We start from the raw sequence: 230,686 nt of genomic DNA, 5'->3' as shown, positions 1-230,686 counted from the left end.
GCACGCCGCCTCATGGACATTCATGCCGACGGCTGCGTCTATGTCAGCGCTGACCTCCGAGAGGGAGAGCGTCTGCGCATCGCGTCGGGCGATCCCATCGCCATCATCAGCGAAGCGCAGAGGACGCATGCGGAGCTTTGCGAATTCTCGCCCGAAGCCGTCTTCATCGTCAACTGCATGGGGCATTACATCATGCTGCAGCAGAACAATGTTTACGAATATGCTGCCATCTCGCGCGCCGTGCCCACGCACGGATTCTATTCCTACGCGGAGTTTTTCCGCAGCAAGGGCAAGTTCATGAAGACGAACCTCATGATGGTCAGCATCGGCTTCCGCGAGGGCGAGCCGAAGGAAGCGCCGATCTACAAGCCCGTGTCGCCGCAGTTCGGCGAGCAGACTTCGATCATCGCCCATCTCGTGCACTTCGTCGATGCCATGACGAAAGAGTGGGAGTCGGCGCACAGCAAGCTCGTCGTCCTCGCCGAGCGCGATGCGCTCACGGGTCTGATGAACCGCCGCGCCATGGAACGCTCTTTCAAGGACATCCTGCACGACGCGCTCGCCTCGGATATTCCGTTTGCCGTCATGATGCTCGACATGGACGACTTCAAGGGCATCAACGATACCTTTGGTCATGCCATGGGCGACGAGGCGCTCGTGGCGCTCGCCGACATCCTGCGCTCGTCTGTGCGCAGCGTGGACATCGTGTCGCGCTGGGGCGGAGACGAGTTCTTCGTCATCCTGACGCATGCCGACCGTGCAGCAGCCGAGCGCGTGGTCGAGCGAATCCATCGCGGCGCGTCTTCCCTCTCCCTACTGATGCCCGACAAAAGATCGGTCGGCTTGAGCATCGGCGTGACCCTCTCAAGTGCGCATGATACGCCGGAAACCGTCTTTCAGCGCGCCGATGCGGCTCTATACGAATCGAAGCGAACGGCGGGTAAGAACAAGGTCATTTTTCGCTGAAATTCATCGCAATCGACATCATATCGGATATGCAGCTCCCCGGTTTGAGTGCTTGGGGAGTTTTTTGTTGTCCGGTTTTCGTGACAGCGGACGTTTTTCGCTGTATAATATCTTCCATACGACTTCTGGGCGCTGCAGATAAATTTTTCAGCGCTCAAATTCTTTGTAAGGGAAGAAAAATATCATGGATCTCTTTCGCAGGAAAAGCATCGATGAGCTGCAGGCTGCGGCTGCAGCCTCGGGCATGCTCAAGAACCTCGCCGCCGTCGACCTTCTGATGCTTGGCATCGGCGCTGTCATCGGCACGGGCATCTTCGTGCTCACGGGCGTCGCTGCCGCCAAGTACGCAGGGCCTGCCGTGCCGCTTTCGTTCATCCTTTCGGGACTCACGTGTGCGCTCGCGGGTCTCGCCTACGCGGAGTTTGCCTCCATCGTGCCCGCCTCGGGCAGCGCCTACACCTATGCGTATGCGTCCTTGGGTGAGTTCATCGCCTTCATCGTCGGCTGGAATCTCATCCTCGAATACACGGTGACGTCGAGCGCCGTCGCTGTCGGCTGGTCGGGCTACGTCGTCGGACTCTTCGCCTCGGCGGGGCTCGTGCTGCCGCATGAACTCGTCGTCGCGCCCGCAGAAGGCGGCATCTTCAACCTGCCCGCCGTCCTCATCACGCTCTTTTTGTCGTTCCTCCTCGTGCGCGGCACGAAGGAGAGCGTCAAGCTCAATCGCATCCTTGTCTTCGTCAAGCTCGCGGCGATCTTCCTCTTCCTCGTGCTCGCTGCACCGCACGTCGACGCGACGAATTGGGAGCCGTTCCTGCCGTTCGGCTACAGCGGCGTCGTCTCGGGTGCGGCCATCGTCTTCTTCGCCTACATCGGCTTCGATGCCGTCGCGACGACGGCGGAAGAGTGCCGCAATGCCGCAAGGGATCTGCCCGTCGGTATCATCGGCTCGCTCTTTATCTGTACGCTGCTCTACGCTGTCGTCGCCGCCGTCCTCACGGGCGTCGTGCCGTATTCGATGCTCGACACGGCGGAGCCTGTCGCCTTCGCGCTTCGCCACATCGGCTACAACGTCGGCTCTGCCATCGTCGCCGTCGGCGCGATCTGTGGCATCACGACGGTGCTGCTCGTGCTCCTTTACGGCCAGGCGCGCATCTTCTTCGCGATGAGCCGCGATGGCATGGTGCCTGCGAACGTCTGCAAGATCCACCGCCGCTTTCACACGCCGTACCGCGTGACGATCCTCGGCGCGATCTTCGTCTCCGCCATCGCGGGCGTCTTCCCCATCGGCATGATCGCTGAGATGGCGAACATCGGCACGCTCTCCGCCTTCCTCATCGCCTCGATCGGCGTCATGGTGCTCCGAAAGACCGAGCCTGACCTCAAGCGCAATTTCAAATGCCCTGCCGTCTGGCTCATCGCGCCGCTCGCTGTCCTCTCATGCGGTTACCTCATGGCAAATCTGCCGCTCGCCACATGGCATCGCTTCGGCTTCTGGATTCTCTTCGGCCTTTGCGTCTACTTCGGCTACAGCCGCGCCCACAGCGTCATCGGCCGCCGCGCGGCGGAGGAAGCGGCAAAGGAAGAAAAGCGGTAAATCGCCTTGCAAAACGGGCAGACTTGCTCTTGCAGGAATGAGGAGAAGATTGCTAAATATATAAATCCTATTGATTTTCTATAATAAAGGTATTATGATGGAAACATCATTGGAAAATTAGGAGGAGGATTTCTTATGGCAAATGAAAAAAATCGGCCGCCGTTCCGTTACGATATCGTGGGCAGTTTTCTGCGCCCTGAAGCACTGAAGGAAAAGCGTGAGGCGTTCGCAGCCGGAAAAGCTGCGGCAGCGGAGCTGAAAGAAGCTGAGGATGCGGCGATCCGCGATCTCGTAGCGAAGGAGAAGGAAGTCGGACTCAAGGCGGTGACGGACGGTGAATTCCGCCGTCGCTACTGGCATCTCGACTTTCTCGCCGCCTTGGAGGGCATCGAAGAAGTCGGAGCAGAGCATTGGTCCGTGGCGTTCAAGGGAGCACAGCCGAAGGCGGCGACGGTGAAGATCGTGGACAAGGTGGATTTCGGCAATCATCCGTTCCTTGAACATTTCCGCTATCTGCAGTCTCTTGCGGGCGATACGCTCGCGAAGATGACGATCCCTTCGCCGAGCATGCTGCATCTCATCTGCTGCGTGCGTGCGACGGACTATGCGCCGATCGAGCGCTACGAGGACGAAGCGCGTCTCTTCGAGGACATCGCTCTCGCTTATCAGAAGGCCGTTCGCGCCTTCTACGAGGCAGGCTGCCGCTATCTCCAGCTCGACGACACGTCGTGGGGCGAGTTCTGCGATCCCGAGAAGCGCAAGGCATACGAGGCGCGCGGTTTTGATCTCGACAAGATTGAGCGCGCCTATGTGACGATGGTCAATCGCGTGCTGGAAGCGAAGCCTGCGGACATGACGATCACGATGCACATCTGCCGCGGCAACTTCCGCTCGACCTGGTTCTCCTCGGGCGGCTACGAGCCTGTTGCCGAAATCCTCTTCGGCGGCTGCCATGTCGACGGCTTCTTCCTCGAATACGATTCCGACCGTGCCGGCGGCTTCGATCCCCTGAAGCACATCAAGGATCAGCGTGTCGTGCTCGGCCTCGTGACGTCCAAGACGGCGGATCTTGAGAACAAGGACGACATAAAGAAGCGCATCGAAGAGGCGGCAAAGTTCGTGCCGCTCGATCAGCTCTGCCTCAGCCCGCAGTGCGGCTTCTCTTCGACGGAAGAAGGCAATATCCTGACGGAGGACGATCAGTGGAAGAAACTGCGCCTGATCCGCGAGATCGCTGAAGAGGTATGGCACTGAGAGGTCTCAGCTCGATGCATTTCGCTTGATGTTGTTCCTATGAAGATAATATGAAGATAATATGAAGATAAGAAGCGACGTCTCGCCTGCAGTTGACTTTCGTCAGCCGGCCGGGCATTGAAAGGGCGTCGCTTTTTTGTTTATCTATTGCAGATAGTCGTTGTAGGTGTATATGCTGCTCATCGGACTGTTTCTTTCTGCTCCCGCCATTTGTGTCAGCGGCTGAAGCCGCGGCTTTCCCCATCCTCGCGAGCCTGACGCTCCTGCGCTTTCTTTAATGCCGGAAGCAGCATCTGATTCCGGCGCATGGCGAGGGATTTCTTCATATAGGTTTTGGAAATATCGGTCATTCCTTCTGTCGCGTCAATCAGCGCATCGATGCGAGGCGCGGCGAACTTGATTCTTGGAACGATCTCCAAAATCGATCGATGCAGGTCATCCGGAGGCGTTTTCAAGATTTCGTGGTAAAAAACTCGCTTTCCATGATGGCGATAGACAGAGCATATATTGTACTCGACATTTTTGAAGCTTGTAGGATCTTCCAAAAGTCTCTTTTTTTGCTGATCGGATTCCAGTGGCGAAAGTGCTGAACCGCAATCATATACAGGCGCAGGAGATATTTTCCCATCGGGCGACGCTGTCACGCCCCAATTATCCAAATGGCGATCCGTATTGCCAATAAAAGCATCCACCACAAACATTTCCCAGAAAAATTTCCTCATACTCAGCTTGTTCTTGATCGTCACATCGGTATCGATGATATACATGACATCATCGATCGTAGTCTTGTTCCGCTTTTGGCTGTCCGTCTCATGCAAAAAGAACTTGCTGAACTCGATGAGAATACCTTCGCTGCTCGGGGAAAAGACCTCGCACGCCACGACAAGCTTTTCTTTTTCGCTGTTCGGCGGAGTGGCACGCCCCAAGAACGTGTTTTGTGCCGGAATCCCCAGCATTTGAAAGATATGGCAGCCGACATATTCCGAGAAATGATTGTTGATGTAGGGCAGCGATGTTTGTTTCGGCGCTCGATTGGGATCGGGAAACTTTACCATATAGAGCTTGTCGTCGTACAGCATCGTCCACTTGCTCTCCGAACCTCCGAAGCGATTCGGCAGCCATTTCACATGCGTCAAATCAACCATCAATCAGCCCTCCGAAATACGTCAGCATTTCCTCCCGTGTACCTGCTGAAATATCGCCTTCCTTCATGGCGTATTTTGTTTCAGAATAAAGATGGTGCATCGCAACAATCATTCCTATATCATTCTTTTCCTCATGCGCTCGATAAAACTCTTCCATATAGTCGCGAAGAAGTTCTTCGTAATCTTGCGGATTGTACTTATAGACTGCTCTCATCTTGCCGCTCCTTCCTTCGCGTAGTTCTTTTCCCTTATTATACCGCAGACAACGAGTGACAAAACAGCAGGATCACTTTCCCTCGTCATAATATTCAATTGCCCAATCCTTATAATGCTCAAAGGCAAGCAAAAGATCGTCATCAATGCGAAGAGAGTCAAAGGATTCTCCATTCGTATAATAAACCGTGGCCAAACTTTCTTGTATGACCTGATTGTCGCCGTCGGCACGCAGAAGGTCGTTGATGGTTTGATTGACCGTCGTGCAAAGAAGCCCGAGGCGATTCTCATGTTCCACAGCTTCAAAGGAAGGAATCAGATATTCCGTCGTTCCTTCGATGTGCAGAGGCTTGCAGACATAAATCTTCGCCGTAAGCGGATTCATACTGCCGCTCCATAGCCCCAGATAATCCGCAGCCGTATCGTAGGCGAGGATGCAGGGAGCATCCTTCAAGAGATCGCGCAAATAATCGTTGTAGATGTATATGCTGCTCATCGGACTGTTCCTTTCCGATCCCGCCATTTGTGTCAACGGCTGAAGCCGCGGCTTTCCCCATCCTCGCTAGCCTGCCGCTCCTGCGCTTTCTTCAATGCCGGAAGCAGCATCTGATTCAGGCGCATGGCGAGGGATTTCTTCATGTAGGTTTTGGAAATGTCGGTCATTCCCTCCGTCGCATCAATCAGCGCGTCAATGCGCGGTGCCGCGAGCTTGATTCTTGGGACGATCTCCAAAATCGACCGATGCAGGTCAGCCGGAGGCGCTTTCAAGATTTCATGGTAGAATACTCTCTTCCCATTCTGGCGATAAATTGAGCAAAGGTTATACTCGTTAGATTTGAGCAAGCTATCATTCGTAAGCAAATGAGCTTTTTCCTCGTCTGATGTCAACGGCGCTAAAGAGGATCCGCAGTCATATACCGGTGCAGGCTCTATTCTGCCCGTTGAATCTTCCAGTAATCCCCAGTTATCCAAATGGCGATCAACATTCCCGATTAAGGCATCAACAACAAACATGTCCCAAAAACGTTTTTTTATGGCGAGCTTGTTCACGGGAAAATCGAAACGCTCAATGATTTCGTAAACATCCTCAAATGTTGTAGTATATGTCTTGTCGCTTCCCGTATCGTGATGCCCAATCTTACTGAACTCCAAAAGGCGACTGCCGTCCTGACAAAAATCTTCACAAGCAACGACGATTTTTTCTTTGTTGGTGATGGGTTCGCAATATTTTGCTAAGAATGTATTTTGTGCGGGAATCTGCAAAATTTGAAAGATTTGGCAACCGATATGTTCGGAAAACTGATTGCCAGTGTAGCTGACAAACACCTTCTTGGAACGAGGCGATTCGGGAAATTTTACCATATAGATTTTCCCATCAAAAAGAAGTGTCCTCTTTTTCTCTGAACCACCATAACGATTCGGACGCCATGTGGCATGAGTAAGATCAAACATCTGGTGTCAACTCCTCATAATAGTCGAGGATTTCCTCCCGCTCTTGCGAGGACAGAAAATGCTCCTTTACTGCTTGCTTTGTGTCAGCGTACATACGCCGCCAAGTACTTCGCATGAGAAAAGCATCTCCCGCCTGCATCGCTTCGGCGAAAAGCGTCATGCTTTCTTCCAGATAGTCGACGTAATCCTTCGGATTGTATTTGATTCGCTGCTCCATTTTGCCGCTCCTTTCTTCGCGTACTTCTCTTTTTCTTATTATACCACAGACAACGAGCAACAAAACAGCAGCATCATTTGAACGGCACGAATCGGGTTGTAAAATAAATTGACGCAAAGTTTCCCCTTGAAAAAAATCCTCATATCGTTGATAATGAGGAAGACACTTTTTAGGAAGCGCTGAATCTGTCCGCGCTTCTTTTACGTGAAGGGAGAATCATGATGTCTGGACAAGAACCGATCAAGCATACCTGCAGCTTTTGCAAGCGAAAGGTCACGGTGCACGATCAGTACGATATGCCGATCTTTGACCCGAACACGGGATTTGCTATATGCAAGGACTGCGTCAAGGATATATACAATTTCATCGAGGAGCACGAGGCGGCGAACGTCGAGAAGGAGAAGATCGACTTTGCCGGTCAGCTCGATGAGATCTTGAAGAAGAACAAGCCGCATATCATCAAGGCGTATCTCGACGAGTACATCATCAATCAGGACCGCGCGAAGAAGATCCTCTCCGTCGCCGTCTACAACCACTATAAACGCATGAAGTACGGCTACATGAACGAGGACGGCACGGACATTGAGAAGTCGAACGTCATTATGCTCGGCCCTTCGGGCTGCGGCAAGACGGCGCTCTTATCGCACCTGTCGCGCCTCCTTGACATCCCGTTTGCCGTGACGGACGCGTCGAGCCTCACGGAAGCGGGCTTCGTCGGCGCGGACGTCGAGGTCGCCGTTCGCAACCTCTACTATGCGGCGGAAAAGGACATCGAGAAGGCGGAGAACGGCATCATCTATCTCGACGAGTTCGACAAGATTGCGAGAAAGTCGGGCGCGAACAACTCGATCACCGCCGATCCCGGGCACGAGGGCGTGCAGCAGGCGCTCCTCAAGATGCTCGAAGGCTCTGTCGTCGAGTTCACGGCACGCGGACAGAGGAAGCACCCCGAAGCGCCGACGATCAAGGTCGATACGAAGAATATCCTTTTCATCGTCGGCGGCGCCTTCGTCGGTATCGAGGACGTCATAGCTAAGCGCATTAAGAAGGATGCGGCGGGTATCGGCTTCGGTGCGGAAGTAGAGGGCAAGGAGAAGGATGCGGCGAAACGCTTCGACGAACTGATTCACAAGGTGCGTCCCGAAGACCTCATGCAGTACGGCATCATTCCCGAGATCATCGGACGTCTGCCCGTCATCTGCACGCTTGAAACGCTCTCCGAGGACGACCTCCTGCGCATTCTGACCGAGCCGAAGGACGCACCCGTCAAGCAGTACGAAAAGCTGCTTGCGATGGACAATGTCGAGCTGATCTTCGAAGAGGATGCCCTCCGCGCTGTCGCCAAGAAAGCAATCGAGCGAAAGACGGGCGCGAGAAGCCTCAAGGGCATCATCGAGGACACGATGCTCGATGTGATGTTCGAGATTCCGAGGTCCGACGAAAAGCGCCGCGTGACGATCACGAAGGGATGTCTGGAAGAAGGAAGAGAGCCGAAGATCGAAGTGATTGGATAAAACGATGAGGTTGTTTGTTTTTCCTCGTTGAACTTATCGAGGTTGAGAAATTTAGCCATCTCGAATCGCTTGCACACATATAATGAATATGCTATACTGAGTGCGGCAGGAATGAAAGAACAACTTTCACAGCATGTACACGAAAATCCCCCCAAGTCACCACCTTGGGGGGATTTTCTATCCCTTTTTTGCGAGCTGGGATTACGGCTCAGGCTTGTTGCCTTTTTCTCTTTCGTCAAGCCGTTTGCTGACATAGTTGGCGATTATGCCAGCCAAGACGGAGAGAAGGAATGAAAGAACAATGTCTTCCATAGCATATACACCTCCTTTCCTTGCCAGTCTGGAGGAGGCAACGGACAAAGTATAGCATATCTCTACACAAAAGAGAAGATACTGAAAGAGGCGTGAGAAAAAAATAAAAATTACATAGAAAATATGAGAATCAAGCAGGAAAATCCGTCGGGGGGGAATTATATACTCATAGAATATACATTACTCAACAAAGGAGATGTTGTATCATGGGTACGGTTGCAAAAGGTTGTTTAGGAGCAGTTTTAGGTCTGATCGCGATCGTCATCATCGGTGTGATGATTGCCTCGTGTGCCGGAGGTTCGAAAGATCAAGGTGGAAAATCGGCACCTTCTTCATCATCGAGTGCGAAGCAGGAGCAGACGAGAACCTATGCGGATGCTGACATCAATGTGCTCATTCGGGAAGCGAAGACAAATGCAGCGGCAGCTAACAAGAACTATAAGGGGAAAGATGTAAAGATTGTTGGTGGTATTCTGGAAAATATCGACTCTGATTTGAGCTATATAACGATAAATGGAACGGATCGGAATTATTCTTCCCTCCATGTACGTTGCTCCATCAAGTCAAAGAATAAAGAATTGCAGGATGCCGTCCTCAAGCTGCAAAAAGGACAGGCTGTAACGGTATACGGTCGTATCACTGATGTAGGCGATGTGCTGGGATATTATTTGGATCTTGATAAGGTAGAGACAGCTAAATAAGACATAGCAAAGAAGAATCCCCCTTGTCGTTTTGGACTGCACCCCAAAATACGGACAGTGAATAAAAATCCCTCCTGTTGTAGAATAAGAACTACAACAGGAGGGATTCGTTATGCCAAGACAATATACAAAAATTGAGCAGTTATCCGATGAAATCTTCCGTCTCAAGACAGAAGGAAAAACACATCGGCAAATTGGTGAAATCTATGGATTGACCAAAGAACAAATCAAGGGATTCATAAAACGCCAACGGCGTAAAGATCGCTTAAGGAAAGCCGGATATATTCCTCGTCCGAAAGGGCGCCCACGCAAACAAGCAATCGATGAGCGCACCTCTTTACAAAACGAAGTAATCGAGCTCCGTATGAAGGTCGATGTCCTGCGAAATTTTCTTTGCGAGGCTGGAAGGAGGTGAGCGTCAAATATCGTGTTATTGAGCGGTTGCGTAACGTCTATCCGGTTGTCGCTTTGTGCCGGATTCTGGAAGTATCGCGCAGCGGTTACTACGACTGGCGATATCGAATGCAGGAATCACATGCAGATGCCTGGCTGGAGCAACAAATCTTGACCTGTCAGGAACAAACACATTTCACATACGGCTATCGTCGCGTCTGCAAATGGCTTCGAAAACATACGGGGATTCACGTAAATCGAAAGCGTGTTTTGCGTGTCATGCGCAAAATCGATGCTCTCGCACAAATTCGCCGTCGTCGTCCATATACGCATTACAAAGACGCGGCACATCGCTATGAAAACTTGTTGAAGCGGCAATTCAATCCGGAGCGCCCAAATCAATTTTGGGCAACAGATATCACGTATATACCGACGGCACATGGCATGTGCTATCTGTGCGCCGTCATTGATCAATGCGGCAAAATGGTGCTGGGATGGCGCATCGGCACAGATATGACAGCTTCACTCGTTACGGACACCGTGCGTGACGCCTTACAAAAGGAAATGGTCGCTAATGGACTAATCCTCCACAGCGACCAAGGCTCGCAGTACTCTTCCCAAGCGTATTACGACCTAAGTCAAGAATACCACTTCACGCCGTCAATGTCAAAGCGTGGCTGCCCGTATGACAATGCTTCGATGGAAAATTTCTTTGGAACGCTGAAGTCGGAATGCTTACATCGGATGAAGTTTGGATCAAGGAAGGAGTTAGAGGAAACTGTAGCACAATATGTACACTTTTACAACTATGAGCGCATACAACTGAAAAGCGGTCTTACTTCATACGAAATATGGAGCAAAACCGCATAAATCAGCGTAATTCTACGACAGTGGTTTATTTTCTTGTCCGCTTAGCAGGGAGCAGTCCACTGCCTGCAGCGGGGGATTTCCTCTGTCCGTGAATTGTGTCAGTCGAAGTCGGTTTCTCTCTTCAAGATCGTGCCGTCGGCGGCGCGCAGGTCGTATTCGTACTCTTTCATGCCGCTCTTCAGCTCGACGGAGTAGACAAGCTCGCCCCGCTTCGTGTGCAGCTCCAGCTCGAAGCGGTTAAGGTCGTCCATGGAGAGATCCGCGTCCTCCAGCGCGATCCCCATCGCCTCTACATCTTCGATCACATCGTAGTCGCTGATGACGAGTTTCGTGCGCGTGTGCTTCCACGATTTTTCCCGCACGTCGATGATCTCGCCCGTCTTGGCGTCGAAATCAATGTCCATGCCGCCCGCGTTCGTCTCAAGCTCCACGCGGTAGGTCGGCATGTAGCCGCGCCCGTCGAATTTGATCTCGTAGTTCGTGAGATCGCCCTCGCGGAGTCCCGATTCGGCAATCGCCTGAACCTTGATCGTGTCGTAGCTCACGAAGTCGGCCGTCGCCGCCTCAGCGACGGAAAGGAACAGCGAATCGCTTCCCTTCGCGGCGGGAGCTGTGACTGCAGCAGTCCGCAGTGCAGGTGCGTGAAGCGTCGTCTGTCCTTGGAAGATTCCCACGCCGAGCGCGGCGAGCGCGCCGAAGCTCAGAGCGCCCGCCACGGGAGCTGCCATCCACCATTTCTTCATTTTATCTTCTCCTCTCATTGCATTTGCTTGCTTTCCTGCTTCAACACGTTCAGTATACCATGCTGCGCTAAAAGGACGATAACAGACAGATAAACAAAAGATAAACTATTTTCGGACGAGCCGCTTCATAAGCATCGTGTATTTTCCCAGCAGAAAAATATCCGGCTGCAGGCTCAATGGTTCGCCGCCGTGTAGATCTTCAAGGCGAGCGCACGGTCGACGGGATGGAATGTGCCGACACTTTTCTTGCCGTCCGCCGTCACGTTGTCGGCGAGAGCTTCCAAGGCGCGGTGCTCCAAGATGCCCGTCGGAAGCTCGCCGAGCGAGATCGGCAGCTTCAGCGAGCGGAAGAACTCCTCCGTCTTGCGGATGCCCGCACGCGCCCGCTCTTCGGCAGATCCCGCATCGACGCCCCAGACCTTCTCGGCAAAGCGCGCGAAGCGCTCGGGGCGATCTTCGTATACGGCACGCGCCCACGCACCCCAGAGCGCCGTCAGGGACTCGCCGTGGTTCGTGTCGTAGCGTGCCGACAGCGCATGACCGAGCTTGTGCACGGAGAAATCCTTGTCGCGGCCGAGTCCCGTGAGTCCGCAGTGCGAGATCGTGCCGCACCACATGATCTCGCTCATCGCCTCGTAGTTTTTGTGATGTGCGAGGACGATGGGCGCATACTTCGCGACATTCTGCAGGAGCGCTTCGGCGAGGAGATCGGTGAATTCGTTGCCTTCCGTATGCGTCATGTAGCGCTCAAGCGTGTGCATGACGATGTCGGCGATGCCTGCCGCAAGCTGCGGCGAGGACAGGGAAAAGGCCAATTCGGGGTTCAAAATGGCGAAGGCGGGGCGGTTGAACGGCGACGGCAGTCCCGATTTCTCGCCCGTTTCCTCATTCGTCAGCACGGAGGAATCGCTCGTCTCGCTGCCCGCCGCAGGAAGCGTCAAGATGACGCCGACAGGCAGGCTCTTTTTGAGCTCTTTCTTGCCCGACCAGAAATCCCATAGATCGGTTTCGGGATTCGCCGTGCCATGCGCGATGGCCTTCGCCGTGTCGATGACGCTGCCGCCGCCGACGGCGAGAAGGAAGTCCGCCTCGAAGTCCATCGCCTCGCGCACAGCCTCACGCGCAAACGAAAGGCGCGGATTCGGTCGCACGCCGCCCCGGACGGAAAAGGCAAGACCCGCCGCCGTGATGACGCGCTCGACGCGCGCGAGCAGCCCGCTCTTGATGACACTGCCGCCGCCGTAAACGATAAAGACGCGATGTGCGCCGTACTTTCGAAGAAGCTCCGCCGTGCGCTCCTCGACGCCGCGGCCAAATACGATCTCTGTCGGACAATGAAAAGAAAACTCCTGCATGTTCGTACCTCCCCATCTTCAATGCTGCAAAATTCCTGCACGGTGCAGGCGGTCAGAAACAAAAGCTGCACGCCTCTGACCTCGAATCAGATCCAGCTCGGCTCTCGGCGCGAGGGAGAGATGGGCGGCGTGAGGAATTCCGGGCGGTCGCTGTCCGCATCGCCCCAATCATCCCAGCCATCCCAATCGCTCCAATCATCCCAGTCGCCCCAGTCGTCCCAAGGCGTTCGGTCATCGTGCGAGCCGAGAGCGCCTGAATCACCCGGATTGCTCCTGCCCATGCCGATGCCGTCCGCGGCCTTCTTTTTCGCCCGCCAGGTCTTGTCCTGCCAGCCGCCCTTCAAGCGGAGCAGAAAAGGCTCTGCCTCGCTCGTGCTGTTTGAGATGATATAATCCGAGATGCCGTTCGCGTCATAGATGTCCCGCTTGCTGCGCAGATACAGCACGCAGACGAGCTGCGCCTTCTTGAGATCCGTCTCGCCCGGCGGCAGATAGCAGAAGGCGATGTCGCGTCCGACGTCATGCTCGGCGAAACGTGCCACATCGTAGATCTGCGCAATTTCGAGGAACAGCTCCGCCGCATCCGCGAGCTGCTTTTCATCCGTCAGAAAAACGGTATCGACACCGCCCTGATAGCCGAGATGCGCCTCCTTCTCCTCGGGCGTGATGAAGCGCAGGCCGCGCTTTTTCGCGCACTCCTGCACCTCGTCGTTGAGCCGATCGAGACAACGCGCGGGATAGTCGGTATAGTAGGAGCGTCCGCCCGGCAGGATGATGAAGGGGATCGACGCATTGATGGGCGCGACCTTCGCATGCGCGGTGAACGTGAAGTCGCGCTCCTTGTCGCGGAAGGCGTAGTCGACTCTTTTCCACGGCTTTTCCCGCGTGACCGTCTCGCCCAAGTATTCAAGCTCGACGGGAAAATCGTACTCCGCCTCGATTTTTTCGCGCACCTCGTAGGCAGAATAAGGCTCGCTGTTCTCATCGCAGCCGCCCGTGAAGAAATAATATATGCCGTAAGCGCCCAAGCCCACGAAGAGGAAAAACGCCGCAAAGCCGATCGCGATCGCCAGCTGTGCATCCTTTGGCACCTTCATTGGATTCCTCCTCTCCATCGTTTGCTGAATTGTTTTCTCCATTATACGTTTTCCTAGGGCATAGCGTCAATACAGCTTCTTGCGTGCGGGATATACGATGCGCCGTCGCCGACATGCAAAAAGCCCCCAAGCTGCAAGCTTAGGGACTTTTCATTTTGCCGTATCAGAATGTCATATGCACGCCACCGCGCCAGACTCTACCGTCGTAGCCGAGGGCATCGCTTTCCTTGTCGAAGATGTTGTCGATGCCGAGATAAGCGCTGAAGCGGTCGTTGATCTTCTTGCTGACGACGAGGTTCATGATGCTCAGAGAAGCATCCTTGGGGATGTTTCTCTTAACCCTGCCGATGACAATCGTTTCTACATAGGGATAACCCGATACCCAATCGTTCCACAGCGTCGCGTTCCAGCCATTCTTCGCATCATCGTAGCTGAGTTGCAGGCTTGTCTTATGATAGGGACGATAATCCAGACGCTTGCCATCGCCATCGCGTGCATCAAGGTAGGTATAGAGACCGCGCACGGAGAAGCCATTGCCGAGCGCTTGCCTTGCTTCCAGTTCGATTCCTTGTAAAATCGCCTCTTTTACATTTTGATATTTTATGTGCATAAATCCAATCGGAGGCGGTCCCGGATGGATGAGCGTATAGTGATCGAAGGTTCCGTTAATCAAATCGCTGACTTTGTTGTGAAAATATGTCACCTTGCCAAAGGTCTTGTCCTTTTCCAGCTCAACTCCCAAATCAAAATTCAACGCTGTTTCCGGTTTAAGGTTGGGATTGCCATGCAACCAAGGTTTATTAGTTCTGCCGCCCGGCATACCTGGCCAATCCAAGTAAAGTTCGCTCGCTGTCGGTGCGCGGTACGCCGTACCGATGTTCGCCTTGAAGCGCAGATCTTTATTGATCTTATACGTAGTACCGAGTTTTCCCGTCACTTTGCTGCCGAAGGAACTGCTGTAATCCCAGCGTATGGACGGAATGAGCAGCCAGTCAGGGCTTGCGAGCCACTCGTCCTGTACATAAAGCGCGGCGTATCGCACGGAGTTTTTGCCAAACGGGCTTGTGATACCTTTACGTGATATGGAACCGCTGCCCGTCAAGCGCGTACTATCGTAGTCCTCTTTGCGATATTCACCGCCAAAGGTCAGCAAGTGATCGTTCGTCAGCTGCAAGGAGCGTCTGCCATCGAAAATCAAGGATTTGAAGGTCATATCATCGAAGCCAAGAAGGTTGCTGTTCGCTCTGTCCCGCCGTTCTTGATCCTTATGAAAGCGGGTGTAGTAAACTTGCGCCTCATAGTCGCCGCGCTTGTCGCGCCCCGCGTACTTGACGCCTGTCGCTACGCGCACCTGGTCATAGTCTGCACCTTGGTTATCCAGCTCTCTGGCGTAGAGGTCTTCTTTCATGTAGTCGAAGAAGACATCCAGCCACTTGTCCTTTGCCACGTCCAGGCGGCCTTCGATGTTGAAAAAGTACCTCTTGCCAAACTGATTGCTTGTGGCATTGGTGCCACGTTCGCGATAATCCGAGAGCTTGAAGCTCGTCGAGAGATTCCATTTGCCTTGCTTTCCCGTGTCGTAGCGGATGCCGCCATCTGCGCGGCGCGTTGTCCAATCTGCCGTGACAGATGTCTGCTGCTTCTCCGGTCGCTTCTTGATGATATTGATGACGCCGCCGATGGCTTCCGAGCCGTAAAGTGAGCTCGCCGCGCCACGTACGATCTCGATGCGTTCAACATCGTCCATATTGATACGATCAAACTCATAGGCGTTCATCGTGGACGATGTATCTTCTGAGCGCACGCGCCGCCCATCGATGAGGATTAATGTTTGATTTGTCTGTGCGCCGCGAATGGAAACTTGATTTCCCACCATACCCGTCTCCGTTGTGTCCAGACCGATGGCGAGCTGCAGCGCCTGTCGCACGGATTCCGCGCCCATCTTGTCGATGTCCTCGCGCGTGATGACTTCAACGGAGCTAGGCGTTTCCTTGACTTCCTGCTCTGTTCTCGATGCCGTGACGACGACGGCGCCCGTTTTGATCGCTTTTCCGTCCTCGGGCTTTTTCTCCGCCGCATAGGCGGGGACAGTCATGGCAGCGACGATGGCTGCCGTCAGCAAGAGGCCCTTCTTCTTCATGATTCTTTTCAGCATGGCTCAAACTCCTTATCCTTGTGTTTCTTAGAATGTCATATGCACGCCGCCGCGCCAGATTCTGCCGTCGTGGAGGAATATGTCATCGTCCACATCGAAGATGTTGTCGATGCCGAAGTAGGCGCTGAAATGATCGTTGATTTTCTTATGGACGACAAGGTTCATGAGGGTGCTGGAATAATTTTTCTTTTTCCAATAATAACCCGCCAGCCAATCGTTCCACAGCGTCGCATCCCAGCCGTTCTTCGGATCTTCGTAGCTCAGCTGCAAGCTCGTCTTGTGATACGGACGATTGGGCAAGCGCACGTCATCGCCGTCACGCGCATCGAGGTAGGTGTAGAGTCCGCGCACGGAGAAGCCGCTTCCGAGCGCCTGTCTTGCTTCGACCTCGATTCCTTGCAGTGTCGCTTCACTCGTGTTCATGTAGCGATAGTGATACTTTGGAGTTATGCTCAACAGATCCGTGTCAATCAAGTTGTCCACCTTGTTATGGAAATAGGTGATTTTCCCGAAGGTCTTGCCCTGATCCAACTCGAACCCGAGATCGAAGTTCAGCGCCGTTTCGGGTTTCAGGTTCGGATTTCCTTCTATATAGATCCACGAACCCGGCCAATCCATATAAAGTTCAAGGGATGTCGGCGCACGATACGCCGTGCCGATGTTCGCCTTGAAGCGCAGCCCTTGATTGATTTTATATGTCGTGCCAAGGTTGCCGGTCACCTTACTGCCGAAGGATGTGCTGTGATCGAAACGCACGGATGGGATGAGCAGCCAGTCCGGATGCACGAGCCACTCGTCCTGCACGTAGAATGCCGCATAGTTCACCGAGCTTTCGCCGAAGTTTTTGCCGACACCCTCGCGCTTGACGAGGCTGCCGCCCTTTATGCGGCTGCCTTCATAATCTTCTTTGCGCCACTCGCCGCCGAAGGTCAGCAGGTGATCTTTCGTCAACTGCATGGAGCGTCTGCCGTCAAAGATCAATGATCGGAAGGTTATGTCATCGAAGTCCTTAAGTTTTCTGCTCGGTATAAGCCTCTGGTTTTGATCCGTATGCAAGCGCGTGTAGTAAACTTGCGTTTCATAATCGCCGCGCTTGTCGCGTCCGGCATATTTGACGCCTGTCGATAGGCGCACATTGTCATAATGTACGTCTTGCCAGCTATATTCCTTTCGGTCAAGATTTTCGCTAAGATAGTCTGCAAAAACATCCAGCCACTTATCCTTTGCGACATCCATGCGACCTTCGATATTGAAGAAATATTTCTTGCCGTGCAGATTGCTGCTCGCCGCGGTTTCGCGCGCTCGATAATCCGAGATCTTGAAACTCGTCGAGAAATTCCACTTCCCCTGCTTTCCCGAATCGAAACGAATGCCGCCATCTTTGCGAAGCGTCGTCCAATCCAACGTGACGGATGTCTTTTGCGTGTCCGATCTTTTGCGGATGATGTTGATGACGCCGCCCAAGGCTTCCGAGCCGTAGAGCGAGCTTGCTGCGCCGCGCACGATCTCGATGCGCTCTACATCGTCGATATTGAAGCGCTCCAGCTCGTAGACATTCATTGTTTTATCCGTATCCCCTGTGCGCACGCGCCGCCCGTCGATCAGAAGCAGCGTATGGTTCGTTTGCATACCGCGTATGGAAACGTGATTGCCGACCATGCCGTTTTTCAGCGTATCCAAACCCATAGCAAGCTGCAGCGCCTGCAACACGGACTCTGCGCCCATCTTGTCGATGTCCTCGCGCGTGATGACTTCGACGGAACTTGGCGTTTCTTTGACTTCCTGCTCCGTCCTCGAGGCCGTGACGACGACGGCATCCGTCTTGATGTGCTTTTCAGCGTCGGGCTTCTTCTCCGCCGCATAGGCGGGAACGCTCATGGCAGTGACGATAGCTGCCGTCAGCAAGAGACTCTTCTTCTTCGTGATTCTCTTCAGCATTGCTTCAACTCCTTATCCTTGTATTCCTATGAGATATATAGATACAATAGGCGCAAGGGAGCGGCAAAATGCCTTGCTCCCTTGTAGCCCGGATAAATCTTGTTCGTTCATCCCCGGCACAAGCTTTCTATGACGTGGTTCTTCACAGAAAGCTTGCTTATTTCTCCGGATACATGATGTCAGCAAGTACCTCAAGTGCATCCGCTGCACGCACGCCGGGGTTGATGGCGAAGAGTTCGTAGGGCAGGACATAAACGCGCCCGTTCTTCACGGCATCGACGTCCGCCCACGCTTCGCTCTCCTGCAAGTCGCGGCGCATCTTCGGCTCAAGCGTTTCCGTCGGGCCGTGCACGATGGCGAAGATGATCGAGGGGTTTTCGCGTGCGACGAACTCCATGGAAAGCGGCAGATAGCCGCCGTCGCCCTCGGCGCGGTCAGCGATGTTGCCGCCGCCGAGCAGCTCGATGAGTCCGCCCGTGAAGCATTTCTTCGTGCCCATGTTGAAGCTCTCGGGCGAGCCGAAGACGAGCAGGCTCTTGGGCGGCGTGCGCCCTGCGGCGCGTTTTTCAACCGTCGCGAGCTTATCCTTGATCGTCTGCACCTCTTTTGCGACCGCCTTCTCATCGCCCGTGAGCTTGCCGTAGAAGATCAGCGCATCGAAGAGCGAGGGCACATCGTCGAGTGCTTGGATATAGATGGGAACGCCTGCATTGCCGAGTGTCTCTTCGAGATCGGTGTGAAAGGGCACGTTCGTGCCGATGACGAGATCGGGCTGCAGGGAGAGGATCTTCTCTATGTCCGGCTGGTGGATGATGCCGACTTCCTCGGCCTGCGCCGTCTTCTCCTTGACCGTCTGCGACAATGCCTGCGAAGTCGGCTTGCCGACGACGAAGTCTGCGCCGCCCGCCGCGACGAAGAGATCGAGGTTCGAAGCGTTCAATATGACGACGCGCTTCGGGTGCGCGGGCATGGTGACTTCGCGCCCCATGCTGTCCTTCGCCGTCAGCTCCTTCGCCTGCGGCGCTTCCTGCGCACGCGGCAGGAAGATGAAGACGACAGCCGCCGCGAGGCACAGGAGCGCGATGATGATACCAAACTTTCGCATTGAAAACCTCCTTAATGTAGAATCGTAAAAATCAACTGGAGGAAGCGCGAATAAAGCCAAAGATACAGCGCATCTGCGCAAATCTGGGCGACTTCATTTTATCAGCGTTTCCTAAAACTCCTGATACCGTTTCATGCGCCGGACGCCCCAGCCGAAGGCGAGCGCTGTCAAGAGCGCGAGCACGACGAAGGACGAGAGCGCACCGCCGTCCCAGCCGTCTGCCTGCAAGAGTGCGTTCGTATGGGCGAGCGGCAGCAGGGAGACGAGACGCTGTACGATCTCGGGCAAATTGGCGATGGGAAAGAAGGAGCCGCAGAAGAACGTCATCGGCGTGATGAAGAAATTGATGATGACGGAAAACTGCTCCTGCCCGCGAATAGAAAGGCCTACGGCGACGCCGAACGCCGCGAAGCAGAACGCCGTGAGCACGAGTCCCACGAATCCCGGCACGGCGAGCAGCCGAATGTCGAAGAAGAGCCAGGCGGCAAGGAAGACCGCCGCTCCTGCGAGTATCGCTCGCACGGCGCCCGCAAGCGCGATGCCGAAGACGATCGAAGCGTCGCTCACGGGACTCATGCGCAGCACGGAGAACGTGCGGAAGTAGAAGCGTGCGGCGCTGACCGAGATCGCCGTCTGCTGGAAGCCGTTCATCATGACGGTGATGGCGAGCATCCCTTTGGCGAGGTAGGCGATGTAGCCGCCCGTGACTTCGACGGCGCTGCCGAGTCCCCAGCCGAAGGCGAGCAGATAGATCATCGGAAAGAGCAGCCCCGAGAACAGGTAGCCCAAGCCGCCGATGCGATGGACGAGCATCGCCATCTCGCGCCGAAAGACCGGCCAGAAGCCAAGCGCAGTCACGAACACTCCTCCTCATGCGAAAGGCGCAGGAACGCCTGCTCAAGATCTTTTGCATCGCCTGCCGCCGCGCGTATGCCATCCGCCGTATCGAGGGCGCGCAGTCTGCCCGCGCGCAGGAAGGCGATGCGCCCGCAGAGCCTTTCCGCCTCTTCCATGTAGTGTGTCGTGAGGAGCAGCGTCTTTCCTGCATCGCGCAGCTTGCGGATCAGCGCCCAGACCTCCTGCCGGAGATCGGGATCGAGTCCCGCGCTCGGCTCATCGAGGAGCAGTACGGCGGGATCGGTCATCGCCGCACGCGCGATGACGGCGCGCCGCTTCATGCCGCCCGAGATTTCTTCGGGACGCTTATCAAGAAAGTCCGAGAGGTGATACCGTTCCGCTGTCTGATGAACCATTTCTTTGGCATCCTTGATACCATAGAGCCGTGCGTAGGCGAGCAAGCTCTCTCCGACAGTCAGCTCGCTCTCCAGCGTATTCTCCTGCGGCACGAGGCCGATGAGACGGCGAAAGTGCACGCTGCGCTTCGCCGCATCCTCGCCGCATACATGGATCGTGCCCGCATCGGGCCTTGCCAGTCCCGCGACGAGGCGGATGAGCGTCGTCTTTCCCGCGCCGTTCGGACCCAGAAGCCCCATGACCGTGCCGCTTTCCACGTCGAGCGTCACGTCTTCGAGGATTTTCTTGCCCTTGCGGCTGCATGAGACGCCGGCGATGGCGATTACCGTCTCCTTTGTGCTCATACGGCTTTCGCTCCATCGGCGACGCGCTCGGGCAGACAGAGCTTCGTGCGCCTTCCCGCAATCGTCACGTCGCGGACGACGCTCTCGACGCCGTAGAGTTCGCGCACGAGGGCTTCGGTGAAGACCGCCTCGGGCGCACCGTCGGCGAGCACCTGCCCGTCGTGGATGGCGATGATGTGGTGGCTGTAGCGCACGGCTTGATTGAGATCGTGCAGCACCATGACGACGGTCAGCCCCAGGGACGCATGGAGTTTTTCCACAAGCTCCATGAGCGCCAGTTGGTGACGGATGTCGAGATACGTCGTCGGCTCGTCGAGGAGCAGCACTTCGGGCTGCTGTGCGAGCGCCATGGCGAGCCGCGCACGTTGGCGCTCGCCGCCTGAGAGCGCGAGGATCGGCCGCTGGGCGAACTTCTCCATTCCCGTTCGCGCCAGGGCTTCACGACATGCCTCGCCGTCCTCCTTGGAAAAGGAATCCCAGAACTTCCGATGCGGCAGGCGTCCCATGCGCACAAGCTCCATGACGGTGATGTCGCCGGGTGGCTCGGCGCTCTGCGGCAGAAATGCGACCTTCTGTGCGACCTCGCGCTCCGTCTTTTGCCACAAATCCTCGCCCATGAACTCGACGCGCCCCGCACGCGGCTCCAAGAGGCGCGCGAGCGCCTTCAGAAGCGTCGACTTGCCCGAGCCGTTCGGCCCGATGATCGCGGCGATTTCCGCGCGATTTATGGAAGCCGTGACTTCATGGACGATCTCCGCCTTGCCGTAGCCGAGCGAAAGGCCGCATGCCTTCAAGATTTCTGCCATATCGTCACTCCCTTCGAAGACCCTTCTTGAGCAGATAGAGGAAGAACGGCGCACCCAAGAACGACATGAACACGCCGACGGGAATCTCGACAGGGGCGAATGCCATGCGTGCCGCCGCATCGGCGCCCGCCACAAGAACAGCGCCCCAGATGGCGGCGGCGGGCAGCAGGTAGTCGAAATCCGATCCCGTCAGAAGGCGCACCATGTGCGGCACGACGAGCCCGACGAAGCCGAGCATGCCCGCAGCACTCACGGCAGATGCGGCGAGCAGGGCGGCGAGCACGAGCAGCACGAGCCGCGCACGCGCCACATGGACGCCAAGGCTTCGCGCCGTCTCCTCGCCGAGCTGCAAGGCGTTGAGCCAGCGGCTGCCGAGGAGCGTGCCCGCGATGCCGACGAGCGTGTAGGGCAGAACCATTTCCACATGGCTCCAGCTGCGCCCCGCGAAGCCGCCCGCCATCCAGTTCACCGTGCCCTGCACGCGGTCGGAGTAGAAGACCATCAGAGCCGTCATCGCCCCGCCGAAGAACGCCGCGATGGCGACGCCCGCGAGCACCATACGCATCGGATGCACGCCGTTGTCCCACGACAGCGCGAAGACGAGCGCGACGGCGATCATCGCGCCGACAAATGCGCCGAGCGGCACGAACTTGACTTCTGCGGGGAAGAGAATCATGATGCACATGGCGGTCAGTCCCGCGCCCGCCGAGACGCCGATGATGCCGGGATCGGCGAGCGGATTCTTCAATATGCCCTGCAGGATGCAGCCGGCGAGCGCGAGGTTCACACCCGTCAAAGCGCCCGTGATGATGCGCGGCAGGCGGATGTGGTAGAGGATGCGATAGTCCTCGGGCGTGCCGTTTCCCATGAGCGTCGGCACGATGGCTTCAGGTGCGATGTGCACGGCACCCGCCGAAGCGCTGACGATGAGCGCAAGGGCGAGCGCGACAAGACCGAGGACGAGGGCGATACGCCTCTTTCGCGCACGCGGATGCACTTCTGCCGGAAGAATTTTTTCCGATGCTTCCATTGCGTCACTCCATTCATAGATATTATTATTCTCACTTCTAGGAGAAAAGAAAAGGAAGTCGTAAAGCGAACTTCCTATAGTTATTTTCATATTTAATAATCTTTTTCATTTATCTTTGATATATTATCATGAAAATTCCAAGAGGTCAAGCGAATTTACAGTCCGCTCAGAAACTAGCTGCGCCCCTTGGGCTTGTCTCTTGGACGACTCAGCACCATCTGCAATAGATGAAAAAAAGCGCCTGCGTCAGATTCGACGCAGGCGCAGCCTTCTTTGCATCAGAAAATATCGTTCGCGCAGATGATCGTCTGATCGCGGTTCGGGCCGACGGAGACGATGCCGATGGCGACGCCTGTGACGGCGGAGAGGCGTTCGAGGTATTTCCTCGCCTTTTCGGGCAGCTTCGCGTAGTCGCGGCAGCCCGAGATGTCTTCCTTCCAGCCTTCGAATGTCTCGTAGACAGGCTCGACCCGCGCGAGGACGTTGAGGCTCGCGGGGATCTCGTTCAGCGGCTTGCCGTCGAGCTTGTAGCCCGTGCACATCTTGATCTCGTCAAAGCCGTCGAGGATGTCGAGGCGCGTGATCGCCATGTAGTCGAGACCCGAGAGCTGCCCCGCATAGCGCACGACGCAGGCGTCGAGCCAGCCCGTGCGGCGCGGCCTGCCCGTGACGGTGCCGAACTCGTGGCCGGCTTCACGGATCTTGTCGCCGATGTCGTTGAGCTGCTCGGTCGGGAATGGACCTTCGCCGACGCGCGTGCAGTACGCCTTGACGACGCCGACGACCTTGTCGATGCGCTTGGGCGCGACGCCCGCTCCGACGCCGACGCCGCCCGATACGGGATGCGAGGCCGTAACATAGGGGTAGGTGCCGTAGTCGATGTCGAGCATTGTCGCCTGTGCGCCCTCGAAGAGCACCTTCTTGCCAGCGTCAAGTTCCTCGTTCAAGAGGGCGATGGTGTCGCAGACATGGGGCTTTAGGAGAGCGGCATAAGCTTCGTATTCTTCCAGGATATGCTCGTAGGAGAGCGGCGCATGACCGTAGATCTTTTCCAGTTCCTTGTTCTTGATCGCGAGATTTTCCTTCAGGCGCTTTCGGAACTCCTCCGGCTCGACGAGGTCGCAGACGCGGATGCCTATGCGGTTCATCTTGTCCATGGTGCAGGGGCCGATGCCGCGCTTCGTCGTGCCGATCTTCCCCTCGCCGCGCGCTTCCTCGGCGAGTCCGTCCATGATGCGGTGATAGGGCAGGACGACGTGCGCGCGGTTCGAGATGCGGATGCCCGAAGTGTCGATGCCGCGCTTCTGCATGGCGTTCATCTCTTCGAGCGCGACTTCGGGATCGAAGATGACGCCGTTGCCGACGACGTTCGTCTTGCCGTGGTAAAGGATGCCCGAGGGCAGGAGGCGAAGCTTGAACTCCTCGCCTTTGACGCTGACGGTGTGTCCGGCATTGCTGCCGCCCTGATAGCGCACGACCGTATCGGCCTTCTCGGCGAGGTAGTCGACGATCTTTCCCTTGCCCTCATCGCCCCATTGCGTGCCTGTGACTACTACTGCTGACATAGCGATTCTCCTTCTCTATACATGATTCCGGCATTTTCTGTAAGATATGCCGGAAATCGTGGAAGCTCTTGCGAATCAGAGTCCGAAGCGTTCGAAGATCTTGTCGATGTGGCGCAGGAAGTATTGATAATCGAAGCAGTTGTCAATCTCTTCCTTCGTCAGATGCTTCAAGATGTCCTCGTCCTTTTCGACATTCGTGCGGAAGTCTTCGCCTTCCATCCAGCGCTTCATGGCATTCCGCTGTACCCACTTGTAGGCGTCTTCACGGAGAACGCCCTTGTCGACGATGGCGAGCATGAGGCGCTGGCTGTAGATGAGACCGCCCGTCTTTTCCATATCGGCGAGCATGGCCTCGGGATAGACGAGCAGCTTGTCGATGATGTTCGTAAACTTCTTCGTGCAGTAGTCGACGTTGATCGTGCTGTCGGGCAGGATGACGCGCTCGACAGACGAATGCGAGATGTCGCGCTCATGCCAGAGAGTGATGTCTTCGAGTGCCGCGACTGCATTGCCGCGCACGAGGCGCGCCATGCCCGAGATGCGCTCGCAGGTGATGGGGTTGCGCTTGTGCGGCATGGCGGACGAGCCTTTCTGGCCGGGCGCGAAGTATTCCTCCGCCTCGCGGATGTCCGTGCGCTGCAGGTTGCGGACTTCCGTCGCGAATTTTTCGAGCGAGCTTGCGACGATGGCGAGCGTCGTCATGTACTCGGCATGACGGTCGCGCTGAATGACCTGCGTCGCGAGGCGCACGGGCGTGATGCCGAGCTTTTTGCACGTGATCTCCTCAATGCGCGGATCGATGTTCGAATAGGTGCCGACGGCGCCCGAGAGCTTGCCGACGGCGACGATCTTCTTCGCGTGCTCGACACGCTCGATGTCGCGCTCGACCTCGGCGCTCCACAGGAGCAGCTTCAAGCCGAAGGTCATCGGCTCTGCGTGGATGCCGTGCGTCCTGCCGATGCACGGCGTGTGCTTGAACTCGACGGCGCGGCGGCGCAGTACTTCGAGGAGCTTCTTGAGGTCGTCGATGATGATGTCGGCGGACTTCTTCATCATGATGCCGAGTGCCGTGTCCTTGACGTCGCTCGACGTCAGTCCCTTGTGGATATATTTCGAGTCCTCGCCGACATACTCGGCGACGTTCGTGAGGAAGGCGATGATGTCGTGATTCGTGACCTTCTCGATCTCCTTGACGCGCGGCAGGTCGAACTTCGCCTTGGCGCGGATGTTCGCCGCAGCCTCCTGCGGGATCTCTCCGAGTTCCGCCATGGCCTCGCAGGCCGCGATCTCGACTTCGAGCATGGTCTCAAACTCATGCTGCAGCGTCCAGATATTGCCCATTTCAGGATTCGTATAGCGTTCTATCATGGATGCGATTCCTCCTGTCATAGAAAGCGTGCCAGACCTTCGCAGCACGCTATTTAACCTCATCTATCATAGCATTTCATGCGCTTCGCTGTCAATTCAGCATCTTGCAAAAGCAAAATGCTGTGAGACTGCATTTTAACAGCATAGCGCTATTTGTTCAGTTATGCTATACTGTATGCGTTGCCGCCCCTACATATGGCAATAGAAGGGGGTGTGCTTGATGAGTATTCTGACGTTTATTCTCTCCGTCTTGGCTGGTGTGGTTGCCAACCACATCTGCAAATGGCTCGATGAGAGAGACGACGGCAACGAGCCTAGGCGCTAAAAGTGGTCAACGTCAACCGCGCATCTGCACCCTTCGGGTTTGATTTGCGGGACGTTTTCACATACGAGTCGTTTCCCAATCGCCTGCGCCCCTTGGGCTTGTCTCTTGGACGACTCAGCACCTGCCTGCGACATGGGAATAGAAGCACCCCCCAAGGAGCTAGCTTGGGGGGTGCTTCGTGTGCTTTGAGTATTCTCACGTTTGCCACTCACAGTATAGCATGATTCCCTGCCATTGCGCAAGTCGAATCTCTTCATTTCCGCCATCGCGCTGCGAGGATTGACACATCCTCAATTCCGCCAGCGCGAGAAAGGCAGGCGCATGAGGCTTGCGTTTAGGTAGCGGCTGTCGTCGGATACCTCCGCGCCGAGCCATGTCGGATGCTCGAACATCTCGTCCGCCGCAGAAAGCTCGATCTCGGCTACGACGAGGCCCTCATTCTCGCCCCTAAAGCAGTCGATTTCCCATGTATGCGCACCGCATCGCTCCAGATAGCGGCGCTTTTCAATCCATGGACGCTCGCAGAGGGCGAGCATGGCGCGTGCGTCCGCCGCGGGGATCTCGTACTCGAATTCCAGTCGTTCGACACCCTTCGTCGGCCCCTTGACGGTCAGCCATGCGCGATCTCCTGCCAGGCGCACGCGCACGGCACGCTTCTTATCCGCTGCGAGATAGCCCTGCGCGATCTCGATTCCTTCGTCCTTCGGCTGCCAAAGCTCCCTATGGACGAGGAACTTGCGCTCGATTTCTTTTGCCATATTTCCTCCTAAACAAAAGCGAGAAAGCCGCTGCATGAAGTCTCGTGGACCCATGCAGCGGCCTTTTGCATTACACAATATTGCACAAGGATTCATGACCGTCCTTCGGGTTTTGCCGCAGACGGAGAATACCTGTCTCAGCGCGCACCGACGATGAACTCGACGAGGTAGAGCACGATCGGGATCGTCACGCAGAAGATGCCGATGAAGTCGATGTAGACGCCCGTCTTGATCATCTTCGTGATGGGCACGTAGCCCGACGCGTAGACGATGGCGTTCGGCGGCGTCGACACCGGCAGCATGAAGCCGAGCGACGAGGAGAGCGCGATGCCGACCGCAACGGGAATCGGGCTGAAGCCCGCCGCCATGGCGGCCGTGACGCCCAAGGGGCCGATCATGTTTGTAGCAGCCGTGTGCGACGAAAGCTCCGACAGGAGAAGCGCCATGACGGAGAAGATCGCGACCATCATGAAGAGCGACGGCTCGCCGCCCATCCAGCCGACGATGCAGTCGCCGACCCACGTCGAAAGACCCGTCTTGTACATCATGCCGCCCATCGCAAGACCGCCGCCGAAGAGGATCAGCGTGCCCCACTCGATGCCCGCGGCGGCGTCCTTCCAGTTCAGCGTGAACTCGCGCTCCTTCCAGTTGACGGGCAGGAAGAAGAGCAGGAGAGCACCCGCCATCGCGGCGATCGCTTCGGGGAAGAGCTTGCTGTACATCTTGAGAATCGGCGAATCGGGGCCGAGGGCAATGTTCAGGATGCCCGGCGTGACCCAGAGGATGACGGCGACGCAGAAGCCGACGAGCGTATTTTTCTGCGCACGCGTCCAGCCGCCGAGAGCGCGGCGCTTCTCGGCGATGAATGCCTCTGCCCCGTCGATGCGCTTGACGTCGGCGGGGAACATGTTGACGAGAATCAGGTATGCGATGATGAAGTAGATGACCATGGCGACGAAGCCCCAGATCATCCATTCAAAGAAGGAGATGTGGATGCCGGCCATCTGGTCGAGGAAACCGAGCATGATGATGTTCGGGGGCGTACCGATCGGGGTCAGGACGCCGCCGATGGAGCACGCATAAGCCGTCATGAGCATGAGACCCGTGGCGTACTTGTATTCGTGCAGCTCGATCGTCTTGCCGTTCGCAGCGAACATCTCCTTGATTGCTTCCAGAAGGCCGAGCGCGATCGGGAACATCATGGCCGCCGTCGCCGTGTTGCTGACCCAGCCCGAGCACAGTGCGCAGGCGAGACCGACGGCGAGGAAGATGCGCCTGGGGTTCGATCCGACCCAGGACATCGACAGGAGCGCGAAGGCGAATTTTCGGTCGAGTCCGTGCATCATCATGCCCTTGGCAATGATGAAGCCGCCCATGAAGAGGAAGATCATGGGATTCGCGAATGCCGCATAGGCGTCCTTCGCTCCCACGACGCCGCAGATGACGGCAAGCGTCGGCCCGAGGAGCGACGTCACCGGGATGGGGATCGGCTCCGTGATCCACCACAGAGCGATCAACGTCATGATCGCCAGGAGTTTGTGCGCCGGAAGCGGCAGATCGGGAATCGGCGTGATCATGACGAGGATGGCACAGATCGGCCCGCAGATCATGCCGAAGGTACGCCTTTTCCGGTCAAACGCCAGTTCGGCCTCGTGAATCTTGTCGCTTTGGCTTTTTGTTTCCGTACTCATTTACTAACACCTCCATTGCTGTTTGGGAAGCGCTGATACGTCGTACTCAATTTATCGGTGCTTCCTTTCGAAGAACGGCATGGAGCACCCGTTCCATAACCAGAGGCTATCCCCGTATAGCACCCTGGAATCGTTACTCTTTTATGATAATATAAAGCGCGTGATTTTACAATAGGAAAGAGATGATTCGGAAGGAAATAATAACCAGGTGAATTGCGGCAGCAAATCGGACGATCTCCCCCAAATTTTCAAGCAGCAGAAGCAATGTGGTTGAATCGTCCTTGAAACAGCTCTTCGGAGTGCGGTATCCTAATATTTCCTTTGCTGCGAGCTGAGTTCATCCGCTCTGTTTTGAAAAACGGTTAGAAAATCCGATGTTTGAAGTTTCGCGTTGTTGTGAGCAGAATGTTTCTCGGACATGCAGGATGCTTCTTTCGGCGTAGGTTTCTCTCCGAATACTCTGCCACAGGTGCTTCTGCCTGTCTTTTTTTCGTGTCCGATTTCATTTTACAATAAACCCATCGGAATTATTGTCAAAAGTCGCAATTTTCCATTGACAAATACGAAAAATATGCGATACTTAGGATTATAGGAGGTTTATCTCCTTATAGTTTTTATCTATGATCAACACCATCATGAAAGAGGTGCACACTAAATGGAAAAGCAGCAGCTGGTAGAAGAAATGACGAAGATCGTCGGCGCGGAGAATGTTCAGTCGAAGGAAGAGGAACTTTACTCCTATTCCTATGATGCTACGCCCGGTCACATCTACATGCCGGATGTCGTCGTCAGCCCCGGCACGACGGAGGAAGTCTCGAAGGTTCTGAAGTTTGCGAACGAGCACAAGATCCCCGTCTACACGCGCGGCTCGGGCACGAACCTCTCGGCGGGCACGGCGCCTTTGAAGGGCGGCATCGTCCTCTCTATGCTCCGCTTCAAGAAGATCATCGACGTCGATCTCGAAAACCTCATCGCCGAGGTCGAGGCGGGCGTCATCGTACAGGACATCAACGACCATATCGCGCAGTTCGGCCTCATCTACCCGCCCGATCCGGGCACGGTCAAGACGGCGAGCCTCGGCGGCACGATCGCGGAGAACTCGGGCGGCCTGCGTGGACTCAAGTACGGCATCACGAAGAACTATGTGCAGGGCCTTGAAGTCGTCCTCGCGAACGGCGATGTGCTGCATACGGGCGGCAAGAACGTCAAGGATGTCTCGGGCTACGACATGACGAAGCTCTTCACAGGTTCGGAAGGCACGCTCGGCGTCGTCACGAAGGCTCTCTTGAAGCTCGTTCCCGCGCCGGAAAAGACGAAGAGCATGGTCGCGATCTTCGATACGATCGAGGATGCGGGCCGCGCTGTCTCAGGCATCATCGCCGCGAAGATCATTCCTGCGACGCTCGAAATCCTTGACAACGCGACGATCCGCACGGTCGAAGACTTCATGCACGTCGGCCTGCCGACGGACGCCGACGCAATCCTCCTCATCGAGGTCGACGGTCATCCGACAGTCGTCGAGGACGAGGCGGACAAGGTCATGAAGGTTCTGGAAGAAAACAACGCACGCGAGGTCACGCTCGCCCGTGATGCGAAGCACAAGGAACAGCTCTGGACAGCTCGCCGCATGGCGCTTCCGTGCCTTGCAAAGCTGCGCCCGACGACGTTCGTCGAAGATGCGACCGTTCCGAGGAGCAAGATTCCGGCATTCCTCGCCATCGTCAAGAAGGCGGCGAAGGATCACAACGTCACGATCGGCACGTTCGGTCATGCGGGTGACGGCAACATGCACCCGACGATCGTCTGCGACCTGCGCGACGAAGAAGAAACGAAGCGCGTCCACGAGGCGATGGATGACATCTTCCGCGGTGCGGTCGAGCTCGGCGGCACGCTCTCGGGCGAGCACGGCATCGGCCTCGGCAAGCTGCCTTGGATGGAGCTGCAGCACGGCAAGGAAGGCATGGAGGCCATGCGCCAGATCAAGCGCGCACTCGACCCGAATCTCATTCTGAACCCGGGCAAATTGATTGGAGAGTGCTGACCTATGGCTGAAGATACGAAAAAATTTACGGCGGCAGACCTGAACAAGCAAGACACATCGCTCCTCGCTGACATCGAGAACGCGATGGCAAACTGCATGAAGTGCGGCAACTGCCAAGCCGTCTGTCCGATTTACCGCGAGACCGGCAAGGAGCAGATGGTCGCACGCGGCAAGATCTCTCTGATGCAGGGCTATCTCTCGGGCAAGATTCCCATCTCGGCGGAATTTGACCACATCATGGCGATGTGCCTGAACTGCAAGAGCTGCGCAGCGAACTGCCCGTGCGGCGTCGCAGCCGACGAGCTGATCCTGCGCGGCAGGAACGCCGCTGTCAAGGCACGCGGCCTGCACCCGATCAAGAAGAACGTCTTCCGTCTCCTGCAGAACCGCCCGCTCTTCGACACCGCGCTGAAGCTCGGCGGCATGTTCGGCTGGATGACCTTCAAGGAAGTGCCGGGCAAGAACGCCGTGCAGTCGCGCCTTCCCATGCCGGGCATGGACGCGACGCGTGCGACGCCGCCGATTGCTGCGCGTCCTTTGCGCAGTCAATATCCCGAGGTCATCAAGGTGGCGAATCCCAAGTTCCGCGTCGCCTTCTTCACGGGCTGCACGATCAACTACATGTACACGGACATGGGCGACGCCGTCATCGACGTGCTCAAGGCGAACGACATCGAGGTCGTTCTGCCGTCGAAACAGCACTGCTGCGGCACGCCGATCCATGTGTCGGGCGCCTTCGACCTTGCGAACCAGCTCGCACGCAACACGATCCGCGTCTTTGAAGATCTCGATGTCGACTACATCATCGGCGCCTGCGGCTCGTGCGTAGAGGCCTTAAAACACTATCCTGAGTGGCTCAAGGACGATCCCGAATGGCGTCCTCGCGCTGAGAAGATGGCGGCGAAGGTCAGAGAGATCAGCGAACTTCTCATCGAGAAAGGCTTCCGTACGGACACCTTGAATCCTGTCCACAAGAAGGTCACGATGCACGATCCGTGCCACATGATCCGCGGTCTCGGCATCACAGAGCAGCCGCGCGAGGTCTTGAAGGCCATTCCGGGCGTAGAATTCGTCGAGATGAAAGAACACGACCGCTGCTGCGGCTGCGGCGGCTCCTTCTGCATGGCGCACTACGAACTGAGCCGTGAGATCAACGACAGGAAGTGCAACAACATCAACGCGACGGGCGCAGACCTCGTGGCGACGAGCTGCCCGAGCTGCCGCATGCACATCACGGACGGTATCGTGCACAACAACATGCCGCAGGTCGTCTACCACCCGATCCAGATTCTCGCTGAATCGTATCGCGGCGCAAAAAAACGCACGGAAATTGCATAAGCTACACTACTTAATGAAAGTGGTAAAGAATCCCCCTTGCCGAAATGGACTGCTCCCTGCTAAGCGGACAAGAAAATAAACCACTGTCGTAGAATTACGCTGATTTATGCGGTTTTGCTCCATATTTCGTATGGAGTAAGACCGCTTTTCAGTTGTATGCGCTCATAGTTGTAAAAGTGTATATATTGTGCTACAGTTTCCTCTAACTCCTTCCTTGATCCAAACTTCATCCGATGTAAGCATTCCGACTTCAGCGTTCCAAAGAAATTTTCCATCGAAGCATTGTCATACGGGCAGCCACGCTTTGACATTGACGGCGTGAAGTGGTATTCTTGACTTAGGTCGTAATACGCTTGGGAAGAGTACTGCGAGCCTTGGTCGCTGTGGAGGATTAGTCCATTAGCGACCATTTCCTTTTGTAAGGCGTCACGCACGGTGTCCGTAACGAGTGAAGCTGTCATATCTGTGCCGATGCGCCATCCCAGCACCATTTTGCCGCATTGATCAATGACGGCGCACAGATAGCACATGCCATGTGCCGTCGGTATATACGTGATATCTGTTGCCCAAAATTGATTTGGGCGCTCCGGATTGAATTGCCGCTTTAACAAGTTTTCATAGCGATGTGCCGCGTCTTTGTAATGCGTATATGGACGACGACGGCGAATTTGTGCGAGAGCATCGATTTTGCGCATGACACGCAAAACACGCTTTCGATTTACGTGAATCCCCGTATGTTTTCGAAGCCATTTGCAGACGCGACGATAGCCGTATGTGAAATGTGTTTATTCCTGACAGGTCAAGATTTGTTGCTCCAGCCAGGCATCTGCATGTGATTCCTGCATTCGATATCGCCAGTCGTAGTAACCGCTGCGCGATACTTCCAGAATCCGGCACAAAGCGACAACCGGATAGACGTTACGCAACCGCTCAATAACACGATATTTGACGCTCACCTCCTTCCAACCTCGCAAAGAAAATTTCGCAGGACATCGACCTTCATACGGAGTTCGATTACTTCGTTTTGTAAAGAGGTGCGCTCATCGATTGCTTGTTTGCGTGGGCGCCCTTTCGGACGAGGAATATATCCGGCTTTCCTTAAGCGATCTTTACGCCGTTGGCGTTTTATGAATCCCTTGATTTGCTCTTTGGTCAATCCATAGATTTCACCAATTTGCCGATGTGTTTTTCCTTCTGTCTTGAGACGGAAGATTTCATCGGATAACTGCTCAATTTTTGTATATTGTCTTGGCATAACGAATCCCTCCTGTTGTAGTTCTTATTCTACAACAGGAGGGATTTTTATTCACTGTCCGTATTTTGGGGTGCAGTCCAGCAGAATGTCTGCGGCGGGGGATTTTCTCACCAGTCTGTTATATAAGGCAGTACCGCTTCAAAGGAAAATGCGCTATAATGAAAACAGTGAAGACTGTAGGAAAAGAGGAGGTCTTGAACATGTGGAAAAAATGGACGCTTTCCTTTCTCGCGCTTGCACTTTGTGCATTCTTGGGAGCTGCCGTACCCGCCGAAGCGGCGGACAAGGAGAAGCCCGCGCGCGTGGAACTCGTGATGGTGCTCGACAAGAGCGGCTCGATGTCGGGGCTGGAGTCGGATACGATCGGCGGCTTCAATTCGATGATCGAGAAGGAGAAGAAGCTCGATGCGAAGGTCAATGTCACGACAGTTCTCTTCAACGACAAGGTCGATACGATCTATAACCGCGAAGACATCCGTCGCATCAAGCCGCTGACGGATATGGAGTACGAGGTCGGCGGCACGACGGCGCTTTTGGACGCCGTAGGCTCGACGATCCTCAAGGTCGCGCGCACGGAGGGCATCGAGAACAAGGATACGAAGGTCGTCTTCGTCATCATCACGGATGGCCTGGAGAACGCCAGCGAGGAGTTCACGCGCGAGAAGATCAAAGAGATGATTTCCGACAAGCAGGAGAAGGCAGGCTGGGATTTCATCTACCTCGGCGCAAACATTGATGCGGAGAAGGAAGCGGCAAATATCGGCGTCAACAAGAAGAACGCCGTGACCTACCGCAACACGAAATCGGGCGTGCGCAGGAACTTCGACGCCGTCAGCGCCTATGTAGCGGAAGCCGTAGCCGATCCGAGCGCCGAGAGCGGCAGCTGGAAAGAGCATGTGGAAAAGGACGAGACGCAGGACTGATGCGCTCGCAGAAAAGCCCCGAAGCCATCGCGCGATGGCTTCGGGGCTTTTATCTTGCTGTATGCCCTATCTCGTCCGCTTCTCACGCAGCCAGATCGAGCGGATGCCGGGGCTGTGCTCCTTGCAGATGTAGAAGGCGAGCGTGGCGTCTGCGCTGTCGTAGAAATAACCGCAGACGGGCGGCGCATTGTGACTGCATTCGGGCTTGGGGATATAGCCGTAGACGGCGTTGAGGTCCTCAAGCGTGCTGTCCAGATGGATGCCGCTCGGCGTTTCGATCATCTGCGCCTCGGCGGACGGCCTTTCGTTGTACTTGTTCACGTTGTTCACGCCGAGGTGCACGCCAATGACGCGGCAGGCGTCGCCTTCATCGCGGTACTGCACGGAGAGGGAATCGCCGTAGTCACAAGCGAAGATGTGGACGGTCGTGCCGCCCCACTTCGTCACGCCGTCCGCGACGTGATCGCCTTCGCCGTAGACGTCCTCGACCTCCTCTCTCGTATCGCCGAGACGGATGCCGCCGAGCTCCATCTCCTCGTCTGCGAGCCCTGCTGCACCGCCTGCGGCGGGAAGAAGGAGGAGCGCGAAGAGCAGCGCGAGGAAGAATGCTCTGATTTTCATAGGGAAGCTCCTTTCTTATTGCCGCAGATCGGCTCGATGGCGCTGCCTACTTCGCCGCGTCCTTGACGTATGCGGGCGAGATCGAATCCTCTGCGGTAAATCCAGAAGCCGTTGTCAGCTGCCATGCGGAGAAGGCGAAGACGGCGAGCGCGAGGACGGCGAAGACGGTGGCGAGGATCAGCTTCTTGCCGCGCTCTCCCGCATCACTCTTCTGCCTGAGGATGAAGAAGAGGACGGCGAGCGCGAGGGAGACGATGGCGACTGCAGCGGTCAGAATGATGTGCGGCTTGTTCCACAGACGGAATTCCGCTTGGATGTGCTTGTCGCCGCCTGCAGTGAGCGTCGGAGCGAGATCCCAGCGCAGCGTCTTTCCGCCGTCTTCCGTGCGGTCCGCATTGTGCTTTTCGGGTGCTCCAGGAAGCGTCAGGCAGAACTCGTAATGGATCTGATCGAGGAAGCCCTTCATCATGGCGGCAGCCGCAGGATCGTCGCCATCGGCATCATTTCCTGTTTCACTAGGGCCTGCGTAGAGATCGAGTGCGTAGGCGTCGTAGAACCACGTCTTCTTTTGCTGGATGCCCGCCGCCTTGCCGTCACGGCGCGTGAAGAGGTCGCCGCCCTTTTCGGCGAGCGTCTTCATGTCGGGGTATTCCGAAGTGCTCTCGAAACCCGTCTTGTCGCCTTCGCTGATTTCTTTGACGACAGCGGCAGAGTCTTTCTTCTTCATCTCATTCGTCGCTTCGATGATCGCCTCCTTGAGGAAATCCGTGCCGAGAAGCCGCGTCTTCAAGGCGGCGGAGCCGTCGGCGCGGATCGTGAGGTTCGCCTCGCCCTTGAAGCATCCTGTCATGAAGACTGTAATGAGCAGGAGGCAGAGGACGGACACGAGCGTCCGCGCTCTTTCCCAAGCGAATTTTTTTGCTGACACGGAAGCGCCCCCTTCGTTATCAGAGGTCGATGCGGTAGATGTTCGCGTCCGTCTCGTGATCAATGAAGTAGATGTGGTTCTCATCATCGACTGCGGCACCAGCGGGCTCAATGTTTTTGCCGTCGATCTTCAGCTCGACGTCGCCGACATACTTGCCGTCCTTCTTGTTGAATACGCGCAGGAAGCCTCTATCGTAGAACACGACGTAGTCCTTCGTCGCGATGGATTGACGCTCGGAAATCTTGCGCTTTTCCGCCGAGTCGGGGATCCCTTCGTTGCACTCGAAGGTGCGGATCTTCTTGCCGTCCGGTCCGTACATGTGCAGAGGCTTGGTCCACTTTCCGCTGTCCCCGCCATGCGTGGCGAGCGTCGTGATGTAGAAGCCGTCTTTATCTGCGCAGGCGAGGAACGAATTTTTCTCTGCACTTGCATCCTTGGCATCTTGGAGTTTGGCAAACTCATCTTTCGGGAGCACGGACTTCATGTCTTTCGTGCCGTCCTTGGAGATCGTGCCGGCCATGATGCCGCTGTTTGATACAAAAGTGCCGCTCGTATAGGCGGTCTTCTCGCCGAAAATGGCGCGTATGACGGCCGCGTCCTTATTGCTAAAGTTCGATACGGCGTTGCCGTCATAGACGCCGATGTTGTCGTCCTTCTTGGTTATGAAATAGATGTTTGTGCCATCTGAAGTGATCGGCTCATTTTCTACATTGCCGAGATCTTCCACCGAGGTGATGGCGCCATTCTCGAGGTTCATTTTCTGCAGATGGAATTCCTTGCTTGCGGCGACGAAACTGATGCCGTATATGGCGTTCTTCGTCACGGCGAGGTTGGAATGGAAGCCTTGAAGCTTCTCGGGGAGCGCCGCACCCTTGTACTCGTAGAGCGGCACGTCCTTGTCGCCAAGCTTGAGCTGGGCGACGACTTCCTTCGGCGCGTCAGGGCCGAGGCTCTTGCTGCCGAGCATGCCGCCGCCCGAGCCGTCGGAGCCGCCTGAGCCCCCTGAACCACCGCAGCCCGTGAGGAGCGCGCCGCAAAGGAGCGCCGTGCTTACGACCGTGAGGAGTTTCTTCCAAGATGTCTTCATGCTCTTCTTCCCCTTTCTTTGTTAAACCTTGACGAATCCTAGTTTTTTTATATCTTTTCTACAAAGATAGCATAAAATCCTTTCGTACAATCTGCAGAAAATTTAAAAAACAGGTAAAATATAGATAAGAATACGAAAAGAGAACTATATAAACTACACGCACAAACGTCCACTTTGTGGACAAAAGTGCGCCGCCCTTACATGGAAGAGCCAATCAGTCTGCGCCTACGGCTTGACTTCTTGGACTTTCATGGTAAATTATTAAAAATGCCAAAACGGGGGATTCGCTGCAAGCAAAACTCCCTGACGCAGCAGCGAAAAGCTGCGGCGGCAGGGAGCGCCTACTTCTTTCGCCAGCCCTGATAGTCGGCGACGCCGAGGATTTCTTCGGCGCGTCGGATGTCATCGGTACGCGGCTCGCGCGTCTCGGGCAGCGGATAGGGGATATGGAGTTTTTCATACTTCGCTCGCGCCATGGCATGATAGGGCAGAACCTCGAAGCGCTCGATGTTGCCGAGGCTTCGGGCGAAGCGTGCGAGGCGGTTGAGCGAAAGCGCGTCGTCCGTAAGGCCGGGCACGAGGACGTGGCGCAGCCATACGGGCTTCTTTTCTTTGGCCAGATAGCGTGCGAAGTCTAGGATATTCTCGTTTCGCCTGCCCGTGAGCGCTTCGTGCTTCTCGGGATCGATGTGCTTGATGTCGAGAAGCACGAGGTCGCTTGCGGCGATGGCGCGAAGGACGGCGTCGTCCGTGCGTGAGAAGGGTTCGCCCGCCGTGTCAAGGCAGGTGGAGACGCCCGCCTCTTTTGCGAGGCGGAAAAGCCCCGCGACGAAGTCCGCCTGCACGAGCGGTTCGCCGCCCGAGACGGTGATGCCGCCGCCGCCCTTCCAATAAGGGCGAAAGCGCAGCGCGGCGGCGAGCACGGCTTCGGCGCTCTTCTCCTCCGCCCCCGCAGCGCCCCATGTCTCGGGGTTGTGGCAGTAGAGGCAGCGCAGGCGGCAGCCCGCGAGAAAGACGATGTAGCGAAGGCCGGGGCCGTCGACCGAGCCAAAGCTCTCGACGGAGCGGATGCGGCCGAGCGGCACGCCGTCACATGGCCTCATGGAAGGTGCGTGCGATGACGTCCAGCTGCTGCTCGCGCGTGAGGCTGATGAACTTCACGGCGTAGCCCGAGACGCGGATCGTGAAGTTCTGATATTCTTCCTTCTCGGGGTGGTCGACGGCGTCGAGCAATTTCGCGCGGTCGAAGACGTTGACGTTGAGGTGGTGCGCTCCCTGCGTGAAGTAGCCGTCGAGCACGCGCACGAGCTGATCGATGCGCTCCTCTTCCGTGTGTCCGAGCGATTCGGGCGTCATGCTCTGCGTGTTGGAGATGCCGTCGAGCGCCCACTCGTAGGGCAGCTTCGTGACGGAGTTCAAGGAGGCGAGCAGCCCCGACTTTTCCGCACCGTAGCTCGGATTTGCGCCGGGCGCGAGCGGTGTCCATGCCTTCCTTCCGTCGGGCATGGCGCCCGTATACTTGCCGTAGACGACGTTCGAGGTGATCGTGAGGATCGAGGTCGTCGGCTCGGAGTTGCGGTAGGTGTGGCGGGCACGAACCTTCTCGATGAAGGTTTTGAGGAGCCAGCGCGCGATGTCGTCGGCGCGGTCGTCGTCGTTGCCGTAGCGCGGGAAGTCGCCCTCGACCTCGTAGTCGACGACGTAGCCGCGTTCGCTGTAGACGGGACGCACGCGCGCATACTTGATGGCGGCGAGCGAATCGACGACGTGCGAGAAGCCCGCGATGCCCGTCGCGAAGGTGCGGCGCACGTCGGTGTCGATGAGCGCCATTTCCGCCGCTTCGTAATAATATTTGTCGTGCATGTACTGGATGAGGTTCAGCGCGTTCACATAGACGGAGGCGAGCCATTCCATCATGCGGCTGAACTTCGCCAGCACATCGTCATAGTCAAGCACGTCCGCGCGCACGGGCGCGAAAGCCGGCGCTATCTGCTCGCCCGTCTTCTCGTCGATGCCGCCGTTGATGGCGTAGAGCAGGCACTTCGCGAGGTTGGCGCGCGCGCCGAAGAACTGCATTTCCTTGCCCGTCTGCGTGGCGGAGACGCAGCAGCAGATCGAATAGTCGTCACCCCACGCAGGCTTCATCACATCGTCGTTCTCGTACTGGATGGAACTCGTGTCGATGGAGATCTTCGCCGCATAGCGCTTGAACGATTCAGGCAGAGCCTCGGAGTAGAGCACCGTGAGGTTCGGCTCGGGCGCAGGACCCATGTTTTCAAGCGTGTGCAGGAAGCGGAAATCGTTCTTCGTGACCATGGAGCGCCCGTCCATGCCGATGCCCGCGACTTCGAGGGTCGCCCAAACGGGATCGCCCGAGAACAGCTCGTTGTAGCTCGTGATGCGCGCGAACTTCACCATGCGGAACTTCATGACGAGGTGATCGATCAGCTCCTGCGCTTCAGCTTCCGTGAGCCTGCCTTCCTTCATGTCGCGCTCGATGTAGATGTCGAGGAAGGTCGAGATGCGCCCGACGCTCATCGCCGCGCCGTTCTGCGTCTTGATGGCGGCGAGGTAGCCGAAGTAGAGCCACTGCACGGCCTCCTGCGCCGTCCGAGCTGGACGCGAGATGTCGAAGCCGTAGATCGCCGCCATCTCCTTCATGCCGCCGAGCGCACGGATCTGCTCGGCCACTTCCTCGCGCAGGCGGATGACGTCGTCGGACATGACGCCGTCCGAACCGATTTCCGCATGGTCGGCCTTCTTCGCCTCGATGAGGCGGTCGATGCCGTAGAGCGCGACGCGGCGGTAGTCGCCGACGATGCGCCCGCGGCCATAGGTGTCGGGCAGCCCCGTGATGATGTGGCTGTGGCGCGCGCGGCGAATCTCCGGCGTGTAGGCGTCGAAGACCGCCTGGTTGTGCGTCTTGTGGTACTTCGTGAAGATTTCGTGCAGACGCTCGCTCGGTTCGTAGCCGTAGTTCCTGCACGACTCTTCCGCCATCTTGATGCCGCCGTAGGGCATGAAGGCACGCTTCAACGGCTTGTCCGTCTGCAGGCCGACGATTCGTTCCAGATCTTTGAGCGATTCGTCGATATATCCCGCGCCGTGCGAGGTCAGTCCCGAGACGATGTCCGTGTCCATGTCGAGCACGCCGCCCTTCCGGCGCTCGGCACGCTGCAGCTCCTGCAGCTTCTGCCAGAGGCGGTTTGTCGCCTCCGTCGGCGCGGCGAGGAAATCTTCTGCGCCGTCATAGGGCGTGTAGTTCCTCTGCACGAAGTCGCGAACATTGATCTCCTCCTGCCAAAGTCCGCCGTTGAATCCCTGCCACTCTGCCTTGGTCATTGGAAAACCTCCCGTCTGCGCTGCCCGCTTTCCTGCGGCAGCCGCATGTCCGTGTTACATCCTACATTCTAAGCATACTATAACGGGAATTTTCGCGCAAATACATTTTATACACAATTCCATAAATATCATTTATTCATTAGATTGTGAGAGAACCTTGCGGGATTATCAAGGAGGATAGAAAATACAGGGATTTTCATGGCTTCGCCATTCTTCTAAATGTAAAGCGACAGATATTCCCTTCGATAAGACTCTATGATAGAATAAATATAAGTAATTCATCTGACAGAAGGGAGAAGATCGAATGAACATCAAGCACATCGACCACATCGTTATCACGACGCAGGATCTCGAACAATGCCTTGCCTTCTACGAAGGCGTGCTCGGCATGGAGCATCGCGAAAGGGACGGCCGCCATGCGCTACATTTCGGCAATGCGAAGTTCAACATCCATGTGCAAAAGGGCGAGTTCCAGCCTGCCGCAAAGCATCCGACCTGTGGCAGTCTTGACCTCTGTCTGATTGCTGACGGCTCGATTGACGACATCCGGCGCGAGCTTGAGGCGAAGGGCGCACCCATCGAACTCGGCATCGTCGAGCGCACAGGCGCAAAAGGGCACATCGACAGTATCTATCTGCGCGATCCCGACGGTAATCTCGTGGAAATCAGCGTGTATTCGCAGGGATAAGCGACGGTAAAACTTTTTCTTTTTGACCTATTGACTTTTTGACTTTTATGCGTATAATAAGAATCGGAAGGTGAGCAAAGAATACCTTCGGTAATGAAAACAATGAACGACGGCACAGAGAGCCGTGCCGCCGCATGAATTTCAAGGAGTTGATTGCTATGTTTGGACTGGTACCTTTTGCCGGACGTCATGATCTCGCGGAGCGCAGCAGCGCGAATCCGTTCGCACTCTTCGACGCGATGCGCGACTCTTTCTTCCGCGACGGCTTTCCCGCCGCGAACTGGGGCGCTGCCGCCTTCAAGGTGGACGTCAAGGAGATGGACGATCATTACGAGCTGACCGCCGATCTGCCGGGCATGAAGAAGGAGGATGTCGCTCTGCACTATGAGAACGGCTATCTGACCGTTGCCGCCTCGCGCGACGAGTCGAAGGACGAGAAGGATGAGGCGGGCAACTACATCCGCCGCGAGCGCCACACGGGCGAGGTCAGCCGCTCGTTCTACATCGACGGCATCGACGAAGCGAACATCCACGCGGAATTCAAGGACGGCGTGCTGCAGGTGAAGCTGCCGAAAGCAGCGGGCGAGCCTCAGCGCAAGCAGATTGAGATCCACTGACGCGGGATCTGCACCCGAACGATAAAAAAGGAGCTGCATCGAAGAGATTTTTCGGTGCGGCTTCTTTTTATGGATGAATCAGGAGCTTTTCCATGCGCCTGCGTCCAAAGGTAGCCTGTGCAACAAAATAAGGCAAACGAGAATCATTCATATTAAACAAATAGGGATTGACGGTATTTGCCGTCAGTGTTATGATACAGGAAAATCCATATCTACGAACTATTCTATGAGGAGGAATTGCCATGGAATTGAAGGGTTCACAGACCGAAAAGAATCTTTGGGCGGCATTTGCCGGTGAGTCGCAGGCCTATACGAAGTATGGCTACTATGCATCGCGTGCGAAGAAGGACGGCTTCGAGCAAATCTCGGCGCTTTTCACGGAGACTTCGGGCAACGAGAAGGAGCATGCGAAGATCTGGTTCAAGCTCGTCGCGGGCATCGGCACGACAGCGGAGAACCTTGAGGCGGCCGCTGACGGCGAGCACGAGGAATGGACGTCGATGTATCCCGAGTTTGCCAAGGTCGCAAGGGAAGAGGGCTTCACGAAGATCGCGAATCTCTTCGAGGCCGTCGCAAAGATCGAGAAGGAGCACGAGGAGCGCTATCGACTGCTGCTCGCAAACGTCAAGGATGAGAAGGTCTTCAAGAAGGATGAGAAGATCATCTGGCAGTGCCGCAACTGCGGCTACGTCTGCGAATCGCCGCAGGCGCCGCAGGTCTGTCCCGTCTGCGCCCATCCGCAGGCGTATTTTGAACAGCTCAAGAAGAATTATTGATTCAGCGCGTCCTGCAAATAGAAAAGCGGGGCTGCTGCACGAAATGGACGTGCAGCAGCCCCGCTTTTTAGCTGTATGATCGCGCGCCGACTATACCCGCGTGCTGAAGTTTGCCACATAGCCGAGCTGGGCGGCGTGGTCGTGGAAGAAGTCGAACATCGTCGTGAACATGTCGCGGTTCTCCTTCTTCATGGCGTTCGTCATGATCTTCAGCGCGCCCTTCGCGCCCTCATCGTGCAGGATGCCCGGCGGGTCGAGGAGCGTCATATCGCCGTGCTTCTGCTCCGTACGGAAGGCATGCTTCTCGATCGTTTCCTTCCATCCCGCAAGCGTCAGCGGCTCGACGTGGACGTTGATCGCTTTGGAAAGCCCGGCCATAAGCTCGTGCTGCACCTTCGGGTCTTCCTCGCGGAAGACGACGTCGTGCGTCAGAAGGACGCCGCCGGGCTTCAGGACGCGCGAATACTCCTTGAGTGCGCGCCCCTTGTCCGCACCGATGAGCATCGTGAGCATCGCCTCGTTGATGACGACATCGAAGCTCGCATCCTCGAAGGGAAGCGCGAAAGCGCTGCCGCTGACGACGGAGAGCTTGTCTTCGAGCTTCTTTTTCTTGATATTTTCACGCGCTTTTTCGAGCGCCGCCTCATCGAGGTCTATGCCGACGACTTCGCAGCCGTACCGCTCGGCGACGAGGATCATCGTCGTCCCCATGTTGCACGCAACTTCAAGAACTTTGGACGACGGCTGAATCTTCGCCTTCTCCAAGAGCCAGTTCGTCGCGTCGATGCCGCCCGGGCGCAGCTTCGTCTTCCCCATTCTCGCCAAAAAGGTATGTCCTGCTTCACGCATGATCGTCATCTCCTTTATCTGATAGGCAGTTACTTTTATTGATTCTCATTATAGTAAATAAAAGACAAAAAGTCAACACTTTTCCCATTGAATTTATCGGGATTTATACAAAGAGAGAAATCGTTGACAATATTCTCATTTATCGCCCTGCGCCTTTACAAGATTCCTTCTGCTGCGGTATAATCGAAACGTAATATTTCTTCGGTCGGGGAGGTATGGATGAATCCAGCAATTCCCCAGAAAGGAGGTTTTCGTTGTCATGAAAGACGAAATTTTCGGCGTACTCCAGCGTGTCGGGCGCAGCTTCATGCTGCCCGTCGCCATCCTGCCGATCGCCGGCATACTCTTAGGTCTCGGCGCGTCGTTCACGAACGCCACGACCATCGAGACGTACGGCCTTACCGCCCTTCTCGGTGCAGGAACGCCGCTTCACGCGCTTCTCTCCATCATGGCGAGCGCGGGCAGCACGATCTTCGGCAACCTGCCGATCATCTTCGCCGTCGGCGTCGCCATCGGCATGGCGAAGGCGGAGAAGGAAGTCGCGGCGCTTTCTGCCATGATTGCCTTCTTCGTCATGCACACGGCGTGCAACGCCATGCTGAAGATCGGCGGGCAGATCCTCGCGGACGGCACGATCGCGCCCACGGTGCTCGAAGGCACGATTGCGCCGAGCTGCGGCATCCTGTCGTTTCAGATGGGTGTCTTCGGCGGCATCATCGTCGGCATTGGCGTCGCTTGGCTGCACAACAAGTACCACAAGATCGTGCTGCCGAACGCGCTGTCGTTCTTCGGTGGCTCACGCTTCGTGCCCATCATCTCGACGATCGTCTTCCTCTTCGTCGGCATCGCCATGTACTTTGTCTGGCCGCTCGCACAGCAGGGCATCTTCGCGCTCGGCGGCCTCGTGACGGGCACGGGCTACATCGGCACGCTGATCTTCGGCATCATCAAGCGCGCTCTGATCCCCTTCGGCCTGCACCACGTCTTCTATCTGCCGTTCTGGCAGACGGGCGTCGGCGGCTCGATGATGATCGACGGCCAGCTCGTCCAAGGCGGTCAGAACATCTTCTTCGCCCAGCTCGCTTCGCCCGATGTCACGCATTTCAGCTCGGATGCGACGCGCTACTTCTCGGGCGAGTTCATCTTCATGATCTTCGGCCTGCCGGGCGCGGCGCTTGCCATGTACCGCTGTGCGCGTCCCGAAAAGCAGAAGGTCGCGGGCGGCCTTCTGCTCTCGGCGGCTCTGACCTCGATGCTCACGGGCATCACCGAGCCGATTGAGTTCTCCTTCCTCTTCGTCGCACCCGCGCTCTTCGCCGTGCAGGTCGCGCTCGCAGGCGCCGCCTACATGATCGCGCACATCCTCAACATCGCCGTCGGTCTGACGTTCTCGGGCGGCCTCCTCGATCTCTTCATCTTCGGCATCCTGCAGGGCGAGGCGAAGACGGGCTGGATGTATATCATCCCGGTCGGCGTCGTCTACTTTTTCCTCTACTACTTCATCTTCTCGTGGATGATCCGCCACTTCGACTTCAAGACGCCGGGCCGCGAGGACGACGACGAGGAGACGAAGCTCTACTCGAAGGCTGACTACCAGGCACAGCAAGGCGCGGCGGGGGCAGCGTCCGGCGCAGGAGCAGCCGATGCCAAGAGCGCGGCGATCGCGCGCGGACTCGGCAGCAAGAGGAACATCACTTCCGTCGACTGCTGCGCGACGCGCCTTCGCTGCTCGGTCGCAGATTCCTCGCTCGTCAACGAGAAGCTCCTGAAGGCGACGGGCGCCGTCGGCGTCATCGTCAAGGGCACGGGCGTGCAGGTCATCTACGGCCCGCAGGTCGCCGTCATCAAGTCGAATCTTGAAACGTACCTCGAAACAGCGCCCGACGTCGAGCCGGAAGCGACGGACGCTGCAGAGCCGACGGAAAAGGACACAGAAAAATCCTCTGCGACAAACGTGTCTGAGGAAAACGCCTCGGCGCAGGAGTCGGGCGCGCAGGAAGCGTCTGCCGGTGAAACTAGCGCGCATACGCTCTTCACTCCTGTCGCAGGCGAGGTGCATCCGATCGAGGAAGCGCCCGACGAGGCATTCGCGGGCAAGATGATGGGCGACGGCTACTTCGTCTACCCGACGGAAGAAACGGTCTACGCGCCCGAGGACGGCGAAGTCGTCTTCGTCTTCGACACGAAGCACGCGATCGGCATGAAGACCGCCGACGGCACGGAGTATCTGCTGCACATCGGCGTCGACACCGTCGCGCTCGGCGGGCAGGGCTTCGAGGTCTTCGTCGAAGGCGGCCAGAAGGTCAAGAAGGGAGACCGCCTCATGACCTTCGACGACGCCTACATCAAGGAGCATGCGAAGTCCGACGCCTGCCTCGTCATCTTCACAGGACTCGGCGAAGGAAGAGCCGTAAGCCTCACGAAGACGGGCGCGGTCAAGGCGCTCGACGAGGTTGGCAGCTGCTGAACCAAATCGGAAAGATTCGCTGAAAGAAAATGGATGCCGAGCGCGCCTTTCGCTGGCGCGCTTGACATCCATGCACGAAAAATCTATAATGACAAAAGAAAGAGTGACTGGCGTTTTGGGTGCGTCGGTCTCTCCTGTTAAGATTTTTGTCTTGAAAGAAGAACCGCCGCAACCGCGCAGCGGTTCTTTTTTCTACTTACAGAGCAAGCAGATGAAAAGTGATGTCCACTGCCAGCGCAAGCGCTGCAATGAGGATCGACAGCTTTTCATAAAGCGTCACGCACATCACCTCCTCACACGGAGGAGAACCGACGGTTCGCCAGTCACTGAAACAATTATAAGGAAGCGCTGATAAAATGAGGTCGCCCAGATTTGCACAGATGCGCTGTATCTATAGCGGTCAACGTCAGCCAATCATGCGACGCGCTTCGCGCTTGCATTCTTGGGACGTTTTCGCATACGAGCCGTTGCCCAATCGCCTGCGTCCTTCGGACTTGGCTCTTGGACGGCTCAGCAAGGAGACAAACCGCAGGCGTAGCGGTGCTACGTCGAGGATTTGGCGACGACGAGAGGACAGTGCAGATGTGCGAAGATGGGTGGCTGAATTTATCAGTGATTCCATCATACAAGCCTCTCCACAACGCCAAAGGGAACTTCCCGGATATGTGCGAGATGATTCCTCGCTTCCTTGAGCAGGAGGAGCTCTTCTACATCCGCGGACGGGAGCTTGATTTCCCCGACTGCCGCCTTGTGCGAGAGTACGCCGATTTCGACCTCTTCGGGCACGAGGTTCATGGTGCGAAGCGCGTCGCGGCATTTTTCGATGTAGGCTTGACGCCGATCTTCGATGGCGGGGAACACGGTCTTGACCTGCGCCTTCCAGATCCGACGCGTCAGATCTTCATAGAGCGCGTCGAGCGCGAAGGGACTGCCGTCGCTTCGCACTTCTTCCTCGGCGATCCGTTCGAGCGTCTCGCGCGGGTGGCGCAGGAAATCCATGCCGCGCCGGCTGCAGGCGGCGCACAGTTCCATATCCTCGGCGCAGACGGTGGCGGCGAGCGTAGCGAGGTAGGGCTTGAGGCGCCGCTGCCCGACGCTGCCTGCCGCCGCCAGCGTAGCGAAGGCGAAGCGGTCGAATTCGTTGACCTCATCGGAAAAGGCGTGATATACGATGCCCTTGCAGCCGCGTCCTACGCCGAAGTCCTCGGAGAAGGCGAGGAGGAACGAGGGCGTCGCCGCCCCCTTTTTCGCAAAGCCGTAATAGGCGTGGATGAATTCTGTCCACGCACGCGCCTTGGCCGCATCCTGAATATCGATCCACACGATCGCCTTGTGCAGCACGAGCCCTTCCGCCTCGGCGAGGAACTGCGCATGGGATTTGCCTGCGCGGTAGGCGAGGCGCTTTTCTTCCATGCAGTAATGCTCAAGAAGGTAGGCGCCCGGCTCTTCGGCGGGGCAGGCGAGACGCTTCAGCGAGCGGTCGGGCAGGAAGGCGATGCGCTCTTCGACGAGCACGGGAAGAAATTCGCGCCACGGGACATCTTTCCCCAGCACGAGAACCATGCTCTTTTCCTCGCGAACCGCGTCGACGATCTCCTGCACGTAGCGGGTGGCATTGGGGACGCTGCCCCACCAGATCCTTTCCATGTCAATCCTCCATATAGGTGAGAAGTTCGTTCTCCAAATGCTCCTTGCTGCCCATGAGCTGGAAGAAGTTGTAGCGTGCGAAGAGGTAGCGTCCGCCCGCCGTCAGACGGAAGATGTTCAGTTCGCGCAGCTCTTCCATCAGGGCGTGCACGTTCTCAAGCGAAAGCACTTCCATCTTCTTGATGCCGTAGTCCTTCCCGCGTTTAAGAAGATCCTTGGGCAGGCAGCCCTCGGAATTCTCCCCGTCGTGGTAGAGATCCGCCATGAGGATGGCGAGGATGTGATAATAGCAGTCCTCGTCGACGCGCAGGGTGATGTCGAACTTGTTGTAGATGTCCTGCATGAAATCGGCTTCCGCCAAAACCTTCTTGATGTGTTTCTCGTTGATCTCGTAGGGCGGCGTGTTCGCCTCCTCATATCCCGCATAGTCCTTCTTCATGGCTTCGAGCAGCTTGTAGCAGTAAAGCTGGATGAGTCCCGGGAAGTAATTTGTCGTCGCGAGGATCGTCGAGACGAGCGCCTGCTTCTCTTCGGAGAAGCGCAGGCCGAGGCACGCGAGCGGGACTTCGAGAAGCTCTCTCGCCTCCGTGGCGCTGAACGGGCGCACGGTGTACGACTTCAGATGCGCGAGGACGCTGTTCTTGCTCAGCGCCTCCTTGTCGAAGCGCACGACATTCCGCAGGCCGGCGATGACGAACTTGAAGCGCTCCTGTCCGATGGTCTGAATGTTCTTGAGCTCTTCGAAGGGGCGGTAATCGACCGCCTTGCAGCTCTCGATGAAGGCGTCGGCCTCGTCGATGAGCAGCAGCAGGTAGGGAATCCGCTCGCTCGTTTCATTGAGGCGCAGGCGGATGGCGCGCGCCAGTTCCGTCCAATCGCGCGTCTCAAAATCCGCCGCGAGGATCTTGCTGTCGGCGAACTCGCGCGATATGCGCAGCGCCGCCTCCTCGACATTGCAGCTCTTGACGTCGACCATCAGGGCGCGGCTGCCGTCACCCATGCGGTTGACCGTGTACTCCGCCATGCGCAGGAGCGCTGACTTTCCGAGCTGCCGGCCGCCGTAGACGATGTTCTCGCCCTGCGGGTTGACGATCTTGTCGAGCGCTTCCTTGCGCCCCATGAACATCTCGGGCGGCATCGCATTCGCCGCATTCGGGATATAGGGCTGGTAGAAGGCGTACGGCATCGTGATGGAGAGCGTCATGCGGTTGATCTTCGTCTCCGCATAGTGTTCCGCGAGATAGCCGATCACCACGCGGTCGATGACGGCGAAGCAGCATTCGGGGATCTCAAGCTTCGTCTTGCGCGCCAGACGGTTGCGCTGATCCTTCTGCAGCGCATAGTCGAGGAAGACGAGCGTGGGCTTTGCCGTGCCGATCTCCTTGAAGCGGTCGATCAATGCGTCGGCGTCGAACTTGCCGTAGAGGCAGATGACGCGGAACGGCGTCTGTGTCGCCCTCGATCCGAAGGCAGCGAAGGGATGCGCGTAGTTGCGCCGCCCCCCTGCGGCTTCTTCGAGGAGCACCTCGTAGTTTTCCGTCTTGCCGATGGGCGAAAGCGCCTTTACGGAGGCAACGGAGAAGCCGAGGCCGCGCAGAAGCTCCTTGATCATGGCGCTCTGATTCGCGCCTCTGCCCGATTTCGGCCATGCGTTGAGAAGCGCTTCGCCGCCGCGCGTCTCCTTGTTGCGTCCGCGCAGGTGCACGACAGAGGACAGCGTACGGCTCGACCCGTACACCTTGTTGTAGCTGCTGTCATAGAAACGCAGGAAGTCCCGCAGTTCGTCGGTCTGCAGGGATTCGAGCGGCGAGTCGTCCGCATCCTCGCCGAAGCGGTGCAGCATATCTTCAGTTACGGTGTAGTTCTTGATGTCGATCATGCGGCGGATCTTCTCGATCTTCGCCTCACGGCGCTCGCTCTCCTCCTCGTCAGCTGCGGGCGGCAGAGCCGTCTGCAGCTTGTCCAACTCGGTTCGAAGAGCCTTGCCGCGATGCTCTGCATCGTCGTCGATCTTCTTCTTGAACGCCTCGACGATGGCGGCAAAAAAGCCGTAGTCGAGGTTTTCCTGACAACGCACGAACCAGACTTCCACCGTCTCAAGGATCTTTTCCTTCTTGTCCTCGATGGCCGATTCGATCTGCCCGTAGCTCTGTGCAAGCTCCAAGCTCTCGATGAATTCCTTCTTCACGCGCCGAGCATGGGCGATGATGCTGTCCGGCTCCATGCGTTCGATCATGGCACGCACCTCGGGCGCGGGCGGCTCTCCTGTCGCATCGAGATACGAGACGATGAGCCGAGCCGAGCCGAGGTCGTCGCTCCCATCGAGAATCTCCTGCAGGCGCACGGCGAAGGCGGGCTTTTCCGCTGCAAAATGCTGCTCGATGCGCCGCAGGGGGAAGAAATTTTCGAGGTCGCCGACAGGCTGCGTGACACGCGGCAAAAAGTCCTCGTCGAGCAGCACGTACGGCGTCCGCAGGAAGTCGGCGTAGAAGAAGCGCTGCTCCTTCTCCTCGTAGTCGCCGCGCAGACGACGCACGATCTCGCCGATCGTATGGGAAAGAACCTGCCGCTCCCACGCGGGAAGAGCTGTCTCTTGGATGGACTCCTGCGCCTTTTCCAGCTGTTCGAGGAGCCTCCCGTGCATCTTGCGGTAGGCGGGCAGGCTACTGTTCATCTCGTCAATGCCGAGCGCATCCGAGCACTTCACCCACTGCGTCAGCAGGACGGCAATCTTTTCGAGGCGCTTCTGCAAGGAACTGCGATAGTTGCCGATGAGCCTGTCCGAGCGCCTTTGGAGGAGGACGAGACTGCCCGCCCTGTGCCAGCAGTCGTCGATCAGACGATTGATCTTGTCCATGCTGACGTTCTGCATTTCAAAAGGAGGAGCACCCTCCTCGGGATCTTGCAGAAATGCTTCTGCGACATAGTCGCGGACGAGATCGAACATCTCCCTTTCCCCTTCAGCAACAGAATGCAAGGCGTTGGCAAGATTGCCGTCGGGAGCGAAGATCAGTTTCTGCGTCTCGATGAAGCGGCGGTTGCTGCCAGTTTCCGTGATATGACCGTGAACGAACCTACCCTCATATTCCCGCGCCTTCGTCTGCAGATCCTTCAAATGTCCTTCCATGCGGCTCTTGTCCTTAAGCCGGTAGTCGGCATACTTGTCCGCGCCGCTCTGCGCTTCCGTCTTGAATTGCATGAGGGTGTAGAGCGCGTCACTGAGTCCTGCGGCTTCCTTGAGCAAGTCGAAGCTCTTCGCCGTGCCGAGGAGGCTCTGCATCCCATAGTCATAAGACGTATGATCGAGATAGAAGTTCCAGAGCATGGCAGAGACGGCCAATCCTTCATGCGGTTCGCCCATGCTCTGCGTGAAATAGACGTCCGTGAGAACATCGGAGGAGTAACGGACTTTTTGCAGCGGTGCAAAGAGCGCGTAGGCAAGCTCCTGATTCAGCTGCTTCCACAAATCCGGCGCGAAGTGCGCCGCAGCATGAAGGTACGCCGAGGCACTGGCGAAATCGCCGCATTCCAGCATCGCATGGAGATTCTGCTCGACGGATATGCCTTTCATGATCGCGCTCGCGCCGGGGAGTGCAGCGGCTTTGGCAGGGGCAGAAGCTGCTTCTTCGGCAGACGGCTCTCCGACTGGCGGAATCGCGACAGTCGGCATCTCCTGTGCAGCCGATGCCGCATCTTCCGCCATCGGCCGTGCCGTCGTCGACTCCGTCGCCGTCGGCTGCATCGGCTCGGCGGCGATCGTCGCTGCGTCAGCCGTCGGCGTCTCCGTCACGAGTTGCACCCGCGCCGATGCGGCTTCCATCGTCGGCATTTCTCCTGAAGCCGCGCCTTCGCCTAAAGCCTCTTCGTCGCCCGCTCCTCTCGCATCCGCCGAGGCGCTTTTCGGCTCCTGCAGACTGTCCGCCGTCGTTTCCTCTTTCGGCGCATTCTTTTCTATCGAGGCGTTTCCCGCACCTTCCGCGCGAACCTTCGCTTCATCGGCGCTCGTCTCTTGCCACACATCTTCTTCCCAGACATACGTTCCTGCGATCTTCAGCGCACTCTCGCAGTGCTCTTCAAGGAAGGCGCGAATTTCCTCAATATGCTGTGCATCCGCACCCAGAAGGTACAGGGCGCTCTCGGGAGCTTTCCTGCGTGCCGCCCGCACCTTTTCCAACCACTTGACGGTCGGCGGTGCAGCCACGAAAATGTAGTGATCTTCCCTGAGAGCCGTGCGTGATGTCAGGAGGAAGTAACCCTCAGCGCCGCACCAGTTCGTCCCTCCTTTGTGCAGCGCTCCTTTCCGCCGATCCGAGTGGAGGCAGCCCTGCTCATGAAGCAGGTCGGACAGAGCCTCCAGCGCCAACGGATCGATCGTCTTCTCAAGCGGCTGCGGCGGCTTTTTCTTCCAATGCAGGAGGCGCAGGACTTCCTTGGCGCTCAGTTCGGGATAAAGGCTTGCAGGGACATCGTACATGTCGGGGAGATCGCGAAAATGCAGCAGACGCAGGAAGCCGCGCTCTACCATGTCGGCGAGTACGGAGTGCGCGAGCGCGTCGTTCTTTTTCGCCTCCGCTTCAATCCATGAGGCGGTGAACATCGTTTCAATGCCCGCGAGCATCGAAAGGATGCGCAGGTAGCCGATGGCAGCAGTGCCCTGCTTCAGATAGTTTTTGATGGTCTTTGCCGTAGGCTTCTTCTCCGCAGAATGGTCTTCAATTTCGAGCAAGGGGTGCTCGGTCGCATATTTTTCTCGGATGCGCTCGAAAAGCGTAGTGGCAATGCGTTCGTCCTGCGCTTCTTTTGCCGATACGTCTGCGGCAAAAGAGGCGGCACGGACAGGCGCTCCATCTTCCTCAGCGGCGTGGGGGGTATCCTCTTTTCGGGCTGCTTTGCCATGCGCTTTTGGCACATCTGCTTCTTCCGCAGTCAACGTCGCAGGCGCCGATTCTTCCTGCTCATGCAGCAGCAGCGGCGGATCGCCCGTCGCTGCTGCGATGACCAGCTTCTCGGGAAAACGCGCGAGCTTCCTCCCGTACTGTAGGAGTTTGCTCTCTGGCTTCATCGGCTTCTCTTGCTGAAAGGCTTCCATGAGGAGCTTGATGTCCCGAAGCAGGTCGGGCTTCTTCCTGCCAAGGGCGTCTGCTTCGAGCGACGGGCAGCTTGCTCTCAGCGTCTCGATGGCAGACTGGCACTCTTCATCTTCCGAATACAGCCTTTGCAGCAGCGCCAGCGCCTCGCGTCCCGCCTCGTTCGCGCACTTCTCCTCGTAGGCGGAGAGCGCCCGCCGCCAATCGGCGATGGCAAACGAAGCGGGAGCCGCGTCAAGAGCCGCTCCCTTCGCTGCGAGTTCGGTGCGCATAGCGGATATTTCTTTCAGGCTGTCCCTGAGCGCCCCCATGGCATCTTCTTCGGGCAGTGCCTTTTGCTCGACGTCTTCGAGTAAAAGACGCATTTCCTGTGCAGCGTCTTCGAGACGCCTTTCCGCATCATTCAACAGTTCATACAGGGATTTCACATCGACACAGTTTTCCATTCTCCCACCTCGCCAACAAGGAAAATCTTCGGAATCTTTTCTATATTGGAAGTCTACCATGAAACCCCAAGAAGTCAAGCCGTAGGCGCAGACTGATTGGCCGGTTTCATGTAAGGGCGGCGCACAATGTCCACAAAGTGGACGTTTGTGCGTGTAGCTTACCATATATGCATCCGTTTGTATATGAATTCTCATTTTTTGCCATGTGTCAAGATGCACTCCGTGGAGAAATAAATGGAGGAATTAATCAATGACCGTATATTTCGACAGAAGATTGCCGCTCCTTGCAGGATAATGAACTAGGCACAGAGAATTCTAATGCTATGAAATAGGGCAGATATCGAAGGAAGATGCTGCGGAGGAAAAGCCTCTCTTTGGGGGCGGGAAGGGAATCGGAGGAGATGACGATGAGATATTGCACGAATTGCGGCGCAGAGCTGCCTGAGGGAACGCAGCTTTGCCGAAACTGCGGTCACGGTGTAAACTTGGCAAAACCGTCGGGCGGTGCGCAGACGGTTTCGCCGCCCATCGGACTGCAGGGAAATCGGACGGGTGCTCAGCAGGGAAATGCAGCGCAAGGAGGTCCGGCATGGAGGCAAGGCTCAGGGATGCCGCCCGGAACGCCGCAGCAAGCACAGTCCGGCGGGACGTCAGGCAAGACGGGCCTCCTGATTGGCTGCGGCGTCCTCCTCGTCATCGGCTTCTTCCTGCTCGTCGTCGGCGGTGTCGGCTACTATCTCTACAGCACGGACCGTGATGAGGCGAAGTCTGCTGTACCGCCGCAGCAGCAGACGCAGCCCGCAGCGCAAGGGAAGGGCGCGAGGCAAAGCAGCGCCGAATGGAACGATCTCGTGCGCGAGAAGGATGAAATCGACATCGCCATCGGCGAAATCGCGAACCGCGCGAACCAGCACTTGAAAAACTATCCGGACTTTCGCAATGCGCCCGGACTGATCAATGATGCGAGGGCCGTCCTGGAGCGGGCGCGCAAGGCGGAGAGTCGCGCGGCTTCGCTCCGCGGCGCTGATCCGGCGGGGTGCAATGCGCTGCGCTCCCTCTTTGCGGTGGAGGTACATCGTGCGCAGGGACTCTACAAGGGGATGGTCGACAGCTCGAACGGCGGTGACTACAGCTACGGCTTCAGCGAGGGTACGACCGCTTCCTATGCGTTTGATCAGGCAAACGCGGACTTCGACAGACTCTACCGATGAATGCGAGAGACAGGAAGGCAGTCCTCGCCCTCGTCCTCCTTGCGCTCGGTTTTATGTTCTTCCTGCTGCTCCTTGCCGGCGGATTGTGGCTGCTCCTGCGCGAGTCGGACAACGAGATGCCGTCGCCTGTGCCAGGCACGGAAGAACGACGCTTGCCCGAGGCAGAGACGCCGCAGCGAACCGAGGAGGGGCGTCGCGCTCTCGTCGACGAGGTGCGTCGGCTTGCCGCGCGCGGCGGCGCGAAGTTCACCGTCTATCTAGCCGATCCGGATGATGGAAATGCGCCGCTGATTAGAGACGCGGATGAGATGCGCGCAGCGAGCATGATCAAGGTATTCATTCTCGCCTGTGCCATGGAGAAGGTCAAGGCGGGAGAACTGCATCTCGACGACGTGCTGCGGCTTGAAGAGGTCGACAAGGTAGGCGGTGCTGGCGTGATCACAGGCTATCGTGCGGGCACGGTGTTTTCCGTGGAGGAACTTTTGCGTCAGATGATTGCCGAGAGCGACAACACAGCGACGAACATGATGATCGACCGCCTCGGTATGACGGAGATCAATGGCTATATGAGGGCGCACGGCTACGATGCATCTCGACTGCAGCGCAAGATGATGGATGATGCGGCCGTGAAAGAAGGGCGCGAGAACATTACATCGGCGAAGGATCTTGGCACGTTCTTCTTGAGGCTCTATCGCTCGGAATGTGTGGGCGAGCCATACGACGGTAAGATGCGCGACATGCTCTTCGCCCAGACCGACCGCGAGTGCTTCCCGCAAGCCTTGCCCGGCGCACGCATCGCGCATAAGACGGGCGAGCTCGACCGTCTCTACGCAGACGGCGGCATCCTCTACGGCGAGGATGGACGCGCGGTGATCCTCGTCATTTTGGCAGACGATATAGAGAGGCGCGGCAGGGCGATCGAAATGATGCGCGAGATTGCGAGGCGCGTGATGCAGAAGTGAATTTCCAGTAGGTGTAAGATTCCAATAGAGTTCAAATTGGGGAGGTATCTTTATGAAACGCATTCTGACCATGATACTTTTTGTCGTCTGCTGCTTTCTTTGCAGTACGGCATGGGCGAGCGGCTATCCTGACTATTTGAATGGAGATCGCAATTTCCTGCTTTGCGGCGGACACATGGGAGTGGGCTGGTATGTCGACAAAAGTTCCCTCGTCGTGCAGCAGTACAACCCGCCTGTCTATCAGATTGCCGTCAACGTGCTGACAGTCGAGGATGCAGATCGCGGCAATACTGCGCCGTACCGGGTGGATACGGAGGAATTCCTCTATAACTGGGATGAGCGTGCGATGTACCGCTGGGGAGAAAAAAGCTCTGCATGGCACTATGTCCCGCCTGTCGGCTCCATGGCGGAAACAGGGCATCACTTCGCGGGCGAGATGGCATTTTACATCGCTTACCACATGAAGTTCTACGGCGGCAGGAAATGGTACGATTCGCATATGGGAAGGTATGCGTCGCCGAATTTCTCTGATGGACTTTATGCAGTTGTCGACGGCTCGGAATGAAGGGACAGCGGGAGTCTGAATTGCTTCCTATGGGCAGGGCAGACTCCCGTTTGGGTTTTTATTGCAGGGAAAATCAAAGAGAGACAGAAAGATGTTGTTTTTAGTGGAGGAGGATTTTTATGCAAAGCATAAAGAAATGGTCTGCCATTCTGGCACTGTCGGGAATGTTTTTTGTATTAGGCATGCCTTTTGCGGTACAGGAGAAAGATTTCGGCTGCAAAATGGCGGAAGCGTATCGAGGTATGACGAAGGAAGAAACAACCGATTATATCATGAACGCAATGTCCGGGACGTGGTACAACGATGTGGATGGTTCGGAAATCAAGGTCAGCGGGCGCTACTTCAACGGCTGCTATGTGAAGAATATGGAAATCACCGGAGGGCGTATTACCTATGCGACGGGATACATTGACGTTGTGGAAACGGCCGGATTGCGCAGAATCTATATGTCATGGCTTTGCAAGGATCTTTACGAAGGAGGGGCGGTTCCTGTTGAAAAAGCGTTTCTCGACATCAAAGGGGTGGGGCGGTACCATCGATGACCATCGCCAAATTGTTGGAGATGAGCCAGCTGCCATTTGAACAGGAAAGGTGGGAGAGCGCCTGCACGAACGAGGAGAAGTTCGGCGCGATGTCGGGCTTCTTGTACCCTGTCATGCAGAGCGAGTGGTGCGAGGAGCGGCGCTGAAGGCAGTTTCTCGCGGTTTGCCGGATGTGGTATAATAAGGGCGAGAATTGAGATTGCAAAGGAGCGATACTATGAAAAAGATTATTATCTTGACGGCATTGATGGCGCTGACGCTTTTTGCGGGCGGCTGCGGCGGGCAGGCGGCGGGTGCGCCGCGCCAGGTGTCGGCAGCTGAGGCGCAGAAGATGATGGCGTCGGAGAAGGACTATATCATCGTCGATGTGCGGACGAAGGGCGAATACGCTACGGGACATATTCCGAAGGCGATCAACATCCCGAATGAGAGCATCGACAAGACTCCGCCTGCAGAGCTTAAGGACAAGAATCAGCTGATCCTCGTCTACTGCCGCAGCGGCAAGCGCAGCCATGATGCGGCGCAGAAACTTGCTGCCATGGGCTATGGAAACATCGTCGATTTCGGCGGCATCATGGACTGGACGGGCGAAGTGGTGACGGATTGAGCGGGTTCTCCGACACGGAGTGAAGAGTAAGAGCCGCTGGACAGGAGGCATTCGGCGTGGTTTTGTACCATGGGAGCAATGCGACGGTAGAGCATCCGAGACTCATCAAGCAGAATCGCTATCTGGACTTCGGCTTCGGGTTCTATACGACGACAAACCGGGCGCAGGCTGTAAACTTTGCCGGCAAGGTTGCGGCCAGGCGCAGAACTGGAGAAGCGACCTTGAATATATATTCGGTAGATGAAGCCGAGGCTTTTCAGCAATGCAGTCTGCTTCGCTTCGCCGATGCGGATGAGGCGTGGCTCGACTTCGTCATGGCGAATCGTCAAGGGGTGTATCAGGGCAGACAGTATGATCTGATTTACGGTGCAGTGGCAAATGACGATGTGTACCGCGTCCTTGCGCTCTATATGACGGGCGTGATGGATCGGGAGCAGACCTTGGCGGCTCTGAAGATCCGAAGATTGTTCAACCAGTTGGTATTTGCGACAGAAAAGGCCTTGCAATATCTGCATTTTGAAGGGAGGGAGCTTGTATGAACGAGGAGCAGTTCAGTGCGATGCTGGCCATCCTTGTGCCGCCTGTCATCGAGCGGATCATAGAGAACAGCAATATTGACGAAGATAAGGCGGTTTCCTGTTTCTATCAGTCCGAACTTTACAAGGAACTTTCGGATGAGAAATCGAAACTATGGCATTATAGCCCCTTGACACTGTATACGATGTATCAGGATGAACTTCTGACAGGCTCTTACGATTACCCGGAGGGGACGTAAAGATGGGAAGGAAGACGGCGTTTCTGATTTATTGTATGGAAAGGTATCGCTATTTCAAGCGTCTTTCAGGTGCGGAAACCGCCAAGATCTTTGAGAAATATGACGTTTACGGTTATATCATGAAGTATTTTGAATCCCTGCATACGATGGGGGATTCCTGCATCGTGCAGGATATTGATGATTATATCCGCGGCATGGACGGACTGGGCGAAACAGTGACGGATTGAGCGGTTTGCTGCTCAAAAGGCGAGATGGCCGCGCGATCATGTGATTTGAGGAGAACTAAGATACGATGACGATATTGGAATCTGCACGCCGCAAGGCGGAGCAGGGGGAGAGGCTGAACCTTGCGGACGCCTTGGCGCTCTACGAGGAGAACGACCTTCTTTTTCTCGCGGATGTGGCGCGGCGTGCGAAGGAACGCGCGAGCGGCAGGAGTGTCTTTTTTAATGTGAACCGCCATATCAATCTGACGAATATCTGCACGTCAGGCTGCCCCTTGTGTGCCTTTCAAGTGGCGGAAGGCGAGAGCCATGGCTATGTGATGGAGGCGGCGGACGTCGCACGCGTCCTTGCCGAGGCGAAAGAGGTCAAGCGGCTCGGCGAGATCCATATCGTCTCGGCGCTTCATCCGACGAAGCCTTTCGACTACTATATCAATGTCGTGCGCCAGGTCAAGGCGGCTCTGCCCGATGCCGACATCAAGGCGTTCACGCCCGTTGAGATCGTGCATTTTGCCGAGATGACGGGAAAGAGCGTCAAGGAGGTGCTCGCCCTTTTGCAGGAGGCGGGGCTTTCTTCGCTTCCGGGCGGCGGCGCGGAGATTCTCGCGGACCGCGTGCGCGCGATCATCTGTCCGAAGAAGGCGACGGCCGCCCAGTGGATCGAGACGATGAAGGCCGCGCATTCTCTCGGCATACGCACGAACGCGACGATGCTCTACGGTCATGTGGAGACGATCGAGGAGCGCCTGCAGCACCTCGTCACTTTGCGCGACATACAGGACGAGACGGGCGGCTTCCAGGCGTTCGTCTCCTTCCCCTTTCATCCCGCGAATACGCAGCTTGCGAAGGACTATGCGCTGGAGCGCGTCGGCTCGTGGGAGGACATGAAGATGATGGCGCTCTCGCGCCTTATCCTCGACAACATCCGCCACATCAAGGCGTTTTGGATCATGTTGACGATGCCCGTGGCGCAACTCGCCCTGGGCTTCGGCGCGGACGACCTCGACGGCACGATCGGCGAGGAGAAGATCATCCACGCGGCGGGCGCCAAGACGGGCACGGGCATCACGCGCGAAAGGCTCTGCCGCATCATCCGCGAGGCGGGCTACGAGCCTGTGGAGCGCGACACATTTTATCACGCGTTGGCGAGCGGAGAGGGGGAAGCGTAATGCGCCTGACGGAAAAGGAGGGCGAGGCTCTTCTCCTCGCACAAGATCCGATCGCGCTCGGACGCGAGGCCGATGTCGTGCGGCGCGCGCGCTACGGCAACCGCACGACGTTCATCGTTGACCGCAACATCAACTACACGAACATCTGCCGCAACGAGTGCAGCTTCTGCGCCTTCTACCGCCGCTTGGACGCGGCGGACGCCTACCTGCTCTCCTACGAGGAAATCCTCGAAAAGGCGCGTGAGACGGTCGAGGCGGGCGGCACGCAGCTGATGATTCAGGGCGGTCTGCATCCGGAGCTGGGTCTTGCCTATTACGAGGAAATGCTGCGCCGTTTGAAGCGCGAGTTTCCCATGCTGACGATCCACTCTTTCACGGCGACAGAGATCCTCTATTTCGCAGAGAAGGCGGGGCTTTCCGTCGAGGAGACATTGAAGCGGCTGCAGGCGGCGGGACTTGACAGCCTGCCGGGCGGCGGCGCGGAGATCCTTGTCGACCGCATCCGCAAGAGGATTGCGCCGAAGAAGATCATGACGGACGACTGGCTGCGCATCATGAAGACGGCGCACACGATCGGCATGGAGAGCACGGCGACGATGGTCATCGGCTTCGGCGAGACGATGGCCGACCGCATCGAGCACATGGAGAAGGTGCGCCGCCTGCAGGATGAGACGGGGGGCTTCCGCGCCTTCATCACATGGACATTTCAGCCCGGCCACACGGAGCTTGGCGGCGAGAAGACAAGCTCGTGGGACTACCTGACGACGCTGGCTCTGACGCGCCTCTACCTCGACAACATCGCGCACATCCAAGGCTCGTGGGTCACGCAGGGCGAGCGCATCGGGCAGCTGACGCTGGGCTTCGGCGCGGACGACCTCGGCAGCGTCATGCTCGAAGAGAACGTCGTCAAGGCGGCGGGCACGCGCTACGAGATGTCGATTCAGAAGATGGTGCGCCTGATTCAAGGCGCGGGCAGAGAAGCCGCGCAGCGCGATACGGAGTACCGTGTTTTGAAAACCTTCAGCGAAAGGAGAGAATAAATGGCACAGCAAGAAATTCCCGCCGCATCGTTTGGCGTCGTCGGCGGCTCGGGCACGCTTTCGAGTGATTTTCCCGCGCGTCTTCCCGATAAGGATATAAAAATTCTCGCCGACAATCTCATCTTTGACACGCCCTACGGAAAGAGTCCCGCTTTTCGCCTGTTCTCGGTCGGCGAGGTGCGTGCGCTCTCGTGCCGTATGCACGGCTGGCGCTCGGGCGTGACGCGTGCCGACGCTTCGCGCCAAGTCTTCTGGGTCTTCCGCGAGGCCGGCGTCGTGCGCGTCCTCTCCGAGGGCGGCGTCGGCACGGCGAATCATTTGCTCGATCCGCGCGATTTCCTGATTCCCGACGATTATCTCGACCTCTCGAACCGCAAGGACGTCATGCTCGACGGCAGGTATCTGCTCATCATGCGCGATGCCCTCTGCCCCGAGCTTCGCGCTTCGCTTCTGGCGGCGACGAAGAAGCGCTTTTCGGGTCGCATCTTCGACCGCGGCATTTACGCGTGCACCGATGGGCGCCACTTCGAGAGTCCTGCTGAAGTCGCCATGCTCAAGGGCTGCGCCGACATCATCGGGCAGAGCATCTGCCCCGAGGTCTACCTCGCGCGTGAGATCGGCGCGTGCTACGCGGGGCTTTACTACGTCGTGAACTACGGCGAGGGCATCCGACCCAAGTGGTCGTACGGCACGATGAAGGACATCTTCTACGACGACGCGCCGATGATCGGCGAGGTGCTCGCAGAAACGATTCGGGAAACAGCGGCGAAGGAGCGCCATTGCGAGTGCCTCGCGCTTCGCAAGGAAACCCTCTTGAAGGACGTCTACAACGAGGCGTCCGACAAGGGGTAGAAAGGGAGGGCTTCTCCTTTGGACATCAAGGTCGTGGCGTACTTTTTGGGGCGCATCGCGCAGGCCGAAGGGCTGATTTTCCTCGTGCCGCTCGCCGTTTCCCTGTGGTACGTCGAATCCTCTCGCTTGCCGCTCTTCGCTACAGCCCTCTTGAGTGCAGCGGCGGGCACGGCGCTTCGCCGCGCAGGAAAAGAGCCGGGCGAACGTCTGACGCTTCGCGAGGGCATCGCCATCACGGGCGGCGGCTGGCTTCTGGCGACCTTCCTCGGCATGCTGCCGTACCTTCTGGGCGGCTATCTCGGCTACCTCGACGGCGTCTTTGAGAGCATATCGGGCTTCACGGGCACGGGCGCGACCGTCGTCGAAGACATCGAGGCCCTGCCTCAGGGCGTGCTCCTCTGGCGAAGCCTCACGCATTGGCTCGGCGGCCTCGGCATCATCGTCATCTTCATCGCTCTTTTGCCCGCGACGGGGCAGGGCGCCATCACGATGTACAACGCCGAATCGAGCGCACAGGGATCGGAGCGCGTCCTGCCGCGCCTCAAGGACCTCACGAGCGTGCTCTTTCGCATCTACGTCGTCCTGACGGGCGCGGCGTTCCTCGCCTTCTTCGCCTGCGGCATGAGTGCGCTCGACGCCGTCAACCATGCGATGTCGACGATCGGCACGGGCGGCTTCTCGACGTACAACGCGAGCGCCGCGCATTTCGGAAGTCCTGCCATCGAGCTATGGATGTCGCTCTTCATGTTCATCTCAGGCGGCAGCTTTGGGCTCTACTACCGGGTTTACAAGAAAGGGCCACAGGTGCTCTGGCGCAACTCCGAGTTCAAGGCGTACTTAGGCATCGTCGGCGGCGCCGTGCTGCTCATCGCGGCGAATCTTTTCTACCGAGGGCTTTACAACGTGCCCGACGCTTTGCGCTTCGCGCTCTTTCAGGCGACGTCGCTCTCGACGACGGGCTTCGTCTCCGCCGACTACGAACTTTGGCCGGGCTTTTCCAAAGGCATCCTGCTTCTCCTCATGCTCACGGGCGGCTGCGTCGGCTCGACGGCGGCGGGACTCAAGATCGCGCGCATCCTCGTGCTCTTTCGCATGGTGCGCACGATCGTGCTGGAAAAGCTTCACCCGCGCGTCACGACGCCCGTGCGCATCAACGGCGCGAGCGTCGACGAGGCGACACTCCACCGCACGGCGGTCTTCTTCTTCCTCTACGTCCTCTCCATCGCCTTTTTCGCCGTGCTCATGACGGCGGACAACATCAAGACCTTTGATGCCATCGGCATCAGCGTGACGACCGTCGGCTGCATCGGCCCTGCGTTTGGCATCGCGGGCGCGACGGAGAACTACGCGGGACTTTCCGACTTCACGAAGGGCATCCTCTGCTTCGCCATGCTGCTCGGCCGGCTCGAATTCTTCACGCTGCTCGTCATGCTCTATCCGTCGTTCTGGCGGTCGAAGAAGAATTGGTGATGACGGAAAATATATTGAAGAAACCTTGATCTTGTATCTCACGAGGACAGGATCGCACAGCGATTTGTTTTAGCAAAAGGAGCGCGACGATTCATGGAAAGCAAAATCGCAAAACTGATCCATCTGAAAAACCAACCCGTAGCAGTGCTTCATGCGGATGCGGCGCCTGAGAACGCCGTGCAGTTCAAGGAAGGCGTTTGGGGATGCTCGGTCGCCTTGCTTCTGACCGCAAGCAAGGGAAAGACGGCCGTTTTTGCTGAAAAGACGACCGCCTGTCTCGGTGCGAAGACGGGATTGGGCTTTCAGGATTACCCGCACGGTTGGATCGAATATTTCCTCTCAACGGGAAGCGAGCATATCGGCAGAGAAGGCGAGTTCTACAAGAAAACGCCGGAATTGGCGCGGGACTTCATCGAGAACATCAAGCGTCATGACGGCAAGCCCTATGTCGTCTGTAAGCCCTTGCGAGATGTCCTGCCCGAGGAGCGCCCGCTCGCGGTGATCTTCCTCGTCAATGCCGATCAGATCTCGGCTCTTGCTACGCTCGCGAACTACGACAAGAGGACGCAGGACAACGTCAAGCTGCTCTTCGGTGCGGGATGCGCCCAGGCGGTGCTCTATCCGGTGACCGAGGAGCAGGACGGCGGCAAGAGCTGCTTCATCGGGCTGACCGATCCTTCGGCGAGGAAGTGCATCCCGAAGGATATGCTTTCTTTTGGGATACCGTACAGCCGCTTCCTGGAGATGGAGCGTGAGGCGGAGGGAAGCTTCCTCACGAAGGAGACGTGGCGGAAGATTTCGATGCGTCTATAGGAGGCAGGATGACTTCTGCCTGAACAATCCTTTCCAGCGCTTTCGGCTCGACATCCTGCAGATATATCCATTGCCCTCTCCTTTTCGCTTCGGCGACGGACGCATCGACCTTTTGATAGTAGTCTTTCACTTCTTCGTAATAGTCGAGCCACGCATCTTCCATATCCTCTTCGTTGAAGATGTGCCACTTGCACCAGCTGGAAAGCTCCGGATACTTTTCGGCGATCAGCGCGAAGCATGCTTGATTGTCACGGATGACCTGCGCCTGTCGGCGTTCGTCCGTGCTCGTCGATATGCCGCTGCCGTACTCGTACCAGATGAGGTTGTGATTCCAGAAGCCGATGTCGATGCCGTCGGCGATCATGAGGGTGTAGGCGCGGTCTTCGAGATGAACGGCCTTGCCCAGCAGTGGCTTCGTGTACTGCATGAGGAGCTTGCGGCGCGTCATGAAGGCGGCGCCGATCGGGTAATCCTGACATAGAAGATGCGCCCTTCTTGCTGCGGCGAAGTCGTTCCTTTCATACGGCTCCAAATTCCGCGGGTGCATTTCATCCAATATATGATAATACCCGCCCTCTTCACGATAGTAGCAGGCGCGTCCGAAGGCGGCCGGATACCCGCTCTCTTCCATGAAACGGAACATGTCGGCCAATACATGGTCGCTGTACAGGTAGTCGCCGGGAGAGATGTTCTTGATGTACTTCCCTCGCGCATGGGAAAAGGCGCGGTACACATTGTGTACGACACCTTGATTTTTGGGTGCTTGAAGAATCTTGTAGGCTGTGAATCCCTTGGAAGCGAGAGCATCTTCGATGGCCTTCCTCGGGAAATCTTCCGAGCCGTCATCGGCGATGACGATCTCGAACGAGCAGCCCTTCTGCTCAACGACGGAAGCGAGCGTCCTTTCGAGCTTCAGAAAATCCGACCGATAGGTGAGAATGCAGACGGACACATCGAAATGCGTATCGTCCCCGCGCGCTTCGTCGCGGGAAAAGATTGCCGCATCGCCGCCGTAAAGGATTCGCGGCTGCGTTTCGAGGTGGTTCAAGAGGCGCAGCGAACGCTCTTCTCTCGTGAGGATCAAGACGTCCGCCAGACGAAGCGCGGCAGAAGACAGCGCCGCCTCACTTTCGAAGGTCAGTACCGCCGGCGCGTCGTCGCCGAGCGCGTCAAGCGCTTGACTGAACTGCGCCAGCGGCTCTTGAACTCCTTCTGCGGCGGACAAGTCAAGCAGCAGCGCCACGTTGTCTGCCGCGCAAAAGATTTTGACGTATCGATCGAATACCGTGCGCCATACGGCTTCCGGCGCTTGGAAGTCCGGCAGGAAATAGTAGAGCCGTATGCCTTCTTTTTTCAGGTTTTGAAGAGTTTCTATCATTTCGATTCCTTTCCCTGCAGGTTTGCCGCTCATGCAAGACGTTCTGACTTCCATCGTAATCCATACGGCGGCAGAAAGCAAGGGCGAAGTCAAAGGAGGATCTATGCAAAGCGTCATCTTGAAGAGCCGACTGCTGCGGCTTTACGATCATTTTGCAGCCGAGGGTGATGCGGCGAGCGCACGCAAGGTGCGCCAGCTTGCCGAAAAGCTCGTGCGCGGCGAATTCGGCGTCGCTTTCTGCGGTCATTTTTCGGCGGGCAAGTCGCGCATGATCAACCGCCTCCTCGGCGCGATGCTCCTGCCGTCGAGTCCCATACCGACGAGCGCGAACCTCGTCTACGTCAGGCACGGCGAAGAGTACGCCGAGGCACGCTTTAGAGAAGGCAGGCCGCGCCGCTACCTCGCGCCCTACGACTACGACCTCGTGAAATCGTTCTGCCGCGACGGCACGGCGATCGAGAGCATCGAGATCTCGACGGCGGCCGCATCTCTTCCTGCGGGCGTCGTGCTCATGGACACGCCGGGCATTGACTCGACCGATGCCGCGCACCGCCTGGCGACGGAAGAGGCAATCCACCTCGCCGACCTCATCTTCTACGTCATGGACTACAACCATGTGCAGTCGGAGGAGAGCTTCCTCTTCACGAAGTCGCTGACGGAAGCGGGAAAGCGCGTCGCGCTCGTCATCAACCAGATCGACAAGCACCGCGAGGAGGAGCTTTCCTTCGCCGCGTTTGCTGCCGGCGTCAAGGACGCTTTCGCCGCATGGGGCGTCGCGCCCGAGGCGGTTTTCTTCACATCGATGAAGGACGAGGCGCACGCGCATAGCGACTTCAAGGCGATGCAGGCCTTCCTGCGCGATGCGCTCGAAAATCGTGCGGCGGCGCTCGAAGAATCGATCGCCCGCTCTCTCGAAAAGATCTGCGCCGACGCCGTAAGCCGTGAGGAAAAGGCAGAGGAGAAGGGGCTTGCCGACGCCCGCCGCGTGCTCGAACCTCTGTCGGTCGCGGAGCGCGACGCGCTCTGGGCGGGCAGCCGCGCCTTGGAACAGGAGGCACAGAGCCTTCGTGAGGACGGACGCGCCGCCTTCAACGAGGGGATTGAAAAGATCCTCGCCAACGCCTACATGATGCCGTACGAGGTGCGCGAACTGGCGCGTCTTTACCTCGAAGCCTCCTCGCCCGGCTTCAAGGTCGGCTTCTTTGGGCGCGGCAAGAAAACGGCGGCGGAGCGTGCTGCCCGCCGCGAGCGCCTGTGGCAGGCTCTCGCGGAGAAGGTGCGGCTGCAGGTCGATTGGCACATCGCGACGTATCTGAAGGATTTTGCGCGCGACCGACACATCGAGGGCGGGGCGGCCGCCGCCTTCGCCGAGAATTTCACGGCTCTGCCTGAAGAAGATGTGCTGGAAAAGAATCAAAAAGAAGGCGCGAGCACGAGCTACGACGGCAGCTATGTGCTGAACTACACGGCCGCGCTCGAAAAGGCGGTCAAAGAGTGCGCGCGCTCGCGTCTCGCCGCCGTCGGAGACGATCTCCTCTCACGTATGGAGGAGCGGAACGGCGTGCGCCTCGCCGCCATCGAGGCAGAGCTTTCGGGCATGGCCGAAGAAGTCGCGGCGCTCTTCGCCGTGCGGCAGGCGAAGAAGCGCGTCCAGGCGAAGCGGGAAGCCTTGGCGAAGCTTCTCGCGAGCGAGGAACGCGCGGACACGGCAAACGCTTCGCTCTTCACGCTCGTGCCGCAGGCGGTCGAGATCGTAGAGGGCGACGGCACGCCGAGCGCGGCGGACAACGCGGCAGGGCGCGCGGTGCAAAAGGACGCGCCGGCCGAGGCTGCGTCTCTGGCGGCGGAAGCGGAGGAAATGCAGGCGGGCGCCGCCGCTTTGCCTGCCGATGACGCCGCGCGGGCAGACCTTGCGGCATGGGCGCCGCGCCTTCGCCGCGCGGGCGAACTCGTCGCGGACGTGCCGGGGCTTTCGCGGCTCGCCGAAGAGCTCTCCCTGCGTGCCGAGCGGCTCGAAGGGCACGGCTACCTCGTGACGCTCTTCGGCGCGTTCAGCGCGGGCAAGTCGTCCTTTGCGAATGCGCTCCTCGGCGAGAACCTTCTGCCCGTCTCGCCGAACCCGACGACCGCCGTCATACAGAAGATCCTGCCCGTGACGAAGGAAAAGCCGCACGGCACGGTGCGCGTCCACCTGAAGGACGAAGCGATGCTGCTCGCCGATCTGAACCGCGCCCTCGCGCCCTTCGAGCGCGAGGCGAAGACTCTCGCGGAAGCGCCCGCTCTCGTCGAGGACGTGCTGACGAGAGCGAGCGACCTGCGCCAGCAGCAGGCCTTCCTGCGCGCCTACGAGAAGGGGCGCGCGATGTTCGAGGGCAAGGCGGGCGCGTGGCTCGACTGCACGCTCGAAGACTTCGCCGCCTACGCGGTCGACGAGGACAAGGCATGCTTCGTCGAGGAGATCGAGATCTATAGCGACTGCGACCTCACGCGTCGGGGCGTCACGCTCGTTGACACGCCGGGCGCCGACTCCATCAACGCGCGTCACACCGACCTCTCCTTCCGCTTCATCCGCCAGTCCGACGCCATCCTCTTCGTCACGTATTACAACCACGCCTTTTCCCATGCCGACAGCGAATTTCTCGTGCAGCTCGGGCGCGTCAAGGACGCCTTCGAGATGGACAAGATGTTCTTCATCGTCAACGCCATTGACCTCGCCGAGAGCGAGGAGGACGCGAGCGACGTGCTCGCCTATGTGCGCGCGAACCTCTCGCGCTTCGGCATCAAGAGGCCGCGCCTTCATGCCGTATCGAGCCTTGCGATCCTCAAGGAAAAGCTCGCGGGCGAGCATCGCGGCACGCAGTTCGAGAACGCTTTCCACCACTTCATTTTCCACGACCTCGCAGGCCTTGCCGTACGCGCCGCCGAAGGCGACTATGCGCGTGCCCAAACGCTCTTGAGCCGCCTCATCGAAGAGAGCGAGGAAAGTGCCGAGAAGAAGGCCGAGCGGCGCGAATCGCTCGAAAAGAACGCGGCGCGGGCGAAGGACATTCTCGAAAAAGAGAGCAGCGAAGGCATCGAAAAACGCGCCGCGCAGGAGCAGGCGGAGCTTCTCTATTACGTCGCGGAGCGCGTCTTCCTGCGCTATGAGGACATGTTCCGCCTGAGCTTCAACGCCGCGACGCTCGGCCGCGAGCACGGCAAAGCGAGTCTCCAAAAGGCGATGAAGGAGCTTCTCGCGAGCCTCGGCTTCGACCTCGCGCAGGAGATGCGTGCGACCGCCGTGCGCTTGGAGCGCTTCCTCGCCAAGCGCGGCAAAGAACTGCAGGAGACGCTGGCAAAGACGCTCTCCGAGGGCGAGCGCGACTTCTCCTTCGGCATGGAAGCGACGGAGTTTGACTTTGACCTCTCGTTTCCGACGGCGTTCGCCGACGTCGAGCCGCAGGTCTTCGCCAAGGAAATTGCGCTCTTCAAGAGCCCCGCACAGTTCTTCGAAAAGGGTGGCAGCAAGATCATGGCGGAGGCGCTCAAGGAAAGGCTTCGCCCCATGGTCAGCGCCTATCTCGAAAGAGAGGGCGCACGCCTCGAAGAGCGCGTGCTTTCGGGCAGCCGCGCCGTATTCGAGGCGGCGCTCGCCCATGTGCAAAGGGAAGCGCAAGGCTACTACGAAGGTCACCGCGCCGCTCTGGCGGGCGGGCTTTCGGCGGCGAAACTGCGCGAGATCCGCGCGAAGCTCTGAGAAGGTGCGCGGCTCGTTTCGTGCAAAGCCCGCAAAAGATGCGAACATTCGCAAGGAGGTGACAGTATGGCCAAGAAGGGAGTCCTGCTGATCCTCGTCGCCCTCGCGCTCCTTTTTGCAGGCTGCGGCGACGAGAAAGGCTTCATCGACTTTACGCGTCATGCGGCCGCGCCTGCCGCACCTGCTGCAGAGCGCCCGCTCGTCATCGCCTTCGCGCCTGTCATGAGTCCCGAGGAGACGCGCCGCCCCTATGAGCGCATGACCGCCTACCTCGCCGAGAAGCTCGGCCGCCCCGTCACCATGGTGCAGAAGCGCGGCGCGGCAGAGCTTGACAGGCTCGTCGCGGCGGGCGAAGCCGACGTCGCCTTCCTCTCGACGGGCGCTTATACGGCGTACCGCGGCCACGAGCCGATCGAGCTTCTCGCCATGGTCGAGACGAAGGGCACGATCCTCTACCGCACCTTCGTCATCGTCGCCGCCGACAGCGAAATCGAGGACTTCGCCTCGCTCAAAGGACGCGTCTTCGCCTTCGTCGATCCGCTCAGTCATTCGGGCAGGCTCGCCGTCGATTACCGTCTGCTCGAAGAAGGGCTGACGCCCGAGCAGTATTTCGGGCGCATCTTCTACACGCACCACCACGACAAGTCGATCTGGGCGGTCGCCAACCACCTCGCCGATGGAGCGAGCATCGACAACCAGATCTATGAGCATATCGAGCAGACGAATCCGCAGCTCGCCGCGAAGGTGCGCATCATCGACGAGCTTGCCGTCGCTCCGACCGGCCCCGTCGTCGTGCGGCAGAACCTCGCGCCCGAGGAAAAGGAGCAGCTTCGCCGCATCTTCTATGAGATGGCGGACGACGAAGCCATGCGTCCCGTGCTGCAGTCGGCGGTCATCGACCGCTTCGTGCCGCCCGACGGCGGGCTTTACGAGCCTCTGCGGCAGAAGTTTCTCGCGCACGAGCGCCTTTCGGGAGAGTGACATGGAAAAGCAAAGCCTGACCGTCCGCTTCAACATCCTCCTCGTCGGCAGCGTGCTGCTCTGCGGACTCCTGCTCGGCGCGTTCTTCCTCGTGACCCTGCGGGCGACGCTGATCGAAGGGCTGAACCGCTCGGGGCGCGAGATCGCCTCGGCGCTCGGCGCGGTCATCGCGAGCGACATCCTCCTCGACGACCGCTTCACGATTTCCGACCAGTTGGAGCGCACGCTGGAAAAGAATCCCGAGGTGCGCTACATCCTCGTGACGTACCCCGACGGGCGCATCCTCGCGAGCACCTTCACCGACGGCCTGCCCGAAGGACTGCTGCCGCTTCGTGAAAAGGACGATTTGGAGCCGCATATTTACAGCAGCACCGATGGGCCGATCCGCGAGATCCTCTATCCGATCGACGACGGCATCACGGGCTATCTGCGCATCGGCCTCACCGAGCGCGAGGCGCGCGCCCTCGTCGAGCGGCGCGGCTTCGAGCTTTTCCTCGTGCTTCTCGCGCTCGCGCTCCTCGCGACGTTCCTCGCGACGCGCTACGCGAAGCTCTTCGGCGCATTGCAGCAGAAGGAACGGCTTCGCCTCTGGCTCATCGGCCAGCTCTTCTCGGCGCGTGAGGACGAGAGGCGGCGCATCTCGCGTGAGCTGCACGACGAAACGAGCCAGTCGATGGCTTCGATCCTCGCCTACTTGCGCATCCTGCACGGCAAGCTCACGACGCCCGAGCAGCGGGAACTGCTGCAGGAGGCGCGGGAACTGACGAGCGAGGCGCTGCAGGGCCTGAAGCAGCTCGCCGTCGATCTTCATCCGCCGCTCCTCGAAGACCTCGGCCTCCTCGTTGCCATTGAGAAGTACATCGACACCCTGCGCCGCACGCACGGAGATCTGACCGTGCGATGGGAGACGCAAGGTGACTTCACAGGACTTGACCGCACGCTTGCACTCGTCATCTATCGCTCCGTACAGGAGGGGCTGACGAACATCGTGCGCCACGCACACGCACGCGAGGCGAGCGTGAAGCTTCGCGCGACGGCAAAGGAAGTATGCGTGGAAATCGCCGACGACGGCGTGGGCTTCGAGAAGGACACGGCGGAGAGGGCGCGTCTCGACCGCCACCTCGGCCTCGTGAGCATGAAAGAGCGCGCCGAGCTTCTCGAAGGCAGCTTCGCCGTCGAGAGTGCGCCGGGCGCGGGCACGCGCCTTTTCCTGTGCCTGCCGCGCAAGAAGGGAGGAGAAACGTGATGGAAAACAAGAAAGAACCGCTGCGCATCCTGCTCGCCGACGATCATCGCGTGCTGCGCAAAGGCCTGTCGCTGCTTCTCTCGTCCGAGGAAGATTTCAGCGTCGTCGCCGAAGCGTCCGACGGCGAGGAAGCGCTCGAAAAGGCGGCCAAGACTCCCGTCGACATCGCGCTCCTCGACCTCTCGATGCCGCACATGGGCGGCCTTGAGTGCCTGCGCCGCCTCAAGGCGATGCAGCCCGCCGTGCGCGTCCTCATCCTCACGATGCACAGCGAGCGCCAGTACGTCTGCGAGTGCCTGCGTGCGGGCGCGAACGGCTATTTGTGCAAGGACACGCTCGACGCCGAGCTTTTCCGCGCCCTGCGCACCGTCGCCGCAGGAGGGCGCTACCTCGGCGAGCGCGAGGCGGAGCTTCTGATCGACGGTGCGCTCGAAGAGCCTGAAGAGCCCGCCGCGCTTTCCACCAGGGAGCGCGAAGTCCTTGAACTCATCGTGCACGGCTACTCGCTCTCGACCATTGCCGACAAGCTCTACCTCTCGATCAAGACCGTCTCCACCTACAAGACGCGCCTCCTGCAGAAGCTCGACTGCACGCAGAACTCGGAACTCGTCGACTACGCGCTCAGGCACAATATATTGGGGAAGAAATGAAAGGGAGGGATTCTCATGGCGATTGCAGGGCCTCAAGCGCCGCAGGCGCCGACGCCGCCCGCTGTGCCGGGGCTGGCCGGCGCGTCGCAGGCGGTCGGCGGACTGCCGGACTTCGGCGCTTCCGGACAGGCGGCGATCGAGGGCGCACAGCAAAGAGCTGCCGACGCCGCACAGGCCGGCCAGGATGCGGCGGCCAATGCGCGTGCGGCGGGCGAGCGGCTCATGGGAACGCCCGAGCGAAAGACGCAGGAAAAGACGACGGGAGAAGAGGGCGGCAAGGAGGGCAAGCTCGCGCAGAAGCCGGCCACCGCCGCGCCCGAAGCGGGCGGCACAAAGAGCCAGACGACCTCCTCCGAGGCGGCAAATCTGCCGCCGGCGGCACAGGCGGTGCAGGAGAAGCCGGGCACGGAGACGCGTGTGCCGAAGCCGTCCGCCGACGAGCCGCCGCAGGGCTTCACCATGATGCACCTCGCCGTCGTCGCCGTCCTTTGCGCTTTTATCGCAGGCGTCTTCGCCTACAAGTTCCTGCATAGGAAAAAGGGCGAGACGACGCCCGCCATGCGTGCCGCGCGAGAGGCGGAGCTTCTGGCCGATCTTGAAACGATGCGCGCCGCACGCGAAAGGCGCGAATCCGACCGCGCTGCGAAGGTCGCCGCCGCCGGGCTTTCCGCCATCGCGGGCGCGGCGCAGCGCACCGCGCCGAAGGCGGCAGATGCGGCAGGTGCAGCAGATGCGCCGCCCGCTGCTGCGAGTGCGGCGGCCGCGGGCGGCGCACGCATGCAGGCTTTTGCCGCCATGCCCCCTTCGACCGACGCAGGGGCAGATTCCGCAAGGAAGCCGCCCGTTTCGGCAGGCGCTCCCGCCGCGCCCGACGCCTCGATGCTCGCCTCCCTTTCCGAGGCGCTTTCCGCCTTTCGCGAGGCGAGCCGCATGATGGACGGCGAAGCAGGCAGCAAGGCGACAGAAGAAGCGAAGAAAGCCGCACGCGCCGCAGCCATCCGCCAAGACCGCGAAGAGAAGCAGGACGGCGAGCACGGCGGCTTCGAGATCCGCATATAAGCTCATAGGAACTTTGCCGTAAGCGCCCCGCCTGTGCTATAATACGAAGATAAACGATTTGCGGCAGATATTTTCTGCCGATGGGAGGATTCGACATGCTGGACATCAAATTTGTCAGGGATCATATCGACGAGGTGCAGGCGATGCTCGAAAAGCGCTGCAACCCGCTGAAACTGAGCGGCTTCAAGGAGCTTGAGGAGAAGCGCCGCACGCTCCTGCAGGAGGCGGAAGAACTCAAGGCGCGGCGCAACAGCGTGTCGAAGGAGATCGGCGCGAAGAAGAAGCAGGGCGAGGACGTCGCGGCGATCTCCGCCGAAATGCGCGAGGTCGGCAAGAAAATCGCCGATCTCGACGCTCGGACGCGCGAGGTGGAAGACGAGCTGCACACCATCCTCCTGAACATCCCGAACATGCCGAAGGACGACGTGCCCATCGGCAAGGACGACACGGAGAATCCCGAAGTGCGCCGCTGGGGCGAGCCGCGAACGTTCACCTTCGAGCCGAAGGCGCACTGGGATCTCGGCGCCGATCTCGAAATCCTCGATGCCGAGCGTGCGGCAAAGGTCACGGGCGCACGATTCACCTTCTACAAGGGACTCGGCGCTAGGCTCGAACGCGCCTGCATCAACTTCATGATGGATCTGCACGCGACGAAGCACGGCTACACGGAAATGCTCGCGCCCTACATCGCGAACGAGGCGAGCATGATTGGCACGGGGCAGCTGCCGAAGTTCGCCGAAGACATGTTCAAGCTCGAAGGCCTCGACTACTACCTCGTGCCAACGGCGGAAGTGCCGACGACGAACTATCACCGCGACGAAATCCTCGACGGCAGGAAACTGCCCGAGCGCTACACGAGCTACACGGCATGCTTCCGCGCAGAAGCCGGCAGCGCGGGGCGCGACACGCGCGGTCTCATCCGCCAACACCAGTTCAACAAGGTCGAGCTGATCAAGTTCACGAAGCCCGAAGAATCGTGGGACGAGCTCGAAGGCATGGTCGATGCGGCGGAAGATGTACTGCGTATTTTGGAGATTCCCTATCACGTCGTGCTCCTTTGCACGGGCGACATGAGCTTCACGTCGGCAAAGACATACGACATCGAAGTCTGGATGCCCGCGCAGAACACCTACCGCGAGATCTCCTCGTGCTCGAACTGCCTCGACTACCAGGCGCGTCGCGCGAACATCAAGTTCCGCCGCGAGCCGAAGGCGAAGCCCGAGTTCTGCCACACGCTCAACGGCTCGGGGCTTGCCGTCGGGCGCACGGTCGCAGCGATCCTCGAAAACTATCAGCAGGAAGACGGCTCTGTGCGCGTACCGAAGGCGCTCGTCCCCTACATGGGCGGCGTGGAAGTCATCGAAAAGCCGTGATGGAACGGCACGACCATCAAAGCGAAGGGGGCTTTCCCATGAGCAAGCGTGCCGTCTGGGCTGAAATCAACCTCGGCGCGATCCGGCACAATTACCGCGTGATCGGCGAGGCGCTCTGTGGCGGCGCAAAACTCTGCGCCGTCGTCAAGGCGAACGCTTACGGGCACGGCGCTCTCGCCGTCGCGAAAGAGGCTGTCGCGGCGGGCGCGGCGTACCTCGCCGTCGCCACGCTCTCAGAAGCCGCCGAGCTTCGCCGCGCGGGGATTGGGACGCCGCTCCTCGTCCTCGGACTCATCGACCCTCTTGAAGCCGCCGAAGCCGTCTCCCTTGATGTGACGCAGACCGTTGCGAATCTCGCGCTCGCCAAAGCCATTTCCGCCGAAGCCCTCGCGCAGGAAAAGACGGCGAAGCTGCACCTCGCCATCGACACGGGTATGGGGCGCATCGGCTGCACGAGCGAAGAAGCGTCTGCGCTCGCGCGTGACATCGCCGTCCTGCCGAACATTGAGCTGGAGGGCGCGTTCTCTCACTTCGCCATGGCGGATGTCCGAGACAAGGCGCACGCAAGAGGACAGCTTGCGCTCTTCCTACGTGCCACGGAAGCCATAGAAGAGGCGGGTGTTCATCTGAAGCTGCGCCATATCGCTGAGAGCGCGGCGATCCTCCAAATGCCCGAAGCGCATCTCGACATGGTGCGTGCGGGTATCATCCAGTACGGCATGTATCCGAGCGAAGAAGTCGCTCGCGACGTACGCGAGACGTCGCCGCTTCGCCCCGCGATGGCGCTCAAGGCACGCGTGCTCTTCGTCAAGGACGTGCCCGAGGGCTTTGCCATCGGCTACGGCTGTACTTGGCACGCCAAGCGAAGGAGCCGCATCGCGACGCTCCCCCTCGGCTATGCCGACGGCTATATTCGCGCCCTCTCGGGCAAGGCGCACGTCGAAATCCTCGGCAAGACCGCTCCTGTCGTCGGCCGCATCTGCATGGATCAGTGCATGATCGACGTCACCGACATCGAAAGAGTCGCCGAAGGCACGGAAGTCACGCTCTTCGGCTCGGCGACGCTGAGTGCCGACAATGTTGCCGCTTGGCTCGGCACAATCAACTACGAGATCCCATGTCTCATCGCATCGCGCGTGCGGCGCGTCTATATCTGAGCTTTCAGGACATATATTCAGCGGCGTCCCCTTTCGCTTGAAATGGGACGCCGTTTTTGTTTGACAAAAAGGAGAAACCATGCTACAGTATGAACTATAGGAAAACCTCTTGGAGGCGAAAAAACGGGGCAGGTTTTCCGATTTTCCTCGAATCGCCGCAAGCCTTGCTATATAAGACTTGGCGGGGTTATTACATACTCGCTGGGTATGTAATAACAGCCGAAAAAGTGCGATCACATGTTCGGCTTCGAGGAGGTTTTCCAAAACCATGATTTGAGCCTTCTGTTTCTGCGGCCTCCCAGACACAGAGTCGCATGTGACCTCATACCGCTTGCGGTATTGAAACTGCTACGCCCTCATCGATGAGAATCTGAACTTCGTCGTCGCATGTGACCTCATACCGCTTGCGGTATTGAAACTCTACCTTCTCAACAGCAACCTCGTCAATGTTCTCACGTCGCATGTGACCTCATACCGCTTGCGGTATTGAAACCCTTCGAAAATTTCGATAGAAACACCGCCCTCGTGTGGAAGTCACATGTGACCTCATACTGCTTGCGGTATGGAAACTCCTCAGCCTGGTTGGCGTTGTTCCAGCGATCTGTTGTCGCATGAACCTTATACCGCTTGCGGTTTTGCAAAGAAAAAGAGAGCCATCCGGCTCTCTTTTTCTTTGCCTATCATCGCGCCCTGCAAGCGCTGCATTATCTTGTGGCGCAAATCTTCTTCCTATGCTATAATATTAAACCATAGTATATCAATATGAATAGTATATTGGAGGAAGAATCATGAAAGACCATTCGCTTGAAGTGCACGGCTGCCATACCTACGATGCGACGGGGGCGATCAGTCCGGCGATCTGCCTGTCGGCGACGTTCCGTCATCCGCGTTTCGGCGAGAGCACGGGCTACGACTACGGACGCGTGGCGAATCCGACGCGCGAATCTCTCGAAAAGACGGTGGCGCTCTTAGAGCGCGGCGGGCGCTCTTGGGCGCTTTCCTCGGGCATGGCGGCGGTGCAGCTCGTTTTCTCTCTTCTTTCGGCGGGCGATCACGTCCTGATGAGCGAAGACCTCTACGGCGGCACGGTGCGTCTCGCCGAAGAAGTCTTTGCGGGCTACGGCGTCACCTTCGAATACGTCGACGTGCGCGATCTCGCACTCGTCGGCAAGCGTATGCGCTCTGAGACGAAGCTCGTCTTCATTGAGACCCCGTCGAATCCGATGATGCAGATCGCGGACATCGCGGCGCTCTCTGCGCTCGCGCACGAAAACGGCGCCCTGCTCGCCGTCGACAATACCTTCCTCTCGCCGCATTTCCAGAAGCCCTTGACGCTCGGCGCGGACATCGTGCTGCACAGCGGCACGAAATACCTGTGCGGACACAACGACGTCATCGCAGGCTTCCTCGTGCTCAAAGATGCGACGAGCGCAGAGGCAAAGCGCATCGAACTGCTTGCCAAATCGGCAGGGCCGAACCTCTCGGCGCTCGACTCGTGGCTCATGCTGCGCAGCATCAAGACGCTTGGCGTGCGCGTCGAGCGGCAGGCGGAGAACGCGCTCGCCATCGCCCGGTGGCTCGGCACGCTGCCCGAAGTCACCGAAGTGCTCTACCCGGGACTCGCCGACCATCCGGGCTACGCGCTGCAGCGGAAGCAGGCGAGCGGCGCGGGCGGCATGATCTCCTTCAAGGTGCGCTCCGCCGAGATCGCGAAGGCGGCTCTCGGCAGACTGCACCTCATCGCCTTCGCCGAAAGCCTCGGCGGCGTCGAGACGCTGCTGACGTATCCGATCGCTCAGACGCACGCCGAAATGCCCGCCGCGCTCCTAAAACGCACGGGGCTAGACGACAAACTCCTGCGCCTCTCCGTCGGCATCGAGGACGTCGAAGACCTCAAGGCCGATCTGCAGCAGGCCTTGCAGGGATAAGAGGGAAGCAGGGCAAAGACGAAAGAATTAGAGCCCCAACTTTCATCTTTTTCTGCAAAGATTAAAAGTATACTTTCAATCTTTGTCGCCAAAGATGAAAGTTTGTGCTATAATCACCTTGAAAGAAGGTGATCTTGATGCCTTTGATCAGCCAGGAGGCAATATGCAAAGTCCTCACAGCGTACAATCCATGGTGGAAAACGGGAATGATTGCGCGCGGCATGTCGAAAAGTTACAGACGCTTTGCCTTTTATGACGCGATGCGGCGTCTGTCGGAGACGACCCTGCGGCGCACTGTCGTCTTGACGGGAGCGCGGCGAGTCGGCAAGACGACGATACAATATCAAATGATCGAGGCGCTTCTCGCTCAGGGCGTCGCACCGCAGAAAATCGTCTTCATCTCGCTCGATCATCCCATGCTGAAACTCAGCGCGTTTCAGGCGATTTTGGACTGCTACCATGAGATGATCTATGCGGGACACGATGTCTACTATTTCTTTGATGAGATCCAGTACGCTTCGGATTGGGACAGGTGGCTCAAGACGCTCTATGACATGCAGCCGGATTCGCACATCGTCGCCACGGGATCGGCAAGTCCCGCCATCGTGCGCGGCAGCGAGGAAAGCGGCACGGGGCGCTGGTCCATCATCTCCGTTCCGACGCTCTCCTTCTATGAATATTGCGCTCTTTTGCAGGTTTCTCTGCCGGATCTTGCTCCCGATTTGAAGCTGTCGACCTTGTTTTCCTTGGAGCAGCAGGAGCGACAGATGTTTCTCTTGTTGCTCGCGGATGTGCACAAGCACTTCATCCGTTATCTGCGAGTCGGAGGCTTTCCTGAGCTTGCGCTTGCAGATAACGATATGCTGGCGCAGCAGATTCTGCGCGAAGATGTCGTCGACAAGGTCTTGAAGCGCGATCTGCCTGCACTCTACAATATACGCAACGCCACCGAATTGGAACGGATCTTTCTCTATCTATGCAACGTATCCTCCGAGATTGTTTCCGTAGAGGCGATTGCCAAGGAATTGAACGGAGTTTCGCGCCCTACGGTCGAAAACTACATTCGCTATCTTGAAAGCGGCAACCTCATCTATCAGAGTTGGCCTGTCGAGATGGCAGGGAAAAAAGTCTTAAAGGCGCAGCCCAAGATCTATATTGCTGACGCCGCCATACGGAATGCCGTTCTCATGGACGACGCCATTCTGACCGATCCCGTACAGATGGGAAAGATCGTAGAAACCACCGTCTACAAGCATACGGCGGCCTTCTATTACCAAAAGGCGACATCGGTCGGCTATTTCCGCGGCGGCCGAAAAAATAAGGAAATCGACATCGTCATTGAGCGTCCGCGCCTCGCCAATATCCTTATCGAGGTCAAGTACCGTGAAAATGCCGCCATTTCGGACGATGACGCCATCAGCGAATTGGCGGCAGAGGCCGCGGCCTCCTTCATCCTCACGAAAAACCTTACGGACTGCGGCATACAGAAGGCGAACTCCGGTGCTTCCTTGCTGCGCATCCCTGCCTTCGCCTTCCTCTACCTCCTCGGTCACGAGGAACGCATGGCTGCAGCCACATACCCAAAGCATACGAAAGGAGACTTCTTCCATGAACCATTTCGACTTTGATGAGATCATCGAGCGCCGTCATACGAACAGCCTCAAATACGACTTCGCCAGAGAGCGCGGCTATCCCGAGGACGTTTTGCCATTCTGGGTCGCCGACATGGACTTTCGTGCGCCGCAGGCGGTGCGTGATGCCATTCGCCGACGCACCGAGCACGGCATCTTCGGCTATTCGCGTCCGAAGGAGGACTACTATAGGGCGCTCGAACAATGGCTCAGCACGCGCCACGGCTGGAATCCTGGCAAGGAATCCCTCGTCATGACGCCGGGCGTCGTCTTCGCGCTCTCCATGGCGGTGCGTGCATTTACCGCGCCCAATGATACCATTCTCATAACCGAACCCGTCTACTATCCGTTTTTCAGCGTTGTCGAGGGCAATGAGCGCAAGCTCGTCACGAGCACGCTTCTCTTCGAGGACGGCGCATACCGCATGGACTTCGCTGACATCGAGCAGAAGATTCGCGAGCACAAGGTGAAGCTTCTGATTCTCTGCAGCCCGCACAACCCCGTCGGGCGCGTCTGGCGGCGCGAAGAGTTGGAGCGTCTTGCCGCGATCTGCCTCGCGCACGACGTTCTCGTCGTCGCCGACGAGATTCACGCCGACTTCGTGCGTCCCGGCCACAAGCACACGCCTTTTGCCTCGCTCTCGCCCGAGACTGCGGCGCGGACGATCACCTGCACCGCGCCGAGCAAGACGTTCAACCTCGCAGGGCTGCAGCTTTCGAACATCTTCATCACGGAAAAAAGCCTGCGCCATACCTTCCGCAAGGAAGTCTACAGCACAGGCTATGACGAACCGAACATCTTCGGCCTTCTCGCCGCGCAGGCGGCATACAGCGAGGGCGGCGCGTGGCTCGATGCGCTTCTCGCCTACCTTGAGCAGAATATCGCGCACACGAAGCGCTTCCTCGCCGAACGTCTGCCCAAGGTGCAGCTCGTCGAGCCGGAGGGCACCTACCTCCTATGGCTCGATTTTCGCGCCTACGGCCTCGAAGCGAAAGCGCTCGACCGAAAGATCATCGACGAGGCACGCCTCTGGCTCGACGACGGCGCGATCTTCGGCAAGAGCGGCGCAGGCTTCCAGCGCATCAACATCGCCTGCCCACAGGCGACGCTCACGAAGGGTCTTGAGGCTCTGGCACGCGCGTTCGAGTGAATTCACCACTGCCGCCTGTGCAGCCGATCGATTCCTGCACGCAGCAGGATCAAGAAGGAGAAGATCTCAAGCCGCCCGAGGATCATCAAGAAGCCCGCGAAGACCTTGACCCAGCCGGGCAGGAGCAGGAAGTCCTTGCCGCCGTAGAGGAGCGTCACGACGGTGCCCGTGCCCGACAGGCAGCCGACGGCGAAGCCCATGGCGGGCAGGGTGTCGATGTGCGCGAGCGCGAGGCCGAGCGTCGCGAGAATCAGCACGACGACATAGAGGAAGAAGAAGCTCAAGATCCTGCCGTAGAGTTTGTGCGGCACGGACTTGCCGTCGATCTTGATGTTGACGATCATGCGCGGGTGAATCGTGCGCAGGATCTCCCTCTTTGCCATCTTGACGAGCACGAGCAGGCGCATCACCTTGAAGCCGCCGCCGACCGCGCCGACCGAAGAGCCGAGCGTGGCGAGAAGAAGCAGTACGGCATGAGGAAAGGTTGGCCATGAGGCGAGAGGCGCGGCGGCAAAGCCCGTCGTCGTCGCGAACGAGATGGCGTGGAAGAAGCCCATGCGAAGGCTGTGCTCGACATCGTGGACGCCGACGACGGCGAGGTAGCAGGCGAGCGCCGCGCCGCCCAAAAAGACGACGAGGAGGAAGATGCGCAGTTCCGCATCGGCAAAGAGCGCGCGTACATCGCGCCGCGCCGCCGCCCGCTGCCACAGGAGGAAGTTCACGCCCGCGAGCAGCATCGCGGCCTCCGCCGCGAGTTCCGTCGTGAAGCCGCTCCCTTTCAGCACGAGGCCGCGCGGATCGAGTCCCGTCGTCGATATGGAAGTCAAGGCGAGCACGGCGCTCGACAGGAAGCTTTCGCCCGCGAGCAGGAAGAGCCCGAGCGCGACGAGTGTCAGGCAGGCGTAGAGGAGCGCCATCTTTTGCGCCGCCGCATTCATGCGCCGCAGGAGAGGGCTGAAGTTCGTACCCTGCTGCACCGAGAGCGTCAGACCGAAGCAGCCGCCGACCTGCGGCATGATCGTGACGAGGAGGCACAGAAAGTACATGCCGCCGATCCAGCCCTGGAAGATCTGCCAGAAGCCGAGGGAGCTTTCGAGTCCCGTCGGCGTGAAGAGGAGCGCCGTCGTCGTAAATGCCGCGACGCTCGCGAAGAAGGAGTCGGCGGCAGAAAGCTCGCCCGTGAGGAAAAAGGGCAGCGCACCTAAAAGCGAGTTCAAAAGCCATGCGGCGAAGAGGAAGACGGCTCCGTCCGTGACGCCGATCGTGTGACGATGCCCCTTGGATAGGTGCGAGAAGACGCGCCAGAGGACGAAGGAGAGCGCCGCGGGCACGCCGAAGGCGAGCGGGTGTTCGTCCGCCCAGAAGATCGCGAGGCCGAAGGCGAGAAAGAGAGCCGCGCCCTCTAAAAACGCCATGCGCCCGAGCAGGAAAGAAACGATGCGCGCGTCCATATCAATCCTTGCCCTTGAAATAGTTCATGACCTTCTGCGCGAATCCCGTCCGGATGAAGAGAATGGTTCGGTCGCCGGGCAGAAGAACCGAAGCGCCGTTTGGTATCACGGCCTCATCGCCGCGCACATAGGCGCAGACGAGGCATTCGCGCGGCAGATGCGCCTTCATCAGAGGAATCCCTGCGACAGGTGCGCCTTCCTGCACGATGACCTCGACCGCTTCCGCCTTCGCGCCCTCAAGGAGTGATACCGAAACGACGCCGCCGCGCCGCGCGAAGGCGAGGACCTCGGAGGCGGACAAGAGGCGCGTCGGCAGGACGATGTCGACGCCGACCTTTTCCATGAGGTCGACGTATTCGCTTCGCGCGACGCGCACGACCGTCTTTTTTGCCCCCAGATGCTTGGCTAAAAGCGCGAGCATGAGGTTTAGCTTGTCGTCCTCCGTCAGGCAGACGACGGCGTCGGCGTCGGCGACGCCCTCTTCCATCAAAAGGTCGATGTCCGTGCCGTCGCCGCAGATGGCAAGGCCGTTTTCGAGTGCCTCCGCCGCCAGCCGGCTGCGTTCACGATTGGTATCAATGATCTTCACGGCGACGTCCGCCTCGTCGAGCATCTTGGCAAGGAAGCGCCCCGTGCGCCCCGCGCCGATGATCATGACGTGCTCCAGCTTCCTCGCGTCGCGGTGTACGAAGGTCTCGCTGAACTTCTCGATTTCGGCGGGATCGCCGATGAAATACGCGTTGTCGTGCGGCAGCAGGCAGTCGTCGCCGTGCGGGATGATCATGCGGTGGTCGCGGAAGATCATGCCCGCGAGGATCGCCTTGGGCATTTCGAGATCCTTCAGCGGGATGTTTGCCAAGGGCGAGTGGCGCGTCACCTTCGTCTCGAAGAGGCGCACCTTGCCGCTTGCGAAGTCCTCAACGTCGAGCGCAGCGGGCGTCATGAGGATGCGATAGACCTCGCGCGCCGTGATCAGTTCGGGATTCAGCATGAGGTCGATGTCGAAGTTCTCCTTCAGGTATTCCTTCGCTTCCGAAAGGAACTGCATGTCGCGGATGCGTGCGACCGTGTGCGTGATGCCGTGCTTCTTCGCGAGGATGCACGCGACCATGTTGACCTCGTCGCCCGCCGTCACGGCGATGAGGATGTCCGCCGAGCGGATGTCGGGGTCGTTCATCGTGATGGGACTGGCGCCGTTCGCCGTGACCGTCAGCACGTCGAGCGTGTTCTTCGCCGCTTCGAGCCGCGTCTCGTCCTGATCGACGAGCACGACGTCGAACTCCTCGTTCGCGAGCAGCTCGGCGATGCTGTAGCCGAGCTTTCCCGCACCGACTATGACAATGCGCAAGGAAACTCCTCCTCTTGAGATGTATGCACAAAAAAGCCAAGGGAGCCGCCGCCGTGCGAATTTGCACGGGCTTCCCTTGGCTTTTTGCACCCTTTGCCTTATTTTAACGCATTCGGCGCGGCGGTGCAAATCATTTCAGTGTGATGAGCTCGTAGTCGCGCGTACCGAGTCCGATCTTCTCGCCGTGCACGAGCGTTTCTTCCCAACAGACGTTGGGATTCGAGTCGAGGAAGTGGTCGTGATGGTGCTGCCAATCGGGCTTGGCGAGGTGGTCGCCGAGCTTGCTGTTGCGGATCGGCTGCGCTTTCAGCGCCATGTCGACGCACGCTTGGTCGAGCGCGATGGGATCGAACGAGGCGAACATGCCGATGTCGGGCAGGATCGGCGCGTCATTTTCGCCGTGACAGTCGCAATTCGGCGAGATGTCACGCGCGATGCTGATGTGGAAGCACGGACGATCCTGACAGACGGCCTGCGCGTACTCCGCCATGCGGCGGTCGAGGATGTCGGCGGCGTCCCAGACCTCGTTGTAGAGCGCGTTGAACGTGCACGAGCCGATGCAGCGGCCGCAGCCCTTGCAAAGCTCCTTGTCGACGACCGCCTTGTTCTCAACGTAGGAAATCGCGTCCGAGCCGCATTCCTTCGCGCAGCGACGACAGCCGCGGCAAAGCTCCTCGTGCACGCCGACCTTGCCCGACGAATGCTGCTCCATCTTGCCCGCGCGGCTGCCGCAGCCCATGCCGATGTTCTTGATCGCGCCGCCGAAGCCCGTCTGCTCGTGCCCCTTGAAGTGCGTGAGGCTGATGAAGACGTCGGCGTCCATGACGGCGCGGCCGATCTTCGCCGTCTTCAACACGCGGGCGTTCTTGATCGGCACTTCCAGCTCGTCCGTGCCGCGCAGACCGTCGCCGATGATGATCTGACAGCCCGTCGTCGTCGGGTTGAAGCCGTTGATGTTCGCGCAGTCGAGATGCTCGGGCGCATGGCGGCGGCTGCCCGGATAGAGCGTGTTGCAGTCCGTCAGGAAAGGAATTCCCTTTTCCTCCTTCACGAGGTCGGCGACGGCTTTCGCGTACTGCGGGCGAAGGAACGCGAGGTTGCCGAGTTCGCCGAAGTGCATCTTGATGGCGACGAAGCGGCCCTCAAGCTCGATCGTCTTGAGGCCCGCCGCAAGACACAGACGCTGCAGCTTCTTCGTCAGGCTCGTGCCGACGTCCGTGCGGAAATCGGTGAAATAAACTTTTGCTTTCTCTGCCATGGTATTGCTCCTTTTTCTCTTGCAGACACGTTCTTTCTTACGGGACGAATTCCCCTGAATCTATTGTAGCATACGAGTACATGAAAAGTATATGAAATCTCCTATTCTCATCTTCTTCGCCTTGACCTTGAGAACGTTCCTCCGTAGAATAGTACTATGAACGTTATGGAGAGAAATGGAAACATCGGCGCGACGTAGGTCGCTGAGAAGAGTCCTGTTTCGGGACTGTGAGCCTATGGAATCACAAAGGAGGAATTCACTTTGAAAACAAGACGAACGATGCAAGGTCTGATCGGCGCGCTTCTCGCGCTCTTTCTTATGACGGGCTGCGGCCTGCAGGCGGAGGAATCGGGCAAGTCAGCGGAAGCCAAGGCGGAGCAGGCGATGGATGCAGAGGGCGTGGACGGGACGGCGCCGCCTTTCAAGGCAACCGCCTTCGACGGCTCGGAGGTCGCAATCAACGCCGCCATGGACAAGAAGCTCTACGTCATCAATTTCTGGGCGACATGGTGCCCGCCGTGCCGCGCCGAGATGCCCGAACTGAACGAGTTCGCCAAGAAGCATGAAGGCGAGGTCACATTCTACGCCGTCAACCTGCAGGAGCCGAAGGACACGGTCGACAAGTTCCTCAAGGACAACGGCTACACGATGCCCGTGCTCCTCGACCTCAAGGGAGAGGCGGCGGACACCTATAAGGTTCGCGCCATTCCGACGACCTACGTCATCGACCGGGACGGCAAGATCCTGCTGAAGAAGATCGGCGGAACGACGGCGGTGGAACTGGAAGCGGCGCTCATGCGTGCGGCGAAGTAGGAGGTTTTCTCTTGGAAGCAATCTCCTTCGGCGCGGCGTTTCTCGCCGGCGTCGTCTCCTTCGTCTCGCCGTGCGTGCTGCCGATGCTGCCGACCTTCGTGCTGATTCTCGCAGGCTCAAGCGGCGCGGCGGCTTCAAGCGGTGCAGCAGCTCCAAGCGGCGCGGCAGGCGCTTCGCCGCCGCCCGCTGCGGCAGGACGTGCGCTCTTTCGCAACGTCGCGGCCTTCCTCGCAGGATTTGCCGTCGTCTTCCTCGCGCTCGGCGCGACGGCGACGGTGCTCGGGCAGTTTCTCACAGGTCATCTCGCGCTTTTGGAAAAGGCGGGAGCCGTCGTGCTCGCGCTCTTGGGGCTGTTCCTCTCGGGACTCATCAGCCCGCGCTTCCTCTACCGTGAGTGGCGGCCGTTCCTGCATCGCCCGTCGGAGGGCGTCGTCGGCTCGTTCCTCCTGGGCATGTCGTTCACCGTCGGCTGGACGCCTTGCACGGGGCCGATCCTTGCGGCGATTTTCATCTATGCGGGAAGCCGCGCGACCGTCGTCGAGGGGCTTTGGCTGCTCGGCTTCTACGTGCTCGGCTTCGCCCTGCCGTTCTTCGTGCTCGCGCTCCTCTGGCAGCGACTCGAAAAGCGCGTGCGCACGCTCTACCGCTTCCTGCCTGCCGTGCAGAAGGTCGCGGGTGTCTCGCTCGTCGCGCTCGGCATCATGATGTGGTTCGGCTGGACGATGCGCTTCATGGGCTGGCTCTCCGGCCTCGTGCCGTTCTCTTTCTAGTTTCCGGGAGGAATCTCCATGCGCATGTATGATCTCATCACGAAGAAGAAGCGCGGCGAGCCGCTTGCTGCAAGCGAGATCTGCGCCATGGTCGAGGGATTCACGAAAGGCGAGATTCCCGACTATCAGATGGCGGCGATGCTCATGGCGATCTGCTTTCGCTCCATGACGGAGGAGGAGATGCGCGCGCTTACGCTCGCCATGGCGGCCTCGGGCGACGAGGTCGACCTCTCGGCCTTTGGCGGCTCCACGGTCGACAAGCACTCGACGGGAGGCGTCGGCGACAAGACGACGCTCATCGCCTGCCCCATCGTCGCGGCGGCGGGCGGGCGCATCGCCAAGATGAGCGGGCGCGGTCTCGGCCACACGGGCGGCACCGTCGACAAGCTCGAATCCATTCCGGGCTTTCAGACGACGCTCTCGCGCGAAGACTTTTTCGCTGTCATAGAAAAGACGGGGCTTTCTCTCATCGGGCAGTCGGGCGAGCTTGCACCCGCCGACAAGAAGCTCTATGCGCTGCGCGACGTCACGGCGACGGTCGACTCCATTCCGCTCATCGCCGCCTCCATTATGAGCAAGAAGCTCGCGGCGGGCAGCGCGGCGATCGTGCTCGATGTCAAGACGGGCAGCGGCGCCTTCATGAAGACGCTCGACGACGCGCTCGCGCTCGCGCGTGCCATGGTCGCCATCGGCGAGGGTGCGGGGAGAAAGACCTCTGCCGTCATCACCGACATGGACGTGCCCTTGGGCTCTGCCGTCGGCAACGCGCTCGAAGTCGCCGAAGCGATGGAAGTTCTGCAGGGCAGAGGGCCCGCCGACCTCAGGGAAGTCAGCCTCGCGCTCGCCGCCGACATGCTGCGCCTCATCGGGCGCGGCGACTTCGCCGAGTGCCAAAGGCTTGCAGAGAAGGCGATCGAGGACGGCAGCGCCTTTTGCACCTTCGCCGCCATGGTCGAGGCGCAGGGCGGCGACGCCTCCTGCCTCGACGATCCCGGAAAACTGCCGCAGGCGGCGTTTCACTTGGAAATCCTCGCCGATAGGGCGGGCTATATCACGCACATGGACGCCGAAACGATCGGCCGGGCCGCCTGTATGCTCGGCGCGGGGCGCGAGACGAAAGAAAGCGTCATCGATCATGCGGCAGGCATCCGCATCTTGAAAAAGACGGGCGAAGCCATCGAAGCCAAAGAGGTGCTCGCCGTGCTTTGCACGAACGATGAAAGCCGGCTCGCGCCCGCAGCCGCTTGCTATACCCGCGCCCTTGAGATCGCGGCCGAGCCGCCCGAAAAGCGCCCGCGCATCTTCGCGCGCGTCACGAAGGAAAGCTTCGGCCACGCCGAAAGGGCGCACGAGGAAGCAGCAAAAGACGTCATGAGCGACGCGCTCCTCGCTGAGATCCGCGCCGCCATGGCAAGGCGTGAAGAGAAGGAGGGCGGCGCAGATGGACGATGAATCTCTCATCGAGCTTGCCAAGAAAGCGCGCGCCCATGCCTATGTGCCGTATTCGGGCTTTGCCGTCGGCGCGGCAGCGCTCGCGCCCGACGGGCGCGTCTTCTTGGGCTGCAATATCGAAAACGCCTCCTACGGCCTGACGAACTGTGCCGAGCGCACCGCCATCTTCAGCGCCGTCGCTGCGGGCGTCCAACGCTTTGCGGCACTCGCCGTCGTCGCAGACGGCGAGCTGCCGTGCTCGCCGTGCGGCGCGTGCCGCCAGGTCATCGCCGAATTCGCTGTCGAGCGCATCATTCTCGCCAACCTCGCGGGAAAGCGCCGCGTCGTGACCAAAGAAGAGCTGCTGCCATTCGCCTTTACTCTCAAGGTTCACCCTTGAAGAAAAATCCCTGCCGCCCGATTGACGGCAGGGATTTCTGCATGATGCAGCAGTTTTGCCGCACGATCCGTGCAAAGATGATCGGCGCGGAGCGCAGGAGGGCGGAAGGACGCCGGCGCATCAATCCGCGCTTTTCTGCGCCGTGATTTCAGCGAAATGTGCGAGCAGCCAGACGATGAGATCATCTTCCGCCCGACAACCCGTGAAGTCGGCGGCCTGCTTGATGGCCTCATGCGCGTTGCCCGAGGCGATGCCGATGTCGGCAAGCTCGATCATCTCCCGGTCGTTCAAATAGTCGCCGAGGGCGATGATGTCCCTTCCTCGGCAGATGGGAAGCCCTCGAATCTCTTCGATCATGGCTCCCTTCGATACGCCTTGGGCAACGAACTCATAATAATTGGCCTCGGAGTAGAAATGGTGGCTGAGACTCGCTGTGCCAAAGTTCTTCGCAAGACGCTCCGCACGGTGCAGCGCGGGCGGCACATCACAGACGAGGAGCTTGAGCCACGGCGTCCGCTGCATGTCGGAAACGTCGGCAAGAGGTACATGGCGGCAGCGATAGAACTCCCGAACGAGCCGCGGATCGTCGTTCGCTTCGGGGCTGACGATGCAGCAGGCGTCTTCCGTATAGACCTCGACGCATGCCTGCGGAAACATCTTCAGGCACTCGGCGGCGAAGCGCGGCCAGATATTGGGCGAGTCTTCTGCGCCCTGTAGAGGCCTTCGCGCGAGAACCTTCCGCTCCTGCCACTCGTAGAGCATGGAGCCGTTGAAGAAGATGCTCGGCGCCGTGATCGGCAGTCCGCGGACATAGCCGCCCGCCGCCTCGGGCGTGCGCCCTGTCGCAATGCCAAAAAGGCCGCCGCCCGCGACAAAAGCGCGAATCGCCTCCGCATTCGCCGCAGAAATTGCCCTCCCATGCGGCACGATCGTACCGTCAAGGTCGCTGATCAACATGTAATTTTCGTATGGCTTCATTGTGGGGTACTCCTCCCTGTATCGCACGCCATTCTCTTGCCTTTGAAATCATACGCTAAGATGCACGAAAAGCCCCGAGGAATCTCATGCCATTCCTCGGGGCTTCCTTAATAGCGCCTAGGCTTCCTGCGCTGCGGCGTTCTCTACGGCCTGCTTCAGCAATCTGTCGAACTGGCGGCATTCCTCCGGGGAGAAGTCCTGTACTAAGATCTTGTACCAATCGTCCATCGTCTTCTTCAACGCCTTTTTCACGGTCTGCGCCTTCTCCGTCGTGCGCAGCACATAGGCGCGGCGATCCTTGTCACTGACCGTGCGGCTCACGTAGCCGGCATGGACGAGTCTCGCCACGGCACGCGCCGCTGTCGTCTTGTCGATCTTCACCATGTGCGCCAAGGTTTCCTGATTGATCCCCTCATGGTCGAGAAGGTGCAGCAAGAACACATACTGTCCGTTGCCCAGACCATACTTCTTCAACTTTTCGTTAAAGTAACTCTGGCTGTACCGATAGATCAAAGCAATGATCGTTCCCATATCGCTTGGCTGCAAAGCAGACCCTCCTCTGAAGTAGGATATAATACCTATCTCTAAAAATTTACTTTTTCACATCAGCGAAAAAGCACGATTCCTAAGTAGTATTATACTACGACTTTCCAAGAAAATCCACCTTGTCCCGCAAAGTTTCACGATCCTCTAAAATTAGCGTGAAAGTCCAAGAAATCAAACCAAAGACACAGACGGAGGGGGCAACTTTGCCTTTACTCCCTATGATTTCAGGTGTTTTCAGCATCCACTTTCATCGTACAAGCATGATCTCCCGGGGTATCCGCGCGTTCCAACGGGTCGGGTACGACAGGAGACTCATAGAGAACGAACGGATCTATATCAATGCACTGCGCCGCATCGCGCGTCCCCGTGACATCCCATGCCGCCGTGCCGTTCATGACCGTCAGGGCGGCGGTGAAGAATGCGCGCTCTTTGAGGCGCGCGAAGACGCCGCCCTTCTGCACGAGCTTCGCCGCATCGTAGCGGCGCACGGTGCCGTCGTTGAAATACGCATAGATGACATATCCGTCGCCCGGCACGGCCTGCAGCACCTCGGGCATGAATCGGCTGTCCATGATTATCCCCTCCTCATCGGCGGTATGCGCTCCGGCGTTCTGCCGCTCTTTGCCAGTTCCCAATTCTGCATCAGTTCATCCTGATACATGACGCACCATGCGAGGACAAGTTTCAACTGCCTTCCGGGCAGGTAGCCGCGCAGGATATGGGCATTTTGAATGTCGATGGTCGCTTCATTTCCCGCATATTCTGCATGGATATGCGGTGGATTGTGATCTTCGTAATACATCGTGATGCGTATGCCAAAAAACAAGCTGATCTCGGGCATGATGCCCTACACCTCCTCATTCACTCGTCCCCATTATATCACATGCCGTTCAAAAGCGGCGAATCCGATAGCCTGCGGCCTTCTTGAGGCGGTTCATGATGGCGAGTCCCAAGCCGCTTTCGTCAAGAGCTTCGCCGAGGATGAAGTCAACCTTTTTTTCATCGAAGGCGCGAAGGGCTTCGTAAAGATGCGCGGCGATGGAACGCACGTCTTTTCTCGCGCCGAGACGCACGACGAAGTCTTCTTCCGCCTCGCCTGCAAGCGCCGCCGCCGTCTCGTCCGTCACGATGAGACCGACCGACTTGCCCGCCGCTTCGGCAAGTGCCGCGCGAAAGGCGGCGGGCAAGGCGGCGGGCGGGGCGGCGAGCAAGGTCAGCGGCGCTCGCGGCGCATAGTGCGTGTACTTCATGCCGGGCGCTCGCGGTGCGGCGGCGACCGTATGCATGCCGGCCGTTTCGCTCGCTTCCGCGCTGTTCGCCGCCGCAGGGCACATCGCGCCGACGCTCATCTGCGCCGCACGCTCCTGGGCGGCGAGTCCCGGGTCGAGCCGTACGTCGGCGACGACCTCTTCGAGCATCTCGCGCGTGATGGCGCCGGGGCGCAGGATGACGGCAGCCTCGCCCGTCACATCGACGATCGTCGATTCGACGCCGAAGCGGCAAGGGCCGCCGTCGAGAATTAGCGGGATGCGCCCTGCGAGGTCTTCGAGCACCGTCTCCGCTGTCGTCGGACTCGGCCTGCCCGACGTGTTGGCGCTCGGCGCGGCTAGAGGAAAGCCCGCCGCGCGAATCAGGGCGAGTGCGGCGTCGTTTTCCGGCATGCGCACGCCGACCGTCGCGAGGCCGCCCGTGATCCGATCGGGCACAGCGGCGCAGCGGCGTAGCACCAAGGTCAGAGGACCGGGCGCAAATGCCGCCAGAAGATGCTCTGCCATCTCGGGCACGTCGAGCGCCACTTCGTCGAGCATGGCGCGGTGTGCGATGTGCAGGATCAGCGGATTGTCCGAAGGCCGCCCCTTCGCCTCGTAGATCTTCGCGCAGGCGGCGGCGTCGAAGCCGTTCGCGCCGAGTCCGTAGACCGTCTCCGTCGGAAAGGCGACGACCTCGCCCGCACGAAGAAGATGCACCGCCTCCTCGATGGCGGCTGCTGTCGGCGGCAGAACCTTTGTTGAAAACACAGACATTTCCTCCCCTGTCCAGCGAACCGCGCACGCCCTGGCACCTTCCGGAAGCGGTGCGAAAAGGCGTGCGTCTTCACATACAAAAAGCGCCGCTTGCGCGACGCAGCCTCATTTTCTCCACAGCACGACGACGCGCTCGATGCCTGCGAGATCCGGCAAGATCTCGACATCGCCCCAAGGCTCTTTCGCCAAGGCGCGAATCTTCTGCGCCTGACCGATGCCCGCCTCCACGGCGAGGAAGCCGCCCGCCCGCAAATACTGCGGCGCCGCCTCGGCAAGACGCGCGTAGAAGTCCATGCCGTCCGCACCGCCCTTGAGCGCGGTCATCGGCTCATAGCTGCGCACTTCGGGCGCAAGGCGCTCGAAGTCGGCGTCGGGAATGTAAGGCGGGTTCGAGAGGATCGCATCGTATGCCGCATGGGAAAGCGGCGCGAGAAGGTCGCCCTCATGAAAATGCACGCACGCAGAGAGTCCCAGCCGCTCGGCGTTCTCTCGCGCAATGGCGAGCGCCGCGCCCGAGATGTCGACGGCATCCGCCGCGACGTCTTCCGAAGCGTACTTGAGCACCGAGAGCGCGATTGCGCCCGTCCCCGTGCCGATGTCAGCGAAGCGCAGGGGCTTTCTCCCATTCTCCGCCAGCCGTCCCAATCTCTCGATGGCCGCTTCCACAAGGATCTCCGTATCGGGACGCGGAATCAGCGTCGCCCTCGACACGGCGAAATCAAGCCCCATGAACTCGCGCCTGCCCGTGATATAGGCCGTTGGCACGCGCCGCGCACGCTCAGCGACCGCCTTGCGGAACGCCGCAAGCTCTTCCTTTTCCAGCGGCTCGTCGAAATGGACGTAGAGGTAGATGCGCTCCTTTCCGAGCACATGCGAGAGAAGCACCTCGGCATCGAGGCGCGGCGTCTCGATGCCCTTTTCTGTGAAGTAGCCCTGTGTCCACGAGAGGATCGAGCCGATCGTCCAGACTTCGTGCGCCATCATTCGGCCTGCCTGAGCTTTTCCGCTTGATCCGCCGTGATCAGCGCGGCCAGAAGCTCATCCAAGTCCCCGTCGAGCACGGCCGCGAGCTTGTGCAGCGTCAGACCGATGCGGTGATCGGTCACGCGCCCCTGCGGGAAGTTGTAGGTACGTATGCGCTCGCTGCGGTCGCCCGAGCCGACCTGGCTCTTGCGGTCGGCGGCAACCGTCGCCGCCTGCTCCTCGCGCGCTGCCTCCAAGATGCGCGCACGCAGGACGCGCATGGCCTTTTCCTTGTTCTTGAGCTGCGACTTTTCATCCTGGCACTGCACGACGATGCCCGTCGGCAGATGGGTGATGCGGATCGCCGTCTCCGTGCGGTTGACGTACTGGCCGCCCGCACCCGAAGCGCAGTACGTGTCGATGCGAAGGTCGGCGGGCGCGATCTCGACCTCGACTTCCTCGGCCTCAGGCAAAACCGCGACCGTCACGGCGGACGTGTGGATGCGCCCGCTCGACTCCGTGACGGGCACGCGCTGCACGCGGTGCGTGCCGCTCTCGTACTTCAAAAAGCTGTACGCGCCCGCGCCGTCGACGGAAAAGGCAATCTCCTTGAAGCCGCCGATCTCCGTCGCGTTCTTGTCAATGACGTCGACGCGCCAGCCGCGCCGCTCGGCGTAGCGTGCGTACATGCGGAAGAGGTCGCCCGCGAAGAGCGCCGCTTCCTCGCCGCCGACGCCGCCCCGGATCTCGACGATGACGTTCTTCGCATCGTTCGGATCTTTGGGCAGGAGCAGGATCGGCAGCTCGCGCTCCAACGCCTCCAGGCGTGGGCGCAGTTCGGCAATCTCCTCCTCGGCGAGGCGGCGCATGTCTGCGTCGGGATTGTCGTCGAAGATCGCCTTCGCCTCAAGAAGCCCCTCGCGCACCTTCTTGTACTCGCGGTACTTCTCCACGACGGGAGCGAGCTGTGCGTGCTCGCGGCTCAGCTTTTGCCACTTCGGCATGTCGGCGAGCACCGCCGGATCGCTGATCAGCGACTCAAGCTCGCGATATTTTTCCTCTACGGCATGGAGCTTGTCCAGCACGTCGCATCTTCCTCACTTTCCCTCGCCCGCAGCAAAAGCAGCCGCAGGCGTTTCGTACACAGCCGTTTCCGAATCCGAGGTCTTTCGATAATCGGCGCTTCCCGCAGGAATCTTGTCCTCGGGCAGCGCCGCCTTCAGCGACTCGATCGCGACTTCGAGCATCGAAGCGTCCGGCTCGCGCGTCGTCAGCCTCTGCAGCCAGAGTCCGGGCAAAGAGAGCGCGTGAACGAACGCGTTCCGGCTTCTGCCCGCCAGGCGGATCGCCTCGTAGGAGATCCCTGCGACGACGGGCAGCAGCACGATGCGGCTCACGATGCGCAGCCAGAGATCGGGCCAGCCGAGGAAGGCGAAGACGAAGATGGAGACGAGCATGACGATCAGGAGGAACGACGTGCCGCAGCGCGGATGGAAGCGCTCGAACTTCTGCGCGTTCTCCGCCGTCAGCGGAAGCCCCGCCTCGAAGCAGAAGATCGTCTTGTGCTCCGCGCCGTGGTACTGGAAGACGCGCTGGATGTCCTTCATGCGCGAAATGCCCCAGATGTAGGCGAGAAAGATGAAGAGGCGCAGGAAGCCCTCGGCGAGGTTCAAAAAGACGGGATCGTCCGACCACGCATGAAAGAGTTTCGCCGCTCCCGTCGGCAATGCGATGAAGAGCACGGCGGCGAGCACGAAGGCGACGGCGATCGTACCCGCCAGCTCCTTGTCGGAAAGCTGCTCTTCCTCCTCGCCCGCCATCTTCGCCGACCACGAAAGCGAGCGGATGCCGATGACGAGGGACTCGACGAGCGCGACCGTGCCGCGCAGGAAGGGCTTCTTAAAGACGGGGAAGCGGTCGGAGAAGGAGCGCACCTCCTTCGACTCGACGGAGATCCTGCCGTCGGGCGTGCGCACTGCCGTCGCCGAACGAGCGGGTCCGCGCATCATCACGCCCTCGATGACCGCCTGCCCGCCGACCATGAGTTTTTCGTCCAAAGAATTTCCTCCTCATATCTTGTTTCACCGGCGAAACAGCAGCGGATCGCCTGCGAAAAGCTCTTTTGTATCACATAAAGAAGGGGCAGGGCATTTCTGCCCTGCCCCAGCACCTTACTGCTTGCCGTAGCGCTTGTTGAACTTCTCGATGCGTCCGCCGGCAGCGACATCGCGCTGACGACCCGTGAAGAACGGGTGGCACTTCGAGCAGACATCCACGCGCAGTTCCTTCTTCGTCGACCCGGTCTTGAACGTGTTGCCGCAGCCGCACGTCACCGTCGCCTCGAAGAATTCCGGATGAAGCCCTTCCTTCATTCCTATACACCTCACTTTTTCCCAGACGGGTAATGCATTCAAGCAAACTATGCGCTCGCTTGGTCCGACCTTCCCCCATCGCTGGGTCAAAGCCTTTTGCGGGCATACGCCCGCCGTTCCATCATTATAGCACAGCCTATCGTACGCCGCAAGGGCAAATCGCGAGAAACTTTCTCATGCACAGGAGCGAAAGGCCGCTGTGGAACGCGGTTAAATCGTGTAGACGCGGATCGCGTTCGTATTGCCCTCTTCGGACTTGATGCCCGACGTGATGATCGTCAGATCGCCGCGCTCGACACATCCCTGCTCGACCGCCGCCGCCGTAGCGTTCGCAATCATCTCGCCCTCGTCAGGCCAGATGCCCGCCGCCTTGATGGGATAGACGCCCCAGCGCAGGTTCAGCTGGCGCATCGCCTTTGCATCGGGCGTGTAGGCGACGATGAGGGATTTCGGGCGGTAGTGCGAGATGATGCGCGCCGTATAGCCGCTGACCGTCGGCGTGATGATCGCGTCGGCATTCAGCTCCATCGCCATCTGCACCGTCGCATGGGCGACCGCACGCGTGCGCGACTTGAGGTCTTCAAGGCCCGTTCCCTGATACATCTTCTTGTAATGCAGCGAGGACTCCGTGCGAAGCGCGATCGTCGCCATCGTCTGAACCGCTTCCGCCGGATAGTCGCCGCTCGCCGTCTCGCCCGACAGCATGATGGCGTCCGTGCCGTCGAGGATCGCGTTCGCGACGTCCGAAGCCTCGGCGCGTGTCGGACGCGGATTCGTCGTCATCGATTCGAGCATCTGCGTCGCGACGATGACGGGCTTGCCCGCCTTGTTGCACTTCGCGATGATCTCCTTTTGAATCAGAGGCACATCCTCGGCCGGGATCTCGACGCCGAGATCGCCGCGCGCGACCATGATGCCGTCCGAAACCTCAAGGATCGAGTCGAAGTTCTTCACGCCCTCAAGGTTTTCGATTTTCGGATAAATCTCCATCCTGCCGTTGTGCTCTTCGAGCAGCTTGCGGATCTCCTTCACGTCGTCAGCGCGCTGGATGAACGAAGCCGCGATGAAGTCCATGTCCTGCTCGATGCCGAAGAGGATGTCATTCTTGTCCTGCTCCGAGATCGGCGGCAGCCCGAGGGGAACACCCGGCGCCGCGACGCGCTTCCTCGTGCTCATCTTGCCCGAGTTCAGAATCGTCGTCACGATGTCCTTGCCCTGGATCTTCTCGACCTTCAGCTCGACGAGTCCGTCGGAAAGGAGCAGCTTGTCGCCGGGCTTGACCTCCGTGTAGAGCTTCTTGTGGTTGACCGAGCACTTCGTCTCATCGCCCGGCGCATCGTCGTACGTCAGAAGGAACGGCTTTCCCGCTTCGAGCATGACCGAGCCGTCCTTGAATTCGCCGAGGCGCATCTCCGGCCCCTTCGTGTCGAGCAGCAGCGAAACGACGCGCCCCGTCTTCTTCGATGCCTCACGCACGCGGTTGATGCGCTTCAAATGTTCGTCATGCGTACCATGCGAAAAGTTGAAGCGCGCGACATTCATGCCGTTCTCAATGAGCTTCTCCACCATGCCCGGCGCATCCGTAGACGGCCCCTGCGTGCAAACGATCTTCGTCTTCTTGTTAAGCATACTTCATCCTCCATCCATGCATACAAGATATTCTCGTGCTTTTATTGTACTACGAAATCTTAAGCCCGACAAGCCCAAAGGGCGCAGGCGGGCTTTAGATTTCGTTGTCCAGCAACGCTGGGCTACGAATCCTTTTCCCTCTGCCCGACAAGCCCAAAGGGCGCAGGTGGGCTTTAGATTTCGTTGTCCAGCTCCGCTGGGCTACGAATCCTTCCTTATAAAAAGAATGTATAATTTGAAATTGAAATAGGGCTGTCGCATAAGTTAAATTCGACTTATGCAACAGCCCATCGCTTTTTTTCTTCAGAGCTTTTCGACGATCGCCTTCGTGTATTCGTGCGTCGTCGCCGTGCCGCCGAGGTCGGGGGTCAGGCTCTTCGCTTCCTTGAGCGTTGCGTCGACGGCGCGGCGGATGCGGGCGGCTGTCTCGTTGTCGCCGAGGTGTTCGAGCATCATGCAGGCGGACCACAGAAACGCCGTGGGGTTCGCGATGCCTTTGCCCGCGATGTCGGGCGCACTGCCGTGCACGGCTTCGAACATCGCCAAACGATCGCCGATGTTGCTCGACGGCAGGAGGCCTAGGCCGCCGATGAGTCCGCTCGTGAGATCGGACACGATGTCGCCGTAGAGGTTCGGCATGACCAGAATGTCGAAGTTTTCGGGGTGCATGACGAGCATCATGCAGACGGCGTCGACCATCTTGTCGTCGGCTTCGATGGCGGGAAATTCCTTGGCGACTTCGTAGAAGACGGAGCGGAAGAGTCCGTCCGAGAGCTTCATGATGTTTGCCTTGTGGACGCACGTGACCTTCTTTCGCCCATGTGCTTCGGCGTAGCGGAAGGCGGCGCGGCAGATTCGCTCGCTCTTCTCGCGCGTGATGATCTTCGTCGCGTGCATGGTGTTTTCGTCGATTTCTTCCTCGACGCCGACGTAGAGGTCTTCCGTGTTCTCGCGGAAGGTGATGAGATCGACCTTGGGGAAGGGCGTCCTGACGGCTTCGTTCGACTTCGCGGGGCGGATGTTCGCGTAGAGGTCGTACTTCGTGCGAAGCGTGACGTTGAGCGAACGGAAGCCCTTGCCGACGGGCGTCGTGATGGGGGATTTCAAAAGGACGTGCGTCTTTTCAAAGGAGGCGAGTCCGGCTGCCGGAATCAGTGCGCCGTTTCGCTCGTACTCGGCTTCGCCGACGTTAAAGATTTCGTATGTGAGGTTTGCGCCCGCCTTTTCGAGGATTTCGAGGACGGCGTCCGTGATTTCGGGGCCGATGCCGTCGCCTTTGAATACGGTGATGGTGTTCTTCGTCATTCAGCGTTCCTCCCTCGGCACATAGTCTACCATCGTGCCGACGTACTTGGCGGCGGGGCGCACGATGCGGTTGTCGTAGAGCTTGTGCTCGACGTTGTGCGCGATCCAGCCCGCCGTGCGCGAGAGCACGAAGAGCGGCGTGAAGAGGTCGCGCGGGATGCCGAGGATCTCGTAGGCGAGGCCGCTGTAGAAGTCGATGTTGCTCGACATGCTCACGCCTTTCTTCTCGCTCAGATAGCGTTTGGCGACGCGCTCAAAGCGCACGAAGAAGTCGAATTTTCTTTCGACGCCCTTCTTCGCCGCGAGCCTGCCGATATGATCGCGGATGACTTCGGCACGCGGGTCGGACAGCGTGTAGACGGCATGGCCGATGCCGTAGACGAGTCCCGAGGGGTTGTCGAGCTCCTTGTTCAGCAGACGCTCGATGACGCGCTCGATGGCGGCGTCGTCGGCATCGAGTCCGACAGCTTCGATGACCTTGTCCATCATGTTGGCGACGCGCACGTTGGCGCCGCCGTGGCGCGGGCCTTTCAGCGAGCCGATGGAGCTGGCGATTGCCGAGTAGAGGTCGGTGTCGGTCGAGGAGACGACGACGTTCGTAAAGGTCGAGTTCGTGCCGCCGCCGTGGTCGGCGTGCAAAAGGAGCAGGATATCCAAGAGACGCGCTTCGTCCGGCGTGAACTTGCCGTCGAGGCGCAGCATGGAAAGGATGTTTTCGGCGGTCGAAAAGCCCTGCTGCGGATAGTGCAGCACGAGGCTCTCGCGGCCGAAGTAGTGCGTCTTGGCGTTGTAGGTGTAGCACGCGATGGACGGCAGCTTCGCCATGAGGTTGACGCCCTTGATGAGCGTCCGATAGACGTCGGTCGCGTCCGGGTCGGGGTCGTAGTTGTAGAGCGCGAGGATCGACTGCTGGAGCTGGTTCATGAGGTTCTTGCCCGGATGGTGCAGCAGGTGCGTTTCGAGGAAGCCTTCGGGCAGTTCGTAGCCTTCCTTGAGGCTCTGACAGTAGCGCCGAAGGTCGTCTTCCGACGGCAGGTAGCCGAAGAGCAGCAGGAAGCACGCTTCTTCGTAGAGATAGGAAGAGCGGTCGGCGGAATTGACGAGATCCATGACGTTGATGCCGCGATAGAACAGCTCGCCGTCGGCGTCGACCTTGTGGCCGACGTCGTCGACCTTGTAGCCGACGACGTCGGCGACGCGCGTCAGGCCGATTAAGACGCCCGTCTTGTCCTCGTTTCTGAGGCCGCGCTTGACGTTGTATTTTTTGAAGAGATCTTTGGCGATTGTCGTGTAGTTCTGCGACTTGCCGTAAAATTGCGCGAGATGGATTGCCTTGTCCATGGCAATGTCCCCTTTCAGATGAACAGCTTGGAATGACCATGCTCACGGAAATGGTCTTTCCGAAAAGCACAAATGCATTATAGCACGCAGTTTAAATATATAAAATGGGTTATTGCTCCTATAATAAAATTTGCATAGAAGTGTTGACGCTTGCGCCGCTTTGTGATAACTTAACGAAAGGAAAGGGCGGGCGCATTCGTCGTTTCCAATGAAAGGAAAAGCAAAGGCGGCTTTGCCGAGGTCTGCGCAATGGCTGCGCATCCTGCGGCGGGGCGGCGGCAAAGGGAGTGTCTTTATGACGGCAAAAGCGTTGACATTGACGGAAAAGATCCTGCACGAGCATCTCGTGACGGGCGAGATGAAAAAGGGAGCGCCGATCGGCATACGCATCGACCAGACGCTGACGCAGGATGCGACGGGCACGATGGCGTACCTGCAGCTTGAGGCGATGGGCGTCGATCAGGTCAAGACGGAGCTTTCCGTCAGCTATGTCGACCACAACACCTTGCAGAGCGGCTTCGAGAACGCCGACGATCACAAGTATCTGCAGACGGTCGCGAAGAAGCACGGCGTATTCTTCTCGCGCCCCGGCAACGGCATCTGTCATCAGGTGCACCTTGAGCGCTTCGGAAGGCCGGGCGCGACGCTCCTCGGCAGCGATTCGCACACGCCGACGGGCGGCGGCATCGGCATGCTTGCGATCGGCGCGGGCGGCCTCGATGTCGCATGTGCGATGGCGGGCGAGCCGTTCATGCTGAATATGCCGCGCGTCGTCGAGGTGCGTCTGACGGGAGCTCTTCAAAAGGGCGTGAGCGCCAAGGACGTCATCTTGAAGGTGCTTTCCATGCTCACGGTCAAGGGCGGCGTCGGCAAGGTCATTGAGTATACGGGCGACGGCGTCAAGACGCTTTCCGTGCCCGAGCGCGCGACGATCACGAACATGGGCGCGGAGCTTGGTGCGACGACGTCGGTCTTTCCGAGCGACGAGGTGACGCGCGACTTTTTGCGCCGCGAAGGGCGCGAAGATGTGTTCCGCGCACTCGCTGCCGATGCGGGCGCGGTCTACGATGAGCGCTATGACATCGACCTTGCGGCGCTCGAACCATTGATCGCTCTGCCGCACATGCCCGACGTCGTCAAGACGGTGCGCGAGGTCGCGGGGCAGCCGATCGACCAGGTCGCCATCGGCAGCTGCACGAATTCATCGTACCGCGACATCATGACGGTGGCGTCCATCTTGGACGGCAAGCGCGTCGCGCCGAACGTCTCGCTCGTCTTGTCGCCCGGCTCGCGTCAGGTGCTCTCCATGGTTGCGGAAGCGGGCGGTCTCGCCAAGATCCTCGCGGCGGGCGCACGCCTCCTAGAATGCACATGCGGCCCCTGCATCGGCATGGGGCAGTCGCCCGTGACGAATGCGTGGTCGCTGCGCACGTTCAACCGCAATTTCAAGGGCAGGAGCGGCACTCTTTCGGCGAACGTCTGTCTTGTCTCGCCTGAGACGGCAGCGGCAAGTGCCATCCGTGGCGTCATCACCGATCCGCGCGAGGCCGACTTCGATCTGCCCGCTGAACCGCAAGCGTTCCTCGTCGATGACTCGATGATCTATGCGCCCGAGCGCGAGCATCCCGAGAGCGTCGAGGTCGTGCAGGGGCCGAACATCCGCCCGCTGCCCGAGAACACGCCGCTCGCAGCTGCGATCGAGAAGGAAGTCGTCATCAAGGTCGGCGACAATATCACGACTGACCACATCATGCCGGCGGGCGCGAAGGTTCTGCCGTACCGCTCGAACATCGAGAAGATCTCCGAGTTCGTCTTTCGCGACGTGCAGGAGGGATTCAAGGCGCATTGCCAGAAGGCGGGCGGCGGCATCATCGTCGCGGGCGAGAACTACGGACAGGGTTCGAGCCGTGAGCACGCGGCGCTCGCGCCGATGTATCTGGGAATCAAGGCGGTTCTGGCCAAGAGTTTTGCGCGCATCCACGCGGCGAACCTCGTGAACTTCGGCATCGTGCCGCTACTCTTCGACGAGGCGGCGGACTACGAGTCAATCGCCGAGGGCGACGTGCTCTTCTTCGACTTCTCCGCGCTCGCGCCGGATGCGCCCGTCCGCGTGGAGAACCGCACGAAGAAGCGGAGCTTCAGCACGCACCACGCGCTCTCGGCGCTCGACATCGAGATGCTGAAGGCGGGCGGCAAGCTCAACTATATCAAGAACAAGCAGCAGTCCTAGTCAGTCCCGGCATTTTGTGATATACTGGAAATACGATAGAGAGTCGTGTTGCTGGGAGGAGACTGAGACATGAAATACGACGTCACGATCACGAATATCGGCAGCCTTGCGCCGAATTTCTTGGAGAACAGTTCGAGCATCATCCTGCTTGACGAGGGCGTGCGCCCGAACCTCACGGAGATGGTCGTCGAGCATACAGCGGGAGAGCTGTCGGACGACATCAAGGTCGGCGATACGCTGACGATGGGAGCGAAGAGGAAGTACAAGGTCGTCTCCGTCGGCGAGGCGGTCAACGAGAACCTTCGCAAGGACGGTCACTGCACGGTTGTCATCAATGCCGAAGGCTCGATGCCCGGACAGCTCATCGTCAAGGGCAGCTTGCCGCCGCGCCTCAACTTGGGCGACAAGATCACGATCGAGTGAGAAATGAAAGGAAATTCCTTTGTCAAGTCTTGCGCCGAGAAAAAGGTTATGCTATGATATGTTCAAAGCAGAAGTTGCCTGAGGTGCACGTGAGCTTTTCATTATGTCTAACCTACAGTTTTCTAAGGGAATCTGGCTAGGCTTGCGGATGCTGGATCGCCTTCGAGCGAATAGCAGAAACAAGACTCAAGATGCCCACCTGCGAGTCGCAGGTTTTAGACATATAAAGCAAACGACATTTTGGACATCTGCTTTGAAAAGGGGTCGCTAGAAGATTTAATGGCTGGTGGTCTCTTTTCGCCTTGTGTGGAGTCTGTAAAGCAGCCTTTCCAGTCGGATGCTTTACAGGCTCTACTCTTTTTCGCGCAGGTTGGCGTGAAACCTCAAGAGGTCGAGCCGAGGGCATAGGATGATTTGCTAGTTTTTGCTAAGGGCGATGCACAATGGCCGCGAAGTGGACGTTTGTGCGGGCATCTACTCTTTCTGCGGATTTTTGTCGATGAGCGGCGCTTTGGTGATGATGCTTTCACCGAAGCGCTTTTTCAGTGCGTCGATTGCGCCGTAGAGGCGCTCTTTTTTTTCGTCGCGAAAGAGCGATGGCAGGGCGCTCGGCTCGAAGTTTTCGCCCGTGACGCCGAGGAGGCGAATGCCGCTCTTGATGCCAAGCTCGCGGAAGAGATCGCGCGCCGTCCGGAAGATCGGCTCGTCGTGCGCAGTTGCCTCAAAGAGCGTGCGGCTGCGCGTGAAGGTCGTGAAGTCGGCGCGGCGCACCTTGAGCTGAATCGTGCGTGCGGCGACGCCTGCGAGGCGCAGCCGCCAGCCGACCTTTTCGGCGAGCGAGAGAAGCTCGCGCTCGGCTTCTTCAGCGCTTTCGAGGTCGCGCTCGAAGGTCACTTCCTTGCCGATGGATTTCGCCTCGCGGTCAGGTTCGACGCGCCGCTCATCGCGCCCGAAGGAAAGTTCCTTCAAGGCGTGCGCCGCGCGTCTGCCAAGGCTGCGTGCGAGCTTCTTCTCGTCGGCCTGCTGCATCGCACCGATGGTTTTGATGCCCAAAGCGGCGAGTTTTTCTTCCGTGCGCCTGCCGACGCCCCAGAGGCGGCGCACGGGAAGCGGTGCGATGCGTCGGACGGCGTCTTCTGCGCGAATCTCGACGAGTCCGTCGGGCTTTTCGAGGTCGCTCGCGAGCTTGGCGAGGAACTTGTTCGGCGCGATGCCGACGGAGGCGACGAGCGCGGTTTTTTCACGGATTTCCGCCTTGAGCCTTTGGGCGAGGTCGCGCGGGCTGGGCGCGAGAAGCCCCATGCCCGTGACGTCGAGGAAGGCTTCGTCGATGGAAAGCGGCTCGACGAGCGGCGAGTAGCGCGAGAAGATGGCGAAGATTTCGGCGGAGACGGCGCGATAGAGCGCGTAGTTTCCCTGTACGAAGATCCCGTCGGGACAGCAGCGGCGCGCCGTCGCCATGGACATAGCCGAGTGTACGCCGCTTCGGCGCGCTTCGTAGGAGGCGGTCGCGACGACGCCGCGCGAAGAAAGCCCGCCGACGATGACGGGCTTTCCTCTGTATTCGGGGTGCTCACGCTGCTCGACGGCGGCGAAGAAGGCGTCCATATCGACGTGAAGAATCGTGCGCTGCATTTTATTCGCCTCCCTGTGCGTTGTGCGGGAAAAGGGAAATCGGAGAGGCTTTTCGGCTTCCCCGATTCATTTTATTGGAAAAGGGCGGTGATTTCCTCCTCCGACAGCTTTGAGAGGAAGTTCTCGCCGGGCTGGATCATCTGGTCGATCAGCGCTTTTTTCTTTTCCTGCAGTTCATAGATCTTTTCTTCGATCGTGTCCTTCGTGATGAATTTCAGCACCTGCACGTTGTTTTTCTGACCGATGCGGTAGGCGCGGTCGGTCGCCTGATCTTCGACGGCGGGATTCCACCACGGGTCGTAGTGTATGACCATGTCGGCGCCCGTGAGGTTCAGCCCCGTGCCGCCCGCTTTGAGCGAGATGAGGAAGAGCGGCTCTGCGCCCGCGTTGAAGTCGCGCACGCGGCGCATGCGCTCAAGGGCGGGCGTCGAGCCGTCGAGGTAGGCATAGCTGAGATTCATGACGTCGAGGCGCGCGGCGATGTGGCTGAGCATCGTCGTGAACTGCGAGAAGATGAGGATGCGGTGTCCGGCGGCGACGGCGTCGGCGACGACTTCTTCGAGCATGTCGAGCTTGCCCGAGCCGCCCGTGTAATCTTCGAGAAAGAGCGCAGGATCGCAGGCGATCTGGCGAAGGCGCGTGAGAATCGCCAGGATCTTGATGCGCGATTCTCCGAAGCCGTGCGCCTTGAGTTCGGCGGCGAACTCCTTCTTCGCCTGCACGAACCATGCGTGATAGACCTTCCGCTGCTCGTCCGTCATCTCGTTCGTCATCTTGCGCTCGACCTTGTCGGGCAGTTCTTCGAGCACGTCCTTCTTGAGGCGGCGCAGGATGAAAGGCGAGATGTAGCGCAGGAGGTCGGCGCTCGCGTGCGGATCTTTGGCGCGTACGATGGGCGTCTCGAACTGCGATTGGAAATGCTTGCGGCTCTTGAGATAACCGGGCATGAGGAAGTCGAAGATCGACCAGAGTTCGGTCAGGCTGTTCTCGATCGGCGTGCCCGTCAGAGCGAAGGCGGCATCTGCCTGGAGCTTTTTTACCGCCTTTGCCGCCTGGGTCGCGGGGTTCTTGATCTGCTGCGCCTCGTCGAGGAAGATATGGCTGAAATGCTCCTTCTCGTAGAGGTCGATGTCACGGCGCAGCATGTGGTACGTCGTGATGATGACGTCGGCGTCCTTCAGAGCGGGCGAAAGAGCCGCCTCGCGTTCCGCCTTTGTGCCGGCGACGATGGAAGCCTTGAGCTCGGGCGCGAACTTTTCGATTTCTTCGAGCCAGTTGTACATCAAAGACGTCGGCGCGACGACGAGAGCGGGCGGCCTCCCTTCCTCGCGGTGCGCGAGCAAAAAGGTGATGACCTGCAGGGTCTTGCCGAGTCCCATGTCGTCGGCGAGGATGCCGCCCAAGCGATAGGCGGCGAGCGTCGAGAGCCACGAAAAGCCCGTCTGCTGGTAGTCGCGCAGCACGCCCTTGAGCGTTTCGGGCGGTTCGATGTCGGCGTCGACAGGATTCTTGATGTCGCGCACGATGCTCTTGAAGCGCTTGCTTCGCGCGAGGCGGATGCTCTTGTCCTCCTTGGCGAGCGCGTCGAGGTAGAGCGCCTGGCGAAGCGGCAGGCGGATGTTCTGCGCATCGGTTGCCTTCTTGATGCCGGTGCTCTCGATGAAGTCGGCGAGGCCTGCGAGCTGCTGGTCGCCGAGCGTCACGAAGGTGCCGTCCTTGAGCCTGTGGTAGACCCTCTTCTCGCGGTACGAGCGCAGCACGCCGATGAGCTCGGCAAAGTCGATATGCGCCGCGTCAAAGGTCACGTCGAGGAGGTTTTCGTCGTTGACCGAGACGCCGATCGTCACGGGAGGCATGCGGCGCACGGGCTTTTCGTGGAAGGCGTCGGCGTAGTAGACGTCGGTGATCTTGGAAAGCTCGGGCAAGGCTTCGTCGAGGAAGAGGAAGCTCTGCGCCTCGTCACTCTGCACGAAACGGCCGTCCTCGGGCAGGAAGCCGTAGGTGTCGAAGAAGGCGAAGATCGCCGCCTCGCCCGCCGCGTCGCGGATGAGGCGGCGGCCGCTCGGCGCTTCCTGCGGCACTTTGCCCGCGAGCGGGTTGAACTTCATTTCATCGTAGTGAAATTCGAGACGCGCGGCGATGCCGTCCCCGTGGTAGTCGAGGTAGACGGCGGCGGAAAGCGGCATGATCTCGTAGCGTTCGGCGAAGGCGGGCGCTATCTCGACCTCGGCGACCTTCTCGATCTCGGGCAGAATCGTGCTGAAGAAGGCGGGGATGTCCTGCGCGGCGATGGTGAGCGAGCGCGAAGAGCCGAAGGCTTCGAGCAGCGGGTGCAGGGCGGCGGAGAAAGCGGGCGGCACATGGTAGATCGTATCTTCGACGAGCAGAAAGTGCGCGTCGTCATCAAGATAGCAGACTTCGTCCGTCAGCATCATGAGGCGGCCGCTGCCCGCTCTCTCGACAAGCCCCAATTCGAGGGCGGGCGTTCCCTCGACGATCTCGACGGTGCGCTCCTCGTGTACGCCCGTCCTCGCTTGAAAGGGAGCATCGGCTTCCTGCATGAGCGAGAGAAAGCGCACGAGTGCGCTCGGCGTGAGCTTGACCGCCTTGCCTTCGAAGATGGTTCCGCTCAGGCGAGCGCCGTATGCGCCGCCGTAGTAGAGGCTGCTCACTTCATCCTTCCAGAGGTCGAGCAGGAAGTGCCAGAGCATCGTCGAGATGCCGGGCGCGAAGACCGCTGTCTGCGGGTCGACGGTCAGTTTCTTGCCGAATTCGATGGGCGTGCCGGCGAGGAAGGAGCGCATGAATTCCTGCATGCTGCGCATGACGTAGAGCCGCTCGCGCCCGATGCGGAACTCCAGCCAGCAGTTGGAGCGGCCGTAGTGGCGCTCGAAGAAGAAGTGCGGCTCAAGGAAGATGGGCGTCTCGCGAAGAGCGGCGGGCAGAAGTTTCTTCGGTGCGTTCAGGTGCGCGTGCTTCTTGGCGCGTGCGAAGCAGTCGAAGATGCGTCCTGTGGGTTTTTGGTACGGCACGGGCGCGGCAGTGCCCTCGCCTTCTTCTTCGAACTGGCCTGCCTGTATGACCTTCAAGAGTGCGACGACGTGCTTGCAGGCGCCGTTGTAGAGGGCGGCGGCGGGGCATGTGCAGTCGTAGGCCTCGATCTTCTCGCCCGCCTTGTCGAGGCGCACGCGCACCTCGTAGTCCTCCGATCCTTCGACGGTCGCGACGTAGATGGAGGTGCCGGGACGACGCAGGAGCTTCGCCACGCGCCCGTCCTTGAAGTAGCGGCAGCCCTTGCGGTATGACATATCGTTGGACAGCTCATGTATGGCAGAGTCTTTGAGCAAGACGATCTCTCCTTTGCGCACGGCGCACGTCTACGGTAAGCTACACGCACAAACGTCCACTTCGTGGACAAAAGTGCGCCGCCCTTACAGAAACCTGGCCAATCGGTCTGCGCCCTTTGGGCTTGACCTCTTGGGGTTTCATGGTAATATAGAAAACGAGAATGGTTTATTGAAGAATGTAAGGAAGCCGCCGTATATGCACTGGGGCGGCTTATCATATCTTTTTATTATAGCAGACGCAATCGCCGCCGTAAACTTTGCCGCAGACTTCTTTGAACGTAGGTTCAGCGAGGCAGGAGGAACATCATGGATCTATCCCGCGCACGCATCCTCATCATACGCTTGAGCGCCATCGGCGACGTGCTTCATGCGACGCCCGTCGCGCGTGCGCTTCGCCGTGCGCTGCCGGCAGCGCATATCGCGTGGCTCGCTAGCCCCCCCGCCGACGAACTTCTCACCGCATGCCCCGAAATCGACGAGCTGCTCGTATGGGACAGGCGGAGCTTCGACCGCGCCGTGGCGCATGGACGCTTTCTGGAGGCCTTTCGCCTGCTCGGCAAGGCGCGTGCGCTTCTCGTGCCGCGCCGCTTTGACATCGCGCTCGACGTGCAGGATCTCCTCTTGACGGGCATTCTCGCGCGTCTTTCGGGTGCGCCGCGCCGCATCGGCGTGCGAGAGCGCCACGAGGGCGCGGGCTTCTTCATGACGGAGAAGGCACCGAAGATGGCGGAGCCGCACAAGGTGCGCCGCTACCTCGCTTCCCTTGCGCCGCTCGGCATCGCACATGAGGACACGCGCATCGCGCTGCAGCTTCCCGTTGCGCTCACGGGCTTTGCCGCGCCCTTTTTCGCCGCACGCTCCATCGCGCCCGATCGCCCGATCGTGCTCGTGAGCCTTTGCACGACGTGGCAGAGCAAGGAATGGCCGCCCGAGCGCTTCTGCGCCGCGCTCGCTGCTCTTCCGGAAGATGTGCAGATCGTCTTTTTGGGAAGCGGCGCCGATCGTCCCGTCATTGATGAAGCGATGAAGACGCTCGAAGTATCATGGCGCGGCAAAGCCGTCTCCGTCGCAGGCGAGACGAGCCTCCTTGAGACGGCGGCGCTGATGAAGGAAGCGACGCTCCTCCTGTGCCCCGACACCGGCCCCCTGCACATCGCCGCCGCCGTCGGCCTGCCGACGCTGAGCCTCTGGGGACCGACGCGTCCGACGATCTACGGCCCTCTGCACGGACGCAACTTCTTCATCGAGTCGCCGTACCCGTGCGCCCCCTGCTGCAAGACGCGTTGTCCCTCGGGCACGAACGCCTGCATGAAGGCGATCGAGGTGCAGGATGTGGCGAAAAGGCTCGACGAGGTGTTGGAGATGATGCAGCGGGATGATGTGTGAATTCGCAAACGTGTGGGATTCTTCCATGCGCCGGAAAACGAAAAGGCTTCCGAGCACAGCGCTCGGAAGCCTTAATTTGCAATGGCGGAGAGGGGGGATTCAAACTCACGGTACATTGCTGCACACTTGCTCGAAGCAACTTCACTTCTCCATGCACGCGCGGCAGACCTTGCTCGCGCCGATCGGCCGAAACGGAGCGCCGCAGGATTCGCAGCGCGGCAGCGGGATGCGCCAGCGCTTGGCAGTGGGAGAGGCGGCGAGGCGCAGGGCGCTCTTCGGGCAGCGTGCGGTGCAGAGTCCACAGGCGGTGCAGAGCTGCGGCGTGAAGGCGAGCACAAAGTCCTCGCCCTCGATTTCCGCCGCGAGCGCCCCGTGCGGACACAGGCGCACGCAGAAGCCGCAGGCATTGCAGCCGCTGTAGAGCGCGAGGTCGGCATGCACGGCGGCGGGTTGAGCGCCATGAGCGAATGCCCAGGCGGGAGCGGAGAACGCAGTGAGTGCAGGGTGCATGGAGTCTTGCCCCATTCCCGCTGCGTCCGGCGGCAACTCCCTATCCGCCTCTGCCGATGCCGCGCCCGCACGCTCCCCAGCGACAGCACCGCACGCCATACGATCGGCAGGCCCAACGTCGTGCGCCCCTGCCGCCGCACTCTCCCCCGCACCGCCTGCCGCATCTCCCTGCCCGAACTTCTCCTTCGCCACATCGCGAAAGCGGCGAAAGAAATCGCGGCGGCTGTACTCGCGTGCGGCAGGCTCAGCATCGAGCAAGCGAAGCGGCGCTCGCCCCGCCGCCGCGAGAACCACATCGACGGCGGCAGCCTCGCGTGCGAGGTGCGCGTGGACGGCAGGCAGACAGGCGCGGCAAGAACCGATGTCGAGCTGCACTTCCTTCTGCGAGGCGATTGCCCAGAGGATGCCGCGCGTGAGAAAGCCAAGGCACGGAAGCATGGAATCCGGCGCGCTTTTCGCGCATGCGAGGCGCACGCTTGACGCATCAGCAGCCACGACAGCCGTCAGCTTCGCCGCATAGTCAAGCCGCGTTTCGACGGCGGCAGCCGGACAGACGGCCGTGCAGAGGCCGCATTCGATACAGAGATCGGGATGCGGCACGCCCCAGCGAAACGCGCCCGCAGGACAGACATCCTCGCACGCGCGGCACGGCGGCTGCAGGCGCCCCTTGATGCACCTTGCCGCCGCCAAGCGGATCTTTTCCAATCGGACGCCACCTTTCCAGAAATTTTCTTTTCTATTATAACAGGATGCAGAGGATTTTTCGAGGTATCCTGCACGCATCGCAAAGATTGACGGCATGATATAGACGCAATATAATATAGAAAAGGGGGAGGGAGCGATCATGAAAAAAAGAAGAGCGCACAGCCCGATACGCATGAACCTTTCAGATGCTGAGTATCAGATGATCGATCGACTGGCAAAAAAATATGATTGTTCTCATGCCGAACTTGTTCGCCGCTTCATCTTTCAGAGACTGGAAGATGAATTCAGCATAAAAGTAGAAGGGCCACGGACGAAAGGGATGGGGTATCATGGGTAAAGTTTTGAACCTGCATTTTACCGACGGAGAACTAAAAGCTCTCGAAGCCATCTCCCCGCTCTATGCGGCAGGGCTGTCATCGGCAACATTGAAAAATCTCATATATGATAGGCTAGAAGATGAGTATGACATGGAAATCATACGCGAGTATGAAAAGGATCTCAAAAACGGCACGCTTGAGACGACGCCTTTCAGCGAAGTCTTAGAGGGGCTGAAAAGTGTATAGACTGATAACGACCAAGAAGTTTGACAAGACGCTTCAAAAACTGGACAGCGGCACGCGCAATCGCATAATCCAGTGGATGAAAAGCAATCTGGTCGATTGCGAAAATCCTCGCATCTACGGGAAGGCTCTCACTGGAAACCTCGGAAAGTATTGGAGGTATCGCGTCGCGGACTTCCGATTGATTGCAGAAATCCGTGACAACGAGCTGATCGTCATCGCAGTCGAAATCGGTCATAGAAGCAAGATATACAAGTGATACGAAGGCACTGGAAGCACAGTGCCTTTTTTGTCGCCATTCAGAAGGCGGGAGCAGGTGCAAAATCCGTTCCGTGGATATTACGACAAGAAGAAAAAGCATCCAAGGGAAACTTGTGCTATAATTTTAGGAAGCAATTTTCAAAAGACAAGAGGTATTGCCATGAAAGAAGAAAACATCGGCGCGGCTATTGCGCGCACTTTGGGCATCCGGGCGAAGCAGGCGGAGGCGACGATCGCGCTCCTCGACGAGGGAAACACCGTGCCTTTCATCTCGCGCTACCGCAAGGAGGCGACGGGAGAGCTCGACGAAGAGCAGGTGCGCTCCGTCGAGAGCGAGCTTTCGCGCCTCAGAAATCTCGTGAAGCGCCAGCAGGAGATCGAAAAGAGCATCGAGGAGCAGGGAAAGCTCACGCCCGAGATCAAGGAAGCGCTCGACCGGGCGCTGAAGATGCAAGAGCTGGAGGACATCTACCTGCCCTTCAAGCAGAAGCGGCGCACGCGCGCGGGCGTCGCGCGGGAAAAGGGACTGGAGCCGCTGGCGCTCGCGATTCTCGCACAAGAAGAGAAAAGCGGCACGGCGGAAGAATACGCCGCGCAGTTCATCGATGCGGAAAAGGGCGTAGAGACGGCGGAGGACGCGCTCTCCGGCGCGATGGACATCGTCGCCGAGACCGTTTCCGAGGGCGCTGCGCTGCGCCGGAAGATGCGCAAGGAGCTTTGGCAGCGGGCAGAACTCGTGACTGCGCTCGACGAAGAGGCTGAGGACGCGCAGACCTTCCTCATGTATCAGGACTACAAGGAGCCGCTTCGCACGCTGCCCTCGCACCGCATTCTCGCCATCAACCGCGGCGAGAAGAAGGGCTGCCTCAAGGTCACGCTCCAATGCGACCACGAGAAGCTTGCGGCGGAAATCTTCGATGGGCTGGCGAAAGGCGATTCCATCTTTCGCGAATTGCTGAAGGAAGCAATCGAGGACGGCTATAAGCGTCTGCTCTTCCCCGCCATGGAGCGCGAGCTTCGCGCTCTTCTGACAGAAAACGCCGAAAAACAGGCGATCCATGTCTTCGGCGCAAACCTCAAGCAGCTCCTCTTGGAAGCGCCGCTCGCTGGCCACACGGTCATGGGACTCGATCCCGGCTACCGCACGGGCTGCAAGATGGCCGTCGTCAGTCCCACGGGGCAAGTCGTCGACCACGGTGTTCTCTACCTCACGATGAGCGAAGAGCGCCGTGCCGAAGCGGCAAAAAAGGTGCTCGCGCTCATCAAGAAGCACGGCGTGACACTCATCTCCATCGGCAACGGCACGGCTTCCTACGAAACGGAAGAATTCACGGCGAGCCTCATTCGCGAGAACAAATTGCCCGTTCACTACCTGATCACGAACGAAGCGGGCGCGTCCGTCTACTCAGCCTCGAAGCTCGCGAAGGAAGAGCTTCCCGAATACGACGTGACGATTCGCGGCGCCGTCTCCATCGCGCGGCGCGTGCAGGATCCCCTCGCCGAGCTCGTGAAGATCGACCCGCAGGCCATCGGCGTCGGCCAGTACCAGCACGATGTGAACCAAAAGGAGCTTGCCGCCGCACTCGACGCCGTCGTGGAATCTGCCGTCAACCATGTCGGCGTGAACCTCAACACGGCTTCGGCGGCTCTTCTCTCGCACATCGCGGGCGTCACGAAGGCGATTGCGAAGAATATCGTCGACTGGCGCAACGAAAACGGCATCTTCGCCAGCCGCCGCCAGCTCCTCAAGGTGCCGCGCCTTGGCCCTGCCGCCTTCACGCAGTGCGCGGGCTTTTTGCGCATCGCAGGCGGCAAAAGCCCCCTCGACAACACGCCCGTCCATCCTGAATCCTACGCGCTCGCCGAAAAGCTGCTCGCACGGCTCGGCTTCTCGCTTTCCGACCTCAGCGACAAGAAAGCTCTCGACACGCTCGGCGCAAAGCTCCGTCTCGCCGATGCCGAAAAGCTTGCCGAGGAGCTTGCCGCAGGCACTCCGACCATGCGCGACATCATCGACGCGCTCAAGAAGCCGGGGCGCGACCCGCGCGAGGACTTGCCCGCACCCCTGACACGCCAGGCCATCGTCAAGCTCTCCGACATCAAGGCAGGCGCCGTCATGCGCGGCACGGTGCGCAACATCACGGACTTCGGCGTATTCGTCGACATCGGCATCAAGACGGCGGGACTCATCCACATCTCAGAACTCAGCAAGAAGCGCGTCAAGCATCCGCTCGACGTCGTATCCGTCGGCGACATCGTAAACGTCATGGTCATCAAGGTCGACGAAGAGCGCGGGCGCATCGGCCTCTCCTTGAAGCAGGTGCCGAAGGAGGCAGCGATATGAACCAAACTGCCGCCCCCCTAAGAGGCGATCTGTGCCGGACGGACGACGCCATCCTCGTGTATGATACCATTCGCGCCATCGAGCCGCCCGACGATAGAGCAGACGAGCATCTGCAGTGCGCCCTGCAGGAAAAGCTGCCGCAAGGCGTCGGTCTCGGCGCACTCGCCGCCCTCCTCGACCGTTATATGTGCGCGACGAAGAGTACATGGGAGCATCTCGAAAAGCCGAAGAAATGCACGCTGATCTGCTGCGCCGATCACGGCGTCGCCGAAATGCAGGTCAGCGCCTATCCGCCCGAGACGACGGCGCAGATGACGGCGAACTACCTGCTCGCCAAGGGCGCGGTCGCCAATGCGCTCGCAAACTTCGCCCGAAGCAACCTTCATGTCGCCGACCTTGGCATCAAGGCGCCTTTGCCGCCCTTACCTTCGCTCATCGACCGCAAGATCGCGCACGGCACGAAGAACTCCGCCAAAGGAGCCGCCATGACGCGCGAGGAAGCGCTCCGCTCGCTCGCCGTCGGCATCCGCCTCGCCGAAGACTTCACCGCCGAAGGCTGCCGCTGCTTCCTGCCGGGCGAAATGGGCATATCGAACACGACGGCGAGCGCAGCGATCGCCGCCTGCCTGTGCCGTCTTACGCCCGAGCAAGCGACGGGGCGCGGCACGAACATCTCCGACGAACGCCTGAAAAAGAAGATCGAGGTCGTGCGCCAAAGCCTCGCCGTCAACCGCCCCGACGCGAGCGACGGCATCGACGTGCTGCAGAAGGTCGGCGGCTTCGAGCTTGGCTGCATCGCAGGACTGATCCTCGGTGCGGCTAGAAGAAGAGCCGTCGTCATCCTCGACGGCTTCAACACGGGCGCGGCAGCCTTGATTGCCGAGGCGCTCGCACCCGCAGTCACGGGCTACCTTCTGCCCTCGCACCTCGCGGCAGAACCTGCGCACGCCGCCATTCTCAAGAAGCTCGGCCTCACACCTTATATGGACATGCGCTTTCGCCTCGGCGAAGCGACGGGATCGTCCATCGTCGCTGACTTCCTCGATGCCGCGATCGAAGCTGCAAAAAGCCTCTTCGCAGAGGATGCGGCGGCAAGCGACGGCAAGGGAGCGCACGCATGGAAGCAAAAAACTGCAGCGGATGCGGCGCAAGCGGAAGATGCGCAGGACGAGATGAAGGCGATGTCGTATCGCTTCCTGTCGAAAAGTATGTCCGATGACGCGGATGATGCGCCCGACGACCTCGCTCTTCCTTCGTTCCCCGCGCTCGACACTCTCGCCATGGCCGCCTGCCAAAAGCGCATCGACAGTCTCGCCAAGCCCATCTACAGTCTCGGACGGCTCGAAGAGCTGGCCGTGCGCCTCGCAGGCGTCACGGGCGAGGCGCGGCCGCCGCTCGGCGCGCGGCGAGCGCTGCTCATCTTCGCGGCAAAAGAACCTTCCGCGCGGCAGAAGCGGCTCATATCTGCCTTCGCCGCGCACGCCGAAGCGCCCGTGACGCTCGCGCTGCTCAACCAAGACAGCAAGCCTGCCGAAGCCTTCGCCTTCGGGCAGAAGATCGCGCGGGAGCTTGCCGCAGACGGTTCGCTCCTCGGGCTCGCGCTTGCCGCAGAGACGGATGAGATGGCACGCGAGAAGGCTGCACGCTATGACGAAACATTCCGCTCGGCAAAGGAGGACGCCACGCTCCTCGGCCTGCTGCAGAATCTTCCGCCCGCACTCCAAAGAGAAGCCGCCGCCCTCCTCGGCGCTCTCTGCGCCGCTGCCGAAAGCTGCTGCCTCGTCCTCCTCGACGATCCCGCGACGGAAAGCGTCGCGCACCTCGCCGAAACCCTCGCGCCCACGCTCAAGCCCTACCTCCTGCACGTTCAGTCCGACTATCTCGCGCTCGCCCTTCCTGCAAGCTGCGGCGTCGCGGCCTCGCTCGGTATGCGCCTCGTCGACGCCGCGCTCCACATGGAGAACGATATGAAGACCTTCGCCGAAACCGCCGTCGCCGTAGCTGCCGACGGTCCCGGAAAGGGACGGCAAAGCTGACTTTCACAAGTGCTCTTGCACACAGACAACCGAATATGCTATACTATAGATGGCAAGCTACACGCACAAACGTCCACTTTGTGGACATTGTGCGCCGCCCTTAATGAAAGTTACCCAATCAGCCTGCGCCTTCGGCTTGGCTTCTTGGACTTTCATAGTAAACGTTATTATGGTCAAAACCAGTACACGAAAAACCCCCAAGTTGCACTCTTGGGGGCTTTTCTATTGCCTTATTAAAATATAGCATACCTCAGCAGATTGTTCCATAACGCCCACAAAATCGCAGGCGCTTGATTTTGTAGGCAAGCCGGCATGTGATTCATCAGCAAGCCTTATACAGCAAATCCTTATGGATGAATCGACCCTTCTGCCTAAAACAGATGAAGATGGCGCAGAAGAACCGTGATGAAGCAGAGGACCGCGAGGAAGAACATGAAGTACTCGATGCACTTCACGGGATATGCGTAATGCAGCGGAATCTCCACGACCTTCGGGACGTTCTCCGCAAGAAGCGAGATGGCGACGGAAGTGTAGAGGATCGTGTTCGCCATGCGCGTTGTCTTGTACGTCGACAGCGCCATGAGGATGAGGCAGACGGCAAAGGCGATGAGAAAGTACGCAATCTTGTCGCTATGATGACGCATGACACCACCTCCTCTTCATTTCAATCCAGCTTGTTTGATGATAGCTTCAAGCGTGCCCGTCTTTATTTCCTGTCCATCAGACGCGTGGGGGGAACGCTTCAACTCCGAATTTTTCATACTGCTTCCTTGGTCAAGTCAACAATAAATATATACCATGCACATCCATTTGTAAATGCAGAAAGCGGCATCCGAATATTTTCCTTGGCAAGTTGCTGCTCCAATCCTCGGTTTTCTGCACAGGATAGTTGGATACGGTATCCGTGGCCTTGCCTTTAAGGATGAAGCGTCTCCATAAAGAGTTCTGATTCTCATTGGCTCCCCGTTCCCTGCAGGAATACGGATGGGCGAAGTAGATGCAGCCTTCTTTGAGCGGATCTGCAAGACCACTGAACGCACTGCCGTTATCGCCGGCAATACTCCTGAAGATCTTGGGAAGCTAGCGCCATACGCCTGCCGCAAACCGCATCGGGAGCGAGTTTATCCTTCAACCGTTGTGAAATCCTCCTAATCCCGCCCGGAATGGAAAAATATCATTTGCGTAAAGAAACAAGACCTTTTATAATAGGGGAAGCACCTTACGGGCGAGGAGTCGCCCCATGCGTGCCGTGTTCCTTTCGCTTGGGCATGTACGGACGTCCGCTTTGCGAAAACCGTACGCCGCCTTGCCGGAACTTGCTATGAAGAATGCTGAAAAGAAGGTATGATCTTGCAGAAAAATTCTCCGCCCCCTGCCGTGCCGAAAAAGAAACGGCGCATTTGGCCCTATGTCGCCGTCGTATTCCTCTTTTTTGCCGCCGCTGCGGCGGGTGCTCTCTTTGCTTCGACGAGCCTCTTGGACAAGGAGGATCCGAAGGCGGAGGAGGAGCATCTCCTGACCGCGAAGGACAAGTCGACCATCATGATCATGGGCGTCGACCAGAGAGAAGACGATGTCGGCCGCTCCGACACCTTGATGGTCACGATGATCGATCCGAAGAAGAACAAGGCAGCGCTCCTTTCCGTGCCGCGCGACACGCGCGTGAAGATCAAGGGGCACGGCTACGACAAGATCAATGCCGCTTACGCCTACGGCGGACATAAGCTCAGCGAGAGCACGGTCGAAGACCTCTTGGGCGTGCGCATCGACCACTACATCATCATCAACACGCACTCCTTCCAACGCATCATCGACGCCTTGGGCGGCATCGACATCAACGTGGAGAAGCGCATGTACTACGAAGATCCGTGGGACGACGACGGTGGCCTCCTCATCGACCTCAAGCCCGGAATGCAGCACATGGACGGCAAGACGGCTGTGACCTATGTGCGCTACCGCGACGAGGAGGGCGACATCGGGCGCATTGAGCGCCAGCAGAAGTTTATGAAGGCGGTCATGGAGAAGGTCACGTCGCCCGCCATCATCACGCGCCTGCCTACCGTCATCAAGGAGGTCATGGACTCCATCGAAACCGACCTCTCCTTCCGCCAGATGCTTGAGTTCGCAGGTACGCTGAAGGAAGCGCAGAAGAACGGTCTCAAGACCGACATGGTGCCCGGGCGTCCGCTCTACATCTCGGAAATCAGCTATTGGATTCCCGACATCATGAAGCTTCGCCAAACGGTCGCCAACACGCTCGACATCGACGTCAACGCCTCGATGCGCGCCGCCATGGAGCGCGAGAGCCACGAGTACGAAAGCTCGATCCCCGCGGGCGCGACCGAGGTGCCGGCCGGCGATACGTCCATCGGCCGTCCCAAGCGCGAAAGTTCGGGCAGAAGCGAAAGCTCCTCGAAGAGTTCGACAAGCCGCGAGGACGCGGACGAGAAGGAGTCGAAGAAGGGCAGCAGGGATCGCGCGTCGTCCGCTTCGTCGACAGAGAAGAAGGGCGCGGCGCAGGACGCAGACGATTCGCGCACGCGTACGGAGACGAAGCCTTCGGGCGCATCGCCCGCCGCGACGCCCTCTGCTGCACCTACCCCCGGCGCAGAGACGCAAAAGACGCAATGACGCTCCCCATACGAAAGGGGCTGTCGCACAAATCATGTGCGACAGCCCCTTTTTCGTGTGCAACAGCGCCTTTAGCGAACGGTGCGCTCCCCTTCACCGTACAATATGCTTGCCGCCGTAATAATGCGTATTCCAGTAGTCGCCCGAAAGCTCATCGATGCGCACGCCTTTGCTCGTCGATGCGTGTATGAATTTGCCGCCGCCGAGGTAGATGCCGCAGTGCGACGCGCCTTTTTCGTACGTTTCGAAGAAGACGAGGTCGCCCTCTTCAAGCTCCGCCGTCTTCGCGCTCTTTCCGAGCTTGAATTGCTCGTCCGCCGTGCGCGGCAGCGTCATGCCGTTCTCTTGGAAGACGTACTGCAGGTAGCCTGAGCAGTCGAACGCCTTCGGCGTTGTGCCGCCGAATTTGTACGGCGTGCCGATGTACTTCTTCGCCGTCGCTATGACGGCCGCCACCTTGGCTCGTTGCAGGAACGGGGCGCTCTCGGGCGCTTTTTTTACGCGCGGTTCGAGCGCGGGGACGTTCTCTTTGCCCGGCGCTTCCGTCCCTGTATTGTCGGCAGGCTTCACAGCGGGAAAGGCGATAGAGCCGCCCTGCGCGGGCCTTGCGGCGGGGGGCGCAGGGGCGGGGGAGGCGTCTCGTGCGGGCTGCTCCTGCAGGCGGCTCCATGTCTCGCGATCGACGACGCCCGTTTCCTTGAGGCTCTGGGCGCGTTGGAATGCAAGAACCGCGCTCTTCGTGCGGCTGCCGAAGATGCCGTCCGGCTCGTCGCTGAGGTAGCCCGTGCGCTTCAGTTCCTTTTGCAGCTTGAAGACGTCGTGTCCGTGGGAGTTTTCCGAGAGGATCGGCGCGGCCAAGGCCGTGCCCGCCGACAAGAATACGGCAAGTCCGAAAGCAAGAAAGACTTTGCGCAAACGACGTAGACGCATACCATCCCATCCTTTCCACGCAGCGGCAATCGCCTTAAATATATCTGTGCTTTCAAGTATACTGTAAAACTCCGAGAAGTCAAGCCTGAAGGGTATCAGCTCTATGTGAGCCCTTTGTCCTTAAAGGAAAAAATTCTATAAGATTTACAGAACATGTGGATAAAAACTTGCCATAAAATAATGAGTCATATATACTAGTAAAGCAAGTAACACTAGGTGGATAAATACAGAATTTGCCATATTTACCGTCTTGTTAATAGATAGAAAGTCCTTTGTTAAACGATACACTGCCTGCTGCGTCGGATGGTGAGCAAAGGTCAAGCGAATGGAGCCTGAGACAAGAATATGAGTACATGGACGAAAAAAGTGATGTTTGCGGGGCTGCCGCGCTTCTTGGAGCAGCTGCTTGCCGCGTGCTTTCGCAAGGAGGCGTGGGAAGTCTCGAGCCTTTCTGCGAATGAGGAGGAGCGATCGCAGAAAGGCATGAAGACGTATGACTGCGCCTTGGAGAGCGCTGAGGCGGGCATGGTCTTCGCCGTGGAGAATCTCGATCTCCTCATCTATCGTTTGGAGCGCGATCCCGTGCTGGGGGTGCGCCGCCTCGACGCCATGCTGCGCTTTGCCTGCGCATCGAAGGTGCGGCGCGTGTTTCTGCTCTCGGGTGACGAGGTGTTTGCGCCCGGGACAGAGCCGCTGGAAGACGCGGCGCTCCAGCCGCAGGGCGAAACGGGGGCGCTTCTCGCGCGTTTGGAAGCCCAGGGGCTCTCCTGGCGTGCGCAGGGACTTTCCGTGTCCATCGTGCGCCTTCCTGAGCTTTACGCGCCGGGACAGACGTCGGACGACGGCTTCATCGGGCGTCTCTTCGGTGCGGCTTTGATGAATCGTCCGCTGCCGCGCTACACTGATCCGGCCGCCGTTTCCTGCGGCTTTCTCGATGCGCGTGACGCGGTCTATGCGATCTATCAGGCGGCGGCGCGCGGCTTCGACGGCGCGCATCTGCACATCGGCGCACCTGCGGCAACGACGATGGAGGAGCTTTATGCGATCTGCCGCGAGTTCTTCCCGCGCATGGAGGAGGCGGCGGTTCCGCGCGAAACGCAGGGACGCGCCATCTTGAAGAGCGCGATCGCAGAAAAGGAACTCGGCTGGCGTCCCGTGCGTCCCTTCGCGCAGGGTCTCAAGGAGACGTGGGAGGCGATGTGCGCGATGCACGATACGCGCGTCGCGGACGTTCGCGCGATGTCGAGGCGCGCGCGTCTCGCACGCCTCCAGCAGCGCTTCATCCCCTACGCCGAGAACCTCGCAGGCGCGGCTTTGACGGCGGGCGTGGGCGCTTTGCAGGGCGGCACGACGGTGAACGCCATGACGGCGTTCGACTTTGCGTTTCTCTACATCGGCTGCATGGGACTTCTCTACGGCAAGCAGCAGGCGCTGATCGCGGCGGTGCTCTCGCTCGTTCTGCTCATTCACAGCCTTTTGGGCGCAGGTGGCGACCTCGTGGCGATGCTCTACAATCCGCGCGAGTTCCTGCACTTCGTTTCGTACTTCTTCGTCGCGGTGCTGACGGGCTACTTCGCCGACCGCGCGAGCTATCAGCAGCTCGCCGACACGCGCATCAAGCGCCGTCTGCAGAACCGCTATTCCTTTTTGGAAAACCTCTTCAAGGAAAACCTCGCCGTGAAGGATCGCCTCTATCGCCAGATCGTGAACTCGGACGACAGCATCGGCCGCCTTTACCGCATCGTTTCGCGCCTTGATTCCGTCGAGACGGAGAACCTCTTCACGCAGGCGACGTCGGTCACGGCGGACATCCTCGACGTCGAGGATGTCGTCGTCTACGTCGTCGGCGAGGGCGGCTACTACCTGCGACAGAAGGTGCGCCTCGGCAGTCGGACGGGTGAGATGCCGCGCTCTTTGCGCGTCGACGACTATCCGTATCTGCAGGAAATGCTCCGGGAGAAGAAGATCTTCGTCAACCGCGATCTCATCAAGGGACTGCCCGATCTCGCCGCGCCGATTTCCTACGAAGGGCGCGTGATCGCCGTCCTGCAGATCTATCATCTGGATTTCGAGCAGTGGAGTCTCTATGAGCAGAATCTCCTCTCCATCACCGCGCGCCTCGTGTCCAGCTCGCTCGGACGCGCCTACGCGTGGGAGCAGGAGACGGCAGGGCGCAAATATATCGACGAGACGCGCATCCTGCGCATCGAGGAGTTTCAAAAGGTCATCGAGGAGTTCTGCGAGCGCCGCCGCATGCAGGCGGACTATCCCGTCGCGCTGCTGCCCGTCAGCATCAAGGACGAGAGCTACCGAGAGATCGACCACAAGATTGCGAACAGCATTCGCGCCGAGGACTTCATCGGTGCGACGGCAGACGGCGTCGCCCTCCTTCTGCCCGATGTCGCGGGCAAGACGCTCGACATGGTGCGTGAGCGCTTGGAAAAGGCGGGAATTGAAACGGGGGAGAGCCTTTCGCTATGATCAGCGATTTGTTTGCAGGAACAGGACTCCTGCTTCTCGTATACTTCATATTGGTCGCCGTCTATATGGCGGTCGAAGGAAAGCGCCGAGGTCGGATCTCAGCGGCGGCCAAGGGCGTCTTTGCCGCCGCTCTGCCCGGTCTCGGGCTTCTTCTGCTGCTCCTTTACGAGCTTTTCGGTCATGCGCTTGGACTCATGAAGCGCACGGGGCCGGAGGAAGAGGAGGAGGATTTCAGCATGTCCTTCGGCGATCGTGCGTACAATGCAGACATCGTGCCGCTGCGCGACGTGTTCTTGATGGACGATCCGAAACTCAAGCGCAAGTTCTTCACCGATGCCATCAAGCAGAACGTCGTGGAGCGGCAGGGAATCCTCAACGAGGCCGTGCATGACAGCGACCGCGAGATCGCCTACTACGCCGTGTCGATGATGACGGCGCACATGGAGCAGCTCGGCGAGGACATCTATGCGCTCGAAGAGGCGATCAAGCGCGGCGCGGACGACGATGCGCTGCTCGACAAGTATGTGGAGAAGGTGCGCGAGTTTCTGCTGCGCCGCTACGGTGATTCCGTGACGCGCGAGCAGCAGCGCATGCGCTACATGGAGATGCTGCGCCTCCTCTCGGAGCGCCATCCCGGCCATCCTGCCTATCACGCCGAGCGCATCCGTGCATTGATCCGTGCGGAGCGCCTGGAGGAGGCGGCAGAAGCCTGCGCCGCATTTCGCGCAAGCCTCCCCGAGGCGGAGCTGCCGCTTCTCCTGACGCTTCAAATACAGCAGGCGGCGCATGAGCGCGAGGCGATGAAGGAAACGATCGAGTCGCTCAAGCGACTGCCAACGCGCCTGACGAACGAAGCGATGCAGGCGATCCGCTACTGGGAAGGAGGTGCGGCGCGTGAATAAGCGAAGCCTTTGCCTCCTGCTCTTCATCGCGTTCCTTCTGGGCTGCTTTTTCCAATACAGCCGCTTCGATGGCTTTCTTCATCTCGATGCTCGGGGAAACCGCACGCTTGCGGATCGCGTCCTGCGGTCGATGCCGCCCGAAGGGGAGGAGATCGCGCGAGAGAAGTTCCTCATCGTCTACGATCCCGCCGATGTCCTCAGCATGTATGCGCGGCACAATATGGAAAAGATCCTCAAGGAAAAGCGCAAGGACTACGAGAGCCGCACCGTCTACGATACGCGCCCCTTTGACGGCGCATATCAGGGCGTCGCTCTGGCGACGGGGCGCTTGGACGCGGTGAAGCTGCTGCCCGCGCTCTTGGACTATGTGCGCTCGGGCGGCACTCTGCTCGCTCTGCAAAAGATCGAGCAGACGCCAGAAAATCCTTTGCCGGCCGCCATCCTGCAGGATTTCGGCATCGCATCCGTAGGCGAGCCTGCCGATGTTCACGGAATCCATATACGGACGAACTTCCTCGTCGGCGGCAAGGATTTCCGCTTCGGCGAAAATTCGGCGTTTACGACGCAAGTCAATAGGGTCGATCTGACCGAGGACGCCGCCGTGCAGATCGAGAGCGCCGACGGCGCGCCGCTTCTCTGGGAAAAATCACTGGGGGCGGGGCGCATTTACGCCTACAACGGCGTTGAGCGTGACGACAAGACGAACCTCGGCATCTTCACGGCGATGGCGGCGCACTGCGGCGAGGATGCGATCTATCCTGTCGTCGGCGTGAAGATCTTCGTCCTCGACGATTTTCCCGCCCCTGTGCCCGAAGGGGATTTCTCGCGCATCTACGACGAACTCGGCGTAGATACGGAGACCTTTTACCGCCAGATCTGGTGGCCGTTCATCCGCCGTCTGGCACAGGAGGAGGACATCCGCTATACGGGCGCCATCATCGAGACGTACGGCGCACAGGTCAAAGGGCCGTTCCGGCCGCTTGGCGGACGCGCGGCGCGTGACGGACTGATCATCTATGGGCGCGAACTTTTGAACATGGGCGGCGAGCTTGGCCTGCACGGCTACAACCATCAGCCGCTCGCCCCTGCGGGCTACGGACAGCCGCGGCTCAACTATGTGCCGTGGGAAAGTCAGGCGGATATGGAGGAAGCGCTGAGCGAGCTGAGGAACTACGTCAAGTCCGTCTATCCCGACTACGACTTCCGTTTCTATGTGCCGCCGTCGAACATCATGAGTCCCGAGGGGAAAGCCGCGATCCGCAAGGTGTTCCCCGAGGTCATCGCCTTCGGCTCTCTGTTCGACGGGCCGGCGAATGAGCGCGCCTACTATCAGGATTTTGAGCGCAAGGACGGCGTCTTTGAACTGCCGCGCATCAGCTCGGGTCATGAGGATGACGGGCTCATGCTCTGGCAGGAAATCAGTGCGCTCAACTATATCGGCGTGTTCTCGCATTTCATCCATCCGGACGAATTGTTTTACGAGGAGAGCGCGAACATGACGTGGCAGGGCATGTCGGAGGGGCTGAAGAGCTTCATGCACAAGATTCGCGTGCGCTATCCGTGGCTGACGGCGGAAACGATTTCGGACAGTCTGCCGCTCTTTTCGGATTACTTTGATATGGATTACCGCGTGCGCCGGACGGATGATCGTCTGGAGCTTTATTCGTGGGGTACGGGCGGCGAGCTGCGCTTCCTGCTGCGCACGGCGAAGGAGATCGAGCGCACGGAAGGCTGCACGGCGGAATTTGCCGATGACGGCGTTTACCTCGTCCGCACGAGCGAGGCGCGAGCCTGCATCTATTGGAAAGGAGAGAAGTGATGCGCATCTGTCTGTTGGCGGAAGGTTCTTATCCCTACGTCGTAGGCGGCGTGTCCTCGTGGATTCAGATGCTCATGGAGGGGCTTCCCGAGCATGAGTTCGTCGTCTACACCATCGGCGCGGAGATGAAGGATCGCGGCAAGTTCAAGTTCAAGCTGCCCGCGAACTGCGTCGGCATCGAGGAGGTGTTCCTCGACGAGATCCTCTCCCTGCGCGCTTCCGATATGCTTGAGGGCATCCTGACGTATGACGATTGCCAGGCGCTCTACGAGCTTGTGCGCGGTGAGCGCGACATCCCGCTCAAGCGGCTGTTGGAAGTCTTCGCCTACGGGCGCTGGAAGTCGCCGCTCGCCGTCTTCATGTCGAGCGACTTCTTCGATGTGATCGTGCGCGTCTATCGCGAACAGTATGAAAATCTGCCGTTCACGGACTTTTTCTGGACGATGCGCTCGATGCTTCTGCCCCTCTTCTACCTGCTGCAGCAGAAGCTGCCCGAGGCGGACGTCTACCACAGCGTCGCGACGGGCTACTCGGGCGTCATTGGCGGCATGGCGGCGACGCGCTACAAGAAGCCGTACATGATCACGGAGCACGGCGTCTACTCACGCGAACGCGAGGCGGAAATCTTGAAGAGCGACTGGGCGAAGGCGGACTTCAAGGGCGTGTGGATTCGCTACTTCTACTATCTCGCACGCCTTTCGTACCACAGCGCCGATCGCCTCTACACGCTCTTCGAGCACAACGGCAAGATCGCCGCTGACCTCGGCTGCGATCCGGAAAAGATCGAGATCGTGCCGAACGGCGTGCGCATGGAGCGCTTCTCTTCCGTTCCCGAGCTTCTCGATCACAAGGGGCCGATCACGATCGGCGCGGTCGTGCGCGTCGTGCCCATCAAGGACATCTTGACGCTCCTTCGCGCCTTCGCCATCGTCAAGCGCGAACTGCCCGACGCGCACCTCGTCGTCATGGGCGGACTCGAAGAAGATCCCGACTACGTCGCCGTCTGCCATCGCACGGTGCGCATGCTCGGCCTTGAAGATGTGACCTTCACCGGCTCCGTCCCCGTGGCCGAATATCTGCCGAAGATGGACGTCCTCGTCCTGTCGAGCATCAGCGAGGGGCAGCCGCTCGCCGTCTTGGAAGGCTTCTCGGCGCATCGGCCCTACGTGACGACGGACGTCGGCTGCTGCCGCGAGCTGATCTACGGCGACAGCGGCGACGATCTCGGCACGGCGGGCGCGGTTGTCGCGCCGCTCGACTACGAGGCGATGGCGCACGAGATCGTGCGGCTCGCGAAGGACTATGAGCTGCGCCGCTCGATGGCGGCCATCGGCTTTGCCCGCACGAAGTCGCGCTACACGCACGAACAATTCATCGAGTCGTATCGCAAGGCGTATCAGGACATCAAAAAGGAGGGGGCACATGGCGGGCGTCGGATTTGAACTCAAGCGTCTCTTTCGGGCGCGCACGGCAACGGGGCATCTCAAGGCGTACTCGTACTCCGCCATCGTCACGACGGGGCCATTCGCCCTTTTGACGAGCATGGTGCTGCTGATCCAGACGCTCTTCCAGCTCCACGGCACGGCACAGGCGGAATCGGCGGTCTATCTTGGCGCCGTCGTCTATTCTTTCGTGTTTTCCCAGCTGCTCTCGTGCGGCTTCACGATCGTCCTGACGCGCTATCTCGCGGACTGCATCACCGTGCAGCACTACCGCGATGTGACGCCGTCGCTCTTCGGCATGAGCGCGATCCTGCTCGTGCTCGGCGCTGCCGCCTCCGCGCTCTTCTTCTGGGACAAGCCGCTCGCCTTCGAGCTGAAACTCCTGTCGTACCTCTTCTTTTCGGAACTGCTGCTCGTCTGGACGGCGAGCGTCTATCTGACGGCGGTCAAGCGCTTCAAGTACCTGATCCTCGGCTACCTTGCGGGCGTCCTTTTAAGCGTTGCGCTCGCGGCGCTCCTCTTGGAGCTGGCATGGCTTTCGCCTGCGGCGGCGGCGCTTTTTGCCATGGACGTCGGCATGGGCGCACTCGTCCTCTTCTTCTTCCTCTATGTGACGAGCCGCTTCGGCTTGCCGAAGGACGGCATGATCTTCGCCTTCCTGCCCTATCTCGGGCGGCACGGGCGGCTCTTCATCGGCGCGTTCGGCTACACGCTCGGGCTTTTCCTGCCGAACATACTCATCTGGCAGGGGTCTTGGGGCGTGCTCATCGAGGACACGTTCCTCTACGCGCCGCGCTACGACGTCGTCGTCTTCTACGCGCTCCTTTCCATCCTGCCGCTCACGACGATGTTCGTCGTCAAGGTGGAGACGCATTTCTACGAGCGCTACGCGCAGTATTTCACCTCCATCACGCACGGCGGCAACCTTCAGATGATCGAGGACGCGCGAAAGGATCTGCTCTACGTCATGTGGTTTGAGCTGCGTCAGGCGTTCGAGTTCCAGTTCGTCTTTACGCTCGTCTTTCTGGCCTTTGGCAACTATGTGCTGTCGTTCGCCGGACTCGATTACAACTCGGTCAACATGTTCAACGTCATGCTCTTCGCCGCCTTCTTCGCGGGCGCTCTGCAGGTTCTCATGATCATGCTTGAGTACTTCGACTTCCAGAGCGGCGTCTGGCGCATCGGCGCAATCGCGGCGCTCGGGAATCTCGCGCTGGGTCTTCTCTCTCTCTATCTCGGGGAAAAGAGCTACGGCTTCGGCTTCTTCCTCGCGACGACGCTTGCGCTCGCCTACGGCATCTGGGCATTGATGCGCTTCGCCAAGGGCATCAACTACTATGTATTCTGCGCACAGCCCGTCTTCTATCGGGCGGACGCGGGGATTTTCCAAAAGATCGCATATTGGCTCTACGGGGAGGAGCTTCCCGATCTCGAAAGGATGGAAAAAGCATGAGCATACTACAGAAGATGAAACGCCGCCGCACGCTCGCACTCCTCAAGAGAGCCTGCACCCTGACGCTCACTCTCGGCATGACGTCGGGCGTGGCGTCGGCGGCGAGCCACGACGCCCTGCACGATGTCTACGGCTACTTCTCCTACATGATGAACGTCCGAGATGAGATACGATCCCACCGCGCGGCCCTCGCGGCGCTCGCCGAAGCGCGGGCGGACGTGGAAAGCGCGCGCGCCAACCTCGTCGAAGCGCAGGAAGCGACGCGGGACGCCGCCGCCAACCTCGCGCTTGCCATCCAAAACCTGCGCGCGGCAGAAGAGCATCTCGCCGCCGTTCGCAAGGCGCTCGCATCGGCCGAAGAAGCGAGCGCCTTGCGAACGGAAGAGGCGATCGCGGCGCAGAACGCTGAAGCAGACTACGCACCCGAGGTCGAGGCGCAGCGCACGGCGCTGGAATCGCTCTACCGCGAGGCGGACAATCTCTCGCGTGCAGCGGGCACGACGGACGGAGAGAATCCCGATCGCGAGAAAGCAGTCGCACGCATCCTCGCGGAAGTCGGCTACGAGCAGAACCGCATCGTCGACGCGCAGCGCATGGTCGAAGAAGCCCTTGCCGCCGAGCGCGGCACGACGCCGGACGCGGCCGGTGCAAAGCTCGCGGCTGTATCATCCGAGGTCGACGCGGCGCAGGCGCAGCTCGACGCGATGGAAGCGCAGCTCGATGCACTGACGGCTCTGCGCGAGCAGGCAGAGGACGCGGAGCGCGACGCGCGCGAACTCGTCGCCGACTACACGCAGGAAGCCCAAGCGAGCGAAACCGATCTCGCCGAGAGCCGCAAGAACAAGGCGGAAGCGGAAACGTACGACGCGGAGGCGAAAGCCTGGGCGCTGCAGGCGGCGGACGAGCAGAAGGCTGCCGAGCGAAGGCTCCTCCAGAGCGAGCATGATCTCGCCTATTTCGGCGAAGGCGCGGGCGCGGAGACGGGCGTCGAGTACTACACATGGCGCGGCGAGAGAGCGGGGCATCAGCTCTATCTGCCGCTTTCGTACTTTTCGCGTACGCACGCGGGCAAGACGAAGCTCGACTACGGCATCTCTGCGGGCTACGTCAAATCCCATACGGGATTTGACAGCGGCGTCTCGGGCTTGACGGATACGCAGGCGAGTGTTACGATTCACAATGAAAAGCCTCGGACGAGCGTCCATTACGGCCTCTCGGTCAACCTGCCGACGGGCGAGAGCAAGATTTATCAGCGTGCTGCCGTACCCGAAGGACTCGCACGCTTCACCGACTTCGGCGCGGGCTGGCAGTTCATCCCGAGCGTCGAAGTCACGCACCGCATCAGCGAGCGCGACCGTCTGACGGGAAGATTCAGCTATGCCGTGCGCGGCGGCTACGACTATTCGAAGGAAGTGCCGAATGCGCATGTATCGCCGGGCAACATCTTCGCGCAGGAAATCGAGTACCTCCATGCGGGAGATAAGAAATCGTACATGATTCAGCTCTACCATAACTCCACAGAGAACGCCGTACAGGACGCGGTGGACACAGACAGCCGCACGATTACCGGCAAAATGCACTACCGCGACGGCGACGACTGGGAACTTCGCTTCTTCTACAACCAAGCTGTTTCCGCGAAAGATGAAGTGCGCTTCTACGCCATCTATGCGCTGACCGAAGCGGCCAAGGGCATCGCCTCGCAGGAAGTCGCGCGGCAGTACTACGGACTCGGCCTGCGCCACCGCGTGTCCGACAAATTGACGTGGCAGATCATGGCGCACTATCAGAACGTGAGCACGACCTACGACCCCTTGCGCACGGCGCTCAACACGGGCAATGGCTTCAAGCGCTGCTCGCTGATCGCAGGCCTTGCTTGGAAGGCGAGCGAGCGCAAAAATCTCACGTTCCAAGTCGAGCGCTATGTGAGAAGCGACGTGGGCGGCGCAGGCTACAACGGCTGGGGTGCTGCGCTCTGGTATCAGCAGTCATTCTGATTTTTGGCATCGTGAAGGAGGACGTATGGGGAAGATAAAAAAAGGCGTTGCCGCGCTTCTCTTAGGAGCGGCAGGACTCTTCGGGCTGCAGCAGACGCCCTTTGTCGCAGATGCGCCGAAGGACGCCGCGGCTAGCATCGCTGTCGTGCCGGAAACGGCGATGGTCGATCTCGCAGAGACCCTTGGCCGCTATGCACGCGCCCGTAAGGAAGACTTCCTGCTCGTCGGCAACGGCCCCGTGGGGCTTCTGGAAGTGACGGAAGACAATTCCGAGGAAAACGTCGCACGGCTCGTCGGAACGCTCGACGGCATCCTCATGGAGTCGGTCTTCTATGACGGCTATGAAGAAGAGGGAGAGACGCCCGAGCGGCGCGATGCGGAGACGGAAGAATACCTCGCCGCCATGCTGCGAAAGCCGCTGCTCGCAGGACGCTCCGTCTTCACGCTCGACTATGTGAAGGGCAAGAAAATCGCCGAGGTGGAAGCGCTCGGACATGGGGCCGGCTACATCTCCGAAGCCGGCGACCGTCTCTTGGATGTGATTCCTGCGCGCGCGCCGCAGGAAGAAAATGCAGCGGACGTCACGCGCCTCAAGCAGGTGAAAAACTTCCTCGCGCTGTTGAACCCCGAGCATTTTCCCACGCGCGAAGCCTACCTCGACGCGCTCGCCGCGACGAACTACGACCTCCTGATCGTCGACCTCTACTATGGCGACCGCCCGCTCACACCCGCAGAAACCGCTCGCCTCAAGCACAAGGCGAACGGCGGCCGCCGCCTCGTCCTCTCTTACATGAGCGTCGGCGAAGCGGCGGATTACCGCCCCTATTGGAAAAAGGAATGGGACAGCGAGCGTCCGCATTGGCTCGCCGAGCCGAATCCCGAATGGCCGGGCAGCTACAAGGCGCGCTATTGGTCAAGAGAATGGCACGACATCCTCTACGGCAGGGAGGACGCCTACCTCGACCGCATCATCGCCGCCGGCTTCGACGGCGCCTTCCTCGATGTCATGGACGCGTGGCAGTATTTCAAGGAATCGGGGAGGAAATAGCGCTTCCTGAGACGAACCGTGCAGACGGATTGGATAACTTCCCACCTTTTTGTTGACGCAGAGAAGGAAAAATGATATATTCTATATATTGAGAATGATTATTTATAAAATCTTCAGCAAAGAAAACATGGGAGGTTTTTTCATGAAAAAAGTTGCAGTAGTATATTGGAGCGGCAGCGGCAATACGGAAGAGATGGCGAAAGCCGTCCTTGAGGGCGCGAAGAAGGGCGGCGCGGACGCGGAGCTCAAGCGCTTCGAGGATTTCAAGGTCGCCGATATGGCGGGCTATGACGGCTTCCTCTTCGGCTGCCCGGCGACGGGTTCGGAGGAGCTGCAGGAGGACTATGTCGAGCCGTTCTTCGCTGAAGCGGAGTCGAAGCTCTCGGGTGTGCCGGTCGGACTCTTTGGCTCGTACGGCTGGGGCGGCGGCGCTTTCATGGAATCGTGGGCGGAGCGCGTGCGCGCGGCGGGCGCGAAGCTCGTGGACGATGGCCTTGCCGTTGAGAACGCGCCCGATGACGACGGGCTCAAGGCATGCGAGGAGCTTGGCGAAGCGCTGGCAAAATCGCTCTGAGCCTGTTCGCGCTGCTTTGGTGTGAACCTTTATAAAGCACTGAGAGGACGGTTCTGTGTCATGGGAAGATGGCGCAGAGCCGCCCTTTTTATATGGCGAAAAGGGCAGGAGGCTTGTTGCTTCTTTGTCTAAAAAACTTTTATTTTTGTATTGAAAATCATTACCAGATGTGCTATCCTATACATACATTGCTGGAGGTGATGATTTTGGGTAAGGATGGTTTCGAGCGTATGCTCTGCTTCCACTGTGCGCCGACGTTCGCGGGGATCAAGCCTGCGAGCCTTGTTTCTTTCCAGAAGAGCCGCTTCGAGAATTTCGATGCGCTTCTTGAATCGTATGCGACATGCTTCGAGTGCAAAGGCATCACGCCCGTCCGCTTGACGGAGGGCGAGGAGTATGTCCTCATGCTCTTCTACCGCAGGAAGCTCCTCGAACGTATCTTGGAGCAGCCGGCGGTGCTTGCGCTTCTGGCGCGATTCGGCTACCGTGCAGGTGATGCGATCGAAGCGCATTTGGAGTATCTTTCCATGCGCATCCAACTCCAGAAGAGTTTCCCGCATGAGGTCGGCCTCTTCCTCGGCTATCCGCCGGAGGACGTGGAAGGCTTCATCGAGAACAAGGGACGCGACTTCGCTTGCGCGGGCTATTGGAAGGTCTACGCGAACGAGGAGGAGACACGCGCTCTCTTCCAGCGATACACGGACTGCACGGAGCGTCTTTGTGCGCGTCTGGGGCGCGGCACGCCGATGGCGGAGCTTCTGGAAGCGGTCTAGCGCGCAGGGACGGTCAGCAGTTCTTTGCAGCAAGAAAAAAATCATCAGGAGGTCTTTGACATGGGAAAAGTAGCGGTTGTATATTGGAGCGGCACGGGCAACACGGAAGAGATGGCGAAAGCCGTCCTTGAGGGCGCGAAGAAGGGCGGCGCAGAGGCGGAGCTCTTCACGGTCAGCGATTTTGGCGCAGACAAGATGGCCGACTACAACGGCTTCCTCTTCGGCTGCCCCGCCATGGGCGACGAGGTCTTGGAAGAGGACGAGTTTGAGCCGTTCTTCACGGAAGCGGAAAAGAAGCTCTCGGGCGTTCCTGTCGGCCTCTTCGGCTCGTACGGTTGGGGCTCTGGCGCCTGGATGGAAGCTTGGGCGGAGCGCACGAAAGCTGCCGGCGCCAAGCTCGTCTCCGACGGCGTGATCGTCGAGAACGCGCCCGATGACGACGGCGTGAAGGCCTGCGAGGAACTCGGTGAGGCCGTCGCCAAGGCGCTCTGAGAAGCGTCCCTTACCAACTCCAACTCGCGCAAACTACACGCACAAAAAGACTGCCGCGCTTCGGTGCACGGCAGTCTTTTTGCTGGCACTTTTTCAACGAAAAAGCGAGGCGGCAGCTTTGAAAGAGCAAGCTGCCGCCTCGCAGATTTACCGGTTTGTCGTCATTTGGAGAAAGCTGTCACGAGATTCTTGAGGCGCTCCGTGCCTTCCTTGAATCCCTGCACCTTTTCGAGGATGTCGGCGTACCGTTCCGCCATGCCGACGATGTTCTCGGCGATGCGCGTGTTGCCGTCGGCGCTCTCGTGCGTCGCGCGTCCGATCTCGTCCATCGACTGGTTCATGTTGCGCACGGAAACGAGGAGTTCTTCGGAGCTTTTCGTGCTGCCCTTGGCCGTCCTGTGGAAGAATTCTGCGTCTTCCTTGTACTGCACGGCGGTTTCGTCCATCTGCTCGTAGTCCTTGCGGATGTCTTCATCGATGAAGTGCAGGAGGTCGAAGGCGCCTTTCGACAGGGCTTCCATCGCGCTCATGACCTGGCCGGTGAGGCTCTTGATTCTCTCCGCCGTTTCCTGCGACTGCTCGGCGAGCTTGCCGACCTCGCCGGCGACGACGGCGAAGCCGCGTCCCTGCTCGCCGGCACGAGCCGCCTCGATGCTCGCATTCAGCGCGAGGAGGTTCGTCTGCTCGGCGACGTCCGTGATGGCCTGCGTGAGCGTCTCGATCTCCTGCACGACCTTCGCGGCTTCGATGGCATCTTCCACGGAGGTTTTCGTCGAGCCGTAGACGCGGTTTGAAGCTTCCTGCGACTGCTCCATCTTCGCCTTCAGCTCGGTCGCGCGCACGGCGATCTCCCGCGTGTACGCCTCGCTCTTCTTCATTTCCTGCACGGTGTGCTGGATCTCTTCGCTCAGGTGGCCGCTGACCTGCTGCATGCTCGCCGTCGAGGCCGCCGTCTCTTCCATGCCCGCAGACATCTCCTCCGTCACGGCGGACATTTCCTGCGTCTCGTTGTTCATCGCGTTGATCATCGCTTCGAGTTCGCCGACGACGGCGTCCGTCTTTTCGGCTTCCTCGTGCACCTGCTTCATGAAGCCCTGCATCTTCATCAGAGCCTTGACGACGACGCCGATCTCATCGGCGCGGTTCGACAGCGCGGCAGGAATCTCGCGGTCCAGGTCGCCCGTCGCGACGGCATTGAGGTGGTCGATCGACGTATTCAAGGGCGCCGAGATGTTGTCTGCGATGATGCGCGACATGACGATGCCGAGAATCAGGCTGATGAGAATGATCGCGGCGAAGATCTTCAGCGTGCGTGCATACTGGCGATTGTTCGCCTCGAAGAGCTGCTTGCCCTGGAACACGTTGTCGGGCGTCAGAACCTCCATGTTGGCGCCGATCGCCGTCAGGGAGGAGAGCTGATTGTACGCTTCCGCCTTGTCCTCGGGCGCTGTGCCGAGTGTGCCGACGGCCTTGACCGCGGCGTCCGCCGCATCGAGATCCTTGTCGAGCGCGGAGAGCGCTTCCTTCGTGCGATCGCTCTGCTCCATCTTCTGGATTTCATCGACATCGTGCCGGATGCCCGCGAGGTTGCCCGCGATGTCATCGAGGAGGATCTGACGATTCTCCTGCGTGAAGTTCTGCTGCACGATGTAAGATACGTTGACGTTGATGCTGCGCAGTCGGTTGTTTGCGTCGTTCAGATACTGCGTCGTCATCAAGTTGTGGTGATACATCTCGTCGAGCGCCTGCTTTGCCGAATGGCTCGAATAGATGCCGACGACGGCGACGAGCGCCACAGTGAGGAGGAGGAAGACGGAAAGGATCGCGACCTTCGTCTTTACGCTGTAATCCTTCAGGATCTCGCTGCCCAAAGTAAAATTGCTCATATTTCCCAGCCCCCTTACTTCACGAACTGCGCGACATTTTCGCGCGTGATGGACGTGAACGGAATGTCGAGGCTCTCGGTCGGCGCCTTGCCGCTTAGAAAGCCTTGGACGAGCGTGACTGCACCTGCCGCCTGTCCCTCGGCGTCCTGCTTGACCGTCTGCGAAAGCTCGCCCGCTTCGACCGCTGCGAGGCCTGCAGGCGTAGCGTCGACGCCCGTCACAAGGCAGCCGTTGAGACGGTTCGCCGCTTTCAAGGCCTGGATCGCGCCCAAGGCCATCTCATCGTTCGCCGCGACGACGCCGTTGATCTCGGGGAAGAAGCTCAGCCAGAGCGTCATGGCCTTCATTCCTTCCGCCTTGCTCCAGCTTCCGTCGACAGAAGCGAGGAGCTTGACGTCGGGACGCTTGTCGAGGCACGCTTCCTTGAAGCCTTCCCAGCGCTTGACGGCGACGCTCAGGGAGCTTTCGCCCATCAGGTAGACGACCTTGGCGTTCGGCGGCAGATGGCTTGCCATGAACTCGCCCTGCATCCGGCCGGCCTCGCGGTCGTCGGAGAGCGAGCCGATCACTTTCGGATCGTTCACGTCACGGTTCATGATGACGACGGGGATTCCTGCCTCGCGCGCCTTCTCGACCGTAGGCACGATGCTCGTTCCATCCATCGCGAGGAGCACGATGGCGGCCGCCTTGTTGCTGATCGCCTCGTTCAGCTGGTCGATCTGCAGATTGCTGTCGCCCTTGGCGTCGAGGAACTCCACATCAAGCCCTGCCGATTTCGCCTTCTCAGCAAAGGTGTTCTTGAGCTGCATGGCGAAGGCGTCGTCATCGTTGTGGTTCGCGTAGATTACCTTTCCCGATCCCCCGAGACCGGAAGAGCCGCAGCCCGCCAAGAGGAGACACCCCAAGACGGTCAGGAGAAAGAGCAGACATTTTCTTGTCAGACTCATGGTTTCACGTCCTTTCCTGCAGAGCTGCGATTCCTGCCGCATCTCTGCGCTCAAATATAGTCCTTCAGCTCTACACCTTCTTCGACTTCTAATGAAATTCTCCTGCTTCATCGGGAAATATATTCTTCTTTCTTGGGTATATTGGGAAAATATGATTTTTTTTCTTGCATTTTCTTTCGATATGCAGTATACTTGCGTAGTACGACATGGGGACGTAGCTCAGCTGGGAGAGCGTTCGGTTCGCATCCGAGAGGTCGAGGGTTCAATCCCCTTCGTCTCCACCATCTCGACAAGTGAGGAATCGGCTGTTTGCCGATTCCTTTTTTGTGTTATAGATGAGGCTTTGGCTTTGCGGGAGCGCGGATATAGCTTGCTCGTCAAGGAAGCGATCATTGCAAATAATGATATTGTGGTTATCTGCGATAAAAATTAACCACAATATCGTTATTTTTGATATAATAGCTGCAAAGCTTTTGCAAAAAAGGAGGGATTTGATGATCACCGACGGACTTTCCTATGTTTCCGTCCTTGTGTTCTTCGCGTCCGTGGTTCTTGCTGCCGAAAGGGTGACGGGGTGGGCGATCTTTCGCTTCGTCCCCAGCGTCGTCTTCATCTACATCGGTTCGATGCTGCTCGCTACGCTCGGCGTTTGGAGCATGGCGGCGACGAAGCCCGTCTATCGCGAGCTTTCGACGCTTCTGACCTATGCGATGATCTTCACGATGCTCCTGCGCTCGGATGTCCGCAAGATCTTTCGCATCGGCCCGCGCATGCTCCTCGGCTTCTTCGCTGCGACCGTCACGATCGCAGCCGGGTTCGTCGTCGCCTTCCTCATCATGGGGGAGCATCTCGGCGTCAACGCGTGGATGACGCTCGGTGCGCTTTCCGGCTCCTGGATCGGCGGCTACGACAATATCATGGAGATTCAGACCGCGCTGCACATTCCGGTGATCGACATGGAAGGTGCGTTCATCGTCGACTCTATCGACTATACGATCTGGGTCCTGTTCCTCTTCTGGCTCGTCACGCTTTCCCCGCGCTTCAATCGCTGGATGGGAGTGGATACGGCGAAGCTGGACGCCGTATCGCAGGCGATCGAGGACGATGATGCGAGGCGGACGGGAGAGATTTCTTTTCAAGGAATCTTCTTGATCTTTGGCACGTCGCTCCTCGTCTCCTCCGTTGGCGCAGATCTCGGCCCCTTGCTTTACGTTGCCATGCCCTTTCTCACGCAGTCCATCTGGACGATTCTCTTCATTGCGGCCTCCGGACTCATCGCCGCCTTTTCTCCGCTCGGGCGCATTGCCGGCTCCATGGAGGTTGCAAACGTGATGCTCTACTCGCTCATCGCGCTCATCGCCTCGCGCACATCCCTGTTGCAGTTCGGCGATGCACCCGCCTGGGTGCTCGCGGGCTTCATCATCCTCGGCGTGCACTTCCTTCTCATGGCATTGATCGCACGCATCTTCCGGCTCGACATGTTCACGCTGTGCATATCCTCGATGGCGAATATCGGCGGCGCAGCATCAGCGCCGATTCTCGCGAGCCTGTATTCCGGCGCTTTGATCCCCGTCGGCATATTCCTGGCGATCCTTGGACACATCATCGGCACGCCGCTCGGACTATGGATTGCACGCTTGTTGGAAATGCTCGCTTGAAGGGGTTGTACGTTATGGAAAAGAAGAGAACCTGCCGCTGGGCGACGATCGGCTGCGGCACGATCGCGCATGAAATGGCGCAGGCGCTGCAGCGGCTCGGACGCGGCTTCTGCGCTGCAGCGGGGCGCACGCCGCAGAAGGTGAGGGACTTTGCGGCAGAGTTCGGCATAGAAAAAGCGTACGATACGCCGGCGGCTCTCCTCGCCGACCCGGACATTGACATCGTCTACATCTCGACGCCGCACAATACGCATGCGCCCTACATCATGCAGGCGCTCTCCGCCGGCAAGCATGTACTCGCGGAAAAGGCTATCACGCTCAATGCGCACGAGCTTGCGACGGCGGCCTCTCTCGCCGAGGAGAAGGGACTCGTCCTCGCTGAGGCGATGACGATCTACCACATGCCGCTCTATCGTGCGCTCGCCTCGCGCATCGAGGCGGGCGAGTTCGGCTCGCTTCGTCTCGCGCAGCTGAGCTTCGGCAGTTATAAGCCTTACGATATGGAAAACCGCTTCTTCAATCTCCGTCTCGCGGGCGGCGCACTCCTCGACATCGGCGTCTACGCTTTGTCCTGCGCACGTTTCTTCCTTGCGGAAAACCCTGAGGAAATCGTCTCTCGGGCGCGTCTTGCACCGAGCGGCGTCGACGAGCAGGCGGTCATCGTGCTTAAGAACAGCGCCGAGGAAATGGCCGCCATCACGCTGTCCCTTCACGCCAAGCAGCCCAAGCGAGCGGTGTTCTCCTTCGACGACGCTTATATCGAGATCTGCGACTATCCGCGTGCCGACCGTGCTTCCATCATCTGGGCGGCAGATGGAAGCCGGGAAGATGTTGCGGCGGGCGAGACGGAAAAAGCGCTCGATTACGAGGTCCTCGCGATGGAGCGCGCCGTCCGCGGGGAAGGAAACGAGATGCGCCTCGACTATACGCGGGGCGTCATGGAGGTCATGACGAAGCTGCGGACGACCTGGGGCGTCAAGTACCCCGAGGAAGAAGCGGCTGTAGAAAGATCTTGAGGTGAATGAATGAAATACCGCTATTATCTGTTTGATTTCGACTATACGCTTGCAAATTCGGAAAAGGGCATCACAGGCTGCTTTCATACGACACTCAAGCGGCTCGGTTACGACGACGTGCCCGACGAGGCGATCCGCCGCACGATCGGCCTGCCGATGGACGAAGCGATCCGCCGCATTGCGGGCATCGAGGAGGCAGCGGAATGTGAGCGTTTCCTCGTCAGCTATCGCAAGGAGGCCGACAAGGAAATGACGCCGAATACGCATTTCTATCCCGAGACGCTGCCGCTCCTCGAAAAATTGCGTGCGGCAGGTGCGAAGACCGCCATCATCTCGACGAAGACGCGCCATCGCATCATGGAGAAGTTCATCGCTGAAAATGTCACGCATCTTCTCGACTTCGTCATCGGCTGCGAGGACGTTGAGACGTTCAAGCCCTCGCCCGAAGGCATTCTCGCCGCCTGCCGCCGCTTCGGCGCGGCAAAGTCCGAGGTCATCTACACGGGGGACAACTTGGTCGACGCCGAAGCAGCGTAGGCGGCCGGCGTCGATTTCGCCGCCGTGCTCACGGGCACGACGGAAAGAGCCGCCTTCGAGGCGCTGCCGCATGTGAAGATCATGAAAAATCTCGGCGAACTGCTGGTATAGCGAAGTGGGATTGAACCGCTTTGGACGCGCATGGCCGAACATGCGAAAAGATGGCGGCCATCGCTCTGGGCCTGCCCGGATTGCTGCGATGTATTGACGAAACGCAAAGAACGAATAACCGCCGCGCTTTCGCGCGGCGGTTATTCGTTCAGGCACGATTCTTTCGTCATTCACTTCTCATCCGACTTTTTTTCGAGACTCACCGTCCCATCGGATTCTCCTCCTTTCCGAGTATTCGGAGGCTTCCTTTGACTGCCCCCGTCAAGCGCAGGTACCGGTCACTTCATCCGCCGGCCTCTTTTTCCCCCCTTTGCTTGCTTTCATTATACAGCAAATGGTTTGACTTGTCAAGATTTTCTGACGATTTACCGTAAAAATCCAAGGGGTCAAGCCTGAGGGGGAGACCGATGGACTTTTCATGTAAGAGGCGCGCACAATCCCTGCAAAGTGAGCATTTGCGCGTATATTGAGTTGAGAAAAGTCCAAGCGCTCCGTTTGCAAAAGCCGCTTTTCGATCATCGGCTTCGCTTTGCCGCCAACTGCTGCTGCTGTTTCGCCAAGTCGAGGAGCGCCGCCTGACGCTCGCGCCGCTCGCGCTCGATGCGCGAGGCGACGTCTTCCGCCTGGGGCGCTTCCTCGACCGTATGCTTGGCGATATCCAAGATGTCCGCCTGCGCCTGCGTCCTGTCTCCCGCGATGCGTGCGGCGATGTCCTCGGGCGATTCCTCGCCAGATGCAGCTTCCCCTGCCGCCGCCCTGGCTGCCGCTTCCTCCTCGCGCTTTCGCTCTTCTTCTGCCGCTCGACGCGCCGCTTCTTCCGCCTCGGCCTTCTTGCGCGCCTTCGCCTCCGCCTTCTTCAAGCGCCGCTTCGCCTGCTCCGACATATACTTCTGCCACTCCATCGGATCGACCTCGATCAGGCGCGGCTCGGCGATGAACGCTTCATATTCAATGGAATGATTGCCCAGGTAGACCTTCCTGCCTGTTGTCACATGCTCCTTTTCCATGGCATAATCTCTCCCGTTCCCTGGAATCGCTGTATCGTGTGCGGGGCGAATCCACGACCGCCCGCTCTCTGCCGTACGCTCTGCAGAGAAAACCCTTTTGCTTTAATTCCCCGTCGATGATTGGAAATCCTTCTTTTTTCTATAGGCGATGCTAAGATTTTCTGATAGAATGATGATGAACGATAAAGGGGAAGATCAGAGAGATTCGGGTCGTCCTCCGAAAGGCGGTACAATATGACCACAATCGACAAGGCGGCGCTTCATATTCTCGACGCGGCGGGCTCTTCGCTTCTTTCGGCGGCGGAGCTGCCGCTTACGGGCGAGACGAGCGAATACCTCCTCGCACATATCGAGAAGAGCCGCAAGAGTCCCGACAAGAAGGCGGGGACGTTTTACGAGGACAGCGAGTGCAGGAAGGAAATTGCCGACTATCTTGCGGGCGAGAAGGACTTCCTCGCGTTTTCGCGTATTCTGGCGGAGAGCTTTCTGCGTGCGTTTTCCCATGCGGCAGAGGCGGCGAGCATGCTGCTCTTCGTGCTCGAAGTGCACGAAGATGAGCGGCGCGAGCTCATCGTCTTCCTCTGCCGCAGCCATGCGGGCTTTTCGCCCGCCGTTGTCGATACGGAGAGCGGGCTTTCGGCGGAGCTTTCGGCGTGCGGCTCCCTTTTGCCGAGCGCTTCGGCGACGATGGACGAGTTCGCCTTCGTCGATCTTTCGACGTTCGCTGCCTATGTGCGTGCCAAGCGCTACAGCGTCGACGGCAACGCCATCTTCGTCCTGCCCGAGCTTGTCTTGGAATGCGGACAGGCGCCTTCGGCGCGCGAGGCTTTGAAGAAGGCGAGCGATACGGCGAAGAAGGTCGCCGAAGCCTACGGCGGCGATGCCGTGGAGACGGCGGCTGCCGTCAAATCCTTCGTCGCGGGCGAGCTTGCCGAAAAAGATGCAGTGAATCCCTTGGAAGTTGGCCGCGAGGTATTCAAGGGCAATCCCGCCATGCAGGCGGACTACGAGCGGGCGATCGAGGAAGCAGGATTCGCTGCGCCCGTGGAGATGGACAAGGAATCCATCCTGAAGAAGATGAAGAATCACAAGCTCAAAACGGACACGGGCATCGAGCTTGTGATCCCGACGGACTACTTCGACAACACGGAATTCGTCGAGTTCCGCCGCGGCGAAGACGGCACGATCTCCATCACGCTCAAGCAGATCCAGAATATCGTCAATCGAGGGTGAAAGTATCGGTATTGCAATTGGGCAGTGGAACGGAATAAATCTCGTACCGCACCAAATTAATTTTATTTTTACCAGAATGCATTGCTCTAGATCGAAAAGCTACATCCTGAAAGTTTCGATGCGTCGTAAAAAATTGTGAGATTCCCAGGCAGTCGGCATAGCAACCCCGCAAGAAAGCTGAAACTGCTCTGGTCGATGATACGAAAGCGGCAGAGTGACATTAGCTGCATGTCGACATAGTCGTGTGCACCGCGATTTCCGTCTACAACAGTCAGGCGGGATCGGATGGAGGTGAGGCCAAGTTCCTTTGCATGATTCATACAATAGGGAAGATCGTCAGAGAACAAATAGAAATGATCGACATGAATCAGGCTCTCTAGCTTACGAATGGCCTGTCTAAAATATTGCAGGGGGTTCGATCGTCCGAGCTTTGCCATATCGCCGCGTCGCACGTGGATTGCCGCTGCATTCTGAAATGAACAGATTCTTCGTGCCATCTCTTCCTGTGCGGTTGTCGGGAATGAAGGAAAATGAAACTGAGATAAAAATGTATCTTGAATCTCTCTAAAATAGAAATCTGTGATCCAATAACCCCAAAAATAAACTGTTTGCTCATGGGATAAGTTTACGGATACAGCGGGGGCGTCTTTTTTTATGATTGTAGTTGGAGCTGCACAAGAAGGACCTGCAGAGTTCATCTCTTGTACATAGTGGATCGGGAGACCGCCTTCGTAAAGTTGTTCAATCATCGATTTCCCACGTTCTTTGAGAAGTAGCATTTCCTCCCAAACATCGGGTGAGAAATACTCGCTCAGTCGCGGGAAAATTCCTGCTGGAAAGAACTTCGGTATCTTAAACAAATCGGGTTCGACATGTGCATCGAAGAAAGCAGAGTCTTCCAATACAACATGTGCATCCTTCTGTGCCAAATACAACGCAAAGATGTATTGGAACATTTGGTTTCCCAGTCCACCATTCAACATAATGATCTGCATACGGATTTTGTCGCCTCTCTTTCTGTAATTCCCTCTATAGTGTACCATGAAACCTCAAGAGGTCAAGCCCGAAGAGCTGGGGACAGGCGTTTGATTCAAGAACGAAAGAAGCTGTGACTCACGATCCAGAGAGTCCGAAATGAAGGTCAATAATGCAGAATGTGTATAAGTCTAGCCGTAGGCTTCACAACAAAGGAGGCGTCATGAAGGACAAAAGAATCCAGGGAGAGATTCAGAATCTCAAGCCGCATATCATGCGAGAACTGCAGAGCCTCTACGATCTGAGCGTGCCGGTCGGGCAGCTTTCGACGAAGGAACTGAATGAGAGGCTCATCGCCGTCACGGAGGAAATCGGGCGCGAAGTCGCCGTCTACGTCGACCGCAAGGGGCGCATCATCGAAATTTCCGTCGGCAACACGTGGACGGTCGATTTGCCCGCCGTCGATGCCCGCTCGGAGGTGCGTCTTTCGGGCGTGCGCTGCATCCATACGCATCCGAGCGGCGATACGGAGCTCAGCGATCCCGACATCTCGTCGCTTCGCCGCCTGCGCTTCGACGCGATGGCGGCTATCGGGCGGCTTTCAGGCGAGAGCGTCGGCTGCCTTGGCTTCTTCACGGGCGAGAAGGAAGAGGACGGCACGCTCGAAGTGCAGCTTTTCGGCCCTGTGCGCGCCGATCATCTGAATCGCATCCGCCTGACGCCGCTCATCCAGAGCATCAACAAGCGTCTTTCGAGGGAGCGTACGCAGGCGACGGACGATGAGGAGGAACGCGCCGTGCTCGCCGGGATCGATGCGCCCATGGCCTGCGCTCTGTGGATGACGGAGGATTCGCTCGCCGAGCTGGCAGAGCTTGCACGCACGGCGGGCGCGACCGTCGTCGGCACGTTCATCCAGAAGAAGGCGAAGCCCGATACGGCGCTCTTTTTGGGGCGCGGCAAGGTCGAGGAGATGGCGATGTTCATCCAGAACGAGCGTGCGACGCTTGTCATTTTCGACGATGAGCTTACGCCGTCGCAGCAGAGGAATCTCGAAATGGCGCTCGGCGTGAAGATCCTCGACCGCACGGCGCTGATCCTCGACATCTTCGCGCAGAGAGCGCGTACGGCGGCGGGCAAGCTGCAGGTCGAGCTGGCGCAGATGAAGTACAGTTTGCCGCGCATCTTGGGACAGGGACTCGTGCTCTCAAGGCTCGGCGGCGGCATCGGCACGCGCGGCCCCGGCGAGACGAAGCTCGAAGTCGACCGTCGTCGCATCCGTCGTCGCATCCACGACATCGAGGGCGAGATCGAGCGCCTCAAGAAGGAGCGATTGCTGCATCGCGAGCGCCGCCGCGCCGCGCGCATCCCCGTCGCCGCCCTCGTCGGCTATACGAACGCCGGCAAGTCGACGCTCTTGAACGCCTTGACGGGCGCGGATGTCTTCGCCGAGGACAAGCTCTTTGCGACGCTCGACCCGACGACGCGCTCTCTTCGGCTCGCGGACGGCCGCGAAATCCTCGTGACCGATACCGTGGGCTTTATACAGAAGCTGCCGCATACGCTCGTGCAGGCCTTTCACGCAACGCTCGAAGAGGTCGTCGAAGCCGACATTCTGCTGCATGTCGTCGATGTGTCGAACGAGGCTGCCGAGTTCCAGATCGAGGCCGTCACTGAAGTTCTCAAAGAGCTTGGCGCAGCCGAAAAGCCCATGCTCTATGTGCTGAACAAGCTCGATCGCCTGACGAACGGCGCAGGCGGCACGGGCGGAGGCGAGGCAGCGGCGCATGTCGATACGATGGGCGATGCGAGGTACGAGGCAGCGGGGAGCGACGCGGCGGGCGGCTTTTCCGAGGGCGAGATTCCGTCCTTGGAAGAAGTGCATCTGCCGCCCGCCGTCCTGCGCCTCCTGCGCGGCCGCGAGGGCTGCGCCATCTCTGCGAGGACGGGCGCGGGGCTTGTCGAACTGCAGGAAAGGATCGCCTCATTCTTTCGCACGGGCGAGGTCGAACTTACGCTTCACATCCCTTTTACGGAGAATGCAGCCGTCACGCGCCTGCACGAGGCGGGGCGGGTGCTTCAGACGGACTACGACGAGCGCGGCACGCGCGTCCGCGTCCGTCTGAGCGAAGAAGAAGCCGCTCGCTTTCGCCGCTATGAGATTTCGTAATGATAAAAAGTCTTTTGCCCTTGCTGCAAGATAGAGGGGCAGGTTCGTGATGGCGCCGTCCTTCTGATAGCCAAGCCGGGAAAAGCGCAGTGCACACTGCGGCGCTCGGGTGGCGATACGATGAGAAGTTTTATTGAGAATATCTTGCGACATAAGTCGTCCTTGGGCTTGACTTCTTGGACTTTCATAGTACACTAAAGGAGATGCCGCATTTTCCGAATCATGCGGCGATTTTCCAAGCTGCACGGTCTTGCCTTGGGCTTGACCGCTTGGTTTTCCCAGTCAAAGGAGATGTTTTTCCATCATGAAAAGCGAGTATTTGCGGGGCATTGCCTACGCTCTGCTCTTTGCCGTTCCCGCATACGTCCTCGGGAAGTTCTTCCCCATCATTGGCGGGCCTGTCTTCGGCATCCTCCTCGGCATGTGCTTCGCGCGCCTTGCGCGTCCGAAGAACTTCGAGGCGGGCATCAGCTTCACGGGCAAGAAGATCCTGCAGTATGCGATCATCCTCTTGGGCTTCGAGATGAACCTCTACCATGTTCTGTCGGTCGGCTCGCAGTCGCTCGCCGTCATGGCGTCGACGCTCGCGACGGCATTTTTCGTCGCCTGGGGCGCGGGCAGGCTCTTGGGCGTCGAGGGTGATGCACGGACGCTCATCGGCGCGGGCACGGCGATCTGCGGCGGCTCTGCCATCGCAGCGGTCGCGCCCGTCATCGGCGCGAAGGACAAGGACATCGTCTTTTCCATCTCGACGATCTTCCTCTTCAACGTGATCGCGGTCTTCATCTTCCCCTTCCTCGGACACTTCATGGGCATGAGCGACCTCGGCTTCGGCATGTGGGCGGGCACGGCGATCAACGATACCTCGTCCGTCGTCGCGGCCGGCTACTCCTACAGCCACGAGGCAGGCAGCTATGCGACGATCGTCAAGCTCACGCGTGCGCTGTGCATCGTGCCCGTGTGCCTTGCCTTCGCGCTCTTCGCGGCACGCGATTCCAAGGCGGAGGGAAAGGGATTCAGCCTCAAGCGCATCTTCCCCATGTTCATCCTGTGGTTCGTCGTCGCCTCCATCGTCAATACGACGGGCGTCTTGCCCGAAGCGCTCTCGCACTTCCTCGGGGAAGCGGGCAAGTTCGCCATCGTGCTCGCCATGAGCGCCATCGGTCTCAACACGGATTTCGGGGCGCTCCTCAAGAACGGCGTGCGCCCCATCACGCTCGGTCTTTTCTGCTGGATCGCCGTCGCCGTCGTCTCGCTCATCGTGCAGCATTTCATCGGCATCATTTGATACACGTTTGCAGAAAAAGACCGCGAGACTGTACACGGGAAGGCGGCTTCTTTTCAAACGGCACGGACATATCGTGCGCCTGATTCGTTATCCACACTGTCCACAATCCTGTGGATAAGTTCTGCACAGAGCGGCTGATTGTTGATTTTCTTGAGAAATCGGCGACTTTTCCACAGGGTTTATGCACAAAGTGGACAAATCTGGGGATAAGTCAGGGAGATATCCATCTTGGAAGGAGGCTCTATGGTATCCGAATGGGAAATACTCGTGCGGCTGACGCTTTCGTGCGTTCTCGGCGGCGTCATCGGCTACGAGAGGCAGTCGCGCCGCAAGTCGGCGGGGCTTCGCACGAACATGCTCGTGTGCCTTGGCTCGTGCCTCGTCATGCTCATCTCGACGGCGATCTACCAGGGCGTCGAGGGCAGGACGAACGCCGATCCTGCACGCCTTGCGGCGCAGGTCGTTTCCGGCATCGGCTTCTTGGGTGCGGGCGCGATCATGAAGGAGGGGCTGACAGTCACGGGACTGACGACGGCCGCCTGCCTCTGGGTCGTCGCGGGCGTCGGCCTCGCCGTCGGCGGCGGCTACTACACGGCGGCTCTTCTGGCGACGGGACTCGTCTTCGTGACGCTCGGCGCGCTTTCGCGCATCGACGAGTGGGTGCTGCACGATAACCACATCCTCTTGACGGTCTTCACGCGCGACCTGCCCGGCCAGATCGTGCACATCAACGAATGCCTGGAGGATATGAGCCTCACCGTGCATACGGTCAAGACGATGCGCTCGCATGACAGCGACCATGCTCTCGTGTTGGAATTCGAGCTTTTCAACCACGCGAAGGTCAAGGGCGTCGCGCTCGCCGAAGCCGTCAGCCGCATCGAGGGCGTCACGGGTGTCAATATCGCCTGAGAGAAAGAGTCGCCGTCCTGAGACGCCTCCAAGCTAGGCGGTTTGCCCTGCAAGGCGCGGCACGATGGTATTCTCGGTCGATTAGACGCAAAGGAAAGAATTTGCTATAATGAAGTGGCCATAAGACAGTTCCGCGCTTTTCCAAGAGAAAATCTCTTGGAGGAATTGCTCCTAATATCTATATTTTATGAAAGGGTGTGGAAACCTTGAATCTTTCTGTACGCATCTTTATCGCGCTCATCCTCGCAGTCGTCGTCGGACTTGCCGTGGGAGAAGAGTACATCGGCTTCATCAACTGGTGGATCGCGCCGATCGGCACGATCTTCATCAACCTCATCAAGATGATGATCGTGCCCGTCGTCTTCTCGTCGCTGATCGTCGGCGTCACAAGCCTCGGTGACACGAAGACGCTCGGGCGCATCAGCGCCAAGGCGGTCGGCATCTACTTGTCGACGACGGCGATCGCCATCGTCATCGGCTTCGCCGTCGCGGGCGTCATCCATCCGGGCGTGGGCCTTGCCTTGAGCGGCACGGCGCCCGAGGTGAAGGAAGCGCCATCCATCATGCAGGTCTTCGTCAACATGATCCCGACGAATCCCGTCGCATCGATGGCGAAGGGCGACATCCTGCCCGTCATCATCTTCGCGCTCTTCATCGGCGTCTCTATCACGCAGGTTGGCGGCGAACGCGGCACGAAGCTCATCGGCTTCTTCGATGCCTGTGCCGAGGTCTGCTACAAGGCGATCGGCACGATCATGTCGTTCGCGCCGTACGGCGTCTTCGCGCTCCTCCTGCCTGTCGTCGCAAAGAACGGGCCGAAGGTGTTGCTGCCGCTCCTTTCCGTCATCGTCTGCGCCTTCATCGGCAGCGTCATCCATGCGGTTCTCGTATACTCGACGATGGCTTCCGTCTTCGGCAAGATGACTCCCGTGAAGTTCTTCCGCGGCATGTCGGAAGCGATGATGCTCGCGTTTACGACGTGTTCGAGTTCGGGCACGCTGCCGGTCAACATGAAGAACTGCGAGGAGAAGCTCGGCGTCTCGCGCAAGATCTCGTCCTTCGTCCTGCCTCTGGGCGCGACGATCAACATGGACGGCACGGCGCTCTACATGGGCGTGTGCTCGCTCTTCATCGCGAACGTCTTCGGCATCGATCTCACATTCCAGCAGATGGCGATGATCGTCCTCACGGGCACGCTCGCCTCCATCGGTACGGCAGGCGTGCCGGGCGCGGGTCTCATCATGCTCGCGATGGTTCTGCAGGCGGCGCAGCTGCCGTTTGAAGGCCTTGCTCTCGTTGCCGGCATCGACCGCATCCTCGACATGATCCGCACATGCCTCAACGTCACGGGCGATGGCGCTGTCGCCGTCGTCGTCGCGGCATCCGAAGGCGAACATTCCTCATCGAAGAACTAAGGAGAATGCCATGCGGCACGGTCTTGCAAGGATTCTGACGCGCGTTCTTCTTTTCGCCCTTCTCACGGCGGTTCTTCCTTTGTCTGCAAATGCGGCAGAGAGTGCGGCGGCTTCTGCCGCCAAAGTCGCAGCCGGTGAGAATGCGGCTGTCAAGGCTGCAGCCGCCGAAAAGGGGGCTGACGCAAAATCTTCGACGGAAAGCGCGGCCGACCCAAAGGCGGCGTCCGGGAAGGAGATGCTTCCCGCGCCGCTCGGCCAGCGTCATATCGTGCTGCTGCGTCCCGTCGTGCCGCGCTCGATGCCGCCCGAGGTCATCGAGGAGATGAAGTCGCGTTTCGTGCGCGACTTCCGCGTGCCGCTCAATGAGACGCTGCGCGCCGTGGTCTATGCGGGCGACGATGGCGTGCAGCAGGCGATGAAGATCATCTACGACGGCAAGGGAAAGCTTGAGGAGCGTGTGCGTGAAGCCGCCGAGGCGACGGACGCCGACTACATCGCGGGTTTCGTCGTCACGAATTATGGGGAGTCCTCCTACCGCAACTGGAAGGGCGACCTCATCCTGCACAGCTACGTCAGTCTGCAGCTCGTCGGCTACGATCGCGAGCGCGATCTCGTCATCGACCTGCCTGCTTCGCGCAGCTACAACGGCGAGTACACGAGAAGCGGCACGGCGCGCATCCTCGCGCTCTTCGAGCTTGACCGCTTGATGGACGAGGCGAACTTTTCCTCGACGCTCTTTCCCGTCACGGACTGGATCGACAAGCCGCGCGGGAAGAGTGCGGTAAAATGATACAGATGAACCCCCGATGGATATGCCATCGGGGGTTTTGTTATGATGTGGCAGTCTGTGGCTAGATCTGTCTGATTGGGTGTTTCATGCGGCTTTTTTCACTTTTCCTACTTTTTCTCGCCGAACTGCGCAAGCGCCTCGGAGAAGTCCTCGACGAGTTCGACCGCGCCCGTGTATTCGCCGTTCTCGTCGTAGATGGCGAGATAGCGCACGCCGACGGGCTTGCCTTTGATGTAGCGGTAGATCTCCATGCGATCGCGCTTCTTCGCCTTGAAATCGGCGACGAGCTGCTCGATGATCGGCACGATGTTGGCGGGATGGCAGTTGTAGACCTTGCTCCCTAAAGCGATGCGCGGGCGCGCGAAGACCTGCCCGGGATTCGAGAAGAAGCGCAGCATCTCGTCCTTGTCGATGTAGGTGATGTCGACGGGCAGGAGGTTCAAGATGGCTTCCAGCTCCTTGCAGCCGATTTCGCCCGTCGATAGCCGCACCTTGCCCGAGGCGATCATCTTGCGCTCTTTCGCTTCTGCCTTTGCAACATAGGCGTCGCCCTCCGCCCACTTCGGTGCATCCTTGATGAACGCGACACCGAATTCCGGCATGTCACGGTAAATCATGAGCCAATCTTCTTCAGAGAAGAAGCGCAGTGTCAGCGGGAAGAGGATCTTCTCTTCCTTGTAGATCATGTCACGGATGCGCTGGAAGAAGGCCGAATAGCGCTCCTCCTCGCCGCCGATTCCATCGCCGAGCGACTTCATGAGTGCGCGAAGCTCCGCCTTGATCTCGTCGTCGACGCCCCACATGACGCCTGAAGGCCCCGTCACGCCGTAGCGGTAGAGGAGCGTCATGAGCAGAGACTCCTTCTTGCCGTAGTGCGAGTAGATCGCGTGCAGTTCGCCGAGACCGCGGCTCAAGCCGGGCATGTCGCTCGCCTCCAAGGCGGCGGACAGGCGATCGAGGAGTTCGGACAGGCCCTTGTTTTCGAGGTTCAATACCGTGAGCGGATGTCCGTCAGGCAGATCCTGCACTTCGGGTGCGGCATCCGCAGCAGGTGTTGTGCCGCCAATATGCCCGTGGAAGAGTGCCGAGTGCACGTCGCAGAGCTTCTGCACCTCGTGAATCGGCGTGCCGCCTTCGATGAGCTGCTGCTCGGCGGCGGAAATCTCCTCGGCTGAAACGCTCGCGAAGTCCTTGATGAAATCTTTGCGTACCGTCTCCAGCGACTCGCCCGCCGAAAGGCGCTCTAAGAAGCCCTTGAGCACAGCCGCGCGTCCCGTCGCCTCTCCGTCCGTCGCGCCTGTCGCCGCAGCCGCATGGGTGCAGCCGCAGCCGTCTTCGCCGTGCACATGGGGATGCGGCTCGTGCGTACCGCAAGAGCCGCACGCGTGCGCCGCAGCAGCTTCGTCCTGTTTGATCGTGAAACCGCGTGCCTCCAGCTCGCGCACGACGTCTTCCAGCTTCATTCCTTTGATCGCCACTCCCTTGGGCACGGTCATGACGCGGCCCATGACGTTCAAGACCATCGGATTCGTGATTTCCTTGAAGCCGATCTCCGCCATGGCCTGCTGAAATTCCGGAAATTCCTCGACAAGTTCCGCCACCGTTTTATTGAAGTCCAATTCCTTTTTCATATCGATCTCTCCTGTTCCAAATCTGAATGCGTTTCTCATTGCAGTCATTATAGCAGATAGGGATTGCGCTTGTCGTCATATTTGTTACGGGTTTTGGAGCAGCATTTGTTTAGTTTGGTATTGACAATGCCTGTGATGCATGATATTCTTTGGCGGAAGGATTGTTATGAAGAAATAAAAATTCTATATTTGGGTCAGGTGTCGCAAGACTTAATAGGGAAGTCGGTTGAAGCCGGCGCGGTCACGCCACTGTAACAGGGAGCACGCTGCAAAATGCCACTGAGGAAACTTGGGAAGGTGCAGCCGTGCGATGAACTGGAGCCAGGAGAACTGCCTGATCAACAATCACCGTTTGAACCTGCGAGCGATGGGGAGGAGATTTTGGCGGCAGCAAGCCCATGCCTTTTGCTAGACCGAGGCACAGCGTACAGCCATTGACGGAAGTTTTTGCACAGCCCCTCCTTTTTCGCGCACGAAAGGAGGGGTTGTGTTTTATTTTTGGAAATTGTGCGTGTAGTTTACTAGATGAGGAAAGGGAGTTCTGCAAAATGAATCCATGGAAAAAGAAATGCCTGACGCTTGCCGTCATCTGTTCCGTTATGGGAACAACCCAAGTGTATGCGGCGGAAAAAAGTGCTGAGACGACGAACACAGCAGTTGATTCGACGACGGTGTCCACGGAAACTTCGTCCGCGGCGGAGGGGCATGACCTCGGAGAGACGACCGTCACGGCGACGAGAGTCGCGGAACCTGTCAACAAAGTTCCCGCCAACGTCACCGTCATCACAGCGAAAGAACTTGAAAAGAGGCATGTCTTCAGTTTGCGCGAAGCGCTTGCGAGGGAGGCAGGCATCTATGTTGCGCCGACGGCAGAAGTGAAGGATGGCTTGGAGTTGCGTGGATTTAGTGGCCCGAACATCCTTGTCATGTACAATGGACAGCAGCTCAACACGGCCTTTGACGGCGGCGTCAATTGGGATTCCATCCCGCTCAGTGACATCGAGCGCATCGAGATCGTGCGCGGAGCTAGTTCCTCGCTCTACGGCGGTCATGCTGTCGCCGGTGTCATCAACATCATTACGAAGAAACCGAAAAAGCCGGAGAATCCCGAGCAGCAGCTCCTTCATGGCAAGATTGAAGTCTCTCACGGCAGCAACAACACATGGCAGCGCGGCATGCAGGTCACGGGCGGCGACGGTAAGCTCGACTTCCGTCTCGGTTACGAAAAACGTACATCGGATGGCTGGGTTGGGCACTATGCCACGACGGACGAGTGGTATGATACAGGCGTTACTCCGGATGCGACGGGCGTATTTCCGAAGCTTTCTGATGGTGAATATATCGTAGGCAGCCGTGGTGCAAGAAAAAAATCAAGTGAAAATGTCTTCTTTGACATGAATTACGACTTTGATGCCAACCGTTCGTTCAGCTACACCTATATGCACAATTCTTATAAGTATTCTTACCATGACCCCATCACTTATTTGCGTGATGCGAGCGGAAATCCTACATTTTCTGGGACGGTACTCTTGCCGAATGGCAATTATATCAGCGTCTCGCCAGGGGATTTTCTCGGCTATATGGGAAAGCGCGAGCAAGACGTCCACAAATTGCGCTATGAGGATAAGAAAAACTCTTTCACGGCGAACATCGGCTATAGCGACACCACGAAGGATGGTTATTCCGGTGCCTCGCGGCGCGCTACAAGCATCGATTGGACGGGATTGGGAAACCGAGCGGAATATCCTACGAAGAACTACAATATAGAAGCGCAAAAGAAATGGACGATTAAGAATCATACGCTGCTTGCAGGCTTTGCATGGATGAAAGACAAGATGCGCTATCGTGCCGTTGATCTTCATCATTGGAAGGATTGGAGTTCAGAATATGGCGATCCATACGCACAGAGCGGTGGCTCCATCATCTCCACAGCTCTTTTCGTGCAGGATGAGTTAGAACTTGATCCGCGTTGGCGGCTGCAGGTCGGTCTGCGTTATGACCGCTTCGATAAGAAGGATGGCTATTCCTACATCGATGATGTACGCAAAGATTATGAAGACACGGCCTTCAATGCCTGGAGTCCAAAATTCGCTGTGACCTATGAGCCGCAAAAGGACACGATGATTTATGCCAGCTTTGGCAAATCATTCAATCCGCCGTCGATTTATCGTCTTTATCGCCGTGCGGGAGACGACCCGCGTTCCATCAAGGCCAATCCTGATCTGACGCCGGAAAAATCTACGACGTACGAACTGGGAATGAAACAGAAGATCAACAAGAACACCTCATATGGTTTGACGTTCTTCCGCGTGGATACGAAGGATAAGATTGCCATCGCTACGCGCAACGGTATCAGAGCCTATTACAACATGAATGAAGCGATGATCAAGGGGATAGAGTTCGACGTCAAGCATCGTCTGAGCCGCGATTGGCGGGTATATCTGAACTACACCTTTGAATCAGGCGAATATACGAGCGGCGGCGATACGTACCGAGATTGGGATTTGCCGAAGCACATGGCAGGCTTCGGTATCGACTATACGTGCGGGAAGTTCGGCGGCGTCCTTGATGCAAGGTATGTGGCCGCAAGGCAGGACGTTGATACGATTACCGGTGAATACGGCTCGGAGGACAGCTTCTTCACTACGAATCTCTGCTTGACGTATAAGTTCGACGACAGCTTCAGAATGCAGTTCGGCATCGATAACCTCTTCAATCGGCACTTCTACGCGAATGAAGCAGCGAGCGATAGAACTTATTCTCTCGGTGCGATGTACTCCTTCTAGAGAAGCGCGGATGAATTCGGCAGGGCTTATCATATCTGCACCACGAAAGGACCGCTCCATGAGACTCATCTATCGTCTGCATCGCTGGATCAGCACCGTATGTGCCGTTTTCTTCCTGCTGCTCGTCTTGACGGGGCTGCCGCTGCTCTTTAACGGTGATATCGCGCGCTGGAATGCGCTTGAAAAACGGCCTGCCTTCGGCGAGACATCCTCTCGTGTGCTTTGGGCGGAAGCGGCAAAGGGCTTGGAGCGGATTGAGCGCGAGAATCCCGGGCGCAGGGTGCAGTCGATTTCCGCCTATCCCGAGCGCGGGCTTCTCGTCTATCGGTTCTCGCACACCGGCGGCGGATATGGCGTATCTGCGCTCGCCTACGCGCCGCAGCAGGACGCGCTTGTGCCTTGGCGGAGCGGCGGCGTCAAATCGCCCGCGCTCGCTGCATTTATGGGCTGGATGCATCACCTGCATCTGCGCCTCGCCATGGGGCAGGGCGGCATGATCTTCCTCGGTGTCATGTGCTTCTTGAGTTTCCTCTCGATCTTGGGCGGGGTGCTTCTCTATCCGTCCTTCATGAAGCGGCGGCTTTTCGGCGGTATGCGAGGCGGCACGTCAGCGGGCAGTTTTTTCGACTGGCACATCTTCCTCGGTATCCTCACGGCAGTCTGGGCATCGCTTCTGACCTTGAGCGGGATCGCCATCGTCTTCGGCATACTCGGCTACAGCAGCTATGCGGAGGATGTGATGACAAGTGTGCCGCAGAGGGAAAGTGCACCGCCCGCCATAACCTTCGCCGAGATGATTGCTTATGCAGAGGAGCATTTTCCCGCCCAGGAGATTCTCTACCTCGACGCTGCCGAAGGATCGACACCCGCCGCATTGACTCTGGCGGATGCCGAGAGACCGCAGATGTTTCGCGGGCAGGACGTCTATCTGCTGCGCACGGCGGGCGGCGAGATCGAGAACTTCACGAAGCCCTTGCCGCGTTGGCTCGTCTTTTGTGATGCCGTGCGCGATCTGCACCTGCACAATCATTCGACGATGTTCCTAAAGATCGTCTGGGCGGTTCTCGATCTGCTTTGCGCCGCCGTCATCGTCACGGGCTTTTGCGGCTGGCTGCAGAGAAGCCGCCGCAAAAAGGAGAGACCGCCCGTGTTCGCGCCCCATGCGGCGGCGAAGGCTGTGCAGTGGAAGGCGCCTGCGCTCTTCGTCGCGCTCTCCCTCGTCGGTATGACGGCGCCGCTTGGCGATACGCTCGCGGGCAATATCGTGGGATCGGCCGCTTGGCTCACGCTCTTTGTCGGCGCTTTCGTGCTGTGGCGGCGCGGCAAGCGGTAGAAGGAAAATGGCAGCTTCGTCCATGCGGCGGAGCTGCCGTTTTCCTTTGGAACAGAATATGTGCGCCTGTGCCAATTTTTTTTCTTAAAAACACTTGACAAGCTTTCTCGACCTCGTTATAATGGTCATAACGATTAAACAACTACTTAATCAATAAGGAGGAACTCCCATGAAAAAGAGCTACAAGATCGAAGTCGAGTGCGCGAACTGCGCTCAGATGATGGAAGACGCAACGAAGAAGATCGAGGGCGTAAAGGACGCGACGGTGAACTTCATGGCGCTGAAGATGAAGGTCGAATTCGCCGACGGCAGCGAGCCGGCTGAAGTCATGCCGCGCGTCTTAGAGGCCTGCCGCAAGATCGAAAGCGACTGCAATATTGAATTCTGAGCCGTCCAAGAGGCAAGTCCGAAGGACGCAGACGATTGGGAAATGGCTCGAATGCGAAAACGTCCCAAGAACGCGAGCTGCAAGCGAAGCGTGATTGGTTGACGTTGACCGCCCAGAGTAGGATTCAACATCACGTCGCCAGAAAGCAGGTATTTTCGTGAACAAGAAACAAAAAAGAAATCTCATCCGCATCCTTCTGGCGGCCGCCTTGATGATCGTCTTGAGCCAGCTGCCCGTGGCGGGTCTGCCGCGCTTCTTCCTCTACGTCGTGCCGTACCTCATCGTCGGCTATGACATCATCATCAAGGCAGCGAAGGGCGTATGGAATCGTCGTCCGCTCGACGAAAATCTCCTGATGTCGATCGCGACCATCGGCGCGATGGGGCTTGCTCTCTACGAGGATGGCGACTATGTGGAAGGCATCGCCGTCATGCTCTTCTACCAGGTCGGCGAATGGTTTCAAAGCTATGCCGTCGGAAGAAGTCGCAGAAACATTGGCGAGCTCATGGACATCCGCCCCGACTACGCGAATGTGGAAGAGGATGGAAAGCTTATACGTCGTGACCCCGACGAAATCGAAATCGGCACGGAGATCGTCGTGCAGCCGGGCGAGAAGATCCCCATCGACGGCATCATCACGGATGGCGCATCGACGCTCAATACGAGCGCACTGACGGGCGAGAGCCTGCCGCGCGACGTGGAGAAGGGGCACGCCGTCTTCAGCGGCTGCATCAATCTCACGGGCGTCTTGAAGATTCGTACGACGAAGGAGTTCGACGAATCGACCGCCTCGAAGATTTTGGAACTTGTCGAGGATGCCAGCGCGCGCAAGTCGCGCTCGGAGACGTTCATCGCACGTTTCGCGCGCGTCTATACGCCGATCGTCGTCGCGGCCGCCATCCTCCTCGCCATCGTGCCGCCCGTCGTGCGCCTCGCCGCGCTCGATGCCGCGCCCGACTGGGGTACATGGATTTACCGCGCCCTGATCTTCCTCGTCATGAGCTGCCCATGCGCACTCGTCGTCAGCGTTCCCTTGAGCTTCTTCGCGGGCATCGGCGGTGCGAGCCGCGAGGGCGTGCTCGTCAAGGGCGCGAACTACCTCGAAATGCTCGCCGAGGTCGACACCGTCGTCTTCGACAAGACGGGCACCTTGACGCGCGGCGTCTTCGAGGTCAGCGCCGTGCATCACGGCACGATGGATGACAAAAAACTCCTGGAACTTGCCGCGCTCGCTGAGAGCGCCTCGTCGCATCCCATCAGCCGCAGTCTGCAGCAGGCTTACGGCAAGGAGCTCGACCGCTCGCGTGTCACAGACATCGAGGAAATCGGCGGTCTCGGCGTGACGGCGAAGGTCGACGGTATCGAAGTGGCCGCCGGCAATGGCAAGCTCATGGAGCGTCTCGGCATCGAGTACCGACCGTGTCACCATCCGGGCACAATCGTGCAGATGGCGGTCGCAGGCAAGTACGCCGGACACATCGTCATTTCCGATGCGCTCAAACCGACGTCGGAGGCGGCGATCAAAAGTCTGCATGAAGCGGGCGTGAAGCGCGCCGTCATGCTCACGGGTGACGCGCATGCCGCCGCTGAGAAGGTCGCGGCGGAACTCGGCATAGACGAGGTCAAGAGCGAGCTTCTGCCTGCCGACAAGGTGCAGGAGGTCGAGCGCCTGCTCGCGGGGAAAACGGCGAAGAAGCTCGCCTTCGTCGGCGACGGCATCAACGACGCGCCCGTCCTCAGCCGCGCGGACATCGGCATTGCCATGGGCGCGATGGGTTCCGACGCCGCCATCGAAGCCGCCGATGTCGTGCTGATGGACGACGATCCGCTGAAGCTGCCGAAGGCGATCCGCATCGCGAGAAAGTGCATGGCGATCGTGCATCAGAACATCGTCTTCGCCATCGGTATAAAGCTCCTGTGCCTCGTGCTCGGCGCCGTCGGCATTGCCAACATGTGGTTTGCCATCTTCGCCGACGTCGGCGTCATGGTGCTCGCCGTCTTGAATGCGCTGCGTGCGCTCTTCGTGCGAAAGATGTAAGAAAAGGGACGTTCCGCCGCAAAGAGCGGCGGAGCGTCCCTTTTGCTGCTATAGGTTGCATCCCATGGTATAATGGAGGAAAGATTGTTGAACTGCGACAAAGGAGGCGGCTATGAAGATTCTGATTGCTATGGGAGTAAACGATCATCATAAAGAACAGCTGCAAAGAAATGCGGCGAATGCGGAACTTCATTTTGTTCCTGCCGACAAGGTGCGAGAAGAAGACATCGCTAATGTTGACGCCATCATCGGCAACGTGCCGACGGAGCTTCTGCCTGCTGCGAAGAAACTGCGCTGGCTGCAGCTCAATACGGCGGGAGCAGACATCTACTGCAAGGAAGGCGTGCTCAAGGACGGCGTCCTTCTGACGAATGCGACAGGAGCCTATGGCCTTGCGCTTTCCGAGCATCTGCTCGCGCAGCTCCTCGCAATGATGAAGAAGCTCTATCCCTACTACGACAACCAGAAGAAAGGAATATGGCGCGATGAAGGACGCGTCACCTCGATCGAGGATGCCACTGTCCTAATTCTCGGTGCGGGCGACATCGGACGCGCTTTCGCACGCCGTGTCAAGGCGCTCGGCGCTTACGTCATCGGCGTGCGCCGCCGCGAGGGGGCGAAGCCCGTCGGCATCGACGAGATGGGCACGATGGATGATCTCAATTCTCTGCTTGCGCGCGCTGACATTGTCGTATCGGTCTTGCCGGGGACGGCGGCGACGAAGGGAATCTTCGACAGGAAGCGCTTTGCCATGATGAAGAAGGGGGCCTACTTTCTGAACATCGGGCGCGGCAATGCCGTCGTTACCGAAGACCTCATCGAGACAATGACAGAAGGCCGCCTCGCCGGTGCGGCGCTCGACGTCACAGACCCCGAGCCTCTGCCTGCCGATCACGCGCTTTGGCATACGCCAAACGTCTACATCACGCCGCACATTTCGGGCGACGACCACCTGAGCGCGACGCAGGATAAGATCGTTCAGATTGCCGCGCGCAATCTCGCTGCTTTTCTACAGGGCATGCCGCTTGAAAACCTCGTCGATCGCACGACGGGCTACAAGGACTGAGGAGGGATACGATGCGTCAATGCATGGATATGACGAACCTGCACCGCAGGCTCAGGAAAATTCGCGGACAGGTCGAGGCTATCGACCGCATGGTTGAGGAGGATATTCCGTGTGAGGATCTTCTCTCGCAGATCAATGCGGCGAAGTCCGCGCTGCACAAGTGCGGTCAGATCGTGCTCGAAGGCCACATTCAGCACTGCGTCAAGGACGGCATCGCTCATGGCGACGCAGAAAAGACCGTCGAGAAATTCACCAAGGCGGTCGAGCGCTTTGCCAATATGGGCTGAGGCGCGTTGCAGCACAAAAAGACAGTCCGGCGGATATTATCCACAAGAAAAACATGTGTTTCCCACAGTTATCCACAGAATTTTGGGGATGAACCCGGCATGGCTTGCCATGCAGGAGCTTTTCCTGCCCGACTTATCCACATGTTAGAGGAGGAGAGATTTTGTCCTTTTTTATGAAACTTCAGGAGCTGACATGGCATGAGATGACGGATTTCCTGCTCATGCCTGCGTGCATCATGCTCGCGGCGCTGACGGTCGGCATATTCCTCAACAAGCTCATCGACCGGCAGATTCACGAGAGGGTCACGGTCGGCGAGGACACGGCGTGGTCGATCTTCATCCATGCGCTGCGCGGCGTGCCCGTCTCGTGGTGCATGGGCGTCGGCGTCTACTGGTCGATCAAGACCATCGACTTCTTCCCGACGATCGCGCAGTTCCTTTCCTACATCCTCTTCGGCATCATCGTCTTCACGCTGACGCGCGTCGCTGCGCGCACGATCACGGGCTTCATCGAGATGAAGACGCGCACGAGCGGCGCGGCGCTACCGAAGACGACGCTCCTGTCCTCCATCCTTTCCGGCGTCATCTATGCCATGGGCGTGCTCATCGTCCTGCAGTACGCGGGCATCTCCGTCGCGCCGATCCTCACGGCGATGGGCGTCGGCGGCGCGGCTCTCGCCCTCGGTATGCAGGAGACGCTGTCGAACATCTTCTCGGGGCTGCAGCTCATTCTCTCGCGCCAGATCCGCATCGGCGACTATGTGAGCATCTCGCCGACGGAGGAGGGCAAGGTCGCCGACATCAACTTCCGCTTCACGACGGTGCAGACCCTGAGCGGCAATACGATCATCGTGCCGAACCAGAAGCTCGCATCGTCCATTCTCACGAACTACAACATGCCCGCGCAGGAAATCTCCGTCGCCATCCCCGTCGGCGTCAGCTACGCGAGCGATCTCGACGAGGTGGAGCGCGTGACCCTTGAGGTGGCGAACGAGGTCATGGAAGCCTTCGATCATGATGTTGAGAGCGATCCCGTCGTGCGCTTCCACACCTTCGGCGACTCCGCCATCGAGTTCAACGTCGTGCTGCGCACGAGCAGCTTCGTCAATCAGTTCCTGTTGAAGCACGAATTCATCAAGGCCTTGACGCGCCGCTACCGCGAGGAGGGCATCGACATCCCCTTCCCCGTGCGCACAATCGTGCAGGCGAAGGAATAGCTGCCGCCTGTGCATAACTTTTTTGAAAGAATCTTTCTCCGCGCTCAAAAGCCTTGAAAATCTTGCGAAAGCACCCTTTCCCGCCTGTGGATAAAGGGTGCTTTTCTTGTGGATAAACCACAATATGTAGTTTAGTCCCTTGACTGCCTAGTCTACATCTTGTATAATCTAACCTGCAAAGAATGCGGAGGATTCCGCTCTTATATACTCCTTTGGCGAAGGCTCAGCTTTGTTTTTCTTGCGCTGTGATACATCGTCAACCACAATATATAGAGGAAGGGAAACTGCTAATGATCAAGAACATCCAGAAGCGCACGGGTCAGATCGTGCCGTTTGACGCCGAGAAGATCACCGATGCCATCCGCAAGGCGAATCTTGAGTCCATCGACGAGACATTTTCGCAGCATCAGCTTGAAAAGCTCACGAAGAGCGTCATTCACCGCATCGAAGGGGAGGAGACGCCTGCCGTTGAGTTCATCCAGGATGCCGTGGAAAAAGCGCTCATCAAGAATAACTTCGCTTCGACAGCGAAGGCGTACATCCTCTATCGCGCGGAGCACGCAAAGATCCGCGATGCCGAAGGCGACCTCATGGACATTTACAACGAGCTGACCTTCAAGCGTGCCAAGGACGCCGACATCAAGCGCGAGAACGCGAACATCGACGCCGATACGGCGATGGGCACAATGCTCAAATATGGTTCGGAAGGATCGAAGTACTTCATCGATCATCACATCCTGCCCAAGGACATCGCGGCGGCGCACATCGACGGCGACATCCACATTCACGACAAGGATTTCTACATGCTGACGGAAACGTGCTGCCAGATCGACCTCTTGAAGCTCTTCAAGGACGGCTTCTCGACGGGGCACGGCTACCTGCGCGAACCGAACGACATCCGTTCCTACGCCGCGCTCGGCTGCATCGCCATCCAGGCGAACCAAAACGAGATGCACGGCGGACAGGCGATTCCGAACTTCGACTATTCGATGGCGCCGGGCGTAAGGAAGACCTTCCGCAAGCTCTACTTCAAGGAGCTGGCGAACTTCTTTGCCATCACGCTCGGCATGAAGCAGGACGACGCGAAGCTCCTGGCCAAGGAGATTCGCCGCTCGCTCTTGCCCTTGGGCATCACGATCGGCGGCGCGGACGTCTACAAGGCGGCGCTCGTCGACTTTTTGCCCGCGCACCAGAAGGCACAGGGCTTCGAGGAGATTTCCGAAAAGCTCGCGGCACGCGCCCATGACTACGCCTACGGGGCGGCGCTCGACGCGACGGACAACGCGACCTTCCAGGCGATGGAGGCTCTCATACACAACCTCAACACGATGAACTCGCGTGCGGGCGCACAGGTGCCGTTCAGCTCGATCAACTACGGCACGGACACGTCGCCCGAAGGCCGCATGGTCATGAAGAACCTCCTGCTCGCGACGCAGGAAGGACTCGGCAACGGCGAGACGCCGATCTTCCCCGTGCAGATCTTCAAGGTCAAGGAGGGCGTGAACTACAACGAGGGCGAGCCGAACTACGATCTCTTCCGCCTCGCGATGGAGACGTCGGCAAAGCGCCTGTTTCCGAATTTCAGCTTCCTCGATGCGCCGTTCAACCTCCAGTATTACAAGCCCGGCGACTACAACACGGAGGTCGCCTACATGGGCTGCCGCACGCGCGTCATGGGCAACGTGCACGACCCCGAGCGCGAGGTCACATGCGGCCGCGGCAACCTCTCATTCACGAGCATCAACCTGCCGCGCCTCGCGCTGCTCGCCAAGGGCGATCTCGACGTCTTCTACAGCGAGCTGGACAGCCTTACGGAGCTTGTCATCCGTCAGCTTCTGCATCGCTTCAAGATCCAGTGCGCGAAAAAGGGCAGAAATTATCCGTTCCTCATGGGACAGCGCGTGTGGATCGACTCGGAGAAGATCGGTCCCGACGATGAGATCGCCGAGGTCTTGAAGCACGGCACGCTCTCGATGGGCTTCATCGGTCTCGCCGAGTGCCTGAAAGCGCTCATCGGCAAACATCAGGGCGAATCGGAAGAAGCGCAGGCTCTAGGACTTGCCATCGTCGGTCACATGCGCCGCCGCATGGACGAGGAGGCGAAGCGCACGGGGCTGAACTTCACGCTGCTCGCGACGCCTGCCGAAGGATTGTCGGGCCGCTTCGTGCGCCTCGACCGCAAGAAGTTCGGTGAAATCGAGGGCGTCACGGATCGCGACTACTATACGAACAGCTTCCACGTGCCCGTCTACTGCCCGATTGAGGCGGCGAAGAAGATCCGCCTCGAAGCGCCGTACCATGCGCTGACGAATGCCGGACACATCAGCTACATCGAGATGGACGGCGATCCGTCGAAGAACCTCCAGGCCTTCGAGGCGATCGTGCGCTACATGCACGATGCGGGCATCGGCTACGGCTCGGTCAACCATCCCGTCGACCGCGACCCCGTCTGCGGCTACAATGGTATCATCGACAACATCTGCCCGCGCTGCGGCAGAAAGGAGAACGGCCGCCCCTTCGAGCGCATCCGGCGCATCACGGGGTATCTCGTCGGCACGATCGACCGTTGGAACAACGCGAAGCGTGCTGAAGAGCATGACCGCGTCAAGCATGGCATCGGTTAAGCTCGCAGGAACGGTATCGGATTCCATCGTCGACGGGGCGGGAATCCGCTACACGATCTTCACGCAGGGCTGCCCGCACCATTGTCCGGGCTGCCAGAATCCCAAGACGCACGACTTCGCGGGCGGCTTGGAGATGGATACGAAGACGATCCTCAAGGACGTGCTCGGCAATCCCTTGCTGACGGGCGTGACGCTCTCGGGCGGCGAACCGTTCTGCCAGGCCGCGCCGCTCGCTTCCCTCGCACATGAGGTGCACGCGCACGGCATGGACGTCTGGGCGTATACGGGCTATACGCTCGAAGATTTGCAGCAGAAAAAGGCGTGTGAGGTGGACGCACTGCTTGATGAGGTCGACGTCCTCGTGGACGGCGCATACGAAGAGTCGGAGCGCGACCTCACGCTCGCCTTTCGCGGCAGCCGCAACCAGCGCGTGATCGACATGAAGAAGACGCGCGAAACAGGGGAAATTATCCTCTGGCAGGACGCATAAATGGTATCAGGGAATAAAAAAGAGAGCCGCGAGGCTCTCTTTTTTATTCCCTGATACCAAACGGCTTTCCTCCGTGCGCGAAATTCATTTCCTCTCGGCGATATAGAGGACGCCGTCGGGCTGCTCCCAGGTACCGAATGGTTCGCCTGGCCGAAGGGGCAGCGCCTTTCCCTTGGGCAGAAGCTCTCCTTCGGGCGTGCGCAGGGAGGAGAGGCCGCTGTTCACGAGATGCCATGCGCCGTTTTGGCGCGTGATGTAGGCTTTGACCTCGCGGTCGTGCGCCTTCTCGTCGGGGAAGACGTTTTCCGTGAAGTGCCAAGAGAAGAGCGGCAGGCCGTCGTAGACATTGACAAGTCCCGCTTTCAGCCATTGGCCGGCCTTGCCGCGCACGCGCCGCAGACGCTTGAGGTGCAGCACGCGGCGCTCGGGCACGACGGTGCCGCAGAAGGGGCAGCGCGGTGCAGCGGTATCATGCAGGATGAAGAATTTCTCGGGGCAGTGCGGATTCGCGCACGGCTGCAGGAGATCCCACGTCTTGATGAGCGCCTTTTCCCACTCGAATGCCGTGGGACGCGCCTCCGGCTCGTGCAGACCGTCGACGAAGGCGCGCAGGAAGAGCTTTTCGAGGTATGGCCCGAGATCATGAATTGTGACCTTGAGATCGTCCGGGCGGTTGGAATGATCGGTCGGATGTTCGGCGAAGAGCGCCTTGTCCCCGTAGATCAGGAAGTCGGCTTCCTCGGCGGGCAGGTCGTAGTTCTTCGGCCCTTCGAGCGGATGACGCTTGAGCAGGTACTGATAGAGAAGCACGGGCAGCGCGAAGAGGTCGGTCAGAAGGCTGGGGATGATGCGGCGCGCATCGCCTGGCGGAAGATCCATCGAGGCGAGCACCTCGGGCGCGATGTAGCCCTTCGTGCCCGCGACCTCGGGCGGGTACAGGCCGGGAACGACGAGCGAGTCGATGTCGATGACGACGCAGCTGCCGCTCTTGGGATCGACGAGGACGTTGTTGCACGAGAGGTCGGAATGCGCGAGTCCCGCTTGGTGCATGCGGCGCACGGCGCGTGCGAGCGCGATGGAGAGGCGCAACATCATCTGGAAGTTGCCAAGCTCCGCCTTTTCGAGATACTTGCGCACGCGGTTCGTGAACCAGCTGCCCTTTTTGTCCTTGCCCGCGAGGTCGAGCTGGCGCGAGGCGTCGCGCCCAAAGAAGAAGTTCTTCGGATAGGCGGGGCAGACAATGCCGAACTCGGGCTTCGTGACGATCGCCGTCGGCCAGCAGAAGAGATCGGCGAAGTACGTCGCCGCCTCTGCCGTATTGCCGCGTGCGCCGCCCTTTGTCTCGGCAAGCGTCGGGTTGTAGCGCCCGATGATCGCCGTCAGCCGATCGACGAGCGCTTCGTCGACTGCGTCTGGATCGAGGAAGTACTGCACGACGTAGGATTTGTCGGGCGCGAAGTAGGTGTATTTCATGCCGCCCTGCGGCGGGTTTTCCGTGATGACGTAGGGAATCTTCCTGCCGTCCGCGAGGACGGCTTCCGCGAGCCTCGGCCTAGACATGCGGAGGCTCCTTCCATGCGAGCAGCGCGAGTGTGCGGTCGTCGAAGGAGGCGCGCGTCACATAGTTGTCGAGCCAGATCTTCAGCCGCTCAGCGTGCGAGGCGACGCCCTTGAGGCTCGTATCCTCGGCAGCGAGTGCGAGCACATGCGCGTTCTGCCACAAGCATTCTTCCGTCGTGGGGATTTTGCGGCAAATATGGCTCGCGTACTGCAGCGCGATGTGCTGCTCCTTGTCGTTGACCCAAGGGAAGGCGGCGGGCTGCGGCAGGCTGCGCAGAAGCTCAACCTCGGTGCGCGTGAACGTGGCTGCTCCCTGCATGCCAGGCACGATGCCGTTCGCTACGAGATCGAGATAGAGGCGGTGCATCTCCTGCTCGTTGAAGTAGTCGTCCGCCACGCCGTCCGTCATCGTGAGGATGAGATCGCAGGCGCCGCGCGTGACGAGCGTGCGCCTCTGCAGGCTGGCGATGTCCGCCATGGCCTCGCTCGTCAGAAAGTCCGTCTCGCCCGAGAAGTCGCCGCTGTCGGGCTTGCCGAGGAGCTTGACGGCGTTTCCGTAGGGCGCATGCGTATCGATGGCGCAGGTCATGCCGTCGCCGACTTGGCATGAGAGCACGAGGACTTCTCCTAGCTCGGGGACGGGCACGGCGACGGTCACGAGAAGCGTCGCCGCGAAGTCGGAGAGAGCGAGGTCGCGCCCGAGATGCTTCGTGTACGCCTCTTGGCCGCATCGCTCATGGAAAGCCGCGAGGACGGCGCGTCGAGCATCGAGCACGCCCGTGTGAAGTGCCGCGCCAAGCCTGGCGCATGCCTCGCCGAATGCCGCATCGCTCAAGGGAAGCGCGAAGGCGGCGCGATTTTTGGCGCTCGCCGCATCGAGGGTACGAAGCTGCTCGTAGATCGAGCCGACGGCGGCCTCGCTCGCCGCACGCGCGCCGACGCGCGAGAAGTGCTTCGAGCCTGCGCCGTCGGAAACGGCAAGGACGGCGATGTCGCCGACGGCAGCTACCGCGAACCAATCGTCGCAGTTCGTCGCCTCGTGCTTGTGCTTCTTGCCGCGCACACGCGCCGCGACGAAGTCTGCCGTGCCGATTCGCTTCTCCGCGGTCTTGTACTCGGGCGCGGCGTCCGGCTCATCCTGCGGCACAGGATGATACTGCCAGAGCGATGCCGTATGTGCGAGAACCGCCTCATCGCTCAGGGCGAGAGAAGCATCGTCCGCTGCTGCATCTGCATCGACTTCTGCATCCGCAGCGGCGGCTGCAGAAGTCGATGCGGGCGGCTCGCTCGTTGGCTTGGACGGCGCAGCGCCCGATGCGGGCGGCTCGCTGTCCGGCGCGAATGGTATGGCAATCCATTCGGACGGCTGCTTCGGCAATTCTGCCTGTGCGGCGATTGGTTCGGGCGTCGTGCCCATTGGTTCGGGCGGCGCAGCGCTTGATACAGGCGGCTCGCCCATCGGTTCGGGAAGAACGTCGTCCAATGCAGACGGCTCGCCCGTTGCCTTAGGTGTAGTCGGCTTCTCCATCGGTTCGGGCGTAGTCGGCTTGTCCACCGTTTCGGGCGGAGCGGCGCTCGCCTCGGGCAGTCCCTCCCTTGGCTCGGACAGCTCGGCAGCCGCATGTTTTTCAAGACGAACCTTTTCCGTTTTCACGTCAGCCGATGCTTCGTTTTCCGTCAAGACACATCACCTCGTTTCTCCTTATGACCCCTCGTCCCCTGCTCGTCAGGGGACGACCGTGAAGCCCTTCGGGGGCGGCGGCAGCTCGATGGCCGCGCCGGGCTTTGCGTCGAGGCTCTTCGACGACATCTTGATCGAGCCGGAAACCCATGCAAAGAACTTCGCCATATCGCCGGCCGACAGGCTGTTCATCATCAGCACGTTGTCCGTCAGCTGCTTCAGGTAGCTCGTATCGGCATCGGCGCCCGCCGCGCACGCGATGATATTGCCGAGCTTCAAGGACTTGATTTCGGCCGCCGCCTGCCTAAAGTCTTCCAGGTCGGTCGGACTGCCGTCCGTCAGCAGGAAGACGAGCGGTCGCCAGTCGCCCTTCTGCGTCTCGGTGTTCTTGCGCACCTCCGTGCGCACGCACTCGGCGAGGAGCTTCAGAGCGCCGCCCATGAGCGTGCAGCCCTCGGCCTCAAGGCGCGGCTCCTTGAAGAGCATGAGCTCCGTGAGCTTCGTCGTCTGCCGCACCTGGCTCGCGAACGTGATGACCGAAAGATACGCCGTCTCAAGCGCCTGCGGGTCGCCGCGAAGCTCCGACAAGAGCGCCTTGATCCCCTGGCGCACGGCCTCGATCGGCTCGCCCATCATCGATCCCGAGCAATCCAAAAGCAAATACACCGGCAGTCTGCGTCCAACATCCGCCATGAAAAGCACCTCCCAGAATCCTTCCGCACGCAAAAAGCGGCGGAAAACATAGTCCGAGGCAGTACGCCTCGAAGCCTGCTGTCATACACCTTTAGGAAACGCTGATAAAATGAAGTTGCCCAGATTTGCACAGATACGCTGTTCCTATCTAGGAGACAAACCGCAGGCGTAGCAGTGGCTACGTCGAGGATTTGTCGACGACGAGAGGACAGTGTAGATGTGTGAAGATGGGGAGCTGAATTTATCAGTGCTTCCTCTATTCTAACCACGAAAGCGCAGGAGGTCAAGCGGGAGGCGTCGAGCGATTTGTAAGGGCGGCGCATCAAACAAAAAGGAGAAAAGCCTCGTGAAAAACTTTACGAAATTATGGAGCGGTTGTCGAGGGCCTTTTTTGAGCAAAGAGATTGTTTCTCACAGTCGACTTTGCTATAATGTTCGCAAATAAAAAGCACCGATAAGATGAAGTCCGTCGGAGCGGTTTCGACTTTATCCGTGCTTCTTGAAATGTGCGGCATGAATGCCGCACTGCCGATGAAGATTCGCAAAGAGAGGAGTCGGATAATCCGTATGACAGCAGAGGAAAAGCGCAAGGCGGAGATGGCGACGGTCAAGAAAATGCTCGAAATCTACTGCCGCGCGCATCATGGCAACAATTTGAGCCTTTGCGAAGAATGTGAAGCGCTGCTCGATTATGCCCGTGCACGTGTCGAGCGCTGCCCGCACATGGAGACAAAGACGTTTTGCAGTGCGTGCCAGACGCACTGCTACGCGCCCAAGATGCGCGAAAAAATCCGCGAAGCCATGCGCTACAGCGGCCCGCGCATGCTGCTCCACGCGCCCGTCATGGCGCTTCGGCACATGTTCATCGAGTGGAGGGAGAAGCGGCGCTGAAGGCAGACTTGCTCTCCGGCAGATCGGCATAATGAAAAAGGAACGAACCCCGTGATGATTTGTCACGGGGTTCGTTGTCGTTAGCAGGGCGCATATTCTCGCACGAAACGAAGCTCCTCTGCTTGCCGCATCAAGGTTTCTGTCCATGCAAATTGTCGGGATACTCGACGCCGCGCGTCTTCTGGTAGACGATCTTGAACATGTAGTAGGGATAGGCATGATAGTCGTCGATGTATCCCGTATAGCCGCGACTCTTTATATAGCGCCAAATCTCATCGTAATCGAACATGGGCATGGAAAGCCATTGCCCACGGGCAGAGTAAAACTGAGGATTGGAGCCGCCGTCTTTCGATTGGCGGTATTGCCGAATCCTATACTCACGGAAAGAGCCGTCGGCATCGCGATAATAAGCGACGTAGCCCGTTGCATACGTGTAGTAATCCGGATCTTCGTCGCTGAAGGTGCATGAGCTGAGATCTACATATTCACGGTAGTTGGCGTGATAATACGAGACAGGATAGTTGGGATCGTCGTCAAGATACTGCAGGGAAGCAGACGCTGTGTGCGGCTGGACGAGGAAGAACAGCGCGAAAGCCGCTGCAGTGAGGAATGTGTGGAAAAATCGTTTCATGATGGATGCCTCCTTGGTATATGGTTGCCGTCTACTGTGTGATTATCATTTCGCGTTCGATATTTGATTTCCTGCCAGTTTGGCAGGGAAGTATAGTAAGAGTGTGAAGAATTGAACGGATTGTCGATTTCCGCGAGGAGATTTCGCCCTGTGGACGGCCGAGCATTGCCAGCTCGCGAATCGGCTGACCTTCCTCTGCGAGATGCCGTCGTGCTGCGTGCCGTCCTGCTTTGATGAAACTGTTGCGGGAAACAGGCGAAAAAGCAACTCATGCCGTCTCGCGAGACGGCTGAATATATGTTCTGAAAGTTCGCTGGAAAAGTTTACAAGTTAACACATTACAAGTTGACACATGAGGCAAAGCGTGCTATATTATCCTTCATACCTATTCATTCATCTTTAAGGAAAGAAGGATTCATCATGAATGCACTGATGCTTGTCGGGTGCGCCATCGTTGTCTTTCTCGCTGCCTACACCATCTATGGACGGTGGCTCGTGAAAACGTGGGGCATCGACGAAACCGCTGCGACGCCGGCGCAGAGATTCGAGGATGGGCAAGACTACGCGCCTGCCTCGCGCTTCACCGTCTTTGCGCATCAATTTTCCTCCATCACGGGCGCAGGCCCTGTCACGGGCCCCATCATCGCCGCCATGTTCGGCTGGCTTCCGGCGTTCCTCTGGCTGCTCGTCGGCGGCGTCTTCTTTGGCGCGGTGCAGGATTTCAGTGCGCTCTATGCGTCGGTGCGCAACGAAGGGCGCTCGATGGGCATGCTCATTGAGCAGTACATCGGCAAGACGGGGCGTCGCCTCTTCCTGCTGTTTTGCTGGCTCTTCACGTTGCTCGTCATCGCTGCCTTTGCCGACATCGTCGCGAACACGTTCAACGGCTTCGCCAAGGACGGCAGCCTCGCCGTACCAAATGCGGCGGCGGCTTCGATCTCGATGCTCTATATCTTCGTGGCAATGGGCTTCGGACTCTTCATCCGCCGCATGAAGCCCTCGGGCGCAGTGAAGTTTTTCGTCGCCATCGCGCTCATCGTCGCCATGCTTGCCGTCGGTATTTCTTATCCGCTCTATTTCGATGCGACGGTTTGGCGCTACGTCGTCTTTGCCTACTGCTTCATCGCCGCCGTCCTGCCCATGTGGTTCTTGATGCAGCCGCGTGACTACCTGAGCGTCTTCCTGCTCCTCGGCATGGTCGCGGGCGCCGTCCTCGGCGTGCTCATCGCCAATCCCGTCATCGAGATGCCCGCCTTCGTCGCCTTCGAGGTCAAGGGGCAGTCGCTCTTCCCGATCCTCTTCATCACGATCGCCTGCGGCGCTGTCTCGGGCTTCCACAGCCTCGTTTCTTCAGGCACAAGCTCGAAATCCATCGAGAACGAGCGCGACATGCTGCCCGTCGGCTACGGCGCAATGCTCGTCGAATCGCTTCTCGGCGTCGTCGCCCTCGTCATCGTCTGCTCGGCAGCGACGGGCGGGCATCTGCCGGACGGCACGCCGTTCCAGATTTTCGCGGGCGCAGTCTCGGGCTTCTTCGTGGAGTTCGGCCTGCCGAAGCATGTCGCCGCCTGCATCATGACGATGTGCGTCTCGGCGCTCGCCATGACGACGATCGATTCCGTCGCACGCATCGGACGCATGTCCTTCCAGGAGCTTCTCGCACCGTCGGAGGGCGAGGCGGAAGGCGCCGCCGCGAGGCTCCTGCGCAACAAGTACGTCGCGACGGCGATCACGCTCGCTCTCGGCTATCTGCTGTGCCTCGCGGGCTACATGAGCATCTGGCCGCTCTTCGGTGCGGCGAACCAGCTGCTCGCGTCCCTCGTCCTCATCTCCATCGCCGTCTTCCTGCGCACGACGGAACGCAAGGGCTGGATGCTCTACGTCCCCATGACCTTCATGTTCCTCGTCACGATGTCGGCGCTCGTTATGAGCGTCTATGGCATCATCGGCAAGCTTATGAACGGTGGTTTCGTATTCCTGGTCGACGGGCTGCAGCTCCTCCTCGCGCTCGCACTGATGACGCTCGCGCTTCTGGTCGTCAAGCACTGTGCCGCTGAACTCGTCACGGGCAAAGCCGAGCATGAGGCGCGTACCGATATGTGACGGATTGACGAAAACAGCTTGTCAGAATCCTGCTCCTCTGCTATAATAGTCCTATATCTTCCAGAGGAGCAGCCGCGATTCTGCGGCGTCCGCCGGACGCACGGTGCGCGGCATATATGCAAGCGAGACCTTGTCCCGTAGCCGGGGTGGGGTCTTTTTCGTATAGGGAAAGGAGAGTCTTCTCTATGAATACGATAAAAACAACGATCTTGATGGCGCTCATGATGATCCTTCTCGTCGTCTTGGGCGGTGCGATCGGCGGCAAGGGCGGTGCGATGATGATGTTCGTCGTCTCTTTGGCGATGAATTTCTTCTCCTATTGGTTCAGCGACAGCATTGTGCTTCGAATGTACGGCGCACGTCCGCTGACGGAGAGGGAAGCGCCCGAACTTTACCATCTTGTGGCAGATCTTGCGGCGCGCGCGGGACTGCCCATGCCGAAGGTCTGTCTGGTCGAATCTATGACGCCGAATGCCTTTGCGACGGGGCGCAGTCCCTCGCACGCCGCCGTCGCCGTCACGCGCGGTATCGTCGGCATGTTGAGCCGCGAGGAGCTTTCGGGCGTGCTCGCGCATGAGCTTTCGCACATCAAGCACCGCGACACCTTGATCTCGACGATTGCCGCCGCCATGGGCAGCGCGATTTCCATGCTTGCCTACATGGCGCAGTGGAGCGCGATCTTCGGCCGCTCGGACGATGACGAGGGGGCGGGCGGCATCGTCGGCACGCTTCTCGCCGTCCTCGTAGCGCCGCTCGCGGCGACGCTCATCCAGCTCGCGATCTCGCGCTCCCGCGAGTACGACGCCGACAAGTCGGGCGGCGAGATCTGCGGCAATCCGCGCTATCTCGCGCGGGCGCTCGAAAAGATCTCCGGCACGGTACAGTCCATGCCGCCGATGCGCGAGGCCGAGACGCAGCCTGCGACGAGCAATCTCTTCATCATCAACCCTCTCGCCGGCTCGCGCCAGGCCTTCGTGAACCTCTTCTCCACGCACCCCTCGACCGCCGAGCGCGTCGCCAGACTCGAAGAGCAGGCGCGGCTTCTGGACAGGTGAGGTGTCCTTTGCAGGAGGCACGAGGCTGATCTTCGTAGAAAAATGGACAAACAACACGGAAGGAGCTTTTCGTATGGATCGTGAGAATCGCATCAGCACGAAGCCGGCCGATCGCGGCATGCTCAAGGAGCTGTGCCGCTATCTTGATCGCTTCTGGCGTCCCGAAGGCGAGGCGCCGGATGAAGCGCAGCATATTCCAGACATGTTGTATGACGTGGAGCCGTGCGAAGAGGAGCGCAGGCGGTACGCGCTCTACGGCAAACCGCCGAAAAAGGATCGTCTGACTCCCGCCGTCGGGGCGGGGCTCGGCTTGTTCCTGTCGAGTCTGAAAAGCCGGCTGAACAAGGCGGAAGAAACGTGCTCCGAGCGGCTTCTGCGCCTGATACGCGAGCGTGGGCGGGACGAAGTCGAAGTCTATCAGAAGGCGGGCATCGACCGCAAGCTCTTTTCCAAGATGCGCCGCAAGGACTACCGACCGAAGGCGAAGACGCTCTACGCCTTCATCATCGTGCTGCAGCTCACCCTTGACGATGCCGTGGATCTCTTGGCGAGCGCAGGCTACGCATTCTCCTCGGCGAGCCGGCTCGATCTTGCCGTGAAGTTCTGCGTCGAGAAGGGCATCGGCGACCTCGACGAGGTCAACAACGCCTTGTACGAATTGGGCATGGAAACGCTGCCGTGAGATGAATGTCTGGTTTGGCGTTTGCTCTGCGTCCGCATGTAGGCCCTGCACCGCAGATGTCGCCCGCCGTGCGACCTTGCCGCCTCTTTTTCTTGTTACAATGATTTCACAGAAGAGAAAACCATTGCAGCAAAAAAAGGAGATGCTCATCATGACGGAAGAAAAGAAAGCAGCGCAGGGCAGGACGGAACTCGTATTCATCCTCGACCGCAGCGGCTCGATGTCGGGCTTGGAATCGGACACCATCGGCGGTTTCAACGGTATGCTGCGCCGCCAACAGGAAGAAAGCACGGACATCCTCGTTTCCACCGTGCTCTTTGACGACGAGGTCGAGGTCATTCACGACCGCGTGCCCATCGGGAAGGTCGCGCCACTGACGGGGCACGAATACTTCACGCGCGGCTGCACGGCGCTTCTCGACGCCATCGGCGACTCGATCCAGCACATCCGCAACATTCACAAGTATGCGCGAGAAGAGGATCGTCCCGTGCGCACGATGTTCGTCATCACGACCGACGGTCTTGAAAATTCAAGCGTTCGCTACACGGCGAAGAAGGTTAAGAAGCTCATCGAGCATCAGGAGAAAAGGTACGGCTGGGAGTTCGTCTTCCTCGGCGCGAACATGGACGCCGTCGCTGTCGCGAGCGATCTCGGCATCCGCCGGGAAAACTCCGTGGAGTTCGCGTGCGATGCGGGCGGTGTGCGCGAAAACTTCGCCTCGCTCGGCGCGATGACCGCGAGCTTCATCAAGACAGGCGTCGTGGGCGCCGGCTGGAGCATGGCGATCGCTGACTATTGCAGGAAGGCACGAGGGAAGAAGTAAGGAAAAGCAGAGAAAATAGTAAGAGGCATGGACAAAATCTGTCCATGCCTCTTACTATAATGAAAGCAAGGAATTGGCTGATGTCGCATGACAGGCGACCTCGGAGCGAAGCGACTTGGTATAGATGACTCTTTGTGCAAGCAAACGCTTTGCATGCTGATCGTAGACCGGGTTTTGGTAAAGCGTAGGGCGCTTGTCTGAAGAATTTTCATCTTGCTGCAGGGAATCATCTTCCTTGCCTTTATTATAGCATCGAATGAAAATCGGGAACGACCATCGACGATTGATGGAAAGCAAGGAATATGTTATAGTGATGAAAACGAGGTGTTTACAGAGGGGTGGGAATAGGAATGGAGCAGATGCCGATTACCGACGATATGGTTGTCCGACGCGTTCGTGCTGCAGTGAAAATTGCGTTGGAAAAGAATAAGGCGATGGGAGTGCCGAGCATTGTCTATGACCGCAAAACGCAAAAAATTTATGAACTGAGAGCGGATGGCGAGCGTGTTCCTGTAGCAGAACGAGCATTGAAGGGGCGTTATGGTGACTGGGGAGAAGAAGCCTGAGATCGTAGTGTTTGCCGGTCCGAACGGCTCGGGAAAAAGTACCTTTGTGGAAATTCTTCGACCGCGGATGGACTATATCAATGCGGATGAAATTAAGAAGAACATCAAATGCAGCGATCTTGAGGCGGCACAGATTGCGGAAGGACAAAGAGAAGACTGCCTGCAGGAAAAACGAGATTTTTGTTTTGAAACAGTGCTATCCACGAATCGGAATCTGGACTTACTGTGCAGAGCAAGAGTGGCAGGGTATTTCGTTCGCTGTTATTATGTCCTTACCGCTGATCCGCGAATCAATGTTTACCGCGTCAAAACACGGGTGATGTCTGGAGGGCATGATGTCCCTGAAGATAAGATATACGAGCGTTTTTGGCGAGCGATGAAACTTGTGCCCCAAATTGTCAACGTCAGCGATATATGCCATATATACGACAATTCTGAGGAAGAGGCCTTTCGTATTTTCAAGAAACGCAAGGATGCGTTTTTTTATGATGAATGTGATGATTGGCATGTGGAAGATATTCGGCTTTTAACAGGAATTGAGAATATGGAGTACAAAAACTTGAATCCGTGAATCCTTTGCGCACGGATTTATGAAAACTTTCATACGAACTATGTTGAGGCATGGACAAAATCTGTCCATGCCTCTTGCTATAATGAAAGCAAGGAATTGGCTGATGTCGCATGGCAGGCGACCTCGGAGCGAAGCGACTTGGTATAATGGGAGCAGAAAAAGGGATAAGCGTGAATGACTGCACACTTATGGGAGGTGCCTTTGATGGATGTTTTACAGAGGATTCGCGGCTTCGCATCCCCGCCGTGCGGGGACTGCCTGTATCGCCTGGGCGTTGTGCGCTGCGTCGTAAGCCCGTGCCCCGCATGCCGCATGACGGGGATTCGCCCGTCGTTTTGTGGCTCGCGCGTCTTTGGCAGGCGCTCGCGGCGTCGCGGAGACGGCGGGGAAACGTGCGTGAAGCGTACGAAGTGAAGGACAGTTTCCGGGAAATGTCGTCAGCCCGACGGGCAACCTGTCGGGCTGGCATATCGAAATCTCGAAATATCAAGAAGCGGAGGAGGCAATACGATGGAACGATTGGAAATCAAGGGAAAGGCCGCGACGGCGATCGCCTATGCGAAGGTCATTGAAGACGAAGCCGTCGAGCAGATTCGGCGCATGTGCGACTACGAGTTCGCCGAGGGTGCGAAGATCCGCATCATGCCCGATGTTCACTGGGGCAAGGGCTGCACGATCGGCACGACGATGACGGTGAGGGACAAGGTCGTGCCGAACCTCGTCGGCGTCGACATCGGCTGCGGCATGTATACGGTAAACCTCGGAAAGAAGGAACTCGACCTCGCCAAGGTCGACGAGGCGGCGCACATCATCCCGTCGGGCAGACAGCTGTGGGAGGGGCGGCAAGCGAAGTTCGACTTCACGGAGCTTCGCTGCTACCGCGATCTCAAGAACGTCAAGCGTATCGCCAAGGCACTCGGCACGCTCGGCGGCGGCAACCACTTCATCGAGATCGACCGCGCTGCGGATGGTACGAACTACCTCGTCATTCACACGGGCAGCCGCAGTCTCGGCACGCAGGTCGCCGAAATCTATCAGTCCCTCGCCATCGATCTCGCGCACGGCAAGGCGGCGCTCTTTGCGGCACGCGACGAGATGATCCGCCGCTACAAGGCGGAAGGACGCCGCGCCGAGCTGCAGGAAGCGATCAAGGAGCTGCATCGGAACTTCCGCCCGACGAAGATGAGCGTGCCGCCCGACCTCGCCTTTCTCTTCGGCAAGTATCTCGATGACTACCTGCACGACATCGAGATCTGCCAGCGCTTCGCAAGATTGAACCGCGAGAAGATCGCCGAGAAATTGCTTGAGCACATCGGCGTCACGCCGAGCGAAGCGTTCCATACGGTGCACAACTATATCGACACGAAGGAAATGATCCTTCGCAAGGGCGCTATCGCCGCTCACCAGGGCGAGCGCGTCCTCATCCCGATCAACATGCGCGACGGCAGCATCCTCGCCGTCGGCCGCGGCGATCCCGAGTGGAACTACTCCGGCCCGCACGGCGCAGGTCGGCTCATGTCAAGGACGACGGCACGCGAGCGCTTCACGCTCGAAGAATTCCAAAAGGAAATGGCGGGCGTCTACACGACGAGCATCGGCGAAGGCACGCTCGATGAAGCACCGATGGCCTACAAGTCACTCGCTGACATCATCGACGTGATCCGCGATTCCGTCGACGTCATCGAGGTTCTGAAGCCGGTTTATAATTTCAAGGCAGGAGGCCCGAAGGGGGCGGTGGAGGAGATGGAATAAAGATGTTTATGATTCCCGAGAGAATACGGCCCAAGCCGCTGAATAACAGGGGTGCTGAAGGCGATAAGGAAAAGGAGCGGGAGTTCGGCGCTAATATCATCGGTGTTGGAGATAACGGGCGGGAAGCTGTTCACTGCTTGCTGCGAGAAGGTTTCAAAGGCATCAGATGGCTGGGATTGCATCGGAATCCGCAAAATCGCTACCCGATAGGCGTCGATGTGATTGCGACGTATGGATCATGGGCGGGCATCGAAAATGTCGTGCTTCCGTTCGGCGGCGGGATGCCAAAAAGCGTACTGCAATTTTATAGGTATCGCAAACGCTTTTTTCAGACAGGGAAGCCGTCGTTCGTGCTGGCTGATTTTGCGGAATCGGTTGGCAGAGATGCTGCGCCCGTTGCAGCTGCGGATTCGTATGCAATCGCTGTGGTCGCGATACCCTTCATTGAGAAAATCATAGCCCCGAATGCGCTGGACTTTATAGAAGCGAAACTGTATTGGCGATTTCAAAGCCTGTGCCAACATACGAGTGTCGTCATAGCGATGGACGACGACGTTCCGTCTCGTATAGGAGAAGCAAGAAACAAGGCGATGGCGAAGCGGCAAAGCGATTTCGTCGGCGATCTGCTGCACAGCATACAAGGCGGGGCGAACGCCGCGCTGCATTGGCAGGAAGTTGAGAAATTTTTTTCCGAGCCTCGGAGATGGGGACGGTGCAACCTGTGGAGAGCATGGAGCAGCGTAGCCAGAGACGTGCGCTCTGCGATGGCAGACGTGCGACGCGTGCTCTCGTGCGGCGGCGCATTGGAGGAGGCAAAGCGCGTATTCCTCATGATCACGGGGAAGGATGGGGAATTTTCCCTGATGGAGGTGCAGGACGTGGTGGATGCGTTGACGGCGGCGCTGGATGAAGAAGCGGAGGTGATGCTGCACGTCAATTGTGAGAAGGAATTTGCTGACGGTGTGCGTGTCAATATGGCGGTGCGGCTGGATGCGGGGTGAGCGGCGTCCGGAATGTAGCGCTATGACAAATGTGTTGCGGGAGTGGGGACCTTTATGGTAGAATTTCCATAAGATTAGAAAATGTAGAGAGAAGGGATAGATATGGCTGACGCACGGGAACGGCTGCTGAAGCACTATGAGGACGTTGAGAGAGTCTTGCAAAAAGCAGAGACGGATGTAATCTGCATTTCTGCAACGACGTGCCCTTTGAGTTCTACGGATGTAGAGCTGTTGCATAAATGCACGGAAGCGATCGAGAAGATGAGGAAAGATTTCAGGCATGAGAAAGAAAATATGCCGAAAGGCGTCGCGTGGGACACCTGCAGCATCGCATTTCTTGGAGAGACGAATTCTGGGAAATCTACCTTGATTGAGGCTCTGCGTGTAGCCTTGACAAAGGGAGATGGAAAAAGCGATGCGTGCTGGGGTTCTCCTATTGGCGATGGAAGTCCTGACTTTACAAGGGATGTTGTCCGACATGAGCTTTGTGTAGCGGGGCACAGGGTCGTGCTCGAAGATTTGCCGGGTATCGAGGGAAAGGAAAAGGCACTTGTCGCAAATATCGAGCGTGGCCTTCGAGAGGCGAATGTCGTTATTTACCTTGTGGGGAACGGCAAAAAGCCAGAGCGAGGGACGGTTGCGAAGATCAGGCGGTATCTGCGTCAGGACGCTTTGGTCTATGCAATCTGCAACGTGCATTGCGCACCTAAGGCGAATCGTACTTCCTTGGACGGGATTTATGAAGAAAACTTGCAGGAAAAGTATGAGGACGCTGAACGGGAAGCGGCGCGGCAGACACAAGCGGTGATGAAGAATATTCTGGGAGCAAACTTTCGTGCAGTATACTGCATGAACGCTCAGCTTGCGTTTTGTGCGGCAGCATATGATCGGACGGCAGGTGTGACGGAGATCGTGCCGGAGAGAGATGGACTGCGCAAGGCGCAAGAGAAATACGCGAGGGAATTTGCAGGCGATTATGATGCGATGCAGGAGTTGAGCCGGTTAAGCGTTGTGGAAGGTTTGGTAAAGTCATGCGCTGGAGGATTTGCCAGAGAGCGTATCGAGCAATGCAAGCGAAAGATGAAGTCGCATTTTCGTCGTTGGAAAGAGAGGGAAGAAGAGAATGTCGGTGCATTGGCACTTTTGCAGGACGCTTGCCGAGAATTGCGAGAGATTGAGGCTGGGGAAAGAAAAATCTTGCAAAACCTGAATCTGGCGCATGAGAAATTCAAAGAACGCATTGAGCTGATTCCTGTGCGCGTGGCAGAGAAGTTTCGCGAACATTATGCGAAAAAGCTGTATGCGAACATTGAAGAATGGGAGGAATTTGACAAAGATCGGGCGGAATCCTTTATGGAGAGATATAAGGAGGATATGCAGGAATATATTAAAGGCAAAGTGGAAAAACGAGTTCGGGAGGCTGCAAAAATCTTGGAAGAGGAGTATCGGCAAGCAGGCAGACGTGTGGAGGCGTTTCTTTGGCAGAATTTTGAGACGAGAATCCAGGCATCTGCTGAGCGCGAGGGATTTCTCTCCACAGATTTCAATAAGGAGGACACGCTTTTTTCCGACATTTTCGAAGGTGTGTTTTCTGTGTTGGGCGCCGTGGCGATACGCGGGGTGTTGGCTGCCTTCTTCGGCCTTACTGGACCAGCGGGGTGGATTCTGGGCGGTTTGTTCGTTGTCGCCGAGAAGCTCTTGCGATATTTAATGAGCAGGGAAGAGCGCGTTGCAAAAGCGAAAAATGCAGCGTATGAATTTCTGACAAAGCTGGAAAAGAAGCTGCAGGAATCTTTGCAGGATAAGTTTGATGAGGTGGATTTGGGAGAGCAGGTTCGACGGGCATCGTATCGTTTGATTGAGGAACTTGTGGAGGAGCGCAGAGCAAGGTTCTTTGAACGTGTGGAGGCGGCGGCTTGTCATCTGCAGGAAGAATTAGCATGCAAGGCAGAAGAGATAGGGGGATATTCGTATGGAGAAGCTTGAACGGTTGTCGGATTGGGAAGCATGCGCAAAGAGACGTTATCTGGCTGTGCAGGAGAAGATGGAGGAACTCCATGATCTGAATGTGGACTGCGCAGAGGATTTGCAGAAAATCGAGGATAAGCTCGGCAGCATGGGGCAGGAGAAAATATCTCTGGCACTTGTTGGCGCGTTCTCCGATGGAAAAACGAGCGTGATTGCCGGTTTGTTTGGGGAAGAACTGGAAGGGATGCAGATCTCAGTCGATGAGTCTACGGATGAGATTCAGATATATGAACCGAATAACCCGAAGATTTCCTGCCGCATCGTCGATACGCCAGGACTTTTCGGCACGAAGGAGAAGCAGAGGTCAGACGGTGTTGTGCAGTTGGGAGAAATCGCGAAGCGATACCTAGCCGAAGCGCATATGCTGCTTTATGTTGTGGAGAGCAAGAATCCAATCAAGGACAGTCACAAGGATACTCTGCGTTGGATCATGAAGGATTTGCAGAAAACGGATCGGATGATCTTCGTCATCAATAAGATGGATGACGTCGCTGATCTCAGCGATGAAGAGGAGTTCCTTTCGCAGGCGGCGATTAAGAAGGAGGCTGTGCGGGAGAAACTGCGGGAACTGGTGGGAGTTCGTGCGGATGATGCAGCCAAAGTTCGCATTGTCTGCATTGCCGCCGATCCTGACAGGCGGGGTATGGATTTTTGGAAGGAACATACAGATGTCTATGAAAAGCGTTCGCATATAGTGGATTTGGAAGACGCCATAGAAGGTGTCCTTCAGAAGCATTCGGCAGAAGAGTTTTTTGCGAATGCGGCTCTTGGCGTTTGCAAGGCGGTACTGGGAAGATATATCGAAGAGGTGCCGACATTCGTCAAGGCACAGGAAAAGATGCGTGAAAAATTAGCGGAAAGCGTGTCTCGTCAGGAGGCAGACTTTCAGGAAACGCGGAAACATTTGCTGCTTGCAGGAGAGGAGTGCTGGGAAGAACTCGCAGCTTATCGACAAAGGCTGCTGGATGGGATTCACGCACTGAGCTTGGAAAGCGCTGAGAAATTTATCGATTTGGAATTTGGCAGGTCGGGCGATACGATCGGAAAGCACTTTGAACAGCAGTTGACTCATATCATGGAAAAGCATCTTGGTCGCATGAGGGAAGATATCGAAACCTTCAAGAAGAAGTTTGAGCAGGAAACTGATGTGCAGAGTAATATCTTTTTGGGGTTGGGAAGACAGGCACAGAGTTGGATCAAATATATACCACCGACGAAGATGGTGGATTTTGCGAGAAAAGGGATTTTTATTGGCAGGGATTTGCTGAAGAGAATCGGCATAATTATCAAGTTCAAGCCGTGGCAGGTTGTGAAATTTGCAAAGGCCGTTCCGATTCTTACTGTCTTATTGGAGTTGCTGATGCTGGTCGTTGACGCGCTGGTGCAAAGCAAACGGGATGCGAGGCTTAAGGAACTGAAGGAGACGCTGCTGCAGGGAGTCGAGGAAACTTTCCAAGAAATTCAGTCTACATTGCAGGGCGACGCGCTGTTTGAAAATTATGTGCCAGATTTCCTGAGCGTGCAGTCAGATCTTGAAGCAGCGCAGAAGGAGCTGCAGGATTTGAAAGAGAATATGCGGTTGCTTGCGGTATGGACGGAAGCGGCGAAGGAATTGCAGTTGGGATTGGAGAATCTGCGTTGACTGGCGAAGCCTGAGATGTTTCAATCTTAAAATAGACATGGAAGGAAAAGCAAAGCTGTAGGGATCTCCTATGATTATGAAGCAGGGAAACCGTAGCAAGAATCTTTTATGGCATGGACGAATACCGTCCATGCCTTTTGGCATACCAGAAAAAGAAGGTGTCGTATGGCAGGCGACCGTGTGGAAATGTCAACCTGCTATACTGATGATGGAAGAAGTTCATGGGAAGCAGAATCGAGGCAGGGAAGAAGGAGGCTTAGGAGATTTAATGTGAAGTGGGTGCAAGGAAATGATGATTATTGAATCGGGGAGGATGCAGTTATGGCAAGGAAAGTAGTCAATAATGCAGCAGGTTTGGCTGAGGCTGTAAAGGATGGGGTTGATGAGATCGTCATCGAAGGAAAGTACGGTGATATAGTCATAAAAGTCAAAGCGACTGGTTCTGTCGCATGGGGCGTGGCGATTGCTGCCATTGGTATTGCTGTTGGTGCTTTGTTGGCCACGCCGGGAACAGCAGGGACTTCCGCGATAATGGCGGCACCGTCCTTTGGCTTGGCGGCGGCAACTTTGGGAGGCGGAGGAGTAGCTGTTGGTGCGATCAGCATCGCTGTGGCAGCAGGCGGTGTGGGGGTGTTGACTCGTTTGAGAGATTACGAGGTACAAAAACTTGCCGATGGCAAAGTCTTACTGAAGAAAAGATGATATTTATCAACATAGGGAGGCCATCATGCAAACCGACACACACGCCGACAATCGCAGTTATCGCTTGCTCGATCTCTACAAGCGGTTGCAGCAGGGGGAGGCGCTGTCGAAGCGGGAGCTTGCCGATCAGTATCGCGTGAGCGAGAAGACGGTGCAGCGTGATATAGAGGGGCTGCGCGAGTATCTTGCGGGGGAGCAGTCGTATCTTGAGGTCGTTTACGACAAGGAGGCGGGCGGCTATCGCATCTCGCGCGAGAGTGCCGAGGGGCTGCAGCCGGAGGAAGTGTTTGCGGTCTGCAAGATTCTTTTGGAGAGCCGTCCGTTTCCCAAGGCGGTGATGCAGCGGCTTTTGGGGAAGCTCTTGTCGCAGGTGTCGCGGGAGAAGCGCGATGTCGTGGAGAAGCTGATTGCGCAGGAGACGCACCACTATACGGAGCCGCAGCATGGCAGGGATGTGATTCCTGCGCTATGGCGGCTTGCCGCCGCCATACGCGAGCAGCGCATCACTTCGTTCAGCTATACGCGACTCGACGGCGTTTGCCATGAGCGCGTGGTCAAGCCCGTGGCGATTCTTTTTTCGGAGTTTTACTTCTATTTGATTGCCTACTATGCAGACGATTCGGCGGACTATCCAATCGTTTTCCGCATCGACCGCATGGAGAAGATCAGCGTGAAGAAGGAGCGTTTTTCCGTGCCCTATCGCGAGCGATTCAAGGAGGGCGAGTTCCGAAAGCGCATTCAGTTCATGTATGCGGGTGAACTGCGGCGCATCACGTTCACCTACAGCGGCTGTTCCTTGGAGGCGATTCGCGACCGTCTGCCGACGCTGCGCGTACTCAAGGAGGAGGCGGGCATCTACACGCTGATGGCGGAGAGCTACGGCAAGGGCATCGAGATGTGGCTGAGGACGCAGGGGGAGGAAGTGCAGGTGCTGGAGGTGTGCAGGGGATAAGAATTGCATAGAATTTTCCGGCATGGACAAAATCTGTCCATGCCGGTTGCTATTATGGGTCGTGACCCAGTGTCGCATGCAAAGCATGCGACACAGTAAACCACCCGCTATGCGGGTGGAAGACAAATGGTTATACCAAAAACACCTTTCCGGGTAGTATACTAAGGTTGTTCAAGCCAGTATACAGAAAGGAAAGGTGCTTATGGCACAGAAAGCTAATAGTTTATCGCATACAAAGTGGCTGTGCAAGTATCACATCGTGTTTACGCCTAAATACCGTAGGAAAATCATCTACAATCAGTATAAAGCGAGCATCCGTGACATTTTAAGGCAACTTTGTGCATATAAAGGTGTAGAGATTTTGGAAGGACACTTGATGCCCGATCATGTGCATATGTTGGTAAGCATTCCGCCGAAACTTAGTGTATCACAATTTATGGGATATCTCAAAGGGAAAAGTGCGTTAATGATATTTGACAAACACGCCAATTTGAAATACAAATTTGGCAATCGGCACTTTTGGGCAGAAGGATACTATGTGAGTACGGTTGGCTTAAATGAAGCAACCATTCGCAAGTATATCCAAGAGCAAGAAAGGCATGATGTTGCGATGGATAAGTTGAGTGTGAAGGAATACGAAGACCCTTTTAAGGGTAGCAAGTAGTACAAACGCCCTTTTAAGGGCGGCGACGAGTCAAGAGCAATCTGGCTTGAACGTAGTGAAAGCCAGCGTCTTTAGACGCTGGCTGGTAACTGCCCCTTATAGGGGCGAGCAAACCACCCGTTTGACGGGTGGTCATGATTATTGGAGATGTAAGATGTCACACGGCGGGCGACCATGAAAAGAAGGCGCGTTGTTAGAATGATGGTGCAAGCAGTCAAGTTCGAAAGGTGCAGACGGGGCTGATTTCTGTGAGGGCGGCGCACAATGCTTACAAAGTACGCTTGTGTGTAGCTTGCAATGAAGATGTGAGAAGCAAAGGGGATGAGAGAAGTGTCGGTTATCATGGGGTCTGAGCTGATTGAGATGTTTAAGACAATGCGGCGTTTGGGGATGCCGCCGATGCAATCTCGGAAGATGCGCAATGGAATGGGTACAGCGGATATTGTCGGCATCGGCGACAACGGGGCGGAAGTTGTCCGCCGCTTGATGGAATCCGATTGTGTGAATGCGATATATCTGGTACTGCATCGTGATGAGAAAAAGCTCCGGCAGATGAAGGCAGATACGATTGCGATGAAAGATGATTCGTGGGAAGTTGTGGAGAATGTGATGACGGCGTCGTTCGAAAGTTTGCCGATCAGTTATCAGAAGTTCTGTTTTTATTATCGGCAGACATGGCGGTTTTTGTATCCGTCTCTTGTGTTGGCAGATTTTTCGGAGGCGATTGGAAGGGAGACTGCGCCTGCTGCAGCGAAGAACTCGGTGTATGGCTCTACGCAAAAAATCGCCGTGGTGCATGTCCCGCTGATCGAAAAACTCATGGACAAGAATGAGACGGAGATGCGGGAGACGGAGTTGTACCAGCGCTTTCAATGCCTTTGCGAACAGGCGGAAGCTGTCATCGCGATGGGCGATGATGCTTCTGCAGCGTTGGGAACGGCAGAGGCAAATGCGATGGCGAAGCGGCAGAGTGATTTCGTCGGCGATTTGCTGCTCGCTTTGCACGGGGATGGGGAAATGCGGCTCTCATGGCAGGAGGTTCGTGCGTTCCTGTCTGCAGGCAGGCTGTCGAGACGGGGAAATCTATGGCAGGCATGGAGCAGTGAAGCGGCAGATGTGCGCTCGGCGATGGCGGACGTGCAGCGCGTGCTCTCGTGCGGCGGCGCGCTGCAGGCGGCAAAGCGCGTGTTCGTCATGGTCACGGGGAAGGAAGGAGAGCTTTCCCTGCCGGCGGTGCAGAAGACGATGGCGGAATTGTCGGCATTGATGGATAAAGAAGCAGAGGTGCTGCTGCACGTCAACAGCGAGAAGGAGTTCGACGCTGGCGTACGTATCAATATGGCAGTGCAGGTGGAGCGGGAATGTTGACTAGTTTCGTTTGCGGAATTACAAGGTGCAGAAGCTGGCGGATGGCAAAATTTTATTAAGAAAGAATTGAATTATATCCACCGCCATGGGGAGGATATGAGTAGGATTTTACGGCATGGATAAAACCTGTCTATGCCGTTTGTTATATTTGGAGCTGCAAGATGTCGCACGACGGGCGACCGCAAGTGCGTGTCAATCCGTTATACTTGCAGCAGAGAGAAAATCTCGCAGAAAGATGGAGCTGCGGCAGGAAAGAGGTGAAAAATAGAGAATCTTATGTAATATGCGAGAAGGGCGTTTTTGAGGGAAAATTAAAATTCTTGAGGAGGGAAGAATCGTGTTTGGGAAAAATGTGAATGCAGAAGATTTCAACAATATCGATATGGGGACATTCGAGGAGAAGTACTCGGAGAAGGGGCTTTGGGAGAAGATCCAGGGGAATGTGGCGGCGATCGGTGCGAATCTCGTTTACAAGGCGCTGCAGCTTTTTTATGTCGCGCAGTCGCCGCAATGCCCGACGAAGGTCAAGGCGGCCATTTACGGGTCGCTGGGATACCTCATCTCCCCGCTCGATCTCATTCCGGATTTCACGCCTGTTGCGGGATACGCAGATGATGCGGTGGCCTTGGGAACGGCGCTGCTTTTGGCGCAGATGTACATCACCGATGAGATCAAGATGAAAGCGCGGGAGAAGATTCGCAGTTTGTTCGGTGAGGAGATTTTGCGAAAGTTGGAAGAGGAGGGGCATAAATCGGTCTGATGCTCAAGGCGGATCTTACGGGGAAGATGTATGAGATCAGGGCCTTTCTGACGGATTAGTGCATCGGCAGTTGGATTGTTTTGGCCAAGGGGAGAACGGGGGATGGAGATGAAGAAAATCATTGCGGCAGTGCTTGCGCTGTGGCTGGGGCTTTGCCCTGCGCCGGCTTATGCAGGAATCGGCGACGCCTTTGATCTCGCGGGGGCGGCTGTCAGCAGTATGTTCAGTGAGGATGTCGATCAAACGACGAATGACATTCTTCAGAGGATGGAGAAGGATTCTTCTCAGAAAAAAATCTTGCGCGAGCATATTCAGAAGACGGAAGGGCTTGAGCATACGATTGAGAATGCGGCGGGCCATGCGTTGTTCTTACAGAAAATCCCTCTTGTAGGAGGAATTTTTTCAAGAATCTATTTCGGACTGGTGACCGCTTATTGTGAGTATCGTGCTTCGGATGATTCACACGGAATCGTCGTGAAATTCGAGGATATGCGCAGTGACTTATGGGATGTTTATGGCGATATACTGCAGCTTATACGGGATGTGGATCCTGAAAGTACGCTGAGCATGATGAATTTTGCACAACAGGCAAATCGTGGGCAGGAATTGGATAAGGCGCTGAAGAAAATCAAAGAGGCGGCTTTCCGCGACGATGCGCCTGCTGCAGCGAGCCAAAGCGATGGCAAGAGCGCTGCGCCGCCTGCGAAAGATGCGGCGGTGGAGAAGTATCGCTCGCTGGCAAGGCAGTGCGGTCTCGATGGCGAGGTCGTCGCTATGAGCAAGGGGACGGGAGACGGCTCGGGCGTATGCCTCGTCCGGCCGGCAGGCAGGAGCGGCCGCTACTTGATTTATAATGCGGCGGACGGCATGAAGGCCGCGGTTTCGGCAGATATTCCCGTGGATCCGATCAAAAACAATCGCGATGGACAATATTCGTTGACTCTTTGGCTCGATATCTACGATGCGCCGCGCAGTCATGACGCTGCCGCCGGCGTCTGGAAAGGAACGATGCACCGCATGCCGATCTTGGTGAAATACGAGGTGAAGAACGGCGAGGTGATTCCCGGCATGATTACGACGGCGAACGGGACGGAGAGCAGCGCGAACTGCACGGAGGTATTGTATGAAACGCGCAACGTCACGACGATTAACCTTCTTCTGACGGAGATACGCTCGTTGCGATAGGAAGATCGAGAGGGAATAAGCATCGTTTGACCGAGTGCGATGCTTATTTTTTCCGTCAAAATAACGATACATGAAGAGATGCCCATAGGATGGGGCATTTTGGAGATATGCAAGGAGGAATGAACATGGATGTAACAGCGATGAGCAAGATGGCGTATGCCATGAATCAGAGTGCGGCGAAGCTGCCGCAGGCAGAGCGCGTGCAGACGGCACAAGCGGCGAAGGGCGGTGCGGCAGATGCGGCGAAGACGGCGCAGGATGCAGGCGCTGCTTTTGACGTGAAGATTTCTGACGCTGCGAAAAAGAAGGCGGCGGACGCAAAAGCCGCCGAGACGGACGAGCCGGCGAAGGGCGGCAAGACGAAGGGCTTGACGGCAGACGAGGTCAAGGCTCTGCAGGATGATATCGACAACAGCTACAATATCCTCATCAAGACCATGACGGAGCAGAATGCACAGCTTCAGGCATGGCAGAAGGATGGCGTGGGTTTCTTGAATTTCGACGGGCGCAAGGTGCTGACGGCGCAGTTTGCTCTGCCCGATGTCGCGACGACGCCGGAGGAAGCGGCGAAGGCGGTTGCCGACGGCGGTGACTGGTCGGTCAAGGCAGTGGCTGACCGCATCATGAGCATGGCGACGTCGATTGCGGGCGACGATCCGAAGAAGCTTGAAGCCCTGCGCTCTGCGGTGCAGGATGGCTTCAAGCAGGCGGGAATCGACTTCAAGCAGATGACGGGCAAGAAGGATATGCCGGAGATCACGGGCAAGACATACGACGAGATCATGGGGCGCTTCGACAAGCTCGTGAAGAAGGACGATGCACCGAAGGCGGATGCGGCTAAGGCTGCTGCGCCGAAGGATGCCGCGGCAGCTGCGCAGGATGCACAGCAGAAGAAGGCGGCGGGCGCTGCGCTCTGAGCCGAAGCAGAAAAGAGAAGAGCCGATGCATGGCAAGAGTTCGTGCATCGGCTTTTGCATTGCAGCGCGTTTTTCCTCGGCAGGGCGCAGGGCAGCAAACTGTAATGTAAGCGGTGGAGCAGGGAAACGTCCCGTCGTTTACGTTACAGTTTGCTGAAACATGTTCGCATCGCTTGCGAAAGATGCAAAGCGTGCTATAATGACTTTACTAAGGACGGCGCACAATGTCCACGAAGTGGACGTTTGTGCGTGTAGATTGTGATTCATTTTCAGGGAAGTGCGGAAGCGTTCCATTCTTCCCGAAGAGTGGGCGATGTTGGCGCAAGGTTTCGCTCGCGCCCCGAAATTGGAGGAGGGTTTTGCATGACTTGTTTTTGGAATAGGAAGAAGAAGCTTCTTTCGGGCGCGATTGGCGTCTTCGTCGTCGGCGCTGTGCTCTTTGCGGGCTGCTCGGACAGCACGGCGAAGGAGAAGGAAAATTCCGTTGCGGGCGGCATTGCCGTAGAGCAGGCGGCGAGCCAGAAGCCTTTGTCGGATGCTCGCAACACGCCGGCGGTTCGTGCGGCACGCGCGGTAGGCCCTGCCGTCGTCGGCATCACGAACAAGACGGTCGTGCGCGACTGGTTCAATATGCCGGTCGAGACGGAGGGCGTCGGCTCGGGCGTCATCTTCAAGAGCGACGGCTACATCGTGACGAACAACCATGTGATCCAGGGTGCGAAGGAGATCACTGTCTCGCTTCCGGACGGGCGCAGTTTCAAGGGGAAGCTTGTGGGAGCGGACGAGCTTACGGACATCGCCGTTGTGAAAATCGAGGCCACGGGGCTGCCTACGGCGAAGTTTGGCAATTCCGATGATCTCGTTGTCGGAGAGCCGGCCATCGCCATCGGCAATCCGATGGGGCTTGAGTTCCAAGGAACAGTGACGGCGGGCGTCATCAGCGCTTTGAACCGCACGCTCGACATCAGTGAGCGCCGCTTGAAGCTCATCCAGACGGATGCGGCGATCAGTCCCGGCAACTCGGGCGGTGCGCTCGTCAATGCGGACGGAGAGGTCGTCGGCATCAACAGCGCGAAGATTGCGGCGAACGGCGTCGAGGGCATTGGCTTTTCCATCCCCATCAACACGGTGCAGGAGATCATCGATCAGCTTCTCTCGAACGGCTACGTCGTGCGCCCCTACCTCGGCGTCGGCATCTTCGACAAGGAGACGGCGGCACGCGCCGGCTACACGCTGAATGCGGACAAGGGCGTCTACGTTGAGCATCTCGAACTCGGCGGCCCTGCAAATCAGGCGGGCGTCATGCGCGGCGATCTGATTCTGAAGATCGACGACAAGGAGACGAACACCGTCGCCGATCTCCGCGCGGCTGTTGCGGAACACAAGGTTGGCGATCAGGTCAAACTCGTCATCGAGAGGGACGGCAAGAAGGAAACGGTGACGGTGACGCTCAAGGAAATGCCGCAGTCGAATCGATGAAGATCCGCATCGTCGCTGTGGGAAAGCTCAAGGAGAAGTACCTGAGGGAAGGCGTCGCTGAGTATGAGAAGCGCCTCGCTCCGTTCGCTTCTGTGGAGCTTCTGGAAACGCGCGAAGAATACATGGCGGAAAATCCATCCGAAGCACAAAGGCAGCAGACGCTCGCAAAAGAGGGCGAGCGTCTCTTGCGTCTCGTGCCGGAGAGGAGCTTCCTCATCGTGCTCGATGTCAAGGGGAAGCTCCTTTCGTCGGAAGCGCTTGCAAAAGAGCTTGCCTCGCTCGCGCTTCAAGGGCAGAGCGACCTCACGTTCCTCATCGGCGGCGCGTTCGGCCTGTCGCCAGCGGTGCGAGATCGCGCCGATCTTAGAATTTCATTTTCGCCGATGACCTTCACGCATCAGATGGTGCGGCTCTTGCTCTACGAGCAGATTTATCGCGCGTTCAAGATCAACCGCGGCGAGAAGTATCATTGGTGAAGAGTTTGACTTGGTCACGGTTCTGTCGTATAATAAAACTAGAAAAGGTGCTATCGGTAAACGGTCAGCCCCTGTCTCATGTGGAAGAGAATCCTCCGCCTAAGTTGGTCGCTCGTGGCGGGGGATTCTTATTTTGCTTTTAACGCAACGACGCAAATCGTCACGAGGAAAACCAACGACAAAAAATCGTACAGTTCCATAAGCAACGCCCCCTTTCAGGGGCTAAGAATCGACCGCCTACCGCTTGGATAGCACCACTTACATTATACCATAACTATGCTATAATAGAAAACAAAAACGACAAGGGGTTTTCAGCTTGAACGTGAAAAATAAGGCGGAGCGCGCGGAAAAGCGCAGGCGGCGCGTGCGCGACAACGTGCAGATCGTGGTTCTGTTCGTGCTCTCCCTGTTCTTTTTGACGCTCTGCCGCTACGGCTGGGTGCAGATCGTCAAGGGATCGGAGATGTCGGAGCGCGTGCGCATGCAGTCGGGGGAGGAGCGCGTGGCGCAGTCGCCGCGCGGCGCGATCCTCGATGCGAACGGCAGGGAGCTTGCCGTTTCCTCGATGACGAAGTCGCTCTTCGTCGACCCGAGCCATGTCGGGGATGCGGCGCAGCTTGCCGCCGACCTCGCGCCGATCGTGGGCCTCAACGAGGCGGACATCTTGGAAGACATCGACCAGGGCGGCGGCTTCGTCTGGGTCAAGCGCCGCATGGAGCCGTACATGTCGGATGCCGTGAAGGCGCTCATCCGCGAAAAATCGTACGGCGACTGCCTGGGGTTTCGCGAGGAGGCGAAGCGCTACTATCCGAACGACGTACTCGCGGCGAACGTCTTGGGCTTCGTCGGCACGGACGACAAGGGACTCGACGGCATTGAGCAGCAGTTCGACGGCTTGATCAAGGGTGTTGAGGAGGAAAATTTCATCCTCACGGACATGAAGAGCCGCCCGATTTTAAGCTCGCTCTTCATGCCGGACACGTATACGGGCGATCGCTGCAAGACGGTGACGCTGACGATTGACAGCAACATCCAGTTCATCGTGGAGCAGGAGCTTGACCGTGCGATGGCGGAGAACGCGCCGCAGCATGCGACAGCGATCGTCATGGATCCCAAGACGGGCAATATCCTCGCGCTCGCCATGCGGCCTTCGTACAACCCGAACGAGTTCGGCAAGTATTCGAGCGAGACGTGGAAGAATCTCGCCGTCTCCTCGATCTATGAGCCGGGTTCTACCTTCAAGTCCGTCGTGGCGGGCGCGGCGCTCGAAGAGAAGATTGTCACGCCGAACCAGATCTTCGTCGATCCCGGCTACGTCATGGTCTCGGGCAGGCGCATACAGAACTGGAACGGCGAGAGCTTCGGCACGGTGACGTTCACCGATGTCGTCAAAAACTCGCTCAATACGGGATTCGCGCTCGTCGGACTCGATCTCGGCGCCGAAAGGCTCACAAAGTACGCGAAGCTCTTCGGCTTCGGCGAGCCGACGGGTGTGGAGCTTCCGGCGGAGGAGGGCGGCATCCTCTTCGAGCCGGAGAACATGCGTGATTCGGATATGGCGACGATGGCGATCGGACAGAGCATCGCCGTGACGCCTTTGCAGCTCGTGACGGCGATGGCGGCGATCGCCAACGACGGCATCCTTTTGAAGCCGCATATCGTCAAGGAGATCCGCAACGCCGACGGCTCGACCTACCTGCAGACGAAGCGCGACGAGGTGCGGCGCGTGCTGCAGTCGGCGACGACGAAGACGCTCGTCGGGCTTTTGGAGCAGGTCGTCGCGGCGGGCGGCGGACAGAAGGCGCAGGTCAAGGGCTACCGCATCGGCGGCAAGACGGGTACGGCGCAGAAGATTCGTCCGAACGGTGCGGGCTACATGGACGGTCATTACATCGCGTCGTTCTGCGGCTTTGCGCCTGTCGATGATCCGAAGGTCGTCGTGCTCGTCATTCTCGACGATCCGTCAGGCGGCAACTTCTACGGCGGACAGATCGCGGCACCCGTCGCGGGCGCAATCTTTTCGCAGATTTTCCGCTACATGCACATCGAACCGTCGAGCGATCCCTTCGTCGAGATGGACGAGAAGCGTGCGCAGAAAGAAGCGCAGGCGCCGCCGAAGAAGAAGCCGCGCCTGCCCGACGTCGTGCCGAGCGGCAAGGTCGTCATGCCCGACCTCGACGGCCTGACGATCCGCGAGGCGGCGGAAAAGCTCGCCGAGATTGGCGTGACGCTCGAAGCCGAAGGCTCGGGCAGGGCAAGCTACCAGAGTGCGCCCGCCTACAGCGTCATCGATCCGGGCGAGACGGTCACGGTCGTCTTTTCGCCATGAAGGAGGGGGCAGGTTGACCGACTTGCCCCCTCTTTTTCCCTGCCTTTTGCACTAACGAAACAAAAAATAAGACCTTTTACTTATGCTCGCTTTGTGATAGAATATAGGAGAAATGATTCCTATGGAAACGTTGAGGAATCAGCGGCTCTTTATGACAGGAAAGGTAGTCTCATGGAAAAGAAACCTGTGATGCTGATCGTGGACGATGTGGAGATGCATCGTGCCATTCTCGCGCAATTTTTCAAAGCGGAATACGATCTTCTGGAGGCGGCGGACGGCAATGAGATGATGGCGCTGCTCGCGGAAAAGACCGTCGACATCATCCTGCTCGATCTCGTGATGCCGGGACCGGACAGCTTCGACCTGCTCGCCCGCTTGAAGCACGACGAGCGTCTGTCGGCGATTCCCGTCATCGTCACGACGGCGCGCAATGAACGTACCGTCGAGGTGCGTGCGATGGAGATGGGGGCGGCGGATTTCATCACGAAGCCGTACAATCCGACAATCGTGCGATGCCGCGTGAAAAACGTCATGGCGCGCATGGAGAACGAGTGGCGCAAACTTGAACAGGCGGCGCGCGAGCGGCAGATCCTGGAGATGCGCCACCACATCGAGATCGACGCCCTGACCGGTGTGTACAACCGCGAGGCGTTTTACGAGAAGACGGTCGAGCTTTTGCAGCAGAACCGCAGCGTGCGCTACAATATCTTGTATTTTGACATCAACTGCTTCAAGATCATCAACGACCTTTTCCATATCGAAACGGGAAATCTGATCTTGAAGACGGCGGGCACGTATTTCAAGACGATCACTGAGGGCATCGGCGTCGCAGCTCACATGGAGGCTGACCATTTCGCCATCTGCATGCCCGAGGATATGCTTGACATCGACATCCTGCTCGAAGGCATAGACAGTGCGATCTTCTCCCTCGGCATCAAGAACAACATCCTCTTTTATGCGGGAATCTATCCGGTCGATGACGTCCTGGTGCCCGTCAATCAGATGTGTGACCGCGCCCACATGGCGCTCAATACGGTCAAGGGTCTCTACAAGAAGCGCTATGCCTACTACGATGAGAAGATGCGCGAGACGCTGCTCGAAGAGCAAATGCTGCTCCGCGAAATGGAGCAGGCGCTTTCTTCGGGGCAGTTCTGCGTGTACTACCAGCCGATTTACAGCATCAAGGCAGGACGCGCCGTCAGTGCCGAGGCGCTCGTGCGCTGGCGTCATCCGACGGCGGGCGTCATTCCGCCCGTGCGCTTCGTGCCGCTCTTCGAGCGCAACGGCTTCGTCGTGCGGCTCGACCGCTTCGCGTGGGAGGAGGTCTGTCGTATGCTCGCCGAGCGCATCCGCGAGGGACTTCCCGTCGTGCCGGTCTCCGTCAACGTCTCACGGCTGAACTTCTACGACAACGATTTCTGCGATACGGTCGTCGGCCTTCTGCAGAAGTACGGGCTCGATCCTTCGCTCCTGCGCTTGGAAATTACGGAGTCCGCCTATACGGACAATCCGGTGCAGCTTTTAAGCGTCCTGAAACGGCTGCACGACATCGGCCTCACGATTCTCATGGACGATTTCGGCAGCGGCTACAGCTCGCTCAACATGCTCAAGAACGTGACGGTCGATATTCTGAAGATCGACATGGGATTTGTGCAAAATCTCGAAGATTCTGAGCGCGCGCCCACCATCTTGCGGCGCGTCGTCGAGATGGCGCACGATCTCAAGATGAGCGTCGTCGTCGAGGGCGTGGAGACGAAGGCGCAGATTGATTTCTTGTCGAGCATCGATTGCGACAAGATTCAAGGATATTATTTTGCAAAACCTATGGCGAGGGAGGATTTTACGGCACTCATAGAGAAAGAAGCAGGGAGGTGATAGCAGATGGCGAAGATCACGAAGGAAGCGTTCGGCGAGCTGAAGAACGGCAGGCTCATCACGCTTTATACGTTGGAGAACAGCGGTGGCATGAGGGCTCGCATCATGGACTACGGCGCACGCGTGCAGTCGCTCATCGTGCCCGACAGAGAGGGCAAGAGCATCGACGTGGCGCTCGGCTACGATGATCTCAAAGGCTACGAGGCGGACGACAAGTATTTCGGCGCGATCGTCGGGCGCTCCGTGGGGCGCATCGCTTTCGGCGATTTGCCGATCGACGACGAGCGGTACGTCTTAGAGTGCAACGAGGGCAGGAATCATCTGCACGGCGGCTCTTTGGGCGGCTACGACAAGAAGGTCTGGGCGGCGGAGGAAAAGGACGGGGCGCTTGTGCTTCGCTACCTGAGTCCTGCGGGCGAGGGCGGCTACCCGGGCGACTTGAAGCTCGCCGTGACGTATGCGCTCTCCGAGAAGAACGAGTTCGTCCTTTCCTATGAAGCGGAGGCGGACGGCGACACGATCTGCAATCCGTCGCATCATACGTATTTCAATCTCGAAGGCTTCAGTTCCGGCTCGGTGCTCGACCATAAGATCCGCATCTTCGCCGAGAAGTACACGCCGACGGACAATGAGCTGATTCCCGACGGGCGCATCCTGCTCGTCGAAGGGACGCCGCTCGACTTCCGTGAGATGAAGGAGATCGGCGCACGCATCGACGCGCCGTTCAGCCAGATGCGCTGGGCGGGCGGCTACGACCACAACTTCGTGCTCGACCAAACGCCTGCTGAAGAAGAGGCGAGGGAGCTTGGTCTCGGCGAGGACGCCGCGTGCCCCGTCGACTACAAGATGCTGTATAAGCTTGCCCACGCCTATGCTGAAAAGACCGGCATCCACATGCACGCTTACACGACGCAGCCCGGCGTGCAGTTCTACTCGGGCAACCATCTCGACGGCGTGCTCGCGGGCAAGGCGGGCGCGGCATTCGCTCCGCGCGCGGGATTCACGCTCGAAGCACAGGTCTTCCCCGATGCCGTGCATCATGCGAACTTCCCGCAGCCGCTCCTGCGCTCGGGCAAGAAGTGGCAGGCGCGGACGGTGTTCGCCTTTGGCTTGGCGTGACGCCCATAAGCGAGCCGTTTTGAGCAAGCGTCAAGAGCCGCGCATCCTTTGAGACTGCGCGGCTTTTCGTTTGGGAGGGAAAGATACGATGCCGGAAAATATTGAGCGTGCGCTTCTCTATGTGAAACAGCCCGCACACTTTCGCCTGCGGCTCTTCGCCGACGGGCTTCTGATCGGCGTCCTCGTGGGCGCTGTCATCGCGCTCTATCACTGGCTCTTGGAAAGCGCCGATCATTTGCGTCCCATGCTCTACGACTTCCTGCGCGACGCTTCGCCGCTCTGGACGGCGGGGTATTTTCTCGCGCTCCTTGCGCTTTCCGTCATCGTCCGTCGTCTCATGCAGCTTGACTCCATGGTCGGCGGCGGCGGTATCCCCGACCTCAAGGGCGTGCTGCGCGGCGACAGTCACTTGCGCTGGGCGCGCGTGCTCTTCGGCAAGTTCGCCAGCGTCGTGCTCGGCATCGGCGCGGGACTGTCGCTCGGGCGCGGCGGCCCGAGCGTCGAGATCGGCGCCTGCGTGGGCGCAGGCGTCAGCCGCGCGGCCGGGCGTTCGCGTGCCGAGGAGCGCTTCCTTTTGACGGCGGGTGCTGGCGCAGGCTTCGCCGCCATCTTCAACGCGCCTTTGGCGAGCCTCGTCTTTTCCTTCGAAGAGCTGGCGAAGAACTTCTCTCCGCAGATGCTCATGGGCGTCCTTGGCTCTGCCATCGCCGCAGGCTTCGTGACGCAGGAGATCTTCGGCGTCGGCCCGATGTTCGCCGTCGGCTCCGTGCCCGCCGTGCCGCTCGGCGGCGCGTATCTGCTGCTCTTCTTGCTCGGCGTATTCTCGGGTGCGCTCGGCAGGCTCTTCAACCGCGTGCTCTGCCTCGCGCTCGACACCTGGGGGCGCTTCGTGCCTTCTCTCGGCTTTCGCACGGCGATTCCGTTCCTCGCGGCGGGCGTTCTCGGCTTCTTGCTGCCTGAGATCCTTTCGGGCGGCAACTTTCTCGTCAATCGCATGGTGCAGGAGCCGCTCGTCTTCGGCGCGATCCTCGTCATCTTTCTCGGCAAGTTCCTCTTCACGGTCTTTTGCTACGGCTCGGGCGTGCCGGGCGGCATCTTTCTGCCCGTCCTCGTCCTCGGTGCGCTTTCGGGTGCGCTCTTCTCTGCGGCGGCAGTTGCGCTCGGCGCTCTGCCCGCGGCGCTCTGCCCGACCTTCGTCGTCCTCGGCATGGCAGGCTTCTTCGCGGGAAGCATCAAGGCGCCGCTGACGGCGAGCCTCCTCATCATGGAGATCACCGGCTCTTTTGAGCACCTGCTCGCTGTCGTCTGCGTCGCCGCCTGCGCCGCGCTCGTCAACGACCTCACGGGTGGCAGACCCATCTACGACGAGCTTTACGAGCGTTCGCGGGGGCAGGGCGCGAGAGGCTCGCGCCGCCGCGTCATGGCGGAGCTTTGCGTCGCAGCGGGAAGCGCGATGGAGGGGCGATGCGTCTCGGCGATCGACTGGGGAGCGCACGGTCACGTCATGAATGTGCGGCGCGGCACGATCGAGCTTCTGCCGCAGGGCAGCCTCATGCTCAAGGCGGGCGACATGCTCTATGTGCTGACCGAGGAGGGCGAGCTTGGCGCGCTGGAAAGAGCGGCAGGGGAGGCAAGCGGCGGCTTTTCGCGCGACTGACGGAGATGTGCTTCTGCGTGCAGCATTTCCGTAAATTCGCAAAGTAACTTCCGCTGATGTAAGTCTATGGGATTTAGTCTAAGAAAGCCGATAGGAGTAAGTGCGAGAAGCATCAGAATTTGTATGCAATGGATGACCTGAGCACAATATCGTCTTAAAAGCGACCGAACCATAAGGGATAAGCTAGAAAGAAGGACATGCTTCGCACTCCGAAAAGCGAGGCTTTTCAGAGTAAGTTCCACCCTGGCGGGATTTACTATGAGAAAGATGTGCAGCGCAAGATCAGCCCTTTAGAAGTCTAGGAGACTGCACGACATCTTCCGGCGCAACATACGAGATGCCCAAAAGAGCAGCCAGTTCCTCGGAAAAAGCGAACGTAAACATCTCATAGGGAGACTTGCCGCTGTAAATGTTGCGACGGACGCCATTGATGTGCGAAAAAATCAAATTGACGGTATCCTGTGTGAAATGGTCGAAAGAAGACCCCTTCGGCACAATATCGCGAAAAAGCGTGTGATTCTTCTCAATTTGCGCCTTCTGGTAAGACTGCATGGGATCGCAGAAAAAAAGGCAGGCCTCCTTTTCCCCCTCAAGATTGTTCTCAAAGGCGAAAACATCGGAGAACTCTCCACCGTTGTCCGTAAGCATCACGGGCATAAGGGCAGGAAAAGCAAAACCGCCTGCAGTCAAAGTTCGTTTGACCTCTTGGAACTTCAAGGCAGCCTGCACAGCCGTCTTGTTTTCGAGCAGAAGCCCGAACATGAAATTGAACGCAGTGAAGTGGACGGTGAGGATGACTTTGCCGCCTGAAACTCCGATAACGGTATCAAGCTGCGTATGTGCGCTAAGCCCTTCCCGTTCCATATGAGCGAGGAAATCCGCATAGGTGCGTTCCTTCTTTATGGCAGAAGGAACGACATCCGCCCGCTTCTTTTTGCGAGGCTTGAACTTTACGGCGCGTGGAAGGTGAATCTTGGAAGCCGAATAATATCCCTTGGAAAAATGCCGATAAACTGTGCTGAGAGACACATTGAGCTCTGGGTGAGAAGCGACGATATGATAAATGTGCTGCCCCTTCTCAATGCAAGAGGAAATGATGCGATCCTGCTTGTAAAAAGACGCACGGTTCAACGGAATGCCTTCGCGTGCATCGTGCAGGAGCGCTTCGTATTCGGCATGTGCCTGCGGAGCGACATAGAGAAGGCGGAGGAAGCGGCAGTTAGCAGAACGGCGCTTGGGGCAGGCGTTGCAGACGAAGGGTGCCTTTTCGAGCAAGGGGCAGAGTTCGTCTGTTTGCACGAACGCATTGCGGTGCTCTTTGCGATGTCGCTTCACTTCGTAAGATATGGTGGTAGGATCTTTCTGAACGAGCAGGGCGATCGCCTTGAAGGACAATCCCCTGTCGAGCCCGTTCATGATTTCCTGGCGGTCTTGTGCAGTAAGGTGCTTGTTCTTCTTGTTGTTGTCTGCTTGCTTCATGATGACAGCCTCCTTTGTGTAGAGAGATTTCTCACACTAAATTCAGCCATAAATTCTTCTCAGAGTAAATCCCGTTAGTGACCTATTATGTGGGATTTACTTTGGAAATTTACCCGTGCAGCATTTCGACGCTGCACGCGTTTTTTGACTATACAAAAGAAGACGAATCGCGTAGAATAGAGTGTATGTGGCGGGCAGAGACGCAGGCGACTTTTTGGCAGTCGTCAGAAATGTTCTTGACAAGAGGCCTGTACTGTGATAACATGCAAATCATATAAATTTGGTATGAATTTTACTGCTGCGAAAGCGGCAGTCACAAGGATGTGATTTTATGAGCATGATAAGGCTTGCTGCCATCAAGAAAAGCTACGAGAGCGCGGCGGGCGAGGTCACGGCGCTCAAAGGCGTCGACCTCGAAATCGAGCGCGGCGAGATCTATGGCATCATCGGCCTTTCGGGCGCGGGCAAGTCGACCTTGATTCGCTGCATCAACATGCTGGAGCGGCCGACGGAGGGCAAGGTCGTCGTTGACGGCAAGGATCTGACCGCGCTCAGTGAGGCGGAGCTTCGCGAAGAGCGCAAGGGCATCGGCATGATCTTCCAGCACTTCAATCTGCTTTCTTCGGCGACCGTCTACGACAACGTCGCCTTCCCCCTGCGCCTTTCCGGCACGGACGAGGCGCAGATCCGCACGAAGGTCGAGCCGCTCCTCTCGCTCGTCGGACTCGCCGACAAGGCGCAGCAGTACCCGGCGCAGCTCTCGGGCGGGCAGAAACAGCGCGTCGGCATCGCGCGGGCGCTCGCGTCCGATCCGAAGGTGCTCTTGTCCGACGAGGCGACGAGTGCGCTCGACCCGCAGACGACGAAGTCGATCTTGCATCTCATCGCGGACATCAACAAGAAGCTCGGCCTGACCGTCGTCATCATCACGCATGAAATGCAGGTCATCAAGGATATCTGCGACAAGGTTGCCGTCATCGAGGGCGGCGTCATCGCCGAAAAAGGCTCCGTGCTCGACATCTTCACGAAGCCGAAAGAAAGAATCACGCGCGAGTTCGTCAGCACGCTCCTGTCGAACGATTTGCCGATCAACTACCGCAAGAAGGAGCTTTCGCCTGAGCCTGTCGAGGGCGGCGAGCTGCTCCTTCGCCTGACGTTCCTCGGCGAACGCGCGGACGATCCCGTCATTGCCGACGTCATACGGCGCTTTTCCATCGAGGTGTCCATTCTCTACGGCACGCTCGACCAGATCAAGAGCGTGCCCTACGGACGCATGATCGTCGGCATCAAGGGCGAGCAGGCGGAGATCGACCGTGCGCTCGCTTACCTCGATACGCGCGATCTCACGAAGGAGGTGATCGGCTATGTCCGCTGATATGCTGCCGCTCCTTACGAAGGCGCTCGGCGAGACGGTCTACATGGTCGTCGTCTCGATGATCGTCGCGAGCCTCATCGGCATCCCGCTCGGCGTGCTGCTCGCAACGACGGCGAAGGGACAGATCCTCGAATGTATGCCTTTGAACCGCGCCATCGGCGCTGTCGTCAACGCGCTTCGCTCGATCCCGTTCATCATCCTGATGGTTGCGATCATCCCGTTCACGCGCTTCATTGTCGGCACGTCCATCGGCACGACGGCGGCGATGGTGCCGCTCGTCCTCGCCTCGATCCCGTTCATCGGACGGCAGGTCGAGACGTCGCTTCGGGAAGTGCCCGCAGGACTCGTCGAAGCGGCGCTCTCGATGGGCGCTACGCCCTATCAGATCGTGCGGCGCGTGCTTCTGCCTGAGTCCATGCCGAGCATCGTCGCTCAGCTCACGACCGTCGTCATCGCCCTCGTCGGCGAGTCGGCGATGGCGGGCGCAATCGGCGGCGGCGGCCTCGGCGACCTCGCGATTCGCTACGGGTATCAGCGCTTCCGCCCCGACATCATGATCGCGACCGTAGTCATCCTCATCGTCCTCGTGCAAATCGTCCAGTTCCTGGGCAATCGCCTGGCGAACGGCTTGAATAAAAAGTAACTTTCATGAAAGAGGGCGAAGGCGCAGCCTCGTCGGCTTTCACCGGAGAATCCCATCCACAAGGAGGAAAAATCATGAAGAAACTATTCGTTATCCTCGCTGCGCTCACGCTCTCTGTCCTCGCCCTCGCGGGCTGCGGCGGAGGGAGCGACTCCAAGACCATCAAGGTCGGCGCGACGCCTGTGCCGCACGCCGAGATCCTTGAGACGATCAAGCCGCTCTTGGAAAAGGAAGGATACAAGCTTGAAATCGTCGAGTTCACCGACTATGTGCAGCCGAATGTCGCGCTGAACGACAAGGAGCTTGACGCGAACTTCTTCCAGCATCTGCCGTATCTCGACAACTTCATTTCCGAGCACAAGGAAATGAAGCTCGCGAACGCCGGCGGCGTCCACATCGAGCCGATGGGCGTCTACTCGCGCAAGATCAAGAAGCTCGACGAACTCTCTGACGGTGCGTCCGTCGCCATCCCGAACGATCCGACGAACGGCGGCCGCTCGCTCCTGCTCCTTGAAAAGGCCGGCCTTTTGAAGCTCAGGGAAGGCTCGGGCACGAACCCGACGGTGCATGACATCACGGAGAACAAGAAGAACCTCAAGTTCCAGGAAGTCGAAGCCGCGCAGGTGCCGCGCACGCTCGATGACGTCGATGCCGCCGTCATCAACACGAACTATGCGATGCAGGCGAACCTCGTTCCGACGAAGGATGCGCTCTTCATGGAAGACAGCACCTCGCCCTACGTCAACATCGTCGCCGTGCGCACGGGCGACGAGAAGCGTCCCGAGATCCAGGCGCTGATGAAGGCGCTGAGATCAGAGGAAGTCAAGAAGTTCATCGACGAGAAGTACAAGGGCGCGATCGTCCCCGCGTTCTAAGATAGGAATCGAACACAAAGAAGGAGCTGCCGCGATGGTGCGGCAGCTCCTTCTTTGTGTTTCGATGCGTCGTGAGACGTTTTAACCTTTGTGCCCGCCGCCCTGAAATCGGTAGCCGACGCCCCAGACGGTTTCGATATAGACGGGCGTGGCGGGGTTCGGTTCGATCTTTTCGCGGATGCGGTTGATGTGAACCATGACGGTCGCCGTGTCGCCGAGGGCGTCCATGCCCCAGATGCGGTCGAAGAGCTTGTCTTTGCTGAAAGCAATGCCGGGATTCTCCGCGAAGAAGAGCAGGAGATCGAATTCGCGGCGCGTGAGAGAGACTTCCTTGCCGTCTGTGAAGACGCGGCGCGCTTCGGGGCAGATTTCGAGTCCGCCGGTGAAGATGCTGTCCGATTTCTGTACCGTCTTTTGCGTGAGGCGCTCGTAGCGTGCGATATGCGCCTTGACGCGAGCCGTGAGTTCATTGGGGCTGAAGGGCTTGACGATGTAGTCGTCGGCGCCGAGGCCGAGGCCGCGAACCTTGTCGATTTCCTCCTGACGTGCCGAGACCATGAGGATCGGCGTGTCTTTTTTCTGGCGGATGGCGCGGCAGACGGCGAAGCCGTCCGCACTTGGCAGCATGAGGTCGAGCAGGATGAGGTCGAAGTCTTCGGCGAGAGCCTTTTCTTCGCCATTTTTGCCGTCGGAGATAATTTCCACGGAAAAGTCGTTGGCTTCGAGGTAGTCGCGCTCAAGCTCTGCAATCGCTTTGTCGTCCTCAATGATCAGGATGCGTTTCATGCGTCGCCCCTTCTTTCTTCAGTCGTTTCTTTTTGTCGCGGCAGGGTGATCTTGAGGATGAGTCCGCCTGCAGGATTTGCCTCAGCATGTATCGTGCCGTGGCAGGCGCAGATGATCTCACGCGCGATGGCCAGACCCAAGCCGCTGCCCTTGCTCGTGTCAGTGCGTGCGCGGTCGGTGCGGTAGAAGGTGTCGAAGAGCTTGCCTAAGGCTTCTTCCGGCACGCCCTGCCCGTTGTCGGTGAAGCTCAGGCGGACGGTTTCTTCCGCTTCTTCGACGTGGATGTGAAGCGCGGCGGGCACGTATTCGCGGCGGTACTTGATGCTGTTTTCGAGGAAGTTTTCAAGAACGCGCGGGAACTGCGTGCGGTCGATGGCGGCGCGGCACGGCTTGCCGTCAGAAGAAAAGGAAAGCGCGAGGCCGCGCACGGCGAACAGGTCGCTTCGATCTCTTGCAAAGTCGGCGAGGTAGTCAGCGAGGGCGACGCTTTCCAGATGGAAGGGAATCTTCTTGAGATCGAGCTTCGAGAAGAGAAAGAGGTTCTCGACCATGTTTTCCATCAGACAGGCGCTTTCGTGAATTTGCTCGATGTAGCGGCGTTCCTTCTCCGGACTCTTGGCGATGCCGTCGAGGATGCCGCTCGCGTAGCCCTTGATGGCGGTCAGGGGCGTCGCGAGATCGTGCGAGATGCCCGCGATGAGTTCCTTGCGGTTCTCGTCATACTTTTCGCGCCGCGCCTTTTCCTCTTTGAGCGCCTGCCGCATGAAGTCGAAGGAGCGGCCGACCGCGCCGATCTCGTCCGCCGAATCGATGGCGGGGGAGGCGTCAAGGTTGCCGCGGCGAATTTCCTCGGCGGAGGTCTTAAGCTTTTCCAAGGGCGAGAGGATCTGCTCGGAGAGCAGGCGTGCGAGATAGCGGCCGAGCGCAGTGATGACGATGGCCATGGCCGCGAGGAAGATGTAGGCGAGGATTTCCCATACATCGTGCAGCGAATCTTCTTCCTTTGGTGCACGAGCGTGGAACGGGATGAGGCCGCGCGCGATGATGACGGTACGCGTTTTCTCGGCGCGATAGAGGAGTGCGAGACCGCGCTCATCCCAACGCAGGAAGGAGCGAGAGCCGTCGGCGAGAATTTGGACGTCCTGCAGGAGTTCCTGCGGGTCGGCTCCGGGCGAGGCGTAGACGATCTCGCCGTTCTTCGCGATGAGGCTATCGATCCCCCATCGCTCAAGTGCGCGGCAGTCCGCCTCCATCTCGCTGACCTTCTTGCCGCGATCTGCCTTCGCCTTGAGGGAGCTGACGGCGAGCTGTATGGACAGAGCCTCGCGCTTGTCCTGCCACAGGAGCGCAAGCTCCGCTTCGCGGATCGTGCCTGTCGTCTTGAGCCCCGCGAAGAGCAAGCCGCCGAGTACGAGCAGGAAGCCGACGGGAAGCGCGATCATCAGGAAGTTGGTCATGAGGATGCGCTTTTTGAGGGAAATGTCTCGGAGTTTGAGCATGGAGGCCTCCTTTTTCGTTTACTGCAACAAGGGTTAAGCTGCTTCCTAAGGCGCTTGATTCGCCGGTTGACGGACATGTTTCCGCCTCTGCTTCTTCCAAGATAGCAGTTGCCGGCAAAAAGGTCAAGGAGTATATGGAAAGAAAGGTAAAAATTTTTAACATCGGATATGATATACTGTAATCAGCAAGAGCAGAAAGGTTTTCCTATCGTAATGAAGGGAGAAATCACCATGAACAGAAAGGAACATGCATTTATTCGATTTGGAGACGATCGGATAAGGCTAGACTCCATCGAAGGCTATGGCATCCGCACGATTCCCCGATATTTCGTGCGAAATGAGGCGCACTCCGAGGTAGACAAGCGGAGCTATGAGGGGGCATTTGAGCTGTATATGTACGATGACGAGCCGGATAAGAATGCCAGCCCCATGCTCGACATCACGGGGTATCCCGTGCTCATGGACGGAATGGCGGTTCGGGAAGGTCATCTCCCGCCCCAAGCGTTTGATGTGCAGAAGGCGTGTGCATTGTATGTCCGAGGCAAGCAGATGGGAGGCGGATGGTCGGAATCTTCCACCGTGCTTTACAAGGAGGGCGAATGCGGTTTTGACATTCATGCCAAACTTGTCGAATTGGACGGACTTCTCCTCGACTAGCAGCAAAACCTGCCCGACGATAAAAAATAGCAGGAATCGACACATATCGCATCGAAAGTGTCTGCATTTAGATGTGAGTTAGATGTGAGTTAGATGTGAGGATGTGAGCGTATGTATCCCTATGGACGGCAGGACAAGAAGCTCCTGAACATGCTGATCCTGGAGATTTTGGAGCAGTATACGGACAGCGACCACCGCTTGACGCAGCTGGAAATCGTGGATCTGCTGGAAAAAAACTATGGTATTCGATGCACTCGGCAGACGGTCAAGAACAATCTTATGCTCCTTAAGGATATGGGGTATGAGATTTCCCTGCAAGGCGGCGTCTGCCTTACGTCGCGCCAGTTTGAGGATGCGGAACTGAGGATGCTGATCGACAGCGTCCTCTTCTCCCGCACGCTTTCCGGCGCACAGGCCGAACGGCTGATTGAGAAGCTGGTAGGGCTTGGAAACAAATACTTCCATGCCAAAGTGAAGCACGTTTCCCATCTGCCGAAACTCATACACTCGGACAACAAGCAAGTCCTGCTGAATTTGGATGTGCTGAACGATGCCATTGAGCAGGGGCGGAAAGTCAGCTTCATTTATAACAGCTATGGCAAGGACTTCAAGCTGCACCCCAAGCGGGAAGAACCGTACATCGTAAGTCCGTATCAGATGGTGGCAAATCAAGGCAGATATTATTTGCTTGGCAATTATGATAAATACAATAATATTTCCCATTATCGCCTGGATTGCATGACGAAAGTAAAAATGCTTGAGGACAAGGCCAAGCCGAAGAAGCAGGTGGAGGACTTTGCCCAAGGCTACAGTTTGCCCAAGCACATGGCAGAGCACATCTATATGTTCAGCGGTCCGAGCGTGCAGGTGAAGATGCGCGTCTGGGATCAAATGATGGGCCAGCTGATCGACTGGTTCGGAAAGGATTTCCGCATTGTGCAGGAGGATGCGGATGAACTCATCGTTTCCGTTGCCTGCAACGAAAAGGCGATGAAATATTGGGCGTTGCAGTATGGAAAATATGCGGAGATCTTAGAGCCGAAAAGCCTGCGGGATAAGATTCGTAAGGTGGTAAGGGATATGGGAAAGAAGTATCTGTCAGGTGAGATGGAATAACGCAAATTGGGGCGGGAGTGTCAACGGCTTCGTAAGGAACCATTGATAAATTCAGCCGCCCATCTTCACACATCTGCTCTGTCCTCTCGTCGTCGACAAATCCTCGACGTAGCACTGCTACGCCTGCGGTTTGTCTCCTCGATAGGATCAGCGCATCTGTGCAAATCTGGGCAACTTCATTTTATCAGCGTTTCCTTAAGGAGGTACTCATGGTCGAGGAATTTTATGGAAAAATCAGCCGATCGGGCTCGAACCTATCCGACAGTTTGGAGGATAAACTGACCGGAGATTTTTTCGGTACATTAAGGTACATGGATTTTTGTGATGGATTGCAGCCCATACTATGCGGGGCATTACGCAAATCGGAGAAGCAGCAGGCTGAATCACAGGCTGCAATTCAGCTCATAGAAAACGTGAATTGCACAAATATCAGAGATGAGGAGCATATCAAATTCTGGCCGAAACACGATCTGGGGGAATTGGATGTTTTGTTGGAATTTGACAATTGCTATATTGGCATTGAGGTAAAGTTTCAGAGCGGACTGTCCTCAGACGATCAGCTCATTCGCGAAGCAAACATTTTGTGCGATTTGCCCAAAGATAAAAAGAAAATCCTGCTGTTCATTGCGAAGCATGAATCATGCATATCGGTTTACCGTAAATATAGGAAGGATATAAGCAAGCAAGGAGTCCATTTCGTTTTTGCGAGTTGGGAAGATATATTGCAATCGATGAAGGACATTTTACATGGGGGGAAAGGAAGCAAATATACCTTTGGGCAGAAATTGATGATATGTGATTTGGTAAGATTATTGACAAGAAAGGGGTTCGAACCCTTTTTGTCTATGACAAACGGCATTTCAGATAGACCAGATCAGTCAATAGAAAAGAAGGGATACTTTATGCTGAATCATAAGGATTATACAAAGAACTATAAGGATGCCGCCTTTGTGGTTTTTATGACATACAGAAATGTAGATAAATTGCTCAAGGCTATACATTCTAAATCCCAGGAATGCGGATATACGTTTATCAAGAGGTATGAAGAGACGTACGCCGGTATTGTGGATGATCTTTGGCTGACGTTTAGCAAAGAAGCAAATTCCGGTAGCGGGGACACGTCGTTGTATGCAGTGAATATCTTTTTGACGAACGCAAATGAAGAACATCCGTCGAATCCAACTTTCAGCGTTTTGAGATATGTTTCGTCAAATGCTGTTTCAAAAAATCTCACTAGGAAAGACTTAGTAGAGGCACTTGATGACACTGCGAATACAGAAAGGAATACTCGCGATATCGGTGTGGATGGAATGACTATGACGTTACATCAAAGAGATATCAATGACTCGGAAAAACACGCTGGCTTGCGGGGTTGTTATTATGTAGATTTACCCTTGATGAGCATTTCAAAGGATGACATTCGACGAGTTTTCCATATGTTTGATGAACTGTCGAAGCAGTCTGACATAGCGTATTCGCAGCAAGCGACGAAGGAAGAATAGAGGAAAGGGAACGAACATGATGCCATATACAGAAAATACTCTGCAGGACAGTGGTGTGATCCTTGCCTGCGAGGATGAGAGCATCTTTTCTGCGCTGGCGCGATATTATTCCCACATGGAAAAGTGTGAGCCGCTCCTCGGTATGCCGGTGCGTCAATTTTCCTCCGAATCAGAACAGGAGGATGCTGCGTCCATCGCAACGGAAGAGGTATCGTTGCCCCATACCATGCTGATTTCGGATGCGCAGGCGATGACGATCCCGTTCGAGATATTGCGGCAACAGGATATACTCTGCATCTATCGTACAGCCTCTGAAAAAAACTTTGTCGCATGTGCAGAGCGGCTGGCGGCACTGCAGGAGGATGATGACGGCTGCATCAGACCGATTCTTATGTGCTTTGCAGATGAGGCAGCGGCAAAGGCTTGCATAATCGCATCAGGTCTATGGACGCCGATGAATATCCAACTGGTCGGTGTAGACAGGCGGGATATTCTCCCGATGCTTGCGTCGACGAAAGGAGATCTTCGGTGTATCTCTCTAGAACATCTGCTTTGGGAAGAAATGCCTGCCGCGAATCAAACAGTGCGGGGTGTGCAGCTCATCTTCCGAGGGACAGGAGAAGACTTCAACTTCTATCATATTGCAAAAAAGGTGGAAGCAATCGCTGACGGCTTCCGAGGAGAGGTTGATCTTGTGTGGCAGGTCGAGCCATGGGAAGAGAATGAGATACTGATGTTTTCTGCGTATGAAATGCATCACGCAGGCGTTGCGTCGAAAGATGTGTGAGCCGTCAAAGTTCTTCGCTTGAATTGGAACGATGTGTCGAATTTGCGTGTAATAAAGATTTTTATAGAAGGGGTATGTAGATGCTACTTTCTGGCGATGGCATGAGGTGCGATACAGCCGATGTCAAAAGGGTTGAACTCAGTGTTCATACGCAAATGAGCGAAATGGAGTCCGTACTCTCTGTGCGAGAACTCCTTCGCACGGCTGCCGCTTGGGGTTGGAAGGCAGTAGCCGTTACCGACCACGACGTTGTGCAGGTATTTCCCGATGCCATGAAAATTGCCGCACGTCTTGGCGTAAAGGTTATTTACGGTATGGACGGATCTATGGCGCAGGAAGATGGCAAGGAGTCCATTCCCTATCGGATTTCTATGTTAGCGAAGAATAAAAAAGGCCTGCTCCATTTGTATGAACTGGTAACTCTGTCGCACAGGAATGTTTTTCATCATCAGCCCCATATTCCGAAACGCGTATTCCATGAACTTCGAGAGGGCTTGCTGCTCGGCTCGGCGGGCGCGGAGGGGGGACTCGTTCGGGCAATCGCAGCCGCCAAGAGCGATGATGAAATTTTAGCCATCGCCAATTTTTACGATTACCTGGAAATTCAGCCTGCGGAAAATTATGTCGGTTTAATTGCAGATGAAACTTTCTCCTGCATTCAATCCGAGGAAGATGTGAGGAACATCCATCGGAAAATCGTCGAAATCTCCAAGAGAACCGGTAAAATCTTAGTCGCGACGGGTGACGTGCATTACTTGAACCCGGAGGATGCGTTCTGCCGCAGAGTGCTCCTAAACGCTGCCGGTAAAAAAGACGATGACACCCAGTCATCACGTTTTCTTCGTACGACAGAAGAAATGCTTCAAAACTTTAGCCATCTTGGAAAAGAAGCCGCCTATGAGGCTGTGATCACAGGTTCGAACCGCATCGCGGATTTGATGGATGAGATAGACCCATCGTATGAAAAATGTCTTCCCCAAATTCCCCATGCGCATGATATCATCAAATCCATGTCTTACGACAAGGCAACCGAATTATATGGTAGAAATCTGCCGCGAATTGTGCAGGAACGATTGGAGCAGGAACTTGCCGTCATCCTTGAACATGAATATTCGTCGCTGTATTTGCTGCCGCAAAAACTTGTGCAAAAAGCGCATGAAGATGGTCACATCACCTGTACGAACGGCTCGATCGGTGCTTCTTTGGCAGCGCATCTGATCGGGATAACGGAAGTCAATCCGCTCCCTCCGCATTGGCGTTGCGCAAAATGTCAATACAGCCAATTCATCACAGATGGTTCCGTAGCTTCCGGTTTTAATTTGCAGGCGAACATTTGCCCCCAATGCGGAGAAACACTCCTGGGCGATGGACACGATATCCCCTATGCCGCTCTTGTTGGCTTTGATGGGAGCAGACAGCCTGATATCGTCATGAGTTATCCAGATTCGTATCGTTCCATTGCAGCCGAAAATATCGAAAAAGTATGGGAGCGTGTCCGAGTTTATCCGGCTGGAACCATCGAAACGATATCCTATGATGAAGCCGTGGCATATATCCAAAACGCTCTTGATACAACGGATCGCATTCCCGTGGGAATCCCCATGCAGGATGTGGCGGAACAATGTGTTGGCACGAAAAAAGCGATGGGAATCAACGATTCGGCTTTCATCATACTCCCTGAGGATGCAGAACCCGGCTTCTTTCTTCCTCTTCAAGATGTGAGCGATCAGGAAGGTCATACATATCGAATCCCCCATTTTTCCTACCAAAATCTCACCAATCATTTTCTTAAACTCAATCTGCTGCGTTATTTTGTACTCTCTCTCCTCGAAAAATTAGAGCGCGGCACAGGCTGCAGTCTTTCGAATATTCCCTTCGATGACCCTTCCGCCATCTCTTTATTCCGGAAAGCCGATACCGTTGGCATCCCCGAATTTCACTCTCCCAAGGTTCGTCAAATGCTGCAGGAATTGCAGCCGAGATTCTTTAGTGAACTGGTCAAAATTTCCGCTTTTTCTCATGGAACCGGAGCATGGGAAGGAAATGCACAGAAACTGATTAGCCGAGGCGTATGCACGTTGAACGAAGTCGCTGCAACTCGTGATGATGTCATGATGTACTTGATACGAAAGGGAATCGACCCGCTGCGTGCTTTTCAAATCATGGAATCCGTGCGAAAGGGGAATGGCATCCTTCCCAAAACCATAAAAATTCTGCAGGAAAAAGGTGTTCCCTCTTGGTATATTCAATCTTGTCAAAAAATGGGATATATGTTTCCTCGTGCTCATGTCGTGGATCATGTCATGTCGAATTATCGTCTGGCGTATTACAAGGCGCATCATCCGCAGGAATTTTATCGAGCATATATTGAAACCATGGCTGATGCGTCTGATCTGGCAGTCATAAAATCAGGGGAAACGGCTATAAAAGAGCGCCTCTCAATTTATACGGACACGGAAAGTTTCGAGGAATCGAGCAACGGCAAAATTGAACTTTTGGAGCTTGCATTGGAGATGTGTATGCGAGGACATCATTTGCGACCGCATTTCTATGACGAAGACCTCAAATCATTCTAAGCGAGGTATTCGTCATAATTTTATTGGACATTCATGTTCAATAAGATTGATCACAACATTCCCATGACTAAACTGTTTTCCTTTTGTTTCGTTTTTGTTTAGCTTTCGTTTGTTGGGGATTTAGGAGCGCGCCGTATACTTGAACTATGCAAGGGACGAACACATGAGCCTCCCTGCAGAAGCATTCATGATATGACGTTCAATGGAAAAGGAGGCGTTCCTCATGGAAAACAGAATCATGGAAACGGCAAAGGGTATCTTCTCGGCGAAGAATTTGAAGCGTGCAGGCGTCGTCGTCGCTCTTGGCGCGGTGCTCGCGGGCGGCGGCGCTTATTGGCATCATGGACAGGAGGTCGCCGCCAAGGAGCGTGTCAGCGAGGCACGCACGCAAATGGTTCGGACGCAGGCAGATAAGGCGGGGCTCGCACTCCGCTCGGAGAATGAGGTGCGCACGCTCGTCGCAGATGCCCTCGGCGTCGATGAGACGGCGATCACCTACCGCAAGGTCGAGCTGACGGACAATCGCGCGAAGGGGATGAAGCACGGTGACGATAAGTACAAGGGTGATCATCGTGACGGAGATCATCGAGATCAGAAGGACAAGCACGAGAGAAAGGCTCGTCGCGGCGATCAGTCAATGGATACGAGGCAAATGCCACAGTCCGCGCCCGGGGGCGCTCCTGCTGCACCGCAGCAGCCGCTGGCTGCTCCTGCGCCGGATGCTGCAATGCCTGCGTCGGCCGCGCCCAGCACAGCGTCCGCTGCCACTGCGCCGAGCCCCGCGCTGTTCCAGCCCGTTTATCGTGTGAAATGCTACGCGAACAATGTGAAGTACGAGCTGATCCTCGACGCGCAGTCGGGCGATGTGCTTTACCGCGAGATCGATGATTAAAGGAAATACGGATAAAAAGAGCCTGCCGCATGTGCAATGTGCGGCAGGCTCTTTATGTATGCTTTTTCACTGAAGGATATACAAGATGCTCACTGTCATACCACAGAACATGGAAGTGGTCATCAAGGCGCAACCCGATGATTCGCAGCTTGTTGTTCAGCGCGAAGGAAAAGAGATCGTCGGAAAAGTCTTCAAGTTTCAAAGACTTGAGCCGCTCACGCGCGGCGGGGGAAAATCTTTGGATCTCCTTGACGTAGTGATGCTTTGATTTGCCGCTGTCGTGCGTCTGACGGGCGATTTCTGCCCATGTCATTTGCGAGTAGGCAATCATCTTATCGAGGAAATCCCTATGGTTGAAATCCGTGCGTGTCGTATCGAAAGCGAAGGCGCCCTGTTTGTCGATGCGGTCGAAACGAAATATGGGGAAGCCTGTGCTTTGACTTTTGGGAGATAGGACGACTTCTTTTTTTTGCCGTACGTTACCCTTTTTGTGAACTTGCTTCTGGCGCTTCATCAAAGAGCCCCATAATACGCACCGATGGCTTCCTTGGAGATGACGGAATCGCTGAACGCCATTTCGTCCAGCGATCCGCGCGCGGCCTTCCACGGTGTTTCGGCGTGCGTCTGCGCGCGCAGCTGATAGGGCTCCATGGCACCGTATGCGGAGAGAACCGTGTCGATGCTGTCCTTTTCGTCTGCGGTCAAAGCGTCAATATTTCCATCCGGCAGGAAATCTTCCGTGACAGAGTACATGCCTTTGTGGCGCGCGAAAAGCGGCCGGCATACCGGCCCGTTGCGCCACGCCTCGAAGTCTTCGGGAAAAAGCGGCTTCCCCGTCCAGGCAAGCGTCCACGCCTGCGCATAGTAGCAGAGCTTCTGAAGCTTCCATGTACTGATTTCGCCTGTCTTGAGCAAGATATACCTTGCTGCATCGAATACATTCGCCATGTGCCGGTGCACCTCCTTTACTGTACGCGGTTTTCACTCGTTATGCGCCGACATCGACCTTCGTGTTGCGCGTGGGGTTCTTCGCGGCTTCGGCGGCATTCTGCATCTGGCGTATGTAGGCGGCTTTTGCCTGCTGCAGCACGGGCGGCGTATGGCTCGCGGCCGTCTGGACGATGCGCTTGTTCGCCTGCTGGAAAGCGGACGAGCCGACCTTCGTGTCGTTGCCGAAGGGGGAGGATTTGGAAACGGCGTTCGCTGCGCGTGAGGCGCGCGATGCCGACTGCTGGGCGAGGGCGAACGCTTCTTCGTTTGCCTGCTGGAACTTCGATGAGCCGACCTTCGTATCGTTGCCGAAGGGCGAGGCCATGTAGACGGCCTTTGCTTCGCGTGCCGATTTTGCAATCGAGCGGTCGGCGAGCCGCGCCGCTTCCTCGTTCGACTGCTGGAACTTTGACGTGCCGAGCTTCGTGTCGTTGCCGAGGACCGAGCCCATGTAGTACGCCTTGGCGGCGCGGGCGGAGCTGGCGATCGAGCGGCCGGCGAGGGCGATTGCCTCTTCGTTCGACTGCTGGAACTTCGACGTGCCGATCTTCGTGTCATTGCCGAAGGGCGAGGACATGTAGATTTCCTTCGCCGCGCGTGCAGACTTCGCGATCGAGCGATTGGCAAGCTGCTCTGCTTCCTTGTTTGACTGCTGGAATTTCGAGGTGCCGAGCTTCGTATCGTTGCCGAAGGGCGAAGACTTGTAGACTTCCTTTGCCTCGTGCCATCCTTGGGCGGCCTTCTGGCGACCCACTTCGGCGAGGTTCAAGTTGATCTTCTCGAACGTTGCCGAGCCGTAGGGGTTGACTGAAATTGAAGAGATGCTCATCGTTCTTTCCTCCCTGCTTCCCTGCCGGGTCATGCTGATGATTCACATGGAATCTTCCTAGGATATTCTCCCCATATTATAACAAATATTTCTTTTGTATTCAATGTATTCCCGGAATATTTCCTAACCTAGAATATCATTGACAATCGCTCCCGTTTTAGTGTAATATTAAAGAAGAATTGGCAGGGGCTTTTGCCCTTGCCGGAAGGTTTCGCGGACGGTGCACGGGTTTTCTGTGCTTCGTCTGTATCGCCGCCGGGCAAAGCCGGGGGAAGGACTAGGGGGTATTTTACAAATGGCAGTAAAAGTAGCGATCAATGGTTTCGGACGTATCGGCCGCCTCGCGTTTCGTCAGATGTTTGATGCAGAGGGCTATGAAGTCGTAGCCATCAACGATCTCACGGACCCCAAGATGCTCGCGCACCTCTTGAAGTACGATTCGACGCAGGGCAAGTACGAATATGCCGACCAGGTGGAAGCCGGTGCGGATTCCATCACGGTTAAGGGAAAGAAGATCAACATCTACAAGGAAGCCGATGCTTCGAAGATTCCTTGGGGCAAGCATGACGTCGACGTCGTGCTTGAATGCACGGGCTTCTATACCTCGAAGGAAAAGGCTTCGGCGCATCTCGCCGCCGGCGCGAAGAAGGTCGTCATCTCGGCGCCTGCCGGCAACGATCTGCCGACTGTCGTCTTCAACGTTAACCACAAGATTCTGAAGCCCGAGGACAAGGTCATTTCGGCGGCTTCTTGCACGACGAACTGCCTCGCTCCGATGGCGAAGGGGCTCAACGACCTCGCGCCGATCCAGAGCGGCATCATGGCGACGATTCATGCCTACACGGGCGATCAGATGACTTTGGACGGCCCGCAGCGCAAGGGTGATCTGCGCCGCAGCCGTGCCGCTGCCGTCAACATTGTACCGAACTCGACGGGCGCGGCGAAGGCGATCGGCCTCGTCATCCCCGAGCTCAAGGGCAAGCTCATCGGCGCTGCGCAGCGCGTCCCGACTCCTACGGGTTCGACGACGCTTCTCTTCGCTGTCGTCAAGGGCGAAGTCACGGTCGAGCAGATCAACGCGCAGATGAAGAAGGAAGCGACGGAGTCCTACGGCTACAACGAGGATGAGATCGTATCGAGCGACATCATCGGCATGCGCTACGGCTCGCTCTTCGATGCGACGCAGACGATGGTCAGCCCCATCGGTGACGGCAACACGCAGGTGCAGGTTGTTTCGTGGTACGACAACGAGAACAGCTACACGAGCCAGATGGTTCGCACGATCAAGTACTTTGCTGAACTGAAGTAAGGGAAGCACGGATAATTTCAGCGCTTTCTGAGAGCGAGAGCGGTCGGCGAAATACGGGAAAGGCGAAGCTAGCGCGCCTTTCTGAAAAAATCAGCTGAGTCAAGATCCATGAGGTCCGGCCGCGTTTGGGCCGGGCCTCTGTTCTTTTTATGGGAGGATTTTTATGAACAAGAAGACGATCAAGGATATCGACGTAAAGGGCAAGAAGGTCTTCGTGCGCGTCGATTACAATGTGCCGTTCGACGACAAGATGAATATCACGAACGACACGCGCATGGTGCGCACGCTGCCGACGCTCAACCATCTCTTGGACGGCGGCGCGGCGCTGATTCTCGCGTGCCACATTGGTCGCCCGACGGAGGCGAAGGAAGAGAAGTTCTCGACGAAGCATCTCGTCAAGCATCTTTCGGAACTTCTGAAGAAGGACGTGAAGTGGGCATCCGACTGCGTCGGCCCTGAAGCGGAGAAGGCAGCTGCGGACTTGAAGCCAGGCGAGGTTCTGCTCCTCGAAAACCTGCGCTATCACAAGGAAGAGAAGAAGAATGATCCCGCTTTCGCCAAGCAGCTCGCCTCGCTGGCGGACATCGCCGTTGACGACGCCTTCGGCGTCGCGCATCGCGCTCATGCCTCGAACGTCGGCATCGCTTCCGATCTTGAAACGGTCGCAGGTTTCCTCATGGAAAAGGAGATCAACTACATCGGCAAGACGCTCGAAGCGCCCGCGCATCCTTTCGTCGCCATCATCGGCGGCGCGAAGGTCTCGGACAAGATCGGCGTCATCAGCAACATGATCGAGAAGGTCGACACGATCATCATCGGCGGCGGCATGGCGCACACGTTCGACGCGGCCAAGGGGCTCGCGATCGGCGATTCGCTGTGCGAGCCGGATAAGATGGATCTCGCGAAGGAACTTCTCGAAAAGGCGAAGGCGAAGGGCGTCAAGGTCATCCTGCCGCTCGACGTCGCCGTCGCGAACATGTTCCCGCTCGCTGACGAGGCGAAGTTTGCCTCTGAGGGCAAGACGAAGGTCGTCGATGTCGACAAGGTGGAGGACGGCTGGCAAGCGCTCGACAGCGGCCCGAAGACGTCGGAGGCGTATGTCGAAGCGCTGAACGGCGCGAAGACGATCATCTGGAACGGCCCCATGGGCGTCTTCGAGTGCGACGAGTTCGCCAAGGGCACGCTCGCAGTCGCGAAAGCCGTCGCCGATGCGACGGAGGCGGGCGCGACGAGCATCGTCGGCGGCGGTGATTCCATCGCGGCGCTGAAGAAGACGGGGCTTTCGGACAAGATCTCGCACATCTCGACGGGCGGCGGCGCGACGCTGGAGTTCCTTGAGGGCAAGGTCTTGCCGGGCATCGCGGCGATTGCCGAGAAGTAAGAGCTTCTGAAAGATGGCGCACAGCGTCCGCAAAGTCGGACACTCGTGCTCGCCGCAAAAGAAGCAGGAGCAAAGATAGAAGCTTTGCGGGAGCGCGTGCCGTTTTGACGTGCTCCCGATGTTCCATACGAGGAGGAAGATTTTATGGCAAGAAGACCCATCATCGCAGGCAACTGGAAGATGAACAATACGATCGCCGAGGGCGTAGCGCTCGTCAAGGAGCTCATGCCGCTCGTGAAGGATGCAAAGGATGTCGATGTCGTCGCTTGCCCGACGGCAACGGCGCTCGCCGCTGTGGCAGAAGCCGTCAAAGGCTCGAACATCCACATCGGCGCACAGAACGTGCATTGGGAGAAGAGCGGCGCCTATACGGGCGAGATTTCGACGGATATGCTCAAGGAGATCGGCGTCGACTACTGCGTGCTCGGCCACTCCGAGCGCCGCGAGTACTTCGGCGAGACGGACGAGGGAGTCAACAAGCGCGCCAAAGCGGCTTTTGCTGCGGGCATCACGCCGATCATCTGCTGCGGCGAACCGCTTGAGATCCGCGAGGCGAACACCTACATCGACTTCGTGACGAAGCAGATCAAGGCGGCGCTCGACGGCTTCTCCGCCGACGAGGCCGCGCAGCTCGTCATCGCCTACGAGCCGATCTGGGCGATCGGCACGGGCAAGACGGCGACGTTCGAGCAGGCGGAGGAAGTCTGCGCCGCCATTCGCGCGACGGTCGCCGAGGTGTTCAATAAGGACGCGGCGGAAGGCATCCGCATCCAGTACGGCGGCAGCGTCAAGCCCGCAACGATCGCAGGACTCATGGAGAAGCCGAACGTCGACGGCGCTCTCGTCGGCGGCGCATCGCTCAAGGCGAAGGACTTCAGCGAGATCGTGAAATTCTGACGTGAGGAAATTCTGACGCAAGGAAGTTCTGACGAGAAGGAAAACTTTTGAGCGGCACTGCACATGCGATGCCGCTCCTTTTGGGGAGTAGCCTCTATGGGCGACTTCCTGCAATATTTGTAACATACTCCATAGGAAAGGGGTAGATCTATGGCAACTTTGAAAAATGCACCGGTCGCGCTCATCATCATGGACGGCTGGGGAATCGGCGACCCGAAAGACCCGACGAACGCCATCGCCGTCGGAAAGACGCCCGTCTTGGACGGCCTCACGGCGAAATATCCGCACGCCCAGCTGCAGGCGTCGGGCGAGTACGTCGGCCTGCCCGACGGGCAGATGGGCAACTCCGAGGTCGGGCATACGAACATCGGCGCGGGGCGCATTATCTACCAGGAGCTCACACGCATCACGAAGGCGATCGCCGAGGGCACGTTCTTCGAAAACAAGGCTCTGCTCCACGCCATCGACAGCGCGAAGAAGTCGGGCGGCGCACTTCACCTCTTCGGCCTCGTTTCGCCGGGCGGCGTGCACAGCCACGAAAAGCATCTTTACGGGCTTCTCGAAATGGCGAAGAAGAATGGACTCTCAAAGGTCTATGTGCACGCCTTCCTTGACGGGCGCGACGTGCCGCCGACGAGCGCGGCAGGCTATCTCGCCGAGCTCGAAGAGAAATGCCGTGAGATCGGCGTCGGCGAGATCGCGACGATCTCGGGGCGCTACTACGCCATGGATCGCGACAAGCGCTGGGAGCGCGTCGAGAAGGCGTATGACGCCATTGCCAAGGGAGACGGCGTGAAGAAGGCGACGGCGAAGGAAGCTATCGAAGCCTCGTACGCGGAGAAGGTGACGGACGAATTTGTCGTCCCTGCCGTCATCGGCGGCTATGCGGGCATGAAGAAGGGCGACGGTGTCATATTCTTCAATTTCCGCCCCGACCGTGCGCGAGAACTCACGCATGCCTTCACCGACACGAAGTTCGACGGCTTCCCGCGCGTCGAAGGGCTTGATCTCGCGTTCACGACGATGACGCAGTACGAGGAAGGCATGAACGTCGAAATCGCCTACCCGCCCGAGAGCATCAAGAATACGCTCGGCTCGATCATCGAGCAGAAGGGCATGACGCAGCTTCGTATCGCCGAGACGGAGAAGTACGCGCACGTCACGTTCTTCTTCAACGGCGGCGTCGAAGAGCCGTACAAGGGCGAGGACCGCATCCTCGTTCCCTCGCCGAAGGTCGCGACGTACGATCTGCAGCCCGAGATGAGCGCACTCGAAGTCACGGACAAGGTCGTCGCCGCCATCGAGTCGGGCAAGTACGACTTCATCATCCTGAACTACGCGAACGGCGACATGGTCGGTCATACGGGCGTCATGGAAGCCGCCGTCAAGGCGGTCGAGACGGTCGATGCCTGCGTCGGCCGCTTCGTCGAGGCGGCGCAGAAGATGGGCGGCGAAGTTTGCATCATCGCCGATCACGGCAACGCCGACCGCATGGTCGACCACGCGACAGGGCAGCCCTTCACGGCGCATACGACGAATCCCGTGCCGTTTATATGCGTGTCCGACCGCGTGAAGAAGGCGCATGACGGCGCACTATGCGACATCGCACCGACGCTCCTGACGCTCGCAGGACTCGACATCCCGCCCGAAATGACGGGCAAACCCCTCGTGGAGATGAAGTAAGGTTTGTTTTGCGGCGGGGAAAGGCAAGGCTTTTCCCCGCTATGTTTTTGTCAACGAAAGGAGAACGCAAGATATGAAAAAATCCGTTTGGAAGTCCTTCACCGCCCTCCTCGGCATCCTCCTCGTCACCCTTCTCATCGCAGGCTGTGGACAGAAGGAAGAGCCGGAAGTCAGTATGGAATCCCTCGGCAAGGCGCTCCTCCAGGAAGACAAGGCCGGCATGGAGAAGTTCGGCATCAAGGAAGGGGAAGTCCGCAGTAACTTCATGAAATCCTTCGTCACGGCTTTCAAGGCTGCTTCAGGCGGACTTTTCACGAACGATCAGGCGCAGCAGATCGGCGAGGCTTGCCTCAATGTGCTGAAAAAATGCAATGTGAAGGCAAAGACGCTGGAAAAGAAGGACGACAAGGCGAAGGTCGAATTGACGATCGATACGATCGACGCAAGCTCGATCGATATGGATAAGATTGCGGAAGAGACGCAGGCTGGCGCTGCGAAAGATGCGGAGTTGGATACGCTCATGGACGCGTTTATGAAGAACTTCGCAAAGGCGATCGAGGGTCTCCAGCCGAAGGGCACGAAGACGATCCAGGTGGAATGCACCTATGACAGCTCCAAGGGCGTATGGATGCCGAACGATATGGTAGGCACGTCAGACAAGATCCTCGAAACGGCGGGAGGAGAGCTGATGAAATAACGGCATGGGCGTGACCACTGGGAATTTCATAGTAAACTACACGCACAAACGTCCACTTCGTGGACATTGTGCGCCGTCCTTAATGAAAGTTACCCAATCAGTCTGCGCCCTTCGGGCTTGACTTCTTGGGGTTTCATGGTAAAAAAACGGTCGGAGCTCAAAAGCTCCGACCGTTTTTGGTATCGTTTTGTATTAAGAGAGGCTTCAGAAGAACATCGACAGCAGCGTTCCGACATTGGCATAGGAATTCATGCTCGTCAAGGAGCCTGCCGATGTATAGGCGAGCGCGCGCTGGTAGTTGGGACCGAGCATCTGCTGTGCCGACGGGAAGATCTTGTCGCGCTGCGTCTTGGCGAAGTCGACCTTCTTTTCCGTTGCACCCGCAAGGCCGTTCTTGCCGAGGATGTTCTCGACGCGGTTCGGCTCTTCTTTGAGCGCCTTCGTCAGCGCCGCGTCATTGACGGAGAGCGTGCCCGACGCCGAATTCACCGTGATGCCGACTTGGCGCAGGGTGTCCGCCTTGTACGAAGCGTCGCCGAAGAGCTTTTCCATGCCCGAAGCGCGGCTTGAGACGTCGGAGTAGTCGCCGAACATCTTGATCGTGTCGTTGTAATCGGAAACGAAGTCTTTGACGTTCTTGAGTACGGCTTCCGTGTTCTTCTGCGTGTCCGCCTCGGTCGCGCCCGTGACGTTGAAGTTCGTGTTCTTGAGTGCGGCAGACGTTTTGGAAAGAGAGTTCATCGCTGTATCGAACGTCTTGTAGAAGCCGTCGGAGGCTTCGTGGTAAGACTTCAGTACGGCGCGCGTGTTCGCCTTGAGGTTCATCAGGGCGTAGGCGTTCGAGCCGAAGCCCTGCGAGTTTAAGAGCGAGGGAAGCCCCTTGGAAGCACGGGAAGACTGCGTTCCAAAAAGCGAATTACCCGCAGTGCCCATTCCGCCGAAAAGCGAGTAGCCGCTCTTCTGTGCGAAGCGGTACATGCCGTAGTTCGCCTGCGTCATGGAATATATCGTTGGCATGGTGGCCAGCTCCTTTCGAGAATGTAAGATAGCATTGATTCTTCACGAGAAAATATACCGTTTCATTGAGTATATCGAAAGGTGGGAGAAATTTCTTTAGCCCTCGGATTGCTCACAAGCGACCAAAAGATCGTGCTGTAATGATGCTTCATGACGTACCTCCCCCTGAATATCTGCTACATCAAATATAGAGGAGGCGCCGCGCTTTGTCAAATGGGAATTTCTCCTTGCCCCAAGGCTTTTCTTATGATATAATCATTCAGTCACAGGACAGTTGGTTCGAATATTTAGGAATCACTGATAAATTCAGCCGCCCATCTTCACACATCTGCGCTGTCCTCTCTTCGTCGACAAATCCTCGACGTAGCACCGCTACGCCTGTGGTTTGTCTCCTCGATAGAACCAGCGCATCTGTGCAAATCTGGGCGACCTCATTTTATCAGCGCTTCCCTCATTTTGAGCCTTCCCTGCTCCCGAGGGAGCCACAGACCATAGAGGAGGTGTTTTTGTGAGAAAATACGAGGTTATCTTTATCGTGAAGCCGATGGAGGAGGAAGCGACGAACGCTGTTATCGAGAAGTTCGTCAAGCTGATTCAGACGAACGGCGGCATGATCGACAAGGAAGACCGTTGGGGCAAGAAGCGTCTGGTGTATGAGATCAAGGATTACACGGACGGCTACTACTGCTTGCTCAATGTCACGGCTGAGCCTGCCTGCATGAAGGAGTGTGACCGCGTCATGAAGATCACCGACGATCTTCTGAAGCACATGATCGTGCGCGCGGAGGAGCTCATCGCAGCCGGCGAGAAGGCTGCGGCCGAGCCGGAAGCCGGCGAGGCAGAGTAAGCTGAGGGAGGAAATGCCATGAACAAGGTGCTTTTGACCGGAAATCTCGCCCGCGATCCCGAGGTGCGTTACACGCAGAGCGGCAAGGCGGTCGCTTCGTTTTCGCTCGCCGTGAACCGCCGCTTCGGCAAGGCGAACGACGGGCAGCAGCCGTCGGCAGACTTCATTTCCATCGTCGCATGGGAGAAGCTCGCGGAGTTCTGCGGCAACTACCTGACGAAAGGCAGCCGCATCCTCGTCGAGGGGCGTCTGCAGGCGAGAAGCTACGATGCGCAGGACGGCTCGAAGCGCTATGTGACGGAAGTCGTCGCAAACGACATCGAGTTCGCCGGCTCGCGTCCGCAGGGCGCGGGTGCGCCGGGCACGCCGATGCAGAGCAGTGCGCCGAGCCATCAGCCGCCTGCCGGACAGGAGTCCTTCGGCCCTTCCATACCCGATGAGGAAATCCCATTCTAAACAGGGGAGGGAATTGATTTGATCAGACGTGACAGAGGCAGACGTTCGCGCCGCAAGGTTTGCACGTTCTGCGTGGACAAGGTGGATGTCATCGACTATAAGGATGTCGCGAAGCTGCGCCGTTTCATCACGGAGCGCGGCAAGATCCTGCCGCGCCGCATTTCGGGCAACTGCGCGAAGCATCAGCGCCAGGTGACGCTCGCAATCAAGCGCGCGCGCAACATTGCGCTTTTGCCGTTCACTGCGGAGTAAGGAAGAGAGAGCCGAAAGGCTCTCTTTTTGTATGGATAAGGGATGGGAGGCGCTCCTATGGGCTTTTCCGTGAGCGATATGACTTTGCGCTCGCATCTCGCGGTCACGGCGTATCTCGTCATCGGGCCTCGTGATACGAAGGGGCGGCGTGTCGGCGAGATCGTCAAGGCTGCGGTGTGCGCGGGCTTCACAGCGGTGCAGCTTCGCGCGAAGGAGGAGAGCGCACGCGAGCAGATCGCGCTGCTCGGCGAGGCGGCGCGGGCGATCGAGGCGGCCGGCGCGGCAGCAAGCGTGCCGCTTCTCGTCGACGATCGGCTCGACGTCGCGCTCGCGGCGCGCGAGATGGGCGTTGCCGTCGCGGGCGTGCATGTGGGGCAGAAGGACGTGCCCGCGCACATTTGCCGCCGCCTTCTCGGGGAAGCGGCGATCGTCGGCCTGTCGGCGCATCCGCAGGATCTGCCTCGGCTTGCGCCTGAGGATCTGGCGGCTGCCGACTACATCGGCACGGGTCCCTTGCACGCGACAGCGTCAAAGCCCGACGCCGGCATCGAGGCGGACGGCAGCTTCCGCACGCGCAGCCTGGCGGAAATCGCCGCCTTCGCCCAAAAGAGCCCTGTGCCCGTGATCGTCGGCGGCGGCGTCAAGGCGGCGGATCTTCCCGCCATCAAGGCGACGGGCGCCGCCGGCTTCTTCGTGATCTCCGCCGTCGCAGCGGCGGCAGATGCAGAAGGTGCGGCGCGGGAGATGGTCGCGCGGTGGAGGGATGAGGTGATTTTTTGAGCCTGGTGTAAACTACACGCACAAACGTCCACTTTGTGGATATTGTGCGCCGCCCTTAATGAAAGTTTACCAATCCGTCTGCGCCCTTCGGGCTTGACCTCTTGGACGCTCATAGTAAACTCGGTAGAGGCCTGCAAAGAGGCAGGGAGATCTGTATCTTATAGACGACGCTTTATTTCTTAAAGGCTATTGACAGCATTTCTGCTTCATGATATACTTCATTACGGTGAAGTTCGAGATTTGCGGGAAAATGCCATGAGTTTTAGGTTTTCTTCGTGGATAAAAGTTTCCTTGGTATTGCTGGCTTCGCACCCCTTTTGAGCCGCTTTTTGCGACAAAAAATTCCCTGCGGTTTGGGGAGAAGCGCAAACAGGGAGGGAGTATTAGAAAACCACCTTTTGGGTTCACTGTTTCCAAGGGCTTCGGGAGACAGTATTGCATGCAATCCATACCGCTTGCGGTATTAAAACAAAAGGAGAGAGTCTTGCGACTCTCTCCTTTTGCGATCTATTTTCTTTTGACTTCCTTGCGGAAATTACCAGAACATCTGCACGCGCGTGTAGAAGGTCTTCGCGCTGTGGTCGCTTCCGAGCGACGTGCCGTGGAAGTAGGCCATGTCGATGTTCGTGTTCTTCATCGGCGCGTAGCTTGCGCCGATGACCCAGCCTTTCGTGCCGTACTCGCCGCCCGCCACGGGGATCTTGTAGGTCTGGCGGTGCAGCTCGTAGGTTGGCATGAGCGTGCTGTAGCCGCCGAGGTGGCGATAGGCGAGGTACATGCCCCACGAGCCGGGGTTCGCGACGTTCGAGCCTTTGTAGTTGAGCTGAACGTCTGCCGACTGGTTGTAGTTGTCCGCTTCGAGATTCCTCGCGTAGTGCGCGGAGAGGGCGACATCCTTCGTAAACTTGTATTTGCCGCCGACGGAGAGGATGCCCGCCTTGTCCGTCACGGCGCCGTCGCGATAGGCGGGCAGGAACTGGAACACGTCCGAATCATAGTGGCGGTAGGCGACGCCCGCCTGCAGTTTTCCCGTCGCATGGTCGACGCCGATGCCGTAGTGATTTGCCGTGTAGTCCGAGGCTGTGCGGCCGCCGAGCTTGTCCTTGCCGGAGACGTTGAGGGCGGCGTTCCCCATGTTCCAGCGTCCGCCTTCGACCATGATCTTCGTCTTTGTGCCGTAGGTCAAGATCGCGCCCGAGAACCACGAGTCGGCGACGAGGCCGTCGTCGGAGTACGACCAGAAGTGCGACATCTTGCCCGCTTGGATGCGCAGATTGCCGTAGTTGCCGTCGGCGTAGAGGTAGCTCAGGGCGACGTTGCTCGCCTGATCTTCTGAGAGCTTCACCGATCCGGTCAGACGCGCGCGCACCTTCCAATGATCGTTGACGGTGGCGACGGGCAGGAGGCGCAGCTGCAGCGTGTTGACCGAGTGCTTGTCGGTCGCGCCTGCGGCATTTTCGTCGCGGTGCGAGAGGTGGACGTAGCGAAGCTCGCCCTCCCACTTCACGTTGTCCACCTTTTGCTCAAGATTTTCGACGCGAACGCCGAGGTTGCCCAGCTCTTCAGCAAATTCTGCGGCGAGGCGGTCGATCATGGCCTTCTGCTGTGCATTGACTTGATCTTCCTTCGCCATGGCTTTGGCGACCATCTGCGCCATCTCGTAGCGCGTGATTTCGTTCTGGCCGCGGTAGGTGCCGTCGCCGTACCCTTCGATGACGCCGTCGTCGGCAAGCTGTGCGACAGCGTCATACGCCCAGTGATCGGCGGGCACGTCGCTGAAGGGGTTCGCCGCTGCAGAGGCGAGGGCGGAGGAGGTGAGGAGGGCGGCGCTGAGAGCCGCGCCGCATATATATTTTTTCATGAACGACAACCTTTCATTTTCTTTTTGCTTTCGGGTCATTCGACCGTGATGTCTTTCGTCAGCAGATAGTAGTCGAGCGGGAAGATCTTGACGTTCTTGACGTTCGACTTGCCCACGACGGTCGTCGTCGGCACGATGAGGTAGATCGAGGGCTGATCTTCCATGATCTGCTGCGCCGCCTTCATGACGAGGGCGTCTTTCTGTGCGGGGTCGAGCGCCGTGGCCATCTCGTCTATGATGGCGTCGAAGGCGGGACTGGCGTAACGGCTGTGGTTCGTGTTTTTGCCGCTCTTCGAGTAGAGCATGCCGCGCAGCCACGGGTACGGATCGTTCGTCGTCGCGACGGACCAATCTTCTTCGAGCAGGTCGAAGCCGCCGACTTCATCGACCTTGTCCGGCTCCTGCACATGAACCATCTTCACATCAATGCCGCCGGCACGAAGCTGCGACTCGATGGCTTCATAGAGCGTCGTCTTCGTGCCCCAGGTTGCGAAGCGCAGCGTCAGGGGCTTGCCGTCCTTTTCGTACATGCCCTGCGCGTTCTTCTTCCAGCCTGCCGCCGCAAAGAGCGCCTCGGATTTCGCCGGATCGTAGGTGACCTTCTGTCCTGTGTGCCCGTAGGGGACGCTCGGCGGGAACGGCTCGCCCGCTGCTACGGAATTGCCGTAGGACTTGGCGAGAGCGTCGTTGTCGAGCATGTAGGCGAGCGCCTTTCTGAGGTTCTTGTCCGTGAAAATGCCATCGCCTTGGTATGGCGTGACCATGAAGACGCGCACGCCTGTCGTTTCGTAGATGGTATAATCGGGCTTGTCTGCAAAAAGGCTGCGGTTTGCTTCCGTCATGCGCTGCATGAGGTCGATCTCACCCGACTGCAGAGCCATGGCGCGCGAGGTGTCGTCCTCGAAGAGCTTGACCGTGACCGTGTCAAGCCCGGGCTTGCCGTCCCAATAGTGCTCGTTGCGCTTCATCTGGATCTCGGAGCCTTTCTTCCATTCCGTGATGGTATAAGGTCCCGTGAGAACGGGCGTGGAGGCGACCTTCGACATGTCCGCCTGCGTGTTGACGATGATGAAGAGCGGGTCGGAAAGCGCCGAGATCAAGGAGGCGTTGGGCTCTTCCGTCTCGATGACGATGTTTTCCCCGTCTACGCGGATTTCTTTCGCGTGCAGCGCTTTCTTCGCACGGTCGTTTTCCTGCATCGTGCGTTCGAGCGACGCCTTGACCAGCTCGGGCGTCATCGGCGTGCCGTCCTGGAACTTCACGTTCGGGCGGATGTGGAAGCGCCATGTCGTAGCGTTGATGTGCTCCCACTTGTCGGCGAGCTGCGGCACGAACTCCATGTGCTCGTTGACGGCGACGAGCGTCTCGCCCGCGCCGATGCGCGTCAGTGTCCAGCCGTCCCAGGCGTGCGCGGGGTCGAGCGTCTCGCCGAACCACCAAAGGGCGAGATTGAGGTGCCCTGCCTTGCTCTTCATGCCGCCCCCGCCGCAGCCTGTGAAGGCCAGTAGAGAGCAGATGAGGAAGATCGCGGTAAAGATACGTTTCATGAATAAACCTCCCCGTGGAAAATACAGCAGCATTTTCCTCAAATGAATCTCGGACGCTTCCGCGTCCGTCTCCTTGCAGGAACGGCTACAAGGAATTGCGTACAGCCCCTTACTCTTGGCCGCACGGTCTTGTCGTTCTGCGTCCCTGCGATTTATGATACAAGCGGACTGATGCCGCTTGGCAGACTTCGGTGAGATCGCGTGCCCTCAGCCGAGAAGCTCGCTTGCGTGCAGCAGCGCGAGCGTCGCTTCGTGCTTGGCGTGCGCGAGGTCTTTCGCCGCGAGCGTTTCGACGAAGCGGCCGTCCGCGAGCACATAGATGCGCTCTGCCACGTGCTGCACGGCGCCGAGTTCGTGGCCGACGAAGAGACCTGCGAAGTGAAAGCGCAGGCGGAGCGCGGCGATGAGGTCGAGGATTTCCTTCTGCGTGATGACGTCGAGTGCGCTCGTCGGCTCGTCGAAGAGCACGATGTCCGGCTCTTGGAGCAGCGTTCGCGCGATGATGACGCGCTGCAGCTCGCCGCCCGAAAGCTGGTGCGGCAGGGCCGCGAGGACGGCGGGCGCGAGATGCACCTCGGCGAGCATGGCGAGGATGCGTCTTTCGAGCGCGGCTTTCGTCTCGCCTGCCTTTTCGAGCGCCGTGCGGAAGAAGTCGCGCATCTGCATGCGCGGCGAAAAGGCCTCGCGCGGATCTTGAAAGACCATGCGCACGACGCCCCTTTTCTGCACCGTGCCTTCGTCGGGCAGCTCTGAACCTGCGATGATGCGAAAGAGCGTCGATTTTCCCGAGCCGCTTGCGCCGACGATGCCGCAGACTTCGCCGGGCGCGAGGCGAAGCGATACGCCGCGCAAGACTTCTTGCCTGCCGCGCGGCGTATCGAAGGACTTCTTTACGTCCGTGACCTCAAGGAGCGCGCGCATATCTTCGTGCACGGCGGGCATTTCGCCTTTCCTCTTTTCTGCCGTCATGACTTCACCTCCAAGATCGCCGCCAAGAGTTCCTTCGTGTAGGCTTCCTGCGGCGCTTCCATGACTTCCTGTGTCGGGCCGGTTTCTACGACGCGCCCGTCCTTCAAGATCAGCAGGCGGTCGCCGAGGTAGGCGCCCGCGCGGATGTTGTGCGTGACGAAGATGAGAGCCGCGCCGCGCGACTGGTGGAGCTTCATGCGGTCGAGGAATTCGAGCGAAGCGATGGGGTCGAGCGCACTCGTCGGCTCGTCGAGCAGGAGAAGCTTCGGCGAGAGCGTGAGCGTGATCGCCGTCGCCGTGCGCTGGCGCTCGCCGCCCGACAGTTGGAACGGGTAGGCGCTGAGCACGCGCTTCGGCTCGCTGAAGCCGACGGCTCTGAGGCGGTCTTCCATCAGGGCCGGCCACTCCTTCTTGAGAACGCCGTGTGTACGCAGAAAGTCCTCGTATTGGCGGCGCACGCGCAGGTTTTGGTTCAGGTAGTTGCCGGGATTCTGGAAGACCATGGCGAAGTCGCGCCCTGCCAGTTCCTTTTGCAGCGCGGCATTCTTCAAAAGCGGTGTGCCGTGGTAGAGGATGTCGCCCGCGATCGCCTTGCCCTCGTGCGGCAGAAGCCCGAGGATGGCGCGCAGGAGCGTCGATTTGCCCGAGCCGCTTGCACCGATGATGGAAAGCGCCTCGCCTGCCTCCAATGCGAGCGACACGTCGTCGAGGACGCGCTTTTTCGCCACATCAATGGAAAGATGATCGACGGCGAGGAAGGGCAGATGCGGCGAGGATTTCGCGCTGTGCGCGGCTATGTTCTTTTCGCTCATGATTTCTCCCCCCTCCTTTCCCAGCGCGGCTCGAAGATGTCGCGCAGTTCGTCGCCCATGAGGCTGAAGAGGATGACCGTGATGAAGATGGCAAGTCCGGGGAACATCAAGAGCCACGGCGCCGTCTGCATGTAGTCCTTCGATCCCATGAGGAGCATGCCCCATTCGGGCGTCGGCGGCTGGATGCCGATGCCGATGAGCGACAGTCCCGCGACGACGAGCACGATGTCGCTCAAGTGCTGGAAGAAGAAGACGAACATCTGCGGCACGACGTTCGGCAGCACATAGCGAAAGAGCCGCCGCGAAAACGGGATGCCCGACGCGTCAGCGTAGCGCACGTAAGGCTTCTCGCGCTCCGTGCGAACGATCGTGCGCACGATGCGTGCATACTCCGCCCACGTCGTGATGAAGACGGCGAGGATGACGTTGCCGACGTTCGGCCCCAGGAAGCCGAGGAGCGCGACGAGGAAGACGCGGCTCGGAAAGGCGAGGAAGAAGTCGACGATTCCCGTCGAGATGAGCTGCATGCGGCCGCGCGTCAGAGCCATCGCCGCGCCGACGCCGATGCCGAAGACGGCAGAGAGGATGCCGCTCACAAGGGACGCCGAAAGGCTCGCCTGACCGCCGACGAGGACGCGCGAGAGAAGGTCGCGCCCGAGCTGATCCGTACCGAGGATGTGCTCTGCCGACGGCGGCAGGAGGCGTGCGCCCATGTCGTTCGTATAGGCGTCGTAGGGAAGGAAGGGCGGCACGGCGAACATCGCGGCGATCCACAGGAGAAGGAGCGCTGCGAGCACGCAGAAGAGCGGGTCGCGCCTCATGCGCGAGAAGAAGAGTCCCATGTCAGCCCACCTCCTGTTCGCGCACCTTGGGATTGAGCCACAGGCAGAGGATGTCCGCCGCGAGGTTGACGAGGATGAAGATGCCCGCGCCCCAGAGGACGTAGGCCTGCATGAGCGTGAAGTCGTTGTTCTTTATGGCCTCGACCATCAGAAATCCCATGCCGCGCCAGCCGAAGATCGCCTCGATGACGACCGTACCGCCCAAGAGGCTGCCAAAGGACAGGCCGAACATCGTGATGATGTTCGGCAGCGCGTTCGGCATGATGTAGCGCCAGAGGATGCGCGAATCGGAAAGCCCGAGGGCGCGCGCGCCCGTCACATAGTCCTTTTGATGCTCTTCGAGGAGCGCACCGCGCAGGCGGCGCACATACAGCCCCATGTAGTAGAAGGAGAGTACGAGAGACGGCAGAATCAGCCCCGTGAGTCCCGTCGTATGGATTGGTATCAGGGACAGCTTGACCGAGAAGATGTAGATGAAGATCAAAGACAGCCAGATCGTTGGTATCGTGATACCAAAGAACGAGCCGAAGCGAATGATGAGATCGAGCGGCCGCGCATAGAAGCGAAATGCGAGAACTGCGAGCGGCACGGAGATGAGGATTGAAAGCCCCATCGCCGAAATCGCCAGAAGAATCGTGTTTGGTATCGCGTCCTTTAAGAGTGTCGCCACGGGCATGGAGAAGAGTAGCGAGTAGCCGAGATCGCCCGTGAGGAGGTCGCGCAGCCATACGAAATACTGCACCCAGATCGGCTCGTCGAGTCCGTAGCGCACGCGCACCTCCGCGATCAGCTCGGGCGTCGGGATGATTCCCGAGCGAATCATGTAGAGCTTCACGGGATCGGAGTCCGACGTGTGCATGAGGATGAAGGTGATGACCGAGAGCAAAAAGAGGATGACGAGCATCATCAAGAGACGACGCAGGAGGATTTGTGCCATAGATCTTTCCTTTCTGTTCGATTGCGCTGCCTTACGGCCGCTTGGCGAAAAGCCATGCAGCAAGGCTTACGGCGAGGACAAGAAGCCAGGCAAGGGCGCCGCCCGTGTTGCCGAGGAAGGTGTCCGAGAGCGGTGCCGTCATGCCGATGAGGGAAAGCCCCGCGAGGAGCGCCGGCAGTTTCCAAACGGACGCCATGAGGGAGCGGCCTCTTCCGTCGGCAAAGACGGGACGGCGCTCCTTCTGCCTGTGGCAGCGACGCCACCAGCCGAGGAAGCCCGTGACAATGACGGTGATTGTCAAAATGTCGAGCAGCGCCCAAAAGAGCTTCAAGAGAATCGTCGAATGGTTGTGGATGTGAAGGTCGAGCAGCGAGGCGCAGACGGCCAAGTAGCGCGGCAGCGGCTCTGTGAAGTGCAGGAGCTCGCCGTCTGCCGTGCGGGAAAAGAGCACCTTCTGCCCCATGAACATCGCGGGGTGTGCCACATCCGTCAGGTAGAGCGTCGCGGGGAGCTTGCCCGTCGCGGCCTCCATGCTCAGGACGTCCTGCCCGGGGAAGGCTTCTTTCGCATAGGCGAGCATATCCTCGTAGCGGACACTTGCAGCATCCCCCTGCGGCGCGTGGGCGTCGACATCCGCGAGGTAAGCGCCGTAGCCCACGGAGAAGATGACGATGGCGACGCCGCTCAAGGTCAGAAGCCCCGCCCAGACCGCCGTGACGACGCCGAGGAAGTTGTGCCAGTCGAAGGAACTGCCCGCCGAGACGCCGCCGCGCGTGCCGCCGAAAAGACGGCGGCGCATGAACGTCGGGTAGAGCAGCAGTCCGCCGAGAATGGAGAGGAAGCTGAGGAAACACATAATGCCGAGGAAGATCATACCGCCCTGCCCCATGGCGAGCCGCAGGTGCAGGATGTGCAGCGTGTGCATGAGGCTCGCGACGGCAGGCGACTTCACCGCGCCGCTGCGCCACGGAACGGCCTGTTCCGTCATGGGCGAATAGGCGATCTGCGTGCCGCCCATGCTCATGCGCCCCGTGCGCCCGTGGCTGTCCTTGGCGGCGATTCGGTAGAGCAGAAGACCGTGCTCGGGCATGGCGGAGATGGCCTGCACCTTCTTGTCGGGATTCTCTTCCAGAACCTTGTCGAGTCCGGCGGAAGTTCCCTGCCAGAGCGCATGGTAGGAGGAGGATTCCGCATGGGGCAGAGGCTCGACACGGTTCCATTGCGTGATCTCCTCCTTGAAGAGAAGAGGCAGCCCCGTGAGGCAAAGCAGGAGGAAAAATGCTGCACAGATAGCGCTGATCCAGCGGTGCAGACGATAGAGGAGTAACATGAAAAAGAGTCCTTTCTTGCAAAGTGGTCCTGCGTCGGCTGGCCTCATGTGGGCTCGGGCTGAAATACCATAGAAGGAAAGCCCTGTCTTTCACGGGCTTCCCTCCCAGTTGAGAATCCGTTTGCCGCAGTTCACCAAAGCCCCAAGACTTTCCACCAAGCTGCGCCGATCGTCAGGTAAATCAGTGTCGTTATGGTCGTCATGATGAAGCCGTTCTTCCACCATTCGCCCTGCGAGACGTAGTCACCGCCAAAGTAGATGGGGGCGCAGCCGTTGCCGTAGTGCGTGAGGGAAATCGGTACATCGGCGAAAATGCCGAAGACGATGGCGACCAGGAGCGGCGGTGCGCCGACGGTGACGCTGACAGCGATGAACGCCGCATAGAGCGCACTGATGCGCGCCGTGACGCTGGCAAACGCATAGTGGATGTAAGTGTAGAAGAGCAGGATGATGAGGCAGGAGATGACCCAGTCAAAACCGAGCGAGGAAATCGCCGCGCCGGCGCCGTTGGCAATCCAAGTGATGATGCCGGATTTTGCGAGGGCCGAGGCGAGCGTCATTAAGGAACCCATCCAGAACATCGCATCCCACGCGCCCTTTTCCTTGATGACATCCTGCCAGTTGATGATGTCGAGCATGAGCATGAGGCAGACCGCGCCCATGGCGACGGGCGTCGCGTCGATGCCCGTGAGTCCCGAGCTTGCCCAGAGCGCGAGGGAGACGACGAAGATGACCGACAGTCCTTTCTCGGCAAGGCTCATTGGTCCCATCTCGGACAATTCGCGCTGCGCCAGTCCCTTAGCGTCGGGAATGTGCACGAGTTCGGGTGGAGAGAGCTTCATCATGACATAGGGAACGAGCAGGAGCGCGATGAGTCCCGGCACGATGGCAGCGCTCGCCCAGCCCATCCATGTGACCTGGACGCCCAGCGTCTTTTCGGCGAGCGCCACGCAGAGCGGGTTGCCTGCCATCGAGGTCACGAACATCGTGCAGGTCACGGCGTCCGTATGGTAGCCTACCTGCATGAGATAAGTGCCGATGCGCCGCGCACTCTCGCCGGGCTTCGAGCCGAGAGCTTCTGCCAAGGAGCGCACGATCGGATAGAGGATGCCGCCGCCGCGTGCCGTGGCCGAGGGTGTCGCGGGCGAAATCACAAGTTCGCTCAGAGCGATGGCGTAGCCGAGCGACAGCGCACTCTTACCGATCGCCTCGATGATGCGGAAGGCGATGCGCTTGCCGAGTCCGCTCTTGATAAAGCCGCGCGAATAGAGGAAGGCGCAGACGATCAGCCAGATCGTGCTGTTGCCGTAGCCCGCAAGGGCGTCCGAGGTCTTCAAAAGCCCCGCCCAGACGGAAAAGGAAATCGCGATGAAAGCCACCGCGCCGATGGGCAGCGGATGCAGGATAAAGCCGAGCACCGTCGCGACAAAGACCGCGAGCAAATGCCAGGCGAGCGGCGTGACGCCGTCAGGAATCGGCAGGAACCACAGGACGATTCCGACGCCGATCGTGAGGAGAGCGTTTCTTCTGTTAGCGTTCATGTTTTCACCCCATCTGAAGATATGAGTTCTCAGCCGCAGTCCCCATTTGCTGAAAGCATTTTTCTGCGGCATCTGTGGAAGCGATGGACGCACAAGGCATACGGCTGGACGTTTGCGAAGAGCAACACGCTTTGTGTCCTCTCGTTCGCAAAATAAATGCAGCCTCTTTTCCTGCAAAGGAAAGAGAGGCTGCAAAATATCCTTGCCTTGCCGCGTATCGTGCTGTATATGCGCACGAAACCATCGCTGGAACAGCATCCAAAAGACGCGAACCAATCGCAAGGCGCAGATCCCCTCCCCATCGCTCGCAGGTCAGACGGTGATCGTCGATCAGGCAGTTCTCCTGGCTCCAGTTCATCGCTCCTCTGCGCCTTCCCGGGTTTCCCCAGTGACGTTTCTTGCAGATTCGCTCGCTGTTACAGTGGCGGGACCGCGCCGGCTCTTCCGGCTTCTCTATTGAGTCTTGCGACACCTGATCCGTCAATATGCTGTTTGTCGTGATGATGGCTTCCAAGAGGAAGAATATCATTGCTTTCGGTTATTGTCAAGAGATGGCGGCAGGCGTATCACAGTCATCGTCGGATTCCATCTTTTCACGCCGAAACTGTTTTGGAGTGCAAAATGGTCATTGTTTATATGCCATCGTAGATGGACGAAGGGATTATCTGAACTTGATCTGACGCATCGCCGGTCAGCCGTTCTCGCTGCCCGAGGGAAGATAGCTCTTCAATACTGCTGCATCTCATTCAAAAGTGCGAGCTTCATCTCGTAGTAGGCGGGGCTCATGTCGAGGTAGTGCGTGTGCGGGTTTTCGAAGCGCTGCTCCTCCTGCCAGATCTCGCGGTCGAGCTGCGCCTTGACGTAGGCGCGGATCTCTTCGAGCGGGGGCTGCTTCGACACGAATTTGCCGTTCTTGATGACATCTTCCTGCAGCTCGCGCGCCGTGCAGTTCGTGAAGAAGCGGTGCTTCCACGGCTTCTTGGGGTCGATGTAGCGATAGGGCTTCGTCATGTCGGGCGTTTCGTCGGCGAGCGTCAGGAGGTCGGCGATGGCGTGGCCTTCGGCGTCGTAGATGCGGTAGACCTTTTTCCTGCCGGGGTTCGTGATCTTCTCGACCGTTTCGGAGACTTTGATTTTCGCGAGAATCTCGCCGTCCTTTTCGACGGCGGCGAGCTTGTAGACCGCGCCGAAGACCGGCTCGCTCTTCGACGTGATCAGGCGTTCGCCCACGCCGAAGCCGTCGATCTTGCCGCCCTGCGCGTTGAGGATCGAGGAGATCGTATACTCGTCGAGGCTGTTCGAGGCGATGATCTTGCAGTCGGAAAGCCCCGCCGCGTCGAGCATGGTGCGCACGCGCTTGGAGAGGTAGGCGAGGTCGCCCGAGTCGATGCGCACGCCCTTGAGCCTTTTGCCCAGCGGATCGAGCACGTCCTTGGCGGCGCGAATGGCGTTCGGAATGCCCGAGTGTATGACGTCGTAGGTATCGACGAGGAAGACGGCATTGTCGGGGTACGTCTCGGCATACTTCTTGAATGCCGTGTATTCGTCGTCATAGTACATGACCCAGCTGTGCGCCATCGTGCCGCTGACGGGGATGCCGAAGAGCTGACCCGCGAGCACCGTCGCCGTCGAGGCCGCGCCGCCGATGTAGGCGGCGCGTGCGCCGTAGACGGCGGCGTCGACGTTGTGTGCGCGGCGTGCGCCGAAGTCGGAAACGATGCGCCCGCCTGCCGCTCGCACGATGCGGCGCGTCTTCGTCGCGATGAGCGACTGGTGGTTGATCTCGGCGAGGAGCGCCGTCTCGACGAGCTGCGCGTCGATGATGGGCGCGGTCACGGTGAGGATCGGCTCTTCGGGGTACATGATCGTGCCCTCGCGAAACGCGCGGATGTCGCCTGTGAAGCGGTAGTGCGCGAGGTAGTCGAGGAAGTCCTCGTCGAAGAGCGAGAGCGAGCGCAGATACTCGATGTCATCCGGCGAGAAGTGCATCGCCTCGATGTACTCGACGATCTGCTCAAGCCCCGCGAAGATGGAAAAGCCGCCGCCGTCGGGGTGGCGGCGGAAGAAGACGTCGAAGGAGGCGCGTGCTTTTCTAGCCTCCTCGCCCTCGCGGAAATAGCCGTAGGCCATCGTCAGCTCATAGAGATCCATCATCATCGTGATGTTGCGCGATTCAAACTGTGCCATCGAGATCGTCCTTTCTGGCGGCCGCCGCAAAAGCGGCAATCGGTCGTCCCCCGTCAATGGAAAATGTATGTTCGTCTGCTTCCTTGGGCAAAAATCCCTGCGTCTTGTTATCGTCAAAGAGGCTAGGCTTCTTAAAAGCGCAGCGCTACTCCTCGTCTTCAAGGAACTTGCCGAGCACGTAGAACGTGCCGTGTCCCTTGGCGTAGATCTTGCCGTCCTCGTCCTTGATCTCGCTCTCCAAGGTCATCGCGTGCTTGCCGTCGTGCAGACAGACGCCCGTCGCGATGATCGTCTTGGCGAGCGGCACGGCATGCATGAAGTCCATCGAGAGCGACATCGTCACGACCTTCTTGTTTCGCGCGAGCGCGGCCGCGCCCATCGCCGTGTCGGCGAGCGTCATCAGAACGCCGCCGTGCACGATGTTGTAGAGGTTCGTATGCTCGGGCTCGATCGTCAGACGAAGCTCGACTGCGCCGTCCGGCTTCGGCACGACGGCGGCATGCAGGTATTCGATGAACGGATTGAGATGGTAGAAGCGGATGATTTCCTGCTGTCTTTGGGTCAAAGGGAAGTCCATGGGATACCTCCTTATTCTTGCGAATGTTCCTGCGGCATTCTCCTGTGCAGGCGCTCTTTCGGCGCAGGCCGCGTCACGAGGAACGCCGTCGCATACGCCGTGATGGGAATGGCGAAGAGCAATCCGATGCTGCCGATGAGCGAGCGCACGATCTCGGTTGCGATCATGTCGAGGTTCGCGACGTGCACGAAGGAGAGGTTTGGCTGCGAGAAGAGCAGCAGCATTAAAGGCAGTGCGCCGCCGATATAGGCGAGCACGAGCGTGTTCGCCATCGTGCCCATGACGTCGCGGCCGACGGCGAGTCCCGAAGCGACGAGCACGGTGAACGATGTCTTGGGCGCGAGGTTTTTCATCTCGCACTGCGCGGACGCGATGGAAACGGCGACGTCCATG

At 58.3% G+C, this 230,686-nt stretch carries 207 protein-coding genes, 1 tRNA gene, 1 other RNA gene and 2 riboswitches (2 of these 211 cut by a window edge); of the genes, 129 read left to right on the top strand and 80 right to left on the bottom strand.

The features are described from left to right. From SELSP_RS11560 to SELSP_RS11550, 3 genes are all read left to right on the top strand, one after another. Positions 1–966, top strand: partial view of a sensor domain-containing diguanylate cyclase gene (locus tag SELSP_RS11560; RefSeq protein WP_232362345.1) — the 3' portion only. It extends 786 nt beyond the left edge of the window; the window shows 966 of its 1,752 coding nt (coding positions 787–1,752); the start codon falls outside the window, past its left edge; its stop codon occupies positions 964–966. A 184-nt stretch (positions 967–1,150) separates the two neighbouring features. Then, positions 1,151–2,563, top strand: a complete 1,413-nt coding sequence (locus tag SELSP_RS11555; RefSeq protein WP_006192594.1) for an amino acid permease — start codon at positions 1,151–1,153, stop codon at positions 2,561–2,563. Positions 2,564–2,698: 135 nt separating this feature from the next. Beyond that, a complete protein-coding gene (locus SELSP_RS11550) occupies positions 2,699–3,817 on the top strand; it encodes a 5-methyltetrahydropteroyltriglutamate--homocysteine S-methyltransferase (protein ID WP_006192593.1) in 1,119 nt (372 codons plus the stop codon). A gap of 215 nt (positions 3,818–4,032) precedes the next feature. Here SELSP_RS11550 and SELSP_RS11545 read toward each other — a convergent pair whose 3' ends face one another. The 5 genes from SELSP_RS11545 to SELSP_RS11525 all read right to left on the bottom strand — a co-directional run bounded on the left by SELSP_RS11545 (position 4,033) and on the right by SELSP_RS11525 (position 6,844). After that, positions 4,033–4,962 (bottom strand): HipA domain-containing protein, encoded by a 930-nt coding sequence (locus SELSP_RS11545; RefSeq protein ID WP_006192592.1) that lies wholly within the window; start codon positions 4,960–4,962, stop codon positions 4,033–4,035. Further along, positions 4,955–5,176, bottom strand: coding sequence for a hypothetical protein (locus tag SELSP_RS11540; RefSeq protein ID WP_006192591.1), 222 nt, complete (start codon positions 5,174–5,176; stop codon positions 4,955–4,957). Before SELSP_RS11540 ends, SELSP_RS11545 begins: the two co-directional genes overlap by 8 nt. 72 nt (positions 5,177–5,248) lie before the next feature. Next, positions 5,249–5,698 (bottom strand): hypothetical protein, encoded by a 450-nt coding sequence (locus tag SELSP_RS11535; RefSeq protein ID WP_006192590.1) that lies wholly within the window; start codon positions 5,696–5,698, stop codon positions 5,249–5,251. 5 nt (positions 5,699–5,703) lie between these two features. Beyond that, positions 5,704–6,627, bottom strand: coding sequence for a HipA domain-containing protein (locus SELSP_RS11530; protein WP_006192589.1), 924 nt, complete (start codon positions 6,625–6,627; stop codon positions 5,704–5,706). After that, positions 6,620–6,844: a hypothetical protein gene (locus SELSP_RS11525; RefSeq protein ID WP_006192588.1), complete on the bottom strand. Its 225-nt coding sequence runs from the start codon at positions 6,842–6,844 to the stop codon at positions 6,620–6,622. The genes SELSP_RS11530 and SELSP_RS11525 overlap by 8 nt, the downstream gene beginning before the upstream one ends. Positions 6,845–7,065: 221 nt before the next feature. Between SELSP_RS11525 and clpX the strand changes: the two genes are divergently transcribed. After that, positions 7,066–8,358, top strand: coding sequence for an ATP-dependent Clp protease ATP-binding subunit ClpX (gene clpX / locus SELSP_RS11520; RefSeq protein ID WP_013741082.1), 1,293 nt, complete (start codon positions 7,066–7,068; stop codon positions 8,356–8,358). Between the two features lie 201 nt (positions 8,359–8,559). On the opposite strand, the gene SELSP_RS12350 is transcribed toward clpX, so the two are convergent. Continuing rightward, complete coding sequence (locus SELSP_RS12350) at positions 8,560–8,670, bottom strand: hypothetical protein (RefSeq protein WP_013741081.1); 111 nt, start codon at positions 8,668–8,670, stop codon at positions 8,560–8,562. Between the two features lie 206 nt (positions 8,671–8,876). Between SELSP_RS12350 and SELSP_RS11515 the strand changes: the two genes are divergently transcribed. From SELSP_RS11515 to SELSP_RS11505, 3 genes are all read left to right on the top strand, one after another. Continuing rightward, positions 8,877–9,371 carry an OB-fold protein gene (locus tag SELSP_RS11515; protein ID WP_006192586.1) on the top strand — a complete coding sequence of 165 codons (495 nt, stop codon included), beginning with the start codon at positions 8,877–8,879 and terminating at the stop codon, positions 9,369–9,371. Positions 9,372–9,483: 112 nt separating this feature from the next. Continuing rightward, complete coding sequence (locus SELSP_RS11510; RefSeq protein ID WP_006192585.1) at positions 9,484–9,786, top strand: hypothetical protein; 303 nt, start codon at positions 9,484–9,486, stop codon at positions 9,784–9,786. Between the two features lie 26 nt (positions 9,787–9,812). After that, a complete protein-coding gene (locus SELSP_RS11505) occupies positions 9,813–10,634 on the top strand; it encodes an IS3 family transposase (RefSeq protein WP_169311131.1) in 822 nt (273 codons plus the stop codon). A gap of 98 nt (positions 10,635–10,732) precedes the next feature. Here the strand turns inward: SELSP_RS11505 and SELSP_RS11500 are convergent, their stop codons facing one another. From SELSP_RS11500 to purB, 12 genes are all read right to left on the bottom strand, one after another. Beyond that, positions 10,733–11,377, bottom strand: a complete 645-nt coding sequence (locus SELSP_RS11500; protein WP_013741079.1) for a PepSY domain-containing protein — start codon at positions 11,375–11,377, stop codon at positions 10,733–10,735. 173 nt (positions 11,378–11,550) lie between these two features. Beyond that, positions 11,551–12,732 (bottom strand): iron-containing alcohol dehydrogenase, encoded by a 1,182-nt coding sequence (locus SELSP_RS11495; protein WP_006192579.1) that lies wholly within the window; start codon positions 12,730–12,732, stop codon positions 11,551–11,553. Between the two features lie 86 nt (positions 12,733–12,818). After that, complete coding sequence (locus SELSP_RS11490; RefSeq protein ID WP_013741078.1) at positions 12,819–13,829, bottom strand: hypothetical protein; 1,011 nt, start codon at positions 13,827–13,829, stop codon at positions 12,819–12,821. Positions 13,830–13,992: 163 nt separating this feature from the next. Further along, positions 13,993–15,984 carry a TonB-dependent receptor plug domain-containing protein gene (locus SELSP_RS11485; protein ID WP_006192576.1) on the bottom strand — a complete coding sequence of 664 codons (1,992 nt, stop codon included), beginning with the start codon at positions 15,982–15,984 and terminating at the stop codon, positions 13,993–13,995. A gap of 27 nt (positions 15,985–16,011) precedes the next feature. Continuing rightward, entirely contained in the window at positions 16,012–17,922 is a 1,911-nt protein-coding gene (locus SELSP_RS11480; protein ID WP_006192574.1) for a TonB-dependent receptor plug domain-containing protein, read from the bottom strand. 157 nt (positions 17,923–18,079) lie between these two features. After that, positions 18,080–19,027 (bottom strand): ABC transporter substrate-binding protein, encoded by a 948-nt coding sequence (locus SELSP_RS11475; protein ID WP_006192573.1) that lies wholly within the window; start codon positions 19,025–19,027, stop codon positions 18,080–18,082. A gap of 111 nt (positions 19,028–19,138) precedes the next feature. After that, positions 19,139–19,885, bottom strand: a complete 747-nt coding sequence (locus SELSP_RS11470) for an ABC transporter permease (RefSeq protein ID WP_013741077.1) — start codon at positions 19,883–19,885, stop codon at positions 19,139–19,141. After that, the gene (locus SELSP_RS11465; protein ID WP_006192570.1) at positions 19,882–20,625 is read right to left on the bottom strand and encodes an ABC transporter ATP-binding protein; all 744 of its coding nucleotides are present in this window, start codon (positions 20,623–20,625) and stop codon (positions 19,882–19,884) included. The genes SELSP_RS11470 and SELSP_RS11465 overlap by 4 nt, the downstream gene beginning before the upstream one ends. After that, complete coding sequence (locus SELSP_RS11460; protein ID WP_006192569.1) at positions 20,622–21,431, bottom strand: ABC transporter ATP-binding protein; 810 nt, start codon at positions 21,429–21,431, stop codon at positions 20,622–20,624. The genes SELSP_RS11465 and SELSP_RS11460 overlap by 4 nt, the downstream gene beginning before the upstream one ends. A gap of 4 nt (positions 21,432–21,435) precedes the next feature. Then, positions 21,436–22,461 carry a FecCD family ABC transporter permease gene (locus SELSP_RS11455; protein WP_013741076.1) on the bottom strand — a complete coding sequence of 342 codons (1,026 nt, stop codon included), beginning with the start codon at positions 22,459–22,461 and terminating at the stop codon, positions 21,436–21,438. Between the two features lie 278 nt (positions 22,462–22,739). Further along, the gene (locus SELSP_RS11450; RefSeq protein WP_006192565.1) at positions 22,740–24,026 is read right to left on the bottom strand and encodes an adenylosuccinate synthase; all 1,287 of its coding nucleotides are present in this window, start codon (positions 24,024–24,026) and stop codon (positions 22,740–22,742) included. 75 nt (positions 24,027–24,101) lie between these two features. Next, positions 24,102–25,394 (bottom strand): adenylosuccinate lyase, encoded by a 1,293-nt coding sequence (gene purB, locus SELSP_RS11445; RefSeq protein WP_006192564.1) that lies wholly within the window; start codon positions 25,392–25,394, stop codon positions 24,102–24,104. A gap of 220 nt (positions 25,395–25,614) precedes the next feature. On the opposite strand from purB, the gene SELSP_RS12300 reads away from it, so the two are divergent. Beyond that, positions 25,615–25,719 carry a nitrate reductase gene (locus SELSP_RS12300; protein WP_169304911.1) on the top strand — a complete coding sequence of 35 codons (105 nt, stop codon included), beginning with the start codon at positions 25,615–25,617 and terminating at the stop codon, positions 25,717–25,719. Between the two features lie 290 nt (positions 25,720–26,009). On the opposite strand, the gene SELSP_RS11440 is transcribed toward SELSP_RS12300, so the two are convergent. Beyond that, positions 26,010–26,477, bottom strand: a complete 468-nt coding sequence (locus SELSP_RS11440; protein ID WP_006192562.1) for a CYTH domain-containing protein — start codon at positions 26,475–26,477, stop codon at positions 26,010–26,012. A 137-nt stretch (positions 26,478–26,614) separates the two neighbouring features. Continuing rightward, positions 26,615–28,168 carry an SLC13 family permease gene (locus SELSP_RS11435; RefSeq protein WP_006192561.1) on the bottom strand — a complete coding sequence of 518 codons (1,554 nt, stop codon included), beginning with the start codon at positions 28,166–28,168 and terminating at the stop codon, positions 26,615–26,617. Positions 28,169–28,823: 655 nt separating this feature from the next. Between SELSP_RS11435 and SELSP_RS11430 the strand changes: the two genes are divergently transcribed. Further along, positions 28,824–30,209 carry an FAD-binding oxidoreductase gene (locus SELSP_RS11430; protein WP_006192559.1) on the top strand — a complete coding sequence of 462 codons (1,386 nt, stop codon included), beginning with the start codon at positions 28,824–28,826 and terminating at the stop codon, positions 30,207–30,209. A gap of 3 nt (positions 30,210–30,212) precedes the next feature. After that, positions 30,213–31,547 (top strand): (Fe-S)-binding protein, encoded by a 1,335-nt coding sequence (locus SELSP_RS11425; protein ID WP_006192558.1) that lies wholly within the window; start codon positions 30,213–30,215, stop codon positions 31,545–31,547. Positions 31,548–31,651: 104 nt separating this feature from the next. Here SELSP_RS11425 and SELSP_RS11420 read toward each other — a convergent pair whose 3' ends face one another. Both SELSP_RS11420 and SELSP_RS11415 read right to left on the bottom strand, forming a co-directional pair. Further along, a complete protein-coding gene (locus SELSP_RS11420; protein WP_233275196.1) occupies positions 31,652–32,275 on the bottom strand; it encodes an IS3 family transposase in 624 nt (207 codons plus the stop codon). A 224-nt stretch (positions 32,276–32,499) separates the two neighbouring features. Beyond that, complete coding sequence (locus SELSP_RS11415) at positions 32,500–32,802, bottom strand: hypothetical protein (protein ID WP_006192549.1); 303 nt, start codon at positions 32,800–32,802, stop codon at positions 32,500–32,502. Between the two features lie 200 nt (positions 32,803–33,002). Between SELSP_RS11415 and SELSP_RS11410 the strand changes: the two genes are divergently transcribed. Next, positions 33,003–33,725: a vWA domain-containing protein gene (locus SELSP_RS11410; RefSeq protein WP_013741075.1), complete on the top strand. Its 723-nt coding sequence runs from the start codon at positions 33,003–33,005 to the stop codon at positions 33,723–33,725. Positions 33,726–33,791: 66 nt separating this feature from the next. Here SELSP_RS11410 and SELSP_RS11405 read toward each other — a convergent pair whose 3' ends face one another. The 5 genes from SELSP_RS11405 to pflB form a co-directional block, all read right to left on the bottom strand. Next, entirely contained in the window at positions 33,792–34,346 is a 555-nt protein-coding gene (locus SELSP_RS11405) for a hypothetical protein (RefSeq protein ID WP_006192546.1), read from the bottom strand. Between the two features lie 46 nt (positions 34,347–34,392). Continuing rightward, the gene (locus SELSP_RS11400; protein WP_006192545.1) at positions 34,393–35,274 is read right to left on the bottom strand and encodes a hypothetical protein; all 882 of its coding nucleotides are present in this window, start codon (positions 35,272–35,274) and stop codon (positions 34,393–34,395) included. Positions 35,275–35,293: 19 nt separating this feature from the next. Next, entirely contained in the window at positions 35,294–36,361 is a 1,068-nt protein-coding gene (locus SELSP_RS11395) for an NHL repeat-containing protein (RefSeq protein ID WP_006192544.1), read from the bottom strand. A 341-nt stretch (positions 36,362–36,702) separates the two neighbouring features. Continuing rightward, complete coding sequence (pflA, locus tag SELSP_RS11390; RefSeq protein WP_006192539.1) at positions 36,703–37,464, bottom strand: pyruvate formate-lyase-activating protein; 762 nt, start codon at positions 37,462–37,464, stop codon at positions 36,703–36,705. Further along, positions 37,451–39,703: a formate C-acetyltransferase gene (gene pflB / locus SELSP_RS11385; RefSeq protein WP_006192538.1), complete on the bottom strand. Its 2,253-nt coding sequence runs from the start codon at positions 39,701–39,703 to the stop codon at positions 37,451–37,453. The genes pflA and pflB overlap by 14 nt, the downstream gene beginning before the upstream one ends. A 304-nt stretch (positions 39,704–40,007) precedes the next feature. Between pflB and SELSP_RS11380 the strand changes: the two genes are divergently transcribed. The 3 genes from SELSP_RS11380 (at position 40,008) to rbr (ending at position 41,784) form a co-directional block, all read left to right on the top strand. Then, positions 40,008–40,391, top strand: coding sequence for a VOC family protein (locus tag SELSP_RS11380; protein ID WP_006192536.1), 384 nt, complete (start codon positions 40,008–40,010; stop codon positions 40,389–40,391). 158 nt (positions 40,392–40,549) lie between these two features. Further along, positions 40,550–41,008, top strand: a complete 459-nt coding sequence (locus tag SELSP_RS11375; RefSeq protein ID WP_013741073.1) for an Hsp20/alpha crystallin family protein — start codon at positions 40,550–40,552, stop codon at positions 41,006–41,008. A gap of 242 nt (positions 41,009–41,250) precedes the next feature. Beyond that, positions 41,251–41,784, top strand: coding sequence for a rubrerythrin (gene rbr, locus SELSP_RS11370; protein ID WP_006192533.1), 534 nt, complete (start codon positions 41,251–41,253; stop codon positions 41,782–41,784). A gap of 90 nt (positions 41,785–41,874) precedes the next feature. Here rbr and SELSP_RS11365 read toward each other — a convergent pair whose 3' ends face one another. Then, complete coding sequence (locus tag SELSP_RS11365) at positions 41,875–42,633, bottom strand: SAM-dependent methyltransferase (RefSeq protein ID WP_013741072.1); 759 nt, start codon at positions 42,631–42,633, stop codon at positions 41,875–41,877. A 259-nt stretch (positions 42,634–42,892) separates the two neighbouring features. Here SELSP_RS11365 and SELSP_RS11360 point away from each other — a divergent pair, with 259 nt between their 5' ends. Then, positions 42,893–45,100, top strand: coding sequence for a PTS transporter subunit IIABC (locus SELSP_RS11360; RefSeq protein WP_006192529.1), 2,208 nt, complete (start codon positions 42,893–42,895; stop codon positions 45,098–45,100). Further along, on the top strand, positions 45,087–45,452 hold the full coding sequence (locus SELSP_RS12225) for a hypothetical protein (RefSeq protein ID WP_006192527.1): 366 nt from the start codon (positions 45,087–45,089) through the stop codon (positions 45,450–45,452). Before SELSP_RS11360 ends, SELSP_RS12225 begins: the two co-directional genes overlap by 14 nt. Positions 45,453–45,721: 269 nt before the next feature. Here SELSP_RS12225 and SELSP_RS11355 read toward each other — a convergent pair whose 3' ends face one another. Both SELSP_RS11355 and SELSP_RS11350 read right to left on the bottom strand, forming a co-directional pair. Next, the gene (locus SELSP_RS11355) at positions 45,722–46,747 is read right to left on the bottom strand and encodes a hypothetical protein (RefSeq protein ID WP_006192525.1); all 1,026 of its coding nucleotides are present in this window, start codon (positions 46,745–46,747) and stop codon (positions 45,722–45,724) included. Position 46,748: 1 nt separating this feature from the next. After that, positions 46,749–52,280, bottom strand: a complete 5,532-nt coding sequence (locus SELSP_RS11350) for a hypothetical protein (protein WP_006192523.1) — start codon at positions 52,278–52,280, stop codon at positions 46,749–46,751. A gap of 401 nt (positions 52,281–52,681) precedes the next feature. Between SELSP_RS11350 and SELSP_RS11345 the strand changes: the two genes are divergently transcribed. The 14 genes from SELSP_RS11345 (at position 52,682) to SELSP_RS11285 (ending at position 62,510) form a co-directional block, all read left to right on the top strand. Beyond that, positions 52,682–53,491, top strand: coding sequence for a zinc ribbon domain-containing protein (locus SELSP_RS11345; protein WP_169311130.1), 810 nt, complete (start codon positions 52,682–52,684; stop codon positions 53,489–53,491). Next, on the top strand, positions 53,488–54,453 hold the full coding sequence (locus SELSP_RS11340) for a serine hydrolase (RefSeq protein ID WP_006192521.1): 966 nt from the start codon (positions 53,488–53,490) through the stop codon (positions 54,451–54,453). Before SELSP_RS11345 ends, SELSP_RS11340 begins: the two co-directional genes overlap by 4 nt. A 52-nt stretch (positions 54,454–54,505) precedes the next feature. After that, positions 54,506–55,018, top strand: a complete 513-nt coding sequence (locus SELSP_RS11335) for a hypothetical protein (RefSeq protein WP_006192519.1) — start codon at positions 54,506–54,508, stop codon at positions 55,016–55,018. A gap of 119 nt (positions 55,019–55,137) precedes the next feature. Next, positions 55,138–55,560: a hypothetical protein gene (locus SELSP_RS11330; RefSeq protein ID WP_006192517.1), complete on the top strand. Its 423-nt coding sequence runs from the start codon at positions 55,138–55,140 to the stop codon at positions 55,558–55,560. Next, the gene (locus tag SELSP_RS12295) at positions 55,557–55,706 is read left to right on the top strand and encodes a hypothetical protein (RefSeq protein ID WP_006192516.1); all 150 of its coding nucleotides are present in this window, start codon (positions 55,557–55,559) and stop codon (positions 55,704–55,706) included. The genes SELSP_RS11330 and SELSP_RS12295 overlap by 4 nt, the downstream gene beginning before the upstream one ends. 71 nt (positions 55,707–55,777) lie before the next feature. After that, the gene (locus SELSP_RS11325) at positions 55,778–56,167 is read left to right on the top strand and encodes a rhodanese-like domain-containing protein (RefSeq protein ID WP_006192515.1); all 390 of its coding nucleotides are present in this window, start codon (positions 55,778–55,780) and stop codon (positions 56,165–56,167) included. 56 nt (positions 56,168–56,223) lie between these two features. After that, positions 56,224–56,706, top strand: coding sequence for a DUF3990 domain-containing protein (locus tag SELSP_RS11320; protein WP_006192514.1), 483 nt, complete (start codon positions 56,224–56,226; stop codon positions 56,704–56,706). Beyond that, positions 56,703–56,942 (top strand): hypothetical protein, encoded by a 240-nt coding sequence (locus tag SELSP_RS11315; protein ID WP_006192512.1) that lies wholly within the window; start codon positions 56,703–56,705, stop codon positions 56,940–56,942. The genes SELSP_RS11320 and SELSP_RS11315 overlap by 4 nt, the downstream gene beginning before the upstream one ends. A 2-nt stretch (positions 56,943–56,944) precedes the next feature. After that, positions 56,945–57,169, top strand: coding sequence for a DUF3791 domain-containing protein (locus SELSP_RS11310; RefSeq protein WP_006192511.1), 225 nt, complete (start codon positions 56,945–56,947; stop codon positions 57,167–57,169). A 65-nt stretch (positions 57,170–57,234) separates the two neighbouring features. Beyond that, positions 57,235–58,335, top strand: coding sequence for an aminofutalosine synthase MqnE (mqnE, locus tag SELSP_RS11305; RefSeq protein ID WP_006192509.1), 1,101 nt, complete (start codon positions 57,235–57,237; stop codon positions 58,333–58,335). Next, positions 58,335–59,375 (top strand): cyclic dehypoxanthinyl futalosine synthase, encoded by a 1,041-nt coding sequence (gene mqnC / locus SELSP_RS11300; protein ID WP_006192507.1) that lies wholly within the window; start codon positions 58,335–58,337, stop codon positions 59,373–59,375. Before mqnE ends, mqnC begins: the two co-directional genes overlap by 1 nt. Next, positions 59,376–60,227 (top strand): MTAP family purine nucleoside phosphorylase, encoded by an 852-nt coding sequence (locus tag SELSP_RS11295; RefSeq protein ID WP_006192506.1) that lies wholly within the window; start codon positions 59,376–59,378, stop codon positions 60,225–60,227. It begins immediately after the preceding gene. Positions 60,228–60,245: 18 nt separating this feature from the next. Beyond that, positions 60,246–61,697, top strand: a complete 1,452-nt coding sequence (locus tag SELSP_RS11290) for a TrkH family potassium uptake protein (protein WP_006192505.1) — start codon at positions 60,246–60,248, stop codon at positions 61,695–61,697. A 93-nt stretch (positions 61,698–61,790) separates the two neighbouring features. Then, entirely contained in the window at positions 61,791–62,510 is a 720-nt protein-coding gene (locus SELSP_RS11285) for a DUF169 domain-containing protein (RefSeq protein ID WP_006192504.1), read from the top strand. On the opposite strand, the gene SELSP_RS11280 is transcribed toward SELSP_RS11285, so the two are convergent. Continuing rightward, positions 62,470–63,888, bottom strand: coding sequence for a glycosyltransferase family 2 protein (locus tag SELSP_RS11280; RefSeq protein WP_013741070.1), 1,419 nt, complete (start codon positions 63,886–63,888; stop codon positions 62,470–62,472). The genes SELSP_RS11285 and SELSP_RS11280 overlap by 41 nt on opposite strands. A gap of 103 nt (positions 63,889–63,991) precedes the next feature. Between SELSP_RS11280 and SELSP_RS11275 the strand changes: the two genes are divergently transcribed. From SELSP_RS11275 to alr, 7 genes are all read left to right on the top strand, one after another. After that, complete coding sequence (locus SELSP_RS11275) at positions 63,992–67,624, top strand: dynamin family protein (protein ID WP_013741069.1); 3,633 nt, start codon at positions 63,992–63,994, stop codon at positions 67,622–67,624. Between the two features lie 66 nt (positions 67,625–67,690). Continuing rightward, positions 67,691–68,605: a substrate-binding domain-containing protein gene (locus SELSP_RS11270; protein WP_006192500.1), complete on the top strand. Its 915-nt coding sequence runs from the start codon at positions 67,691–67,693 to the stop codon at positions 68,603–68,605. Position 68,606: 1 nt separating this feature from the next. After that, the gene (locus SELSP_RS11265) at positions 68,607–69,851 is read left to right on the top strand and encodes an ATP-binding protein (RefSeq protein ID WP_006192499.1); all 1,245 of its coding nucleotides are present in this window, start codon (positions 68,607–68,609) and stop codon (positions 69,849–69,851) included. Continuing rightward, positions 69,851–70,501, top strand: coding sequence for a response regulator transcription factor (locus tag SELSP_RS11260; protein ID WP_006192497.1), 651 nt, complete (start codon positions 69,851–69,853; stop codon positions 70,499–70,501). The genes SELSP_RS11265 and SELSP_RS11260 overlap by 1 nt, the downstream gene beginning before the upstream one ends. Positions 70,502–70,516: 15 nt before the next feature. Further along, positions 70,517–71,560 (top strand): hypothetical protein, encoded by a 1,044-nt coding sequence (locus SELSP_RS11255; RefSeq protein WP_013741068.1) that lies wholly within the window; start codon positions 70,517–70,519, stop codon positions 71,558–71,560. 95 nt (positions 71,561–71,655) lie between these two features. Continuing rightward, a complete protein-coding gene (gene serS / locus SELSP_RS11250) occupies positions 71,656–72,933 on the top strand; it encodes a serine--tRNA ligase (protein WP_013741067.1) in 1,278 nt (425 codons plus the stop codon). Positions 72,934–72,971: 38 nt separating this feature from the next. After that, entirely contained in the window at positions 72,972–74,090 is a 1,119-nt protein-coding gene (alr, locus tag SELSP_RS11245; RefSeq protein ID WP_013741066.1) for an alanine racemase, read from the top strand. A 322-nt stretch (positions 74,091–74,412) separates the two neighbouring features. On the opposite strand, the gene SELSP_RS12635 is transcribed toward alr, so the two are convergent. Continuing rightward, positions 74,413–74,553 (bottom strand): hypothetical protein, encoded by a 141-nt coding sequence (locus SELSP_RS12635; RefSeq protein WP_006193350.1) that lies wholly within the window; start codon positions 74,551–74,553, stop codon positions 74,413–74,415. 325 nt (positions 74,554–74,878) lie between these two features. Here SELSP_RS12635 and SELSP_RS11240 point away from each other — a divergent pair, with 325 nt between their 5' ends. From SELSP_RS11240 to SELSP_RS11230, 3 genes are all read left to right on the top strand, one after another. After that, entirely contained in the window at positions 74,879–76,018 is a 1,140-nt protein-coding gene (locus tag SELSP_RS11240) for a trans-sulfuration enzyme family protein (RefSeq protein WP_006193346.1), read from the top strand. A 221-nt stretch (positions 76,019–76,239) separates the two neighbouring features. Beyond that, positions 76,240–77,646, top strand: a complete 1,407-nt coding sequence (locus SELSP_RS11235) for an ATP-binding protein (RefSeq protein WP_232362369.1) — start codon at positions 76,240–76,242, stop codon at positions 77,644–77,646. Beyond that, positions 77,627–78,799, top strand: a complete 1,173-nt coding sequence (locus SELSP_RS11230) for a MalY/PatB family protein (protein ID WP_006193344.1) — start codon at positions 77,627–77,629, stop codon at positions 78,797–78,799. The genes SELSP_RS11235 and SELSP_RS11230 overlap by 20 nt, the downstream gene beginning before the upstream one ends. 2 nt (positions 78,800–78,801) lie before the next feature. On the opposite strand, the gene SELSP_RS11225 is transcribed toward SELSP_RS11230, so the two are convergent. The 3 genes from SELSP_RS11225 to SELSP_RS11215 form a co-directional block, all read right to left on the bottom strand. After that, positions 78,802–80,250 carry a potassium transporter TrkG gene (locus SELSP_RS11225; protein WP_006193343.1) on the bottom strand — a complete coding sequence of 483 codons (1,449 nt, stop codon included), beginning with the start codon at positions 80,248–80,250 and terminating at the stop codon, positions 78,802–78,804. A 1-nt stretch (position 80,251) separates the two neighbouring features. Next, a complete protein-coding gene (gene trkA / locus SELSP_RS11220) occupies positions 80,252–81,598 on the bottom strand; it encodes a Trk system potassium transporter TrkA (RefSeq protein WP_006193342.1) in 1,347 nt (448 codons plus the stop codon). Between the two features lie 130 nt (positions 81,599–81,728). Further along, complete coding sequence (locus SELSP_RS11215; protein ID WP_006193341.1) at positions 81,729–82,856, bottom strand: DUF362 domain-containing protein; 1,128 nt, start codon at positions 82,854–82,856, stop codon at positions 81,729–81,731. Between the two features lie 261 nt (positions 82,857–83,117). Here SELSP_RS11215 and SELSP_RS11210 point away from each other — a divergent pair, with 261 nt between their 5' ends. Genes SELSP_RS11210 through SELSP_RS12220 form a run of 5 tightly spaced genes read left to right on the top strand, consistent with a single transcriptional unit; the run spans position 83,118 to position 86,416 of the window. Beyond that, complete coding sequence (locus tag SELSP_RS11210; RefSeq protein ID WP_013741065.1) at positions 83,118–83,669, top strand: TlpA family protein disulfide reductase; 552 nt, start codon at positions 83,118–83,120, stop codon at positions 83,667–83,669. Between the two features lie 11 nt (positions 83,670–83,680). Then, on the top strand, positions 83,681–84,439 hold the full coding sequence (locus SELSP_RS11205; protein ID WP_006193338.1) for a cytochrome c biogenesis CcdA family protein: 759 nt from the start codon (positions 83,681–83,683) through the stop codon (positions 84,437–84,439). An 18-nt stretch (positions 84,440–84,457) separates the two neighbouring features. Further along, complete coding sequence (locus SELSP_RS11200) at positions 84,458–85,891, top strand: thymidine phosphorylase (protein WP_006193337.1); 1,434 nt, start codon at positions 84,458–84,460, stop codon at positions 85,889–85,891. Next, positions 85,881–86,270 (top strand): cytidine deaminase, encoded by a 390-nt coding sequence (locus SELSP_RS11195; RefSeq protein WP_006193336.1) that lies wholly within the window; start codon positions 85,881–85,883, stop codon positions 86,268–86,270. The genes SELSP_RS11200 and SELSP_RS11195 overlap by 11 nt, the downstream gene beginning before the upstream one ends. After that, positions 86,267–86,416, top strand: a complete 150-nt coding sequence (locus SELSP_RS12220) for a hypothetical protein (protein ID WP_006193333.1) — start codon at positions 86,267–86,269, stop codon at positions 86,414–86,416. The genes SELSP_RS11195 and SELSP_RS12220 overlap by 4 nt, the downstream gene beginning before the upstream one ends. On the opposite strand, the gene SELSP_RS11190 is transcribed toward SELSP_RS12220, so the two are convergent. The 12 genes from SELSP_RS11190 to SELSP_RS11135 form a co-directional block, all read right to left on the bottom strand. Then, entirely contained in the window at positions 86,391–87,248 is an 858-nt protein-coding gene (locus SELSP_RS11190; RefSeq protein ID WP_006193332.1) for an HAD-IIB family hydrolase, read from the bottom strand. The genes SELSP_RS12220 and SELSP_RS11190 overlap by 26 nt on opposite strands. A gap of 117 nt (positions 87,249–87,365) precedes the next feature. After that, positions 87,366–87,794: a MarR family winged helix-turn-helix transcriptional regulator gene (locus SELSP_RS11185; protein WP_013741064.1), complete on the bottom strand. Its 429-nt coding sequence runs from the start codon at positions 87,792–87,794 to the stop codon at positions 87,366–87,368. Between the two features lie 224 nt (positions 87,795–88,018). After that, entirely contained in the window at positions 88,019–88,366 is a 348-nt protein-coding gene (locus tag SELSP_RS11180) for a DUF2442 domain-containing protein (RefSeq protein WP_006193330.1), read from the bottom strand. A gap of 2 nt (positions 88,367–88,368) precedes the next feature. Then, on the bottom strand, positions 88,369–88,635 hold the full coding sequence (locus SELSP_RS11175) for a DUF4160 domain-containing protein (RefSeq protein WP_006193329.1): 267 nt from the start codon (positions 88,633–88,635) through the stop codon (positions 88,369–88,371). Between the two features lie 49 nt (positions 88,636–88,684). Continuing rightward, positions 88,685–89,818 carry an L-threonylcarbamoyladenylate synthase gene (locus tag SELSP_RS11170; protein WP_006193328.1) on the bottom strand — a complete coding sequence of 378 codons (1,134 nt, stop codon included), beginning with the start codon at positions 89,816–89,818 and terminating at the stop codon, positions 88,685–88,687. A gap of 105 nt (positions 89,819–89,923) precedes the next feature. After that, positions 89,924–90,802, bottom strand: coding sequence for a peptide chain release factor N(5)-glutamine methyltransferase (gene prmC, locus SELSP_RS11165; RefSeq protein WP_006193327.1), 879 nt, complete (start codon positions 90,800–90,802; stop codon positions 89,924–89,926). Continuing rightward, positions 90,799–91,866, bottom strand: a complete 1,068-nt coding sequence (prfA, locus tag SELSP_RS11160) for a peptide chain release factor 1 (RefSeq protein ID WP_006193326.1) — start codon at positions 91,864–91,866, stop codon at positions 90,799–90,801. The genes prmC and prfA overlap by 4 nt, the downstream gene beginning before the upstream one ends. Positions 91,867–91,878: 12 nt before the next feature. Continuing rightward, positions 91,879–92,823, bottom strand: a complete 945-nt coding sequence (locus SELSP_RS11155) for a DUF1385 domain-containing protein (protein WP_006193325.1) — start codon at positions 92,821–92,823, stop codon at positions 91,879–91,881. Positions 92,824–92,952: 129 nt separating this feature from the next. Continuing rightward, positions 92,953–93,153, bottom strand: a complete 201-nt coding sequence (gene rpmE, locus SELSP_RS11150; RefSeq protein WP_006193323.1) for a 50S ribosomal protein L31 — start codon at positions 93,151–93,153, stop codon at positions 92,953–92,955. Positions 93,154–93,363: 210 nt separating this feature from the next. After that, positions 93,364–94,782 carry a pyruvate kinase gene (pyk, locus tag SELSP_RS11145; protein WP_006193321.1) on the bottom strand — a complete coding sequence of 473 codons (1,419 nt, stop codon included), beginning with the start codon at positions 94,780–94,782 and terminating at the stop codon, positions 93,364–93,366. A gap of 303 nt (positions 94,783–95,085) precedes the next feature. After that, positions 95,086–96,087, bottom strand: coding sequence for an isocitrate/isopropylmalate dehydrogenase family protein (locus SELSP_RS11140; RefSeq protein ID WP_006193318.1), 1,002 nt, complete (start codon positions 96,085–96,087; stop codon positions 95,086–95,088). Then, a complete protein-coding gene (locus tag SELSP_RS11135) occupies positions 96,088–97,428 on the bottom strand; it encodes a citrate synthase (RefSeq protein WP_006193317.1) in 1,341 nt (446 codons plus the stop codon). Between the two features lie 208 nt (positions 97,429–97,636). Between SELSP_RS11135 and SELSP_RS11130 the strand changes: the two genes are divergently transcribed. From SELSP_RS11130 to ssrS, 3 genes are all read left to right on the top strand, one after another. Next, positions 97,637–99,658: an aconitate hydratase gene (locus SELSP_RS11130; RefSeq protein ID WP_268741244.1), complete on the top strand. Its 2,022-nt coding sequence runs from the start codon at positions 97,637–97,639 to the stop codon at positions 99,656–99,658. Between the two features lie 69 nt (positions 99,659–99,727). Continuing rightward, entirely contained in the window at positions 99,728–100,081 is a 354-nt protein-coding gene (locus SELSP_RS11125; RefSeq protein ID WP_006193312.1) for a PTS glucitol/sorbitol transporter subunit IIA, read from the top strand. Positions 100,082–100,153: 72 nt separating this feature from the next. Beyond that, positions 100,154–100,332, top strand: a non-coding RNA gene (ssrS, locus tag SELSP_RS12040) — 6S RNA. A gap of 223 nt (positions 100,333–100,555) precedes the next feature. On the opposite strand, the gene SELSP_RS11120 is transcribed toward ssrS, so the two are convergent. Then, the gene (locus SELSP_RS11120; protein ID WP_006193309.1) at positions 100,556–101,716 is read right to left on the bottom strand and encodes a DNA polymerase IV; all 1,161 of its coding nucleotides are present in this window, start codon (positions 101,714–101,716) and stop codon (positions 100,556–100,558) included. A gap of 71 nt (positions 101,717–101,787) precedes the next feature. Continuing rightward, entirely contained in the window at positions 101,788–105,063 is a 3,276-nt protein-coding gene (locus SELSP_RS11115) for a DEAD/DEAH box helicase (protein ID WP_013741060.1), read from the bottom strand. A gap of 306 nt (positions 105,064–105,369) precedes the next feature. Here SELSP_RS11115 and SELSP_RS11110 point away from each other — a divergent pair, with 306 nt between their 5' ends. Then, entirely contained in the window at positions 105,370–106,449 is a 1,080-nt protein-coding gene (locus SELSP_RS11110; protein WP_006193306.1) for a glycosyltransferase family 9 protein, read from the top strand. Positions 106,450–106,590: 141 nt separating this feature from the next. Here the strand turns inward: SELSP_RS11110 and SELSP_RS11105 are convergent, their stop codons facing one another. Then, positions 106,591–107,664, bottom strand: a complete 1,074-nt coding sequence (locus SELSP_RS11105) for an indolepyruvate ferredoxin oxidoreductase subunit alpha (RefSeq protein ID WP_013741059.1) — start codon at positions 107,662–107,664, stop codon at positions 106,591–106,593. Positions 107,665–107,803: 139 nt separating this feature from the next. Between SELSP_RS11105 and SELSP_RS11100 the strand changes: the two genes are divergently transcribed. The 5 genes from SELSP_RS11100 to cobT all read left to right on the top strand — a co-directional run bounded on the left by SELSP_RS11100 (position 107,804) and on the right by cobT (position 112,865). Continuing rightward, positions 107,804–108,001 carry a hypothetical protein gene (locus SELSP_RS11100; RefSeq protein ID WP_006193304.1) on the top strand — a complete coding sequence of 66 codons (198 nt, stop codon included), beginning with the start codon at positions 107,804–107,806 and terminating at the stop codon, positions 107,999–108,001. Then, positions 107,994–108,227 (top strand): DUF6290 family protein, encoded by a 234-nt coding sequence (locus SELSP_RS11095; protein ID WP_006193303.1) that lies wholly within the window; start codon positions 107,994–107,996, stop codon positions 108,225–108,227. The genes SELSP_RS11100 and SELSP_RS11095 overlap by 8 nt, the downstream gene beginning before the upstream one ends. Beyond that, positions 108,220–108,483, top strand: coding sequence for a type II toxin-antitoxin system RelE family toxin (locus tag SELSP_RS11090; protein WP_006193302.1), 264 nt, complete (start codon positions 108,220–108,222; stop codon positions 108,481–108,483). The genes SELSP_RS11095 and SELSP_RS11090 overlap by 8 nt, the downstream gene beginning before the upstream one ends. A 162-nt stretch (positions 108,484–108,645) precedes the next feature. After that, positions 108,646–110,829, top strand: a complete 2,184-nt coding sequence (locus SELSP_RS11085; protein ID WP_006193300.1) for a Tex family protein — start codon at positions 108,646–108,648, stop codon at positions 110,827–110,829. Beyond that, positions 110,826–112,865 carry a nicotinate-nucleotide--dimethylbenzimidazole phosphoribosyltransferase gene (gene cobT, locus SELSP_RS11080; RefSeq protein ID WP_006193299.1) on the top strand — a complete coding sequence of 680 codons (2,040 nt, stop codon included), beginning with the start codon at positions 110,826–110,828 and terminating at the stop codon, positions 112,863–112,865. The genes SELSP_RS11085 and cobT overlap by 4 nt, the downstream gene beginning before the upstream one ends. A gap of 371 nt (positions 112,866–113,236) precedes the next feature. Here cobT and SELSP_RS11075 read toward each other — a convergent pair whose 3' ends face one another. After that, positions 113,237–113,509: a hypothetical protein gene (locus SELSP_RS11075; protein ID WP_006193297.1), complete on the bottom strand. Its 273-nt coding sequence runs from the start codon at positions 113,507–113,509 to the stop codon at positions 113,237–113,239. 700 nt (positions 113,510–114,209) lie between these two features. On the opposite strand from SELSP_RS11075, the gene SELSP_RS11070 reads away from it, so the two are divergent. Further along, positions 114,210–115,496 carry an LCP family protein gene (locus SELSP_RS11070; protein ID WP_006193295.1) on the top strand — a complete coding sequence of 429 codons (1,287 nt, stop codon included), beginning with the start codon at positions 114,210–114,212 and terminating at the stop codon, positions 115,494–115,496. Between the two features lie 93 nt (positions 115,497–115,589). Here the strand turns inward: SELSP_RS11070 and SELSP_RS11065 are convergent, their stop codons facing one another. Next, positions 115,590–116,426 (bottom strand): C40 family peptidase, encoded by an 837-nt coding sequence (locus SELSP_RS11065; protein WP_006193294.1) that lies wholly within the window; start codon positions 116,424–116,426, stop codon positions 115,590–115,592. Positions 116,427–116,771: 345 nt separating this feature from the next. Between SELSP_RS11065 and SELSP_RS11060 the strand changes: the two genes are divergently transcribed. The 10 genes from SELSP_RS11060 to SELSP_RS11015 all read left to right on the top strand — a co-directional run bounded on the left by SELSP_RS11060 (position 116,772) and on the right by SELSP_RS11015 (position 129,404). Continuing rightward, complete coding sequence (locus SELSP_RS11060) at positions 116,772–118,907, top strand: GAF domain-containing protein (RefSeq protein WP_006193289.1); 2,136 nt, start codon at positions 116,772–116,774, stop codon at positions 118,905–118,907. Next, positions 118,904–119,809, top strand: coding sequence for a hypothetical protein (locus SELSP_RS11055; RefSeq protein ID WP_006193288.1), 906 nt, complete (start codon positions 118,904–118,906; stop codon positions 119,807–119,809). Before SELSP_RS11060 ends, SELSP_RS11055 begins: the two co-directional genes overlap by 4 nt. Next, the gene (locus SELSP_RS11050) at positions 119,802–121,628 is read left to right on the top strand and encodes a DUF2194 domain-containing protein (RefSeq protein ID WP_006193287.1); all 1,827 of its coding nucleotides are present in this window, start codon (positions 119,802–119,804) and stop codon (positions 121,626–121,628) included. Before SELSP_RS11055 ends, SELSP_RS11050 begins: the two co-directional genes overlap by 8 nt. Continuing rightward, a complete protein-coding gene (pelF, locus tag SELSP_RS11045; protein WP_006193286.1) occupies positions 121,628–123,070 on the top strand; it encodes a GT4 family glycosyltransferase PelF in 1,443 nt (480 codons plus the stop codon). The genes SELSP_RS11050 and pelF overlap by 1 nt, the downstream gene beginning before the upstream one ends. Continuing rightward, entirely contained in the window at positions 123,051–124,523 is a 1,473-nt protein-coding gene (gene pelG / locus SELSP_RS11040) for an exopolysaccharide Pel transporter PelG (RefSeq protein WP_006193285.1), read from the top strand. The genes pelF and pelG overlap by 20 nt, the downstream gene beginning before the upstream one ends. Next, positions 124,520–126,517 carry a hypothetical protein gene (locus SELSP_RS11035; protein WP_006193284.1) on the top strand — a complete coding sequence of 666 codons (1,998 nt, stop codon included), beginning with the start codon at positions 124,520–124,522 and terminating at the stop codon, positions 126,515–126,517. Before pelG ends, SELSP_RS11035 begins: the two co-directional genes overlap by 4 nt. Positions 126,518–126,542: 25 nt before the next feature. Then, a complete protein-coding gene (locus SELSP_RS11030) occupies positions 126,543–127,565 on the top strand; it encodes an endo alpha-1,4 polygalactosaminidase (protein ID WP_006193283.1) in 1,023 nt (340 codons plus the stop codon). Between the two features lie 142 nt (positions 127,566–127,707). Further along, on the top strand, positions 127,708–128,139 hold the full coding sequence (locus SELSP_RS11025) for a flavodoxin (protein ID WP_013741057.1): 432 nt from the start codon (positions 127,708–127,710) through the stop codon (positions 128,137–128,139). A gap of 200 nt (positions 128,140–128,339) precedes the next feature. Continuing rightward, on the top strand, positions 128,340–128,912 hold the full coding sequence (locus tag SELSP_RS11020; protein ID WP_037367725.1) for a DUF3793 family protein: 573 nt from the start codon (positions 128,340–128,342) through the stop codon (positions 128,910–128,912). A 60-nt stretch (positions 128,913–128,972) separates the two neighbouring features. Continuing rightward, a complete protein-coding gene (locus SELSP_RS11015) occupies positions 128,973–129,404 on the top strand; it encodes a flavodoxin (RefSeq protein ID WP_013741055.1) in 432 nt (143 codons plus the stop codon). A 161-nt stretch (positions 129,405–129,565) separates the two neighbouring features. Here the strand turns inward: SELSP_RS11015 and SELSP_RS11010 are convergent, their stop codons facing one another. After that, positions 129,566–131,290, bottom strand: a complete 1,725-nt coding sequence (locus SELSP_RS11010; RefSeq protein ID WP_006193279.1) for a methyl-accepting chemotaxis protein — start codon at positions 131,288–131,290, stop codon at positions 129,566–129,568. 14 nt (positions 131,291–131,304) lie between these two features. Beyond that, complete coding sequence (locus tag SELSP_RS11005) at positions 131,305–132,237, bottom strand: sugar ABC transporter substrate-binding protein (protein WP_013741054.1); 933 nt, start codon at positions 132,235–132,237, stop codon at positions 131,305–131,307. A gap of 208 nt (positions 132,238–132,445) precedes the next feature. On the opposite strand from SELSP_RS11005, the gene SELSP_RS11000 reads away from it, so the two are divergent. The 4 genes from SELSP_RS11000 (at position 132,446) to SELSP_RS10985 (ending at position 135,448) form a co-directional block, all read left to right on the top strand. Then, a tRNA-Ala gene (locus SELSP_RS11000) sits at positions 132,446–132,521 on the top strand. A gap of 210 nt (positions 132,522–132,731) precedes the next feature. Next, the gene (locus SELSP_RS10995) at positions 132,732–133,895 is read left to right on the top strand and encodes a DUF819 family protein (protein ID WP_013741053.1); all 1,164 of its coding nucleotides are present in this window, start codon (positions 132,732–132,734) and stop codon (positions 133,893–133,895) included. A 14-nt stretch (positions 133,896–133,909) separates the two neighbouring features. Beyond that, positions 133,910–134,911 carry a Gfo/Idh/MocA family protein gene (locus SELSP_RS10990; protein WP_013741052.1) on the top strand — a complete coding sequence of 334 codons (1,002 nt, stop codon included), beginning with the start codon at positions 133,910–133,912 and terminating at the stop codon, positions 134,909–134,911. A gap of 9 nt (positions 134,912–134,920) precedes the next feature. Next, a complete protein-coding gene (locus tag SELSP_RS10985) occupies positions 134,921–135,448 on the top strand; it encodes an HAD family hydrolase (protein ID WP_006193274.1) in 528 nt (175 codons plus the stop codon). Here the strand turns inward: SELSP_RS10985 and SELSP_RS12555 are convergent. Continuing rightward, positions 135,409–135,531 carry a hypothetical protein gene (locus SELSP_RS12555; RefSeq protein WP_268741243.1) on the bottom strand — a complete coding sequence of 41 codons (123 nt, stop codon included), beginning with the start codon at positions 135,529–135,531 and terminating at the stop codon, positions 135,409–135,411. The genes SELSP_RS10985 and SELSP_RS12555 overlap by 40 nt on opposite strands. A gap of 543 nt (positions 135,532–136,074) precedes the next feature. Then, the gene (locus tag SELSP_RS10980) at positions 136,075–136,566 is read right to left on the bottom strand and encodes a hypothetical protein (RefSeq protein WP_006193271.1); all 492 of its coding nucleotides are present in this window, start codon (positions 136,564–136,566) and stop codon (positions 136,075–136,077) included. Between the two features lie 234 nt (positions 136,567–136,800). On the opposite strand from SELSP_RS10980, the gene SELSP_RS10975 reads away from it, so the two are divergent. Then, entirely contained in the window at positions 136,801–137,799 is a 999-nt protein-coding gene (locus tag SELSP_RS10975) for a nucleoid-associated protein (RefSeq protein ID WP_006193268.1), read from the top strand. 86 nt (positions 137,800–137,885) lie between these two features. On the opposite strand, the gene SELSP_RS10970 is transcribed toward SELSP_RS10975, so the two are convergent. Then, positions 137,886–138,794: an alpha-1,2-fucosyltransferase gene (locus SELSP_RS10970; protein ID WP_013741051.1), complete on the bottom strand. Its 909-nt coding sequence runs from the start codon at positions 138,792–138,794 to the stop codon at positions 137,886–137,888. A gap of 203 nt (positions 138,795–138,997) precedes the next feature. Here SELSP_RS10970 and hflX point away from each other — a divergent pair, with 203 nt between their 5' ends. The 5 genes from hflX to SELSP_RS10945 all read left to right on the top strand — a co-directional run bounded on the left by hflX (position 138,998) and on the right by SELSP_RS10945 (position 145,343). Then, positions 138,998–140,941, top strand: a complete 1,944-nt coding sequence (gene hflX, locus SELSP_RS10965; protein WP_013741050.1) for a GTPase HflX — start codon at positions 138,998–139,000, stop codon at positions 140,939–140,941. A gap of 304 nt (positions 140,942–141,245) precedes the next feature. Then, complete coding sequence (locus SELSP_RS10960) at positions 141,246–142,229, top strand: YeiH family protein (RefSeq protein WP_006193265.1); 984 nt, start codon at positions 141,246–141,248, stop codon at positions 142,227–142,229. Between the two features lie 243 nt (positions 142,230–142,472). Then, positions 142,473–143,138 (top strand): MgtC/SapB family protein, encoded by a 666-nt coding sequence (locus SELSP_RS10955; RefSeq protein ID WP_006193264.1) that lies wholly within the window; start codon positions 142,473–142,475, stop codon positions 143,136–143,138. 197 nt (positions 143,139–143,335) lie between these two features. Then, positions 143,336–144,553 (top strand): dicarboxylate/amino acid:cation symporter, encoded by a 1,218-nt coding sequence (locus SELSP_RS10950; protein WP_006193262.1) that lies wholly within the window; start codon positions 143,336–143,338, stop codon positions 144,551–144,553. A gap of 10 nt (positions 144,554–144,563) precedes the next feature. After that, positions 144,564–145,343, top strand: a complete 780-nt coding sequence (locus SELSP_RS10945) for a hypothetical protein (RefSeq protein ID WP_006193261.1) — start codon at positions 144,564–144,566, stop codon at positions 145,341–145,343. Positions 145,344–145,450: 107 nt separating this feature from the next. Here the strand turns inward: SELSP_RS10945 and SELSP_RS10940 are convergent, their stop codons facing one another. Next, positions 145,451–146,974, bottom strand: coding sequence for a DUF438 domain-containing protein (locus tag SELSP_RS10940; RefSeq protein ID WP_013741048.1), 1,524 nt, complete (start codon positions 146,972–146,974; stop codon positions 145,451–145,453). Positions 146,975–147,153: 179 nt separating this feature from the next. After that, a riboswitch (cobalamin riboswitch) is annotated at positions 147,154–147,326 on the top strand. Positions 147,327–147,522: 196 nt separating this feature from the next. Here SELSP_RS10940 and SELSP_RS10935 point away from each other — a divergent pair. The 9 genes from SELSP_RS10935 to nrdG all read left to right on the top strand — a co-directional run bounded on the left by SELSP_RS10935 (position 147,523) and on the right by nrdG (position 159,203). Continuing rightward, positions 147,523–149,760, top strand: coding sequence for a TonB-dependent receptor (locus tag SELSP_RS10935; RefSeq protein WP_006193258.1), 2,238 nt, complete (start codon positions 147,523–147,525; stop codon positions 149,758–149,760). A 58-nt stretch (positions 149,761–149,818) separates the two neighbouring features. Then, a complete protein-coding gene (locus tag SELSP_RS10930) occupies positions 149,819–151,093 on the top strand; it encodes a PepSY-associated TM helix domain-containing protein (protein WP_006193257.1) in 1,275 nt (424 codons plus the stop codon). A gap of 169 nt (positions 151,094–151,262) precedes the next feature. Then, entirely contained in the window at positions 151,263–151,481 is a 219-nt protein-coding gene (locus SELSP_RS10925) for a cation transporter (protein WP_006193255.1), read from the top strand. Between the two features lie 157 nt (positions 151,482–151,638). Beyond that, a complete protein-coding gene (locus SELSP_RS10920) occupies positions 151,639–153,519 on the top strand; it encodes a heavy metal translocating P-type ATPase (protein ID WP_006193254.1) in 1,881 nt (626 codons plus the stop codon). Between the two features lie 112 nt (positions 153,520–153,631). Next, a complete protein-coding gene (locus SELSP_RS10915; RefSeq protein WP_006193253.1) occupies positions 153,632–154,585 on the top strand; it encodes a D-2-hydroxyacid dehydrogenase in 954 nt (317 codons plus the stop codon). Positions 154,586–154,596: 11 nt separating this feature from the next. Beyond that, entirely contained in the window at positions 154,597–154,872 is a 276-nt protein-coding gene (locus SELSP_RS10910; protein ID WP_013741047.1) for a metal-sensing transcriptional repressor, read from the top strand. Between the two features lie 161 nt (positions 154,873–155,033). Next, on the top strand, positions 155,034–156,089 hold the full coding sequence (locus SELSP_RS10905; RefSeq protein WP_013741046.1) for a mechanosensitive ion channel family protein: 1,056 nt from the start codon (positions 155,034–155,036) through the stop codon (positions 156,087–156,089). Between the two features lie 290 nt (positions 156,090–156,379). Continuing rightward, complete coding sequence (locus SELSP_RS10900; RefSeq protein WP_006193248.1) at positions 156,380–158,713, top strand: anaerobic ribonucleoside triphosphate reductase; 2,334 nt, start codon at positions 156,380–156,382, stop codon at positions 158,711–158,713. Beyond that, complete coding sequence (gene nrdG, locus SELSP_RS10895) at positions 158,700–159,203, top strand: anaerobic ribonucleoside-triphosphate reductase activating protein (RefSeq protein WP_006193247.1); 504 nt, start codon at positions 158,700–158,702, stop codon at positions 159,201–159,203. The genes SELSP_RS10900 and nrdG overlap by 14 nt, the downstream gene beginning before the upstream one ends. An 84-nt stretch (positions 159,204–159,287) precedes the next feature. Here the strand turns inward: nrdG and SELSP_RS10890 are convergent, their stop codons facing one another. Genes SELSP_RS10890 through SELSP_RS10880 form a run of 3 tightly spaced genes read right to left on the bottom strand, consistent with a single transcriptional unit; the run spans position 159,288 to position 163,137 of the window. Continuing rightward, positions 159,288–160,763: a serine/threonine protein kinase gene (locus tag SELSP_RS10890; protein WP_006193246.1), complete on the bottom strand. Its 1,476-nt coding sequence runs from the start codon at positions 160,761–160,763 to the stop codon at positions 159,288–159,290. Then, on the bottom strand, positions 160,756–162,444 hold the full coding sequence (locus tag SELSP_RS10885; protein ID WP_006193245.1) for a PP2C family serine/threonine-protein phosphatase: 1,689 nt from the start codon (positions 162,442–162,444) through the stop codon (positions 160,756–160,758). Before SELSP_RS10885 ends, SELSP_RS10890 begins: the two co-directional genes overlap by 8 nt. A 45-nt stretch (positions 162,445–162,489) precedes the next feature. After that, entirely contained in the window at positions 162,490–163,137 is a 648-nt protein-coding gene (locus tag SELSP_RS10880; protein WP_009646919.1) for a vWA domain-containing protein, read from the bottom strand. Positions 163,138–163,704: 567 nt separating this feature from the next. On the opposite strand from SELSP_RS10880, the gene SELSP_RS10875 reads away from it, so the two are divergent. Next, the gene (locus SELSP_RS10875; protein ID WP_013741045.1) at positions 163,705–164,028 is read left to right on the top strand and encodes a nitrous oxide-stimulated promoter family protein; all 324 of its coding nucleotides are present in this window, start codon (positions 163,705–163,707) and stop codon (positions 164,026–164,028) included. 130 nt (positions 164,029–164,158) lie between these two features. On the opposite strand, the gene SELSP_RS10870 is transcribed toward SELSP_RS10875, so the two are convergent. After that, entirely contained in the window at positions 164,159–164,659 is a 501-nt protein-coding gene (locus SELSP_RS10870; RefSeq protein ID WP_006193240.1) for a hypothetical protein, read from the bottom strand. 420 nt (positions 164,660–165,079) lie between these two features. On the opposite strand from SELSP_RS10870, the gene SELSP_RS10865 reads away from it, so the two are divergent. From SELSP_RS10865 to SELSP_RS10835, 8 genes are all read left to right on the top strand, one after another. Next, on the top strand, positions 165,080–166,762 hold the full coding sequence (locus SELSP_RS10865) for a carbon starvation CstA family protein (protein WP_006193238.1): 1,683 nt from the start codon (positions 165,080–165,082) through the stop codon (positions 166,760–166,762). Between the two features lie 185 nt (positions 166,763–166,947). Next, complete coding sequence (gene htpX / locus SELSP_RS10860) at positions 166,948–167,817, top strand: zinc metalloprotease HtpX (protein WP_006193237.1); 870 nt, start codon at positions 166,948–166,950, stop codon at positions 167,815–167,817. 73 nt (positions 167,818–167,890) lie between these two features. Then, positions 167,891–168,499: a hypothetical protein gene (locus tag SELSP_RS10855; protein WP_006193236.1), complete on the top strand. Its 609-nt coding sequence runs from the start codon at positions 167,891–167,893 to the stop codon at positions 168,497–168,499. A 151-nt stretch (positions 168,500–168,650) separates the two neighbouring features. Further along, positions 168,651–169,322: a vWA domain-containing protein gene (locus SELSP_RS10850; protein WP_013741044.1), complete on the top strand. Its 672-nt coding sequence runs from the start codon at positions 168,651–168,653 to the stop codon at positions 169,320–169,322. A gap of 350 nt (positions 169,323–169,672) precedes the next feature. Further along, the gene (locus SELSP_RS10845; protein ID WP_006193232.1) at positions 169,673–169,888 is read left to right on the top strand and encodes a hypothetical protein; all 216 of its coding nucleotides are present in this window, start codon (positions 169,673–169,675) and stop codon (positions 169,886–169,888) included. Next, positions 169,863–170,459 carry a zeta toxin family protein gene (locus SELSP_RS10840; RefSeq protein WP_006193231.1) on the top strand — a complete coding sequence of 199 codons (597 nt, stop codon included), beginning with the start codon at positions 169,863–169,865 and terminating at the stop codon, positions 170,457–170,459. The genes SELSP_RS10845 and SELSP_RS10840 overlap by 26 nt, the downstream gene beginning before the upstream one ends. A 204-nt stretch (positions 170,460–170,663) precedes the next feature. Next, the gene (locus SELSP_RS12215) at positions 170,664–170,873 is read left to right on the top strand and encodes a hypothetical protein (RefSeq protein ID WP_155813690.1); all 210 of its coding nucleotides are present in this window, start codon (positions 170,664–170,666) and stop codon (positions 170,871–170,873) included. A 96-nt stretch (positions 170,874–170,969) separates the two neighbouring features. After that, positions 170,970–172,211 carry an RNA-splicing ligase RtcB gene (locus SELSP_RS10835; RefSeq protein ID WP_006193230.1) on the top strand — a complete coding sequence of 414 codons (1,242 nt, stop codon included), beginning with the start codon at positions 170,970–170,972 and terminating at the stop codon, positions 172,209–172,211. A gap of 236 nt (positions 172,212–172,447) precedes the next feature. Here SELSP_RS10835 and SELSP_RS12520 read toward each other — a convergent pair whose 3' ends face one another. Then, a complete protein-coding gene (locus tag SELSP_RS12520; RefSeq protein WP_233275178.1) occupies positions 172,448–172,735 on the bottom strand; it encodes a hypothetical protein in 288 nt (95 codons plus the stop codon). Positions 172,736–172,801: 66 nt separating this feature from the next. Between SELSP_RS12520 and SELSP_RS12515 the strand changes: the two genes are divergently transcribed. The 17 genes from SELSP_RS12515 (at position 172,802) to SELSP_RS10755 (ending at position 192,365) form a co-directional block, all read left to right on the top strand. After that, positions 172,802–173,212 carry an FtsZ/tubulin family protein gene (locus SELSP_RS12515; RefSeq protein ID WP_233275177.1) on the top strand — a complete coding sequence of 137 codons (411 nt, stop codon included), beginning with the start codon at positions 172,802–172,804 and terminating at the stop codon, positions 173,210–173,212. Between the two features lie 156 nt (positions 173,213–173,368). After that, positions 173,369–175,198, top strand: a complete 1,830-nt coding sequence (locus SELSP_RS10825) for a GTPase domain-containing protein (RefSeq protein WP_233275176.1) — start codon at positions 173,369–173,371, stop codon at positions 175,196–175,198. Next, positions 175,185–176,882 carry a LeoA/HP0731 family dynamin-like GTPase gene (locus SELSP_RS10820; RefSeq protein ID WP_006193227.1) on the top strand — a complete coding sequence of 566 codons (1,698 nt, stop codon included), beginning with the start codon at positions 175,185–175,187 and terminating at the stop codon, positions 176,880–176,882. The genes SELSP_RS10825 and SELSP_RS10820 overlap by 14 nt, the downstream gene beginning before the upstream one ends. Before the next feature lie 70 nt (positions 176,883–176,952). Continuing rightward, positions 176,953–177,156: a hypothetical protein gene (locus tag SELSP_RS12210; RefSeq protein WP_155815095.1), complete on the top strand. Its 204-nt coding sequence runs from the start codon at positions 176,953–176,955 to the stop codon at positions 177,154–177,156. A 47-nt stretch (positions 177,157–177,203) separates the two neighbouring features. Beyond that, on the top strand, positions 177,204–177,584 hold the full coding sequence (locus SELSP_RS10815; protein ID WP_006193225.1) for a hypothetical protein: 381 nt from the start codon (positions 177,204–177,206) through the stop codon (positions 177,582–177,584). 25 nt (positions 177,585–177,609) lie between these two features. After that, positions 177,610–178,536, top strand: a complete 927-nt coding sequence (locus SELSP_RS10810) for a helix-turn-helix transcriptional regulator (protein ID WP_006193224.1) — start codon at positions 177,610–177,612, stop codon at positions 178,534–178,536. A gap of 202 nt (positions 178,537–178,738) precedes the next feature. Then, positions 178,739–179,200 carry an IS200/IS605 family transposase gene (gene tnpA / locus SELSP_RS10805; protein ID WP_006193881.1) on the top strand — a complete coding sequence of 154 codons (462 nt, stop codon included), beginning with the start codon at positions 178,739–178,741 and terminating at the stop codon, positions 179,198–179,200. 426 nt (positions 179,201–179,626) lie between these two features. Beyond that, the gene (locus tag SELSP_RS10800) at positions 179,627–180,568 is read left to right on the top strand and encodes a cell division protein FtsZ (RefSeq protein ID WP_232362368.1); all 942 of its coding nucleotides are present in this window, start codon (positions 179,627–179,629) and stop codon (positions 180,566–180,568) included. A gap of 337 nt (positions 180,569–180,905) precedes the next feature. After that, positions 180,906–181,328, top strand: a complete 423-nt coding sequence (locus SELSP_RS10795; RefSeq protein WP_006193220.1) for a YkvA family protein — start codon at positions 180,906–180,908, stop codon at positions 181,326–181,328. Between the two features lie 102 nt (positions 181,329–181,430). Next, positions 181,431–182,513 (top strand): hypothetical protein, encoded by a 1,083-nt coding sequence (locus SELSP_RS10790; protein ID WP_006193219.1) that lies wholly within the window; start codon positions 181,431–181,433, stop codon positions 182,511–182,513. A 125-nt stretch (positions 182,514–182,638) separates the two neighbouring features. Then, positions 182,639–183,430 (top strand): hypothetical protein, encoded by a 792-nt coding sequence (locus SELSP_RS10785; protein ID WP_009646616.1) that lies wholly within the window; start codon positions 182,639–182,641, stop codon positions 183,428–183,430. A gap of 363 nt (positions 183,431–183,793) precedes the next feature. Further along, complete coding sequence (locus SELSP_RS10780) at positions 183,794–184,909, top strand: S1C family serine protease (RefSeq protein WP_006193215.1); 1,116 nt, start codon at positions 183,794–183,796, stop codon at positions 184,907–184,909. Beyond that, on the top strand, positions 184,906–185,385 hold the full coding sequence (rlmH, locus tag SELSP_RS10775) for a 23S rRNA (pseudouridine(1915)-N(3))-methyltransferase RlmH (RefSeq protein ID WP_006193214.1): 480 nt from the start codon (positions 184,906–184,908) through the stop codon (positions 185,383–185,385). The genes SELSP_RS10780 and rlmH overlap by 4 nt, the downstream gene beginning before the upstream one ends. 316 nt (positions 185,386–185,701) lie before the next feature. Then, positions 185,702–187,714: a penicillin-binding protein gene (locus SELSP_RS10770; RefSeq protein ID WP_006193213.1), complete on the top strand. Its 2,013-nt coding sequence runs from the start codon at positions 185,702–185,704 to the stop codon at positions 187,712–187,714. A 171-nt stretch (positions 187,715–187,885) separates the two neighbouring features. Continuing rightward, positions 187,886–189,589, top strand: a complete 1,704-nt coding sequence (locus tag SELSP_RS10765) for a putative bifunctional diguanylate cyclase/phosphodiesterase (protein ID WP_006193212.1) — start codon at positions 187,886–187,888, stop codon at positions 189,587–189,589. 6 nt (positions 189,590–189,595) lie between these two features. After that, positions 189,596–190,708 (top strand): aldose epimerase family protein, encoded by a 1,113-nt coding sequence (locus SELSP_RS10760; RefSeq protein ID WP_006193211.1) that lies wholly within the window; start codon positions 189,596–189,598, stop codon positions 190,706–190,708. Between the two features lie 88 nt (positions 190,709–190,796). After that, entirely contained in the window at positions 190,797–192,365 is a 1,569-nt protein-coding gene (locus SELSP_RS10755) for a ClC family H(+)/Cl(-) exchange transporter (protein ID WP_013741041.1), read from the top strand. 282 nt (positions 192,366–192,647) lie between these two features. Here the strand turns inward: SELSP_RS10755 and SELSP_RS10750 are convergent, their stop codons facing one another. Then, the gene (locus SELSP_RS10750; RefSeq protein ID WP_006193208.1) at positions 192,648–193,844 is read right to left on the bottom strand and encodes a helix-turn-helix domain-containing protein; all 1,197 of its coding nucleotides are present in this window, start codon (positions 193,842–193,844) and stop codon (positions 192,648–192,650) included. A 337-nt stretch (positions 193,845–194,181) separates the two neighbouring features. Here SELSP_RS10750 and SELSP_RS10745 point away from each other — a divergent pair, with 337 nt between their 5' ends. From SELSP_RS10745 to SELSP_RS10735, 3 genes are all read left to right on the top strand, one after another. Next, on the top strand, positions 194,182–195,219 hold the full coding sequence (locus SELSP_RS10745) for a methionine ABC transporter ATP-binding protein (protein WP_174261631.1): 1,038 nt from the start codon (positions 194,182–194,184) through the stop codon (positions 195,217–195,219). Further along, positions 195,209–195,862 carry a methionine ABC transporter permease gene (locus tag SELSP_RS10740; protein WP_006193884.1) on the top strand — a complete coding sequence of 218 codons (654 nt, stop codon included), beginning with the start codon at positions 195,209–195,211 and terminating at the stop codon, positions 195,860–195,862. The genes SELSP_RS10745 and SELSP_RS10740 overlap by 11 nt, the downstream gene beginning before the upstream one ends. Positions 195,863–195,936: 74 nt before the next feature. Then, complete coding sequence (locus tag SELSP_RS10735) at positions 195,937–196,737, top strand: MetQ/NlpA family ABC transporter substrate-binding protein (protein ID WP_013741040.1); 801 nt, start codon at positions 195,937–195,939, stop codon at positions 196,735–196,737. A gap of 81 nt (positions 196,738–196,818) precedes the next feature. Here SELSP_RS10735 and SELSP_RS10730 read toward each other — a convergent pair whose 3' ends face one another. After that, on the bottom strand, positions 196,819–197,523 hold the full coding sequence (locus SELSP_RS10730; protein WP_006193886.1) for a response regulator transcription factor: 705 nt from the start codon (positions 197,521–197,523) through the stop codon (positions 196,819–196,821). Continuing rightward, positions 197,520–199,022: a sensor histidine kinase gene (locus SELSP_RS10725; protein ID WP_006193887.1), complete on the bottom strand. Its 1,503-nt coding sequence runs from the start codon at positions 199,020–199,022 to the stop codon at positions 197,520–197,522. Before SELSP_RS10725 ends, SELSP_RS10730 begins: the two co-directional genes overlap by 4 nt. A gap of 231 nt (positions 199,023–199,253) precedes the next feature. Between SELSP_RS10725 and SELSP_RS10720 the strand changes: the two genes are divergently transcribed. From SELSP_RS10720 to SELSP_RS12310, 7 genes are all read left to right on the top strand, one after another. Continuing rightward, a complete protein-coding gene (locus SELSP_RS10720; RefSeq protein WP_013741039.1) occupies positions 199,254–199,679 on the top strand; it encodes a hypothetical protein in 426 nt (141 codons plus the stop codon). 111 nt (positions 199,680–199,790) lie between these two features. Then, on the top strand, positions 199,791–200,795 hold the full coding sequence (locus SELSP_RS10715; RefSeq protein WP_006193889.1) for a WYL domain-containing protein: 1,005 nt from the start codon (positions 199,791–199,793) through the stop codon (positions 200,793–200,795). 209 nt (positions 200,796–201,004) lie between these two features. Continuing rightward, complete coding sequence (locus tag SELSP_RS10710; protein WP_013741038.1) at positions 201,005–202,297, top strand: ATP-binding protein; 1,293 nt, start codon at positions 201,005–201,007, stop codon at positions 202,295–202,297. Between the two features lie 16 nt (positions 202,298–202,313). Then, positions 202,314–203,084, top strand: a complete 771-nt coding sequence (locus SELSP_RS10705) for a hypothetical protein (RefSeq protein ID WP_006193891.1) — start codon at positions 202,314–202,316, stop codon at positions 203,082–203,084. An 80-nt stretch (positions 203,085–203,164) separates the two neighbouring features. Beyond that, complete coding sequence (locus SELSP_RS10700; RefSeq protein ID WP_006193893.1) at positions 203,165–205,660, top strand: PHP domain-containing protein; 2,496 nt, start codon at positions 203,165–203,167, stop codon at positions 205,658–205,660. Between the two features lie 223 nt (positions 205,661–205,883). Further along, positions 205,884–206,552 carry a hypothetical protein gene (locus SELSP_RS10695; RefSeq protein WP_013741036.1) on the top strand — a complete coding sequence of 223 codons (669 nt, stop codon included), beginning with the start codon at positions 205,884–205,886 and terminating at the stop codon, positions 206,550–206,552. Between the two features lie 109 nt (positions 206,553–206,661). After that, positions 206,662–206,820, top strand: coding sequence for a hypothetical protein (locus SELSP_RS12310; RefSeq protein WP_174261613.1), 159 nt, complete (start codon positions 206,662–206,664; stop codon positions 206,818–206,820). A 245-nt stretch (positions 206,821–207,065) separates the two neighbouring features. On the opposite strand, the gene SELSP_RS10685 is transcribed toward SELSP_RS12310, so the two are convergent. Then, entirely contained in the window at positions 207,066–207,500 is a 435-nt protein-coding gene (locus SELSP_RS10685) for a Panacea domain-containing protein (RefSeq protein ID WP_006193896.1), read from the bottom strand. A 40-nt stretch (positions 207,501–207,540) separates the two neighbouring features. After that, on the bottom strand, positions 207,541–208,371 hold the full coding sequence (locus SELSP_RS10680) for a hypothetical protein (RefSeq protein ID WP_013741035.1): 831 nt from the start codon (positions 208,369–208,371) through the stop codon (positions 207,541–207,543). Between the two features lie 295 nt (positions 208,372–208,666). Here SELSP_RS10680 and gap point away from each other — a divergent pair, with 295 nt between their 5' ends. The 5 genes from gap (at position 208,667) to SELSP_RS10655 (ending at position 214,338) form a co-directional block, all read left to right on the top strand. Beyond that, on the top strand, positions 208,667–209,680 hold the full coding sequence (gap, locus tag SELSP_RS10675) for a type I glyceraldehyde-3-phosphate dehydrogenase (RefSeq protein WP_006193898.1): 1,014 nt from the start codon (positions 208,667–208,669) through the stop codon (positions 209,678–209,680). A gap of 163 nt (positions 209,681–209,843) precedes the next feature. Further along, entirely contained in the window at positions 209,844–211,061 is a 1,218-nt protein-coding gene (locus tag SELSP_RS10670) for a phosphoglycerate kinase (protein ID WP_006193900.1), read from the top strand. Between the two features lie 144 nt (positions 211,062–211,205). Further along, positions 211,206–211,958, top strand: coding sequence for a triose-phosphate isomerase (tpiA, locus tag SELSP_RS10665; RefSeq protein ID WP_006193901.1), 753 nt, complete (start codon positions 211,206–211,208; stop codon positions 211,956–211,958). 150 nt (positions 211,959–212,108) lie between these two features. Beyond that, positions 212,109–213,641, top strand: a complete 1,533-nt coding sequence (gpmI, locus tag SELSP_RS10660) for a 2,3-bisphosphoglycerate-independent phosphoglycerate mutase (RefSeq protein ID WP_006193902.1) — start codon at positions 212,109–212,111, stop codon at positions 213,639–213,641. A 73-nt stretch (positions 213,642–213,714) separates the two neighbouring features. After that, positions 213,715–214,338: a hypothetical protein gene (locus tag SELSP_RS10655; RefSeq protein WP_006193903.1), complete on the top strand. Its 624-nt coding sequence runs from the start codon at positions 213,715–213,717 to the stop codon at positions 214,336–214,338. Positions 214,339–214,542: 204 nt separating this feature from the next. Here SELSP_RS10655 and fliD read toward each other — a convergent pair whose 3' ends face one another. After that, positions 214,543–215,355 (bottom strand): flagellar filament capping protein FliD, encoded by an 813-nt coding sequence (fliD, locus tag SELSP_RS10650; RefSeq protein ID WP_013741034.1) that lies wholly within the window; start codon positions 215,353–215,355, stop codon positions 214,543–214,545. A 508-nt stretch (positions 215,356–215,863) separates the two neighbouring features. Here fliD and rpsF point away from each other — a divergent pair. From rpsF to SELSP_RS10630, 4 genes are read left to right on the top strand one after another with little or no spacing between them, the layout of a single operon-like run. After that, positions 215,864–216,202 carry a 30S ribosomal protein S6 gene (gene rpsF / locus SELSP_RS10645; protein WP_006193906.1) on the top strand — a complete coding sequence of 113 codons (339 nt, stop codon included), beginning with the start codon at positions 215,864–215,866 and terminating at the stop codon, positions 216,200–216,202. A gap of 18 nt (positions 216,203–216,220) precedes the next feature. Continuing rightward, positions 216,221–216,658, top strand: coding sequence for a single-stranded DNA-binding protein (locus tag SELSP_RS10640; protein WP_006193907.1), 438 nt, complete (start codon positions 216,221–216,223; stop codon positions 216,656–216,658). An 18-nt stretch (positions 216,659–216,676) separates the two neighbouring features. Next, positions 216,677–216,910, top strand: a complete 234-nt coding sequence (rpsR, locus tag SELSP_RS10635; protein WP_013741033.1) for a 30S ribosomal protein S18 — start codon at positions 216,677–216,679, stop codon at positions 216,908–216,910. Positions 216,911–216,967: 57 nt separating this feature from the next. Next, positions 216,968–217,690 carry a thiamine phosphate synthase gene (locus SELSP_RS10630; protein ID WP_013741032.1) on the top strand — a complete coding sequence of 241 codons (723 nt, stop codon included), beginning with the start codon at positions 216,968–216,970 and terminating at the stop codon, positions 217,688–217,690. 535 nt (positions 217,691–218,225) lie between these two features. Here SELSP_RS10630 and SELSP_RS10625 read toward each other — a convergent pair. The 11 genes from SELSP_RS10625 to SELSP_RS10575 form a co-directional block, all read right to left on the bottom strand. Further along, positions 218,226–219,551 (bottom strand): S-layer homology domain-containing protein, encoded by a 1,326-nt coding sequence (locus SELSP_RS10625; protein WP_013741031.1) that lies wholly within the window; start codon positions 219,549–219,551, stop codon positions 218,226–218,228. A gap of 35 nt (positions 219,552–219,586) precedes the next feature. Beyond that, positions 219,587–221,098 (bottom strand): ABC transporter substrate-binding protein, encoded by a 1,512-nt coding sequence (locus tag SELSP_RS10620; protein WP_013741030.1) that lies wholly within the window; start codon positions 221,096–221,098, stop codon positions 219,587–219,589. 207 nt (positions 221,099–221,305) lie between these two features. Next, positions 221,306–222,067, bottom strand: a complete 762-nt coding sequence (locus SELSP_RS10615) for an ABC transporter ATP-binding protein (protein ID WP_006193916.1) — start codon at positions 222,065–222,067, stop codon at positions 221,306–221,308. Then, positions 222,064–222,879, bottom strand: coding sequence for an ATP-binding cassette domain-containing protein (locus SELSP_RS10610; protein WP_006193917.1), 816 nt, complete (start codon positions 222,877–222,879; stop codon positions 222,064–222,066). Before SELSP_RS10610 ends, SELSP_RS10615 begins: the two co-directional genes overlap by 4 nt. After that, entirely contained in the window at positions 222,876–223,721 is an 846-nt protein-coding gene (locus SELSP_RS10605; RefSeq protein ID WP_006193918.1) for an ABC transporter permease, read from the bottom strand. The genes SELSP_RS10610 and SELSP_RS10605 overlap by 4 nt, the downstream gene beginning before the upstream one ends. Position 223,722: 1 nt before the next feature. Continuing rightward, positions 223,723–224,658, bottom strand: coding sequence for an ABC transporter permease (locus SELSP_RS10600; protein ID WP_006193919.1), 936 nt, complete (start codon positions 224,656–224,658; stop codon positions 223,723–223,725). A 31-nt stretch (positions 224,659–224,689) separates the two neighbouring features. Next, a complete protein-coding gene (locus tag SELSP_RS10595; protein WP_013741029.1) occupies positions 224,690–225,988 on the bottom strand; it encodes a PepSY-associated TM helix domain-containing protein in 1,299 nt (432 codons plus the stop codon). A gap of 131 nt (positions 225,989–226,119) precedes the next feature. Beyond that, positions 226,120–227,529 (bottom strand): DASS family sodium-coupled anion symporter, encoded by a 1,410-nt coding sequence (locus SELSP_RS10590; RefSeq protein WP_037367928.1) that lies wholly within the window; start codon positions 227,527–227,529, stop codon positions 226,120–226,122. A gap of 316 nt (positions 227,530–227,845) precedes the next feature. Further along, a riboswitch (cobalamin riboswitch) is annotated at positions 227,846–228,020 on the bottom strand. 235 nt (positions 228,021–228,255) lie between these two features. Then, positions 228,256–229,716, bottom strand: coding sequence for a nicotinate phosphoribosyltransferase (locus tag SELSP_RS10585; RefSeq protein ID WP_006193923.1), 1,461 nt, complete (start codon positions 229,714–229,716; stop codon positions 228,256–228,258). A gap of 145 nt (positions 229,717–229,861) precedes the next feature. Then, entirely contained in the window at positions 229,862–230,293 is a 432-nt protein-coding gene (locus SELSP_RS10580) for a PaaI family thioesterase (RefSeq protein WP_006193924.1), read from the bottom strand. An 11-nt stretch (positions 230,294–230,304) separates the two neighbouring features. Further along, positions 230,305–230,686 carry the 3' end of a YibE/F family protein gene (locus SELSP_RS10575; protein ID WP_006193925.1) on the bottom strand. It continues 782 nt past the right edge of the window, so only the last 382 of its 1,164 coding nucleotides appear in the window; its start codon lies off the right edge, out of view; its stop codon occupies positions 230,305–230,307.

The sequence above is a fragment of the Selenomonas sputigena ATCC 35185 genome, from assembly GCF_000208405.1.
GTDB classification, from domain to species: domain Bacteria; phylum Bacillota; class Negativicutes; order Selenomonadales; family Selenomonadaceae; genus Selenomonas; species Selenomonas sputigena.
The sequence above is the reverse complement of the archived record's forward strand: the minus strand, read 5'-3'. Positions and strand labels throughout refer to the sequence as shown.

Coding starts and splice junctions, on each gene's coding strand:
- SELSP_RS11555 (WP_006192594.1), top strand. CDS start 1,151: ATGGATCTCTTTCGCAGGAAAAGCATCGATGAGCTGCAGGCTGCGGCT.
- SELSP_RS11550 (WP_006192593.1), top strand. CDS start 2,699: ATGGCAAATGAAAAAAATCGGCCGCCGTTCCGTTACGATATCGTGGGC.
- SELSP_RS11545 (WP_006192592.1), bottom strand. CDS start 4,962: ATGGTTGATTTGACGCATGTGAAATGGCTGCCGAATCGCTTCGGAGGT.
- SELSP_RS11540 (WP_006192591.1), bottom strand. CDS start 5,176: ATGAGAGCAGTCTATAAGTACAATCCGCAAGATTACGAAGAACTTCTT.
- SELSP_RS11535 (WP_006192590.1), bottom strand. CDS start 5,698: ATGGCGGGATCGGAAAGGAACAGTCCGATGAGCAGCATATACATCTAC.
- SELSP_RS11530 (WP_006192589.1), bottom strand. CDS start 6,627: ATGTTTGATCTTACTCATGCCACATGGCGTCCGAATCGTTATGGTGGT.
- SELSP_RS11525 (WP_006192588.1), bottom strand. CDS start 6,844: ATGGAGCAGCGAATCAAATACAATCCGAAGGATTACGTCGACTATCTG.
- clpX (WP_013741082.1), top strand. CDS start 7,066: ATGTCTGGACAAGAACCGATCAAGCATACCTGCAGCTTTTGCAAGCGA.
- SELSP_RS12350 (WP_013741081.1), bottom strand. CDS start 8,670: ATGGAAGACATTGTTCTTTCATTCCTTCTCTCCGTCTTGGCTGGCATA.
- SELSP_RS11515 (WP_006192586.1), top strand. CDS start 8,877: ATGGGTACGGTTGCAAAAGGTTGTTTAGGAGCAGTTTTAGGTCTGATC.
- SELSP_RS11510 (WP_006192585.1), top strand. CDS start 9,484: ATGCCAAGACAATATACAAAAATTGAGCAGTTATCCGATGAAATCTTC.
- SELSP_RS11500 (WP_013741079.1), bottom strand. CDS start 11,377: ATGAAGAAATGGTGGATGGCAGCTCCCGTGGCGGGCGCTCTGAGCTTC.
- SELSP_RS11495 (WP_006192579.1), bottom strand. CDS start 12,732: ATGCAGGAGTTTTCTTTTCATTGTCCGACAGAGATCGTATTTGGCCGC.
- SELSP_RS11490 (WP_013741078.1), bottom strand. CDS start 13,829: ATGAAGGTGCCAAAGGATGCACAGCTGGCGATCGCGATCGGCTTTGCG.
- SELSP_RS11485 (WP_006192576.1), bottom strand. CDS start 15,984: ATGCTGAAAAGAATCATGAAGAAGAAGGGCCTCTTGCTGACGGCAGCC.
- SELSP_RS11480 (WP_006192574.1), bottom strand. CDS start 17,922: ATGCTGAAGAGAATCACGAAGAAGAAGAGTCTCTTGCTGACGGCAGCT.
- SELSP_RS11475 (WP_006192573.1), bottom strand. CDS start 19,027: ATGCGAAAGTTTGGTATCATCATCGCGCTCCTGTGCCTCGCGGCGGCT.
- SELSP_RS11465 (WP_006192570.1), bottom strand. CDS start 20,625: ATGAGCACAAAGGAGACGGTAATCGCCATCGCCGGCGTCTCATGCAGC.
- SELSP_RS11460 (WP_006192569.1), bottom strand. CDS start 21,431: ATGGCAGAAATCTTGAAGGCATGCGGCCTTTCGCTCGGCTACGGCAAG.
- SELSP_RS11455 (WP_013741076.1), bottom strand. CDS start 22,461: ATGGAAGCATCGGAAAAAATTCTTCCGGCAGAAGTGCATCCGCGTGCG.
- SELSP_RS11450 (WP_006192565.1), bottom strand. CDS start 24,026: ATGTCAGCAGTAGTAGTCACAGGCACGCAATGGGGCGATGAGGGCAAG.
- purB (WP_006192564.1), bottom strand. CDS start 25,394: ATGATAGAACGCTATACGAATCCTGAAATGGGCAATATCTGGACGCTG.
- SELSP_RS12300 (WP_169304911.1), top strand. CDS start 25,615: ATGAGTATTCTGACGTTTATTCTCTCCGTCTTGGCTGGTGTGGTTGCC.
- SELSP_RS11440 (WP_006192562.1), bottom strand. CDS start 26,477: ATGGCAAAAGAAATCGAGCGCAAGTTCCTCGTCCATAGGGAGCTTTGG.
- SELSP_RS11435 (WP_006192561.1), bottom strand. CDS start 28,168: ATGAGTACGGAAACAAAAAGCCAAAGCGACAAGATTCACGAGGCCGAA.
- SELSP_RS11430 (WP_006192559.1), top strand. CDS start 28,824: ATGGAAAAGCAGCAGCTGGTAGAAGAAATGACGAAGATCGTCGGCGCG.
- SELSP_RS11425 (WP_006192558.1), top strand. CDS start 30,213: ATGGCTGAAGATACGAAAAAATTTACGGCGGCAGACCTGAACAAGCAA.
- SELSP_RS11415 (WP_006192549.1), bottom strand. CDS start 32,802: ATGCCAAGACAATATACAAAAATTGAGCAGTTATCCGATGAAATCTTC.
- SELSP_RS11410 (WP_013741075.1), top strand. CDS start 33,003: ATGTGGAAAAAATGGACGCTTTCCTTTCTCGCGCTTGCACTTTGTGCA.
- SELSP_RS11405 (WP_006192546.1), bottom strand. CDS start 34,346: ATGAAAATCAGAGCATTCTTCCTCGCGCTGCTCTTCGCGCTCCTCCTT.
- SELSP_RS11395 (WP_006192544.1), bottom strand. CDS start 36,361: ATGAAGACATCTTGGAAGAAACTCCTCACGGTCGTAAGCACGGCGCTC.
- pflA (WP_006192539.1), bottom strand. CDS start 37,464: ATGAGGCCATGTGACGGCGTGCCGCTCGGCCGCATCCGCTCCGTCGAG.
- pflB (WP_006192538.1), bottom strand. CDS start 39,703: ATGACCAAGGCAGAGTGGCAGGGATTCAACGGCGGACTTTGGCAGGAG.
- SELSP_RS11380 (WP_006192536.1), top strand. CDS start 40,008: ATGAACATCAAGCACATCGACCACATCGTTATCACGACGCAGGATCTC.
- SELSP_RS11375 (WP_013741073.1), top strand. CDS start 40,550: ATGTTTGGACTGGTACCTTTTGCCGGACGTCATGATCTCGCGGAGCGC.
- rbr (WP_006192533.1), top strand. CDS start 41,251: ATGGAATTGAAGGGTTCACAGACCGAAAAGAATCTTTGGGCGGCATTT.
- SELSP_RS11365 (WP_013741072.1), bottom strand. CDS start 42,633: ATGCGTGAAGCAGGACATACCTTTTTGGCGAGAATGGGGAAGACGAAG.
- SELSP_RS11360 (WP_006192529.1), top strand. CDS start 42,893: ATGAAAGACGAAATTTTCGGCGTACTCCAGCGTGTCGGGCGCAGCTTC.
- SELSP_RS11355 (WP_006192525.1), bottom strand. CDS start 46,747: ATGGAAAGGATCTGGTGGGGCAGCGTCCCCAATGCCACCCGCTACGTG.
- SELSP_RS11350 (WP_006192523.1), bottom strand. CDS start 52,280: ATGGAAAACTGTGTCGATGTGAAATCCCTGTATGAACTGTTGAATGAT.
- SELSP_RS11345 (WP_169311130.1), top strand. CDS start 52,682: ATGACGATGAGATATTGCACGAATTGCGGCGCAGAGCTGCCTGAGGGA.
- SELSP_RS11340 (WP_006192521.1), top strand. CDS start 53,488: ATGAATGCGAGAGACAGGAAGGCAGTCCTCGCCCTCGTCCTCCTTGCG.
- SELSP_RS11335 (WP_006192519.1), top strand. CDS start 54,506: ATGAAACGCATTCTGACCATGATACTTTTTGTCGTCTGCTGCTTTCTT.
- SELSP_RS11330 (WP_006192517.1), top strand. CDS start 55,138: ATGCAAAGCATAAAGAAATGGTCTGCCATTCTGGCACTGTCGGGAATG.
- SELSP_RS12295 (WP_006192516.1), top strand. CDS start 55,557: ATGACCATCGCCAAATTGTTGGAGATGAGCCAGCTGCCATTTGAACAG.
- SELSP_RS11325 (WP_006192515.1), top strand. CDS start 55,778: ATGAAAAAGATTATTATCTTGACGGCATTGATGGCGCTGACGCTTTTT.
- SELSP_RS11315 (WP_006192512.1), top strand. CDS start 56,703: ATGAACGAGGAGCAGTTCAGTGCGATGCTGGCCATCCTTGTGCCGCCT.
- SELSP_RS11310 (WP_006192511.1), top strand. CDS start 56,945: ATGGGAAGGAAGACGGCGTTTCTGATTTATTGTATGGAAAGGTATCGC.
- mqnE (WP_006192509.1), top strand. CDS start 57,235: ATGACGATATTGGAATCTGCACGCCGCAAGGCGGAGCAGGGGGAGAGG.
- mqnC (WP_006192507.1), top strand. CDS start 58,335: ATGCGCCTGACGGAAAAGGAGGGCGAGGCTCTTCTCCTCGCACAAGAT.
- SELSP_RS11295 (WP_006192506.1), top strand. CDS start 59,376: ATGGCACAGCAAGAAATTCCCGCCGCATCGTTTGGCGTCGTCGGCGGC.
- SELSP_RS11285 (WP_006192504.1), top strand. CDS start 61,791: ATGGAAAGCAAAATCGCAAAACTGATCCATCTGAAAAACCAACCCGTA.
- SELSP_RS11280 (WP_013741070.1), bottom strand. CDS start 63,888: ATGATAGAAACTCTTCAAAACCTGAAAAAAGAAGGCATACGGCTCTAC.
- SELSP_RS11275 (WP_013741069.1), top strand. CDS start 63,992: ATGCAAAGCGTCATCTTGAAGAGCCGACTGCTGCGGCTTTACGATCAT.
- SELSP_RS11270 (WP_006192500.1), top strand. CDS start 67,691: ATGGCCAAGAAGGGAGTCCTGCTGATCCTCGTCGCCCTCGCGCTCCTT.
- SELSP_RS11265 (WP_006192499.1), top strand. CDS start 68,607: ATGGAAAAGCAAAGCCTGACCGTCCGCTTCAACATCCTCCTCGTCGGC.
- SELSP_RS11260 (WP_006192497.1), top strand. CDS start 69,851: ATGGAAAACAAGAAAGAACCGCTGCGCATCCTGCTCGCCGACGATCAT.
- SELSP_RS11255 (WP_013741068.1), top strand. CDS start 70,517: ATGGCGATTGCAGGGCCTCAAGCGCCGCAGGCGCCGACGCCGCCCGCT.
- serS (WP_013741067.1), top strand. CDS start 71,656: ATGCTGGACATCAAATTTGTCAGGGATCATATCGACGAGGTGCAGGCG.
- alr (WP_013741066.1), top strand. CDS start 72,972: ATGAGCAAGCGTGCCGTCTGGGCTGAAATCAACCTCGGCGCGATCCGG.
- SELSP_RS12635 (WP_006193350.1), bottom strand. CDS start 74,553: ATGCGACGTGAGAACATTGACGAGGTTGCTGTTGAGAAGGTAGAGTTT.
- SELSP_RS11240 (WP_006193346.1), top strand. CDS start 74,879: ATGAAAGACCATTCGCTTGAAGTGCACGGCTGCCATACCTACGATGCG.
- SELSP_RS11235 (WP_232362369.1), top strand. CDS start 76,240: ATGTCGAAAAGTTACAGACGCTTTGCCTTTTATGACGCGATGCGGCGT.
- SELSP_RS11230 (WP_006193344.1), top strand. CDS start 77,627: ATGAACCATTTCGACTTTGATGAGATCATCGAGCGCCGTCATACGAAC.
- SELSP_RS11225 (WP_006193343.1), bottom strand. CDS start 80,250: ATGGACGCGCGCATCGTTTCTTTCCTGCTCGGGCGCATGGCGTTTTTA.
- SELSP_RS11215 (WP_006193341.1), bottom strand. CDS start 82,856: ATGGCAGAGAAAGCAAAAGTTTATTTCACCGATTTCCGCACGGACGTC.
- SELSP_RS11200 (WP_006193337.1), top strand. CDS start 84,458: ATGCGCATGTATGATCTCATCACGAAGAAGAAGCGCGGCGAGCCGCTT.
- SELSP_RS11195 (WP_006193336.1), top strand. CDS start 85,881: ATGGACGATGAATCTCTCATCGAGCTTGCCAAGAAAGCGCGCGCCCAT.
- SELSP_RS11190 (WP_006193332.1), bottom strand. CDS start 87,248: ATGAAGCCATACGAAAATTACATGTTGATCAGCGACCTTGACGGTACG.
- SELSP_RS11180 (WP_006193330.1), bottom strand. CDS start 88,366: ATGGACAGCCGATTCATGCCCGAGGTGCTGCAGGCCGTGCCGGGCGAC.
- SELSP_RS11175 (WP_006193329.1), bottom strand. CDS start 88,635: ATGCCCGAGATCAGCTTGTTTTTTGGCATACGCATCACGATGTATTAC.
- SELSP_RS11170 (WP_006193328.1), bottom strand. CDS start 89,818: ATGTCTGTGTTTTCAACAAAGGTTCTGCCGCCGACAGCAGCCGCCATC.
- prmC (WP_006193327.1), bottom strand. CDS start 90,802: ATGATGGCGCACGAAGTCTGGACGATCGGCTCGATCCTCTCGTGGACA.
- SELSP_RS11155 (WP_006193325.1), bottom strand. CDS start 92,823: ATGGTCGGCGGGCAGGCGGTCATCGAGGGCGTGATGATGCGCGGACCC.
- rpmE (WP_006193323.1), bottom strand. CDS start 93,153: ATGAAGGAAGGGCTTCATCCGGAATTCTTCGAGGCGACGGTGACGTGC.
- pyk (WP_006193321.1), bottom strand. CDS start 94,782: ATGCTTAACAAGAAGACGAAGATCGTTTGCACGCAGGGGCCGTCTACG.
- SELSP_RS11140 (WP_006193318.1), bottom strand. CDS start 96,087: ATGACGAAGAACACCATCACCGTATTCAAAGGCGACGGCATCGGCCCC.
- SELSP_RS11135 (WP_006193317.1), bottom strand. CDS start 97,428: ATGGACAAGGCAATCCATCTCGCGCAATTTTACGGCAAGTCGCAGAAC.
- SELSP_RS11130 (WP_268741244.1), top strand. CDS start 97,637: ATGAAAGGAAAAGCAAAGGCGGCTTTGCCGAGGTCTGCGCAATGGCTG.
- SELSP_RS11125 (WP_006193312.1), top strand. CDS start 99,728: ATGAAATACGACGTCACGATCACGAATATCGGCAGCCTTGCGCCGAAT.
- SELSP_RS11120 (WP_006193309.1), bottom strand. CDS start 101,716: ATGCAGCGCACGATTCTTCACGTCGATATGGACGCCTTCTTCGCCGCC.
- SELSP_RS11110 (WP_006193306.1), top strand. CDS start 105,370: ATGGATCTATCCCGCGCACGCATCCTCATCATACGCTTGAGCGCCATC.
- SELSP_RS11100 (WP_006193304.1), top strand. CDS start 107,804: ATGAAAAAAAGAAGAGCGCACAGCCCGATACGCATGAACCTTTCAGAT.
- SELSP_RS11095 (WP_006193303.1), top strand. CDS start 107,994: ATGGGTAAAGTTTTGAACCTGCATTTTACCGACGGAGAACTAAAAGCT.
- SELSP_RS11085 (WP_006193300.1), top strand. CDS start 108,646: ATGAAAGAAGAAAACATCGGCGCGGCTATTGCGCGCACTTTGGGCATC.
- cobT (WP_006193299.1), top strand. CDS start 110,826: ATGAACCAAACTGCCGCCCCCCTAAGAGGCGATCTGTGCCGGACGGAC.
- SELSP_RS11075 (WP_006193297.1), bottom strand. CDS start 113,509: ATGCGTCATCATAGCGACAAGATTGCGTACTTTCTCATCGCCTTTGCC.
- SELSP_RS11070 (WP_006193295.1), top strand. CDS start 114,210: ATGATCTTGCAGAAAAATTCTCCGCCCCCTGCCGTGCCGAAAAAGAAA.
- SELSP_RS11065 (WP_006193294.1), bottom strand. CDS start 116,426: ATGCGTCTACGTCGTTTGCGCAAAGTCTTTCTTGCTTTCGGACTTGCC.
- SELSP_RS11060 (WP_006193289.1), top strand. CDS start 116,772: ATGAGTACATGGACGAAAAAAGTGATGTTTGCGGGGCTGCCGCGCTTC.
- SELSP_RS11055 (WP_006193288.1), top strand. CDS start 118,904: ATGATCAGCGATTTGTTTGCAGGAACAGGACTCCTGCTTCTCGTATAC.
- pelF (WP_006193286.1), top strand. CDS start 121,628: ATGCGCATCTGTCTGTTGGCGGAAGGTTCTTATCCCTACGTCGTAGGC.
- pelG (WP_006193285.1), top strand. CDS start 123,051: ATGGCGGGCGTCGGATTTGAACTCAAGCGTCTCTTTCGGGCGCGCACG.
- SELSP_RS11035 (WP_006193284.1), top strand. CDS start 124,520: ATGAGCATACTACAGAAGATGAAACGCCGCCGCACGCTCGCACTCCTC.
- SELSP_RS11030 (WP_006193283.1), top strand. CDS start 126,543: ATGGGGAAGATAAAAAAAGGCGTTGCCGCGCTTCTCTTAGGAGCGGCA.
- SELSP_RS11025 (WP_013741057.1), top strand. CDS start 127,708: ATGAAAAAAGTTGCAGTAGTATATTGGAGCGGCAGCGGCAATACGGAA.
- SELSP_RS11020 (WP_037367725.1), top strand. CDS start 128,340: ATGATTTTGGGTAAGGATGGTTTCGAGCGTATGCTCTGCTTCCACTGT.
- SELSP_RS11015 (WP_013741055.1), top strand. CDS start 128,973: ATGGGAAAAGTAGCGGTTGTATATTGGAGCGGCACGGGCAACACGGAA.
- SELSP_RS11010 (WP_006193279.1), bottom strand. CDS start 131,290: ATGAGCAATTTTACTTTGGGCAGCGAGATCCTGAAGGATTACAGCGTA.
- SELSP_RS11005 (WP_013741054.1), bottom strand. CDS start 132,237: ATGAGTCTGACAAGAAAATGTCTGCTCTTTCTCCTGACCGTCTTGGGG.
- SELSP_RS10995 (WP_013741053.1), top strand. CDS start 132,732: ATGATCACCGACGGACTTTCCTATGTTTCCGTCCTTGTGTTCTTCGCG.
- SELSP_RS10990 (WP_013741052.1), top strand. CDS start 133,910: ATGGAAAAGAAGAGAACCTGCCGCTGGGCGACGATCGGCTGCGGCACG.
- SELSP_RS10985 (WP_006193274.1), top strand. CDS start 134,921: ATGAAATACCGCTATTATCTGTTTGATTTCGACTATACGCTTGCAAAT.
- SELSP_RS12555 (WP_268741243.1), bottom strand. CDS start 135,531: ATGATCTTCACATGCGGCAGCGCCTCGAAGGCGGCTCTTTCCGTCGTG.
- SELSP_RS10980 (WP_006193271.1), bottom strand. CDS start 136,566: ATGGAAAAGGAGCATGTGACAACAGGCAGGAAGGTCTACCTGGGCAAT.
- SELSP_RS10975 (WP_006193268.1), top strand. CDS start 136,801: ATGACCACAATCGACAAGGCGGCGCTTCATATTCTCGACGCGGCGGGC.
- SELSP_RS10970 (WP_013741051.1), bottom strand. CDS start 138,794: ATGCAGATCATTATGTTGAATGGTGGACTGGGAAACCAAATGTTCCAA.
- hflX (WP_013741050.1), top strand. CDS start 138,998: ATGAAGGACAAAAGAATCCAGGGAGAGATTCAGAATCTCAAGCCGCAT.
- SELSP_RS10960 (WP_006193265.1), top strand. CDS start 141,246: ATGAAAAGCGAGTATTTGCGGGGCATTGCCTACGCTCTGCTCTTTGCC.
- SELSP_RS10955 (WP_006193264.1), top strand. CDS start 142,473: ATGGTATCCGAATGGGAAATACTCGTGCGGCTGACGCTTTCGTGCGTT.
- SELSP_RS10945 (WP_006193261.1), top strand. CDS start 144,564: ATGCGGCACGGTCTTGCAAGGATTCTGACGCGCGTTCTTCTTTTCGCC.
- SELSP_RS10940 (WP_013741048.1), bottom strand. CDS start 146,974: ATGAAAAAGGAATTGGACTTCAATAAAACGGTGGCGGAACTTGTCGAG.
- SELSP_RS10935 (WP_006193258.1), top strand. CDS start 147,523: ATGAATCCATGGAAAAAGAAATGCCTGACGCTTGCCGTCATCTGTTCC.
- SELSP_RS10930 (WP_006193257.1), top strand. CDS start 149,819: ATGAGACTCATCTATCGTCTGCATCGCTGGATCAGCACCGTATGTGCC.
- SELSP_RS10925 (WP_006193255.1), top strand. CDS start 151,263: ATGAAAAAGAGCTACAAGATCGAAGTCGAGTGCGCGAACTGCGCTCAG.
- SELSP_RS10915 (WP_006193253.1), top strand. CDS start 153,632: ATGAAGATTCTGATTGCTATGGGAGTAAACGATCATCATAAAGAACAG.
- SELSP_RS10910 (WP_013741047.1), top strand. CDS start 154,597: ATGCGTCAATGCATGGATATGACGAACCTGCACCGCAGGCTCAGGAAA.
- SELSP_RS10900 (WP_006193248.1), top strand. CDS start 156,380: ATGATCAAGAACATCCAGAAGCGCACGGGTCAGATCGTGCCGTTTGAC.
- nrdG (WP_006193247.1), top strand. CDS start 158,700: ATGGCATCGGTTAAGCTCGCAGGAACGGTATCGGATTCCATCGTCGAC.
- SELSP_RS10890 (WP_006193246.1), bottom strand. CDS start 160,763: ATGTCTAGGCCGAGGCTCGCGGAAGCCGTCCTCGCGGACGGCAGGAAG.
- SELSP_RS10880 (WP_009646919.1), bottom strand. CDS start 163,137: ATGGCGGATGTTGGACGCAGACTGCCGGTGTATTTGCTTTTGGATTGC.
- SELSP_RS10875 (WP_013741045.1), top strand. CDS start 163,705: ATGACAGCAGAGGAAAAGCGCAAGGCGGAGATGGCGACGGTCAAGAAA.
- SELSP_RS10870 (WP_006193240.1), bottom strand. CDS start 164,659: ATGAAACGATTTTTCCACACATTCCTCACTGCAGCGGCTTTCGCGCTG.
- SELSP_RS10865 (WP_006193238.1), top strand. CDS start 165,080: ATGAATGCACTGATGCTTGTCGGGTGCGCCATCGTTGTCTTTCTCGCT.
- htpX (WP_006193237.1), top strand. CDS start 166,948: ATGAATACGATAAAAACAACGATCTTGATGGCGCTCATGATGATCCTT.
- SELSP_RS10855 (WP_006193236.1), top strand. CDS start 167,891: ATGGATCGTGAGAATCGCATCAGCACGAAGCCGGCCGATCGCGGCATG.
- SELSP_RS10850 (WP_013741044.1), top strand. CDS start 168,651: ATGACGGAAGAAAAGAAAGCAGCGCAGGGCAGGACGGAACTCGTATTC.
- SELSP_RS10845 (WP_006193232.1), top strand. CDS start 169,673: ATGGAGCAGATGCCGATTACCGACGATATGGTTGTCCGACGCGTTCGT.
- SELSP_RS10840 (WP_006193231.1), top strand. CDS start 169,863: ATGGTGACTGGGGAGAAGAAGCCTGAGATCGTAGTGTTTGCCGGTCCG.
- SELSP_RS12215 (WP_155813690.1), top strand. CDS start 170,664: ATGGATGTTTTACAGAGGATTCGCGGCTTCGCATCCCCGCCGTGCGGG.
- SELSP_RS10835 (WP_006193230.1), top strand. CDS start 170,970: ATGGAACGATTGGAAATCAAGGGAAAGGCCGCGACGGCGATCGCCTAT.
- SELSP_RS12520 (WP_233275178.1), bottom strand. CDS start 172,735: ATGTTGGCACAGGCTTTGAAATCGCCAATACAGTTTCGCTTCTATAAA.
- SELSP_RS12515 (WP_233275177.1), top strand. CDS start 172,802: ATGGCGAAGCGGCAAAGCGATTTCGTCGGCGATCTGCTGCACAGCATA.
- SELSP_RS10820 (WP_006193227.1), top strand. CDS start 175,185: ATGGAGAAGCTTGAACGGTTGTCGGATTGGGAAGCATGCGCAAAGAGA.
- SELSP_RS12210 (WP_155815095.1), top strand. CDS start 176,953: ATGATTATGAAGCAGGGAAACCGTAGCAAGAATCTTTTATGGCATGGA.
- SELSP_RS10815 (WP_006193225.1), top strand. CDS start 177,204: ATGGCAAGGAAAGTAGTCAATAATGCAGCAGGTTTGGCTGAGGCTGTA.
- SELSP_RS10810 (WP_006193224.1), top strand. CDS start 177,610: ATGCAAACCGACACACACGCCGACAATCGCAGTTATCGCTTGCTCGAT.
- tnpA (WP_006193881.1), top strand. CDS start 178,739: ATGGCACAGAAAGCTAATAGTTTATCGCATACAAAGTGGCTGTGCAAG.
- SELSP_RS10800 (WP_232362368.1), top strand. CDS start 179,627: ATGGGTACAGCGGATATTGTCGGCATCGGCGACAACGGGGCGGAAGTT.
- SELSP_RS10790 (WP_006193219.1), top strand. CDS start 181,431: ATGGAGATGAAGAAAATCATTGCGGCAGTGCTTGCGCTGTGGCTGGGG.
- SELSP_RS10785 (WP_009646616.1), top strand. CDS start 182,639: ATGGATGTAACAGCGATGAGCAAGATGGCGTATGCCATGAATCAGAGT.
- SELSP_RS10780 (WP_006193215.1), top strand. CDS start 183,794: ATGACTTGTTTTTGGAATAGGAAGAAGAAGCTTCTTTCGGGCGCGATT.
- rlmH (WP_006193214.1), top strand. CDS start 184,906: ATGAAGATCCGCATCGTCGCTGTGGGAAAGCTCAAGGAGAAGTACCTG.
- SELSP_RS10765 (WP_006193212.1), top strand. CDS start 187,886: ATGGAAAAGAAACCTGTGATGCTGATCGTGGACGATGTGGAGATGCAT.
- SELSP_RS10760 (WP_006193211.1), top strand. CDS start 189,596: ATGGCGAAGATCACGAAGGAAGCGTTCGGCGAGCTGAAGAACGGCAGG.
- SELSP_RS10755 (WP_013741041.1), top strand. CDS start 190,797: ATGCCGGAAAATATTGAGCGTGCGCTTCTCTATGTGAAACAGCCCGCA.
- SELSP_RS10750 (WP_006193208.1), bottom strand. CDS start 193,844: ATGAAGCAAGCAGACAACAACAAGAAGAACAAGCACCTTACTGCACAA.
- SELSP_RS10745 (WP_174261631.1), top strand. CDS start 194,182: ATGATAAGGCTTGCTGCCATCAAGAAAAGCTACGAGAGCGCGGCGGGC.
- SELSP_RS10740 (WP_006193884.1), top strand. CDS start 195,209: ATGTCCGCTGATATGCTGCCGCTCCTTACGAAGGCGCTCGGCGAGACG.
- SELSP_RS10735 (WP_013741040.1), top strand. CDS start 195,937: ATGAAGAAACTATTCGTTATCCTCGCTGCGCTCACGCTCTCTGTCCTC.
- SELSP_RS10730 (WP_006193886.1), bottom strand. CDS start 197,523: ATGAAACGCATCCTGATCATTGAGGACGACAAAGCGATTGCAGAGCTT.
- SELSP_RS10725 (WP_006193887.1), bottom strand. CDS start 199,022: ATGCTCAAACTCCGAGACATTTCCCTCAAAAAGCGCATCCTCATGACC.
- SELSP_RS10720 (WP_013741039.1), top strand. CDS start 199,254: ATGAACAGAAAGGAACATGCATTTATTCGATTTGGAGACGATCGGATA.
- SELSP_RS10715 (WP_006193889.1), top strand. CDS start 199,791: ATGTATCCCTATGGACGGCAGGACAAGAAGCTCCTGAACATGCTGATC.
- SELSP_RS10710 (WP_013741038.1), top strand. CDS start 201,005: ATGGTCGAGGAATTTTATGGAAAAATCAGCCGATCGGGCTCGAACCTA.
- SELSP_RS10705 (WP_006193891.1), top strand. CDS start 202,314: ATGATGCCATATACAGAAAATACTCTGCAGGACAGTGGTGTGATCCTT.
- SELSP_RS10700 (WP_006193893.1), top strand. CDS start 203,165: ATGCTACTTTCTGGCGATGGCATGAGGTGCGATACAGCCGATGTCAAA.
- SELSP_RS10695 (WP_013741036.1), top strand. CDS start 205,884: ATGGAAAACAGAATCATGGAAACGGCAAAGGGTATCTTCTCGGCGAAG.
- SELSP_RS12310 (WP_174261613.1), top strand. CDS start 206,662: ATGGAAGTGGTCATCAAGGCGCAACCCGATGATTCGCAGCTTGTTGTT.
- SELSP_RS10685 (WP_006193896.1), bottom strand. CDS start 207,500: ATGGCGAATGTATTCGATGCAGCAAGGTATATCTTGCTCAAGACAGGC.
- SELSP_RS10680 (WP_013741035.1), bottom strand. CDS start 208,371: ATGAGCATCTCTTCAATTTCAGTCAACCCCTACGGCTCGGCAACGTTC.
- gap (WP_006193898.1), top strand. CDS start 208,667: ATGGCAGTAAAAGTAGCGATCAATGGTTTCGGACGTATCGGCCGCCTC.
- SELSP_RS10670 (WP_006193900.1), top strand. CDS start 209,844: ATGAACAAGAAGACGATCAAGGATATCGACGTAAAGGGCAAGAAGGTC.
- tpiA (WP_006193901.1), top strand. CDS start 211,206: ATGGCAAGAAGACCCATCATCGCAGGCAACTGGAAGATGAACAATACG.
- gpmI (WP_006193902.1), top strand. CDS start 212,109: ATGGCAACTTTGAAAAATGCACCGGTCGCGCTCATCATCATGGACGGC.
- SELSP_RS10655 (WP_006193903.1), top strand. CDS start 213,715: ATGAAAAAATCCGTTTGGAAGTCCTTCACCGCCCTCCTCGGCATCCTC.
- fliD (WP_013741034.1), bottom strand. CDS start 215,355: ATGCCAACGATATATTCCATGACGCAGGCGAACTACGGCATGTACCGC.
- SELSP_RS10640 (WP_006193907.1), top strand. CDS start 216,221: ATGAACAAGGTGCTTTTGACCGGAAATCTCGCCCGCGATCCCGAGGTG.
- SELSP_RS10630 (WP_013741032.1), top strand. CDS start 216,968: ATGGGCTTTTCCGTGAGCGATATGACTTTGCGCTCGCATCTCGCGGTC.
- SELSP_RS10625 (WP_013741031.1), bottom strand. CDS start 219,551: ATGAAAAAATATATATGCGGCGCGGCTCTCAGCGCCGCCCTCCTCACC.
- SELSP_RS10620 (WP_013741030.1), bottom strand. CDS start 221,098: ATGAAACGTATCTTTACCGCGATCTTCCTCATCTGCTCTCTACTGGCC.
- SELSP_RS10615 (WP_006193916.1), bottom strand. CDS start 222,067: ATGACGGCAGAAAAGAGGAAAGGCGAAATGCCCGCCGTGCACGAAGAT.
- SELSP_RS10610 (WP_006193917.1), bottom strand. CDS start 222,879: ATGAGCGAAAAGAACATAGCCGCGCACAGCGCGAAATCCTCGCCGCAT.
- SELSP_RS10605 (WP_006193918.1), bottom strand. CDS start 223,721: ATGGGACTCTTCTTCTCGCGCATGAGGCGCGACCCGCTCTTCTGCGTG.
- SELSP_RS10600 (WP_006193919.1), bottom strand. CDS start 224,658: ATGGCACAAATCCTCCTGCGTCGTCTCTTGATGATGCTCGTCATCCTC.
- SELSP_RS10595 (WP_013741029.1), bottom strand. CDS start 225,988: ATGTTACTCCTCTATCGTCTGCACCGCTGGATCAGCGCTATCTGTGCA.
- SELSP_RS10590 (WP_037367928.1), bottom strand. CDS start 227,529: ATGAACGCTAACAGAAGAAACGCTCTCCTCACGATCGGCGTCGGAATC.
- SELSP_RS10585 (WP_006193923.1), bottom strand. CDS start 229,716: ATGGCACAGTTTGAATCGCGCAACATCACGATGATGATGGATCTCTAT.
- SELSP_RS10580 (WP_006193924.1), bottom strand. CDS start 230,293: ATGGACTTCCCTTTGACCCAAAGACAGCAGGAAATCATCCGCTTCTAC.